General features: G+C 58.6%; 224 protein-coding genes, 2 tRNA genes, 3 pseudogenes and 2 riboswitches (2 of these 231 running past the window's edge). Of the genes and pseudogenes, 106 read left to right on the top strand and 123 right to left on the bottom strand.

The genetic code is table 11. The features are described from left to right. The 6 genes from GF108_RS00560 to GF108_RS00585 form a co-directional block, all read left to right on the top strand. Window positions 1-338, top strand: the final stretch of a protein-coding gene (locus GF108_RS00560) for an extracellular solute-binding protein (RefSeq protein ID WP_153666461.1). It extends 1534 nt beyond the left edge of the window; only the last 338 of its 1872 coding nucleotides appear in the window; the start codon falls outside the window, past its left edge; it ends in the stop codon at window positions 336-338. Between the two features lie 63 nt (window positions 339-401). Next, window positions 402-1505 (top strand): microcin C ABC transporter permease YejB, encoded by a 1104-nt coding sequence (locus GF108_RS00565; RefSeq protein ID WP_091919882.1) that lies wholly within the window; start codon window positions 402-404, stop codon window positions 1503-1505. Beyond that, window positions 1505-2644 carry an ABC transporter permease gene (locus GF108_RS00570; RefSeq protein WP_091919884.1) on the top strand — a complete coding sequence of 380 codons (1140 nt, stop codon included), beginning with the start codon at window positions 1505-1507 and terminating at the stop codon, window positions 2642-2644. The genes GF108_RS00565 and GF108_RS00570 overlap by 1 nt, the downstream gene beginning before the upstream one ends. Next, window positions 2641-4269, top strand: a complete 1629-nt coding sequence (locus tag GF108_RS00575; protein WP_153666462.1) for an ABC transporter ATP-binding protein — start codon at window positions 2641-2643, stop codon at window positions 4267-4269. Before GF108_RS00570 ends, GF108_RS00575 begins: the two co-directional genes overlap by 4 nt. Next, window positions 4266-5222 carry a glyoxylate/hydroxypyruvate reductase A gene (locus GF108_RS00580; protein WP_153666463.1) on the top strand — a complete coding sequence of 319 codons (957 nt, stop codon included), beginning with the start codon at window positions 4266-4268 and terminating at the stop codon, window positions 5220-5222. Before GF108_RS00575 ends, GF108_RS00580 begins: the two co-directional genes overlap by 4 nt. A gap of 67 nt (window positions 5223-5289) precedes the next feature. Beyond that, window positions 5290-5452: riboswitch (FMN riboswitch) on the top strand. 79 nt (window positions 5453-5531) lie between these two features. Next, window positions 5532-6023 (top strand): 6,7-dimethyl-8-ribityllumazine synthase, encoded by a 492-nt coding sequence (locus tag GF108_RS00585; RefSeq protein ID WP_153666464.1) that lies wholly within the window; start codon window positions 5532-5534, stop codon window positions 6021-6023. Between the two features lie 42 nt (window positions 6024-6065). On the opposite strand, the gene GF108_RS00590 is transcribed toward GF108_RS00585, so the two are convergent. The 3 genes from GF108_RS00590 to GF108_RS00600 all read right to left on the bottom strand — a co-directional run bounded on the left by GF108_RS00590 (window position 6066) and on the right by GF108_RS00600 (window position 8725). Beyond that, window positions 6066-6941: an NlpC/P60 family protein gene (locus tag GF108_RS00590; RefSeq protein ID WP_153666465.1), complete on the bottom strand. Its 876-nt coding sequence runs from the start codon at window positions 6939-6941 to the stop codon at window positions 6066-6068. Then, window positions 6938-7288: a MarR family transcriptional regulator gene (locus GF108_RS00595; RefSeq protein WP_027230420.1), complete on the bottom strand. Its 351-nt coding sequence runs from the start codon at window positions 7286-7288 to the stop codon at window positions 6938-6940. The genes GF108_RS00590 and GF108_RS00595 overlap by 4 nt, the downstream gene beginning before the upstream one ends. A 66-nt stretch (window positions 7289-7354) precedes the next feature. Next, entirely contained in the window at window positions 7355-8725 is a 1371-nt protein-coding gene (locus GF108_RS00600; RefSeq protein ID WP_153666466.1) for a M17 family metallopeptidase, read from the bottom strand. Between the two features lie 299 nt (window positions 8726-9024). Between GF108_RS00600 and GF108_RS00605 the strand changes: the two genes are divergently transcribed. Further along, the gene (locus GF108_RS00605) at window positions 9025-9693 is read left to right on the top strand and encodes a tetratricopeptide repeat protein (RefSeq protein ID WP_370462086.1); all 669 of its coding nucleotides are present in this window, start codon (window positions 9025-9027) and stop codon (window positions 9691-9693) included. 73 nt (window positions 9694-9766) lie between these two features. Here GF108_RS00605 and GF108_RS00610 read toward each other — a convergent pair whose 3' ends face one another. The 10 genes from GF108_RS00610 to GF108_RS00655 all read right to left on the bottom strand — a co-directional run bounded on the left by GF108_RS00610 (window position 9767) and on the right by GF108_RS00655 (window position 19313). Continuing rightward, entirely contained in the window at window positions 9767-10792 is a 1026-nt protein-coding gene (locus GF108_RS00610; protein ID WP_153666468.1) for a type II secretion system F family protein, read from the bottom strand. Window positions 10793-10814: 22 nt separating this feature from the next. Further along, complete coding sequence (locus GF108_RS00615) at window positions 10815-11828, bottom strand: type II secretion system F family protein (RefSeq protein ID WP_153666469.1); 1014 nt, start codon at window positions 11826-11828, stop codon at window positions 10815-10817. A gap of 21 nt (window positions 11829-11849) precedes the next feature. Continuing rightward, entirely contained in the window at window positions 11850-13313 is a 1464-nt protein-coding gene (locus GF108_RS00620; RefSeq protein WP_153666470.1) for a CpaF family protein, read from the bottom strand. Window positions 13314-13331: 18 nt separating this feature from the next. Next, the gene (locus GF108_RS00625) at window positions 13332-14606 is read right to left on the bottom strand and encodes a CpaE family protein (protein ID WP_153666471.1); all 1275 of its coding nucleotides are present in this window, start codon (window positions 14604-14606) and stop codon (window positions 13332-13334) included. Between the two features lie 28 nt (window positions 14607-14634). Next, a complete protein-coding gene (locus GF108_RS00630; RefSeq protein WP_153666472.1) occupies window positions 14635-15324 on the bottom strand; it encodes a CpaD family pilus assembly lipoprotein in 690 nt (229 codons plus the stop codon). A gap of 14 nt (window positions 15325-15338) precedes the next feature. After that, window positions 15339-16901 carry a type II and III secretion system protein family protein gene (locus GF108_RS00635; RefSeq protein ID WP_370462087.1) on the bottom strand — a complete coding sequence of 521 codons (1563 nt, stop codon included), beginning with the start codon at window positions 16899-16901 and terminating at the stop codon, window positions 15339-15341. Window positions 16902-16949: 48 nt separating this feature from the next. Beyond that, window positions 16950-17753, bottom strand: a complete 804-nt coding sequence (gene cpaB / locus GF108_RS00640) for a Flp pilus assembly protein CpaB (protein ID WP_153666473.1) — start codon at window positions 17751-17753, stop codon at window positions 16950-16952. A gap of 286 nt (window positions 17754-18039) precedes the next feature. Beyond that, window positions 18040-18477 carry a VOC family protein gene (locus GF108_RS00645; protein WP_153666474.1) on the bottom strand — a complete coding sequence of 146 codons (438 nt, stop codon included), beginning with the start codon at window positions 18475-18477 and terminating at the stop codon, window positions 18040-18042. A 106-nt stretch (window positions 18478-18583) separates the two neighbouring features. Further along, a complete protein-coding gene (locus GF108_RS00650; protein WP_153666475.1) occupies window positions 18584-19108 on the bottom strand; it encodes a prepilin peptidase in 525 nt (174 codons plus the stop codon). A 4-nt stretch (window positions 19109-19112) separates the two neighbouring features. Continuing rightward, window positions 19113-19313, bottom strand: coding sequence for a Flp family type IVb pilin (locus GF108_RS00655; protein ID WP_228017117.1), 201 nt, complete (start codon window positions 19311-19313; stop codon window positions 19113-19115). Window positions 19314-19592: 279 nt separating this feature from the next. On the opposite strand from GF108_RS00655, the gene GF108_RS00660 reads away from it, so the two are divergent. The 10 genes from GF108_RS00660 (at window position 19593) to recF (ending at window position 29801) form a co-directional block, all read left to right on the top strand. Next, window positions 19593-20033, top strand: coding sequence for a pilus assembly protein N-terminal domain-containing protein (locus GF108_RS00660; RefSeq protein WP_153666476.1), 441 nt, complete (start codon window positions 19593-19595; stop codon window positions 20031-20033). A gap of 126 nt (window positions 20034-20159) precedes the next feature. Further along, a complete protein-coding gene (locus tag GF108_RS00665) occupies window positions 20160-20777 on the top strand; it encodes a TadE/TadG family type IV pilus assembly protein (protein WP_153666477.1) in 618 nt (205 codons plus the stop codon). 80 nt (window positions 20778-20857) lie between these two features. Then, window positions 20858-21430 (top strand): TadE/TadG family type IV pilus assembly protein, encoded by a 573-nt coding sequence (locus GF108_RS00670; protein ID WP_172982539.1) that lies wholly within the window; start codon window positions 20858-20860, stop codon window positions 21428-21430. A gap of 77 nt (window positions 21431-21507) precedes the next feature. After that, on the top strand, window positions 21508-22752 hold the full coding sequence (locus GF108_RS00675; protein ID WP_153666479.1) for a phosphopentomutase: 1245 nt from the start codon (window positions 21508-21510) through the stop codon (window positions 22750-22752). Then, window positions 22745-23638, top strand: a complete 894-nt coding sequence (gene mutM, locus GF108_RS00680; protein ID WP_153666480.1) for a bifunctional DNA-formamidopyrimidine glycosylase/DNA-(apurinic or apyrimidinic site) lyase — start codon at window positions 22745-22747, stop codon at window positions 23636-23638. Before GF108_RS00675 ends, mutM begins: the two co-directional genes overlap by 8 nt. Before the next feature lie 19 nt (window positions 23639-23657). Beyond that, entirely contained in the window at window positions 23658-24431 is a 774-nt protein-coding gene (locus GF108_RS00685; RefSeq protein ID WP_153666481.1) for an enoyl-CoA hydratase, read from the top strand. 155 nt (window positions 24432-24586) lie between these two features. Further along, a complete protein-coding gene (gene rpsT, locus GF108_RS00690) occupies window positions 24587-24853 on the top strand; it encodes a 30S ribosomal protein S20 (protein ID WP_027230438.1) in 267 nt (88 codons plus the stop codon). A gap of 876 nt (window positions 24854-25729) precedes the next feature. Beyond that, complete coding sequence (dnaA, locus tag GF108_RS00695; protein WP_051614816.1) at window positions 25730-27241, top strand: chromosomal replication initiator protein DnaA; 1512 nt, start codon at window positions 25730-25732, stop codon at window positions 27239-27241. 179 nt (window positions 27242-27420) lie between these two features. Continuing rightward, window positions 27421-28539, top strand: coding sequence for a DNA polymerase III subunit beta (dnaN, locus tag GF108_RS00700; protein ID WP_113279731.1), 1119 nt, complete (start codon window positions 27421-27423; stop codon window positions 28537-28539). Between the two features lie 113 nt (window positions 28540-28652). Further along, window positions 28653-29801, top strand: coding sequence for a DNA replication/repair protein RecF (recF, locus tag GF108_RS00705; protein ID WP_153666482.1), 1149 nt, complete (start codon window positions 28653-28655; stop codon window positions 29799-29801). Between the two features lie 3 nt (window positions 29802-29804). Here the strand turns inward: recF and GF108_RS00710 are convergent, their stop codons facing one another. Both GF108_RS00710 and GF108_RS00715 read right to left on the bottom strand, forming a co-directional pair. Continuing rightward, a complete protein-coding gene (locus GF108_RS00710) occupies window positions 29805-30968 on the bottom strand; it encodes an FUSC family protein (protein ID WP_153666483.1) in 1164 nt (387 codons plus the stop codon). Between the two features lie 89 nt (window positions 30969-31057). Beyond that, window positions 31058-32491, bottom strand: coding sequence for a DUF1254 domain-containing protein (locus GF108_RS00715; protein WP_153666484.1), 1434 nt, complete (start codon window positions 32489-32491; stop codon window positions 31058-31060). A 383-nt stretch (window positions 32492-32874) separates the two neighbouring features. Here GF108_RS00715 and GF108_RS00720 point away from each other — a divergent pair, with 383 nt between their 5' ends. Beyond that, window positions 32875-34536, top strand: a complete 1662-nt coding sequence (locus tag GF108_RS00720) for an L-lactate permease (RefSeq protein WP_153666485.1) — start codon at window positions 32875-32877, stop codon at window positions 34534-34536. Window positions 34537-34879: 343 nt separating this feature from the next. Here the strand turns inward: GF108_RS00720 and GF108_RS00725 are convergent, their stop codons facing one another. Further along, the gene (locus tag GF108_RS00725) at window positions 34880-35644 is read right to left on the bottom strand and encodes an SDR family oxidoreductase (RefSeq protein WP_153666486.1); all 765 of its coding nucleotides are present in this window, start codon (window positions 35642-35644) and stop codon (window positions 34880-34882) included. A gap of 208 nt (window positions 35645-35852) precedes the next feature. On the opposite strand from GF108_RS00725, the gene GF108_RS00730 reads away from it, so the two are divergent. After that, a complete protein-coding gene (locus GF108_RS00730) occupies window positions 35853-36563 on the top strand; it encodes a glutathione S-transferase N-terminal domain-containing protein (RefSeq protein ID WP_153666487.1) in 711 nt (236 codons plus the stop codon). 24 nt (window positions 36564-36587) lie between these two features. Next, a complete protein-coding gene (locus tag GF108_RS00735; RefSeq protein WP_153666488.1) occupies window positions 36588-37634 on the top strand; it encodes a LacI family DNA-binding transcriptional regulator in 1047 nt (348 codons plus the stop codon). Here GF108_RS00735 and GF108_RS00740 read toward each other — a convergent pair. From GF108_RS00740 to GF108_RS00750, 3 genes are all read right to left on the bottom strand, one after another. Then, window positions 37631-37957, bottom strand: coding sequence for a MocE family 2Fe-2S type ferredoxin (locus GF108_RS00740; protein WP_153666489.1), 327 nt, complete (start codon window positions 37955-37957; stop codon window positions 37631-37633). The genes GF108_RS00735 and GF108_RS00740 overlap by 4 nt on opposite strands. A 25-nt stretch (window positions 37958-37982) precedes the next feature. Beyond that, window positions 37983-39059 carry a fatty acid desaturase gene (locus GF108_RS00745; protein WP_153666490.1) on the bottom strand — a complete coding sequence of 359 codons (1077 nt, stop codon included), beginning with the start codon at window positions 39057-39059 and terminating at the stop codon, window positions 37983-37985. A 209-nt stretch (window positions 39060-39268) separates the two neighbouring features. Beyond that, complete coding sequence (locus tag GF108_RS00750; RefSeq protein WP_027230449.1) at window positions 39269-39541, bottom strand: usg protein; 273 nt, start codon at window positions 39539-39541, stop codon at window positions 39269-39271. A 106-nt stretch (window positions 39542-39647) separates the two neighbouring features. On the opposite strand from GF108_RS00750, the gene groL reads away from it, so the two are divergent. Together groL and GF108_RS00760 are read left to right on the top strand one after the other, a co-directional pair. Further along, window positions 39648-41276 (top strand): chaperonin GroEL, encoded by a 1629-nt coding sequence (gene groL / locus GF108_RS00755; RefSeq protein ID WP_153666491.1) that lies wholly within the window; start codon window positions 39648-39650, stop codon window positions 41274-41276. A gap of 135 nt (window positions 41277-41411) precedes the next feature. Then, on the top strand, window positions 41412-41705 hold the full coding sequence (locus GF108_RS00760) for a GYD domain-containing protein (protein WP_027230451.1): 294 nt from the start codon (window positions 41412-41414) through the stop codon (window positions 41703-41705). A 73-nt stretch (window positions 41706-41778) separates the two neighbouring features. On the opposite strand, the gene GF108_RS00765 is transcribed toward GF108_RS00760, so the two are convergent. Beyond that, window positions 41779-42471 carry a helix-turn-helix domain-containing protein gene (locus GF108_RS00765; protein WP_027230452.1) on the bottom strand — a complete coding sequence of 231 codons (693 nt, stop codon included), beginning with the start codon at window positions 42469-42471 and terminating at the stop codon, window positions 41779-41781. Window positions 42472-42633: 162 nt separating this feature from the next. Between GF108_RS00765 and GF108_RS00770 the strand changes: the two genes are divergently transcribed. From GF108_RS00770 to GF108_RS00780, 3 genes are all read left to right on the top strand, one after another. Beyond that, window positions 42634-43158 carry a DUF1801 domain-containing protein gene (locus GF108_RS00770; protein WP_153666492.1) on the top strand — a complete coding sequence of 175 codons (525 nt, stop codon included), beginning with the start codon at window positions 42634-42636 and terminating at the stop codon, window positions 43156-43158. Between the two features lie 62 nt (window positions 43159-43220). After that, window positions 43221-43643, top strand: coding sequence for a DUF1801 domain-containing protein (locus tag GF108_RS00775; protein ID WP_153666493.1), 423 nt, complete (start codon window positions 43221-43223; stop codon window positions 43641-43643). 92 nt (window positions 43644-43735) lie between these two features. Next, complete coding sequence (locus tag GF108_RS00780) at window positions 43736-44890, top strand: acyl-CoA dehydrogenase family protein (RefSeq protein ID WP_091950838.1); 1155 nt, start codon at window positions 43736-43738, stop codon at window positions 44888-44890. A gap of 59 nt (window positions 44891-44949) precedes the next feature. Here the strand turns inward: GF108_RS00780 and GF108_RS00785 are convergent, their stop codons facing one another. Both GF108_RS00785 and GF108_RS00790 read right to left on the bottom strand, forming a co-directional pair. After that, on the bottom strand, window positions 44950-46020 hold the full coding sequence (locus GF108_RS00785; RefSeq protein WP_246663811.1) for a DUF2778 domain-containing protein: 1071 nt from the start codon (window positions 46018-46020) through the stop codon (window positions 44950-44952). Between the two features lie 410 nt (window positions 46021-46430). Then, window positions 46431-47018: an ankyrin repeat domain-containing protein gene (locus tag GF108_RS00790; protein ID WP_246663812.1), complete on the bottom strand. Its 588-nt coding sequence runs from the start codon at window positions 47016-47018 to the stop codon at window positions 46431-46433. Between the two features lie 316 nt (window positions 47019-47334). Here GF108_RS00790 and sugE point away from each other — a divergent pair, with 316 nt between their 5' ends. From sugE to GF108_RS00810, 4 genes are all read left to right on the top strand, one after another. Further along, window positions 47335-47649: a quaternary ammonium compound efflux SMR transporter SugE gene (gene sugE, locus GF108_RS00795; RefSeq protein ID WP_027230456.1), complete on the top strand. Its 315-nt coding sequence runs from the start codon at window positions 47335-47337 to the stop codon at window positions 47647-47649. Between the two features lie 118 nt (window positions 47650-47767). Continuing rightward, window positions 47768-48553 (top strand): molybdopterin-synthase adenylyltransferase MoeB, encoded by a 786-nt coding sequence (gene moeB, locus GF108_RS00800; protein ID WP_153666496.1) that lies wholly within the window; start codon window positions 47768-47770, stop codon window positions 48551-48553. Next, entirely contained in the window at window positions 48540-49799 is a 1260-nt protein-coding gene (locus tag GF108_RS00805) for an aconitase X catalytic domain-containing protein (RefSeq protein WP_304608898.1), read from the top strand. Before moeB ends, GF108_RS00805 begins: the two co-directional genes overlap by 14 nt. Then, window positions 49796-50203: an aconitase X swivel domain-containing protein gene (locus GF108_RS00810; protein ID WP_153666497.1), complete on the top strand. Its 408-nt coding sequence runs from the start codon at window positions 49796-49798 to the stop codon at window positions 50201-50203. Before GF108_RS00805 ends, GF108_RS00810 begins: the two co-directional genes overlap by 4 nt. Before the next feature lie 9 nt (window positions 50204-50212). Here GF108_RS00810 and GF108_RS00815 read toward each other — a convergent pair whose 3' ends face one another. Continuing rightward, complete coding sequence (locus tag GF108_RS00815; RefSeq protein ID WP_027230460.1) at window positions 50213-51214, bottom strand: D-glycerate dehydrogenase; 1002 nt, start codon at window positions 51212-51214, stop codon at window positions 50213-50215. A 185-nt stretch (window positions 51215-51399) separates the two neighbouring features. Between GF108_RS00815 and GF108_RS00820 the strand changes: the two genes are divergently transcribed. The 3 genes and pseudogenes from GF108_RS00820 to GF108_RS00830 all read left to right on the top strand — a co-directional run bounded on the left by GF108_RS00820 (window position 51400) and on the right by GF108_RS00830 (window position 52528). Next, window positions 51400-51957 carry an SH3 domain-containing protein gene (locus GF108_RS00820; RefSeq protein WP_051614822.1) on the top strand — a complete coding sequence of 186 codons (558 nt, stop codon included), beginning with the start codon at window positions 51400-51402 and terminating at the stop codon, window positions 51955-51957. A gap of 64 nt (window positions 51958-52021) precedes the next feature. Further along, a pseudogene (locus GF108_RS00825) lies at window positions 52022-52268 on the top strand (type II toxin-antitoxin system Phd/YefM family antitoxin). Then, window positions 52265-52528, top strand: a complete 264-nt coding sequence (locus GF108_RS00830) for a type II toxin-antitoxin system VapC family toxin (protein ID WP_370462038.1) — start codon at window positions 52265-52267, stop codon at window positions 52526-52528. Before GF108_RS00825 ends, GF108_RS00830 begins: the two are co-directional and overlap by 4 nt. Window positions 52529-52711: 183 nt before the next feature. On the opposite strand, the gene irrA is transcribed toward GF108_RS00830, so the two are convergent. Further along, window positions 52712-53143: an iron response transcriptional regulator IrrA gene (irrA, locus tag GF108_RS00835; protein ID WP_027230464.1), complete on the bottom strand. Its 432-nt coding sequence runs from the start codon at window positions 53141-53143 to the stop codon at window positions 52712-52714. A 315-nt stretch (window positions 53144-53458) separates the two neighbouring features. On the opposite strand from irrA, the gene fabA reads away from it, so the two are divergent. From fabA to fabI, 3 genes are all read left to right on the top strand, one after another. Next, window positions 53459-53974, top strand: coding sequence for a 3-hydroxyacyl-[acyl-carrier-protein] dehydratase FabA (fabA, locus tag GF108_RS00840; protein WP_027230465.1), 516 nt, complete (start codon window positions 53459-53461; stop codon window positions 53972-53974). Window positions 53975-54010: 36 nt separating this feature from the next. Continuing rightward, a complete protein-coding gene (gene fabB, locus GF108_RS00845) occupies window positions 54011-55237 on the top strand; it encodes a beta-ketoacyl-ACP synthase I (protein WP_153666498.1) in 1227 nt (408 codons plus the stop codon). A gap of 75 nt (window positions 55238-55312) precedes the next feature. Then, window positions 55313-56128: an enoyl-ACP reductase FabI gene (gene fabI, locus GF108_RS00850; RefSeq protein ID WP_091919941.1), complete on the top strand. Its 816-nt coding sequence runs from the start codon at window positions 55313-55315 to the stop codon at window positions 56126-56128. 65 nt (window positions 56129-56193) lie between these two features. Here the strand turns inward: fabI and GF108_RS00855 are convergent, their stop codons facing one another. The 10 genes from GF108_RS00855 to rimP all read right to left on the bottom strand — a co-directional run bounded on the left by GF108_RS00855 (window position 56194) and on the right by rimP (window position 68746). Then, window positions 56194-57210, bottom strand: coding sequence for a class I SAM-dependent methyltransferase (locus tag GF108_RS00855; RefSeq protein ID WP_153666499.1), 1017 nt, complete (start codon window positions 57208-57210; stop codon window positions 56194-56196). 76 nt (window positions 57211-57286) lie between these two features. Then, window positions 57287-59431, bottom strand: coding sequence for a polyribonucleotide nucleotidyltransferase (gene pnp, locus GF108_RS00860; protein ID WP_153666500.1), 2145 nt, complete (start codon window positions 59429-59431; stop codon window positions 57287-57289). Between the two features lie 206 nt (window positions 59432-59637). Further along, entirely contained in the window at window positions 59638-59907 is a 270-nt protein-coding gene (gene rpsO, locus GF108_RS00865; protein ID WP_027230470.1) for a 30S ribosomal protein S15, read from the bottom strand. A gap of 208 nt (window positions 59908-60115) precedes the next feature. Beyond that, the gene (locus GF108_RS00870; protein ID WP_153666501.1) at window positions 60116-61369 is read right to left on the bottom strand and encodes a hypothetical protein; all 1254 of its coding nucleotides are present in this window, start codon (window positions 61367-61369) and stop codon (window positions 60116-60118) included. A 94-nt stretch (window positions 61370-61463) separates the two neighbouring features. Beyond that, entirely contained in the window at window positions 61464-62435 is a 972-nt protein-coding gene (gene truB, locus GF108_RS00875; protein WP_153666502.1) for a tRNA pseudouridine(55) synthase TruB, read from the bottom strand. Between the two features lies 1 nt (window position 62436). Then, window positions 62437-62889 (bottom strand): 30S ribosome-binding factor RbfA, encoded by a 453-nt coding sequence (gene rbfA, locus GF108_RS00880; protein ID WP_027230472.1) that lies wholly within the window; start codon window positions 62887-62889, stop codon window positions 62437-62439. A gap of 77 nt (window positions 62890-62966) precedes the next feature. After that, window positions 62967-65699, bottom strand: coding sequence for a translation initiation factor IF-2 (infB, locus tag GF108_RS00885; protein WP_153666503.1), 2733 nt, complete (start codon window positions 65697-65699; stop codon window positions 62967-62969). Then, window positions 65696-66337 carry an RNA-binding protein gene (locus GF108_RS00890; RefSeq protein ID WP_036813405.1) on the bottom strand — a complete coding sequence of 214 codons (642 nt, stop codon included), beginning with the start codon at window positions 66335-66337 and terminating at the stop codon, window positions 65696-65698. Before GF108_RS00890 ends, infB begins: the two co-directional genes overlap by 4 nt. Before the next feature lie 81 nt (window positions 66338-66418). Next, window positions 66419-68023: a transcription termination factor NusA gene (gene nusA, locus GF108_RS00895; RefSeq protein WP_153666504.1), complete on the bottom strand. Its 1605-nt coding sequence runs from the start codon at window positions 68021-68023 to the stop codon at window positions 66419-66421. A 51-nt stretch (window positions 68024-68074) separates the two neighbouring features. After that, a complete protein-coding gene (gene rimP, locus GF108_RS00900; protein ID WP_370462039.1) occupies window positions 68075-68746 on the bottom strand; it encodes a ribosome maturation factor RimP in 672 nt (223 codons plus the stop codon). A 271-nt stretch (window positions 68747-69017) separates the two neighbouring features. Here rimP and GF108_RS22150 point away from each other — a divergent pair, with 271 nt between their 5' ends. After that, window positions 69018-69182, top strand: a complete 165-nt coding sequence (locus GF108_RS22150) for a hypothetical protein (protein ID WP_172982540.1) — start codon at window positions 69018-69020, stop codon at window positions 69180-69182. Between the two features lie 30 nt (window positions 69183-69212). Here GF108_RS22150 and GF108_RS00905 read toward each other — a convergent pair whose 3' ends face one another. From GF108_RS00905 to GF108_RS00995, 19 genes are all read right to left on the bottom strand, one after another. Beyond that, window positions 69213-70730 carry a tripartite tricarboxylate transporter permease gene (locus GF108_RS00905; RefSeq protein WP_153666505.1) on the bottom strand — a complete coding sequence of 506 codons (1518 nt, stop codon included), beginning with the start codon at window positions 70728-70730 and terminating at the stop codon, window positions 69213-69215. Window positions 70731-70744: 14 nt separating this feature from the next. After that, entirely contained in the window at window positions 70745-71227 is a 483-nt protein-coding gene (locus GF108_RS00910; RefSeq protein WP_153666506.1) for a tripartite tricarboxylate transporter TctB family protein, read from the bottom strand. Continuing rightward, the gene (locus tag GF108_RS00915; protein ID WP_091919954.1) at window positions 71224-72174 is read right to left on the bottom strand and encodes a tripartite tricarboxylate transporter substrate binding protein; all 951 of its coding nucleotides are present in this window, start codon (window positions 72172-72174) and stop codon (window positions 71224-71226) included. Before GF108_RS00915 ends, GF108_RS00910 begins: the two co-directional genes overlap by 4 nt. 257 nt (window positions 72175-72431) lie before the next feature. Beyond that, on the bottom strand, window positions 72432-73130 hold the full coding sequence (locus GF108_RS00920; protein WP_113279717.1) for a tRNA (guanosine(46)-N(7))-methyltransferase TrmB: 699 nt from the start codon (window positions 73128-73130) through the stop codon (window positions 72432-72434). 19 nt (window positions 73131-73149) lie between these two features. Continuing rightward, window positions 73150-74415 carry a methionine adenosyltransferase gene (gene metK / locus GF108_RS00925; RefSeq protein WP_370462040.1) on the bottom strand — a complete coding sequence of 422 codons (1266 nt, stop codon included), beginning with the start codon at window positions 74413-74415 and terminating at the stop codon, window positions 73150-73152. A 175-nt stretch (window positions 74416-74590) separates the two neighbouring features. Next, complete coding sequence (locus GF108_RS00930; RefSeq protein ID WP_027230482.1) at window positions 74591-75001, bottom strand: helix-turn-helix domain-containing protein; 411 nt, start codon at window positions 74999-75001, stop codon at window positions 74591-74593. A 100-nt stretch (window positions 75002-75101) separates the two neighbouring features. Then, complete coding sequence (gene lnt, locus GF108_RS00935) at window positions 75102-76691, bottom strand: apolipoprotein N-acyltransferase (protein ID WP_153666508.1); 1590 nt, start codon at window positions 76689-76691, stop codon at window positions 75102-75104. 57 nt (window positions 76692-76748) lie between these two features. Next, window positions 76749-77834, bottom strand: a complete 1086-nt coding sequence (locus GF108_RS00940; RefSeq protein ID WP_153666509.1) for a hemolysin family protein — start codon at window positions 77832-77834, stop codon at window positions 76749-76751. 5 nt (window positions 77835-77839) lie between these two features. Next, complete coding sequence (ybeY, locus tag GF108_RS00945) at window positions 77840-78337, bottom strand: rRNA maturation RNase YbeY (RefSeq protein ID WP_370462041.1); 498 nt, start codon at window positions 78335-78337, stop codon at window positions 77840-77842. Between the two features lie 16 nt (window positions 78338-78353). Beyond that, window positions 78354-79373 (bottom strand): PhoH family protein, encoded by a 1020-nt coding sequence (locus GF108_RS00950; protein ID WP_246663813.1) that lies wholly within the window; start codon window positions 79371-79373, stop codon window positions 78354-78356. Between the two features lie 27 nt (window positions 79374-79400). After that, the gene (miaB, locus tag GF108_RS00955; RefSeq protein WP_153666511.1) at window positions 79401-80840 is read right to left on the bottom strand and encodes a tRNA (N6-isopentenyl adenosine(37)-C2)-methylthiotransferase MiaB; all 1440 of its coding nucleotides are present in this window, start codon (window positions 80838-80840) and stop codon (window positions 79401-79403) included. Window positions 80841-80851: 11 nt separating this feature from the next. Then, window positions 80852-81697 (bottom strand): 1-acyl-sn-glycerol-3-phosphate acyltransferase, encoded by an 846-nt coding sequence (locus tag GF108_RS00960; RefSeq protein ID WP_153666512.1) that lies wholly within the window; start codon window positions 81695-81697, stop codon window positions 80852-80854. Between the two features lies 1 nt (window position 81698). Beyond that, window positions 81699-82202 (bottom strand): ribosomal protein S18-alanine N-acetyltransferase, encoded by a 504-nt coding sequence (gene rimI, locus GF108_RS00965; protein WP_027230489.1) that lies wholly within the window; start codon window positions 82200-82202, stop codon window positions 81699-81701. Further along, window positions 82199-82882 carry a tRNA (adenosine(37)-N6)-threonylcarbamoyltransferase complex dimerization subunit type 1 TsaB gene (tsaB, locus tag GF108_RS00970; RefSeq protein WP_153666513.1) on the bottom strand — a complete coding sequence of 228 codons (684 nt, stop codon included), beginning with the start codon at window positions 82880-82882 and terminating at the stop codon, window positions 82199-82201. Before tsaB ends, rimI begins: the two co-directional genes overlap by 4 nt. A 381-nt stretch (window positions 82883-83263) precedes the next feature. Further along, window positions 83264-83467 (bottom strand): type II toxin-antitoxin system VapB family antitoxin, encoded by a 204-nt coding sequence (locus tag GF108_RS00975; protein ID WP_153666514.1) that lies wholly within the window; start codon window positions 83465-83467, stop codon window positions 83264-83266. 56 nt (window positions 83468-83523) lie between these two features. Next, entirely contained in the window at window positions 83524-84339 is an 816-nt protein-coding gene (locus GF108_RS00980; RefSeq protein WP_172982541.1) for a DUF2066 domain-containing protein, read from the bottom strand. 35 nt (window positions 84340-84374) lie between these two features. Then, window positions 84375-84884, bottom strand: a complete 510-nt coding sequence (locus tag GF108_RS00985) for a DUF3859 domain-containing protein (protein ID WP_153666516.1) — start codon at window positions 84882-84884, stop codon at window positions 84375-84377. A gap of 10 nt (window positions 84885-84894) precedes the next feature. Then, complete coding sequence (locus GF108_RS00990) at window positions 84895-87072, bottom strand: malate synthase G (RefSeq protein ID WP_153666517.1); 2178 nt, start codon at window positions 87070-87072, stop codon at window positions 84895-84897. 107 nt (window positions 87073-87179) lie between these two features. After that, entirely contained in the window at window positions 87180-89192 is a 2013-nt protein-coding gene (locus GF108_RS00995) for a hydantoinase/oxoprolinase N-terminal domain-containing protein (protein ID WP_153666518.1), read from the bottom strand. Window positions 89193-89344: 152 nt separating this feature from the next. On the opposite strand from GF108_RS00995, the gene GF108_RS01000 reads away from it, so the two are divergent. Beyond that, window positions 89345-90304 carry a cation diffusion facilitator family transporter gene (locus GF108_RS01000; protein WP_027230495.1) on the top strand — a complete coding sequence of 320 codons (960 nt, stop codon included), beginning with the start codon at window positions 89345-89347 and terminating at the stop codon, window positions 90302-90304. Between the two features lie 20 nt (window positions 90305-90324). Here GF108_RS01000 and GF108_RS01005 read toward each other — a convergent pair whose 3' ends face one another. After that, the gene (locus tag GF108_RS01005; protein WP_153666519.1) at window positions 90325-91551 is read right to left on the bottom strand and encodes a DNA recombination protein RmuC; all 1227 of its coding nucleotides are present in this window, start codon (window positions 91549-91551) and stop codon (window positions 90325-90327) included. 114 nt (window positions 91552-91665) lie between these two features. Here GF108_RS01005 and def point away from each other — a divergent pair, with 114 nt between their 5' ends. Genes def through truA form a run of 4 tightly spaced genes read left to right on the top strand, consistent with a single transcriptional unit; the run spans window position 91666 to window position 94408 of the window. Continuing rightward, window positions 91666-92196 (top strand): peptide deformylase, encoded by a 531-nt coding sequence (def, locus tag GF108_RS01010; protein WP_027230497.1) that lies wholly within the window; start codon window positions 91666-91668, stop codon window positions 92194-92196. 9 nt (window positions 92197-92205) lie between these two features. After that, on the top strand, window positions 92206-93135 hold the full coding sequence (gene fmt / locus GF108_RS01015; protein ID WP_153667281.1) for a methionyl-tRNA formyltransferase: 930 nt from the start codon (window positions 92206-92208) through the stop codon (window positions 93133-93135). Next, window positions 93132-93623: a GNAT family N-acetyltransferase gene (locus tag GF108_RS01020; protein WP_153666520.1), complete on the top strand. Its 492-nt coding sequence runs from the start codon at window positions 93132-93134 to the stop codon at window positions 93621-93623. Before fmt ends, GF108_RS01020 begins: the two co-directional genes overlap by 4 nt. Continuing rightward, window positions 93623-94408: a tRNA pseudouridine(38-40) synthase TruA gene (gene truA / locus GF108_RS01025; protein ID WP_153666521.1), complete on the top strand. Its 786-nt coding sequence runs from the start codon at window positions 93623-93625 to the stop codon at window positions 94406-94408. Before GF108_RS01020 ends, truA begins: the two co-directional genes overlap by 1 nt. On the opposite strand, the gene GF108_RS01030 is transcribed toward truA, so the two are convergent. Then, the gene (locus tag GF108_RS01030; protein WP_153666522.1) at window positions 94360-94971 is read right to left on the bottom strand and encodes a hypothetical protein; all 612 of its coding nucleotides are present in this window, start codon (window positions 94969-94971) and stop codon (window positions 94360-94362) included. The two genes, truA and GF108_RS01030, sit on opposite strands and share 49 nt — an antisense overlap. Before the next feature lie 13 nt (window positions 94972-94984). After that, entirely contained in the window at window positions 94985-96172 is a 1188-nt protein-coding gene (dapE, locus tag GF108_RS01035; RefSeq protein ID WP_153666523.1) for a succinyl-diaminopimelate desuccinylase, read from the bottom strand. 143 nt (window positions 96173-96315) lie between these two features. Here dapE and GF108_RS01040 point away from each other — a divergent pair, with 143 nt between their 5' ends. Continuing rightward, a complete protein-coding gene (locus tag GF108_RS01040; RefSeq protein ID WP_153666524.1) occupies window positions 96316-97341 on the top strand; it encodes a 2-dehydropantoate 2-reductase in 1026 nt (341 codons plus the stop codon). A gap of 5 nt (window positions 97342-97346) precedes the next feature. On the opposite strand, the gene dapD is transcribed toward GF108_RS01040, so the two are convergent. Beyond that, the gene (dapD, locus tag GF108_RS01045) at window positions 97347-98201 is read right to left on the bottom strand and encodes a 2,3,4,5-tetrahydropyridine-2,6-dicarboxylate N-succinyltransferase (protein ID WP_153666525.1); all 855 of its coding nucleotides are present in this window, start codon (window positions 98199-98201) and stop codon (window positions 97347-97349) included. 128 nt (window positions 98202-98329) lie between these two features. On the opposite strand from dapD, the gene GF108_RS01050 reads away from it, so the two are divergent. Next, on the top strand, window positions 98330-99172 hold the full coding sequence (locus tag GF108_RS01050; protein ID WP_153666526.1) for an LOG family protein: 843 nt from the start codon (window positions 98330-98332) through the stop codon (window positions 99170-99172). A gap of 4 nt (window positions 99173-99176) precedes the next feature. Here GF108_RS01050 and GF108_RS01055 read toward each other — a convergent pair whose 3' ends face one another. Then, window positions 99177-99902: a pyrimidine 5'-nucleotidase gene (locus GF108_RS01055; protein WP_027230506.1), complete on the bottom strand. Its 726-nt coding sequence runs from the start codon at window positions 99900-99902 to the stop codon at window positions 99177-99179. 158 nt (window positions 99903-100060) lie between these two features. Here GF108_RS01055 and GF108_RS01060 point away from each other — a divergent pair, with 158 nt between their 5' ends. Next, window positions 100061-100816 (top strand): GGDEF domain-containing protein, encoded by a 756-nt coding sequence (locus GF108_RS01060; protein WP_172982542.1) that lies wholly within the window; start codon window positions 100061-100063, stop codon window positions 100814-100816. Window positions 100817-100830: 14 nt separating this feature from the next. Here the strand turns inward: GF108_RS01060 and phhA are convergent, their stop codons facing one another. Continuing rightward, window positions 100831-101664: a phenylalanine 4-monooxygenase gene (gene phhA, locus GF108_RS01065; protein WP_153666528.1), complete on the bottom strand. Its 834-nt coding sequence runs from the start codon at window positions 101662-101664 to the stop codon at window positions 100831-100833. A 124-nt stretch (window positions 101665-101788) separates the two neighbouring features. Here phhA and GF108_RS01070 point away from each other — a divergent pair, with 124 nt between their 5' ends. Next, the gene (locus GF108_RS01070) at window positions 101789-102271 is read left to right on the top strand and encodes an Lrp/AsnC family transcriptional regulator (RefSeq protein WP_370462042.1); all 483 of its coding nucleotides are present in this window, start codon (window positions 101789-101791) and stop codon (window positions 102269-102271) included. On the opposite strand, the gene argB is transcribed toward GF108_RS01070, so the two are convergent. Next, window positions 102272-103171 carry an acetylglutamate kinase gene (gene argB, locus GF108_RS01075; RefSeq protein ID WP_027230510.1) on the bottom strand — a complete coding sequence of 300 codons (900 nt, stop codon included), beginning with the start codon at window positions 103169-103171 and terminating at the stop codon, window positions 102272-102274. 163 nt (window positions 103172-103334) lie between these two features. Here argB and GF108_RS01080 point away from each other — a divergent pair, with 163 nt between their 5' ends. From GF108_RS01080 to GF108_RS01090, 3 genes are all read left to right on the top strand, one after another. Beyond that, window positions 103335-103874, top strand: coding sequence for a sigma-70 family RNA polymerase sigma factor (locus GF108_RS01080; protein ID WP_091919986.1), 540 nt, complete (start codon window positions 103335-103337; stop codon window positions 103872-103874). Further along, complete coding sequence (locus tag GF108_RS01085; protein ID WP_153666530.1) at window positions 103871-104578, top strand: anti-sigma factor domain-containing protein; 708 nt, start codon at window positions 103871-103873, stop codon at window positions 104576-104578. Before GF108_RS01080 ends, GF108_RS01085 begins: the two co-directional genes overlap by 4 nt. Window positions 104579-104667: 89 nt before the next feature. Continuing rightward, entirely contained in the window at window positions 104668-105219 is a 552-nt protein-coding gene (locus GF108_RS01090) for a fasciclin domain-containing protein (RefSeq protein ID WP_027230513.1), read from the top strand. Between the two features lie 82 nt (window positions 105220-105301). Here the strand turns inward: GF108_RS01090 and yihA are convergent, their stop codons facing one another. From yihA to rpmH, 4 genes are all read right to left on the bottom strand, one after another. Next, entirely contained in the window at window positions 105302-105985 is a 684-nt protein-coding gene (gene yihA / locus GF108_RS01095) for a ribosome biogenesis GTP-binding protein YihA/YsxC (RefSeq protein ID WP_153666531.1), read from the bottom strand. 217 nt (window positions 105986-106202) lie between these two features. Then, window positions 106203-108056, bottom strand: coding sequence for a membrane protein insertase YidC (gene yidC / locus GF108_RS01100; protein ID WP_153666532.1), 1854 nt, complete (start codon window positions 108054-108056; stop codon window positions 106203-106205). A 30-nt stretch (window positions 108057-108086) separates the two neighbouring features. Beyond that, window positions 108087-108449: a ribonuclease P protein component gene (gene rnpA / locus GF108_RS01105; RefSeq protein WP_113280273.1), complete on the bottom strand. Its 363-nt coding sequence runs from the start codon at window positions 108447-108449 to the stop codon at window positions 108087-108089. A gap of 48 nt (window positions 108450-108497) precedes the next feature. Beyond that, a complete protein-coding gene (rpmH, locus tag GF108_RS01110) occupies window positions 108498-108632 on the bottom strand; it encodes a 50S ribosomal protein L34 (protein WP_040853797.1) in 135 nt (44 codons plus the stop codon). 241 nt (window positions 108633-108873) lie between these two features. On the opposite strand from rpmH, the gene GF108_RS01115 reads away from it, so the two are divergent. After that, on the top strand, window positions 108874-110373 hold the full coding sequence (locus GF108_RS01115) for a HAMP domain-containing sensor histidine kinase (protein ID WP_153666533.1): 1500 nt from the start codon (window positions 108874-108876) through the stop codon (window positions 110371-110373). Between the two features lie 14 nt (window positions 110374-110387). Next, window positions 110388-111848 carry a phosphatidylserine/phosphatidylglycerophosphate/cardiolipin synthase family protein gene (locus tag GF108_RS01120; protein WP_153666534.1) on the top strand — a complete coding sequence of 487 codons (1461 nt, stop codon included), beginning with the start codon at window positions 110388-110390 and terminating at the stop codon, window positions 111846-111848. On the opposite strand, the gene GF108_RS01125 is transcribed toward GF108_RS01120, so the two are convergent. The 5 genes from GF108_RS01125 to GF108_RS01145 form a co-directional block, all read right to left on the bottom strand. Next, window positions 111820-112683 (bottom strand): endonuclease/exonuclease/phosphatase family protein, encoded by an 864-nt coding sequence (locus GF108_RS01125; RefSeq protein ID WP_027230519.1) that lies wholly within the window; start codon window positions 112681-112683, stop codon window positions 111820-111822. The genes GF108_RS01120 and GF108_RS01125 overlap by 29 nt on opposite strands. Window positions 112684-112843: 160 nt before the next feature. Next, on the bottom strand, window positions 112844-113071 hold the full coding sequence (locus GF108_RS01130; RefSeq protein WP_153666535.1) for a hypothetical protein: 228 nt from the start codon (window positions 113069-113071) through the stop codon (window positions 112844-112846). A 209-nt stretch (window positions 113072-113280) separates the two neighbouring features. Beyond that, complete coding sequence (locus tag GF108_RS01135) at window positions 113281-115194, bottom strand: hypothetical protein (RefSeq protein WP_153666536.1); 1914 nt, start codon at window positions 115192-115194, stop codon at window positions 113281-113283. A gap of 124 nt (window positions 115195-115318) precedes the next feature. Further along, window positions 115319-116602 (bottom strand): FAD-binding oxidoreductase, encoded by a 1284-nt coding sequence (locus tag GF108_RS01140; protein WP_153666537.1) that lies wholly within the window; start codon window positions 116600-116602, stop codon window positions 115319-115321. 98 nt (window positions 116603-116700) lie between these two features. Then, the gene (locus GF108_RS01145; RefSeq protein WP_153666538.1) at window positions 116701-117627 is read right to left on the bottom strand and encodes a LysR family transcriptional regulator; all 927 of its coding nucleotides are present in this window, start codon (window positions 117625-117627) and stop codon (window positions 116701-116703) included. A 121-nt stretch (window positions 117628-117748) separates the two neighbouring features. On the opposite strand from GF108_RS01145, the gene GF108_RS01150 reads away from it, so the two are divergent. Together GF108_RS01150 and GF108_RS01155 are read left to right on the top strand one after the other, a co-directional pair. Next, window positions 117749-119155 carry a VOC family protein gene (locus GF108_RS01150; protein WP_153666539.1) on the top strand — a complete coding sequence of 469 codons (1407 nt, stop codon included), beginning with the start codon at window positions 117749-117751 and terminating at the stop codon, window positions 119153-119155. A 122-nt stretch (window positions 119156-119277) separates the two neighbouring features. Beyond that, window positions 119278-120789: an aldehyde dehydrogenase family protein gene (locus tag GF108_RS01155; RefSeq protein ID WP_153666540.1), complete on the top strand. Its 1512-nt coding sequence runs from the start codon at window positions 119278-119280 to the stop codon at window positions 120787-120789. Window positions 120790-120862: 73 nt separating this feature from the next. Here GF108_RS01155 and GF108_RS01160 read toward each other — a convergent pair whose 3' ends face one another. Both GF108_RS01160 and GF108_RS01165 read right to left on the bottom strand, forming a co-directional pair. Beyond that, window positions 120863-121096, bottom strand: coding sequence for a hypothetical protein (locus GF108_RS01160; protein WP_027230524.1), 234 nt, complete (start codon window positions 121094-121096; stop codon window positions 120863-120865). A gap of 465 nt (window positions 121097-121561) precedes the next feature. After that, complete coding sequence (locus tag GF108_RS01165; RefSeq protein WP_091920005.1) at window positions 121562-121972, bottom strand: hypothetical protein; 411 nt, start codon at window positions 121970-121972, stop codon at window positions 121562-121564. Between the two features lie 103 nt (window positions 121973-122075). Here GF108_RS01165 and GF108_RS01170 point away from each other — a divergent pair, with 103 nt between their 5' ends. The 3 genes from GF108_RS01170 to GF108_RS01180 are packed head-to-tail and all read left to right on the top strand — an operon-like array spanning window position 122076 to window position 125443. Continuing rightward, complete coding sequence (locus GF108_RS01170; RefSeq protein ID WP_153666541.1) at window positions 122076-123626, top strand: recombinase family protein; 1551 nt, start codon at window positions 122076-122078, stop codon at window positions 123624-123626. Next, entirely contained in the window at window positions 123623-124522 is a 900-nt protein-coding gene (locus GF108_RS01175; RefSeq protein ID WP_153666542.1) for a plasmid partitioning protein RepB C-terminal domain-containing protein, read from the top strand. Before GF108_RS01170 ends, GF108_RS01175 begins: the two co-directional genes overlap by 4 nt. 6 nt (window positions 124523-124528) lie before the next feature. Then, window positions 124529-125443 (top strand): plasmid partitioning protein RepB C-terminal domain-containing protein, encoded by a 915-nt coding sequence (locus GF108_RS01180; RefSeq protein ID WP_153666543.1) that lies wholly within the window; start codon window positions 124529-124531, stop codon window positions 125441-125443. Between the two features lie 263 nt (window positions 125444-125706). Here GF108_RS01180 and GF108_RS01185 read toward each other — a convergent pair whose 3' ends face one another. Next, a complete protein-coding gene (locus tag GF108_RS01185; RefSeq protein ID WP_153666544.1) occupies window positions 125707-126207 on the bottom strand; it encodes a hypothetical protein in 501 nt (166 codons plus the stop codon). Window positions 126208-126437: 230 nt separating this feature from the next. Between GF108_RS01185 and GF108_RS22245 the strand changes: the two genes are divergently transcribed. Together GF108_RS22245 and GF108_RS01195 are read left to right on the top strand one after the other, a co-directional pair. Beyond that, window positions 126438-127019, top strand: coding sequence for a thermonuclease family protein (locus GF108_RS22245; protein WP_210386044.1), 582 nt, complete (start codon window positions 126438-126440; stop codon window positions 127017-127019). 388 nt (window positions 127020-127407) lie between these two features. Further along, window positions 127408-127908, top strand: a complete 501-nt coding sequence (locus GF108_RS01195) for a hypothetical protein (RefSeq protein WP_153666545.1) — start codon at window positions 127408-127410, stop codon at window positions 127906-127908. Window positions 127909-127937: 29 nt separating this feature from the next. Here GF108_RS01195 and GF108_RS01200 read toward each other — a convergent pair whose 3' ends face one another. Beyond that, window positions 127938-128165 (bottom strand): hypothetical protein, encoded by a 228-nt coding sequence (locus GF108_RS01200; RefSeq protein WP_153666546.1) that lies wholly within the window; start codon window positions 128163-128165, stop codon window positions 127938-127940. 342 nt (window positions 128166-128507) lie between these two features. Between GF108_RS01200 and GF108_RS01205 the strand changes: the two genes are divergently transcribed. Beyond that, on the top strand, window positions 128508-129374 hold the full coding sequence (locus tag GF108_RS01205) for an RDD family protein (protein ID WP_153666547.1): 867 nt from the start codon (window positions 128508-128510) through the stop codon (window positions 129372-129374). A gap of 145 nt (window positions 129375-129519) precedes the next feature. Here the strand turns inward: GF108_RS01205 and GF108_RS01210 are convergent, their stop codons facing one another. Beyond that, window positions 129520-129876, bottom strand: coding sequence for a hypothetical protein (locus tag GF108_RS01210; protein WP_153666548.1), 357 nt, complete (start codon window positions 129874-129876; stop codon window positions 129520-129522). 410 nt (window positions 129877-130286) lie between these two features. On the opposite strand from GF108_RS01210, the gene GF108_RS01215 reads away from it, so the two are divergent. Both GF108_RS01215 and GF108_RS01220 read left to right on the top strand, forming a co-directional pair. After that, window positions 130287-131348 carry a DUF262 domain-containing protein gene (locus GF108_RS01215; RefSeq protein ID WP_153666549.1) on the top strand — a complete coding sequence of 354 codons (1062 nt, stop codon included), beginning with the start codon at window positions 130287-130289 and terminating at the stop codon, window positions 131346-131348. Continuing rightward, window positions 131345-131974 carry a hypothetical protein gene (locus tag GF108_RS01220; RefSeq protein ID WP_153666550.1) on the top strand — a complete coding sequence of 210 codons (630 nt, stop codon included), beginning with the start codon at window positions 131345-131347 and terminating at the stop codon, window positions 131972-131974. The genes GF108_RS01215 and GF108_RS01220 overlap by 4 nt, the downstream gene beginning before the upstream one ends. A 105-nt stretch (window positions 131975-132079) precedes the next feature. On the opposite strand, the gene GF108_RS22290 is transcribed toward GF108_RS01220, so the two are convergent. Together GF108_RS22290 and GF108_RS01230 are read right to left on the bottom strand one after the other, a co-directional pair. Beyond that, window positions 132080-133117: an HNH endonuclease gene (locus GF108_RS22290; RefSeq protein ID WP_153666551.1), complete on the bottom strand. Its 1038-nt coding sequence runs from the start codon at window positions 133115-133117 to the stop codon at window positions 132080-132082. Between the two features lie 167 nt (window positions 133118-133284). Beyond that, window positions 133285-133938, bottom strand: coding sequence for a hypothetical protein (locus GF108_RS01230; protein ID WP_153666552.1), 654 nt, complete (start codon window positions 133936-133938; stop codon window positions 133285-133287). 378 nt (window positions 133939-134316) lie between these two features. Between GF108_RS01230 and GF108_RS01235 the strand changes: the two genes are divergently transcribed. Both GF108_RS01235 and GF108_RS01240 read left to right on the top strand, forming a co-directional pair. Continuing rightward, entirely contained in the window at window positions 134317-135303 is a 987-nt protein-coding gene (locus tag GF108_RS01235) for a site-specific integrase (RefSeq protein WP_153666553.1), read from the top strand. A gap of 97 nt (window positions 135304-135400) precedes the next feature. After that, window positions 135401-135793, top strand: a complete 393-nt coding sequence (locus GF108_RS01240) for a hypothetical protein (protein ID WP_153666554.1) — start codon at window positions 135401-135403, stop codon at window positions 135791-135793. Between the two features lie 449 nt (window positions 135794-136242). On the opposite strand, the gene GF108_RS01245 is transcribed toward GF108_RS01240, so the two are convergent. Both GF108_RS01245 and GF108_RS01250 read right to left on the bottom strand, forming a co-directional pair. Further along, on the bottom strand, window positions 136243-136587 hold the full coding sequence (locus tag GF108_RS01245; protein ID WP_153666555.1) for a Rap1a/Tai family immunity protein: 345 nt from the start codon (window positions 136585-136587) through the stop codon (window positions 136243-136245). Then, window positions 136584-136931 (bottom strand): Rap1a/Tai family immunity protein, encoded by a 348-nt coding sequence (locus GF108_RS01250; RefSeq protein ID WP_153666556.1) that lies wholly within the window; start codon window positions 136929-136931, stop codon window positions 136584-136586. The genes GF108_RS01245 and GF108_RS01250 overlap by 4 nt, the downstream gene beginning before the upstream one ends. Window positions 136932-137917: 986 nt before the next feature. On the opposite strand from GF108_RS01250, the gene GF108_RS01255 reads away from it, so the two are divergent. The 3 genes from GF108_RS01255 to GF108_RS01265 all read left to right on the top strand — a co-directional run bounded on the left by GF108_RS01255 (window position 137918) and on the right by GF108_RS01265 (window position 141393). Beyond that, window positions 137918-138922, top strand: coding sequence for a hypothetical protein (locus GF108_RS01255; RefSeq protein WP_153666557.1), 1005 nt, complete (start codon window positions 137918-137920; stop codon window positions 138920-138922). A 213-nt stretch (window positions 138923-139135) separates the two neighbouring features. Next, window positions 139136-139480 carry a hypothetical protein gene (locus GF108_RS01260; RefSeq protein WP_153666558.1) on the top strand — a complete coding sequence of 115 codons (345 nt, stop codon included), beginning with the start codon at window positions 139136-139138 and terminating at the stop codon, window positions 139478-139480. A gap of 1280 nt (window positions 139481-140760) precedes the next feature. Beyond that, window positions 140761-141393, top strand: a complete 633-nt coding sequence (locus GF108_RS01265) for a hypothetical protein (RefSeq protein ID WP_153666559.1) — start codon at window positions 140761-140763, stop codon at window positions 141391-141393. Between the two features lie 5 nt (window positions 141394-141398). Here GF108_RS01265 and GF108_RS01270 read toward each other — a convergent pair whose 3' ends face one another. Next, window positions 141399-142865, bottom strand: a complete 1467-nt coding sequence (locus GF108_RS01270) for an N-6 DNA methylase (RefSeq protein ID WP_153666560.1) — start codon at window positions 142863-142865, stop codon at window positions 141399-141401. A gap of 386 nt (window positions 142866-143251) precedes the next feature. On the opposite strand from GF108_RS01270, the gene GF108_RS01275 reads away from it, so the two are divergent. Then, window positions 143252-143328, top strand: a tRNA-Arg gene (locus tag GF108_RS01275). Between the two features lie 9 nt (window positions 143329-143337). On the opposite strand, the gene GF108_RS01280 is transcribed toward GF108_RS01275, so the two are convergent. Next, window positions 143338-143595: a DUF1127 domain-containing protein gene (locus GF108_RS01280; RefSeq protein ID WP_153666561.1), complete on the bottom strand. Its 258-nt coding sequence runs from the start codon at window positions 143593-143595 to the stop codon at window positions 143338-143340. Window positions 143596-143924: 329 nt separating this feature from the next. On the opposite strand from GF108_RS01280, the gene GF108_RS01285 reads away from it, so the two are divergent. After that, the gene (locus tag GF108_RS01285; RefSeq protein WP_153666562.1) at window positions 143925-145433 is read left to right on the top strand and encodes a winged helix-turn-helix domain-containing tetratricopeptide repeat protein; all 1509 of its coding nucleotides are present in this window, start codon (window positions 143925-143927) and stop codon (window positions 145431-145433) included. A 13-nt stretch (window positions 145434-145446) separates the two neighbouring features. On the opposite strand, the gene GF108_RS01290 is transcribed toward GF108_RS01285, so the two are convergent. Beyond that, the gene (locus GF108_RS01290) at window positions 145447-145839 is read right to left on the bottom strand and encodes a GFA family protein (RefSeq protein WP_153666563.1); all 393 of its coding nucleotides are present in this window, start codon (window positions 145837-145839) and stop codon (window positions 145447-145449) included. 165 nt (window positions 145840-146004) lie between these two features. Here GF108_RS01290 and GF108_RS01295 point away from each other — a divergent pair, with 165 nt between their 5' ends. Both GF108_RS01295 and GF108_RS01300 read left to right on the top strand, forming a co-directional pair. Continuing rightward, window positions 146005-146514: a GNAT family acetyltransferase gene (locus tag GF108_RS01295; protein WP_091920121.1), complete on the top strand. Its 510-nt coding sequence runs from the start codon at window positions 146005-146007 to the stop codon at window positions 146512-146514. Between the two features lie 179 nt (window positions 146515-146693). Next, complete coding sequence (locus GF108_RS01300) at window positions 146694-147953, top strand: hypothetical protein (RefSeq protein ID WP_153666564.1); 1260 nt, start codon at window positions 146694-146696, stop codon at window positions 147951-147953. Between the two features lie 7 nt (window positions 147954-147960). On the opposite strand, the gene GF108_RS01305 is transcribed toward GF108_RS01300, so the two are convergent. The 5 genes from GF108_RS01305 to rfbA form a co-directional block, all read right to left on the bottom strand. Continuing rightward, window positions 147961-149373, bottom strand: a complete 1413-nt coding sequence (locus GF108_RS01305) for a phosphomannomutase (protein ID WP_153666565.1) — start codon at window positions 149371-149373, stop codon at window positions 147961-147963. A 92-nt stretch (window positions 149374-149465) separates the two neighbouring features. After that, a complete protein-coding gene (rfbD, locus tag GF108_RS01310) occupies window positions 149466-150371 on the bottom strand; it encodes a dTDP-4-dehydrorhamnose reductase (protein WP_153666566.1) in 906 nt (301 codons plus the stop codon). Next, a complete protein-coding gene (rfbB, locus tag GF108_RS01315; protein ID WP_153666567.1) occupies window positions 150368-151438 on the bottom strand; it encodes a dTDP-glucose 4,6-dehydratase in 1071 nt (356 codons plus the stop codon). The genes rfbD and rfbB overlap by 4 nt, the downstream gene beginning before the upstream one ends. A 13-nt stretch (window positions 151439-151451) precedes the next feature. After that, complete coding sequence (rfbC, locus tag GF108_RS01320) at window positions 151452-152009, bottom strand: dTDP-4-dehydrorhamnose 3,5-epimerase (RefSeq protein WP_153666568.1); 558 nt, start codon at window positions 152007-152009, stop codon at window positions 151452-151454. Beyond that, window positions 152002-152886 (bottom strand): glucose-1-phosphate thymidylyltransferase RfbA, encoded by an 885-nt coding sequence (gene rfbA, locus GF108_RS01325; RefSeq protein ID WP_153666569.1) that lies wholly within the window; start codon window positions 152884-152886, stop codon window positions 152002-152004. The genes rfbC (GF108_RS01320) and rfbA overlap by 8 nt, the downstream gene beginning before the upstream one ends. 258 nt (window positions 152887-153144) lie before the next feature. Between rfbA and GF108_RS01330 the strand changes: the two genes are divergently transcribed. Both GF108_RS01330 and GF108_RS01335 read left to right on the top strand, forming a co-directional pair. Next, the gene (locus tag GF108_RS01330; protein ID WP_210386045.1) at window positions 153145-153954 is read left to right on the top strand and encodes an ABC transporter permease; all 810 of its coding nucleotides are present in this window, start codon (window positions 153145-153147) and stop codon (window positions 153952-153954) included. Window positions 153955-153989: 35 nt separating this feature from the next. Next, window positions 153990-154736 (top strand): ABC transporter ATP-binding protein, encoded by a 747-nt coding sequence (locus GF108_RS01335; protein WP_153667284.1) that lies wholly within the window; start codon window positions 153990-153992, stop codon window positions 154734-154736. A gap of 17 nt (window positions 154737-154753) precedes the next feature. Here GF108_RS01335 and GF108_RS01340 read toward each other — a convergent pair whose 3' ends face one another. Next, entirely contained in the window at window positions 154754-155668 is a 915-nt protein-coding gene (locus tag GF108_RS01340; protein WP_370462043.1) for a glycosyltransferase family 2 protein, read from the bottom strand. A gap of 240 nt (window positions 155669-155908) precedes the next feature. Here GF108_RS01340 and GF108_RS01345 point away from each other — a divergent pair. After that, window positions 155909-155982, top strand: a tRNA-Gln gene (locus GF108_RS01345). A 655-nt stretch (window positions 155983-156637) separates the two neighbouring features. On the opposite strand, the gene GF108_RS01350 is transcribed toward GF108_RS01345, so the two are convergent. Both GF108_RS01350 and GF108_RS01355 read right to left on the bottom strand, forming a co-directional pair. Then, entirely contained in the window at window positions 156638-157753 is a 1116-nt protein-coding gene (locus tag GF108_RS01350) for an NAD(P)/FAD-dependent oxidoreductase (RefSeq protein WP_153666571.1), read from the bottom strand. A 6-nt stretch (window positions 157754-157759) separates the two neighbouring features. Beyond that, window positions 157760-158059: a hypothetical protein gene (locus tag GF108_RS01355; RefSeq protein ID WP_027230538.1), complete on the bottom strand. Its 300-nt coding sequence runs from the start codon at window positions 158057-158059 to the stop codon at window positions 157760-157762. A gap of 426 nt (window positions 158060-158485) precedes the next feature. Here GF108_RS01355 and GF108_RS01360 point away from each other — a divergent pair, with 426 nt between their 5' ends. Both GF108_RS01360 and GF108_RS01365 read left to right on the top strand, forming a co-directional pair. Continuing rightward, window positions 158486-159931, top strand: coding sequence for an oligosaccharide flippase family protein (locus GF108_RS01360; RefSeq protein WP_255453092.1), 1446 nt, complete (start codon window positions 158486-158488; stop codon window positions 159929-159931). Window positions 159932-159968: 37 nt separating this feature from the next. Beyond that, window positions 159969-160964, top strand: coding sequence for a glycosyltransferase family A protein (locus GF108_RS01365; RefSeq protein WP_153666573.1), 996 nt, complete (start codon window positions 159969-159971; stop codon window positions 160962-160964). 23 nt (window positions 160965-160987) lie between these two features. Here GF108_RS01365 and GF108_RS01370 read toward each other — a convergent pair whose 3' ends face one another. Then, on the bottom strand, window positions 160988-162193 hold the full coding sequence (locus GF108_RS01370; protein ID WP_153666574.1) for a polysaccharide pyruvyl transferase family protein: 1206 nt from the start codon (window positions 162191-162193) through the stop codon (window positions 160988-160990). A gap of 305 nt (window positions 162194-162498) precedes the next feature. Between GF108_RS01370 and GF108_RS01375 the strand changes: the two genes are divergently transcribed. The 5 genes from GF108_RS01375 to GF108_RS01395 all read left to right on the top strand — a co-directional run bounded on the left by GF108_RS01375 (window position 162499) and on the right by GF108_RS01395 (window position 169092). Beyond that, a complete protein-coding gene (locus tag GF108_RS01375) occupies window positions 162499-163695 on the top strand; it encodes a glycosyltransferase family 4 protein (protein WP_153666575.1) in 1197 nt (398 codons plus the stop codon). A 124-nt stretch (window positions 163696-163819) separates the two neighbouring features. Next, window positions 163820-165190 (top strand): glutamate-1-semialdehyde 2,1-aminomutase, encoded by a 1371-nt coding sequence (locus tag GF108_RS01380; RefSeq protein WP_153666576.1) that lies wholly within the window; start codon window positions 163820-163822, stop codon window positions 165188-165190. Then, entirely contained in the window at window positions 165183-166511 is a 1329-nt protein-coding gene (locus GF108_RS01385; RefSeq protein ID WP_172982544.1) for a DUF4038 domain-containing protein, read from the top strand. The genes GF108_RS01380 and GF108_RS01385 overlap by 8 nt, the downstream gene beginning before the upstream one ends. 162 nt (window positions 166512-166673) lie before the next feature. Continuing rightward, window positions 166674-167744 carry an NAD(P)-dependent oxidoreductase gene (locus GF108_RS01390; RefSeq protein ID WP_153666578.1) on the top strand — a complete coding sequence of 357 codons (1071 nt, stop codon included), beginning with the start codon at window positions 166674-166676 and terminating at the stop codon, window positions 167742-167744. 46 nt (window positions 167745-167790) lie between these two features. Next, window positions 167791-169092, top strand: a complete 1302-nt coding sequence (locus GF108_RS01395) for a DUF4910 domain-containing protein (RefSeq protein WP_172982576.1) — start codon at window positions 167791-167793, stop codon at window positions 169090-169092. Between the two features lie 5 nt (window positions 169093-169097). Here the strand turns inward: GF108_RS01395 and rfbC (GF108_RS01400) are convergent, their stop codons facing one another. Next, window positions 169098-169637 carry a dTDP-4-dehydrorhamnose 3,5-epimerase gene (gene rfbC, locus GF108_RS01400; protein WP_153666579.1) on the bottom strand — a complete coding sequence of 180 codons (540 nt, stop codon included), beginning with the start codon at window positions 169635-169637 and terminating at the stop codon, window positions 169098-169100. A gap of 330 nt (window positions 169638-169967) precedes the next feature. On the opposite strand from rfbC (GF108_RS01400), the gene GF108_RS01405 reads away from it, so the two are divergent. The 6 genes from GF108_RS01405 (at window position 169968) to GF108_RS01430 (ending at window position 177415) form a co-directional block, all read left to right on the top strand. After that, window positions 169968-171263, top strand: coding sequence for a class I SAM-dependent methyltransferase (locus tag GF108_RS01405; protein WP_153666580.1), 1296 nt, complete (start codon window positions 169968-169970; stop codon window positions 171261-171263). Next, window positions 171260-172072 carry a sugar phosphate nucleotidyltransferase gene (locus GF108_RS01410; protein WP_091950741.1) on the top strand — a complete coding sequence of 271 codons (813 nt, stop codon included), beginning with the start codon at window positions 171260-171262 and terminating at the stop codon, window positions 172070-172072. The genes GF108_RS01405 and GF108_RS01410 overlap by 4 nt, the downstream gene beginning before the upstream one ends. Beyond that, a complete protein-coding gene (locus GF108_RS01415) occupies window positions 172069-172728 on the top strand; it encodes a PIG-L deacetylase family protein (RefSeq protein WP_153666581.1) in 660 nt (219 codons plus the stop codon). Before GF108_RS01410 ends, GF108_RS01415 begins: the two co-directional genes overlap by 4 nt. Before the next feature lie 682 nt (window positions 172729-173410). Then, window positions 173411-173890 carry a response regulator transcription factor gene (locus GF108_RS22295; RefSeq protein WP_246663814.1) on the top strand — a complete coding sequence of 160 codons (480 nt, stop codon included), beginning with the start codon at window positions 173411-173413 and terminating at the stop codon, window positions 173888-173890. A 49-nt stretch (window positions 173891-173939) separates the two neighbouring features. Continuing rightward, on the top strand, window positions 173940-176144 hold the full coding sequence (locus tag GF108_RS01425) for a polysaccharide biosynthesis tyrosine autokinase (protein ID WP_153666582.1): 2205 nt from the start codon (window positions 173940-173942) through the stop codon (window positions 176142-176144). An 8-nt stretch (window positions 176145-176152) separates the two neighbouring features. Then, on the top strand, window positions 176153-177415 hold the full coding sequence (locus GF108_RS01430; protein ID WP_153666583.1) for a polysaccharide biosynthesis/export family protein: 1263 nt from the start codon (window positions 176153-176155) through the stop codon (window positions 177413-177415). Between the two features lie 129 nt (window positions 177416-177544). Here GF108_RS01430 and GF108_RS01435 read toward each other — a convergent pair whose 3' ends face one another. Together GF108_RS01435 and gmd are read right to left on the bottom strand one after the other, a co-directional pair. Continuing rightward, window positions 177545-178534, bottom strand: a complete 990-nt coding sequence (locus GF108_RS01435) for a GDP-L-fucose synthase (RefSeq protein ID WP_304608900.1) — start codon at window positions 178532-178534, stop codon at window positions 177545-177547. After that, window positions 178527-179597 (bottom strand): GDP-mannose 4,6-dehydratase, encoded by a 1071-nt coding sequence (gene gmd, locus GF108_RS01440; RefSeq protein ID WP_153666584.1) that lies wholly within the window; start codon window positions 179595-179597, stop codon window positions 178527-178529. The genes GF108_RS01435 and gmd overlap by 8 nt, the downstream gene beginning before the upstream one ends. Before the next feature lie 371 nt (window positions 179598-179968). Here gmd and GF108_RS01445 point away from each other — a divergent pair, with 371 nt between their 5' ends. From GF108_RS01445 to GF108_RS01455, 3 genes are read left to right on the top strand one after another with little or no spacing between them, the layout of a single operon-like run. Then, window positions 179969-181228, top strand: coding sequence for a glycosyltransferase family 4 protein (locus GF108_RS01445; RefSeq protein WP_153666585.1), 1260 nt, complete (start codon window positions 179969-179971; stop codon window positions 181226-181228). Beyond that, window positions 181225-182481, top strand: coding sequence for a glycosyltransferase family 4 protein (locus GF108_RS01450; RefSeq protein ID WP_153666586.1), 1257 nt, complete (start codon window positions 181225-181227; stop codon window positions 182479-182481). The genes GF108_RS01445 and GF108_RS01450 overlap by 4 nt, the downstream gene beginning before the upstream one ends. After that, window positions 182478-183686 carry a glycosyltransferase gene (locus GF108_RS01455; protein WP_153666587.1) on the top strand — a complete coding sequence of 403 codons (1209 nt, stop codon included), beginning with the start codon at window positions 182478-182480 and terminating at the stop codon, window positions 183684-183686. Before GF108_RS01450 ends, GF108_RS01455 begins: the two co-directional genes overlap by 4 nt. A gap of 25 nt (window positions 183687-183711) precedes the next feature. Here GF108_RS01455 and GF108_RS01460 read toward each other — a convergent pair whose 3' ends face one another. From GF108_RS01460 to GF108_RS01475, 4 genes are read right to left on the bottom strand one after another with little or no spacing between them, the layout of a single operon-like run. After that, window positions 183712-184302, bottom strand: a complete 591-nt coding sequence (locus tag GF108_RS01460; protein ID WP_153666588.1) for a putative colanic acid biosynthesis acetyltransferase — start codon at window positions 184300-184302, stop codon at window positions 183712-183714. 60 nt (window positions 184303-184362) lie between these two features. Further along, window positions 184363-185034, bottom strand: a complete 672-nt coding sequence (locus tag GF108_RS01465; protein WP_172982545.1) for a YdcF family protein — start codon at window positions 185032-185034, stop codon at window positions 184363-184365. After that, window positions 185031-185843, bottom strand: coding sequence for a glycosyltransferase family 2 protein (locus tag GF108_RS01470; RefSeq protein ID WP_153667288.1), 813 nt, complete (start codon window positions 185841-185843; stop codon window positions 185031-185033). The genes GF108_RS01465 and GF108_RS01470 overlap by 4 nt, the downstream gene beginning before the upstream one ends. Window positions 185844-185886: 43 nt before the next feature. Continuing rightward, window positions 185887-186978, bottom strand: a complete 1092-nt coding sequence (locus GF108_RS01475) for an MraY family glycosyltransferase (RefSeq protein WP_172982546.1) — start codon at window positions 186976-186978, stop codon at window positions 185887-185889. A gap of 559 nt (window positions 186979-187537) precedes the next feature. Between GF108_RS01475 and GF108_RS01480 the strand changes: the two genes are divergently transcribed. Then, entirely contained in the window at window positions 187538-188305 is a 768-nt protein-coding gene (locus tag GF108_RS01480; protein WP_172982547.1) for a helix-turn-helix transcriptional regulator, read from the top strand. A gap of 15 nt (window positions 188306-188320) precedes the next feature. On the opposite strand, the gene GF108_RS01485 is transcribed toward GF108_RS01480, so the two are convergent. Further along, window positions 188321-189505 (bottom strand): MFS transporter, encoded by a 1185-nt coding sequence (locus tag GF108_RS01485; RefSeq protein ID WP_153666592.1) that lies wholly within the window; start codon window positions 189503-189505, stop codon window positions 188321-188323. Between the two features lie 120 nt (window positions 189506-189625). Here GF108_RS01485 and GF108_RS01490 point away from each other — a divergent pair, with 120 nt between their 5' ends. From GF108_RS01490 to GF108_RS01500, 3 genes are read left to right on the top strand one after another with little or no spacing between them, the layout of a single operon-like run. Continuing rightward, window positions 189626-189997: a helix-turn-helix transcriptional regulator gene (locus GF108_RS01490; protein ID WP_051614635.1), complete on the top strand. Its 372-nt coding sequence runs from the start codon at window positions 189626-189628 to the stop codon at window positions 189995-189997. Then, window positions 189997-190398 (top strand): cupin domain-containing protein, encoded by a 402-nt coding sequence (locus GF108_RS01495; protein ID WP_153666593.1) that lies wholly within the window; start codon window positions 189997-189999, stop codon window positions 190396-190398. Before GF108_RS01490 ends, GF108_RS01495 begins: the two co-directional genes overlap by 1 nt. A 45-nt stretch (window positions 190399-190443) precedes the next feature. Next, on the top strand, window positions 190444-190632 hold the full coding sequence (locus GF108_RS01500) for a hypothetical protein (protein ID WP_027230559.1): 189 nt from the start codon (window positions 190444-190446) through the stop codon (window positions 190630-190632). A gap of 3 nt (window positions 190633-190635) precedes the next feature. On the opposite strand, the gene GF108_RS01505 is transcribed toward GF108_RS01500, so the two are convergent. Beyond that, a complete protein-coding gene (locus tag GF108_RS01505; RefSeq protein ID WP_153666594.1) occupies window positions 190636-190878 on the bottom strand; it encodes a hypothetical protein in 243 nt (80 codons plus the stop codon). Window positions 190879-190994: 116 nt separating this feature from the next. Between GF108_RS01505 and GF108_RS01510 the strand changes: the two genes are divergently transcribed. After that, the gene (locus tag GF108_RS01510) at window positions 190995-191888 is read left to right on the top strand and encodes a LysR substrate-binding domain-containing protein (RefSeq protein WP_153666595.1); all 894 of its coding nucleotides are present in this window, start codon (window positions 190995-190997) and stop codon (window positions 191886-191888) included. Here the strand turns inward: GF108_RS01510 and GF108_RS01515 are convergent. After that, window positions 191885-192046 carry a Thivi_2564 family membrane protein gene (locus GF108_RS01515; RefSeq protein WP_091920228.1) on the bottom strand — a complete coding sequence of 54 codons (162 nt, stop codon included), beginning with the start codon at window positions 192044-192046 and terminating at the stop codon, window positions 191885-191887. The genes GF108_RS01510 and GF108_RS01515 overlap by 4 nt on opposite strands. A gap of 164 nt (window positions 192047-192210) precedes the next feature. On the opposite strand from GF108_RS01515, the gene GF108_RS01520 reads away from it, so the two are divergent. Further along, a complete protein-coding gene (locus GF108_RS01520; protein ID WP_113280239.1) occupies window positions 192211-192627 on the top strand; it encodes a VOC family protein in 417 nt (138 codons plus the stop codon). 6 nt (window positions 192628-192633) lie between these two features. Beyond that, window positions 192634-193521, top strand: coding sequence for a DMT family transporter (locus GF108_RS01525; protein WP_036813436.1), 888 nt, complete (start codon window positions 192634-192636; stop codon window positions 193519-193521). On the opposite strand, the gene GF108_RS01530 is transcribed toward GF108_RS01525, so the two are convergent. Together GF108_RS01530 and GF108_RS01535 are read right to left on the bottom strand one after the other, a co-directional pair. Beyond that, complete coding sequence (locus tag GF108_RS01530; RefSeq protein WP_172982548.1) at window positions 193512-194378, bottom strand: protein-L-isoaspartate O-methyltransferase; 867 nt, start codon at window positions 194376-194378, stop codon at window positions 193512-193514. The genes GF108_RS01525 and GF108_RS01530 overlap by 10 nt on opposite strands. A gap of 14 nt (window positions 194379-194392) precedes the next feature. Continuing rightward, on the bottom strand, window positions 194393-195331 hold the full coding sequence (locus GF108_RS01535; protein ID WP_153667289.1) for a LysR family transcriptional regulator: 939 nt from the start codon (window positions 195329-195331) through the stop codon (window positions 194393-194395). A gap of 162 nt (window positions 195332-195493) precedes the next feature. Between GF108_RS01535 and GF108_RS01540 the strand changes: the two genes are divergently transcribed. Next, window positions 195494-196678 (top strand): MFS transporter, encoded by a 1185-nt coding sequence (locus GF108_RS01540; RefSeq protein ID WP_153666597.1) that lies wholly within the window; start codon window positions 195494-195496, stop codon window positions 196676-196678. 15 nt (window positions 196679-196693) lie between these two features. Continuing rightward, complete coding sequence (locus GF108_RS01545) at window positions 196694-197518, top strand: aldo/keto reductase (RefSeq protein ID WP_153666598.1); 825 nt, start codon at window positions 196694-196696, stop codon at window positions 197516-197518. A 111-nt stretch (window positions 197519-197629) separates the two neighbouring features. Here the strand turns inward: GF108_RS01545 and GF108_RS01550 are convergent, their stop codons facing one another. The 6 genes from GF108_RS01550 to GF108_RS01575 all read right to left on the bottom strand — a co-directional run bounded on the left by GF108_RS01550 (window position 197630) and on the right by GF108_RS01575 (window position 203497). Further along, on the bottom strand, window positions 197630-198457 hold the full coding sequence (locus GF108_RS01550; protein WP_051614826.1) for a D-alanyl-D-alanine carboxypeptidase family protein: 828 nt from the start codon (window positions 198455-198457) through the stop codon (window positions 197630-197632). Window positions 198458-198649: 192 nt separating this feature from the next. After that, window positions 198650-199696 (bottom strand): L-idonate 5-dehydrogenase, encoded by a 1047-nt coding sequence (locus GF108_RS01555; protein ID WP_153666599.1) that lies wholly within the window; start codon window positions 199694-199696, stop codon window positions 198650-198652. Continuing rightward, window positions 199693-201099 carry a TRAP transporter large permease gene (locus GF108_RS01560; RefSeq protein ID WP_153666600.1) on the bottom strand — a complete coding sequence of 469 codons (1407 nt, stop codon included), beginning with the start codon at window positions 201097-201099 and terminating at the stop codon, window positions 199693-199695. The genes GF108_RS01555 and GF108_RS01560 overlap by 4 nt, the downstream gene beginning before the upstream one ends. A 3-nt stretch (window positions 201100-201102) precedes the next feature. Then, window positions 201103-201675 (bottom strand): TRAP transporter small permease, encoded by a 573-nt coding sequence (locus GF108_RS01565; protein WP_153666601.1) that lies wholly within the window; start codon window positions 201673-201675, stop codon window positions 201103-201105. A gap of 68 nt (window positions 201676-201743) precedes the next feature. After that, window positions 201744-202721, bottom strand: coding sequence for a sialic acid TRAP transporter substrate-binding protein SiaP (locus GF108_RS01570; RefSeq protein ID WP_153666602.1), 978 nt, complete (start codon window positions 202719-202721; stop codon window positions 201744-201746). Between the two features lie 23 nt (window positions 202722-202744). Continuing rightward, window positions 202745-203497 carry a FadR/GntR family transcriptional regulator gene (locus GF108_RS01575; protein WP_153666603.1) on the bottom strand — a complete coding sequence of 251 codons (753 nt, stop codon included), beginning with the start codon at window positions 203495-203497 and terminating at the stop codon, window positions 202745-202747. A 397-nt stretch (window positions 203498-203894) separates the two neighbouring features. Between GF108_RS01575 and GF108_RS22300 the strand changes: the two are divergent. After that, window positions 203895-204215: pseudogene (locus GF108_RS22300) on the top strand (transglycosylase SLT domain-containing protein); the annotation flags it as partial. Window positions 204216-204417: 202 nt separating this feature from the next. On the opposite strand, the gene thiD reads toward GF108_RS22300, so the two are convergent. The 11 genes and pseudogenes from thiD to GF108_RS01635 form a co-directional block, all read right to left on the bottom strand. Next, a complete protein-coding gene (gene thiD, locus GF108_RS01585; protein WP_153666605.1) occupies window positions 204418-205212 on the bottom strand; it encodes a bifunctional hydroxymethylpyrimidine kinase/phosphomethylpyrimidine kinase in 795 nt (264 codons plus the stop codon). Next, window positions 205209-205871 carry a thiamine phosphate synthase gene (thiE, locus tag GF108_RS01590; RefSeq protein ID WP_153666606.1) on the bottom strand — a complete coding sequence of 221 codons (663 nt, stop codon included), beginning with the start codon at window positions 205869-205871 and terminating at the stop codon, window positions 205209-205211. The genes thiD and thiE overlap by 4 nt, the downstream gene beginning before the upstream one ends. 14 nt (window positions 205872-205885) lie before the next feature. Beyond that, a pseudogene (locus tag GF108_RS01595) lies at window positions 205886-206848 on the bottom strand (ABC transporter substrate-binding protein). Window positions 206849-206882: 34 nt separating this feature from the next. Further along, on the bottom strand, window positions 206883-207626 hold the full coding sequence (locus tag GF108_RS01600; protein WP_246663815.1) for an ABC transporter permease: 744 nt from the start codon (window positions 207624-207626) through the stop codon (window positions 206883-206885). Between the two features lie 108 nt (window positions 207627-207734). Beyond that, a riboswitch (TPP riboswitch) is annotated at window positions 207735-207837 on the bottom strand. Between the two features lie 48 nt (window positions 207838-207885). Beyond that, window positions 207886-208845, bottom strand: coding sequence for a TadE/TadG family type IV pilus assembly protein (locus tag GF108_RS01605; RefSeq protein ID WP_172982549.1), 960 nt, complete (start codon window positions 208843-208845; stop codon window positions 207886-207888). Between the two features lie 147 nt (window positions 208846-208992). After that, entirely contained in the window at window positions 208993-209754 is a 762-nt protein-coding gene (locus GF108_RS01610) for an ABC transporter ATP-binding protein (RefSeq protein WP_153666608.1), read from the bottom strand. Further along, on the bottom strand, window positions 209751-210584 hold the full coding sequence (locus GF108_RS01615; RefSeq protein WP_153666609.1) for an ABC transporter ATP-binding protein: 834 nt from the start codon (window positions 210582-210584) through the stop codon (window positions 209751-209753). Before GF108_RS01615 ends, GF108_RS01610 begins: the two co-directional genes overlap by 4 nt. Next, the gene (nikC, locus tag GF108_RS01620) at window positions 210581-211513 is read right to left on the bottom strand and encodes a nickel transporter permease (RefSeq protein WP_027230579.1); all 933 of its coding nucleotides are present in this window, start codon (window positions 211511-211513) and stop codon (window positions 210581-210583) included. Before nikC ends, GF108_RS01615 begins: the two co-directional genes overlap by 4 nt. After that, window positions 211510-212577, bottom strand: a complete 1068-nt coding sequence (locus GF108_RS01625) for an ABC transporter permease (RefSeq protein ID WP_153666610.1) — start codon at window positions 212575-212577, stop codon at window positions 211510-211512. The genes nikC and GF108_RS01625 overlap by 4 nt, the downstream gene beginning before the upstream one ends. Window positions 212578-212599: 22 nt before the next feature. After that, a complete protein-coding gene (locus tag GF108_RS01630; protein ID WP_172982550.1) occupies window positions 212600-214210 on the bottom strand; it encodes an ABC transporter substrate-binding protein in 1611 nt (536 codons plus the stop codon). Window positions 214211-214245: 35 nt separating this feature from the next. Continuing rightward, entirely contained in the window at window positions 214246-215301 is a 1056-nt protein-coding gene (locus tag GF108_RS01635) for a dipeptidase (RefSeq protein WP_153666611.1), read from the bottom strand. 275 nt (window positions 215302-215576) lie between these two features. Between GF108_RS01635 and GF108_RS01640 the strand changes: the two genes are divergently transcribed. From GF108_RS01640 to GF108_RS01655, 5 genes are all read left to right on the top strand, one after another. After that, window positions 215577-215873 carry a DUF6516 family protein gene (locus GF108_RS01640; RefSeq protein WP_153666612.1) on the top strand — a complete coding sequence of 99 codons (297 nt, stop codon included), beginning with the start codon at window positions 215577-215579 and terminating at the stop codon, window positions 215871-215873. Continuing rightward, a complete protein-coding gene (locus GF108_RS01645) occupies window positions 215870-216235 on the top strand; it encodes a transcriptional regulator (protein WP_153666613.1) in 366 nt (121 codons plus the stop codon). Before GF108_RS01640 ends, GF108_RS01645 begins: the two co-directional genes overlap by 4 nt. Before the next feature lie 96 nt (window positions 216236-216331). Beyond that, window positions 216332-216466 (top strand): hypothetical protein, encoded by a 135-nt coding sequence (locus tag GF108_RS22570; protein ID WP_255453085.1) that lies wholly within the window; start codon window positions 216332-216334, stop codon window positions 216464-216466. Window positions 216467-216498: 32 nt separating this feature from the next. Continuing rightward, window positions 216499-216738: a plasmid stability protein gene (locus GF108_RS01650; protein WP_153666614.1), complete on the top strand. Its 240-nt coding sequence runs from the start codon at window positions 216499-216501 to the stop codon at window positions 216736-216738. Continuing rightward, the gene (locus GF108_RS01655) at window positions 216735-217163 is read left to right on the top strand and encodes a type II toxin-antitoxin system VapC family toxin (RefSeq protein ID WP_153666615.1); all 429 of its coding nucleotides are present in this window, start codon (window positions 216735-216737) and stop codon (window positions 217161-217163) included. The genes GF108_RS01650 and GF108_RS01655 overlap by 4 nt, the downstream gene beginning before the upstream one ends. Here GF108_RS01655 and gyrB read toward each other — a convergent pair whose 3' ends face one another. From gyrB to GF108_RS01670, 3 genes are all read right to left on the bottom strand, one after another. After that, window positions 217164-219605, bottom strand: a complete 2442-nt coding sequence (gene gyrB / locus GF108_RS01660; protein ID WP_153666616.1) for a DNA topoisomerase (ATP-hydrolyzing) subunit B — start codon at window positions 219603-219605, stop codon at window positions 217164-217166. Between the two features lie 256 nt (window positions 219606-219861). After that, window positions 219862-220284, bottom strand: coding sequence for a hypothetical protein (locus tag GF108_RS01665; RefSeq protein ID WP_153666617.1), 423 nt, complete (start codon window positions 220282-220284; stop codon window positions 219862-219864). Then, the gene (locus GF108_RS01670) at window positions 220284-222044 is read right to left on the bottom strand and encodes a hypothetical protein (protein WP_153666618.1); all 1761 of its coding nucleotides are present in this window, start codon (window positions 222042-222044) and stop codon (window positions 220284-220286) included. The genes GF108_RS01665 and GF108_RS01670 overlap by 1 nt, the downstream gene beginning before the upstream one ends. Before the next feature lie 217 nt (window positions 222045-222261). Between GF108_RS01670 and GF108_RS01675 the strand changes: the two genes are divergently transcribed. The 3 genes from GF108_RS01675 to GF108_RS01685 are packed head-to-tail and all read left to right on the top strand — an operon-like array spanning window position 222262 to window position 224799. Beyond that, window positions 222262-223641, top strand: a complete 1380-nt coding sequence (locus GF108_RS01675) for a cytochrome P450 (protein ID WP_153666619.1) — start codon at window positions 222262-222264, stop codon at window positions 223639-223641. 53 nt (window positions 223642-223694) lie between these two features. Next, window positions 223695-224078, top strand: a complete 384-nt coding sequence (locus GF108_RS01680; RefSeq protein WP_153666620.1) for an MbcA/ParS/Xre antitoxin family protein — start codon at window positions 223695-223697, stop codon at window positions 224076-224078. Next, window positions 224038-224799: an RES family NAD+ phosphorylase gene (locus GF108_RS01685; RefSeq protein WP_153666621.1), complete on the top strand. Its 762-nt coding sequence runs from the start codon at window positions 224038-224040 to the stop codon at window positions 224797-224799. The genes GF108_RS01680 and GF108_RS01685 overlap by 41 nt, the downstream gene beginning before the upstream one ends. Here GF108_RS01685 and GF108_RS01690 read toward each other — a convergent pair whose 3' ends face one another. Further along, a protein-coding gene (locus GF108_RS01690; RefSeq protein ID WP_370462088.1) for an alpha-D-glucose phosphate-specific phosphoglucomutase crosses the window boundary here: on the bottom strand, window positions 224800-225473 show its final stretch. 958 nt of this gene lie beyond the right edge of the window; the window shows 674 of its 1632 coding nt (coding positions 959-1632); its start codon lies off the right edge, out of view — the gene reads right to left on this strand; the stop codon is at window positions 224800-224802.

Genomic DNA, 225473 nt, shown 5'->3' on the forward strand with positions numbered 1-225473 from the left:
CCCCGACATCGGAATCGCTTACTTCGATGTTCGGCTCGCGGTCGGCCTCAGCGCCCGGTTCCTATAACCTCCCCGGAATCGCCGATCCCGTTATCGACGCGCTGATCGAGAAGGTTGGCGAAGCGCGTTCCCGCGACGATTTGATCACAGTCATGCGTGTTCTCGATCGACTCTTGCGTATAAGACGCGACTGGATTCCAAATTGGTACTCAGCGAATCACCTCGTCGCCTATTGGGATATGTTCGGCTTCAAGGAGCCCAAGCCCGATTATGGCTTTCCGGTTGAGTCGCTGTGGTGGTTCGATGAAGCAAAGGCAAAGGCTATTGGCAAGGCTTGAAGATCAAGGGGACGTCCCGCGCGTTTCGTCTATCGATTTAATCTTGGGCGGAGCCGTTGCCTGATGGGAGCCTATATTCTCCGCCGCCTCCTGTTGATGGTCCCCACACTTTTCGGCGTCCTGCTTGTCTGCTTTGTGATCGTGCAATTCGTGCCAGGCGGCCCGGTGGAGCGCATCATCGGCCAGCTCACCGGCCAGGGCGGCAATGCCATGGACCGCATCGGCGGTGGCGGCGCTGACCTTGGCCAGTCGCAGGAACAGCTCGGCCTCGGCGAAGGCAATTCGAAATACCGCGGCGCGCAGGGGCTCGACCCTGCATTCATCGCCAGCCTCGAGAAGCAGTTCGGACTCGACAGGCCGCCGCTCGAGCGGTTTGGGCTGCTGGTGTGGAACTATGTGCGCTTCGATTTCGGCAAGAGCTATTTCCGCGATATCAGCGTCGTGAATCTGATCAAGGAGAAGCTGCCGGTATCGATATCGCTCGGATTGTGGATGACGCTGCTCTCCTACATGATCTCGATACCGCTCGGCATACGCAAGGCCATCAAGGACGGCTCGTCATTCGACATATGGACCAGCGGCATCATAATCGTCGGCTACGCGATTCCAGGCTTCCTTTTCGGCATAGCGCTGATCGTGTTCTTTGCCGGCGGGTCCTTCTTTGACTGGTTTCCAATTCGCGGCCTCACCTCGAACGATTTTGAACAGCTGTCGCTGGGCGGAAAAATCATCGACTACGCGTGGCACCTCGCCCTGCCGCTCACCGCCATGCTGCTTTCCGCCTTTGCGACGACGACGCTTCTGACCAAGAACTCGTTCCTCGACGAAATTCGCAAGCAATATGTGACGACGGCGCGCGCCAAGGGCCTCAGTGAACGCCGTATTCTTTACGGCCATGTCTTCCGCAATGCGATGCTCATTGTCATTTCCGGATTTCCGAGCGCCTTCATCTCGATCTTCTTTACCGGCCAGCTCCTGATCGAGGCGATCTTTTCGCTCGATGGACTTGGCCTTCTCGGCTACGAATCGATTATCAACCGCGATTATCCCGTGGTGATCGCGACCGTCTATATCTTCGCCCTTGTCGGCGTCGTCGTCAGCCTGCTTTCCGATCTTCTCTATACATGGATCGATCCGCGCATCGACTTTGAGCGGAGGGATGTCTGATGACCGATATTATCGGCACGACGCCAGCCCTCCCCGTCAAACGACCGCGACTTTCGCCGCTGAATGCCCGGCGCTGGCAGAACTTCAAGGCGAACCGGCGCGGCTGGTGGGCCCTGTGGATCTTCCTGTTCCTGTTCGTTGCTTCGCTCCTTGCCGAGTTCATAGCTAACGACAAGCCGATCATTGTTTCCTACAAGGGCGAGATCCTGTTTCCCGTCCTGGTCGATTATCCGGAAGAGAAATTCGGCGGCTTTTATGCCGTGACCGACTACCGCGATCCGGTCATCCAGGAGGAGATCAACCGCAATGGCTGGTCGATCTGGCCGCCGGTCCGCTATTCCTATCGGACGGTCAATAATGAACTGCCCGATACGGCGCCATCCAAGCCGTTCTGGCTGTTTACGCCTGAGGAGCGCTGCGCCCGCTATCCGCAAGGAGTGGACGATCCAAACTGTGTTTTCGGCAACATGAATATTCTCGGCACTGACGATCAGGCGCGCGACGTCTTTGCCAGGGCACTCTACGGGTTCCGCATCTCGGTGCTCTTCGGCCTGATCCTGACCGCAGCGTCTGCCGTGATCGGGGTCACCGCCGGCGCACTGCAGGGCTATTTCGGCGGCTGGCTCGACCTCACCGCGCAGCGTTTCATCGAGATATGGTCTTCGGTGCCGACGCTTTACCTGCTGCTGATCATGGCTTCGATCCTGCCGCCGGGCTTCTGGATCCTGTTGTGCATCATGCTGCTGTTCTCGTGGGTGAGCTTCGTCGGCATCGTTCGCGCCGAGTTTCTGCGCGCCCGCAACTTCGAATATGTCAACGCTGCACGGGCGCTTGGCGTGCGCAACCGCACCATCATGTTCCGCCACCTTTTGCCGAACGCCATGGTGACGACGCTTACCTTCCTGCCGTTCATTCTCAACGGATCGATCACGACATTGACTTCGCTCGACTTCCTCGGCTTCGGCCTGCCCCCGGGATCGCCCTCGCTCGGCGAATTGCTCGCACAGGGCAAGAACAATCTGCAGGCGCCGTGGCTCGGGCTTACCGGCTTCATCGTGATTTCGCTGATGCTGTCCTTGCTCATCTTCGTCGGCGAAGCCACGCGCGATGCCTTTGACCCGCGCAAGGCATTCAAATGACCGCCCCGCTTCTTTCAGTTCGCGATCTTTCCGTAGCCTTCTCGCAGGGCGGCAAGGAGACGCTTGCCGTCGATCGCATATCCTTCGATATCGGCGAGGGCGAGACCGTGGCGCTTGTCGGCGAATCCGGTTCCGGCAAATCGGTCACGGCCCTGTCGGTCCTGAAGCTTTTGCCGTATCCGCCGGCGTCGCACCCCTCAGGGCAAATTCTGTTCGGCGGCAAGGATCTTCTTGCGAGTAGCGAGAACGAGCTGCGCCGGGTGCGCGGCAATGATATCACCATGATCTTCCAGGAGCCGATGACGTCGCTCAATCCGCTCCACACGATCGAGGACCAGATCAGCGAAATCCTCAAGCTGCACCAGGGCATGGCTGACAAGGCGGCGCGGCAGCGCACGCTTGCGCTGCTGGAGGAAGTCGGCATTCGCGACCCGGAAAAGCGCATGAACGCCTATCCGCACCAATTGTCCGGTGGACAGCGCCAGCGCGTGATGATCGCCATGGCGCTTGCCAACAAGCCGAAGCTCCTGATCGCCGACGAGCCGACCACCGCCCTCGACGTCACCGTGCAGGCGCAGATTTTGAAGCTCCTTGCCGATCTCAAGGCAGCGCAGGGCATGTCGATGCTGTTCATCACCCACGACCTCGGCATCGTGCGCAAGATTGCGGATCGCGTCTGCGTCATGACCGGCGGGAAGATCGTCGAAACCGGCCCGACGCGGGAGATATTCGAAAATCCGCAGCACCCCTATACGCGCCACCTTCTCGCTGCCGAACCGAAGGGCAACCCGCCGGCGGCAAATGCTGCGGCGGCGCCGGTCATGCGCGGCGAAAATATCAAGGTCTGGTTCCCGATCAAGCAGGGGTTCCTGCGCAAGACGGTCGATCATGTAAAAGCGGTCGACGGCATCGATGTAACGATCCGCGCCGGCCAGACGCTTGGCGTCGTTGGCGAATCCGGGTCGGGCAAGACCACGCTCGGCCTGGCCCTGTCGCGCATGATATCATCGGAAGGGGTCATCCGCTTCGGCGAGACGGACATCAACAAATATTCATTCCGCGAGATGCGGCCACTGCGCCGCGAATTGCAGATCGTTTTTCAGGATCCCTATGGGTCGTTGTCGCCGCGCATGTCGGTGGCCGATATCATTGCAGAGGGTCTTGAAGTGCACGAACCAAAACTCTCCGCCGATGAGCGCGACGCACGGGTCGTCGCCGCCCTCAAGGAGGTCAACCTCGACCCGGAGAATCGCTTCCGCTATCCGCACGAGTTTTCCGGGGGCCAGCGCCAGCGTATCGCCCTCGCACGCGCCATGGTGCTCAATCCGCGCTTCGTCATGCTAGACGAGCCAACATCGGCGCTCGACATGAGCGTCCAGGCGCAGGTGGTCGACCTTTTGCGCGCATTGCAGCAGAAGCACAATCTGGCTTATCTTTTCATCAGCCACGATCTCAAGGTGGTGAAGGCGCTTGCCAATGAGGTGCTGGTGATGCGCAATGGCAAGGCAGTGGAATATGGGCCGTCGGAGGAGATTTTTGCGCGGCCCAAGACCGAATATACGAGAGCCCTGATGGCGGCGGCCTTCAGGATAGAAACTGCCGAACAGGGAGCGGTGAGTGAATGACTGGCAATGCAACCGATACGATCCTTTTGGCCGTGACGGGATGGGACCCGGACGTTTGGGTGTCCGAATTTGCCAAGGCCGCGCCGAAACGCAAACTGGTTCTCAACTCGACGGACAAGGATAAGATCCGCTACGCTCTCGTCTGGAAACAGCGCCAGGGCTCGCTGGCCGGCTTGCCTAACCTCGATGTCATTTTCTCGCTCGGTGCCGGCGTCGATCACATCTTCCACGACCAGCAGATACCGGACGTGCCGATCGTAAGAATCGTCTCGCCGGACCTGACCATGCGCATGAGCGAATATGTGGTGTGGCAGGTGCTCGACCATCACCGGCTCGGGATGCGCTATCGCCAGCAGCAGGACCAGCGTGTCTGGCACGAAGATCGGCGCCAGCCTGCGGCGCACGAGGTGAATGTCGGCATTCTCGGGCTCGGCGTGCTTGGCCGCGATGCGGCGCAGAAGCTGCGCGCGCTCGGCTTCCGCGTCAGCGGATGGAGCCGCCGCCTGCAGACCATGGAAGGCATTACGACCTATTACGGCAAGGACGGCCTCAAGGACTTCCTCAAGGATGTCGATATCGTCGTCTGCCTCCTGCCGCTGACGCCCGACACCAAGAGCATTCTCTCCATGACCATGTTCGCACAGATGAAGCAGCACGGACCGCTAGGCGCACCGACGCTGATCAATGCCGGACGCGGCGGGCTGCAGAACGAGCCCGATATTCTCGCGGCGCTCGACCGCGGCATGCTGTCGGCGGTAACGCTCGATGTGTTCAGCCGCGAGCCCCTGCCGAAGGACAGCCCGCTGTGGACGCATCCGCAGGTAACGATCACTCCGCACGCGGCGGCAAGCTCGAGCCCGCAGGCGCTCGTTCCGGAGATCGTTGCCCAGATCGAATCCTTCGAACGCGGCGAACCGTTGAAGAATATCGTCGACCGCGCGGCCCAATACTAGAGTATCCGTGTTGCTCTAGGCAGCTTCGAGCTTGACCACCCGGACCAATTCACTAGGGTGCAACCGTTAGTGTTCTCAGGGCGGGGTGAGATTCCCCACCGGCGGTAATCACCTGGCATCACCCGATGTCTGGTGCGAGCCCGCGAGCGCCTCCCGGTCATCCGGAAGGGTCAGCAGATTTCGGTGCAATTCCGAAGCCGACGGTATAGTCCGGATGAAAGAGAACAATCGAAAGTGAAGGCTGGCCCCGTGTCAGCCTTGCGCCTTTTTGGTTGTGCCCTGATTCACGTCCACTCGAAGGAGAAAGACATGGATCAGTTCCAGAATAACGTTCCCCAAGCCCCAGCCCCGCGTATCGCCCTTGTGCAGGCGCGATGGCATGCAAACATTGTCGACCAGTGCCGCCTCGGCTTCGAGGAAGAACTGCGCAGGCAAGGTGTGACACCAGCCCGCTTCGATGTCTTCGACGTGCCCGGCTCGTTTGACATCCCGCTCCTCGCCAAAAAACTTGCTGAAAGCGGCCGTTACGACGCCATTATCGCTACCGGGCTCGTCGTCGATGGCGGCATCTACCGGCACGATTTCGTCGCCGGCTCGGTCGTTAGCGCGCTTTTGACGGCGCAGATGCAAACAGGCGTGCCGATGTTGTCGGCCGTTCTGACGCCGCACCATTTCCAGGAGACCGAGCAGCATATCGATTTCTTCACGCGGCACTTCCTCGTGAAGGGTGAGGAGGCGGCGCGGGCCTGCCTCCAGATCATCCGCACCTTGCGGCAGGTAAGCGAACTCACCGCCGCCTGAGTGCGCGAACGGGTTGTGCCCGCTGCGCAGGTGGCGGGCACATCACGTGAGGCGACGGACGGCGGTCGGCTTGCCGTAGAGATAAGCGATGCGTTCGATCGCGTCGCGCAATGGCTCAAGCGTCACGGTCATCGTATGTCCGCTGGCGTGGAGCAGCGTCGAGTGGCTTGCCATCATTGCGGCGTGGCCTTTCCAGAAGACGAAATCGCCGCGCCTGAGATTATGATAGTCCGGGTCCGGTTCGATCGCCTCTCCGATCGAGGCTGCCTGCATGTCCGAATCCCGCAGGACGCCCTGCCCGGTCATGAGCAATGCCAGCTGAACGAGGCCCGAGCAATCGATGCCGAAGCCCGAAACGCCACCCCAGAGATAGGGCGTGTGCATCAGCGTCTCGGCGACGGCCACGTGGTCTTCCGCAACCTCGTCGATCGGCACCAGATGCTTGGCGATGATCGCCTCACCGCTCGGCAGCATCGCATAGAGTGTGCCCCGCCGTTCCTCACCGCCCGTAATCGTAACAAGCGAACCCATCGACAGGGCTTTGGTGCGCGGGAATTTCAGATCGGATCCGGGATAGACGAAGGTGCGCGGGGCAATGACGATATGGGTGGGATCGCCGGTTCGCCGGTCGAGACTCGTATCCACCACATAGCCCACATAGCCGTCGCGCTCATTCTGTATCCAGCACCAGCCATTGTCGTCCTCAAAAACGAGGACATCGTCGCCATAGAGGAATTGCGTGGTGATCGGGGCATCGCCGCGCGGCTCGGATCTCACATCGACCACCGGGTCGGCAATGCGCATGGGCTTGCCGGGAACGAAGCGTTCCGCTTGCACCAGCCCACGCAGGCTTTCATCGGCGAGGTCGGGCCGGTATGCATTCAGTCGTTTGTCGAGCGAGACTGTGAGATCTGTCAAAGCGGTAATCCTCTTGCCTTGGCGATCACGAGATCGCCAAGCTTTTCAACATAAAGCGCACCCTTTACCGTTCTCTTGACGAGAACGTTGCGCTTGTCCTTTTCATCGCGATGCCGGTCGACCAGACCATAGCCGCCCATCGTATCGAGCGCGCGGGTTATAACCGGCTTTGTAACGCCGAGTTTCGCCGCCATGCCGCGTATCGTGTGCGGCGGCGGCTCGAGATAAACCGTCAACAAGACAGCCATCTGCCGCAACGTAAGGTCATGCGCATCATCGCGCACCTCCGAGATCGCGATTTCCTTCCACAGGGTCAATGCCTGGATAGGCTTCAGTTCGATGAACATGGACGGCATCCGAGATCATTTCGGTTCCGTTCCATTCTACCCCCTTGGCCGACCCAGACAAGCCGTTCATTTGCTGGGATAACGATGCTTTAGAAGATGGTAAAGGGCCCGTATCGCCTGAGCCTCGCCCCCCACCGGGGAATGCGGTTTCTCGACGGGATTCCAGCCATAAATATCGAAATGCGCCCACACCTTGGCCTTGCCAACGAATTTCTGCAGGAAAAGCGCCGCGGTAATCGATCCGGCAAAGCCATCAGTGGTGACATTGTTGGTGTCCGCCACGCGGGAGGACAGTTTGCTTTCGTAGGGCTGCCACAACGGCATGCGCCAGACGGGATCGGCAACGGTGTCCGCCGCCCGCGCGACCTCGGCGGCGAACGTTTCATCATTGGTGTAGAACGGCGGAAGGTCCGGGCCAAGCGCGACGCGGGCTGCGCCGGTCAGGGTTGCCATGTCGATCAGGATTTCCGGTTCCTCGTCATCCGCAAGCGCCAGCGCATCAGCGAGAACGAGGCGTCCTTCCGCATCGGTGTTGCCGATCTCGACAGTCAAACCCTTGCGGCTTGCAAGGATATCGCTTGGTCGGAATGCATTGGCCGAGATCGAATTCTCGACAGCCGGGATCAGGACGCGCAGCCGCACCGGCAACTTCGCATCCATGATGAGGCTCGCAAGCGCCAGGACATTGGCCGCCCCACCCATGTCCTTCTTCATCAAAAGCATGCTGCTCGAGGGCTTGATATCGAGCCCGCCTGTATCGAAGCAAACGCCCTTGCCCACTAGCGTCACGCGCGGCGCATCCTTCTTGCCCCATTCGACGTCGATCAGGCGGGGTTCCTCGCTCCCCGCACGGCCAACGGCATGGATCATCGGAAAGTTCTGCTTGAGAAGTGCGTCGCCCTTGATGACGTTCACCGACGCCTTGTAGTTATCGGCAACCTTGCGGACTGCCTGTTCCAGCGCCTCGGGGCCCATATCGTTCGTCGGCGTGTTGATCAGATCGCGAGCCAGGGTGACGGCACTGGCAAGACGCCTCACATCGACCTTGTCGGCGCCTGCAGGCGAGGCAAGCGTCACATCCAGCTCGTCCTTCTTGCCATATTTTGTGAATTTGTATCCGCCGAGTAGAAAGCCGAGCGCGGCAAGGTTGGGCTCGCCCACGACATTGGCAAAATGCCAGCTCCCCTTGGGCAGCCCCGTTGCAAGCTTGCCGGCAACGAGACGTGCATCGTCCTTCCCGGTACCTAGCAACGCTCCGGCAACCTCACCCTTGTCGTTGGGAATGATTAACAGGCGCGCGGACTGACCATCAAAACCGTTTGCCTTGGCCCAGTTCAGCGCACGGTCGTCTAGTCCCGCATCGTTCAGTCCGCCGCTTCGCACCAGCCAGACGGGTTTGCTGCCATCAGGCATTTTGCCTTTGATTTCAATCGGCATCGGCGAATTTCTCCTTGGTCATTCTTGTGCTGCACCGCGCGTCGTTAACGGTCCGTTAGGGTTAACAGAATATTTCTAGTCCTGGGATTGGGTTAACACAGCTGATTTGTGTGGGTACGGGGCAAACTATGGTAATCGCAGGCATTATTCAACGTAATCGCCGCATGCTTTTCTCTGTGGCGATAGCGGGGCTCGTGGCGGGCATATCGGGCTGCACGACGACCGACAAGACGACGACAGGTTCCATTTCACCCGCTGTAGCGGCGACGGCAACGAGCGCGAGCGGCGATTTCGACCAGATGAACGAACAGCAGTTGATGCAGGCATCGACCAGCCTCGGTTCGCGCTATCAGGCTAATCCAAAGGACAAGGTCACGGCGATGAAGTTTGCCGCGGTCCTAAGGATGACCAATCGCAGCGATCAGGCCCTTGCCGTCATGCGCAGCCTCGCCATCGCCTACCCGCAAGATCGGGACGTGCTCGCCGCATACGGCAAGGCGCTGGCAAGCGCCGGCGAGTTCGAAGCGGCGCTTGATGCGTTGCGACGGGCTCAGACGCCGGAATATCCGGACTGGAAGCTCTTGTCGGCGCAAGGCGCTATCCTCGACCAGTTGGGCAAGGAAAGCGAAGCCCGAGACCTTTACCGGCAGGCGCTGCAGATCAACCCCAACGAAGCCTCGATCCTTTCCAATCTCGGCATGTCCTACGTCCTCTCGGGCGATCTTGCCAGTGCCGAAAACTACATGCGCCAGGCGGTAAAGGCACCGGGGTCCGACAGCCGCGTCCGCCAGAACCTTGCGCTCGTGGTCGGACTTCAGGGTCGCTTCGACGAGGCCGAGACCATCGCCAACCAGGAATTGTCGCCGCAGCAGGCGCAAGCCAACGTCAAATATCTGCGCACCATGCTGGCCCAGCAGAATTCCTGGACCATGCTGAAAGACAAGGATAAGGCAAAGCCGAAAGGCTAAGTGCGACGAGGCCGACCAATAAAAGAAAGCCGCCTGAACCGGGCGGCTTTTTCGTTGATGGAAACGCTTCGATTTATTTCGGTGTTGCGTCCCCAAAGATACCGCCTTGGGCGGAAATCTGGATGAAGGCCGGCCCCAAGATCACGGCGAATAGCACCGGCAGCAGGAAGACGATCATCGGTACGGTGAGCTTCGGCGGCAGCGCCGCCGCTTTCTTCTCGGCTTCCATCAGGCGGGCGTCGCGGCTTTCATCGGAAAGGACGCGCAGCGCGCCGCCAATCGAAGTACCGTAGCGTTCCGATTGGGTCAGCGCCTGGACGACGGATTTGACCGGCTCAAGCCCGGTGCGGTTGGCGAGGTTCTCATAGGCCTGCCGGCGCTCGGGCAGGAACGACAGTTCGGCATTTGTCAGTACCAGTTCTTCGGCAAGTTCTGCGGATTGCGCGCCGATTTCCTCGGAAACCTTCTTGAACGCTGCCTCGATCGACATGCCGGATTCGACGCAGATCAACATCAGATCGAGCGCATCCGGCCAGGCAAGCTTGATCGACTGCTGCCGCTTGGATCCGACGTTCTTGACGTAGAGATTGGGCAAGTAGAAGCCGACATAGGCACCGGCGAAGCAGGCGGCCATCCGTATCATGGTCGACTGTGCGGCAAGCCCGTCCATGCCGAAGATCCACAGTGTCGTCAGGCCGAGCGTGACAAAAGGCAGGCCAAAGCGAGCCGCAAGGAAGATATTGAGGGCGTTCTGCCCGCGAAAGCCGGCAATACGCAGAGAATTGACGGTATTCTCGTCGGCTAGCGCGCGCTGGAGATCAAGCCGCTCGACCAGTTGCCTGACGCCCTGCCGCTCGGTCACGCGCAATGAATTTGCTCCATTCTTACGCCGCGTCTCCGCATCCGCGGCCATTCGGGCCCGTTCGCGCGACCTGATCTGGTCGCGTTCCAGGGCAACCGACTTCATCCGCGTCTTCAGGCTGGTGCCGGAGAACATCGGCATCAGAAAAGTCATGAGCGTTGCAAATATCGATATGCCAACGAGCACCGCAAAGATAAAGGCGGGGTTGTGCATGGCTTTGGCGATGGTGGTGATCATTGATGGGCCTCGACTTTTCCGCTCAGAACTTGAAGTTGATCATTTTTTTCATGACCAGGATCCCGAGTGACATCCAGACGGCGGCGCAGCCCATGATGACGTGACCAGTGTCGGTCGTGAACAGAACCATTATGTACCCGGGGCTCGACAGGTAGACGAGCAAGGCAACCGCGAAGGGCAGTGAACCGATGATATAGGCAGAGGCCTTGGCCTCCATGGACAGCGCCTGAACCTTGGCCGCCATCTTCTTGCGATCGCGGAGCACGCGGGAAAGATTGCCGAGCGCTTCGGATAGGTTGCCACCGGCCTGCGACTGAATCTGGATCACGATTCCGAAAAAGCTTGCTTCCGGACAAGGCATGTATTCGGCCATTCGCATCGCGGATTCCGGGATGCTCACACCGACCTGCTGCGCATCGACCATGCGCCGAAACTCGGCCTTGACCGGCTCTTGCGCCTCCTGGGCAATGAGCCGGATACCGTCATTGAGCGGCAGGCCGGATCGAAGCGCTCGCACGATGACGTCGATCGCGTTTGGAAACTCCTTGAGGAATGCCTTTATCCGGCGGCCGCGGCGATAGTAGACGAACCAGCGTGGCAGGCCGAAGATGCCGGCAAGCAGCAAGCCCGGGGCAAGATAGAGCGGCGAGCCGAGGAAAACCCCGGCGAAAGTGACGACAGCGCCAACCACTGCGGAGTAGATATAAAAGCGCTGGACAGTCACCTTCATCCCGGCCTGCATGAGCAGCATCTTCAAGGGCGGCGACTTGGCGTTCTTATCGCGCTGTTTCTGACGCTTCTCGATATCCTTCAGCGTATCCTGAACGGATCTCCGGCGCTTCTGCGCCTCTGCCAGCTTGTCGCGAACAACAAACTTGCCCATGCTTTCGCTGGCAGAGAGTTTCACGGAATTCAGCCGTTCCTCCGTGCGCTTCTGCGAGGCGATTGAATCGAAGAAGAAGACGTAGGCGAGTGCAGCGAAGGTCAGTGCCACAAGGGCAACGAAGACGATCTGCGGAAGGCTAAGCCCAAACATGGTGGAATTCTCCCGGCGTCGTCATCCCTGCATGATTTCCATGGAATCAAGCGCTTGGGCGAGGCGGCGATCTTCGTTGAAATAGCGCGCGCGCTCCCAGAAATGCGGCCTCGCAATACCCGTCGAAACATGCTTGCCGATAAGGCGGCCATTCGCATCCTCGCCGGTGATCTGGTAGACGACGAGGTCCTGCGTGATGATGACGTCGCCTTCCATGCCGATGACTTCGGTCACATGGGTGATGCGCCGCGAACCGTCACGCAGACGCGCCGCCTGGATGATGACATCGACCGAGCCGACGATGATTTCGCGCACTGTCCTTTGCGGCAGCGAAAAGCCGCCCATGGCGATCATGGATTCGATACGGCTCAGGCACTCGCGCGGACTGTTGGAGTGGATCGTTCCCATCGATCCGTCGTGACCGGTGTTCATCGCGGACAGCAGGTCGAATACCTCGGGTCCGCGCACCTCACCGACGATGATCCGCTCGGGGCGCATGCGCAGGCAGTTCTTGACGAGATCGCGCATCGTGACCTCGCCCTCGCCCTCAAGATTGGGCGGGCGTGTTTCGAGACGCACCACGTGCGGCTGCTGCAGCTGCAGTTCGGCCGAGTCCTCGCAGGTGATGACGCGCTCGTCCTTGTCGATATAATTCGTAAGGCAGTTGAGGAGCGTCGTCTTGCCCGAGCCGGTACCGCCGGAAATGACGAGATTGCAGCGGACGCGGCCAATGATCTGCAGCAGTTCGGCACCGGCCGGCGAGATCGCGCCGAAGCGCACGAGTTGATCGAGCGTCAGCTTGTCCTTCTTGAATTTACGAATGGTGAGGACCGGCCCGTCGATTGCGAGCGGCGGCGCTATCACGTTGACGCGCGAGCCGTCCGGCAGGCGCGCGTCGCATATGGGGCTTGATTCATCGACGCGGCGGCCGACCTGGCTCACGATGCGCTGGCAAATATTGAGAAGCTGCTGGTTGTCGCGGAACCTTACACCTGATTCCTGCACCTTGCCCTGCACTTCGATATAGGTCTTGCGCGCGCCATTGACCATGATGTCGGCGATGTCGTCGCGCGCGAGCAACGGTTCGAGCGGTCCATAGCCGAGTACGTCGTTGCAGATATCGTCGAGCAGTTCCTCCTGCTCGGAGATCGACATGGCAAAGTTCTTGATCGCGATGATGTCGTTGACGATATCGCGAATTTCTTCGCGCGCGACATCAGGATCGAGCTTCGACAATTGCGCAAGATCGATCGTGTCGATCAGCGCCGTGAAGACTTGCGATTTCGTATCGTAATAGGCCTCGTTCTTCTCGCGGAGCACGACAATCGGCTTCGCGGCTTCAGCCGGTTGGCGTTTCGGCTCCAATATATCGCGCGGCAAGCGGGATGCCTCGGCCGCAGTATTGCCAAGCGGCAGCGCCGCTTCCATCGCCGGTGCACGAAACTCCTGGACCTGTTGATTTCCTCCGCCGCGCTTGCCGAACATGATGCCTCTTCGATCTCGCTATTTCTTGCGCGTCAGCTTGGAGAAGACGGCTTTCAGTCCCGGCTTCTTCCTGGCTTTGTGCGTCATGCGGCCCGTCAAGATATGAGCCATTTCGTTGATGGTCTGAACAATGGGATTTGCCGCGTCCGTCTCAGCGAGCATCCGTCCATTGTTGGCGGCACTGCCGAACAGTGCCGATTCAAAAGGAAGGGTCGCCATCGCCGGAATGCCGAGCGGACCACAGAATTCGAGCGGCGCAATTTCGGGACGCTTCGGCACGCCGACCTGATTGAGAATGAGCCGCGGCGGCGCATCATTGGGGCGAAGCTGCTTCAGCGTGTCGAGGAGGTTCTTGGTGTTGCGCAGATTGGCGAGTTCCGGCGAGGCAACGATCACGACCTCGTCGGCACGGGCAAGCGTCGTGCGCGTCCAGCCGTTCCAGGAGTGCGGCACATCGAGGATGACATGCGGGACCGAACGCTGCGCGACATCGATCAGATGCGCAAAGGAGTCATCACGGAAGTCGAAGACGCGATCGAGCGTCGATGGTGCCGCGAGCAGCGAGAGATTTTCAGCGCACTGCGCAAGCAGTCTGTCGAGATAGACATCGTCGATGCGCTCGGGCGAAAACACGGCTTCGGCAATGCCTTGTGCCGGGTCCTGGTCGAAATTGATGTTCGCGGTGCCGTAGGGCAGGTCCATGTCGGCGATGACGACCTCGCTCTTGAACAGCGAGGAAATGGACCACGCGATATTGTGCGCGAGCGTGGAGGCGCCGACGCCTCCCTTTGCACCGATAAAGGCTATCGCACTGCCGAGCGGCTTTGCCTCCGGATCGACGAACAGCGTACCGATGACGCCGATGATGTCGGCCAGCTCGATCGGCGCGATCATATATTCGGAAATGCCATTCCTGATCAGTTCGCGGTAGAGGGCGACGTCGTTGAAATGACCGATAATGACGACCTTGGTGCTGGGGTCGCACACTTCCGACAGGGCGGACAGGCTTTGCAGCATGTCCCGCGGCGCCGCCGAGGTTTCGAGAAGGATCAGATTGGGCGTCGGCACCGTCTGGAACATTTCAACGGCAGTCGCGACACCTCCCATATGAATCTGGGCATGGGTCTTTGCCATGCGCCGGTCTTCATTGGCCTTGGCGATCTGGCGCGCGACCGCATCGGTTTCGCAAAATGCCTCGATCGATATGCGCGGGACCGGACGATAGGCGTGCAGGCCCGCTGACCGCTCTGTGCCTCCGCCTGCCGGGTCTTCTATGTCAAAGGCTAGACTCATCTTCAGATTCCGCGTTTCAGGGAGTTGGTCACCACGAATAATCGACTTCTGCTGCGCTTGGCGTATGCGGCCTGTCGGACGGAACCCCGCGATAGTCCTCGATCACGATGTTGCGCCGCTCCGCATCGATCGGCGAAGATCCCCGTGGTCCAAGAAGATCGGCAGGGTTTGCAATCTGGGCGGCGAGATTATTCTGGCTGGCGCAGCCGAAATTCGCGTAGTGGCGATTATCGGCCGTCTCGAGCAAGTCCTTCGGCCATTGACCGCAAGGGTGCGTGGAAGCCGTCATTGCCGAATAGGAAAGCCTGATCGGCGCTGAGTCCGAGGAGCCTGCGCTGTAGCGCTCACTGTTTATGTTGAACGGCTTGACCCCGCCCTTGCGCAGAACTGCTGCAATATCGTCGCGCAGGCCAGCCGCAGCGCGTTCGTTGGGCGAGCCCGCCGGCAACAGGATGTGAACCATGCCGGAACCGTTGGCCCGATAATTGGCGATGACCTGTTCGACGATGCTTCGCTGCGTAATCGACAGTTTGCGATCAGCATGACCGACCGGAATATCCGCGACCTGCTCCTTCTCCGAGATGATTATCGGATGGTTGGTGCGATAGTCGTCCGGAATGCTCCCGGTCATCTCCCGCGGTGCACAACCTGCAAGCAGGGTTACGGCGAGCAATGCAAGGACGGGCTTTATACGACGAATGGTGGTTGTGTCTGACATGTCCGCGTTCCTGCTTACTTGTAAATGTAACCGATGGTGCCTTCGTATCGACCTTCAGGCAGGCTGGCTTCCTTCGTGCCGTAGACACGATTGACCTTGCCGAGGAAGATGCCGGCGGCATCGCTGGCTGGATTGAGATTGTCGTCAGGCCTTGCAAGCGCCGTGCGGGCGACCGGACGCACCAGATAGGGCGTGATGATGATCACGAGTTCGCTCTCGTTGCGAATGAAGTCGCGGCTGCGGAACAAGGTCCCGAGGACAGGTATCTTGGAAATTCCAGGCAGTCCCGAGATCGCGGCGCGGTTATCGTCGCGCATCAGGCCGGCGATCATCATCGAGCCGCCCGACGGCAGTTCCACGGTGGTGTCGGCGAGACGTTTGCGCAATGAGATGATGTTGGTGGCGAGGTTCTGGGCCTGGTTCTTGTTCGTTGTTCCGTTGTAGGTCGGATTGACGCCTGCACCGAGCGGGATCGATTGTTCAAGTGTCGGTTCGGAAACCGAGGTCCGTACCTTCAAGCTGATGCGTCCGGGTGAGAGGACGACGGGCAGGAACTCGAGGCCGATACCATATTCGATCTTGGTAAGCTGATACTGGGCGCCCTGCGCATTCGAGGTCTGGCCGGTGATCATGTTGTATTCGCCGCCGACCTTGAACGTCGCCTGTTCGCCCGAGATGGCGGTCAAGGACGGTTCTGCGAGCGTCTTCATGACCCCCGCCACTTCCATGGCATTCAGGTAGGAATCGATCGTTGCGCTGCCGATCGAGATCGGCACGGTGACGCCGGACGTCGTCAGGCTTTTGCCGGCCAGCGATGCGATATTGGTTGAGCTGAAGAATATCCCGTCCGACTTGGTCTTGCCGACGAGATTGACACCAAGCTGCTTCATCACCGTGCGGCTGACTTCAGCCACCGTTACCTTCAAGGTAACCTGGTCGTCACCCGCGATTTGAATGAGATTGACGATCTTGCTTTTCTGGCGCGCCTCGTCCGGGTCGCTGATGGCAACGTCCGACCCGCCGCCACCATTGGTGCCGCCCTGGCCAGAGGCCGTGATCGCGTATTGTCCGGTCGTTGCTTCACCGCCGGAAACGAGAAGGTTGGCGAGATCGCTTGCGCGCTTGGCGTCGAGCGGCGTTTGAACCGTTCCGGTAAGGATGACGTTGTCATTCATCAACTCGACCTTGATGTCGGAGTCGGGAATATATTTCCGCAGGCTTTCCTCTAGCCCCGCCACGTCGCGTTCGATGACGAGATCGAAGCTTGCGAGCTGCTCGCCATTCGGGCCAAAGACGAAGATGTTGGTCTGCCCGACCATCTTGCCGAAAAGATATATCCGCCGCGCCGTGCGGGTGACGGCATCGGCAACGGAAGGATTGGCAACGAGAATGTCATAGGCATCCGCCGGCAGATCGATGACGAGCGACTTGCTCAGTCCAAGATTGATCCGCTTGCCAGCGGTCTGGCTCTGGTTGAGCCTCACGACAGCGTCTTCCGCAGCCGCCGTATTCTGCAACGGCAGAACGGCGATGCTGCAGCCGAGCAGCACGCGGGCCGCCTTCATCAGCGGCGACATAGGGGATGCGCATTTGAGCTGCATGATGTTGATTTCGTACCCCATTTTTTATTTCCGCCCCATGACTTCAACCATGGTTCCAGACTTGATCAGTTTCACATTGCCGCTACGGCCGGGCGAGTTGACGAGATATTCGGCGCCGGGTCCTGTTTGTTCCTGGGCGTCCTGAATCGAGCGGAGAACGAGCGACAGGCGCGCCGCCATCTGTTGCGCGACGGTGATGACTTCGGCCTGTTCCGGCGTCAGTTCGAGCGTTGCGGTGGACCCGAGCTTAGTCTTTTCACCGTTCTCGTCCTCTTGGATCGTCTGATCGATCGCCAGCACGCGAATGTTGCGAAGGACGGTTTCCGTGATGTATTGCTTCGCCTGGCCTTGTGTTTCGATCTCGTGGACCATGATGACATCGACATAGTCATCGGGAAGAATAAAGCCGCCTGCCGATGTCTCCGAGGCAATCTGCGTCGCCACAGCGCGCATGCCGGCCGGTAGCTGTGCCGACATGAAGCTCTGACCCTTGCCGATTAGCTTTGCTTCACGAACCGGCTCGCCAGTGAATATGCGCAGTCGAACCGTAGAGCCCTTGAGTTCCTCGACGGCGTTCGGACGGTCGGCACGCTTTATATATCCGTCAGCAAGGGCATCGACCGGCCAAGGCTGCCAGCGCAGCTGGCCGTTCAGTTCCGTGCCGACGCCGAGATTGTCCGTGGCAACGAGAATATCTTGCAATTTCATCTGTGGTTGGGGTGCTGACTGCACGACGGTAACGTCGGGCTTCATCTGCGTCGCGATATAGCCCGCGGCGCCCGCGGCAGCGACCGCGACGGTCAAAATGACAAGTCGTGCTCTTTGCATTCAATGCACCCCGTTAGACTTTTGTCTAAGATTACCCACGGTTGCACTTTGACTTGCCAATCGTGTAATTATGGTTAACGCATTGCTTAAATCTATGCTTAACGGCGTCTAACCGTTAGACTTTCGATCTATGAATACTCAGCGGGTCAATTGAGAACGTCAGTAGCTGATACGACGCAGCAGAACGTCGCGCGTGGCGACATGGATCATGGCTTCTGAAACGTCGATGCGGGCCTCATGGCCATCGTCATCCAGCCGCTCCTCACGGTCTTATTTGTATCGCCGTTCAGCTGAGTTCTTGGGCAAGCCCGATGAGAAGCCCTTCGGGCCCGCGAATGTAGCAGAGCCGATACGCATCTTTATACTGGACCACTTCGCCGACGAGTTGCGCGCCGTGGGCACTCAGTCTTTCAAGCGTCTCGTCGACATCGTCCACGGTAAACATGGCGCGCAGGTAGCCCAGGGCGTTGACCGGCGCTTTCCGGTGATCTGCGACGACAGGCGGCGCAATGAAGCGCGAGAGTTCGAGCCGGCTGTGGCCGTCCGGCGTGCGCATCATGGCAATCTCGACGTGCTGATCGCCCAGTCCGGTGACGCGTCCGGCCCATTCTCCTTCGATCGTCGCCCGCCCTTCGAGTTCAAGGCCAAGATCGCGAAAGAAATCGATCGTCGTTTCGAGGTCTTCGACAACGATTCCGACGTTGTCCATCCGCTTTAGCGCCATGTTCAAATCTCCAGGGTGTCGTTCCAATCTACAAGGTGACGCCTGGTCCAACAATGTACGCTTCTGATGGTTTAGATCCAGGAAAGGCCCCGGGATACGACCTCAATCAGAGGTGCGCCAGGCGATCAATTACCCATTGGCATAGGGGGGAGCTTGGAAATGCAAGGAGGCCGGCGCCGCCAAGGGCGATGCCATAGGGGACGCCCTCTTCCTTGCGCGCGAGCCGCCGCATGAACTCGATCCGGTCCGCATATATTATTGCAGCATGGGAATTGCGGTAGTTGAGAATTGCGAGGGTAAGGAGGCCGCCCAGCACAGACATCATCAACAAATATTCGGCGAGGCCCATGTTCCAGCCGAGCCACAGCGCGGTCGCCGACATCAGCTTGGCGTCGCCGCCGCCCATTGTGCCGGTCGCGAAAAGGCCGAATGTTACCGTGAGAACCGCAGCGCCCGCGGCAAAATGCATTGCATAGGCTTCCCAGCCCATGCCGGTCAGCGGCGCCAAAATCACAAACGAAACGACAAGGATGAGCGAAACGCGATTTTGAATTGTCATCGACAGGAGATCGGAGATCCCCGCAAAGGCCATTGCAAACGGAAAGACAACGAGGATGGCGGCTTCAATCATGACCTTACCTGTTTGGCGCCTGGGCAACCTTGTCCGCAAGGGAGCCGTAAAGGGTTTGTACCGATGATCCAAGCACGTTCGCGCCGGCCAGAATGGCGATACTTAGGATCGAGGCGATGAGCGTATATTCAATAGCCGTAGCGCCGCACCGGTTGTGCAGGAAGCGAGCGAACACGTCGAGGATCGCATTCATCGTGCCTGTCATCTGGAATGTCCTCGCTCGTACCACTGGTTGCGCCTCATTGAACGCTAGTGGCAGCGAATTTCATTCATCTTAAGGAACACCGTTACAAAATAGTAAAGCTTTGGCAACTCAAAATAGAGGTGACCAAAAGGTAATTCGTATAGTTAGATTTTGCATAAAATTTTATCGTTTGTACGTTGTCTCGCGCGATTTATGATTAACAAAAGCTTTGCGGGCTTAAGCTTTCCTTCACCAATCCACGCCATGTTTGAGAAGCATTCGTTTCGAGGGGCTCTATCCATGGTCGGCAATAAATTCCACACTGTTTCTACGTACGGATTGACCATCGCCTTGGCGCTTGTCGCCATTGCGCTCGCCCCCGCCCCGGCGAGCGCCGATACGGGCATCCATGTGATCATGAACCAGGCAAGAATTTTGAGGCTCGCGCGGCCGGCGGACACGGTCGTCGTTGGCGATCCCGCTATTGCCGATGCGGTCGTCAAGGATGCGCGCACCGTGATTTTGACGGGAAAAGGCTTCGGCATGACCAATATCGTCATTCTGGACGCCGATGGCAGCCCGATTGTCGATGATCAGGTCATGGTGAGCCGCAGCGTTGCCAACACGACGCGCGTATACCGGCGTGCTTTCGTGCAGACGCTTTCCTGTACGCCCTTTTGCGAAACGGCGCAGAAGACAACTGCCGAAACCGAATCCGATCAAAAGATCGGCGGCAACTGAGCTGGCGCTACTCACGGTTGAAAAATCGTGAAGGAATTTACTGCAATTTCCACCCCGGTTCGAACGGGATTCTAACTTCTGAATGCTAGGAATTTTCTTGCCTTAAGTGGTCGGGGAATTCTATTCATGTTCTACAACGATAAAAACAATCAATCGCATGAAGGTGTCGCGGCAGCCTCTGCCGCCCTACACTGCAAAGGGCGCGTCAGGCAAAGCCGGCTCGTGGCCTTGCTTACCCGCTTCAGGCGCAACCGGCGCGGCACGGTTGCCATCGAATTCGCGATGATCGCGCTGCCATTTTTCCTTCTGATCTTCGTCATATTCGAAGTTGGAATGACCTTCATGGCGCAGCAGGTCATGGCAAATGCGACCGATGAAATCGCAAGGCGCTTGCGTACCGGCGAGTTAAGGGCTGCGAATATCTCGGGGAACCAGCTGCGCGACCGCATTTGCGCAAAGCTTATCCTGCCCGAAGCCGGCTGCGCCAACCTCGTCGTTGACCTGAAGACCTATGCGAACTTCACCAACGTTCCTGTCACCATCCCGCTAAAGCCGAATGGGGACGTCGATTCGACGGGTTTCAAGAACAATGTCGGCGGTGCGGGCACGATCAACCAGCTGCGTGTTTTCTATCGCTGGCCAATCCTCACCAATCTCATGCGCAATCGTATCGAGACAATCGACGGAACGGGGAGGACCCTGCTGTTCTCTACCGCGACCTGGAGAAACGAACCGTTCGTCTGATGCTCAATTCCGGCATAGCTTCGAAAGTGTGACGCATGAACAACCAAAAACAACAAAAGACCGCGAAATGTTTGGCCCCCATGGTGAAGCGCTTTATCGGCGACAAGCGAGGCGTCGCAGCGCTTGAATTCGCACTCATTGCCCCCGTCCTCATCCTGCTCTACCTCGGCACGGTCGAAACGACCGAGGGGGTAAACGTCAACAAGGACCTCGGCCGGGCGGCGACGATGGTGGCGGACCTCGTCACGCAACAAACGACTGTCACGACTGCCCAGCTTGGCGACATCATGAAGATCGGGCAGGCGACGGTCCTGCCCTATCGCCGGGACACACCGCAGATCACAATAACCTCCATCAATGTATCCGCGACCGGCAATGCGACCGTTCTCTGGTCGCGGCGGGTGGTAAATGGCACCGAGTCAAAGCCGTTCAACGCTGGCAGCGCCGTGACGCTCGACGCCAATCTGCGCATCCCCAGCACCACCGTGGTGCAGGTGAAGGCCGAACTTGCCTATGTGCCGATCATCCCCTGGACGATCACCGGGCAGACGAACACCGCCGCTGGCGCTTCGGTTATCGGAATTCACATGTCGAAGAACACCTATGGCCGCATCCGGCAGGGCTCAAACGCGGTTACCTGCACCAACTGCTGAGGACGCTCCGCCACCATTGATTTGTCACGGCGCGCTGTTTGACCTATCTGTGATGTCTGATTTACTCGGAGTATCGCATGGCTCGCGCTTTCCTTTTCGTTCTCGACTCCTTTGGCATTGGCGGCGCACCCGATGCGAAGGCTTTCGGCGACGAAGGTTCAAATACGTTTGCGCACATCGTCGAACGATGTGCCGCCGGCGAGGCCGACAAGGAGGGCCTGCGCCAGGGCCCTCTGCTTGTTCCCAATATGAGCTCGCTCGGCCTCTTCCACGCCGCCAACATCGCCTCGGCTTTTCCGGTATCATCGCGCGCCCCTGCCCCGGTCGGTTTGTGGGGCGCGGCCGAAGAAACCTCGAAGGGAAAGGATACCCCTTCCGGCCACTGGGAAATTGCAGGCGTTCCGGTGGCGTTCGATTGGGGCTATTTTCCCCAGACGGTTCCGACATTCCCCGAAACCTTGATCGCCGACACGGTTCGGCTTGCACAGCTTCCAGGCGTCCTCGGTAACAAACATGCCTCGGGAACCGACGTGATCGAGGAACTGGGCGAAGAACATATCCGCACCGGCAAGCCGATCTTCTATACGTCTACCGATTCTGTCGTGCAGATTGCCGCGCATGAGACGCATTTCGGGCTGGAACGCTTGTACAAGCTTTGCGAAACCGTGCGCGAACTGGTCGATCCGCTGAACATTGGCCGCGTTATTGCCCGGCCATTCGTCGGTGAGGCGAAGGAAACATTCGAGCGCACCGGCAATCGCCGCGATTATTCCGTGCCGCCACCAGAGGCGACTCTGCTGGATCGCCTTACCGATGCCGGCCGCATGGTCATCGCCATCGGCAAGATCGGCGATATTTATGCGCATAAGGGCGTCGGTCAGGTGCGCAAGGCCAATGGCAACATGGCGCTCTTCGATGAAACCCTGGTCGCGATGGACGACGCACAGGATGGCGACCTCGTGTTCACCAATTTTGTCGATTTCGACATGCTCTACGGCCACCGGCGCGATGTCGCAGGCTATGCGGCAGCGCTCGAGGCCTTCGACATGCGCCTTCCCGAGGCCATCGCCAAGCTTCGTCCCGGCGATCTCATGATCCTTACCGCCGATCATGGCTGCGACCCGACCTATAAGGGCACGGACCACACGCGCGAGCGCGTTCCGGTGCTTTGCTACGGTCCGGACCTGCCCAAAGGTTCGTTCGGCGTACGCCCGACCTTCGCTGATATTGGCGAGACGGTCGCCGCCCATCTCGGCATTTCCCCCGGCCTCCACGGCAAGAGCTTCCTCAAGGGAACGGGAGAGCGCAGCCCCGATGCCTGAACTACCTGAGGTTGAAACCGTCCGGCGCGGTCTCCAGCCCGTCATGGAGGGCGCGACCATACTTGGCGTGGAGCAGCGGCGTCCCGACCTGCGCTTTCCCTTCCCCGAGCGCTTTGCCGAACGTTTGACGGGACGGCGCATCGAAGCGCTCGAACGGCGCGCCAAATATCTCATCCTTCATCTCGATAACGGTCTTGGCGTCATCAGCCACCTTGGCATGTCGGGTTCCTATCGCATCGAGCAAGGCGAAGCGGCGGAAACGCCCGGCGATTTTGCCCATGAGCGCTCGAAGAACGCACTGCACGACCACGTGGTGCTGCAGCTCGGCGCCAAGGACGGCAAGACAAGCCGTGTCGTCTATAATGACCCGCGGCGCTTCGGCTTCATGCTCTTTGCCGAGCCCGGCGAACTCAACAACCATCCGCTGATCAAGGGCCTTGGCACCGAACCGACGGGCAACCGCCTCGATGGCGCCTTGCTGGCGAAGCTGTTTCACAAGAAGGCGGCGCCGTTGAAGGCGGCACTTCTCGACCAGAGGTTGATAGCCGGGCTTGGCAACATCTATGTCTGCGAAGCGCTGTGGCGCGCCGAACTCTCGCCCTTGCGGCCGGCAGGGAGCATTTCCGGCACGGATGGCGCGCCGACCGATGATGCGAAGCGACTCGCGACAGCGATCCGGGCTGTCATCGTTGACGCGATCAAGGCCGGCGGATCGAGCCTCAAGGATTACCGGCAAGCCGATGGCGAACTTGGCTATTTCCAGCATTCATTCTCGGTCTATGACCGTGAAGGCGCCCCGTGCCCGCGCAAGGGTTGCAATGGCACGGTGTCGCGTATTGTCCAAAGCGGGCGCTCGACCTTCTATTGCCCCGTGTGCCAGCATTAGCGATTGAGGAGGATCAACCATGACCTATGAAAACATCATCGTCGAGACGCGCGAAAAGGTGGGCTTTATTCAGCTTAATCGTCCGCAAGCGCTCAATGCGCTGAATTCGGCGCTGCTCGCAGACCTTGCAGGCGCACTTGAAGCGTTCGACAAGGACAACGATATCGGCGCGATCGTCATCACCGGGTCCGAAAAGGCCTTTGCCGCCGGCGCCGACATCAAGGAAATGCAGACGCTTGCATTCGCCGACGCCTATCTCGGCGACTATTTCAGCGAGTGGGAGCGCGTGACCCGGCTGCGCAAGCCGTTGATTGCTGCGGTGGCTGGCTATGCACTTGGTGGAGGCTGCGAACTCGCCATGATGTGCGACTTCATAATCGCCGCCGACACCGCGAAATTCGGCCAGCCCGAGATCACTCTCGGCGTAATGCCGGGAATGGGCGGATCGCAGCGCCTCACCCGTTCGGTCGGCAAGTCGAAGGCAATGGACCTGTGCCTGACCGGGCGCATGATGGATGCGGCCGAGGCCGAGCGTTGCGGTCTGGTGTCCCGGGTGGTTCCTGCGGCGGACCTTGTGGCCGAAGCCGTCAAGGCGGCCGCGAAGATTGCCTCCTTCTCGCTCCCGGTCGCGATGATGACCAAGGAGACCGTCAACCGCGCTTATGAGACGACGCTCTCGGAAGGTTTGCGCTTCGAGCGCCGGGTTTTCCACTCGATGTTTGCGCTCGATGACCAGAAGGAAGGCATGGCGGCCTTTGCCGAAAAGCGGCCGCCGTCCTTTAAAAATCGCTGAACGAAAATATCCCCGAATTCATCAGCGATTCCAAGTTGACGCAAAAGCAAACGTCATCTATAAGCCCCCCAACGTTCGGTGGCCCCTCGGCCACCCTATTATTTTGTGACGGCTGCTTTCAGGCTGCCGATTAGCTGACAGAAAAGAGAGGCATCATGGCCAACACTCCTTCGGCCAAGAAAGCGGCGCGCAAGATCGAAGCCCGCACCGAAGTCAACAAATCCCGCCGTTCGCGCGTGCGCACCTTCCTGCGCAAGTTCGAAGATGCGGTTGCAAGCGGCGACCAGGCGGCTGCCGCCATCGCCTTCCAGGCTGTCGAGCCGGAAGTCATGCGCGCTGCCTCGAAGGGCGTCCTTCACAAGAATACTGCCTCGCGCAAAGTATCTCGCCTCTCGGCTCGCCTGAAGGGCATGTCTGCTTAATCAGACCTTCATATTTATATTTGAAAACCCGGCATCTATTTAGCCGGGTTTTTTTATTTGGGCCTGATTCTGGGAATAAATTCGTTACCCGGGGAAAAGATTGTGGCTTATCAAAACCATGACATCTGGTGGTCACAAATCGATTAGGACAAAAAGCGTCAATCATCAATTTGTGTGTGTTTTCAACGAGTTATAAAAGGTAGTAATTATAACTCGGGACCGTCCGGTGGAATCTCCGACCACACCCGCTGTCAAGCGTAAATTTATAAATTTTTTTTCTATGTGTCTGGTCGCAGTGCAACAAAATCTGAGCCTCAAAAAAAGCCTTGAATCCGAACGGTTTTTCCAAGTTGAGCCGGGGACACTTAAAAAAAATCAAATTCCATTAACCTTTTATTCATCAAAAAACCCTTGGGCCGGACTTGCTCTTCCTGCAAAGGTTTTTGTAAGGTCCAAGACATCGAAGGGGTGGGCAAAACCCATTTAACAGGCTTATTAAATAGTGGGTTCGGGCGCAGATTTGACCGTTTGCGTAACGAGTGGTTTTTGTCAGTACTCAGCCCATCGGGGTTGGGTTGTTTCATAAATCGAGCGGGTTGGCGACGCTGGCGTGAGCCGGGCGTAAGGCTTGACGCGCCTAACGAGAGGGATGCGAACGTGGTTGTGACAGATATTCTGAACAAGTCTTATTCAGTACAACACTGCGTGATCGCCAAATCCTCAATCTGTTAGTTACGGCATTAACCAGACGGGCCACTGGGGCGGCTCGTCGGTCATCACTGCCTGACGGTGATACGTCGGCAAATATAAAACACGGGCGTCTCTACGACCCGAATGAAATACCAGGATGAGGCGATGACAATGACCAGCGGAATAATGGAAAACGGCACAAATGCCATGGTCCCGCTCCATGTGGATGAGGGGAAAGACATGGCTTCGGCCGGCAGCGAAATGATATTCGAGCGTGTCAAAAGCAAGCTCAAGGCGAAACTCGGCAGCGAGGTCTATTCGAGCTGGTTCGGCCGCTTGAAACTCGACGAAACGTCGAAGAGCATTGTCCGGCTGTCCGTGCCGACCGCCTTCCTGCGCTCGTGGATCAACAATCATTATTCCGACATGATCACCGCGCTCTGGCGCGAGGAAGAAGAGCAGGTTCTGAAGGTCGAGATCGTCTTCCGCAGCGCCAGCCGTGCCATCCGACCGATCTGTGACGCTGAGGCACCCCAGCGTGCCGAGACCCGTGCGCTGGCCCGTGAGAAGCCGGTCTTCCCGGTCGGCACCACCTCGCAGGAAAAGAAGGCTCCAGCGCATTTCGCCGATCGTTCGCAGAACTCGGTTTTTGGCTCGCCGCTTGATCCGCGCTATACGTTCGAGACATTCGTCGACGGTACGCCAAACCGCGTGGCGCTTGCTGCGGCGCGCACCATCGCCGATGCCGGCGCCAGCGCCGTCCGCTTCAATCCGCTGTTCATCCATGCGTCAGTCGGGCTCGGCAAGACCCATCTCCTGCAGGCTATCGCCGCAGAGGCGCTGAAGCGTCCGGAACGCGCCCGCGTCGTCTATCTTACCGCCGAATATTTCATGTGGCGCTTTGCGACAGCAATCCGCGACAACAATGCGTTGTCTTTCAAGGAACAGCTGCGCGATATCGATCTTCTGATCATCGACGATATGCAGTTCCTGCAGGGTAAGTCGATCCAGCACGAATTCTGTCACCTGATCAATACGTTGCTCGACAGTGCCAAGCAGGTCGTCGTTGCCGCCGACCGTCCGCCTTCCGAGCTTGAATCGCTCGATGCCCGCGTGCGCTCACGGCTGCAGGGCGGCGTTGCCCTGGAAATGATTTCGCCGGACTATGCGATGCGTCTCGAAATCCTCAAGCGCCGTCTCGCTGCTGCCCAGCTCGAAGATCATTCGCTGGATATTTCCATGGAAATTCTCGACCACGTCGCCCAGTCCGTGACCGGCAGCGGCCGCGAACTTGAAGGCGCGTTCAACCAGTTGCTGTTCCGCCAGACGTTCGAACCGAACCTTTCCGTCGACCGCGTTGATGAACTCCTCAGCCATCTCATGCGTGGCGGCGATGCCAAGCGCATCCGCATCGAGGAAATCCAGCGCATCGTCGCTCGCCACTACAACGTATCGAAGCAGGACCTCTTGTCGAACCGGCGTACACGCACGATCGTCAAGCCGCGCCAGATCGCCATGTACCTCGCCAAAATGCTGACGCCGCGTTCCCTGCCGGAAATCGGCCGTCGTTTCGGCGGTCGCGATCACACCACTGTCCTTCATGCCGTGCGCAAGATCGAGGACATCGTCGGCAAGGACCAGAAACTCTCGCAGGAACTCGAACTGTTGAAGCGCCTGATCAACGAACAGGCCCAATAGGACACATCTTATCAACAGAAAGCCTGCGGTATGGTACGCTGATGCCTGCCGCAGGCTTGCTTTTTAAGGCGAAGTTCTGCCAATTTGCTTGACCCTGGGGAATAAGCGCCCCGCACCGGAGGAGGATTGCAGATACGCCGCCCTCCTGCCGGAATAGAAGTCAGCGAGACCGGTTTATCATGCGTGTAACTCTTGAACGTTCCAACCTTCTGAAGTCGCTCAATCATGTCCACCGCGTGGTCGAACGGCGCAATACCATTCCGATCCTGTCGAATGTCCTGCTCAATGCCGACGGCGCCAGCCTCGCCTTGAAGGCCACCGATCTCGATCTCGAAGTGACGGAAGCAACAAGCGCGCAAATTGAGCAATCCGGTGCGACGACTGTTCCGGCCCACCTCCTCTACGATATCGTCCGTAAGTTGCCGGACGGCGCAGAGGTGATGCTGGCCACCAATACGGATGGCAATTCCATGGCCGTCACGTCCGGCCGTTCGAACTTCCGCCTGCAGTGCCTGCCGCAGTCCGACTTTCCTGAGCTGACCGCCGGCTCGTTCAGCCACACCTTCCGCATGCCGTCGAGCGCGCTGAAAAGCCTCATCGAGCGCACGCAATTTGCCATCTCCACCGAAGAGACGCGATATTATCTCAACGGCATCTATTTTCATGCTATCGAGAGCGACGGCAAGCTGAAGCTGCGCGCTGTCGCCACCGACGGCCATCGCCTTGCCCGCGCCGAACTCGAGGCCCCTGCCGGGGCCGAGGGCATGCCGGGGATCATCATCCCGCGCAAGACTGTCGCCGAATTGCAGAAGCTCGTCGACGATCCGGATATTACGGTGACCGTCGAACTCTCCGAGACCAAGATCCGCTTCACCATAGGATCGGTCGTCCTTACCTCGAAGCTCATCGACGGTACGTTCCCGGATTATCAGCGCGTCATCCCCTCGGGCAATGACAAGAAGCTGTCGATCGACCGGCAAAGCTTTGCTTCGGCTGTCGATCGCGTCTCGACGATCTCGAGCGAGCGTGGCCGTGCCGTAAAGCTTACCATCGGCGATGGGCTGCTGACGCTGACCGTCAACAACCCGGACTCCGGCAGTGCCACCGATGAAATTGCAGCAGATTACGACGCCGATCCGATCGAAATCGGCTTTAATGCCAAGTATCTCCTCGATATCACCGCGCAGTTGACCGGTACGGAGGCAGTGTTCATGTTGGCCGATGCGGGTTCGCCGACACTGGTGCGCGATACGGGCGATGAAAATGCGCTCTATGTCCTCATGCCGATGCGGGTTTAGGGCAATCGCCGCAGCATCCAATGGGTGATCTTGTTATAGTCCCGTCACCCCCTTCTGCGCGGAAACGCAGTCGGGGGTCGAGTGGCCTTCTAGGGGGCATGCGGTAGGCCTCCATGGAAAATAGTCTCCCACCAGCGCGCGTTTCGATCAGCCGGCTGAAGCTCGCCAACTTCCGCAACTATGAGAGCCTCTCGCTGCGGCTCGGACCATCGCATGTGGTTTTGACGGGTGAAAACGGTGCGGGGAAAACCAATCTCCTTGAAGCGATTTCGTTTCTTTCGCCTGGCCGTGGATTGCGGCGCGCGGTTTACACGGATGTAACCCGCAGCGGAGCGCCTGACGGTTTCGCCATCCATGCCGCCATTGAAACGGAGGAAGGCTCGGTCGATGTCGGAACCGGCCTTGCCGGCAATGCGCCGGGCGAAAGCGGACGGCGCGTCCGCGTCAACGGTGTCACCGCCGCGAGCGCCGATGAACTGCTCGACTACGCGCGTATCCTCTGGCTCGTTCCGGCGATGGACGGCCTGTTTACTGGCCCCTCCGCCGACAGGCGGCGTTTTCTCGACCGCATGGTTCTCGCCATAGACCCGGCTCATGGCAAGCGCGTTCTCGATTATGAAAAGGCGATGCGCAGCCGTAATCGACTGCTTACCGAAGAGCGTACCGACGACGCCTGGCTCGATGCAATAGAGACGCCGATGGCCGAACTCGGCATAGCGATTGCCGCAGCGCGCGCCGAACTGATGCGTCTGATCAATGACATGATCGAACGTTCGCCCGACGGCAGTCCCTTCCCCAAGGCCGATTGTCTCATCGAGGGCACACTTGAGCAGCGCATCGGCATCGAGGCGGCAACGGACGTGGAGGAGATCTTCAGGCGAGCGCTTCGTGATGGCAGAAGCCGCGACCGCGCTGCCGGGCGCACGCTTGACGGGCCGCACCGCTCCGATCTCCTCGTCCGCCACCGGCCAAAAGCGATGCCCGCTGAGCTATGCTCGACAGGTGAGCAGAAGGCGCTGCTGATCGGTCTTATTCTTGCGCATGCGCGGCTGACCGGCAAGCTTGCCGGCATGGCGCCCATCCTGCTGCTCGATGAAATTGCCGCGCATCTCGACGAAGGCCGCCGGGCGGCGCTGTTCGACATTATCGAGGAACTTGGCGGCCAGGCATTCATGACCGGCACGGACACTTCGCTGTTCGACAGCCTTCGCGGACGGGCGCAATTCTTCAACGTGTCGCATGGTGCGGTCGCGCCGAATTGATTGCTATTCCCTCGGCATGTTGTCGGGTTCGGTCGCCATTCCAACTTTCGGCGGCGATTTATCCGCGAAAAGCAGATGCCAGGCGAGCAGAACTGGTTCGAGGATTACGATGCCGAGCAAAATTCCAGCCAGGCGGTTCAAACCCGGCTCTGGCGCGGCATTCATGTAGTTGTCGGGAACGAGAACGACAAGGAAAGCAAGCGCGAACTGGATGCCGATATAGCTCGTCGCCGGATTGCCGTTCTCGACGTGCCGTCCGATGATCACGGCAACGCAAAGGGCAAGCGTCATCAGCAACGGCGAGTGATGGCTGCTCAACAGGACCGCGATGGCGAGCACGCCGCCGGCAGCGCAACCGACAAAGCGCATCGCGATCTTCGAGGTGACCGGGTTCAAAACGCTGGATTCAAGCGTTGCCACGGGCAACAGCATGACGGCCATGATGGTGACGCTCGACTGGCTGAGCGAGGCAAAGCCTGTCCACCGCCAGATGAACGGAATGAACGCCAGCGCGATCCCGGCCTGGAGCGCGTGGAGCGCAGCGCCCTTGTGCCAAAGCGTTGCCGCCGGGGTCGCGAGGGGCGTCGCAGTCTTCGGCTCATCTCGCCGCAGCGCGCGGCGAATGGTCCAATTGGACAAGGCGCTGACGATGATGCAGGCAAATGTGCCAGCAAGAATTTCGACGATGCGCGACCGGGCAAAGGGAAAGACCGAGCTCGCGGGCTGCATCATGCCTTCGATGAGGATCATGCAGAAGGTAAGTCCCGTAAAAAGCCAGGCATAGCTGCGCCGGCTGACAAGCGCGAAATAGAGCGTTGTTGCCCCGACCAGCGCCAAGGCCATGGCGAGCGGCAACGGTTTGTCGGCGATAAGCGGCGCGAGGATAAGCGCAACGATCGCGCCTGCTATCGTTCCCGTGATCCGCAGCGTCCCGCGCATGACACTTTCCGACAGCCGCGAGCGCATGACGGCATAGCCGCTGAATGCGGCCCATCCGACATATTGCGCCCCAAGCGCATGGGCGAAGACAATTGCAAGCAACACCGACAGGACGCATTCAAGCTCGTCGACGAGCCGGGGCCCCGGGCGGCCGACTGAACGGAGTTCATCCGTGATCGCCTTCCAAAGGCTGCGACAGACACCGAAGAGATGCCGAATGAAGTTCATGAGGGTGTTTTAGAGTTTTGCGCACTTAAATAGAAGCGCTCCGGAGATACAAACGCGCGGCGCCGTTTCCAGCGCGGGCTGAGTTGCTGTTACTGCGTCACCAAGGGCTGTAAGGCAGGCGCGACAATGACGGGCGGCGGGTTCCATTTTCCCGTGAGTGCCTCGGATCTCGGCCCATAGAGCCGCATCGTCAGGTTGAACGGACCTTCAGGCGCGGGCAACCAGTTGGCTTCCTTGTCGGCGCCCGGGCTCTTGTTTTGGAAGTAGAGATCGAGCGAACCGTCGGCATTATAGGTGAACGGCATCCAACTGCTGACAGCAAAGCGATTGAGCGGATTGCCAACCTGGAAGCCTTCCATATCATAGAGCGTGACCGACCAGAATGCATCGACCGGCGGGAGTGATTGCTTGTCGAAATGCAGGGTGTAGTTTCTGGCGCCGTTCAGAGGATCGCCTTTTTCATCAGCGAGATTGAGCGGATAGATCGCATCCTCGGGCAGGTTTGCACCGAGGCCGAGCTGGGCCACAATCGCCCGCTTCAGATAGTAATTGCCGTAAACGCCCATCGTATCGGTATTCATCGACCAATAATTGGCGACGCGAGCAAGCGTCGGCACCTTCCACTCCATGAGCTTTCGCGCTTGGGCGGGCACGTTTTGCAGCCCTTTCGCAACGGCCGGATCGAGCTTATCCGCGTCGAAGCTCTTGCCGGGCTCGATGCCTATCCGCTTCATGCGTGCGATGATCGGCTGATCGGTGATATGCGGCGGATTGACCTTCAAGACCTCGGCCGCGTAGGCGAAGAATTCGTCTGCGGACATGCTGTCCACTGTCTTTTTCGGCGGCGTCTTCATATCGACCGAGGGATCGACGGTCACCTTGGCTGGTTCTGCAGTCTTGCCCCATTGCGATAGCGGAGTGATCTTGTAGCCCGCCTGGATCTTGTGAACCGCGTCATAGTCTTGGGGTCCATCAGTCTTGGTGCGGCCGATGATCCAGACATGGGGTGTCGGCGCGTCTATCCGCTGGAGGCCATCTGGCAGATCTTTGCCTTGCCAGCCGGGTGGCACCAGCACGTAGTCGGCCTTGGCCGTACCGGTGGTCCGCCAGCCGGGTGATGCGAAGACGTCCGACCACAGGTCGAGCATGGGAAGGAGGTAATAGCGCCCGCCGGTATCGGGTGCGGATACGACCATAGGCTCCTTGGTCATGTCGAGCCAGGCGGAGGAATAGAGCGTGTCGAAGTTGGGCCTAACCACATCGCGGTAGTCGGCGGTCGGAAATTCCGGAACGTTGACGAAGGTGTTGGACGGCCCTCGCCCCATAACTTTACCGGACTCGATATTTGTTGCTTGCCGCCGCGTCACGTCCATCGTCACCATGGGATAGAAGTAGACATAGGCATCTATGCCGATCGTCGTGGCCTCCTCCTCGGTGATGGCGTCAGCTGCTACTGCGCCATGAACCAATGCGCCCATAACAATGAGCGCAGCAGCCACTTGGCTTATTATTCTCACTTTCATGTTGGCCTCCGTTGGAAGTCCGCGCGCCATTCATTGGTTCCAAACAATGGGCTTGCGTCCGGTTTTCTTGAGATCGTCTGTTCGCGTCACAAGCTGCGACGCCGCTGCGGCATGAAACTGCGTGGAAGATTTGCGTGAGTTGGAACTGCATCCCAGCAAAAGCATTCTGCTTCCATTGGTGACCAGCAACCCGTTTACACGCAAGTATGTTACGGTAACACACGTCTGAATTGTGTTGAGTTGCTTCGAGACGTCGGCGAAAGGCGCCAGACTTATCAAACGCTTTGTGAGTAAGTCGCCTTGCAATATTGGACGTTCGACGTACCAACTAGGGACAAGACCGATTCATCTGCCACATACATTCGTCATGGAGCGTATTCAACATGTGGAATCAGGTTTACAACCCCTTCAATAACGCCGTTCTATCGACTATCGCCGCATCGATACCTGTTGTCGTGCTGCTTGCGATGATTGCATCGAACAAGGTCAAGGTGCACATCGCCGCGATCATCGCCTTGGTCGTTGCCAATCTTGTCGCCATCTTCATCTTCACCATGCCTGCCGGCATGTCGGTCAGGGCATCGCTGCTTGGCGTTGTAACCGGCTTCTTTCCGATTGGCTGGATCGTCCTCAACGTCATATTTCTCTACAGACTGACCGTGGAGAAGGGCATCTTTGAGACGCTGCAAAACACGATCGGCGGCGTTACCCGCGACAGACGCTTGCAGATCCTGCTGATCGCCTTTTCTTTCGGTGCCTTCTTCGAGGGCGCGTCGGGATTTGGCACGCCGGTTGCAGTCACCGCGGCGATCCTTATCGGCCTCGGCTTTTCGCCGCTTGCCGCATCAGGCCTGTCGCTGATTGCCAACACCGCCCCGGTCGCCTTCGGCGCGCTCGGCACACCCATCGCCGGCCTGTCGAGTGTGACAGGCATTGACCCGTTTTTGCTCGGCGCCATGGTGGGACGGCAATTGCCGTTATTCTCACTGATCATACCGTTCTGGGTTGTCTGGGCGTTTGCCGGCTGGAGAGGCATGAAGGAAGTCTGGCCTGCCATTCTCGTCACCGGCGTTTCCTTTGCCGTGCCGCAATTCCTGATTTCCAATTTCGTCAACCCCTGGATCGTCGATATTGGCGCTTCCCTGATCTCCATGGCCTGCCTCATAGGCTTTCTTCGCCTCTGGCAGCCGCAAGTCATCTGGACCTCGGCCAAGCTGCGTATCCGCGACGACTCGGCAAGCCAGGTCCCACCGGTGAAGACAAACAAGCGCGAGCCGACGCGCAAGGAGGTCTGGGCTTCGCTGACGCCGTGGATCATCGTCTGCGCGGTGCTTCTGCTTTGGGGTACTGATTGGTTCAAGGGCATGGTCAATCCATGGGCGACGTTGAGCTACGAGGTACCGGGACTCAACAACCAGATCATGAAAGTCGCACCTATTGCTGCCACCCCGACGCCGGAAAAGGCAGTCTTCGCCTTCACCTGGCTCTCCTTTACAGGGTCCGGCATGCTGATTGCCGCCATCATTTCCGGCTTCATCATGGGTTACAAACCACTTGAATTGATCACGGCCTATGGCCGCACGATCAAGCTGTGCGCCTACTCGCTGATCACGATCTCGGCGATGCTTGCCATCGGCACGCTCACCCGCCTCTCCGGCATCGATGCGACGCTCGGCCTCGCCTTCGCCGCGACCGGTGTACTCTATCCCTTCTTCGGAACCTTGCTCGGCTGGCTGGGCGTCGCCCTGACGGGATCGGATACCGCCTCCAACGTGCTCTTCGGCAATCTGCAGAAGATTACCTCCGAACAACTCGGCCTTTCACCGATCCTGATGAGCGCGGCCAATTCGTCAGGCGGCGTCATGGGCAAGATGATCGATGCACAGTCGATCGTCGTCGCCTCCACCGCTACCAACTGGTACGGGCACGAGGGGACGATCCTGCGCTTTGTCTTCAAGCATTCGATCGTGCTGGCCTGCCTCGTCGGTATCCTGGTCATGCTCCAGGCCTATGTGTTCACCTGGATGATTGTCACGCCGCCTTGATTTCTGTCCTCGGGCCCGACCAGTGCGGGCCCGTTAGGCAACCCGTGAAGCAGGCTGATCTCCCCCCTTGTGGGGGAGATGTCCGGCAGGACAGAGGGGGGTGGGGCATCATCGGTCAATGACTTTCGAATGCAGGGCGGCGCCTTTCCCTCCCCCTTGTGGGGAGGGTGGCTGCGCAGCAGCCGGGAGGGGCGTGCCTAGTAGGAAACAAATCGCTTCGCCATCGTAACGACCCCGCCCGGACCTTCGGTCCGACCCTCCCCACAAGGGGCAGGGAAGCACGGAACCCGCAGAGCCCAAGAATTTGACTTGTGAGACGGTCAGGATCAGCGTCATGAGCAAACTACGTCCGTGTGATCGAGACACCGCCATCGACCAGCGAGGCCGTGCCGGTCACGAACGAAGCATCGTCGGAGGCCAAATAAAGGACCGAGCGCGCAAGTTCCTCCGCTGTCGCGACCCGCTTCAAGGCATGAAGGTTGGTGATGAATGCCTTTGACTCAGGTGTATTGTTCATCTCGCGGTACATGTCCGTATCGACGGCACCCGGCAGGATCGCATTGACGCGTATATTCTGCGGTCCGTACTCCGCGGCCAGCGACTGGGTGAGGCCTATAATGCCGGATTTGCTGGCGGCATAGGCGGCAACGCCGGGGAACGCGAAGCTGTAGCCGATGAAGGTGGACGTGAAGATGATCGATCCGCCACCGTGCTTCAGCATCTCCGCGACCTGATGCTTGGCGGCAAGGAAAGAGCCCGTCAGGTTGATGGCAATGGCATCGTTCCAGCCTGCTTCGGAGACGCCGGTCGTTGGGCCCGCTTCTCCCATAACGCCGGCATTGTTGAAGGCGATGTCGAGCCTGCCGTAATGTTCCGCGGCGAGTTGGACGAGGCCCTTGGCATAATCTTCCGACCGCACATCGCCGGCCAGGGCAACGGCTTCGCCGCCATCGCTTTGGATTTCGCGCACCAATGCGTCAAGCTCTTCCTTGCGCCGCGCGCCGACGACAAGCTTTGCGCCCTCCTTGGCGAACAGCTTTGCCGTCGCCCGACCGATACCGGCGCTCGCACCGGTAACGATCGCCACTTTTCCAGATAATCTGCTCATGTTCTTCTCCTGATGTCTGATGCGGGCTGAGTTCAGCCGCTTTTGTTGGACTTGATAGTGGCGATTGGCCTCGGTTCGAAGTAGGTGGCAGATGGCGGAACTGGTTTTCGGAAAAGCCGAACAATCACAGGAACCCGGCAACGTGGATGCGCGTTCGGCTGCATGCTAGCCTACCCGCTCCAGAATCAAATCCCCCAAGGAGACGTGAATGTCCGATCTATCCGCTTTCCCCATTGCCAGCCGTTGGCCGGCACAATATCCGGACCGGCTGCAGCTTTATTCTTTTCCGACCCCGAACGGGGTGAAGGTGTCGATCGCGCTGGAAGAACTTGGGCTGCCCTACGAGCCGCATGCGGTCAACATCGGCAAGAATGAAAGCTGGACGCCGGAGTTCCTGTCGCTCAATCCCAACGGCAAGATCCCCGCGATCATCGATCCCGATGGTCCGGGCGGCAAGCCGCTCGGCCTCTTCGAATCCGGCGCCATCCTGCTTTACCTCGCCGAGAAGACCGGCAAGCTCATTCCCGCGGACCCGAGCCTGCGATACGAGACCATCCAGTGGGTTTTCTTCCAGATGGCAGCAATCGGGCCGATGTTCGGACAGGTCGGATTCTTTCACAAGTTCGCAGGCCGCGAGATCGAGGACAAGCGGCCGCTCCAACGCTACGTCGATGAATCGAAGCGCCTGCTCGGCGTAATCGAAACGCGGCTCAGCGGGCGTGAATGGATCATGGGCGACGAATACAGCATAGCCGATATCTCCATGCTCGGCTGGGTGCGCAACCTTGTCGGGTTCTATGGCGCGCGGGAAATCGTTGATTTCGACAGTCTTAAACATGTCCCTGCCTGGCTGGAGCGCGGACTTGCCCGGCCGGCCGTGCAACGTGGCCTCGATATTCCGCAGCGTCCGGCAGCCTAGCGGCCTCCAGCCTCGGAGCGGTTGATGTCGCGCAAGAAGGTCATACTCAGCGAGGTTGCCGAACTTGCCGGCGTTGGTATCGCTACGGTCGATCGTCTGCTCAATGAGCGCGGCAACGTCAAACCGGAAACGGCTTTGAAGATCATTCGGGCTGCGCGACAGCTCGGTCTGCAGCGCATCCTGCCCGCGATCTATCATAAGGGCCTGCGCCTGGAGGTAATCCTGGCGCGGCCCTATTTGCCCCTGATCAAGCGCATGAACGAGGCGTTCATGCAGCTTGCGCCAAGTCTCGACCGCTCGGTTACCATTCAGCGCAGCTTGCTCAAGGACGACAAGGCGGAACACATTGCCGAGCGTATCCGCGCCACGACTTGCAATGCCGTGATCATCTATGCGCAGGAGGATCCCGCGATCATCGGCGCCGTCGGCGCCATAACCGCAGCCGGTATTCCGGTGATCACCGTCATCTCCGACCTGCCAACCTCAGCGCGCTTCGCTTATGCCGGAATAGACCATTACGCTGCGGGGCGGACGGCGGGCTACTTCATGGCTAAGTTTGCGCGGCAACCGGGTCGAGTCATAGCCCTGTGCTATGACCTCGGAATCAGGGGCCATGCCGACCGCATTCGGGGTTTGACAGATGCAATCAATGTCCACGGCGCCGGGCTTACACTGGCGGAGCGTCTTGAGGGGCGCGACGATTCTGAAATTTCCGAGCGGCTCCTGGTCGATGCACTGAAACGTCACCGCGATATTGTCGGCGTCTATAATGCCGGTGCTCCGAATGACGCCGTTGAACTCGCCCTTCGCAAGAGCGCGCTGCAGCACCAACCCATCTTCATCGGGCACGAGTTGACCCCGCAATCGTGTAAAATGTTGCGAGAGGGTACGATGACGCTCGCCATCGACCAGAACCCGCAGCAGCAGGCGCGGCTCGCGGTCGACATCCTGGTGCACCACTTCGGCTATGCCGAGCATCCCGAATTCAAGACACCTTATAGCGCGACGATCGACTTCACGCTGCACGGACCGGAGAATGTCGGGAAGACATCTGATCGCACGGCAAGCTAACCAACGGAGATGAGGACTTTCCCATATTCGACCTTGACCGAATAGGTACGCAGGTTCACGCAGACAGGAGCGCCCTTGGCCGCGCCGGTTCGGTAATCGAAGCGGCCATTATGCTTTGGGCACTCAATGATGTTGTCCATGACGAGCCCGTCAGCAAGATGCACCTTCTCATGGGTGCAGAGGCCATCGGTGGCATAATACTCGTCGTCCCGCGAGCGGAAGATTGCGAAAGTGCGACCGTCGTGGTCAAAGCGGATAACATCCTCCTCGTCGATGTCATCGGCGTCGCACGCTTCGATCCAGGTCTTCGAAACAGCATTCATCGTCAGTTCTCCTCAAAATTATTGTTCACTCGGCGGGCGCGGCAAAGCGCATATCGGGTGCGGCCCGAATCGTTCCCGGCAGCGGCCGCTGGACAAAGTAGCCCGGGTCCTTCACCTGCCTGATCAGCGCCGGGATGATTTCGCGGTAAACGGCCCAGATGGACGGATAGACCGGAGGGCACTGGTCCTTGATCATGGCATGCAGTTGCGGGAGGGCATAAAACGGCACCATAGGGAACATGTGGTGCTCGATGTGGTAGTTCATGTTGATGTAGAGGAAGCGGAACACAGGATTGGTCTCGAATGTCCGCGTGTTGAGCCGGTGGTCGTAGACATCCTCGTCGAGCCCCGTATGCTGCGTGATGTTGAAGAGCTGTGCCAGCGGACCGCCATAAAAGCGCGGCAGGACGATGAACAGGGCAGGCAGGATCGAGGCAAAATACCAGCAGGCGGCTCCGGTCGCGACGAAGATCGCAACGTAGATGCGTGACGACCAGAACACCTTGGGCTTTTCGCTGTCAGGAACGAAGTGACGGCCTTCCTCATTCAGGCTGCCACAGGCGTGGCGCAGGATCGACGCCATCTGGATCAGGCCCGACTTCAGGAAGAAGAAATCGAGAATGATACCTGGAATATCGGGCGGACGCGGCACGGCAATCTCGGGGTCGCGGCCGACGATCATCGTGTCTGTATGATGCCGCGAATGGCTCCAGCGCCAGTAAAAACCCTCATGCAGGGTCATGAAGCCGTTGAGGTGGTAAAGCGCCTCGTTGATCCAGCGCGTCCTGAATGGCGTGCCGTGCGAGAGTTCATGAGCGCGATGGTCGCTGGCAGCGTAGAGAACACCATAGACGGCGAAAAACGGAACGCACCAAAGCGTGCCCCGTGTCAGAAAAGCGCCGGCACCCGATGCGGCAAGCAATGCGAGCCAGAGTCCAAAATGGCGCAGCGAGACCAGGTCTGAACGCTTCATCAGCTGCTTGAAGACCTTGCGGTCGACTTTTGCGGAAAACCATTCGGATTCGACCCGGTGCTCGAAGCCATCGTCGGTCAGTACTGCGGCGCGCGCTGCGTCGCCAACAAGCGCATAGCTTTTCGTCATTTGATTATCCTCCGCAACTGCGCCCCGCCGGCCTCTTATTGCCTGTGCGTCGAAAATACCTTTCCGTGTGCCGCAGGGTCCATTTGGATATTGATGGTTTTCCATCATCTCGCCTGTGGGCGGGCGGGATTGTCCGGAGGATATTTCAAATAGGGATAACAGGCCCGATGCGCTCGTATCGGCGCTGAAGCGTTCCAGGGGCGCCGCAATCAATGCAGCGATATGATGCCGTCCACGGCGCGCCATTCGCGCGGCGAAATCAGGTGCTGATGGACGATCCGGACTGAGTGCAGCGGCCCCTCGATGTCCTTGCACCAGAAATCAAGAAAGCCTTTCAATTCCGGGAAAGACGGAGCAAGATCGTATTCCTGCCAAATGTAAAGCTGCAGAAAGCTCGGGTGGTCGGGAAGGCGATAATGTATCTCGGCCGTTGTCAGACCGTAGCCTTTTAGCTGAAGTTCGAATGCTCTGCTTGTTGTCATGAATATTTCCCTTGTGGATCAACTCATGCGTCACTGTGAATCTTGTCAGATTCCGCTGTGTTTTCAAGGAAAATTAAAGAACTTGTAAAAGGGAGGAGTGAGGACCATGGCTGCAAAAGAAGTCAAATTCAGCGCCGAAGCGCGGGATCGCATGATGCGCGGCGTCGATATACTTGCCAATGCCGTCAAAGTGACACTCGGTCCCAAGGGCCGTAACGTCGTGATCGAGAAATCTTTCGGAGCGCCGCGCATCACCAAGGATGGCGTCACTGTCGCCAAGGAAATCGAACTCGAGGATAAATTCGAGAACATGGGGGCCCAGCTGCTGCGCGAAGTCGCTTCGAGGACGAGCGATGTTGCCGGCGACGGTACGACGACAGCCACCGTTCTTGCCCAGGCGATCGTGCGCGAGGGCGCGAGGGCTGAAGCTGCAGGCATGAATCCGATGGATTTGAAGCGCGGCATAGATATCGCCGTGGAAGCAGTCGTTGCGGAACTGAAGCGCAATGCCCGAAAAATCTCCAACAATTCCGAAATTGCCCAGGTGGGAACGATCTCCGCCAACGGCGACGTAGAAATCGGCCAATATCTGGCCGATGCCATGGGGAAGGTCGGGCACGAAGGCGTCATCACTGTCGAGGAGGCGAAAACCGCCGAAACCGAACTCGAAATCGTCGAGGGCATGCAGTTCGACCGCGGTTACCTCTCCCCCTATTTCGTCACCGACCAGGACAAGATGCGGGTCGAATTCGAAGATCCCTATATCCTCATCCACGAGAAGAAGCTCTCGAACCTTCAGGCAATGCTGCCCATTCTCGAAGCCGTCATCCAGTCGGGAAGTCCGCTGCTGATTATCGCAGAAGATGTGGAGGGCGAGGCATTGGCAACGCTCGTCGTCAACAAATTGCGCGGCGGGTTGAAGGTTGCAGCGGTCAAGGCGCCGGGCTTCGGCGATCGGCGCAAAGCAATGCTCGAGGACATAGCGATCCTCACCGGCGGCACCGCGATCAGCGAAGACCTCGGCATCAAGCTCGAGAACGTCACACTCGACATGCTCGGCCGTGCCAAGAAGACGATCGTCGAGAAGGAAACGACGATTATCGTCAACGGCGGCGGCTCGGAAGCCGATATCGATGCACGAATTGTGCAGATCAAGGCTCAGATCGAGGATACGACGTCCGACTATGATAAGGAAAAGCTGCAGGAACGGCTTGCCAAACTTGCCGGCGGCGTGGCCGTGATCCGGGTTGGCGGCTCGACCGAGGTCGAGGTTCGCGAACGCAAGGATCGCGTTGACGACGCGCTTCACGCCACGCGCGCGGCGGTGGAAGAAGGAATACTTCCCGGTGGCGGCGTTGCGCTCCTGCGTTCAGCCAAAGCGCTGGAGGGGCTGCAGGTCAAGAATGCGGACCAGCGCGTCGGCATCGAGATCGTGCGGCGGGCCATCGAAATGCCCGTGCGCCAGATTGCGGAGAATGCCGGGGCGGAGGGCTCGCTGATCGTCGGCAAATTGCGCGAGAATAGCGACTTTGCATATGGGTGGAACGCCCAGACCGGCCAGTATGGCAATCTATACGAGATGGGCGTGATCGATCCGGCAAAGGTGGTGCGCAGCGCGCTGCAAGGGGCCGCGTCGGTTGCGGGTCTCCTCGTCACGACCGAAGCGATGGTTGCCGATGTTCCCAAGAAGTCCGGGGCTCCGGCCATGCCTGCGGGCGGCGGTATGGACTACTGATAAAGTCTTTGCGGGTGGGCCTGTCGCAGGCCTTGCATTGTTCCACCCTGCCAACAGGACTATAGTTAAACCGGGGATGCGGAGGGAGCAAAATCGCGGCCACCGGCACGAGCCGTGCCGCGGGGGGGGTTAGCGATGACCACGTATGTTGTTCTCTTGAACTGGACCGAACTTGGCCTCAAGAACGCCGGGGACTCGCCCAACAGGCTCGATGGCGCGAAGAAAATGCTCAAGGAAATGGGCGGTTCGTTCGATCAGTTTTTTCTGACGATGGGCGAATACGACATGGTTGGCATTATGACGGCGCCCGACGACGCGGTCATGGCGCGCTTTACCCTCGGCCTTGGGCAAAAGGGTTTCGTACGCACGCGGACGCTGAAGGCATTCCCGGAAGCAGCCTATCGCGAAATTATCAAATCGCTGGGCTGATCGTCTTCTGAAAGGCACAAAGGAAGCCGCAAGTCATGCTTGCGGTTTCCGCGCTGCGGCGATTTTACCAATCCTATGAGACCATGCGTTGCTGTGGGGCGAATGTGCTGAGGCCGAGCCATTGCTGCATGGCGCTCGCAATGCTGGGGTCGCCGTCGAATTCGACGCGGCCTGCTTCGACCTCGCGCCTGACGGCTGAAAGCCCCATCCAGATCGCCGTCATGCTCTTCAGCGAGCTTGTCACCAGTAGATCCACATCGAAACCCGGATCGAAGCCGCAAAGATCAACGGAACTGCCGTCGACAACCAGCCAGAAATTCTGCCTGGTTTCTGGCAGTTCGGGGTACAGAAACTGAATCGTGCAGCGCCGTTTTGGCAGCGGCTTCGGATTGAGGTTGCGGCGCATGTCCCACATCAGCAGGGAGGGATCGAGATTGCGCAGCGACAGTTCCGATTCAACCCAGCGCTGCCCCCAGGAGCCGATGCCGAGCACGATTGCCCGCAGGTCTTCGCCAGCGGGCGACAAATGATATTCGGTCGTGCCGTTGGCGTTGGTTACGACCTCTACCACCCCCGCACGTTCAAGCTCTTTCAACCGTTTGGACAAAAGCGCAGGCGACATGCGCGGCACGCCGCGGCGCAGATCGTTGAAACGCGTCGTTCCCATCAGCATTTCGCGTATCACGAGGGTCGTCCAGCGCGAGCACAATATCTCCGACGCCATCGCAACCGGACAGAACTGCCCGTATCCTCCACGTTGTTCCATTGTTCCCACCGGTCTTCCTGACCCTTTTCTTAAGGCAAGAATACCCTAAAACGCGGTCGAATCCTACCGGCTGGACATTTCGGGTCGGAACGTTGCCTTGTGCCCAAGTCTGCGGATAAAACTACGCCCTGTCTTTTAAACGCTGCTCGAAAGGTTGGACGTATGACCGATACTTCGAATGAACCGCTTACGGTTGCCCAAAAGAAAGCGGGCAAGACCGTCAAGAAGAAAGCGAGGGGACTCTCCGGCAAATCACCTGCCCGCAAGCGCCACGGCACCCCCGCAGAGCCCAAGCTCTTATCCGGCGGAAACCCCCAGATTGCGAAAGCTGACGGCGACGCCCCCGTTCAGGCCTATATAGCGGCGATGCCCGGCTGGAAAAGCGAGGCCGGCCGACGGCTGGACGCGCTGATCGCTCGCACCGTTCCGGATGTGCGAAAGGCGGTGAAATGGAACTCGCCGCTCTACGGTATTGAGGGTCAGGGATTCTTTCTCGGCGTCCACTGCTTCGACAAATACATAAAGGTCGCTTTCTTCCACGGCGCGTCGCTGAACCCCATGCCGCCTGTCGCATCCAAGGACAAGAACACCCGTTACTTTCACATCCACGAGAACGACGCGATCAATGAGGAGGAGCTGGCGGCGTGGGTCCGTCAGGCCGCCGACCTGCCCGGCTGGGTCCCCTGATTTGATCAAGTAATATAGGCTTGCCGGCACGAATCGGGTCCGGAACTGGAGGAACAGTACCCATGAATCCCTCGGAACATATTGACCAGCTTATCGAAAAACTCGGCGACTGGCGCGGCGAGATGCTCGCAAGCCTCCGCAAGACTTTCCTTGAAGCCGACAAGGAGATCGTCGAGGAATGGAAGTGGATGGGTAGCCCGGTCTGGGAGCGCGACGGGATCATCGCGGTGGGCAATGCCCACAAGGAAAAGGTGAAGCTGACGTTCTCGCAAGGCGCAAGCCTTCCCGATCCCGACAAGCTGTTCAACAATGGCTTCGGGGGCAAAGTGTGGCGCGCGATCGACGTCCACGAGGGCGACAAGGTTGACAAGGACGCTCTGAAAAAGCTCATTCGCGCCGCCGTCGAATTCAACCAAGCCAAGAAACTGGCAAAGAAAGCCACGCCGCGCACACGGGCGAAAACGGCCAAGGGCGAAGCCGAATAGGCTAGTACATTTCCTGAACTGGACGAATTGCACCGTTGAGAGGATCCTTTGCGCATGGGCTGTTGAAGCCCCAAGGAGGACCTATGAACAGCATGGCACATACATCATCCATTGCGGACGAAGCTTCGTCCGGGAGTGCCGTAGATATCGCGCACTCTTTGACACCAGCTCTCGCTGCGAGAGCGGCGGAATTTGACGAGACCGACACTTTCGTTGCGGAGAACTACAAGCTCCTCAAGGAGGCCGGCCTCGTCCATGCCGGCGTTCCGCACGAACTTGGCGGCGGCGGCGCCGACGTTGGCGAGCTTGCCGAAATGCTGCGCGTGCTCGCGCATGGCTGCTCTTCGACCGCGCTCGCTTTCTCGATGCACACGCATCAGGTCGCGATCCCTGCCTGGCGCTGGCGCCACCAGAAGGCTTTGGCCGTCGAGCCCCTTCTGAAGCGTATTGCCGCTGAAAAGCTGATCCTGTTGTCGAGCGGGGGCTCGGACTGGATCGGCGGCTCGGGCGACGCAACCAAGGTCGAGGGCGGCTACCGCATCAAGGCGCGCAAGGTGTTTACATCAGGCGCCAATGCCGGGGACATCCTGATGACCGGCGCGATCCTTCGCGGGGAAGACGGTTCGGCTCAGGTGATCCACTTTGGCGTTCCCATGAAGTCAGCCGAAGTCAAGGTTGTCGATACCTGGAAAGCCCTCGGAATGCGAGGAACCGGCTCCAACGATGTTGCGATCGAAGACTTCTTTGTGCCTGACGCCGGCGTCGCGTTTTCGCGCAAGGCGGGCGAATGGCATCCGGTTTTCCAGATCATCGCTACAACGGCATTTCCGCTGATCTATGCTGTGTATCTCGGCGTTGCCGAAAGCGCGCGGGACATTGCCATCCATCTTGCCAAGAAGAAGCAACCGACCGAGACCTCTATGAACCTCGCCGGTCGCATGGACACCTCGCTGCGCGCCGCTCAGCTTGCCCATCAGTGGATGGTAAAAATTGTCGAGCGCAATTCGCCTTCCGCCGAAAGCGTCAACGAGGTCATGATCGGACGTTCGCTGGTGGCGGAACATGCGATCAAGACAGTAGAGCTTGCTCTCGAGTTGGCGGGTGGTGCCGGTTTCTATCGCTCGAACGGTCTCGAACAGCGTTTCCGGGATATCCAGGGCGCTCGGTTCCACCCGCTCCAGCAAGGCCCGCAAGCGCGGTATGCCGGAGCGATGGCGCTCGGACAATCGGTGAATACCGTATTCTAGAGAGCCGCTACGAAAGACGAGCGTTGGCAGGCGTGGGGTCGGCTTCCGCAAGAAGCGGATTACCGCGAGGCAACGCTCGTCGTCGATGCCGGCATGCGGGCGACGACAACAAGCTGCGTCACCTCACCCCGCTTGAAGGCCGCAAGGAACCGGCGGTAATCCTTGAACGACACGCAGCCATTTGAATCGCCGCGGGGGCCGAGCATGTAGGTATGGGCAAGCAGGCCGTCGCGGCCAAAAAGCTTGCTCGGATCGAGTGGATTGAGCCGGATCGCCTCGACGCCGTGGAAGAGCGCCTCGCGCATCGTCAACCGGTAGGTATGTGGCGGGGTGGCACCGCGCATCTTCTTATGCACGGAGCGTGGATCGTCGCGCAGCGGACCAAGTCCGGAATGCGCCTCAAGACGCTCGCCATTCGGCATGTAGACCGTCTTGGCCGAGATATCGTAGATCGCGGTGCGATTGCGGGTAAAGAGCCGGGTCGCCGGCGGTTCGTAGGACGGCGCAACATCGCGAATGTCGTTGTCCTGGGGCGCATAGGCAAGAAGCTGCGGCGTTGCGCGCTTGGCCAGCCGCGCCGGACGGTTCGGACGGATGCCGGGCAGCGGGACTTCAGCCGCATCGTCGACATCGTCAAGCCCGGGGTCCTTTTCAGCCAATACCAGGCTGAACGGACCGTCTGAGGGATAACCCGCAGCGGCGGGGGCACCGGCCAAGGCGACTTGCGGTGAAGGTGGCTCGTCGAAGGTACTGTAGGACCGCACGGAAGCGACATGCATTGTATCGAGGCCCGACGCCCGGACACCGAACGCATCCTCTTCAAGCGGTGACGTTGCTGCCAGGACGAACTTCGGCTTCGGCGGCGTGATGACGACGATTTCGCCGGTAGCCGCGATCACCGAGCCCTCGTCCATATCGGTAGCCTGCCAGGCCGTGCCGGTGAGTTCCGGAACGCGGGGATATTTGGGATTGACGCGAATCGGGACGAGATTGGGTGCGAGCGCGATGCTGCTCGGGCCAAACGCCCGTTCACCCGGCCTGTAGTTGTCAGCGAGGGCGTTGCCCTCGGACCGCGAAGCCACGGCGTGATGCAGTGTAACGGCAAGAATGATCGCGCCGAACGCGGTCATGATTCCGAGGCTTGCAAGAAAGGCCGCGGAGGTTAGTCCGGGACCCCGACGACGGCCATTTTTTTGCGAAGGCTTCCCGCCCGCCCCGACTGCAAACGCCATGATACTCGTACCCACACTGCTCAACCCACGCGACAGTCCGCGCAAAACCACGTTTACCGTGGCAAAACTGAGGCTGCGGGCAACAAAACCGCGCCCTCAATCCGCGACTGTCCTGCATGAACAATGAAGAATCTTGGTTACCAATTGATTGAGAGGGAGAGGGATTTTTTCCATTTCCCAAGGCGGCGCTAACGCACATTCGCGGCGGCTCCCCCGGGGCAGGCCCGAGGATGGTGGCAAGGGGCGTGCAGGCTGGCGGAGAGGTCGCTAGAAGGTAGCTATGGCGAGCACAATGAGCAGCATGCCGTCTACTGCAGCAGCGCCACGATCTGCGCATAGCCTTTCGCGCGTGCGTGCTGCAGCGCGGTGACACCGTCCCTGTCGGCAAGCGCCTTGTTCGCACCCGCATCGACGAGCAGCTTGACGATCGCAATATGGCGGGGACCGCCGTCGCCGAGAATGACCGCCTCGAGCAGGGCTGTCCAGCCAAGCTTGTTGACATGGTCGATTTCAACGCCGGCATCGATAAGCGTGGCGACGGTTTCGACGTGACCGCGCTCCGAAGCCGGGATCAGTGCCGTGCCGCCATAGCGATTGGTGCTCTTTAGATCCGCGCCATGGGCGAGCGTCATGCGAAGGATTTCGAGGTGACCGCGAGCGCCGGCATATAGATAGGGACTATCCTCGATCCTGTCCTTGGCATTCACGTCGGCGCCGGCCTCGATGAGCATACGTGCTGCTTCGATGCGGTTGGCATGCGTTGCGACGAGCAGCGCCGTTTCGCCGCGTTCGTTCCGCACGTCGGGATCAACGCCTTGCGCGAGCAACGACCGCAAGGTCGTCGTGTCGCCGCCATGCGCAGCTTCAATCAGTTCGAGTGCCTTCTTGTCAGCCATTGCAACTCCTCGCGTAGATATCAGCGTCATGCATACAAGGAGCGCCCGCCGGGTTAAACCGTTCGGGAGCTTCCGATTATTGTTCATCCCTATTTTTCTCCATGCTGATCGCCGCGCCGGAACAGGTGAATGTGGCTCGCTGTCGCCGTTCATCGGCCTTGAACATAAACAACAAAATTAGTCATCGCGCGACAGGCTTGCCATTCACATTGCCGTTTCCTAAATAGACCTCGTGAGGACGACCTCAACGCCGCTGGATTCCGGCGCTTCCAGACAAATCCGGGACGGCCCGAGCAAATATGTGAAGGAGGTCGTCATGGCCTGGATAATACTCGTCGCTGCGGGACTCTTTGAAATCGGTTGGGCCATCGGGCTCAAATACACCGATGGCTTCACCCGCCTTACTCCCTCGATCCTTACCGCCGGCAGCATGGTCATCAGCGTCGTGTTGCTTGGCCTGGCTCTGCGCGATCTTCCCGTCGGCAGTGCCTATGCGGTCTGGACGGGGATCGGCACGGTCGGCACTGCGCTTCTTGGCATGTATCTTTTTGCCGAGCCCGCGACGGTCGTCCGTCTTGTCTGCATCGGCTTGATCGTTGCCGGCATCGGCGGGCTGAAATTTCTCGCCTGAGTGCAAATCGGCCGTGCATTTCGGGACGTTCTTGCTCTAGTGTCGATCTGGACGAGCGCCTCCAATCGCACCAATCGCATTGGAGGCTGACCGGCAAACTGGATAGCCAGCGCAGAAAATGATCGACGAGCAAAACACCGCCCTCTCCCAAGCTGAAATCGAACGCTATGCGCGCCATATCATCCTTGGCGAGATCGGCGGTCCCGGCCAGCAGAAGCTGAAACGTGCCCGGGTGCTCGTTGTCGGTGCCGGCGGCCTCGGCGCTCCGGTGCTGCAATATCTCGCGGCCTCAGGCGTCGGCACGCTCGGGATCGTTGACGATGATCGCGTTTCACTCTCAAACCTGCAGCGCCAGATCATACATAGCTCCGAACTCGTCGGATCGGCCAAGGTCGAAAGCGCCGCGCGGGCCATCGCCGCGATCAACCCGCACGTCACCGTCGAGACCCATGAGACGCGCATCGCCAGGGAGAATGCCGCCGATCTCGTGCGCCGCTACGATATCATCGTCGACGGATCGGACAATTTCGATACGCGCTATCTGTTGGCGGACGTTTGCCTTGAGGAAAAGCGGCCGCTGATTTCGGCAGCGCTTGGACGGTTCGACGGTTCGGTCACGACGTTGATGCCCTATGCGGCGAACCCTGCCGGCGTGGCCAATCCATCCTATCGCGATCTCTTTCCCAATCCGCCACCACCGGGACTGCTTCCGGCCTGTGCCGAGGCCGGCGTGCTCGGCGTTCTGCCAGGCGTCATTGGCACCTTGCAGGCGACGGAAGTCATCAAGCTCATTACCGGAATTGGCGAACCGCTGGTCGGACGACTGCTTCTCTATGATGCGCTGACCTCGCGCTTCGAAACGATCAAGTACAAGGCGCGCAAGCGTTCGGATGATGCCGCTTGAACTGACTGCGGAACAGCGATCGATTGCCCAAGGTGCGGGCGGTGACGGCGCCGCCATGGCGATGCGGATCGTCGCAGCAACGGCGCGGCTGATGGGCGCGCCCTCGCTCATCCCCATCGCTTCAGCCCATATTGACGGCGCGCTTTACCACGGCGATTCCGGAACGCTTTTTGCCGAAAAGCTCGTTGATGGCAGGGCAAAAGTCGCCGTGCGCGCCACACTCAATGTGGGCTCCATCGATCTTACCGGATGTTCAAGGAACCGGCTGCCGCCACACGAGCGGGTGATGGCGCGGCGCATGATGGGCGCCTATCGCAAGCTTGGCTGCGAGCCGAGCTGGACCTGCGCGCCCTATCAGGCGGGCCATCGGCCGGCCCTCGGCACGGACGTCGCCTGGGGCGAATCCAATGCGGTCGTGTTCTGCAATTCCGTACTGGGCGCCCGCACCAACCGCTATGGCGATTTTCTCGACATCGCCTGCGCGATTGCCGGCTTTGCGCCCTACTACGGTTTTCACCTCCCGGAGAACCGCCGCGCAACCGTGGTGTTCGATGTGTCGGGTCTCGACCCTGCCTTTCTGGCTTCCGAAGTGGCCTTTCCCATTCTTGGCAGCCTCTACGGCCGTGAGCTTGGCGGCGCTGTCGGCGTCGTTTCGGGGATTGCCCGCCATCCCGGCGAAGACGCTTTGAAGGCATTTGGCGCGGCGGCCGCTTCTGCCGGAGCAGTCGGGCTTTTTCATGTATCGGGTGTTACGCCGGAAGCACCCGATCTTGACACCGCGCTCCAGCATCAGCCGCCGGAGATGACCATCCATGTCACCGAGGAGATGGTTGCAGATTCGCGCCGGCGGCTCTCCACCGTTTCAGGCACCGACAGGCTCGATGCCGTCGCCATCGGCAGCCCGCATCTGTCGGGTGAGGAGTTCAACCAACTTCAACAGCTTGTCGCCGGTCGCAAGCTCAAAATCCCGCTCTATGCCTGCACCGGCCGTCACGCATTGGCTGCGCTAGAGGCCGATGGCAGCCGCAAATCTCTCGAAGACGCGGGCGTTGTCATCGTTGCCGATACCTGCGTCGTCGTCACGCCCATCTTGCCGGAGGCAGAAGGTGCTGTGCTCATGACCAACTCCGGCAAGTTCGCCCACTATGCGCCAGGCAATACCGGCTATGGCGTGCTCTATGGCTCCATGGCCGAATGTGTGGAAAGCGCTGTTGCAGGTCGGCCGCGCTTCGGAGCCGCGCCATGAAGGCGAAAATTCTTGTTGCGGGCGCCGCAGCCGAGGGCCCGGCATTGGTCCTTTCTGCGCCGATCAGTTTCTGGGGCGGGGTCAATCCCAAGACGGGGTTGATCGAAGACGTGCGCCATCCCGAGCACGGTGCCTCAATCGCCGGAACGATTCTTTGCCTGCCCGGGACAATCGGTTCCTCTTCGGCCGCTGCCGTGCTGCTCGAACTGGTTTCCGTCGATCTTGCGCCTGCGGCAATCATTCTGCACGAACCGGATGCGATTCTCCTTCTCGGGCTCATCGTGGCACAGGAAATGGGCTACCAGACGCCGATCGCCGTTGAACTCGACCGCGAGAAATTCGAAGGGCTGAATGGGGAGAAACTCCGGATCGCCGTCGATGGCGATATCGCAATCGCCGCCTGAATTTCGCCGTCAAACGCGATCGGGCAAGACGCGATCCGGTGGACGGTGACCGTCGATAAAGGTGCGGATATTGATTATCACCTTCTCGCCCATGTCGATGCGCCCTTCGAGAGTCGCCGAGCCCATATGCGGCAGGATGACGACCTTTCCCTGTTTGGCGAGCTTGCGCAGCTTGGAATTCACGGCGGGTTCGTGCTCGAACACGTCGAGCGCAGCGCCGGCGAGCTTGCCCTGTTCCAGCTGCTCGATAAGTGCATGCTCGTCGATGATCTGGCCGCGCGCCGTATTGACGATAAACGCCGTCGGCTGCATCAGCGCCAGGCGTCTTGCCGAAAGCAGGTGGAACGTGGCTGGGGTCGAAGGGCAATTGACCGAGATGATGTCCATGCGGGCCAGCATCTGATCGAGGCTCTCCCAATAGGTCGCCTCAAGTTCCTCTTCGGTACGCGGGTTGACCGGCTTGCGGTTGTGGTAATGTATGGAAAGGCCAAAGGCCTTGGCGCGGCGCGCCACCGCAGTGCCGATGCGGCCCATGCCGACGATGCCGAGGCGCTTGCCCCAGATGCGGCGGCCGAGCATCCAAGTTGGACCCCAGCCCTCCCACTTGCCATCGTCGAGAAGTATCGATGCGCCTTCTACCAGGCGGCGCGGGGCGGCGAGCAGAAGCGCCATGGTCATGTCGGCCGTGTCTTCCGTCAGAACGTTCGGCGTGTTGGTAACGGTAATGCCGCGCTTGCCGGCGGCAACGACATCGATATTGTCGGTACCGTTGCCGAAGTTGGCGATCAACCGGAGGTTGGGTCCCGCGGCGGCAATAATCTCTTCGCTGATGTGGTCGGTGATGGTCGGGACGAGCACATTGGCCGTTTTGACCGCCTCGATCAGCTCCGCCTTGGTCAGACGCCGGTCATCGACATTCAGCCGGGCCTCAAAAAGCTCGCGCATGCGGGTTTCAATGGGATCCGGCAATTTGCGAGTTATGACGACCAGAGGCTTCTTGCTCACCAATATTCCCCTCCCATTTGACAGCGCTATTGAGACCTCTTTAACCAAGTCATTGCAAACTGCAATTGCTCTTTGCGCTCCTCCACTTGTCTATCAAGGCGGCGCATCAAAGACAAAGAAAAATAGGGATCGTCCGCCATTCTGCCGAAAAACGCGCGGATTGAGGCCCGGACGACGAAGGACCGACCTTGTTGAATATTGGAACTTTTCGCCGCTTCCTGACTGCCGCCAGCCTCGCTGCAGCCGTGACGCTGGGGCTGCCATTGACCTTGCCGGCTTTCGCACCGGCGCAGGCAGCGCAGGTCGGGCCCAGCGGTCTGCCCCTGCCCCGATTCGTCAGCCTGAAGCCCGGTCGCGTTAATCTACGCGTTGGCCCGGGCCGCGACTATGCGGTGACGTGGCTCTTCCTGAAGTCTGGCCTCCCGGTCGAGATTGTCCAGGAATTCGACAACTGGCGTCGCATCCGCGATTCCGAAGGCACGGAAGGCTGGGTCTATCAGTCATTGCTCTCCGGCAAGCGAACGGCTCTGACGGCGCCATGGCAGCGGGACAAGGACGGCGCCATGCTCAATGTCTATCGCAGCGCCGACGATCAATCCGCGCTTGTCGCCAAGGTCCAGCCAGGCGTACTTGGAACTTTGAAAGCCTGTAACGGCACCTATTGCCGCGTCGTTTTCAGCGGCGCCAGCGGCTGGATAAAACAGCCCGACATCTGGGGCGCCTACCCGGACGAGAAATTCGACGATTAAAACGTGTACTTGTTTCGCCCACCGAGTAGACTAAGTCTAATAGACTAAGTCTGACAGGTGATACATGCGAACTGTTAATATTCATGAAGCAAAGACGCACCTTTCGCGTCTTATTGGAACAGGCCTCCAACGGGGAACCGTTCATCATTGCCAAGGCCGGAAAGCCGATGGTCAAGGTGAGCGCAGTCGACGTTCAAGATACGCCGCAACCAAAGCGCCTTGGGTTTCTGGCTGGCCAGATCGATGTCCCCGACGACTTCAACGAGATGGGCAAAGAGGAAATAGAGGCTCTATTCAGCATTGCCAAATGAGGTTGCTGCTCGATCCACATCTTATCCTTTGGGCTGCGGCGTTCGACGACAGACTTTCCGTTGATGCACGATCGCTCTTCACAAATCCTGAGAATGACCTGGTCTTCAGCGCCGCCAGTCTGTGGGAAATCGCGATAACGCAGGGATTGGAGCGCCCCGACCTTCTGGTGGATGCGCGTATTCTCCGTCGCGGCTTATTGGACAATGGCTATGCTGAGTTGGCGATCACGAGCGAACACGCCGTTGCCGTCGCGGCGTAGCCGCAGATACACAAGGAACCGTTTGACGGCATCCTTGTGGCACAGGCCATGTCTGAGGGAATAAAGCTCGTAACTTCGGATCCGATCGTTGCGCGCTATCCCGGTCCGATACGGCTGGTTTAAAGCTCGGGCAGCCGACGAATTCATCGGACTGCTGCTTCGCAGGGCGTATTGATAGATCGTTTAGCCGCGCTTCTTGCGCAGGCGGATCACGATATCGACGTTGACGATTTCCATGCCCTCTGGCACGGGCGGCAAATGCCCGACCATCGCCGAACCATCGGGAATATCGATGACCTCATTGGCGCCTTCGACGAAGAAGTGATGATGGTCCGAAACATTGGTGTCGAAATAGGTCTTCGCACCTTCAACAGCAAGGATGCGCAGCATTCCCGCCTGGGTGAACTGGTGCAGGGTATTATAAACTGTTGCCAGCGAAACCGGCACATTGGCGCCCTGCGCCTCTTCGTGCAGTTCCTCGGCTGAAAGGTGCCTGTCGCCTTTCGAGAAGATCAGGCTGGCAAGCGCGATGCGCTGACGGGTCGGCCTCAGACCAGCAAAGCGCAAGCGCTCCTGCAAGGAAACATCAGCCTCTATTTCGTAAGAAACATGCATGGCCCGTCTGCCACTCCGTTAACCACATCCAAAACCACACCACGGGCAAAGTGCTCCTGATGCGCACTATTTGATATATGCTGTCTTGCGAAATCGATCAATAGGCAGCATTTAGGCCGTTCGTCTAAGTCGGATTCCGGCCGATATTCTGTCATAAGAATTTCACAGAAGGCACAACGAAGCCAAGGGTTCCATTTGACTTCGGATTGCTCTAGAGAGCGTTTTCAGGCGGAAACACTCTGTGATAGGGTCCGCATGCGCAGGAGCGTCTTGCATTCCATGCGCCAACGTCAAAAGCAGTCGATGGGAGAAAGAATGCCAGAACAGAAATCAAGCTACGGGTATGAGGAGCTTCTTGCCTGTGCCCGCGGAGAGATGTTCGGTCAGGGCAATGCGCAGTTGCCGGCTCCGCCCATGCTGATGTTCGACCGCATCACTGAGATTTCTGAGACAGGCGGCGAAAACGGCAAGGGCTATATCCGCGCCGAGTTCGATATCAAACCCGACCTCTGGTTCTTCCCCTGCCACTTCATCGGCGATCCAGTCATGCCCGGCTGCCTCGGCCTCGATGCCATGTGGCAATTGACCGGCTTTTACCTAGGCTGGCTGGGGGAGCCCGGCAAGGGCCGCGCGCTCTCGACAGGCGAAGTCAAATTTACCGGCATGGTCACACCAAAGACCAAACTTGTCGAATATGGTATCGACTTCAAGCGCGTCATGCGCGGTCGTCTCGTCCTTGGCATTGCTGATGGCTGGCTAAAGGCCGACGGCGAAACTATCTATAAGGCAACCGACCTGCGGGTTGGCCTGTTCAAGGAAAGCGCTGCCTGAGCCTTCAGCCAGCGCAACACCTTCAAGGAGATCGCGATGCGGCGAGTGGTTGTGACGGGCATGGGTATCGTGTCCTCTATCGGCAATAACACGCAGGAAGTGCTGGAATCCCTGCGGACTGCAAAGTCGGGCATCGTCTTTGCCGAAGAATATGCGAAGTATGGTTTCCGCAGCCAGGTTCATGGCGCCCCGACACTCGATCCATCGACCCTGGTCGACCGCCGCGCCATGCGCTTCCATGGAGGCGGGACAGCGTGGAACCATGTCGCCATGGACCAGGCCATCGCCGATGCCGGTCTCGAGGCGGACCTGATCTCCAACGAACGTACTGGCATCATCATGGGATCCGGCGGTTCTTCGACGCGCACCATCGTCGAAGCCGCCGAGAAGACCATCGAATCCGGATCGAGCAAGAAGGTCGGCCCATTCGCCGTACCGAAAGCCATGTCTTCGACAGCTTCGGCAACGCTCGCCACCTGGTTCAAGATCAAGGGCGTCAACTATTCGATCTCTTCCGCCTGCGCCACGTCCAACCATTGCGTCGGCAATGCGTTTGAGATGATCCAGTATGGCAAGCAGGACATGATGTTCGCCGGCGGCTGCGAAGATCTCGACTGGACCCTCTCGGTCCTCTTCGACGGCATGGGGGCGATGTCCTCGAAGTTCAATGATCGTCCGGCGGTCGCCTCGCGCGCCTATGACAAAAATCGCGACGGCTTCGTCATCTCCGGCGGTGCTGGCGTACTCGTCCTCGAAGAACTCGAACATGCCAAGGCCCGGGGCGCCAAAATCTATGGCGAACTCGTCGGCTATGGGGTCACCTCCGACGGCGCTGACATGGTCGCACCGAGCGGCGAAGGCGCAGCCCGGTGCATGCGCATGGCGATCGCCAATGTCAAAGGACCGATCGACTACATCAATCCGCACGCCACGTCGACGCCGGTTGGCGATCTCAAGGAGATCGAGGCCATTCGCGAGGTCTTCGGGTCCGGCAATCAGTGCCCGCCAATCTCGGCGACGAAGTCGTTGACCGGCCACTCGCAAGGCGCAACGGGCGTGCATGAGTCGATCTATTCGCTCCTTATGATGAACCACAACTTCATCGCCGAGAGCGCCAATATCGAGGAGATCGATCCCGCCTTCGGCGACATGCCTATTGCGCGCAAGCGGATCGACAATGTCAAATTGAACACGGTTCTCACCAATTCCTTCGGATTTGGCGGCACAAACGCTTCGCTGGTGTTCCAGCGCTACGACGGTTAAGGGGGGAGCCGGAATGGATCGTCTCGTCAGCCGAGCAACAGAATGCGGCCAGCATGGCCAGGAAAGGCTCTGAACATGGGTGATTTGATGAAAGGCAAGCGCGGTCTCATCATGGGGGTCGCGAACAGCCATTCCATTGCCTGGGGAATTGCCAAGGAACTTGCGGCCAATGGCGCCGAACTTGCTTTTACCTATCAGGGCGAAGCTTTCGGCAAGCGCGTCGCGCCGCTGGCGGAACAGCTCGGTTCGAAATTCCTGCTGCCCTGCGATGTGGAAGATATTGCCACGGTGGACGCTGTATTCGAGACGCTGGAAAAGGAATGGGGCGCACTTGATTTCGTCGTGCACGCCATCGGCTTTTCCGACAAGGCGCAGCTCAAGGGACGCTATGCCGATGTGACGACGCGCGACAATTTCAGCCGCACGATGGTCATATCTGCCTATTCCTTCACCGAAGTTGCCCAGCGCGCGTCCAAGCTCATGAAGGAGGGCGGCTCGATTCTGACGCTGACCTATGGTGGCTCGACGCGCGTCATGCCCAACTACAATGTCATGGGCGTCGCCAAGGCCGCGCTGGAAGCGATGGTGCGCTATCTCGCCGCCGACTACGGCCCGGAAGGTATCCGCGTCAACGCAATCTCGGCGGGTCCTGTGCGCACGCTTGCCGGTGCCGGCATCGGCGATGCCCGCGCCATGTTCTCCTACCAGAAGCGCAATGCGCCCCTGCGGCGCACTGTCGATATCGAGGATGTCGGCCGCTCGGCGCTCTACCTACTGTCGAATCTTTCGAACGGCGTTACCGGCGAAATCCACTACGTCGATTCCGGCTACAACATCGTCTCGATGCCGACGCTGGAAGAACTGAAGAAGTCCGACGACGACAAGGAATAATCTAGCGCTCGAAGTGTTATCGAAGGCCCGCCGGCGACACGCTGGCGGGCCGTTCTGTTTCTATGTCACTTCTTTGCTTCGATGATCTTGTAGCCGGCATTGTCTTCAAGCGGTGTCACCGTGCGAAACAGCGCCTTTAGTCCGGCTTCGTAGGGCATCTGCCGGTTGGCGACGAGGAGCAGGCGACCACCTGGCTTCAATCGCTTGGCCGCCGCCGCGATGAACCCCTGCCCCATCGTCGGATCGGCGCTGCGTGCGGCATGGAAAGGCGGGTTCATGACAATGGTGTCGTAGATATCCGCAATTGCTTCGCGGTTGACGTCATGCCAATGGAACGACACCGGGATCTCGGCCGACCCGACGACATTCTGCGTTGCCGCTTCCAGCGCCTCGAAATCGGCTTCATAAAGCGCCAGCGACTTCATTTTCTCGGTGTGACCGAGAAGTTCGCTGGCAAGATAGCCCCAGCCTGCACCGAAATCCGCAACATGGCCGCTGATGCGTCCTTCGAAATGCTGCGCAAGAAGCGCCGACCCCTTGTCGATCGCCGTGTGCGAGAACATGCCCGGCGCTGTGGTGTAACGGTCTTCGACTCGAACAGGGAGCGGCTTCAGCGTTTCGACCCTGTCGCCAGCCAGCTTTTCGGTTCGCGTCAGCCAGAAGGCGACGGCGTGGTGCTTGGAGAGGCGGTCCATGACCGGCGCAAAAGTCTCGACCGTCCTGCGGAAACTGTCGATACCCAGCTTCTTGTCGCCGGCGACGACAATCGTGCCTCCGGGCCTGACGTGGGTGAAAGCCTGGGCGAGCCAGGCTTCGTTACGGCCGCGGTGCTTCCCGATCAGGATCAGGGCACCATCAAATGTCTGCGGGCCGTCAAGGCGCGGAACCGTATTGAACCCTGCCTTTTCAAGGTCGATGAAATCCGGCCTGAAAGGCTGGAGGCAGGTCAGGATACCGCGCCATGCGAGATCAATGTCCCGGTTCGCCTCGGCGCCCAGAAACAGCCAGCGTTGGCCCTCGGGAACCGGCAGGATTTCGTTTTCAAAGGGTAGAAAAAGCGTCTTGAGTGCGCCGTCGGTCATCGCCTTATCCATTCTGGTCGTTCAAGAAAAAAGCGCGCCACAAGGGCGCGCTCTTCAATTGCGTTCGCTCGAAAAGTTACTCTGCGTCTTCTTCCGCAGGCTTCTTTTCCTGAACGATTTCCTTGCCGGTTTCCTGGTCTACGACCTTCATCGACAGGCGAACCTTGCCGCGCTCGTCAAAGCCCATGAGCTTGACCCAGACCTTCTGGCCTTCCTTGACCACATCTGAGGTCTTGGCAACGCGCTCGGAAGCGAGCTGGGAGATATGGACCAGGCCATCGCGCGGGCCGAAGAAGTTGACGAAGGCGCCGAAGTCGGCGGTCTTGACGACCGTGCCCTCGTAAATTTCGCCGACTTCCGGTTCAGCAACGATCGAATGGATCCACTTGCGCGCGGCTTCGATTTCCTTGGCCGAGGACGATGCAATCTTGACCGTGCCGTCATCTTCGATGTTGATCTTCGCGCCGGTCTTTTCGACGATTTCGCGAATGACTTTGCCGCCGGAGCCGATGACATCACGAATCTTGTCGGTCGGGATGTTCATGACTTCGATGCGCGGCGCGAACTCGCCGAGTTCCGAACGGCCTTCGGTGATGGCTTTCGCCATTTCGCCGAGGATGTGGACGCGGCCGTCCTTGGCCTGAGCCAGGGCAACCTTCATGATCTCTTCGGTGATGCCGTCGATCTTGATGTCCATCTGCAGGGCCGTGATGCCACCTTCCGTGCCGGCGACCTTGAAGTCCATGTCGCCAAGATGATCTTCGTCACCAAGGATATCGGAGAGAACTGCGAACTTCTCGCCTTCGAGGATCAGGCCCATGGCAATACCTGCAACCGGACGAAGCAGCGGAACGCCTGCATCCATCAGGGCCAGCGACGTGCCGCAAACCGTTGCCATCGACGAGGAACCGTTGGATTCCGTGATCTCGGAAACGGTGCGCAGCGTGTAGGGGAACTGTTCCTTGGCCGGGAGCACCGGATGAATGGCGCGCCAGGCAAGCTTGCCATGGCCGATTTCACGACGGCCGGGCGAACCCATGCGTCCAGTTTCACCGACCGAATAGGGCGGGAAATTGTAATGGAGCATGAAGGTTTCTTTGTACATGCCGGTCAGCGAGTCGACATACTGTTCGTCTTCGCCGGTGCCGAGCGTGGCAACGACGATGGCCTGGGTCTCACCACGGGTGAACAGGGCCGAACCATGCGTGCGCGGCAGGATACCGACTTCCGAGACGATCGGACGAACGGTCTTCAGATCGCGGCCATCGATACGGCTGCCCGTGTCGAGGATGTTCCAGCGAACGATCTTGGCCTGAACCGACTTGAAGACAGTCGCAATCTCTTCAGCCGAAAATTCCGGCTCCTCGACGCCTTCCGGGAAGAAATGTGCCTTGACCTTGGTCTTGGCGGCATCGACGGCGGCGTAACGCTGCTGCTTGTCGGTGATCTTGTAGGCGGCGCGCAGATCGTCTTCGGCGACTTTCAGAACGGCGGCTTCTACGGCCGAAAGGTCTTCGGAGACGAAATCGCGCGGCTCCTTCGCAGCAACTTCAGCCAGCTTGATAATCGCGTCGATCACCGGCTGGAAGCTGCGATGACCGAACATGACTGCGCCGAGCATGACGTCTTCGCCAAGTTCCTGTGCTTCCGATTCAACCATCAGAACCGCATCGCCTGTGCCGGCAACGACGAGGTCGAGCTTGGATTCGACCATTTCATCGACTGTCGGGTTCAGCTTGTACTCGCCGCCGATATAGCCGACGCGTGCGCCGCCGATCGGGCCCATGAAGGGAACGCCCGAAAGCGTGAGAGCAGCCGAAGCGCCGATCATCGAGACGATGTCGGGATTGTTTTCGAGGTCATGCTGGATGACGGTGAGGACGACCTGCGTGTCGTTCTTATAGCCATCGGCAAAGAGCGGGCGGATCGGGCGGTCGATGAGGCGCGAAACAAGCGTTTCGTTCTCGCTCGGACGGCCTTCGCGCTTGAAATAGCCGCCCGGGATCTTGCCGGCGGAATAGGTCTTTTCCTGGTAGTTTACCGTCAGCGGGAAGAAATCCTGGCCCGGCTTCGGTTCCTTGGCGGAAACGACGGTGGCAAGGACCACGGTCTCGCCATAGGTGGCAAGCACGGCGCCGTCAGCCTGACGGGCGATCTTGCCGGTTTCAAGAATGAGCGGACGACCGCCCCATTCGATTTCAACCTTGTGTTGATTAAACATGTCTTGTCCTTCATTGGAAGGCAACGCGCACCCTTTGGTGCCGCGATGATCTTCCGTTTCGTTTCAGACCAATCACGGGCAAGACAACGTGCAACTCCCCAAGCCGAGTTGCCAGCAATCCTGCCCCATGATCTGTCTCATGGTAGTTTCACCCGCGAGGGATGAAAAGAACCGGCGGCGCAAGGAGCGACCGCCGGTCCAGTCTGTTAGCGGCGCAGGCCGAGCTTTCCGATCAGTGTCTGGTAGCGCGTCTCATCAACCTTCTTGAGATAATCGAGAAGGCTGCGGCGCGTCGAGACCAGCTTGAGCAGACCACGGCGGGAATGGTTATCCTTCTTGTGGTCCTTGAAATGGTCGGTCAAATTGACAATGCGTTCCGTCAGCACCGCAACCTGGACTTCCGGAGAACCGGTATCGCCTGGCTTGGTTGCGTATTCGGAGATCACTGCCTGCTTGCGTTCAGCGGTAATCGACATCGTATATCCTTTCTTTGGAAGGGAAAAACAGGATGCCCACGGCCGGGATGTCGTCCAGCGGGGGCCGGTTAAAGCGAGAGCAATGCTTGTCGCTGGGGGCCGTATAGTCGAAAACGCGGCAAATTACCAGCCGCAAATGATTCGATGGACAGGTGGTCCCAAGCGTCGGCCGGCGAAGGCACATGCCATCGCTTTTTCCAGCTTTTAACTACGGCAGCTTTGCTACCCAGGGGGTCGGCCAGATAGGAACTTCGCAGGGCCGTGGGCATTTAATGATTTCCTCACTCCAGGACGGATATACCGCAGCCATGCTCGCCCTCAGGCTGGGGGTTGCTGTAAGGCCTTGCACCAGAATGAGCGCCAGAAGGAACACTATAACCGGCCTCCAGGCATGCCTCGAAGCAAGAGACAAAAGTATTATTAGGGCGAGGTAGCCGGTAGCAAAGTACCTGGCCCCGCCCAACGCGGATATTTGCGCTAGCTTCTCCTCAATTCCTCCGATCGAACCGATGGTCTGGAGGACGCTTACGAACGCCCACAGGCCCACTAGTAGCACGGACTGTTTGCTGAATCTGTTGGCGATGAGCAAGAACCCGACAAAGAGGGCCGCGATAGCGGCGACTGCAAGCAATGCAATACCACCAGACGGACCTCTAACGAGTGAGCCAATCGCGTCGGTTGTCTTGAAACCCAACATTGGAGTGAAAATGGTCTGCAGCAGCATTGGAGCGAACAAGACACTCAGGCCAAAGATTGGGTCGCGGCTGCTGAGCCCGAATTCGATCATGACGCCCAATTGCACCAATGCACATAGGCCGAGTAGGACGCTCAATAAAAAGTGGTTTTTGGATCGCGTCAGGAACGCCTGTAGGATGTAGAAAGGCGCCAATAAAACGGACGGAATACCTGTGAGGCCACATGCAATGACCCAGGCGGAGACCCAGAACACCCTTGCTGGGCTTTTACCTTTGAGGTCCGAGAGGCAAAGGATCAGAATCGAGAGTGCGGCAATCCATTGCACATTTGTGGCCGTCGCAGAAATTTCGATGAGCGACGGCGACATGGTCCAGGCCAACATCGCTAAAACGCTTAACCAACAAGGAACTCCATTGGCCTTAAGAAAAAGTCCAAACTGCAGGACGACGCCGGCGAAAATGCCAACCGAAATATAAGTCGTCACCCATGGCGCGTAGACTGGCGACACCGCAGCAGCCAATCCCGTCAGGAGATTGGTGAGAAACTGATAGTTTCCATTAAACACGAACGTAAAGACGTAGCGGAGAAAGTCAGTCTGAAGGGCAGCGGAATAGTAGGCGCTGCCTTCTTCAGCCCAAAACCGGGGATCTATGAACAACTGTGGGGCAAGAAGGACCTGTCCCGTCAAGAACAGAATCGGCAACAAGAACCAGATTGGCTCCGACGGCTTCTCAACAATTTTTTCCGAGGAAAGTTCGATAAACATTACTTTTTCAAATGTAAATTTGCATCGTTATAACGCGCATGACTAACCCGCCTTGAATGCAAGATGGGTTTAGTAATGTCAATTGGCCTTGAAGTTAAGCCGTAAACACCCGCTTCGGCTTGAACTGGCCCTGCTCGATGAAACCGATGGCAAGCAGCTTGCCGCGGCTCGTGACGCAAGCTTCGTCAGCCTCGACCGGCGCGTCGCGGCCGCGCAGTATAACCGGATTGCCCATGCGGATGCGGTGCGCCTGATCGTCGGAAACCGCCACCTGCGGCAGGCAGTCGAGCGCAGCGCCTGTCTCGATGAGGAAGGTATCCATCACGGCAAAGCGCTCGGCGACTGCCTGATAGGATTGCTCGCCCGCCTCTTCGCCCTCAGGCACAGGCGGGTGCGCCGCTTCAAGTTCGGCCAAGGTCACGAAATCCTGTTCGTCAAACGGCGCGACCTCGATGCGGCGCAGATCCGCAATATGGCCATAGCAGCCAAGATCACGCCCCATGTCGCGTGCGAGCGAGCGCACATAGGTGCCCTTGCCGCACTCGACTTCGAATATTGCTGTGGAATCGTCGGGTTGCTCAATGAGTTCGAGCCGGTCGATCTCGACTTCGCGGGCGGGTATTTCAATTTCCTCGCCGCCGCGGGCAAGGTCATAGGCACGTTCGCCAGCGATCTTGATCGCCGAGAACTTTGGCGGGACCTGCTCGATCACGCCGGTATATTTGGGCAGGATCGCCTTGATCGCGGCCTCGTCCGGACGATCGGCCGACGTCAGCGTCACTTCGCCTTCAAGGTCGTCGGTCGTGCGTTCTGCACCCCAGGTGACCGTGAAGCGATACATCTTGGTTCCGTCCATCACATAGGGAACCGTCTTCGTCGCTTCACCAAGGGCAATCGGCAGCATACCGGAGGCAAGCGGGTCAAGCGTTCCGGCGTGTCCGGCCTTTTCCGCCTTGAAAAGCCATTTGATCTTGGAGACGGCTTCGGTCGAACCCATGCCTTTCGGCTTGTCGAATATCAGCCAGCCGGAAACCGGACGGCCTTTCTTCTTGCGCTGTCTTGCCATCCTAGTCGTTACCGTCGTGTCCGGGAACATCGCCGGGATTGGGCTCGCCGCCATCATCGTCATCATCGGCGTGAAGGTCGCGGGTTACTTCCGGCTTGCGCAAAAGCGCATCGATCTTCGCGTAATTATCGAAGCTGGTATCGATGCGGAAGCGGAACTCCGGCATGTACTTCATCTGCTTGAGGTACGGCGCGGCGCGGCCGCGAATGAACTTGGCGCTTTTGTTGAGAGCCGTGATCACGCCTTCGCTGTCGGTGGCGCCGACCGGCGAGACAAAACACGTCGCGATCTTCAAGTCCGGTGACATGCGCACTTCTGAAACGGCAACCACGGCATTTTCGAGCGTCGGATCACGAACCTCGCCGCGCTGGAGCACCTGCGCAACTGCGTGGCGCACTTGCTCGCTGACGCGCAACTGGCGTTGTGAGGGACCCGATGATGCAAAACGAGACATAACGATCTTATCCAAATAACGATAACGGACCGCCGGCTTTCATTCCGGCGGTCCCATCGATCTTAACAGAGACGCTTTTACAGCGTGCGGGTGACGTGCTCGACGCGGAAAGCTTCGATCGTATCGCCTGCGCGAATGTCGTCGTAGTTTTCGAATGCCATACCGCATTCCTGGCCCGCCGGCACTTCGGAAACTTCGTCCTTGAAGCGCTTGAGCGTCTTGAGCTTGCCTTCGTGGATGACAACGTTGTCGCGGATGAGGCGTACGCCCGCACCACGTTCGACCTTGCCTTCCGTAACACGGCAACCGGCAACCTTGCCGACCTTGGTGATGTTGAAGACTTCGAGAATCTCCGCGTTGCCGAGGAAGGTCTCGCGCCGTTCTGGCGACAGAAGTCCCGACATGGCTGCTTTCACATCGTCCACGAGATCGTAGATGATGTTGTAGTAGCGGATTTCGATGCCTTCGCGCTCGGCAAGGTCACGTGCCTGCTTGTTGGCACGCACGTTGAAGCCGATGATCGCAGCATTGGAGGCCTCGGCAAGCGCAATGTCGCTTTCCGTGATGCCGCCCGCGCCAGAATGGATGATCCGGGCCCGCACTTCGTCGGTCCCGAGCTTATCCAGCGCGCCGGAAATGGCTTCGATCGAGCCCTGCACGTCGCCCTTGATCAAGAGCGGGAACTCTTTCTGGCCGGACACCTGTAACTGGCTCATCATCTGCTCGAGCGAGCCGCGCGAACCTGCCTGCTTGGCCACGGCCTTTTCACGGGCAAGGCGCGTACGGTATTCAGAGATCTCGCGTGCCTTGGCTTCATTCTCGACAACCGCGAAGCGATCGCCTGCCTGGGGCGGACCCTGCAGACCGAGCACTTCCACCGGTGTTGCCGGGCCTGCTTCCTTCATGTTCTCGCCGCGATCGTTGACCAGCGCGCGAACGCGGCCCCACTCGCTGCCGGCAACAATGATGTCGCCAGGATGCAAGGTACCCTTCTGGACGAGCACGGTGGCAACCGAGCCACGGCCGCGATCGAGCTTGGCTTCAATGACCACGCCCTCGGCGGTCCGGTGCGGATCGGCCCTCAGGTCGAGAATTTCAGCCTGGAGCAGGATGGCTTCAAGCAGCTTTTCGAGACCGGCGCCGGTCTTCGCCGACACTTCCACGTCAAGCGTTTCACCGCCCATCGATTCCACGAAAACTTCGTGCTGCAGCAGTCCGTTGCGCACCTTCTGCGGATCAGCGGAAGGCTTGTCGATCTTGTTGATCGCCACGATGATCGGAACACCTGCCGCCTTGGCGTGATTGATCGATTCGATCGTCTGCGGCATGACGCTGTCGTCGGCCGCGACGACAAGGATCGCAATGTCCGTCGCCTGAGCACCGCGGGCACGCATTGCCGTGAAGGCGGCGTGGCCGGGCGTATCGATAAAGGTGATCTTCTGGCCGTTCTGCTCGACCTGGTATGCGCCGATATGCTGGGTGATGCCGCCGGCTTCGCCGGAGACGACGTTGGCATGGCGGATGGCATCGAGCAGCGAGGTCTTGCCGTGGTCGACGTGACCCATGATGGTGACGACGGGCGGGCGTGGCTCCAGTGCTGCAGCGTCATCCTCAACGTTGAAGATGCCCTCTTCGACATCGGACTCGGCAACGCGGCGAACCGTGTGGCCGAATTCCTCGGCGATGAGCTGTGCCGTATCGGCGTCGATCAGATCGCCCGGCTTCATCATCTGGCCTTCCTTCATCAGGAACTTGATGACATCGACCGACCGCTCGGCCATGCGCTGGGCAAGTTCCTGAATGGTGATCGTTTCAGGCAGAATGACTTCACGCGCGATCTTCTCACGCGTTTCCTGTTGCATCCCGCGCTTGAACTTCTCCTGACGACGACGCATCGCCGAAAGGGAACGGTTGCGGCCGCCTTCATCGTCAAGGGCAGCACCCAGTGTCAGCTTGCCGCGACGGCGTTCGTCTTCACCGCGAACAACCTTCGGCGCGCGCACTTCCGGCTTGGCCGGCACGGCGCTGGTACCGCGGCGGGCACCTGCTGGTCCACGGCGATCGTCTTCCTCTTCGGTAGCATTGGTCTTGCGCGCCGGAGCCTTCAGCACCGAATCGTCGGCGGTCTTGAGCTCGGGCTGGCGCTTGCGCGATTCTTCCTCGGCCTTCTGCTTGGCTTCGGCCTCGCGGCGCAGACGCTCTTCTTCCTCGGCCTGGCGGCGGGCGGATTCCTCACGCTCCTTGGCGCGCAATGCATCTTCTTCCGCACGGCGTGTGGCTTCGAGCGCAGCCTTGGCGCGGTCTTCGGCGTCACGCGCCTTCGAACCTTCGAGCGCCTTGCGACGCGCTTCGAGCTCGGCGCTCGAGAGCGTGTTCAGCACCATGCCGGAGCGGTCGTTCGGACGCTGGCCGGCGGGACGATACGGCTGCTGCTGGCCGGAAGGACGCTGCTGCGGCTGGGCCGGGCGCGCGGTGGGCTGAGCGGCCGGCGCGGCAGTTGCCGTCGCTGCCGGACGCGGTGCAGCCGCGGGCGCGCTCACCGGCGCTGCCGCAGGCTGAACGGCCGGGCGAACCTGGGCCGGTGCGGGCGAAGGTGCAGGCGCCGGTGCGGCGGCAGCAGGAGGCGCGACCTCCGGCTTGTGATCCGGAAGATTAAACTTGCGCTTCTTGGTTTCAACCACAACAGACTTCGTCCTCCCATGGCTGAAGTTCTGGCGCACCGTGCTCTGTTCAACGCCGGGCCGCTTCAGGGTCAGGGTTTTCTTATTGACGCCAAGCGTCTTGTCGTCTGTCGATTTCGTATCGCTCATTCCGTTTCCGTTTCCTTCGCGGCAAATGCCGTTTTTGCGATGGCCTGATCCTCGGGGCCACCGCGAAAATGCTGAAGCAACCAGGCCCGCTTAACGAACCCGGCAGCTGCCATTCCCTTGAGTACGGCAGCATGTATCACATTTACCCCGCCCAATGCCAAATCCATTTCACTGCTTTCGAACAATGAAAGAGCGGGTATTTCCGGTCCGCCCGCATAAACTACCGAACGGCGGGCCTGGTCAAGCTTGCGAACACCATCTTCCGCCGCTTCATGGGCATGAAGAACGAGTGCGGCAGTACCGTTGCGGATGGCGGCGTCGACTTTTGCCGCCCCTGTTACCACAACCCCGGCCTTGCGCGCCAACCCAAAACTTCCCAGCGCGGATTTTGCGAGCATACGATCAACGACCGCTCCGAAATCGTCGGGGACGACAACGGCACCCTTCAATGCGCGCGGAAACAGCTTGCGCTTGACCGCTTCATCCAAATAGCGCCGCTCGGCCTTCACCCAGCATCCCCGGCCGGGAAGGCTGCGCTTCAGATCCGGCACAACCGTTCCGTCAGGGCCGGCGACAAACCGGATCATGTCGTCGACAGAACCGCTGTCACGCGTGACGATGCACGTCCTGTCGTTCATTTCCGGTTCCACGCCTCAATCGCCCTTCGATAATCCCGCATGACCCTTCCCGAATAGTCATGCAACTTTCGGGATCGAAGGTCAGCCGGCAACCTCTTCGTCGGAGGTGGCTCCCGCCGCCTCTTCCACAGCAAGGTCCTCTTCCGTAATCCAGCCTGCCTTCAGACGCGCGGCGAGGACCATTTGTTCCGCATCGGCGCGGCTGACATCAAACTGCGACAGGATGCCGGGATAGTTGACCGTTTCGCCATCCTTGCGCTCGCGCCAGCCGGTGAGTTCGTCGACCGCATAGCCGGCGAAATCCTCGACCGTCTTGACGCCGTCTTCACCGACCGCAACGAGAATGGCATTCGTCATTCCCGGCAGGTCGCGCAATTCGTCGGCAACACCGAGTTCCTTGCGGCGCACATCCCGCTCTTCTTCGATGCGGGCAAGGTATTCCTGGGCGCGCTGCTGGATTTCAGCCGCCGTTTCCTCGTCGAAGCCGTCGATGGAGGAAATGTCGTCGCTATCGACGTAGGCAATTTCCTCAACGCTGGCAAAGCCCTCGGAAGCAAGAACCTGGCCGACCATTTCATCGACGTCCAGCGCTTCCATGAAGAGGTTCGAACGTTCGACGAATTCCTTCTGGCGGCGCTCGGATTCTTCCTGCTCGGTGAGGATGTCGATATCCCAGCCCGTCAACTGCGAAGCAAGGCGGACGTTCTGGCCACGACGACCGATCGCAAGCGATAGTTGGTCATCCGGGACCACAACTTCAATACGTTCGGCATCTTCATCGAGAACAACCTTGGCGACTTCGGCCGGCTGCAGCGCGTTGACGATGAAGGATGCAGGCTCCGGCGACCACGGAATAATGTCGATCTTTTCGCCCTGCAACTCGCCGACGACCGCCTGAACGCGCGAACCGCGCATGCCGACGCAAGCGCCGACGGGATCGATGGACGAATCGCGGGAGATCACGGCGATCTTGGCGCGCGAACCCGGATCACGGGCAACCGACTTGATCTCGATGATGCCGTCATAGATTTCCGGCACTTCCATGGTGAAAAGCTTTGCCATGAATTGCGGATGCGTACGGCTCAGGAAGATCTGCGGGCCGCGCTGTTCGCGGCGCACGTCGTAGACATAGGCGCGGACGCGGTCGCCATAGCGGAAGGTCTCGCGGGGGATGAGTTCGTCGCGGCGGATGATGGCTTCACCGCGGCCGAGATCGACGATCACATTGCCGTATTCGACGCGCTTGACGCTGCCGTTGATGATTTCGCCGACACGATCCTTGTACTCATCATACTGGCGATCGCGCTCGGCTTCGCGAACCTTTTGCACGATGACCTGCTTGGCGGACTGGGCAGCAATACGGCCGAAATCCATGGGCGGCAGCTGATCGGCAAGGAAATCGCCAACCTGCGCATCGGGATTGCGGTCGCGCGCTGCATCCATGCCGATCTGGGTGACCGGGTCTTCTACCGCATCGACCACTTCAAGAAGGCGCTGCAGCTTGATCTCGCCGGTCTTGGCGTTGATGTCGGCGCGGATATTGGTTTCCTGGCCATAACGCGAGCGGGCGGCCTTCTGGATGGCATCGGCCATTGCCGCAATGACGATCTCGCGGTCAATCGACTTCTCGCGCGCTACCGCGTCAGCGATCTGCAGAAGTTCTAGCCTGTTAGCACTGACTGCCATTTTCTTCTCCTTGGGTTCACCGCCGCGCTTCTCCCGCTGGCGTATGAAAGATCAATTCTTCTTTGTTTGTTCCTGGTCGGCGGCGGGCGTCGCGTCGCTCGCTTCAGCCGCGCTCGCGTCGTCGTCCGCAATGCGGCCTTCGCGCAGATCCTTGTCACGTCGCAGCGCATCGCGGATAAGGTCGTCGGTCAATACCAGCCGCGCATCGGCGATCAGTTCGAACGGGATTTCGACCACTGGACTGTCGCCATAGCTTGCCTGATCGCTTTCGACGGTAACCGCTTCGTCGGAAACCGCAGCGATGCGGCCGCGAAACTTCTTGCGCCCCTGGTGAACCGCCGACGTATCGACCTTGACGATATGACCGGCCCAGGTGGTGAAATCCGACTTGCGGACCAGCGGGCGATCGATGCCGGGCGATGACACCTCGAGATGGTAGTGGCGATCGATCGGATCCTCGACATCGAGCACCGGCGACAAGGTGCGGCTGACCAGTTCGCAATCCTCGACGGTCATGGTGCCGTCATTGCGCTCGGTCATGATCTGCAGGGTCAAGCCGTTAAGGCCCGTCAGACGGACCCGGACCAGCCGGAAGCCTATCGAAGTAAGGACCGGCTCGATGATACCGGCGACGCGCGCATCAACCCCGGTTTCGGTAATGATCCGCTCGTCGGTCGCGCCGCTTGCGGCTGCTTCTTGTTGTGTATTGGCGCTTTCAGTCACGCAGAAATGTTCCTTGTTTCGGCCTTAAGAAACAAAAAAGAGCGGGACCGGTCTGGACCCACTCCTGTTCTATCGACCAAGAATATGACTTCTATATACCGAATTGCCGTTAAGGTTTCAAGCGCCGAGACGCATTTCATCTCCTGATAGACGGCAGCGTGCATTGCAATGCATTTGCGCATGGCTGCCTTGCAGCAGCGGGCCTAACGGCGAAGGCTCAGCGATCCTATCTTTGTTGCATCGCAGCATGGATGCGAGAAGGATGGAAAAAATGACCAGGAAAAATCAAACCAGCAGGATCGGCCGCTTCTTCAATGTATGGGGCAGCGCTGTCGCGGTGGCATCGGCCACGCGCACCGGCTACCAGCCGGCCGCATCGGATCTGCGTGCGCTCGGCATCGATCCCGTTCAGTTCAACGCGATCCACCGGAACTAGATAGTCCCGGCGGATCATCGATGATGCTGATCAGTCCTCGTTAGCCGCGAGGGCCGACAGGACCTTGCCTTTGCCGCGTGCCCGCATGATGAGCGGCACCACGACGGCGCAGACAGCGAGCAGCAGCAGGATCACCGCGATCGGCGAGTGCACGAGCACCGTCGGATCGCCCTGGCTGATGGCAAGAGCGCGGCGAAGCTGCTGCTCGGCCATCGGCCCGAGGATAAGCCCGACGACGACTGGCGCGATCGGATAGCCGAAGAGGCGCAGCACATAGCCGAGCACGCCGAAGGCCAAGAGCATGCCGAGCTCGAAGGTCGATGGGTTTGCCCCAATCGTGCCGAGCGTCGCGAAGACTAGGATGCCGGCATAGAGCCAATGCCGCGGGATCGACAGCAATCGTACCCACAGCCCAACAAGCGGCAGGTTCAACACGAGCAGCATGAAGTTGGCAACGAGCAGGCTCGCAATCAAACCCCAGACGATCTGCGGATTGTTCGCAAACAAGAGCGGTCCTGGCTGCAGGCCGAATTGCTGGAAGCCGGCGAGCATGATAGCCGCCGTCGCACTGGTCGGCAGGCCGAGCGTCAGGAGGGGTACAAGCGTACCGGCGGCGGACGCATTATTGGCAGCCTCCGGACCGGCCACGCCTTCAATAGCGCCCTTGCCAAACTCCTCTGGCCGTTTTGCCAGCTGTTTTTCCACCGAATAGGACAGGAACGTGCCGATCTCAGCACCGCCGGCCGGCATGGCGCCAATCGGGAAGCCGATGGCGGTTCCGCGCAGCCATGGTTTCCACGAACGCGACCAATCCTCGCGGCTCATCCACACTGAGCCCTTGACCGGCTCGATCTTCTCTTCGGCGGTGCTCCGCGAAGCGGCAACGGCGAGGGTTTCACCGATAGCAAAGAGCGCGACCGCAAGTGTCGTCACCTCGATGCCGTCGAGAAGATCCGGGATGCCGAAGGCGAGACGTGCCTGCCCGGTTTGCAGATCGATGCCGACCAGTCCCATCGCAAGGCCGAGGAACAGCGCCGTCAAGCCGCGCAACGTCGAATCGCCGAATGCGGCCGAGACGGTCATGAAGGCAAGGATCATCAGGGCAAAATATTCGGCCGGGCCGAACGACAGCGCGAATTTGACAATGGTCGGCGCAATCAGCGCCAGCGCCATTGTCGCTATGAAGCCGGCAACGAACGAACCGATAGCAGCTGTCGCGAGCGCCGGACCACCGCGCCCGGCCCGCGCCATCTTGTTGCCCTCGAGCGCAGTGACGATCGAGGCGCTTTCGCCGGGCGTGTTCAGGAGGATCGACGTCGTCGAACCACCATACATGCCGCCATAGTAGATGCCGGCGAACATAATCAGCGAGCCGGCCGGATCGAGCTTGTAGGTAACGGGAAGCAGAAGCGCCACGGTAAGCGCTGGTCCGATGCCGGGAAGAACGCCGACGGCAGTGCCGAGTGTTACGCCGATCAACGCATAGAGCAGATTGAGCGGCTGCAGGGCAACGGCGAAACCATTTGCCAGAAGAGTGAAACTATCCATAGCCGAACCTGCTTCTAAATGAGGCGTTCAAGGGGTCCCGCGGGCAGCGACAATTGCAGTCCCTTGGCGAAGATGACCCAGATAACGAAAGACAGAACAATGCCGATAGGAATGGTGAGCCAGAGCGGTCCGCGTCCGAATCCCCGCGCCGTCGCGGCAAAGAGCAGGCCTGTCGCAATGGCAAATCCGGCAATGTGAAGGAGCAGCATCTGCGCCGCGAGACCGCCAACGATCCAGACGATCGGGCCAACCTGTTGTTCTTCCCGTTCGGGAAAATCACCGCGAACCGCTTCAAACGCCGTCCAGATCGCCAAAACGAAGAGGCACGCGGCGATTGCATAGGGAAATGCTCCCGGACCTATCCGGGTCGCGCTGCCGCCACGGGCGGTGGCGGTGCTGTAGACGATCACAGCCGCAATGATTGCCAGGACGGCTGCGATAACCAGCGCCGCCCGGTCAGGGCGGCGCGTCTCGGTGCTCGGTGGCTGTTGCGTCATTTGACGAGACCAATGTCTTTCAGGATCGTGGAGGTTGCCTCGGTATCCTTCGCCAGCTGCGCCTTGAATGCGTCACCGGCGAGATAGGTGTCAGCCCAGCCCTTGGCCTTAAGCTGCTCCTGCCAGGTCTTCGACTTCACCAGCTTTTCGATATCGGCATTGATCGCGGCTTCCTGTTCGGCCGAGATGCCGGGAGCTGCGGCGACCATGCGCCAGTTCTGGATCGCGACGTCGACGCCGCCTTCCTTGAAGGTCGGCGCATCGATGCCTTCGACCTTCTGTTCGCTGGAAATGCCGATGATGCGCAGCTGACCGGCCTTGATCTGCGATTCAAATTCGCCGTAGCCGGAAATACCAACGGTTACCTGGCCGCCAAGAATGGCTGCCAAGGCTTCACCGCCACCGGAGAATGCGATGTAGTTGACCTTGGTCGGATCGACGCCGGCCGCCTTGGCGATAAGGCCTGCGGTGATGTGGTCGGTACCGCCGGCCGAGCCGCCGCCCCATGATACTGAGCCGGGGTCAGCCTTGAGCTTGGCAACGAGATCGGCCATCGACTTGATGGGCGACGCCGCCGGCACAACCAGCGCCTCATATTCGCCGGTCAGGCGGGCGATTGGCGTCACCTGGTCGAGCGTAACGGGCGAAGCATTGGTGAGGATCGCGCCGACCATGACGTAGCCGCCGACGATCAGCTGCGAAGGATCACCCTTGGCTGAATTTGCGAACTGTGCGAGGCCAATCGTGCCGCCCGCGCCCGGGACATTCACGACCTGAACGCTGCCGGAAATCTTTTCGTCCTGCAGGGCCGTCTGCAAGGTGCGCGCGGTCTGGTCCCAGCCACCGCCCGGCGCTGCCGGCGCCATGATCTTGTAGTCGGCCGCAAAGGCCTGACCGGAAAGCGCCAGCGCCCCGGCTGCAACAAAAGCGAGCAATATCTTACGCATTATGTAGTTCCTCCCATGACGGCCATCAGCCATCTGCGCCTATCGATTTCGAGGTCGCGGGAAGATATCGACAATCGAGCCCCTGAATTGACGGTCAGTCAAATCCAAACGCTCAACAATAATAGCTGACAGCCTCCCAGCGGTCTCCTCACCGTCAAAATGATACTAGAAAACTGTCAGGAAGCTGTCACGCGAAATGGCGGCAGGTGGGCGGATCACTGCGTTTCTTGCCTCAACAGAACCGTTCAGGACCTGCTCTAGACCCTGACGAATGTCAAATAGGCGCCGATGCGGCCCTCGCGATGCGCTTTCTGTTCGTAACGCGTGCCCGGCCAGGCCTCGTAGGGCGTATGCCAGTCGGCCGCGGTTTCCGCCTGCCAATCGAACCCGCCATGGGCCCGGCAATGCTGCAATGTCCAATTGACGTAGGTATCTATGTCGGAGGCGAAGCGAAATTTGCTGCCCGGCTTCAGGACCCGGGCAAAGCGGTCGAGGTTTTTCTGGCTGACGAAACGCCGCTTCCAGTGTTTCTTCTTCGGCCACGGATCGGGGTAAAAGAGGTCTATGCCGTCGAGCGACGCCTCCGGCAGCCAGTCGAGCACTTGCGTCGCGTCGTCATCATAAAGGCGAATATTCCGCAAGGGCTCGTCATGGAGATCGACCACCAGCTTCGCCATACTGTTGACGAAGGGCTCGACGCCGATGAATCCGGCCTTCGGATGCCGTGCTGCTTCGTGCAGCAGATGTTCGCCGCCCCCGAAGCCGATTTCCATCCGCACTGCGTCGACCTCCGCAGTAAACAGCGTGCGGAGGTCGTCAGGTGCAGGTGAACCAAGATCGAGTTTCAGGAGCGGCAACAACTCGTCGCGAATGGCTCGCTGCATCGGGCGAAGCGTCTTGCCGGCTCTTCTGCCGAAGAATGCCTCTGTGGAACGTTCTCGCCTTGGCTCGGTCATGGTAGGCAATGCTGGCCGCTCAGACGGCCAGTGCTGACTTCAATTGCTTGGCGAGATCGGTCTTCTCCCAGGAGAAGGACCCATCGCGGCCGGGCTTGCGACCGAAATGACCGTATGCCGAAGTCTTGGCATAGATCGGCTTGTTGAGGTCGAGATGCTTGCGGATACCCGACGGCGAAAGGTCCATGACCTTGCGCAGCGCTTCCTCAACCGCATCTTCCTTTACCTTGCCCGTGCCGTGCAGATCGACATAGATCGACAGCGGCTGCGCCACGCCGATGGCGTAGGAAAGCTGGATCGTGCAGCGATCGGCAAAGCCGGCAGCGACGACATTCTTGGCAAGATAGCGGGCTGCATAGGCAGCGGAACGGTCGACCTTGGTCGTGTCCTTGCCCGAGAAAGCGCCGCCGCCATGCGGCGCGGCACCGCCATAAGTGTCGACGATGATCTTGCGGCCGGTCAGACCCGCGTCGCCATCGGGACCGCCGATGACGAACTTGCCGGTCGGGTTGATGTACCAGGCGCAATCGTCGGCGATCTTGAGATCACCCAGCGCTTCACGGATATAGGGCTCGACGACCTTGCGAACCTTTTTCGAGTCCCAGCTTTCATCCAGATGCTGGGTCGAAAGCACGATCTGCGTCGTCTCGGCGGCAACGCCGTCGATATAACGCACGGTTACCTGGCTTTTCGCATCCGGGCCGAGCTTGGCGGCATCGCCTTCACCCTTATGACGGGCAGCGGCAAGAATCTCGAGGATCTTGTGGGAATAATAGATCGGAGCCGGCATCAGGTCAGGGGTCTCGCGGCAGGCGTAGCCGAACATGATACCCTGGTCGCCAGCTCCCTCTTCGCCCTGGCGGTCGGATGCATTATCGACGCCCTGGGCAATGTCGGCCGACTGCGGATGCAGGAGGACGTCAATCTTGGCCGTCCTCCAGTTGAAACCGTCCTGCTCGTAGCCGATATCCCGAATGGCGCGGCGGGCTGCCGCGCGGAAGCGGGAAGGATTGATGACAGGATGCCCCTTGGCGTCCTTTACCACTACGCCGCTCTTGTCTTTCTTCAAAAGCGTGTCCGGAACACGTACTTCACCGGCAATGACCACGCGATTGGTTGTTGCCAGGGTCTCGCAAGCAATTCGCACAGTCCACGGGTCAACGCCCGTCTTCTTTGCCTCTTTATAGATCATGTCGACGATTTCGTCGGAGATGCGGTCACAGACCTTGTCTGGATGTCCTTCCGATACGGACTCACTGGTAAAAAGATAAGAACTGCGTGTCACGGGGAACCCCTCTTGAAAGCAAACGAAAGCCCACCAGACCAAGTCCAGTCTGGGCCGCATAGTCTTTGCCAATCCAAAGTGGATCAGTCAATTGCTTTCATTTTCAAACATTCGGGGGACCGGGAATTTTTTTCCCGCCCCCTCCCGCCCCCAAAAGGCGTAATGCGTGATGAAATCAATCTTCCTCTAGGCCGAGTGTGCGCACGAGATCGAGAATTTTGCGCCTGACCTTGGCATCGGTGATCTTGGCGAAGGCCCGCGCAAGCTGAATCCCTTCGGAACTGTTCAGCAGACCGACCACATAGGTCGTCTCGCTCTCCTCGTCGAACCCCTTGGGCTTGTCATCCTGCCCGGGCATGTCGTCGAAGAAAAACGTTACGGGAACGTTGAGGACGTTGCCGATCGCCTGCAACCTGCTGGCACCGACGCGGTTCATCCCCTTCTCGTACTTCTGGATTTGCTGAAAGGTTATTCCGAGGCTGTCGCCAAGCTTTTCCTGGCTCAAACCGATCATATTGCGACGCAATCGAATCCTTGCGCCAACATGTACATCTACCGGATTTGGTCTCTTCTTATTATCAGACATGAAAATCTCATTCGTATTTAAATTGAACTAAAAAAGAATTTTATCACTAATGTATCAACGCACCAAATGGGGCATCATTGACAGGACAGGGCTTAAAATGTCAACCAACCCTTGTCCTCTGGCGCGAAAAATACGCCAGCGCTGCAAGCAAAGCAAGCCCAAACACAATCGGAAATTGCAGCTTGCGAGCGCGCTCACCAAGCGGTAGCGCCACCTTTGACGGAAGGATCGAATCCGCCACACCCACGGCATCCAATGCCAACCCGTCGATAATGCGGCCATAAGGATCGACGGTCGCCGAAAGTCCGTTATTCGCCGCCCGGATCATCGGCAATCCCTGTTCGACGGCGCGCAATTGCGCCTGGCGAAAATGCTGGTAGGGACCGGGCGTATCGCCATACCAGGCGTCGTTGGTGACATTGACGATCGCGTCGGCGCGCGGGCCATCATAGCCCATTTCGGCCGGGAAGATCGCTTCGTAGCAAACGAGCGGCAGGATTTGGAAACCATCCTTCACGGCGAGCGAGCGACGGCTCGAGGCAGCGCTAAAGCCGCCCGGAAGTTCCACGACTTCACTCACGCCCAGCCTGCGCAGTACATTCTCCATCGGCACATACTCGCCGAAAGGTACGAGATGGACCTTGTCGGCGGCGCCAATGATTTCACCATCGCTGTTGATGGCGTAGATCGCGTTATAATAGAGGGGGTCTACCCCTTCTCCCCTACTCTCCATGCGGACCGCCCCGGCAAGCAGGATCTGGCCGTCGTCGAGCTTGTCGGCAATCGCACCGAGCACTTCCGGCGACTGCGGCAGGACGTATGGAACAGCAGTTTCCGGCCAGACAATGATCTGCGGCTTCGGCTTGCCGTCCTTCGGCGCTTGCGCCGTCAGGGCGAGATGCTGGTCGAAGATACTGCGCCGCGCGTCATCGTCCCATTTCAGATCCTGTTCGATCGAAGGTTGGACGATACGCACGAGCGGCCCTTTTGCATCGACAGTCGCTCTCGACAGCCGCCAGGCGCCATAGCCCACATGCGCGGCAACGAGGAGAAGTGCGAGCCCCAGTCCGGTCTTCAGGTCGCGGCGGCCGGAAAGCAGAGCCGGCATGGCGAAGACGATCACGGCTAAGACATTCATCGCAAGAAGGCCGACGATCACCGACGACTGCATGAGCAGTGGTACGGGCATCGCGGCATAGCCTATGGCGTTCCAGGGGAATCCGGTGAGCACAAACGAGCGCAGCCACTCGGCAATGCCAAATCCGACGGCCAGCGCAAAAATTCGCCCCAGTCCGTCGCTCCACAACAGCCGGGCGATCGCGGCGGCAACGGAATAGAAGATCGCGAGAACCGCAGGCAGGCCGAGAATGGCGAGAGGCACGGCCCAGGCGAAATTCTCCGCATCGACGAGGAGCGCATTGCCGATCCACCAGAGGCCAAGCACAAAATAGCCGAAGCCGAACCACCAGCCGACCATGGCGGCAGGGAGCAGGCGGCGAATGGGGCCGGCGTCAGCATTGTCGACAGCGCCATCGATCAGCCAGACCAATACTGGAAACGAAACGAGACAGACCGCAAAGAAATCATAGGGCGGCAAGGCAAAGCTTGCGAGCCCGCCCATGAGAAACGCCAGCAGGATACGCTTCCAGCCCGACACGAGAATGATTGTTCCGGCCAGACGCTCGATCATGCCTTGCCCCACGACTTCCGATTCGACGTCAGTCTTAAAAGGTGAGGCTTGCGTCAATCATTCGTCCGTTTCTGCGCGTTGGTCTGCTGCATCCTGCCGTACGGTGCGCGGTCGGCGATCCGCATGGCGCAAAGGCACGATGCGCACCTTGCGAATGCGGCGCGGATCCGCCTCAAGCACATGGAATTCATAATCGGGGACGGCCTGCAGCATCTCGCCGCGAACCGGGATGCGGCCGAGGATCGAGAAGATCAAGCCGCCGACCGTATCGACGTCCTCACCGTGCTCGCCGACGACAAAAGCAGGCCCTATTTTCTGCGACACTTCATCTAGGTCGGCCCGTGCATCTGCAACGAAAACGCCTTCAGGCTCCTCGACGATCATAACCTCGTCATCATCGTGCTCGTCCTCGATATTGCCGACCACCATCTCGACGATGTCCTCGAGCGATACCAGACCATCGGTGCCGCCATACTCGTCAATGACGAGTGCGATCTGAATACGCTGCGCCTGCATGCGTGCCATCAGGTCGTTGGCAAGCATGGACGGCGGAACGAAGAGAATTGGCCGCATCAGGCTGAGGTCTGCAATCGTCTTGCCAAGATCGACATGGGACAGATCAAGCTTCGCCGACGCGGGCGGTTTAGCGCGAGCGGCACTACGCCGCGGCGCCTTTACGCGCGAACTCCGGGTTATGTGATTCACCACATCGCGGATATGCACCATGCCGCGCGGATCATCGAGCGTTTCGGAAAAGACCGGCATGCGCGAATGGCCGGATTTCTCGAATACTTCGAGGAGATCGCCGAGAGTCGTTGATATATCGACTGCCTCAATATCGGCGCGGGGGATCATCACATCCTCGACGCGCAACTCGCGCAGCCGCAGGATATTGTGCAGCATGGCGCGTTCTTCCGGCGAAAACGCCGTGTCGCCGCTATGATCTTCCGCCAGCGCCGCGTCGAGATCTTCTCGCAAGGTCGTGCCCGGGCGGGCGCGCAGGAATGGAAATATGGTTGAAAGGAGCGAGCGCTTTTCTGGGCCTTGCGCTCTGGTGCTACTTTGCCCTTCGGCATCACTCTCCTGCCCCGTAACCCCTCGTGCAGGCGCGGCAGGATCGTTCTGGTGCGACGTGTCAGACATGGTCCTCAATCGGATTGATCGTCAATGACGGATAGCGCATATGGGTCCGGGATTGCAAGACGCGCCAGAATTTTGCGCTCCAATCCCTCCATTTCCTCGGCTTCCGCATCGGAGAGGTGATCATACCCCAGGAGATGCAGAAATCCATGCACAACAAGATGGGTCAAATGATGGTCGAAAGGCTTTTCCTCATCGGAGGCTTCCCTCGCCACGGTTTCGCGGGCAATGACGATATCGCCAAGCATGGGCCCGGGCTTCTGTCCCGGTTTGAGAGTGAATGCCGGAAACGATAGCACGTTGGTCGGCTTGTCCTTGTCCCGCCAGTCACTGTTCAGTTCCCTGATCGCGGCGTCGTCGGTAAAGACAAGGCTGAGTTCGCTCACCGGCTGCTCGCCGCCGTCAAGCTCGTCCCAGGCGGCCGCGATGGCGCTTGCCGATAATCGGCGAAGGCTGGACTCGTCGGCCCAGCCTTCCGTTTCCACCAATATGTCGATATCGATCACGATTGTGTCGCCAAGCTCAGGGCTTCGCGCCTTCCTTGTCGTAGGCCCGTACGATTGCCGCAACCAGCGGATGGCGGACCACGTCGACATCCGTGAAGCGCACGGTCACGATGCCGCTGACGCCATCGAGGATACGCAAGGCTTCCACGAGTCCCGACTTTTGGCCGGGCGGCAGATCGATCTGGCTTGGATCGCCGGTGATGATCATGCGGGCATTTTCACCAAGGCGCGTCAGAAACATCTTCATCTGCATCGATGTCGTATTCTGCGCTTCATCGAGAATGATGGCCGAATGACCAAGCGTGCGCCCGCGCATGAAGGCGAGAGGGGCGATTTCGATGACCCCGGCGGCAATGGCCCGCTCGACCTTGTCGGCCGGCATCATGTCATAGAGCGCATCGTAGAGCGGGCGCAGATAGGGATCGACTTTCTCCTTCATGTCGCCGGGCAGGAAGCCGAGACGTTCGCCTGCTTCGACTGCCGGACGCGAAAGAATAATGCGATCGACAAGGCCGCGCTCAAGCAGCATCGCGGCATGGGCGACGGCAAGATATGTCTTGCCGGTGCCCGCCGGTCCGACGCCGAAGACCAGTTCAGACCGGTCGAGCGCGCGCATATAAGCATCCTGCGTCGGCGTGCGCGCGAAAATCGTCTTCTTGCGGGTCGATATCTGGGCAGCAGCCATCTTGCTTTTGTTTTCCATGGTCGGGAGCGTCAACTGATCGTCGGCGGCGATCGCCATGCGCAGCGCGCCATCGACGTCGGAAGCAGAAATATCATGTCCCTTCTGCAATTGCTCGTAGAGATGGTCGAGCGTCCGGCGCGCCTGCTCGGTTGCGGTGGGTCCACCGCGAATGGCAAGCTGGTTGCCTTTCGAGCGGACGTCGACGCCAAGCTTTTGTTCTATACGGGCGAGATTTTCATCGAATTGACCGAAAAGCGCGCTTGCCAACCGGTTATTGTCGAATGTCAGTACGATATGGGCCAGATCCGAGGCCCCTGAGGGAGCGGGTTTCAGCTTTTCGGTGGCGTTCAAACGGCTCTCCTAAAGAAGTGTTCAGCCCTATATAGTCCCATTCCTCTGCGAGTTCATCTCCCGCACGCCAATCAGGCTGTTCGTGCCCGTGTCGATGATTCGTACATTGATAATGTCGCCGATTCGACCGCCGTGTACATCGATAATTACAGGTTGTAACCAGGGAGATCGTCCGACCATCTGTCCGGGCAGGCGGCCGGCCTTTTCGATCAGAACATCCATGTTTTTGCCGATGAGGCTGCGCTGAAACGCATATTGCTGTTCCGTGAGGAGGTTCTGCAACCGCTGCAACCGTTCATCCTTGACGCTTTCCTCGACATGATCCTCCATGTCGGCGCCAGGCGTGCCCGGGCGGGGCGAATATTTGAACGAATAGGCGGCAGCGTATGTCACGTCGCGTACGATCTGCATCGTCGCCTCGAAATCTTCTTCGGTCTCCCCGGGGAAGCCGACGATGAAATCGCCCGATAGGGCAATATCCGGCCGTGCCTGGCGGATACGCTCGATAAGCCGCAAATAGTCCTCGCCCGTGTGCTTGCGGTTCATGGCCTTGAGGATGCGATCTGAGCCCGACTGAACCGGAAGATGCAGATAAGGCATCAGCATATCGAGATCGCGGTGCGCCTCGATCAGGGTATCATCCATGTCGCGCGGGTGGCTGGTTACATAGCGCAGGCGGGCAATGCCGGGAATTTCGGCAAGGCGGTAGAGAAGTTCGCCAAGTCCCCATTCGCGCCCATCGGCGCCTTCGCCATGCCAGGCATTCACATTTTGCCCGAGGAGCGTCAGTTCGCGCACGCCCGCATCGGCAAGTTTCTCGGCTTCCTTCACAATCTGGGCGACCGGCCGCGACACTTCCGAGCCGCGCGTGTAGGGCACGACGCAAAAGGTGCAGAACTTGTCGCAACCTTCCTGGACCGTGAGGAAAGCGGTCACGCCGCGGCTTCGGGTCTGCTCCTTGTGCGGCGCCGGCAAGTGGTCGAATTTGTCCTCGATTGCGTACTCGGTCTCGACAACGCGCTCGCCCTGGCGCACGCGCGCCAGCGCCTGCGGCAGCCGGTGATAGGTTTGCGGTCCGACCACCAGATCGACGACCGGTGCACGGCGGGTGATTTCGTTGCCCTCCGCCTGCGCGACGCATCCCGCGACCCCGACGGTCAATTCGCGGCCTTCCCTGGCGCGCGCATCCTTCATCTTGCGCAGCCGCCCGAGCGCCGAGTAAAGCTTTTCCGAAGCTTTCTCGCGAATGTGGCAGGTGTTGATGAGCACCAGATCGGCGTCTTCGGCGCTGTCGGTCTGGCTATAACCCTCGGCGGCAAGGCTGTCGGCCATTCGCTGGCTGTCGTAGACGTTCATCTGGCAGCCGTAGGTCTTCACAAAGACCTTGCGCGTGTTCGGCTGCGCCGGCGAATGCGTCGTTGCTCCGGAAGCGGTCTCCGGCTCGTGATTGATACTGATATCGTCCATGGGCGAGGCTTCTAGCCGTTTTTCGCCGCCTTGAGAATAGGCTCGGCGTTGCTTTCCGACGCGTCGAGGTAGTCGCGCCCCATTAGCGAGGTGTGTACCATGGCGCGCACGCGCTCTTCAGCTGTTCGCGCCAATGCCTTGCGGTCGCTCTTGGCATCGATCACCACCGGCTCGCCGAACCAGACATCGACATCGACCGCGCCTTCCTTCAGGAGGCCTATGAGGCTCGGACCAAGTGCGACATCGCCCGGCCACGCGACAATTGGACGATGGGTGCGGCCCATCGGCATGCCATGGATGCGCGTATAGGCGATGGCCACGGGTTGCACGGTCACGGTTTCGGCATCGGTGTCGCGAATTGCCACCTGGGCGGCGCCGAAAAGCGAAGTCTTGAAGGGCAATACGCGGTTGCCATCGGATGTCGTACCCTCGGCGAAAAGCACCATGGCATCGCCCGCGGCAAGGCGCAGCGCGATTTCGCTCGCCTGATGGTGGGTCTTGCCGCGTTTCTCCCGCTCGATGAAGACAGTGCGTTGCAGCTTGGCGAGCATGCCGAAGAGCGGCCACTTCGCCACCTCTGCCTTCGCGATGAAGGCCATCTTGCGTAGCGAGCCGAGAATGACGATGTCGGTCCACGACGTATGATTGGCGGCCAGAAGCAGCGGACGGCCTTTTGCCATATCGCCATGAACATGGATGCGAAAGCCAAGCAGGCGGCATACGATGCGGTGAAACAGCATTGGGGTCCCGGCGCTCGGCCCGACACCTGTCTTTAGAAAGATGAACTGCGCCGGCACCAGCAGAATAATGGCGAGAACGAAGACGGTGGACGTCAGGGCGAAGCGTAACCAGGCCATTTCAACGTCCCGGCTTGAGATCGCGGCGCATCGTCAGGGCCGATGAGCGGCCGCTCGACGTTTCGTAATATCCCGGCCGCTTGCCGACCTGTTTGAAGCCGAGGCGGCGGTAAAGCGCAACGGCCGGGCCATTGAGTTCGTCGACTTCCAGAAAAAGCATGCTGGCGCGCGCATTGTGGAGATGGCGGAGGATCGCATCCATCAAGGCATGGCCAAGGCCCCGCCGCTGCGCCGCAGGCGCGACGGCAATCGTCAATATTTCGGCTTCATCCAGCACCAGGCGCGCGAGAACGAAGCCGCCCGGCTGGGCACGGCGATTGCCCTCCTCGCGGGCGACGAACCCAAACACATTCTCATCGACCAGGAGAGCGTGAAAATCTTCATCGCTCCAGGGCTGACGGAAGGTCAGCCCGTGAATATTCGCGATCGCGGCAGCGTCGGCGCGCGCGAGCGGCTCGATGACGAAACTGCGCGGACGCAGATTGTCGAACGGAAAGCCGATCATTCGGTTACCTTCCTCTGCATGACGAAACCCTGCTGCGGCTTGACGTCGAGCCCGCGCAGATAAAGCGGCTTCGGCGCATCTGCCGGTGGCTCGCCCGCCGCGCCAAGGCGGGCAAAGGCTTCGATGCTTCCAGTCGCCGCCGTTGTTGCGACATCGAAGGGCTCATCCCGCCCCTCATTGACGAGCAGAGCGCCCGAGCCGGAAAGCACCATGTCACGCCCCGCCAATTCATCCAATATTGCCGGCAAATCCGTCACCAGCGGTTTAGATATTGCCACCCCGTCTTTGCCGTAGAATTGGGCATAGACCTCGTCGCGCCGGGCATCGATGATCGACAGGACCGGTCTTCCGGGAAACGCACGGGCGCCGTCGAATGCGAGCGCCTGCAAGGTGCTGATGCCGATAACCGGGCATTTAAGCACAAGCGCAAAGCCCCGTGCCGTCGAGACCCCCACCCGAACGCCAGTAAACGAACCGGGGCCGACGCTGACAGCAATCCTGCCGATGTCTGTAAGCTCGACGGCGGCACCATGCAAAGTCTGCTCAATTGCGCCCATTAGCCGCTCGGCATGGCCCTTGCCTATATCCTCGCTGTTCGAAGCCAGCACCACTCCCGTCTCGACATCGAAAACGGCAACGGAGCACAGATTGGCAGCGGTATCGAGCGCAAGCAATTTCATGCGCCTTCGCCTAAACAAGAATCAGCCAGCAAACAAGTGGGCGTGGTGCGTGCATTCCTTCATTCGCTGCGAGGTCAGGTCAGTCAGGTCAGATTTGCGTCAAGCTGCATTTCCACCGCGAGTCTTGCCAAGCGCTTATCTCTTGTCCATATCGCGGCTCCGGGCGTCAGCCGCACCGCTGCAAGCAAGTGGGCGTCGACATATCCAACGCCACGGCCGTAAATTCCTTCTTTTTCGACGAATCCCAGAACCTCCGCGTCATTGGCGACCTCTGCTCGAGGCAGTTCCAGGAGCGCGTTCAGTGTCGCTGCTCGGGCCCTCGACTGACCAAGGAGCACGTTCACCAATAATCGGCCCAAATGGACGTGTCGACGAGACACATCAGTCAGGTGAGTGGTCGGGTCGGCGGCGAGGCGTAATATCTAGATCGGGCATGCTTCCGCCGAGGCGAGCAAGGCGTCGCGTGCTTTCCCGCTCAATTAGGGCGCGAAGCGCTTCGCGAACCAAGGCTGACTTCTCATTTAACCCAGTATAGGCTTGGGCTTTTGCAATCAGTTCGTCGTCCAAAGCAATTGTCGTTCGCATCCTTGCCTCCAGAAGGCGCATTATCAGCACCAAATGATGCCGCAAACAATGCCTCACTACGGCGGCCCGTTCCCTGACAATATCTGCGCTGCGCCGCGCATGCCGTTGCGAAATGCATCGTCGAAGCCAACGCCTTTGATCTGCCAGCGGAAGGGCGTGCCACGATAGTCTATACGCCAATCGGCGATCCATCCGAGTGCGGAATCGCTCCAGCGCAGATCGCCGGCAAGCGCGACATCGCCCCCGGCATTGCGCGCCGCGGCATCGAACACAGAAAGGTCGGCGCTCGGCAGGGTCTCGGCGTTCAGTTCGTACTTTGTGAGTTGCGCAACAGTCGGCAACGCCACGGGCAAGCCGACCTTCCGGGCGGCCGCTGCCAGCGAACTGCGCATATCCGGTTCCTTCGAACCATCCTCAGCGAGCGCGAAACTTTCCTTTCGTCCGACAACATCGAGAAAGACAACGATACGCGGGCGCGGATCAAGCCAGGCTTTTCGTCCGAGCGAGTGCAACAGCGCATCGATCCTGGCCGGATCGAAACTGACGGTCAGGTCATGCGGGCGGTCATAGGTACCTTGCTCGTCATGGATCGGCACGCCGGACATGCGGTCGCGATATTGATAGGTCGCGACGAACTGCGCCGCTTGTTGTTTCAGCGCCGTGACCTTGGGGTCGCCCATCAGCCGTGGGTCGCCAGAGACCTTGACGAGCACATCCTCGAAAGTCTGCGCGAGCCCGATTGACCTGCTGGCTTCGCCCTGCCCCGAAACGACTGCGCTTGCCTGATAAAGATCACCGCTGGCGGCAAGCACCGCACCGCAAGCGAGCATGACCGTCAGGAGCAGGCCGATCGGGCTCCACTGGCGAAACATCGCGGCCACCACCCTCCATATTTTTCGGTATTCTGTCAGGAAATGGGGCAGCTCCCAGTCGAAACGGTGAAGGTCTTTGATGCGAGTTCGCTGCCCGCCAGGTCTCGCAGCGAAATCGTCCAGCGGCCAGGCACCAGCTCGAAATTTTCTTCAAACACCCAGCCGGCGTAGCGGCGGGCGAGGATGGCACTGTCCGGCCAACTGCTGTGTTCCATCGCCCGGCCGTCCGGGGTCCGGATGAGCGGATGATCCACCACGACCTTAATCGGAACCACTGACGCCTCGCCCGTATAGGCCGCCCGATAGATAATACCGAAGCTCGTTCCGATACAGGCGTGAATTTCGTTCGCTCGCGTCACATCGACCGGTCCTTCGACGAGGCGATTGATGCCCGTCGGCGTATCCGGCGAAACCTCGGAACCAACCTCTTTTGCTGCGGTCAGGCCCCAATCGACAATCTCGATAACAGGTTCTTCCACCGCCCCAACCGGTCCGGCCATCAAAACGATGGCCCCAGCAAGCAAGACGCGGCGGAAAGTTTCCATCGTTTCCCGTCTATGCCGCCTTTGCCTTGGCTTTCAGTTCGAGGCGGCGACGATGCAAGACCGGTTCCGTATAACCGTTCGGCTGTTCGCGGCCCTTGAAGACGAGGTCGCAGGCGGCCTGGAATGCCACGGATCCATCAAAATCGGCGGCCATCGGCCGATAATGCGGGTCTCCAGCATTTTGTTCATCAACGATCGCGGCCATGCGCTTCAGCGTGTCGAGCACCTGCTTTTCGCTGGCAACGCCGTGGTGCAGCCAGTTGGCGATGTGCTGCGCGGATATGCGCAGCGTCGCACGGTCTTCCATCAGGCCGACATTATTGATGTCAGGCACCTTCGAGCAGCCGACGCCCTGGTCCACCCAGCGCACGACATAGCCGAGGATGCCCTGGGCATTGTTGTCGAGTTCGTGCTGGATGTCTTCCGGCGTCCAGTTCGGCCGCGATGCGACCGGAACCGAGAGGATGTCACTGAGCTTTGCCCGCGCGCGCTGCTTCAGTTTGGCCTGAACCTCGGCCACATTGACCTTGTGATAGTGGGTCGCGTGCAGCGTCGCTGCGGTCGGCGACGGCACCCAGGCGGTATTTGCACCGGCCTTCGGATGCGCGATCTTCTGCTCGAGCATGGCGGCCATGAGGTCGGGCATGGCCCACATGCCCTTGCCGATCTGCGCATGGCCGGAGAGGCCGCATTCGAGACCGACATCGACGTTCCAATTCTCATAGGCGCTAATCCAGGACGCTTGCTTCATGTCGCCCTTGCGGATCATCGGGCCCGCCTCCATGGAGGTGTGTATTTCATCACCTGTGCGGTCGAGGAAACCGGTATTGATGAACACGACGCGTTCCCTGGCGGCGCGGATCGCCTCCTTGAGGTTCACCGTGGTGCGACGTTCCTCGTCCATAATGCCCATCTTGATCGTATTCGGTTGAAGGCCAAGCAGCGCTTCGACGCGGCCGAACAATTCCGCCGCAAACGCGACTTCTTCCGGTCCGTGCATCTTCGGCTTGACCACATAGATCGAGCCGGCACGGGAATTCATGTGGCGACCGTCCTTGCCGATGTCATGCAGGGCAGCGAGCGTCGTGATCGCCGCATCCATTATGCCCTCGGGGACCTCGTTGCCGTCGCGGTCGAGGATGGCAGGGTTGGTCATCAGGTGCCCGACATTGCGGACAAGCATCAGCGAGCGGCCCGGCAATGCCAGCTTCTGACCGTCCGGCCCGATATATTCGCGGTCCGGGTTGAGCTTGCGTGTGACGGTCTTGCCGCCCTTCTCGAACGTATCGGAAAGGTCGCCGTTCATCAGGCCCAGCCAGTTGCGATAGACGACGACCTTGTCTTCCGCATCGACCGCGGCGACGGAATCCTCGCAGTCCTGAATCGTCGTTACCGCGGACTCGAGAACAACGTCGGCGATGTGCGCAGGGTCGGTCTTGCCGATGGTATGGTCGGCGTTGATGACGATCTCGACGTGGAGACCATTCTTGACGAGCAACACTGAAGTCGGGTTTGCGGGTTCGCCGCGATAGCCCGCGAATTGGGTAGCGTCGACGAGTTGCACCTTTTTGTCGTTTGCCGTCAGCACCAGCTTGCCGCCTTCGATGGCGAGGCCCGTGACATCGGCCCATTGTGCCCCCGCCAGCGGGGCGCTTTCATCAAGAAATGCTTTCGCCCATGCGATGACCTTCGTACCGCGCGCCGGATTAAATGCCGTGCCCTTCTCGGCTCCGCCATCGCCGGATATGGCGTCGGTTCCGTAAAGGGCATCATAGAGCGAGCCCCAACGCGCATTGGCGGCATTGAGAGCATAGCGCGCATTCATGACGGGTACGACCAACTGGGGACCGGCAATGACTGCGATTTCCGGATCGACATTATCCGTCGTCACCGTAAAGGCGCCACCTTCCGGCAGGAGGTAGCCGATTTCCTTGAGGAACGCCTCGTATTCCTCCTGGCTGTATCCGCTGTCGCGCTTTTCCTTGTAGAAGGCGTCGAGCTTCGCCTGGAATGCATCGCGCTTGGCCAGAAGTTCGCGGTTTTTTGGCGCAAGATCGCTGACGATCTGCTCAAAGCCGGCCCAGAACTTCGTCGCATCGACGCCCGTTCCCGGGATGGCCTCATCGACCACGAAGTCATAGAGGTCCTTCGCTACCTTCAAGCCATTGATTTCGATGCTTTCGCTCATGATCGGTTCCTCGTCTTTACGTGATCCTACCCTTGATCATATAGAAGCATTCCCCGTCAATTCATCAATAGTGCACAGGATTTGTGCCGTAGCGGATAAAATCAAACTTAATGCGCGATTCGGGGCCTGCCGGAAGCTGTCGCGATAAGCACCGCCTCGATGAATTTGCGCTGATCTTCGACTGTCGCGGCGCTGATGTCCCGTGAAACAACGATCTGGCCTTCATCCGTACCTGCTTGCAGGGCAAGGTCGGAAGCTTGTTGGCGCAAGACGGTTTCTGCGAAGGCGATAGCATCCTCCTCGAAGGGCAGATCCTTCAACACTTCGCCGGCCATCACCCGGAATACGCCCTCGGCCGGCTGGCTGACATGAGCCTCCACCGAAACCCGCACCTGACCGACGACGGCGCCGAGCGCATTGGCAACATCCGTATCGGTCGGGACAACGCACTCTGCTCCAAGCATGGCGCCGACGGCGGGGTAATAGACTGGCGCAGACGCGCCGAGACCAATAATCGGCCGGTCGATGGCTAGTTTGACACCGGCGATGCGCCCGTCGCCCGACAGCGCCCGCTGGACAAGGGGGCTCGCAGCCGTCTCGGGCCCGTCAAGCTCGTCTTCGGCAAAGGCCGTTTCCAGGACGACCTCGGACGAGCGCCGTATCAGGGCGTCATAGGTGCGATGCGCCACTTCCTCGGGCGTATCGCAGAGGGGGCGTCCGGCGCCATCCTTGCGCCGGGCATAAAGGATCGCACCGTAGCGCGCGGCATCCGCGTTCCAATTGTCCTGCAGGCCGAGCACGTGGCAGGCATCCGAAGGCGTAAAGCCGGCCACATGAACCAGACCGCGGGCCACAAGGCGATTGACGGTCGCGGCCTGTGATATCGAAGCGAGAAGCCGGTCGAGCGGCCGCGGCTCGCTGGTTATGCGCTCGTAAAGTTCAGCTTCGCTCTTGCTCAGGCCGGAAGCGAGTTGGGCGGGCACGCCGGTGCGCAGGGCGAAACGGCCATCGAGCCGCCCGACATTGGCCGCCTTGACCTGCCGCTCAAGGTGGGCAAGCACGCTCTCACCGTGGTTGGCTGCAAGCAGCGACAGCGGCACCAGCCTGCGCGGTCCAAGCTTGATGCTCGGTGCCATGGCATTATCGTCGAGCGACACTTCGGAATCGCCGCCGAGGCCGAAGGTGCGCATCGCCACGGCTTCCACCATCGTGCGAAAGCCGCCGACCGTAGCGCCATTCGGATCGAGCCGTGGACGGCCCTTGTCAAGCACGGCGACGTCCGTTGTCGTGCCGCCAATGTCCGAAACGATGGCGTTGTCGAGACCGGTCATATGACGCGCCCCGACCAGGCTGGCAGCGGGGCCGGAGAGGATAGTCTCGATCGGACGGTGGCGCGCAAAGGCCGCAGTGACGAGTGCGCCGTCACCACGGACCACCATCAAGGGGGCGTGGATGCCGCTGCGGTCGAGAAACCCTTCCGTCGCTGCCACGAGCCGGTCGATCATGGCGATCAGGCGTGCGTTGAGGACCGTCGTGAGCGCACGGCGCGGTCCATTCAGCTTGGCGGAGAGTTCATGGCTGCAGGTGACGGGGAGTCCGGTCACGTTGCGGATAAGATCGCGCACGGCAATCTCATGCTCGGGATTGCGAACCGCAAAATAGGCGCAGATGGCGAATCCCGTCACTTCACGGGCGAGGTTCGGCAGTGCCTCGGAAAGAGCAGCCGTATCGAGCAGTTGCGGCCTGCCATAGACATCGTGACCGCCGGGGACGAAGACGACCGGGTCGGAACCGAGCGCGGTCTTGAGGTCCGCCTTTTCGAGATCCGCTTGCGAGAACCCGATCATGACAAGGGCGATGCGCCCCCCTTGCCCTTCGACGAGCGCATTGGTTGCGAGCGTCGTCGACATGGAGACGAGGCGAATATCCGCTGGGCGGATCGCGGTTTCATCAACGATACGCTCGACGGCGCCGGCAATGCCGACGCTGAGATCATGCCGCGTCGTCAGCGCCTTGGCTTTCGCGATAACGCCATCCCTTTCCGACCACAGCACCGCATCCGTATAGGTGCCGCCCGTGTCGATGCCGAGAAAGATTGCCGTTTCAGTGGTGTCTGCCATGATATCCTGCCTTGTTCGAGGCAGGGTTAGCGCATGATGTCGGCAAGAGCTAGCGTCATTCCGACCAGATGCTGACGCATCGGCGCGGTTGAACCTTTTACGCGGAACCTGTTCAATCAAAAGACGTTTCGTCGGGCACAAGGGGATAGTCGATGGCATCACAATCGGGAACACATGCCGGTTCGAAAAAAGTGATCTATGCCGCCATCCTTGGCAATCTCCTGATCGCAGCAACAAAGTTCATCGCCGCCTTCTTCACCGGAAGTTCCGCCATGCTGTCGGAGGGCGTTCACTCCCTTGTCGATACGGGCAATGGTGCCTTGCTACTCTATGGCTTGCGCCGCGCAGCGCGACCTGCGGACAAGTCGCATCCTTTCGGGCATGGGCGTGAGCTCTATTTCTGGAGCTTTATTGTGGCGCTCCTGGTTTTCGCCGTCGGCGCCGGCGTTTCCTTCTACGAAGGCGTCATCCATATCATGCGGCCGGAACCGGTCGCCAATCCAATCGTGAACTACGTCGTCATCGGCCTTGCGATGATCTTTGAAGGCGCGTCGTGGTTCGTGGCACTCAAGGAATTCCGGACGATGAAGGGCAAACTCGGCTATGTCGAGGCTGTGCAGGAAAGCAAGGATCCGAGCGTCTTCACGGTGCTGTTCGAGGATACGGCCGCGCTGCTAGGACTGATCATCGCACTTGTTGCGATTTCGGCGGCGCAGATATTCGACATGCCGGCACTCGATGGCGTGGGCTCCATCGGCATCTCCATCATTCTCGCAGCGACGGCGATATTTCTCGCCCGCGAAAGCAAGGGCCTGCTCATGGGCGAGGCAGCGCTTCCCGAGGTGGAACAGCAGATTCTCGATCTTGCCAACAAGGATCCGGACATCCAGAAGGCAAACGGCGTATTGACGGTCCATATGGGTCCGAAGCAGATCGTCGCCGGACTGAGCGTCGAGTTCGAGGACCATATCCAGGCTCCGCAGATCGAAGCCTGCGTCGAACGGCTCGAGGCGGCATTGAAAACCGCCAATCCCGATATCGTCACATTGTTCGTCAAGCCGCAAACGGCAAGAACATGGGAAGTTCGGCGCAAGAAGATCGAGGCGGCTTAAGCCGTCACCCCGCCTTTCTTCTATTCCTCGCCGTCGACGACGCGCAGGCGCAATTGCCCGGTTGACGAAGCGGCGGCACGGCTGGGCTCGGTCTCCTTCGTGGGCGCCTCCGCAAATTCGAGCGCCTCGATCTTCTGGCCGCGCCTCGTGACCTTGCTCGAAGAGACAAGAATGTCATCGATATCCTTGTTCGCCTGGCCGAAATGCGTCTGCAGGCGGCGCACGCGGTCGTCGAGGCGGCCGACATCTTCCATCAGCCGGATCACCTCGCCCTGGATGAGATGCGCCTGTTCGCGCATGCGCACATCCTTGAGGACGGCCTGGATGACCTGGATCGAAAGCATCAGCAGCGAAGGCGAAACGATGACGATGCGCGAGCGATGGGCCTTCTGCACCACACCTTCGAAGTTCTCGTGAATCTCGGCGAAAATCGATTCCGACGGCACGAAGAGAAACGCCGTATCCTGGGTTTCGCCGTTGATCAGATATTTCTCCCCAACGTCGCGAATGTGAATCTCAACGTCACGGCGGAACTGCGCAAGAGCAACCTTCTTGGCTTCCGGGTTGTCGGCCTGGCGAATGGCGTTCCAGGCTTCCAGCGGAAACTTGGCATCGATCACGAGGTTCGGCGCTCCATTGGGCATGTGGACCACGCAGTCGGGCCGGCTGCCATTGGAAAGCGTCGCCTGGAACTCATAGGCGCCCTGCGGAAGGCCGTCGGCGATGATCGCCTCCATGCGCGCCTGCCCGAAAGCGCCGCGGGTCTGCTTGTTGGCGAGAATGGCCTGCAACTGTACGACCTGGCCGGCCAGCGCCTGGATATTGTTCTGCGCCGTATCGATGACCGCGAGCCGCTCCTGCAGTTTCGCAAGATTCTCGTGGGTGGAACGGGTCTGCTCGGTCATCGTCTGCCCGATGCGGCTGGTCATACCGTCAAGGCGTTCGCGGATCGACTGGTTGAGTTCGGCCTGCCGCGAGCCGAAGAGTTCAGCCATCGTCTGCATACGGCCCTGCATTTCCGCCTGGCTCTTGAGAATCTCGCCCATGCGGAACTCGGCGTCGCGGGCGCGGTCCTCGGCCTGGAGTTCGGCAGTCAGCCGTATCTTCGACGAACGCCACAGGACGATAAGCGCGAGCAACACGGCGCCGCCCGCAACCACAGCCCCGGCAATGAGCGCCGAACCCAGCGAAATTGAGCTCGCACCGAGATGGATAAGTGTTTGATCGAATGAAATTGATGTTTCCATACGAACCAGACTAGCCGATTCGGGCGACAAATGTGAGATCAAAACGAGAACATTTTTGCAAATGGATTTTGCGTCGGATTGACGGTTTATGGATGAACTATTAGGTGATGTTGCATGTCTATCAAACCACTTGTCATTCTTCCTGATCCGCTGCTGCGTCAGGTTTCAAAACCAGTCGAACGCTTCGATGCGGATTTGCGCAAGTTCGCCACCGATATGCTCGACACCATGTATGACGCACCGGGTATCGGCCTTGCAGCGATCCAGATCGGCGAGCCCCTCCGCATGCTCGTTATCGACCTTGCCAAGGAAGACGAGCCCAAAGCGCCGCAGACGTTCATCAATCCGCAGATTCTCTCATCGAGCGAACAGCGCAATGTCTACGAAGAAGGCTGCCTCTCGATCCCGGACTATTATGCCGAGGTAGAGCGGCCGGCGGAGGTACGCATTGCCTATTTCGATCTCGACGGCAAGGCGCAGGAAGTAGCCGCAGACGGGCTTCTTGCCACCTGCCTGCAGCATGAGATCGACCATCTCAACGGCATCCTGTTCATCGACCATATTTCCCGCCTGAAGCGCGAGATGGTCGTCAAGAAATTCAAGAAGCTCGCCAAGGATCGTCCGCCGAGCCGGCTGGCGGTGTAGGCGATGAGTTTGCGCATCGTTTTCATGGGAACGCCGGACTTCGCCGTCCCCATTCTCACCGCCTTGATCGGCCAGGGTCACGAGATTGTTGCAGTCTACAGCCAGCCGCCGCGCCCCGCGGGGCGCAGGGGTCTGGAACTCACGCCCTCGCCGGTCCAGCGCAACGCCGAACAGTTCGGCATCGAGGTGCGGACGCCCACAAGCCTCAAAAGCGAAGAAGAGCAGCAAGCCTTTCGCGACCTCAACGCCGATGTTGCGATCGTCGTCGCCTATGGGCTGATCCTGCCGCGCGCAATCCTCGATGGCACGCGGCTTGGCTGCTACAACGGTCACGCCTCGCTCTTGCCCCGCTGGCGCGGCGCCGCGCCGATTCAGCGGGCAATCATGGCCGGAGATCTCGAAACCGGGATCATGATCATGAAGATGGACGAGGGTCTCGATACCGGACCTGTCGCCATGGTCGAGAAAGTCAAGATCACCGCCGATATGACGGCGGGCGAATTGCACGACCAGTTGAGCGCGGCAGGGGCGGATTTGATGGTGCGCGCCATGGCCGCGCTTGAACGGGACAGCCTCACGCTTACGCCGCAAGCGGAAGACGGCGTCACCTATGCGTCCAAGATCACCAAAGCCGAAACACGCATCGACTGGAGCGAACCGGCGATCGACGTTCACAACCGTATTCGCGGGCTTGCGCCCTTTCCCGGCACCTGGTGCGAGATGGAGATCGGCGGCTCGCTGGAGCGCATCAAGCTGCTCCGCTCGGTACTTGCGACCGGCGTCGGCGATGCGGGCACGGTGCTCGACGATAGCCTGCGCATCGCCTGCGGCGAAGGCGCGGTGCGGCTGCGTTCGCTGCAGCGGGCCGGCGGCAAGGTCATGGACAGTATCGAATTCCAGCGGGGCGCCAAGATCGCCCAGCGCACACGGCTGCCATGAGCGGCGTCGCGGTGCGACCTGCACGGCCTGAAGACCATCCGGCTATCTCCACGCTGCTGAACGCCGCCTTTGGCGGTGCGGAGGAAGCCGAACTCGTGGACAACCTTCGCGGCGCCGGCGACGTGGTCCTCGAACTGGTGGCCTTAGCGGGTGACGCGATTGTCGGTCAAATCCTGTTTTCCCGCCTCACCGTGGGCGATGATTTCGATGCTGTCGCACTCGCACCACTCGCGGTCCTCCCCGCAAATCAGCGCCATGGTGTAGGTACAGCGCTGGTAAGGGCGGCCCATGATCAACTCCAGGCCAGCGGCGAAAGCCTTTCCATCGTCCTTGGCGATACTGCCTATTACGGACGTTTCGGCTACACGCATGCACGTGCCGCCGGCTACGACAGCACCTATCAGGGCGAGCATTTGCAGGCGCTGGCGTTTCGTGAGGCGCCGATATCGGGCGCTCTGACCTACGCGCCCGCGTTCGGAGCGCTCTGATGCCCCGCTACAAGCTTCTGGTCGAATATGACGGGACGCCCTATGCGGGCTGGCAGCGGCAGGAAAACGGCCATACGGTGCAGGCGGCTATCGAACAGGCAATCTTCAATTTTTGCGGCGATACGATTTCACTGGGGGCGGCGGGTCGCACCGACTCGGGCGTGCACGCCTGCGCTCAGGTCGCGCATGCCGATCTTACCAAGAACTGGAGTAGTTCGAAAATCCGCGAGGCGCTTAACGCCCATCTCGTCATTGCCGGCGAGGCTGTCAGCATTCTCAATGTCGAACTCGTCGGCGATGGCTTCGATGCGCGCTTCTCGGCAACGGGCCGCCACTATCTTTATCGAATCATCAACCGCCGCCCCCCTGCCCCGCTGGAGGCGCATCGCGCGTGGTGGGTGAAAAAGCCGCTCGATGTCGAGGCCATGCACGACGCGGCGCTGCGCCTGATCGGCACGCATGACTTCACCACGTTTCGCGCGACGCAGTGCCAGTCGAAAAGCCCGGTAAAAACGCTGGACCGCCTCGACGTAACGCGCAATGGGGAGATCATCGAGATCAGGGCGTCGGCGCGCTCGTTCCTGCACAACCAGATCCGTTCTTTCGCGGGAACGCTCAACGAAGTGGGATGCGGGCGCTGGGACGCGGACGATGTGAGCGCGGCGCTCGAAGCCCGCGACCGCAGGGCCTGCGGTCCGGTTGCGCCGCCCTACGGGCTCTATCTCATTGGTGTCGACTACCCGATCGTAACGGGGTCCGGCAGGGAAATGCCAAGCGCACCCTGAAGCAGGATCATCACGAAAAGCGAACCGACCATCAGGACCACGAAAAACGCCGCCGTATAGGCGTGTGATCGTTTCAGGGCGATGTGCGTGAGACGGTAGGTCAGGAACATGATGCCCGCATAGAGCAAAAGGCTGATCGCAGTGGTGAAGCCCGGCCAATCCGGCACAATCACCCGCACCAAAGTGGCTGGTACCATGAGCCAGGCGCCAATTGCCGTTCCCCAGTTGCTGGCGACGACATAGGGGCTGAAGCGCTTGCTGAGACCGAGCCGGCGCGCACTGAAAGCAAGAACGACAAGAGGCGCGACCCAGGCGGCGAGATCGACAAAGGCGACGCGGCCCATGATCGAGAAGCGGTTTCCGGTTTCGGGCCGCAGCGCAATCATATCGTTGGCGAAGATGATCCAGCCAAGGATGAGCGGGGGCAGCGAGATCGTTATGGCGTGAAAGGATTGCCAGAAGCCGTCTTCGGAAAAATCGAGCATGTCGAGGCCGTCGGCATGACCGTTCATCATCCGCCATGCGCCCCACAAATATTGCTGAGTTTCATCGAAATCCGGCATTGTCACTCATGCTCTACGCAAGAAAATCCTCGATGAAGCGTTCATATATTTGGGTGAGCGTTTCAAGATCGGCAATGTCTACCCTTTCGTCAACCATGTGCATGGTTTTGCCGACAAGTCCAAACTCGACGACAGGGCAATAGTCCTTGATGAAACGCGCGTCGGACGTGCCGCCGGACGTTGAAAGTTGCGGGCGCCGGCCGATGACCGCTTCGACAGACTTCGTCAGCGTGCCGACGAGTTTGTCGTCGTGGGTCAGGAACACGTGGCTCGGCCGGTCGCGCCAGGTCAACTCGTAGTTCACCGGCGTTTTCCGCCCGGGGCGCAGCTTGCGCCGTCCGGCGGCACGGTCGAGCCGGTTGTGGATCTCGGCCATCAGCGATTCGTCGGTCCAGCTATCGTTGTAGCGGATGTTGAACGTTGCCGTCGCTTTGGCCGGTATGACATTGACCGCAGGATTACCGACATCCATCGTCGTGACTTCCAGATTGGTCGCCTGGAAATCCTTGGTGCCCTTGTCGAGCGCGGGATAAAGCAGGCTGTCGAGCAAGGTGACGAGGCCCCGCACCGGATTGTCGGCGAGGTGCGGATAGGCTGCGTGACCCTGAACGCCGTTTACGGTTATCGTGCCGGAGAGCGAGCCGCGTCTTCCGATCTTTATCATGTCGCCGAGCTTGTCGGGATTGGTGGGCTCGCCGACGATCGCGGCATCCCAGCTTTCGCCCTTGGCCTTTGCCCATTCGAGAAGCTTGCCGGTCCCGTTGATCGACGGGCCCTCCTCGTCGCCGGTGATCAGAAACGAAATCGACCCCTTGAGGCTGCCGTGCTTCGTGATGTGACGCGCGACGGCAGCGGTGAAACAGGCGACCCCGCCCTTCATGTCGACAGCGCCGCGGCCATACATCTGGCCATTGTGAATGGCGGCGGAAAAGGGCGGGAACTTCCACGCCGCCTCGTCGCCGACAGGCACCACATCCGTATGTCCCGCGAACATCAGATGGGGGCCATTGCCTGAACGTCTCGCATAAAGATTCTCGACGTCGGGCGTGCCCTCCTCGCTGAAAACCGGTCTCTCGACCGAAAAACCGAGGGGCGCAAGCATGGATTCAAGAGCAGTCAGCGCACCGGCCTCGGCGGGCGTTACCGACGGGCAAGTGATGAGCTGGGCGAGGTTTTGTACGGGATCTGTCGCGGATTTCATGCAAGAAGCGATAATGGAAAAGGATAGGCCTGTCACCTACTACTGCGGCGCGTGCCGGGGCACTGCGGTTCCCGGCATCGGGCGCTGGATTGAAGCACCCGCATCTGTTTAAATGCCGCGACCGATGAACCGGGAACAGCAACATGACCGAAAACGAAAGCCGTATCGTCATCGCTGGAGCCGGATCGATAGGGTGCTATGTCGGTGGTTGCCTCGCCGCTGCCGACAAGAACGTGGTTTTTCTTGTACGGCCAAGGGTCGATGAAGCGCTTCGCCAAGGGGGCCTCCGCATCGTCGATCTCGACGGAACCGAGCGCCTTGTCAGCCCGGAGAAGCTTCAGCTTGCAGTCGATCCTGCCGCGGCCTTTGCGTCGGCCGAGATTATTCTCGTCACAGTCAAGAGCGGCGCGACTGAAGAGATGGCAAAGCTGATTGCCGCGCACGCCCCTTCCAGCGCCGTCGTTGTAAGCCTGCAGAACGGCGTCGACAACGCAAAGGTGCTGCGACGCACCCTCCCCAAGGGTTTCACCGTCGCTGCGGGCATGGTTCCCTTCAACGTCGTGCAATCGGAACCAGGAGAGGTGCCGCTCACTGTCCGGCGGACCACGGAAGGCACGATTCTCATTGATGACAAGCCCGGAGACCTTGCCGATGAACTCTCAGTCCCCGGTCTTAAGGTCGCAAATGACGAAGACATGCAGGGCGTTCTCTGGGGCAAGCTGTTGATGAACCTCAACAACGCAGCCAATGCCCTGTCGAACCTCCCGCTTGCGGCCGAGCTGTCCGATCGAAACTGGCGCCGGCTGCTGGCTGACCAGATGAACGAAGGCATCAAGGTGCTCAAGGCCCATGGGATCGCGCCGGCAAAGATACAGGGCCTCCCGCCGGCGCTCCTGCCGTGGATATTGCGCCTGCCGGACTTCCTCTTCGGGATTCTCGCACGGAAAATGCTGAGCGTGGGACCACACGCGCGATCCTCCATGTGGGAGGACCTGTCACGCGGGCGCCCGACCGAGATCGACTACCTGCAAGGCGTGATTCTTCGACTGGCGCAGGATAAGAAAATCGACGTCCCCCTGACGCGCCGGATTATCGCCCGTATCAGGGAGGCGGAGGGCAAGCCGCTCCGCTCTCACACGGTCGAGGAAATCCGCAACGCGCCTGTGTGAGTGGATCAGTCGCGCAACAATTCGTTGATCGACGTCTTCGAGCGGGTCTGTTCGTCGACCCGCTTGACGATGACGGCGCAGTAGAGGCTCGGACCAGGCTGGCCATTGGGGAAAGGCTTGCCGGGAAGCGAGCCGGCGACGACCACCGAATAGGGCGGCACTTCGCCGTAGAAGATTTCGCCCGTTGCACGGTCGATAATCTTCGTCGACTTCCCGATGAAAACGCCCATGCCGAGGACAGAGCCTTCGCGAACGATGCAGCCCTCGACCACTTCGGAGCGGGCGCCGATGAAGCAATTATCCTCGATGATGGTCGGACCGGCCTGCATGGGCTCGAGCACGCCGCCAATGCCGACGCCACCCGATAGATGCACGTGCTTGCCGATCTGCGCGCACGAACCGACGCCGGCCCAGGTGTCAACCATTGTTCCCTCGCCGACATAGGCGCCGAGGTTGACGAAGGATGGCATCAGGATCGCGCCCGGCGCGATATAGGCCGAGCGGCGGACGATGGCGTTGGGCACCGTCCTGATGCCCGCCTTGGCGAACTCCGTCGCACCCCAGCCGTCAAACTTCGACGGCACCTTGTCCCACCAGACAGCACCGCCCGGGGCTCCTTCGATGATCCCCATTGGATTGAGACGAAACGACAGAAGGACTGCCTTTTTCAGCCACTGATTGACTTTCCAGTTTCCGTCAGCCTGTTTCTCAGCGACCCGAGCCTCGCCGCCGTCGAGCAGGAGAAGCGCTGCCTCGACAGCGTCGCGAACTTCGCCACGCGTATCGGTATTGATGGCATCGCGTTCATCGAAGGCCTTCTCGATGGTCATTTCGAGGCTGGTGAGGTCAGGCTTGGACATTTGCAGGTCACTCCATTACACGGGCGGTTTAATTTAAGTCTGTGAGAGGGTCAATCTCACCATTACCATGCTGGACCGCGAAAGAATGTCTCAGAACGTCATAAGTGTCCGCACGAGGAGAAGCCGAATTGAACACCGATGAAAAAGACAGCTGGACACCGTTCTCTCATTCTTCCGAAGCGGTACGCCGTGTCGAGACTGCGCCGGAAACGCCGCAGACCCTGTCCAGCACATATAAGCTGGCCTTCGCCGATCCGGAATTCATGACGCGGCGCGAGTTGCGTGCCGTGCGCCTGCAGCTCGAACTGTTGAAGCCGGAAATGGCGCTCGCCGAGCGCGGCATCCGCTCGACCGTGGTCCTGTTCGGCGGAGCGCGCATCCCCGAACCCGGCGGCGCCGCCTGGGCAGCGAAGAACGCGACCCAGAAAAAGAACCTCGAGGCCAATTCACGCTATTACGCCGAGGCGCGCAAGTTCGCCGAACTCTGCTCTACCTATTCGTCAACGACCTATTATCGCGAGTTCGTCGTCGTCACCGGTGGCGGTCCCGGCGTGATGGAAGCGGGCAACCGCGGTGCATCGGATGTCGGCGCGCCGACGATCGGACTCAATATCGTCCTGCCGCACGAGCAGACGCCGAACCCCTATGTATCGCCGGATCTGTGCTTCAATTTCCATTACTTCGCCATTCGCAAGATGCACTTTTTGATGCGGGCGAAGGCCATGGCGATATTTCCCGGCGGTTTCGGAACCATGGATGAAACCTTTGAAACCCTCACGCTCATTCAGACCGGACGCATGGAACGCATCCCGCTTCTGCTCTTCGGCAAGTCTTTCTGGGAGAAGGCGATCAATTTCGACTTCCTCGCCGAGCAAGGCGTGATCTCGCCATCGGATCGCGAACTCATCACCTTCGTCGATACCGCCGAGGAAGCCTGGGATGTGATCCAGGCCTTCTACAAGCTGGATTGACGCCTCAGACCGGCTCGCTCCTCTTGACCTGCCTTGGCAGGATCGCGTCGAGGAATGCGGCAAGTTCATCGGTCACGTAATCGACGTGGTCGGTGTTGCCGGGATCGCGCTCCCATATCTCGGAATAGGTCGGTTCGAAATTATGCGGAACGATGAGGACCGTGGTCATGCCGAGCGCCTTCGGCACGACGAGGTTGCGCGCCAGATCCTCGAACATGACGCAGCTGGCGGCGTCGATCTTGTGCATCGCCAGGAACCGATCATAGGTCTCGCGCGCCGGTTTGGGTGTCAGCTCCGCTGCCCTGATGTCGAAAATATCATCGAACTGCTCGAGCACACCGAGCTGGCGCGCTGCGCGTTCAGCGTGGCCCCGGTCGCCATTGGTGAAGATGAATTTCCGTCCCGGTAACTGCTTGATCGCCGTGGAGAGCGAGGGATCCGGCACGAGCCACGAATAATCGATGTCGTGGACCTTTTGCAGAAAATCATCGGGATCGATATCGTAGCGGTCCATCAAGCCTTTGAGCGTCGTTCCATATTCCTTGTAGAATCGCTTCTGAAGATCGCGTGCATCCGTATGCGAAAGCTTCAGCAGATCAGCGACATAGCCTGTCATCTTGACATCGATTTGCGAAAAGAGATTGGAATGATGCGGGTATAGCGTATTGTCCAGATCGAAGACCCAGTCCGTTATATGCGCAAAGTTTAATGGATCAGGCTGGTTTGTCATCCGGTACGGTTTCCGCTATTTATCTGCTCTGTTCATGCATCGATTTTATTAGTGCGTCTCATCAATAGACGAAAATGGTCGCAACTACGACCGATTTTAGATTTATCGCTTGCCCGCATTTTCCCCATTTCTTGTTTCATGCATTTTCCAGAGAAACGATGTCCAAAGTCATTTTCAAGTGCATATTGGTGACGATTGTCATGACTGCCTCCTGTGTGGTGATTACCAACGCGATCCACGTGGCGGTCCATTCGCCCGATAGCGTTACGAACCTTATCGCTGTTGTCTGCCCGGTTCTTGTCACGCCCCCAATGATCTATCTGTGCTTGCGCCAATCGGAAAAGTTGCGAGGAACGCTGAGCGAACTCAATCGCCTCATGCAGGAACTTGAAACAACGAATGCCCGTCTGTTCGAGGCATCCCTGCGCGACAACATGACAGGGCTTCTCAACCGTGAAACGTTCTTCGACCGGATGGAGGCTTTGCGCAGGCAGGGGCCAGGCTCCTTGCTGATCGTCGATGCCGACCACTTCAAGAAGATCAACGATAACCATGGACACTACACCGGTGACGCGGCGCTCATTGCTATTGCACAGTGCATATTGCGGTGTATCGGTGAAGATGACTGCGCCGGCCGTATCGGCGGCGAGGAGTTCGCCATATTCCTCGCGACGGCGGATGAAGCCGAGGTACGCGGCGTGGCCGAATGCATTCGCGCGGAGGTCTGCAGCCACGTATTGACATCGGCGGATGGCGCCGACGTTCCACTCAGCGTCAGCATTGGCGGCGTTGCCGGCGTTGCCGCCGGCACGGTCAAGGAACACTTCCGGACAGCCGACCGGCGGCTCTACGACGCCAAACGTCGCGGCCGCAATTGCGTCAGCGTGCGCTCGCCTGCCAAGAACAGCGCCTGAACGCGGCGCGCGCATCAGACCGTCGCGGGGTCAACCGGTTCTGCGTCCTTCCACCGCGAAATCAGCGCCGGCATGTCCGCCCTCTCGAAAGCGTCGCGAAGGGCGGCGAAGGATGGCAGCACAAAATAGGCTCGCTGAAACTTGTCGATCTCGTATCCTGTCCGCATAACCGTCTCGATGTCGAAGGGGACGTGGTGCGCATCGGGGCTCGTCACAGCGAACTGCAACTCACTGAAAGACGACATCAGCCCCGCGCCAAACGCTTTAACCGGGGCGCTTTCCTCTTGCATCAAGCCGAACTCGGCGGTGTACCAGTAGAGACGAGCGGCCAGTTGCTCGCCGCCCATCCGCGATGCTGCTCCACCCTTGACCCCGTACAGCTGCATGAAATCGGCAAATACGGGTTGGCTCAAGATAGGCACGTGGCCGAAGAAATCGTGAAACATATCGGGCTCGACGATGTAATCGAGTTCCTTCTTGCTGCGCAGCCAGTTGGTAACGGGAAAACGCTTGTTGGCGAGATGATCAAAGAACGGCTCGTTCGGGATGAGGCCCGGCACCGCTACGATCTCCCAGCCGGTCAACTTGCGCAGCCGGTCACTGACTTCGTGGAAATCCGGGATGCGATCCAGAAGGCCAAGCGCCTCCACGCCGTCGAGATAGCTGCGGTGCGCAAGCTTTTCCGTCAGCTTCGTCTGGCGATCGCACAGGGTGCGCCATACCTCCTGGTCTTCGTCCGAATAGTCATATTGCTGTTCGACCGTGAAGTCGACGTTGCACACCGTATAGTCGCCGCGCAGACCCAGCTCAGCGCATTCGCGCGCATAGGCTTCAACACTGATCGTCATGTTTTTCTCCTCCACCATGGATCCATGACGTGCAGGATACCTTGAGGATAAGAGAGGATTTGACCTAATCGTCTCAAAAATGCATGCTTTGAGGTGAGATTTGATCTTTTTTGGAGTAGATCGGGTGACATCACCTCAACTGAATGAGTTCGAGATTAAAATGCTGCAGATCCTCCAGGCCAACGGCCGGGTTGCCATCACTGATCTGGCGCAGATGATCGGGCTGTCCGCGACACCGTGCGCGCGGCGTTTCGAGCATCTCCAGGAGAGCGGCGTGATCAAGGGTTTCGCAGCGACGATAGACCGCCGCGCCATCGGGCTCATGGTCGAGGTGTTCATCCAGGTCCGCCTCAATACGCACAGCGACGACTCGCCCGAGCGCTTCGTCGGAGAGATTCAACGCATGGACGAAGTGTCGTCATGCTGGACGATGACGGGCGAACACGATTTTCTGCTGCATGTCATGGTACCGACGGTCGACGATCTCAACGATTTCGTCATGCATCGGCTGATGCGGCTGAAGGGCGTGCGCGACGTGCACACACAACTCGTCCTCCAGAACATCAAGGGGCCGGGAAAGATCCCGCTCGAACACCTGAAGCGGTGATCAGGGAACGATCAGCGTGCCGGCGCCGCGCTCGGTGAAAAGTTCGAGCAGAACCGAATGCGGCGTCTTGCCATTGAGGATGACGACGCCTTCGACGCCGCGCGTTATGGCATCGATGCAGGTTTCGACCTTGGGAATCATACCGCCCGAAATCGTGCCATCCTTGATGAGCGCGCGCGCCTGGCCGACCGAAAGCTCCTTGATAAGCTCCTTGTTGGCGTCGAGCACGCCAGGAACATCGGTGAGGAACAGGAGGCGCGAGGCTTTCAGCGCGCCGGCGATGGCTCCCGCGAAAGTATCCGCATTGATGTTATAGGTATGCCCGTCGCGCCCCGGAGCGACGGGTGCGATCACCGGGATCATCTCGGAACGCGCCAGAAGGTCGAGCAGCGTGCGGTCGATCTCCACCGGTTCGCCGACGAAGCCCAGATCGACGATTTTTTCAATGTTGGAGTCGGGATCGATAACGGTCTTCTTGGCCTTCTCCGCGAAGACCATGTTGCCGTCCTTGCCGCACAGGCCGATTGCCCATTCACCTTCGGCGTTGATGAGCGCCACGATCTCCTTGTTGATCGAGCCCGCAAGGACCATCTCGACAATCTCGAGGGTCTTTTCGTCGGTAACGCGCAAACCGCCTTCGAACTTCGATTCGATTCCCATGCGCGCCAGCATCGAAGCAATTTGCGGTCCGCCGCCATGAACGACGATGGGATTGATGCCCGATTGTTTCAGCAAGGCTATGTCCCGCGCGAACGCCTTGCCCAGTGCGGCATCGCCCATGGCATGGCCGCCATATTTCACGACGACGGTCTTGTTTTCATAGCGCTGCATATAGGGAAGAGCAGCCGAAAGCAGATTTGCCTGGATTTCGGCGGTTTGGTCGTCGGGCGTCAGGGACATGCGCGGGCTCCGGCTTTGGAAGGTCGTGGGGTTCTTAGCGCCAAAGGCGATCCCGGGCAAACATGATTTCGGCTTGCCGCCAAGGTTTTTGCCCGAAGCCATTGACAGTGTGCCGCACCGCCGGATTTAAATCATGCAACCAGCAGTTGGAAGCGCCCTTCATATGACGCCCGAAGGCATATCGGAACTGATCTCACGCGTCTCCCTGCGGGACCGGGCGGCGTTCGATGCGCTTTATGCTTCCACCAGCGCGAAACTTTTCGGCGTGTGCCTGCGTGTCTTGGGTAACCGCACGGAGGCCGAAGACGCGCTGCAGGACATCTACGTCAAGATCTGGAACAAGGCGGACCGGTTTGCTGTCGCCGGCACCAGCCCGATTTCTTGGCTCGTCGCCGTTGCCAGGAACCACTGCATCGACCGCCTGCGCGCGCGCAAAGGCCGAACGGAGGATCTCGACGAAGCATCGGATATCGCCGAGCCTTCCGCCGATCCCGAACAATCCGCCATTGCGACGGGAGAGGCGCGCCGTCTTGGGGATTGCCTCGACCAGCTCGACGCTCCACGTGCGGCGGCCGTGCGCGGCGCCTACCTTAATGGCGACAGCTACGAGTTGCTCGCGCAGCGTCATAAAGTGCCGTTGAATACAATGCGAACCTGGCTGCGACGCAGCCTTTTGAAACTGAAGGAATGCCTGGAAGGATGAGCGCGACACCACCCGATGACACTGTTCCGGACGGCGACGATCTCGTTGCCGCCGAATATGTGTTGGGCGTGCTGCCCGAAGAGGAGCGCCGCGATGCCGCGCGCCGCATCGAAACCGACCCGGTATTCGCACGCCTTGTAACCCGGTGGCAGGAATATTTCAGCGCACTCGATGAGGGGTTCACGCCGGTTACCCCGCCGCACCATATCAAGTCCCAGGTGGATCATCGCCTGTTCGGAACCGATGCGCCGGCGGCGGCGATGCCGCTATGGACCAGCCTCGTATTCTGGCGCGGGCTTGCACTCGCCGCCCTGGTGCTGGCGATCATCGGCTTCGGCCGCGACCTTATTTTGCAGCGCACCGCGCCCGCGCAGCTTGTGGCATCGATGGCGGCTGACAACAGCAAGGTACGCACCGTCGCAGTCTATGACGAGCAGACCAAGCGCCTGAAAGTGAGCCTGGTTGCCGGTGACATGCCTTCAGACCGTTCGCTCGAACTCTGGCTGATCGCCGGGAATGAAGCACCAGTCTCGCTCGGGCTGATGAAATCGCCGCAGGTCACCGAATTCAATGTCCCGCAGGGTTTGGCCGCCAAACTGCGTGACGGTACGACGCTTGCCATTTCGGTCGAACCGCTCGGCGGTTCGCCAAGCGGTGCCCCCACCGGTGCAGTCGTCGCCGCCGGTACGATCCGCGCAATCTGAAAAAATATCGCGCCGCTGAAACTTTGCCATCAGCACTCCCGTATCTCCACCGACCTCTCAACAGAGGCAATGCAACAGTGGAGATAGAGATGTTACGCAAATCACTGAGCCTGATCGCGCTTTCGACGGTCCTGATTGCCGGAACTGCGTTCGCCAAGAATCCGACTGTGGGCGGTGCGCCCATGTATCCAAACAAGAACATCATCGAGAATGCGGTGAACTCGAAGGATCACACGACCCTCGTCGCTGCGGTCAAGGCTGCGGGCCTCGTCGAAACGCTCGAGGGCAAGGGGCCCTTTACGGTGTTCGCGCCAACCAATGAGGCCTTCGCGGCCCTGCCGAAGGGAACCGTCGAGACGCTGCTGAAGCCTGAAAACAAGGACAAGCTGGCCAAGATCCTGACCTGCCATGTCGTCGCTGCCGACGCCTCGTCAAAGACGATCATGAAGATGATCGATGATGATGAAGGCGCGCATCCGGTGAAGACCGTGGGCGGCTGCGTCTGGACCGCGAAGTACAAGGGCAAGAACCTGACATTGACAGATGAAAACGGCACCGTCGCTCACGTGACGATCGCCAATGTCAAACAGTCGAACGGCGTCATCCATGTAATCGACAAGGTGCTGCTGCCAAAAATGTAAACCGCAGCACTCAAATGCGCAGACGGCATCTGCGCATCTTGCCCCGCGGCGATCTCCTAGCCCTAGGTCGTGCGGGGCCCTTTTATTTCTGGTTTTCCTCAAGCAGAAGCGCGATTGCACCGCGCAGCTCATCAAGCCCGGCGCCCTTCTCGGACGACGTCGCCAGGATTTCCGGATAGGCGGCAGCGCGCTTTTTGATCGCCTGCGCCGTCTCCTCCATCAACCGGGGTACGCCGGCTGCCTTGATCTTGTCGATCTTGGTGAGAACAAGCTGGTATGAAACCGCGGCCCGGTCGAGAAGATCGAGCACTTCGGCATCGTTTTTCTTGACGCCGTGACGCGCGTCGATCAGCACATAGACCCGCTTCAAGGTCGAACGCCCGCGCAGATAGTCGAACACCAGACGGGTCCAGGCGTCGACCTGTTCCTTCGGCGCTTCTGCAAAGCCATAGCCCGGCATATCGACGACGGCGATCGGCGGCAGGTCCTTGCCCTCGCCCGAATAGCCGTCGGGAACGAAATAGTTGAGTTCCTGCGTACGGCCGGGCGTATTCGAGGTGCGCGCCAGCTTCTGGCCGAGGATCGCATTGATAAGGGACGATTTGCCGACGTTGGACCGGCCGGCGAATGCGATTTCAAGCGGTCCCTCAGGCGGCAGGAATTTCATCGACGGCACGCCGCGAATGAATATCCAGCCCTGCGCGAAGAGCATCCTGCCCCTCTCGATCAACCCGTTGGTCCTGTCCTCGGCTTCAGTCACGTTCATTCCATTCCTTTGCGCGTGCGGGATTGAGAAGTGTGCATCAAGGTTTATCCTCGCCTTGTCAACACAGCAGGGCACGCCGGCGCAACAGCTTTTACCCCATATTGCGTCATCGCTTGCGTGTCGCGGCCGCCAATGTCCAGCAAAACCAGTCGCTGAAACGAGATCAGCCGGACCTGTGGGGCCCGGCCGATGCAGAATTTTCGCGAAACTCCGGCCGCTACTCGGCCGGTTTCGGTTTCTTCTTGAACATGCCGGCGAGATTGTCCCAGAGCTCGATCTTGACGCCCTGGCGCTTCATGATGACGCCTTGCTGGATGATCGAGAGCGTGTTGTTCCACGCCCAGTAGATCACTAGACCTGCAGGGAAGCTTGCCAGCATGAAGGTGAAGATCAGCGGCATCCAGTTGAAAATCATCTGCTGAGTCGGATCGGGCGGCGTCGGGTTCATGCGCATTTGCAGGAACATTGTCACGCCCATGATCAACGGCCAGACGCCAATCATCAGGAAGGCCGGAACCGCCCAGGGCATAAGCCCGAAGAGGTTGAAGACCGAGGTCGGGTCGGGCGCGGCAAGGTCCTGAATCCAGCCAAAGAACGGCGCGTGGCGCATTTCGATGGTCACGTAAAGGACCTTGTAGAGCGCGAAGAAGACGGGGATCTGGATCAGGATCGGCCAGCAACCGGCGATCGGATTGATCTTTTCCGTCTTGTAGAGCTCCATCAGCGCCTGCTGCTGCTTGACCTTGTCATCCGCATATTTCTCGCGGATTTCGGTCATCTTCGGCTGCACCAGTTTCATCCGCGCCATGGAGGCGTAGGACTTGTTGGCGAGCGGGAAGAACAGGCCCTTGAGGATAACGGTGACCAGGAGGATGGCGATGCCGAAATTGCCGATCGCCTTGTAGAGCGTGTCGATCAGGTAGAACATCGGCTTGGTGATGAAATAGAACCAGCCCCAATCGATCAGGAGATCGAACTGACGGATGCTGCGTTCCTTTTCATAGGCATTGATCGTTCCGACTTCCTTGGCACCGGCGAAGAGCAGGTTCTCAATCGTCGCAGACTGACCGGGCTCGATCGTCGTCGGGTCAGACAGGTAGTCGCTCTGATAGCGCGGGCGTCCGTCGTCGAAATAGGACATGCGCGCCTGGAACGGCTTTGCCGCCGAGGGAACGAGGGTTGCTGCCCAATATTTGTCGGTGATGCCGATCCAGCCGCCGGTCGTCGCCTTTGGCGGGGACACTTCGCGCGCCTTTTCGATGGCGGCGAACTTGTATTCCACCAGACCTTCGTCGCCGATAACGCCGATCGGACCTTCGTGCAGCACATAGGTGCTCGGGTGAAGCGGCTTGGAGAAGCGCGTAACGCGGCCATAGGAGGCGAGCGAAACGGAAGCGGACGTGCTGTTGGTTACCGTGTCCTTGACCGTGAACATATAACGGTCGTCCACCGTAAATGTGCGCTTGAACGTCAGGCCCTTCTCGTTGGTGAAGGAGAGCGTCACCGGATTTGCCGGCGTCAGCGTGCTGTTGCCCTCGACCGTCCATACGGTGCCTGGTCCAGGGACCGTGCCGGTCAACTCGTTGCCGGTAAAGCCGATCTCGGCGAATTGGCCGTCCGCCATCTGCGCCGGGCTCAGAAGCTGGATGGCCGGCGAGTTGTCGTCAACGGTCTCGTGGTACTTCTTGAGCTGAAGGTCGTCGAGCCGCGCGCCGGTCAGGCTGATCGAGCCGCCGAGGCTCGGCGTATCGATCTTTATGCGCGAGGTCTGGCCGAGCGCGGCGTCGCGGGTCAGGCTGCCTGCCTGGGCGCCATCCTGGGATTGGCCGGGGATATTGGCGCCAGGCGTTGCCGGCGTCGACGACGGCAGGTTTGCCGCGGTGCCGGTGGTTGGCGTTCCGGCCGGCGTGCTCGCCTGTCCGTCAACGCGCGTCTGTCCTTGCCGCGTGGCCTCGATCTGGGCCTGTTCGCGCTGCGCTTCGATCTTGGGGTTCATGTAGAACACCTGCCAAAGCGTCAGGATCACAATGGACAAGGCAATGGTGATAAAGAAATTACGATTGGTTTCCATTGTAGTCCTTGGGTCGGGTCGGGTGCGCCATCAGGGCTTTGTCGAACGCCGGGTCTGTGTTTTCCTGGAAACCCGTTTTGAGAGTTCCCGTGTCAGGTCCGCGAACGGCGCGTCTAGCGCGTCACGGCGAGCAACGATCACATAATCGGTTCCCGCCTGCATGTCATCAGCAACATTGACGCGCACGGCCTCTTTCAGGCGGCGTTTGATGCGATTGCGGATGACGGCATTGCCGTTCTTTTTGGTGACGGTGAAACCGACGCGCGGTGGGCCAGCCTGGTCCTCGCGCTCCTTGACCTCGAGCAGGAAGTAGGCGCCGCGGCGCTTTTCTCCGTTCCGAACAGTCAAAAACTCCGCTCTCTTGCGAAGGCGGAGTGGTTTTTGCTCATTCATCGTGTAGTGCCAACTTTGGCAACCGCACCAAGTCGCGCGGTTTTGCCTTTATGCCGACAACCGCTTGCGACCGCGGGCGCGGCGCGCTGCGATTACCTTGCGGCCGCCAGCCGTAGCCATGCGGGCGCGAAACCCGTGGCGACGTGCGCGGACAAGCTTGGATGGCTGATAAGTACGCTTCATTTGTTAAATACCGCGGTGTGCGGCCCTTCTTGTGGTCTGTTCTTTGACAGGAGCATATCAGGACCGCCATTAGCGCATAAAAACACGCCGCCGGGGCGGTCAACCCGGACGTGCGCGGCTTATAGAGGCCCGATGCCGAGAAGTCAATTCGTTGCCGTGATTTCAAAATAGGCAAAAACGGCCAAGTGAATTATTGTGCTAATTCGTCAGGCGGCTTACACCGCCTGACGACGGAGATCAAATGGCTGCACCGGAACAAATGTCTGCCGAAACGAGCGTCACACGGCACGCCGGACGACGCTTGCCCGTCTTCAAGCGCCTTTCGGGCAAGCTGCTGCTGCTCACCCTGCTCTTCGGCCTCGTCGCCGAAGTGATGATCTTCGTGCCGACCATGGCCGACATGCGGATTCGCTGGCTGTCGGATCGCCTCAATACCGTCGCCGCCGCGAGCGTCGTCCTTGCGGCAAACGACAGCGAGGAAATTCCGCGCACAGTGCAAGACGACGTGCTCCTTGCCACCGGCACGAAAGCAATCGCACTGCGCGAAAAAGGCGCCTCGCGCCTGCTGGCCGTGGCGGAAATGCCGTCGAAGGTCGATCGCCACGTCGATATCACGGTGACCGACCCGATCACCGTAATTCGCGACGCTTTCGATACGGTAATCAACGGCGGCAACCGGATCATTCGCGTCTACGGGCCCATCGGCGACACCGGCAAGGTCATCGAGCTCCTGACCTCCGACGGGCCGCTGCGCAATGCCATGCTGCGCTATGCCGGCAATGTGGCACTCATCTCGCTGTTCATCTCGGCGATTACCGCCGGTCTCGTCTTCCTTGCCATAAGCCGTCTGCTGATCCGGCCAATCCAGCGCATGAGCGACAATATGCTCGCCTTTGCGCGCTCACCGGACGATCCGCAAAAAATCATCAAGCCCGAGAACCGCGAGGACGAACTCGGCATTGCCCAGCGCGAGCTTGCCGACATGCAGCGCCAGCTCCAGCGCACCCTTTCTGAACAGAAGCATCTCGCCGATCTTGGCCTTGCCGTCTCCAAGATCAATCACGACATGCGCAATATCCTCGCCTCGGCGCAGCTGATGTCCGATCATCTCGCCAATACCAGCGATCCGGCGATCCAGCGTTTCGTTCCCAAGCTCGTACGCACGATCGACCGCGCGATCAATTATTCACAGACGGTTCTCGCCTATGGCGGAACGCAGGAGCCACCGCCGCAACGCCGGCGTGTGAAGCTGCGCACGCTCGTCAACGAAGTTGAGGAAATGCTCAGCATCGACCCGAAATCCGGTATTGAATTCAAGAATCTCGTGCCGGAATCCTTCGAATTCGATGCCGATCCGGATCAGTTTTTCCGGATCATTCTCAACCTCTGCCGCAATTCGGTGCAGGCCATGACCGGCGATACGCGCGATGACGACGCCATTATCAAGCGTTTGACAATAACGGCGGGCCAGATCGGGACGACATCGATCATCGGCGTCGAGGACACGGGGCCAGGCCTGCCTGCCAAGGCGCGGGAGAATCTGTTCAGGGCATTCAGGGGATCGGCACGCTCCGGGGGTACCGGACTTGGCCTTGCAATCGTACACGAGCTGGTACGGGCACATGGGGGAACAATTGAATTGCGTGACAATGAAGGGGCGGGAACGAGTTTCGAAATTCGCATTCCCGACCAGCCGATCTCGCTGGCCGAATGGCGTTCGCGTCGGGATTCGATTTCCTGATATGATGCGTTCGCATGTCTAATTTCATTACAACCTACTGGCCGCACATCTTTTTCGTGCTCTCGGTTCTTCTCGGCGTGCCGGCCGCTATCCATGCGACGATGACCAAGGAGGAGGTGCGCGCGGCGATTGGCTGGGTCGGCGTCATCATTCTCTCGCCGGTCATTGGCGCCGTCATCTATGCGGTTGCCGGGATTAATCGCATCCGGCGCTCGACCATCTCGTCGCAGCGCGAATTCCTGCGCGAGATCGGTCAGGATCAGCTCGTGCGCTTTCACGCGCGCGATCAGGATGTCCTTGCGCATTTCGAAAAGCGCCTCGCCACGATGAAGACGCTCGGCGATAGGGTCAGCCGCTGCCGGCTCACCACCGCGAACGATATCGACATGCTGCACGGCGGCGACGAAGCCTACCATGCCATGCTTGCGGAAATTCAGGGCGCGCAACGCAGCGTCCTCGTCGAAACCTATATTTTCGACCGCGACAAGATCGGTTTGCGCCTCGCCGACGCGCTCATTGCCGCCAAGAAGCGCGGTGTGGAGGTCAGGGTGCTTATCGATGCCGTCGGCGCGCGCTATTCGATACCGACAATCGTCGGCTATCTGGCGAAGCACGGGGTCAAGGTCGACGTCTTCAACGGCAACATCATTATCGGCCTGCGCCTGCCCTATGCGAACCTTCGCACGCACAGGAAGATAATAGTCGTCGACGGCAGGGTCGCCTTTACCGGCGGCATGAACATCCGCGCCGGCTTCTCGCGCGAAATTTTTGGCGAAGACAATGCGCGCGACACGCACTTCCGGCTGACAGGGCCGATCGTCACTGATCTGTTCCACGTGGCGGCAGAAGACTGGCGCTTCACCACGCGTGAGCATCTTGGCGGCGAGGCCTGGGCCATCGAGCCGCCGACAAAGCAGCCGGGCGAGCCGGTGTTTATCCGGGTGGTGCCGTCGGGTCCGGATCGCAGCGTCGAAGCCAATCATCGCATGCTGATGGGCGCTTTTTCGGTGGCGCAGCAACACATACGCATCATGTCGCCCTATTTCCTGCCGGACCGGGAGTTGATCAGCGCGCTCGTGACCGCGGCGCGGCGCGGCGTCGAGGTCGATATCGTCGTGCCGTCGGTCAATAATCTCAAGCTGGTCGACCGGGCCATGACCGCGCAGTTCGATCAGATATTGAAGAGCCATTGCCGCATCTGGCGGGCATCCGGCAACTTCAACCACTCGAAACTGCTCGCCATCGACGGCGCCTGGTCCTATGTCGGATCGTCGAACCTCGATCCGCGCTCGCTGCGGCTGAATTTCGAGGTCGATCTTGAAGTCATCGATGCGCCATTCGCTGGCGAAGTAGAGGCACTGATCGACACGGCAATCGCTTCGGCGAAACCGGTGCTCCTGCAAAAGCTGCGGGCCCGCTCGTTCTGGGCGAGACTGATCGACCGGATTATCTGGCTAGGTTCGCCCTATCTTTGATGGCATTTGTCTCGGCAATGGCGGCCTTGAGATCAATATGCGCCTTGATGGGCAGGTGATCGGAGGCGACGCGCGCAAGCGGCGTGTCGTGCACTTCGATCGCCGTGACGAGGCTGTGCGGATGGCCGAGGACCCGGTCGAGCGCGAGCACAGGAAAGCGCGACGGAAAACTTGGAACAGCGTTCCTCGCCGGATCGAAGATCGGCTTCAGGAAATGCAGGGACGATCCCTTGCCGACGCGCCATTCATTGAGGTCGCCGAGCAGGAGCGTCGGGCGCGAGGGGTCGGCATGCACCGCATCGAGGATCGCTTCCGTCTGTTGCTGGCGCGAATGCTTGAGCAGGCCAAGGTGGGCGGCAATGATGCGCAAGGGCCCCGCCTGAAGGTCGATATCGGCTACTAGCGCGCCCCTCGGCTCCAGCCCCGGCAGGACCAGTTGCTGTACGCGCTGCACGACGCCGGCGCGAAACAGCAGCAGATTGCCGTGCCAGCCATGGCCTTTCGGATAGAGTGACGCCACGGGCACGGGGATGAGCTTGTTCTCCCGTTCCAGGCGCGCCAGGTCGAGAAGGCCGCTGCGTTCGCCAAAGCGCTTGTCGGCCTCCTGGATGGCGACGACATCCGCGCCAATCTCGCTGATGACGTGCGCAATACGGTCCGGATCGAACTTCTTGTCGATGCCGACGCATTTGTGAACATTGTAGGAAGCGATGAGCAGATCGCTGCGCACGACCTTGGTCGCGCCGGTGGAGCGCTTGTTGCGGTTCCTGACCGCTGCGAGAATGCTGGCGGAGACGCTCGGTCTGAATGGCCGCGTCGGCTTCTTGCTATCCATCCGCTAGGAATATGTCGCAACGCGCAAGATGGCAAGCAAATGCCGACGAATGCACGCTGAACCGGTTTTCCACTGCAACGCGCCGGGCAGGCGGTCCCATCAAAGTCGCCGCCGCGAAAAGGCTGGCCTTCTCGCGGCGGCATTTTCCTTTCCAGTTACATCATTCGATGATCTGGATCTGCTTCTCGCTTGGCATTTTCACGGGCGAACGCTCGTCCATGAAGTCCGATATTTCGGCAAATGTGACAAAACCATCGCTATCCCGGTCGATCTCGGCAAAATGACTGACCGCGAAGCCCCAATTTGCCTCCCTAGCCACTTCGGGCGTCAGAAGGTGATTGGAGCGAGCGGTCGCAGCGTCAAATTTGGTCCGAAGCCGCTGCGTCAAGGCCGTCGCTATGTCGATCTCGCTGGTACTCGGCGCCAGTGGATAGCGAGGCCCATCGCCGGCAAGGACAAGGGCATTGCGCGCAAGGCCAGCTTCTCCAACAATTGCAAAAGCGTGGGCCGGAGCAACAATAGTCGTGCCCAGCAGAGCGGCAGATAAGATTGTACCTGCACAAGTTCCTCTTCGCGGTCCTCGAATACAACAAGTCATCATTTCGCGGCAACCTCCGCAGGCGCAGGCGCATAGAACTCGGCGAATGCCTGTTTGATTTTGGGGCGGGCAACCTCGGAATAATAGGCCATGTGCCCGCCTTCGAACGTCTTGATCGGAATCAATTTATCGAGACCGGTTTGTTTCAGGTCGAATTCAGTTGCAACAGCAGACGTCACAAGATCGTAATACCCATGCATCGCGACGATCCTTACAGACTTCTCGGCCAAGATTTGCGCAAGTTCGGGGTACCCACCCCTTTCCCAAGATGGATTGATATCCTGCCCGCTGACGACATATTCGCGCTCAGCAATGTCGGAATTCGGCACCGCGCTGTCATTAACGAAATAATTCATGTAGTCCGGCAAGTGTTTTTTGACTGCGTCGCCCAGGATTTCAACATCGATCTTATTGGGGTTGTAGTCATCCGCCACCATCCGAGAGTCATACACGCAAGTCCAATTGGCTTTGGGTCTCGAATGCACCCACTTCGACGTGTTTGCCCACGTCATTGTCGGATCGCCAGTGATTCCGCGTAATTCATCCAACACCTGCTGCAGTTCGAGTGCGGTCCTAGGAGTGGGCTCAGCGGCGTATTTCTTCGTCGCAGGCAAATACCGGTATGAAACGAACGTCCGGATATAGTCTGCATACGCATCTACAGTCGGAATATGCTTCTTCGCGCTCCAGCTTGTTAGGGGATTTTTGAGGTTCTGGAAGTATTGTTCCGTCATCGCATCATCTATCGGCCATATGGGTTCGGGAAGTTTGGGTCCAAGAATATATGGCGAGAACAGCACGATGCCGGCTAGAAGATTTGCCGGCCGACCCGTGGGGTCGGGGTCGTAGTTGAGGTCGCCGGCCTCGATCATAAGCGATCCGGCAAGCGCAACGCGCGATGCCCCAAACGATTCCCCGACCAAGTATTTGGGTGAACTGCGCCGGCCGTATTTGTTGCTGTAGCTCGTCACGAAATCGCGAACGATCGCCGCATCCGCTTTGGGATTAGCGAAGTGACCATTTTTGTAAGGTTCGATCGCTGTGGAAAATCCCGTACTGACCGGATCGACGAAAACGAGATCGGAGTAGTCCAAAAGCGTCTCCATATTATCGATGACCGGCGTTTTAATATCAGCCTTCTTGAGGGGCATGTACGGCACGTCGAGTTTGGTTCGCTTAGGGCCGAAAGCGCCGAGGTGAAGATATATGGAGGAAGAGCCCGGGCCTCCGTTGAAGAAGAAGGTAACCGGGCGGTTTTCCGCAGGCAGATCATCGCGCGTATAGGCCATGTAGAAGATCGCTGCCCTGGCGTCTTTCTTTCCGTCCTTGTCCTTCGGGCTGTACGCGATCAAATGACCTGCCCTGGCCGTGAAGCGCACAGTCTTGCCGTCCAGCACAATTGAATGGCGCGCCGACGAGGCCTGCTCGCTTACATTCGGCGAATTGAACTGCGGATAATCCTTGCCGTTGAAGACAAAATCCGCCGGCGCAAAGACGCCATAGGCTTCATCATCGAGCCCGACGCTCTTCAGCAGATTCGACGCGTCGTCGCGCTTGCCCGCTTTGACCAGCTCGGCCGCCTGAATGCGGGCGGCGTCTTGCGACAGCGGCTCAGGCTCAGCCGGGCCAGTTACCGTAACCTGTCTGAGTGGCCCCCTCTCGACGAGTTCCGCCGCCTGAGTGCGACCGGCAACTTCCGATTGCGGCTCAGGTTCAGACGGCCGAGTTACCGTAACCTGGCTGACTATCGCCGGCTCTTCCGGCTCAACGAAGGTAGAAGACGGCGCGGTTGCGACCGTCTGATCGAGCGCTCCTAAACTGCCATCAGCCTTCGATGTCTCGTAATCGTCACAGGCAGCAAGCGCCATCGCGGACAGCAGCAAGGCCGCCCGCGCCAAATGTAAAAATCTCATATGTTGAAAATCCTGTTCTTCAAAAAAACGTTTCTAAAATCATAATGAAATAAATAGATGCATTGGCTATACGCCTAAATGCTAGGCGAAAAACCATGTCGAGTAAATAGTGGGCAACCGGTTTTTAGAACCTGTTCCCGACGAAATGCGCGAGTTGCGCGCCGACTTCGTAGTAGCCTTCGCGAACGGTGCGGAGGCCCTGCTCCCGTGGCTGGGTGACTGGCAGCGGCAAATCCGCCTCGGTGACCTTGCCTGCGATATGCTCGGCAAGAATGCGGCCGAATACCGTCCCGGGAGCGATGCCTCGACCGTTGTAACCGCTGAAACTGATGATCTTTGGAGCGAGCGTGTGAAAGCGGGGAAGGCTGTCGCTGGTCATCCCGATCTGACCGTACCAGCCGGCTTCGAATTGCACATCCTTGATCTGCGGAAAAATCTTGCGGATCGAGCGTGCCGCCCAGGCCTTGTGCACGGCCATGCCGGTGCCCCGCAAGGCGCCGACGCTGCCAAACACCAGGCGCCCCGCCCTGTCCATGCGGAAGGAGCTTAGAATCTCCTTCGTATCCCAGCCACCCTGCCGTTCGGGAAGGACAGTTTTTCTGATATCTTCCGGCAAGGGTGTGGTCGCAAAGTTGAAATAGGGCAGATGCAGGAGTTCCGCCCGCAATTGTGGCCATGGCGATGTCGTATAGGCATTGGTCGCAACGATGATCCACTCCGCCGAGACGGTGCCCGATGGCGTGCGCACCAGCCAGCGATCGCCGCTGCGCTCGGTCGAAGTCACGGGAGAACCCGAATAGATCGCCGCGCCTCTGGAGAGCGCCGCACGCGCAAGCCCGCGTACATAGCCGAGGGGCTGGATCGTACCCGCCCGGCTATCGAGAAGCGACGCGGCATAGGCGGTCGAGCCAACCTTTGCGGCGGTTTCGGCGGCGTTCAGCAGCCGCACGGCCGCTCCGCGCGCCAGCCATTGCTCGGCCCGCTGTTCGAGTTGTTTCACGCCATCATCGCCGACGGCGCAGTGCAGCGTACCATTGCGTTCGAGTTCGCAATCGATCTCGAACCGGTCGACGAGGTTGAACACCGATTGCGGCGCATTGCCCAGAAGTTCAAGCAGCCTTTCGCCGTGGACCTGCCCGAGAACGCCCGGCAGGTCATTCGGCATCACCCACATGCCGGCGTTGACAAGGCCGACATTACGGCCCGAGCCGCCGAAGCCGATTTCCACGGCATCGACGACTGCAACCTTGGCGCCGACATCGGCAAGGTGGAGGGCGGCGGAAAGGCCGGTGAAACCCGCGCCGATGACCGCGACATCGACCGAAATATCGCCGCGCAAAGCTTCCGTCCGCGGCGCAGGCGGGGCGGTCTTTTCCCACAGGCCGTGGGAGCGTTCGTCATTGAGCATGGGATCACCTGAACAGTCGGCCGAGGGGGCGCGGCACAATTACCTATGGTGGTTATAAAGCGCAATCTTGCAACCAGAAGTGAAATTCTTCGAAGACATTATGCGTTGAGCGAATGACCGGGGCCCGCGCGTTCGGACACCTGCTCGGCGATCCAGGTGACGAAGCTCTGCATCAGCGGATTTTCCTTCTTGTGGTCCGGCACGACGAGGTAATAGCTGTTTTCCGTCCGCAGGGGCTGGTCGAAGAGGACGATAAGCCGGCCGGATGCAAGCTCCTGTTCGATCAGGTAGCGCGGCAGGAGAGCAAATCCGAGCCCGGCAAGCGCAGCCTCGATGACCATGGAAAAATGCTCGAACCGGTGGCCCTTATAGGGGCTCGCGACGCTCACCTGCGCCGCCTCGAACCAGGAGGCCCAGGATTTCGGCCGCGTGGAAATATGCAGAAGCGGCGCATCGGCAAGTTCGGCCGCTGCCCTGATCGGATTAGCCGTGCAGAGTTCGGGACTGCCGACCGGCACGATCAACTCGCTGCACAGATAGGTGCAGGTGGCATGCGCCCATACCGGCTGGCCATAATGGATGGCGAGATCGAACGGCTCATCCTCGAAATCGAAGGGCCGCGAGCGCGAGGCGACGCTCAGCGCCATCTCCGGGTGCCTGTGCACGAAATCCGGAAGCCGCGGCATCAGCCAGCGGCTGCCGAAGGTCGGCAGCGTGGCGATGCTCAGCGACGAGGCGGATTGCGAGGCGGCCATGGCTCGCAACATCGTCTCCTCGGTAAGACCGAGCAAGTGCCGGACCTCGGGCAGGAATTTCTGCCCTGCCTCGGAAAGCACCACGCGCTGGCGAACGCGCTCGAACAGCAGCACGCCGATCTGGCTTTCAAGTTCGCTCATCTGGCGGCTCACCGCGCTCTGGGTCAGGGAAAGCTCTTTCGCCGCCTGCGTGAAGCTGCCATGGCGCGCCGCGCATTCGAACGTCTGCAGTATGTCAATATCCGGGATCAATCGGCGGCTTAACTTCATTCCAATCTCGCATTAACCCAGTTTGATTCTTCGCAATCCGCAGGCAAGTGACCACTCTATAATCCATAACATGCATGAACGGAAAGAAATTGCCGTCGCAAACAATAACGGAAGCAGAGTTATGAATTCAGCCACGTTTACCTCAACGGACGTGATCCGCGCATCCTTTTCGACAGCGATGTCGGCCATGTACAGGACCGAGGTCCCCGCCTATGGAACGCTCCTCGAACTCGTGGCGCAGGTGAACGACGATACGCTCGCCGCTTCGCCAAAACTGCGCCACCGGCTGGAACTGACCGAAACGCTCGACCGCATCTCCGAAGAGCGGCATGGTGCAATCCGCGTCGGAACCCCTGCCGAACTTGCCATGCTGCGCCGTGCCTTTGCCGTCATGGGCATGTATCCGGTCGGCTATTACGATCTCAGCGAAGCCGGCGTGCCGGTCCATTCGACCGCTTTTCGTCCTGTCGGTGACGAAGCGCTGAAAATCAATCCATTCCGCGTATTCACCTCGCTCCTGCGCCTCGATCTTATCGACGACGGCAAATTGCGGGAGGAAGCGCGCAAGACCCTCGACGCGCGCCGGATATTCACGGACAAGGCCATTCTCCTGATCGAAAAGGCTGAAGCCGCGGGCGGCCTCGACGCCGCGGACGCCGCCCTGTTCGTCAAGGAAATCCTCGAGACGTTCCGTTGGCACGACAAGGCGAGCGTCAGCAGCGACCTCTACCGCCGCCTGCACGATGCGCACCGGCTGATCGCCGACGTCGTGTCGTTCAAAGGACCGCATATCAATCATCTGACCCCGCGCACGCTCGACATTGATGCCGTTCAGAAACTGATGCCGGCCCACGGCATCGCGCCCAAGGCCGTTATCGAGGGCCCGCCCACCCGCGAATGTCCCATCCTGTTGCGGCAGACCTCATTCAAGGCCCTCGAGGAAGCCGTGTCGTTCCGCGATGCCGAGGGCACATGGGCAAAGGGTTCGCACACGGCCCGCTTTGGCGAAATCGAACAGCGCGGCGTCGCGCTGACGCCGAAGGGCCGCGCGCTCTATGACCGGCTGCTTGCGCAGGCACGCGAGGTCGTGCGTCCTGCTCCCGACGGTTCGAACGCGGCCGCCTACATCGCCGCCCTCAGCGAAGCCTTCAAAGCGTTCCCGGACGATTGGAACACGATCCGCCAGCAGGGCCTCGGCTATTTCCGGTATACGCCCGTTGAAGGGTTCCCCCGGGCAGCGCTTTCGACGCGCGAGCCTGCGAGCCTCGAAACGCTGGTCGCCATGGGCGCCGTCGTTTTCGATCCGATCGTCTATGAAGACTTCCTCCCCGTCAGCGCCGCCGGCATTTTCCAGTCGAACCTCGGCGACAACGGTGCGCAGAAATTTGCGGCAAGCCCGAGCCAGCAGGAGTTTGAAGCACATCTCGGCATGCCGGTCCTCGACGAATTCGCCCATTACGAAGGCCTCGAGAAGGCGTCGATCGCCCGCTGCCGCCGCTATCTCCAGCCGGTCGCACTTGTAGATTGAGAAACTAAAACTTGGGGTCAGGACCTGCTAAGGTGGCTGACCCTCGAACATGGCTGGCGAAAGCCCGTCACGCATCCAATATCTCTGCCAGCCCGGCAGAAAGACAAATTAAGGGAAGCAAGATGACCATTGCTCAAGAAGTAAAGACCCTCCTTTCCAAGCTCGGCGTCGCCGAGGCCGCCTATACGGGCGGCGCGATGCCATCGTTCAGCCCGGTCACGGGCGAGAAGATCGCCGACATTGCCGTCCACTCGGCCGACGACGCCGCAAAGATCATCGACAAGGCCGATGCCGCATTCCGCGAATGGCGCCTTGTCCCCGCCCCGAAGCGCGGCGAACTTGTCCGCCTGTTCGGTGAGGAACTGCGCGCCCTGAAGAACGAACTCGGCCGCCTGGTTTCGATCGAAGCCGGAAAAATCCCTTCCGAAGGTCTCGGCGAAGTTCAGGAAATGATCGACATCTGCGATTTCGCCGTCGGTCTTTCGCGCCAGCTTTATGGTCTCACCATTGCGACCGAGCGCCCCGGCCACCGCATGATGGAAACCTGGCACCCGCTCGGCGTCGTCGGCGTGATTTCGGCCTTCAACTTCCCGGTCGCGGTCTGGTCGTGGAACACGGCGCTGGCCCTCGTCTGCGGCAATGCCGTCGTGTGGAAGCCGTCGGAAAAGACCCCGCTCACCGCTCTCGCCTGCGCGGCCATCTTCGAGCGTGCCGCAGCCCGTTTCGGCGATGTTCCGGCCGGCCTGTCGCAGACGCTGATGGGCGACCGCACGATCGGCGAAGCCCTCGTCGACAACCGGAAGGTTGCGCTCGTTTCGGCAACCGGTTCCACGCGGATGGGCCGCGAGGTCGGTCCGCGTCTTGCAAAACGTTTTGCCCGCTCGATCCTCGAACTCGGCGGCAACAATGCCGGCATCGTCTGCCCCTCGGCCGATCTCGACATGGCGCTGCGCGCCATCGCTTTCGGCGCCATGGGCACGGCCGGTCAGCGCTGCACCACCCTGCGCCGCCTTTTCGTTCACGAGAGTGTCTATGACGCCTTGGTGCCGCGCCTGAAGAAGGCCTATGAGAGCGTCAGCGTCGGCAGCCCGCTGGAGACTTTGGCTCTGGTTGGCCCGCTGATCGACAAGGGCGCCTATGACAACATGCAGAACGCCCTCAGCGAAGCACGCGACCATGGCGGCAAGGTCACCGGCGGCAACCGCATCGAAAACGGCCATGCCAATGCCTATTATGTCCGTCCTGCCCTCGTCGAAATGCCCAAGCAAGCCGGCCCGGTCCTCGAAGAAACCTTCGCGCCGATCCTCTATGTCATGAAATATGATGATTTCGACGCAGCGATCGCCGACCACAATGCTGTTGGCGCCGGCCTCTCCTCCTCGATCTTCACGCTGAACCTGCAGGAGGCAGAGCGCTTCCTCAGCGCCGACGGCTCGGACTGCGGCATCGCCAATGTCAATATCGGCACGTCAGGGGCGGAAATCGGTGGCGCGTTCGGCGGTGAAAAGGAAACCGGCGGCGGCCGCGAATCGGGTTCGGACGCGTGGAAGGCCTATATGCGCCGCGCGACCAATACGGTGAACTATTCGACTGCCTTGCCGCTTGCCCAGGGCGTCTCCTTCGACATCGAATAAGTCCAGGGCACAACAATCCGTTCCCGGTTTCATGACCGGGGACGGCTCCTACAGCGGCGGAAATTCTGTCGGCTTATTCGACGATGGTGACAGGCGCCTCGAGCTTGGCGTGCTCGCTGGCGATCTTGGCCTGCCGCGCCGCGACGATTTCCGCGTTGCTCGGCTTGAACCGGCCTTGCACGTCGAGAAATGTCGAATAGAAAAGACCTGCCAGAAGCAGTATCGCCACGCCGTAGTCACACACCTTTACCAGGAACGAACGCGCGTCTCTGCTGTCATCATCATAGTAGTCTCGAGTTTTTTTCATGGCCCCAGTGCCTTATTGTTATACCCGCATTCATATTTTACGCCTCGCCATGACATCGGACAATTAATCAGTTAGGGGGGCATCAACGGTGGCCGGGGTATCCCATCGTCTACTATTTGGATTGGGACAGGAGTTAGTGCCTAATACTGCGCGACCTCAGGCCGGCCCCCCATGCGGTCGACGAGGACAAAGCAAAATTCGCCATTGAAGCCTTGGCCCGCATCGGCTAGAAACGCTTCGCGCATGTAAGGCCAACGCCTTGTATCAGCACCCGTAGCTCAGCTGGATAGAGTGCTGCCCTCCGAATCCACGTAAGCGATTGAAATAGGCTGGCTTTTTGCCCTTATTTTCATGCGATTGTGATGACGGGCCCGCGATTGCGCTGACCTGACGGCACACTTACGCCACTTCCAAGTGAACAGAGTTCAAGGTTCAGGTCCAGGCGCTATCGATAGCTATATCGCCCTAGTTATGTGCTTTTGTGTTCGATTTTTCACCACTGGCTTCGTCATCAGCAAAGCTGCGGACGATCTTTAAAGCCAGTTCCAGTCGCGTTTCCAAGTCTTGCAGATTCATGCCCAACAACAGGGTTTTCCTACCGGCTAGCAACATCATTGCCTCCATGACTTCATCGCAGTGATTAGCCAAAGACATCAAATGTTCACCACTGGGGCCATACTTCCCTCTGAACCAGTTTTTCACTGTGCGTTCGTTGGCCCCAGTCCACTTTGCCGCTGTTTTTATCGCACTGTGTGATTCTCCAATTGAGCGCTTTAAGGCGAGAGAGATCACCATTGGATAGCTCAATTCGTCGATGACCGGTCCAACATTTTCATCACTGAATGGAAAGAACTTACCCTTCTTAGGAAACGACATTTCTTTCTCCGCTTCGTAGAGTTGGTGCTCTTAAAATCATACGAGCAGAGTGATGTCGCTTTTAACACAATCCGACGTGGACACCGTTAAACGGATTTAGCCAATGGTCGTGTCAGGGGATGACGAAACCGTTCCGGAACCCGCCGCAGCCTATGTGCGGATGTCGACGGACCATCAGAAATATTCAACAGAGAACCAGCTCGAGGCGATTCGCAAATACGCCAACGATCGCAGCTTCGAAATTGTGCGGACATACGAAGATTCTGGACGAAGTGGCCTTCGTCTTGATGGTCGAGAAGCACTAAAAAGCTTGATGAACGATGTTCGATCCGGTCAAGCCAATTTTACCGCTATTCTCGCCTATGACGTCAGCAGATGGGGGCGTTTCCAAGACGCGGACGAAAGCGCTTATTATGAATACCTGTGCTCTCGCGCCGGTATTAGGGTTCACTATTGCGCGGAACAATTTGAGAATGACGGGAGTATCGGTTCAAATCTGCTAAAAACGGTCAAAAGGGTAATGGCCGGTGAATACAGCCGAGAGCTCTCAGTCAAGGTATTCGCCGGCCAATGCCGATTAATCGAACTTGGTTACCGCCAGGGCGGCGCACCTGGCTTTGGCCTCAGACGCCAGCTCGTCGATGAGCATGGCAATCCAAAGGGCGAACTTCAAGCGGGACAGCGAAAGAGCCTTCAAACGGACCGTGTCATTCTCGTGCCTGGACCGCCTAAAGAAGTCGAAACCGTCCGAAGAATTTTCAGCCTATTTGTTAACGATCAAAAGACCGAACACTACATAGCCGATCTTTTAAATTCCGAAGGCATCCTATCCGATTTGGGCCGCGCTTGGCGAAGGAGCACGATTCATCAAATTCTGACCAATGAAAAATACGTAGGTAATAACGTCTACAACCGCATTTCATACAAGCTTAAAAAACAACGGGTCAGGAATAAGCCTGAGGCTTGGGTGCGCGCCGAAGGTGCCTTTACTCCGCTAGTCGATTCCAGCACCTTCTTGCGCGCGATATCGATTATAGAAGCTCGACACAAACACGTAAGCGATACTGAGCTCTTGGAGAGACTACGTGTTTTACTAATAAGCGAAGGTCGCCTCTCCGGTATAATAATTGATGAGATGGATTCGATGCCATCGAGTTCAATCTACAGACGTCGTTTCGGTAGCCTTTATCGAGCCTATGCATTGATCGAATACGACCCGGGTCGTGACCATCGTTACATTGAAATCAACCAAGAGCTACGCCGCCGCCATCCCGAGATCATTTCCAGTCTCATTAAAGACCTCAAGACTGTCGGCGCGTCAGTCGCTTACGATCCAGCGACTGAATTGATAGAAATCAACAGTCAGTATTCGGTTTCTATCGTTCTCTCGCGTTCATTTGCACTTCCCAGCGGTGCCCTTCGTTGGAAAGTTCGACTAGATACAGGCCTCGCGGCCGACATAACCTTGGTGGTGCGGATGGATGGGACAAATCAATCCACCCTTGACTACTATCTGCTCCCCTCCATCGACATGACACTACTGAAGCTCCGCTTGGCCGAACGCAATCCATTTTCTCTGGACGCCTACCGGTTCGATTCACTCGACTTCTTTTATCAACTCGCGATGCCGGCAAAGTTGGAGAACGTCGCATGATCAAAGACGCACTCATTGCCTCCTGGAAGGATATTGAGGTCATACCCATTGCTCAAATTCGCATTCTAAATCCCCGTTTCAGAGACAAGCGGAAATTTCAGCAAATCGTCGAAAGCATAAGCAAGGTTGGCCTAAAGCGTCCGATAACGGTGGCACGTGGACTAGCTAACGAATCCAGCGAATATGACCTGGTCTGTGGGCAGGGACGTATAGAAGCATATAAAGAGCTGGGCGAGACGCATATTCCTGCAATCATCGTTGAAGCGAGCCTCCATGAGCGTTTGATCATGAGCCTGGTCGAAAACTGCGCCCGGCGTCAGCATAGGACGATCGACCTGTTGCAGGATGTGCTTAAGCTTCGTGACATTGGCTATAGTGACCGTGAAATTGCCGACAAGATTGGAGTCACGCCTGAATATATTGGTATGATTGTCGGCCTTCTGGAAAAGGGCGAGGATCGGTTATTAACCGCCGTCGAAGTCGGCGTTTTACCGCTCAGTCTTGCAGTTGAAATCGCACGCGTTGACGAGGACGGCGCGCAAACGGCCCTTATTGAAGCCTACACCAAGAACAAGATCAGAGGCAAAAAGTTAGTTGCTCTGCGGCGGCTGCTGCAAACACGAAATCGGCGGGGCGGACAATTACGCGGTCATGCTTTTGGCCGCTATGAGCGACAACGCCCCATCACCAGCGAGGCAATCGTCCGCGCCTACCAACTGGAGGCCTCCAGGCAAAAGGTGCTCGTCAAGAAGGCTGAAGTGACGCAAGGCAAGCTGCTGTTCGTCGTAGAGGCCCTGCGGACATTGCTAGCAGACAACCGGTTCTTAGAACTGCTAAAATCGGAAGGACTTGATGCGGTGCCTTCACAATTGAATAATCGGTTGCTCAAAGGCTAAATGGTCATGACTATCGAAGAAACCAAGATCGCCTTGCCAGCCGTTAGCCAAGGTTTTGAGAAGCGGTGCTTACTCGTCCGCCTCGATCAACTGCTGCCCCGCAAAAGTCTTCCCAAGGGTGTGAAGCATAGCAAGAAATACCGCCAGATTGCCACGTCAATTGTCGAAATTGGTCTGGTAGAACCACCTGTGATTGCGCGCGATCCCGGCAACTCCTCACTGTTTTTTATCCTTGATGGGCACCTGCGGATCGAAGTTCTGCGCGACTTAAATCAGTCGGAGGTTGAATGCCTCATTTCTACAGACGACGAAGCCTTCACTTACAACAAACAAGTTAGTCGTCTGGCCGCTGTTCAAGAGCACGCCATGATTGTCAAGGCGTTAGAACAGGGCGTCCCAGAAGAACGGCTTGCCAGTATATTCGCGGTAAACATCGAGACCATCCGCCGGCGCAAGCGCATGCTGAATGGCGTTTGTATCGAAGCCAGTGAGCTTTTGAAGGACAAGAACTGTCCAATGGCTGTTTTCGAGGTGCTGCGAAAGATGCAGGCTGTTCGGCAAATAGAAGCCGCCGAGCTTATGATAAACGCCAACAATTACTCGACCGCCTATATCGGCGCAATCTTGGCGGGAACGCCACAGGCTCAGTTAGCCGACCCCACTAAACCAAAACAGCTGCGGGGAATGACGGTCGAGGCGATCGCGCGAATGGAAAAAGAACTTGCCCGGCTTCAACAGGGGATGAGCTCGATACAAGAATCTTACGGCAAGGATCACTTGGAGCTGACCGTCATCAAAGGCTATATCAAACGACTATTAGGCAACGCGCGCGTCGTTAGCTATCTTTTGGCAACGCGGCCGGAATATGTGCCTGAGCTGCAAAGCGTGGTCGATATGGCCTCCTCTTCAACCGACATCTGAGCGACCGCAGCGCAAAGCCCCGCTTCCACTCCAAATTCACACGCTCGAATCAAGGCATCATTTCAGCTCGCACAACGTCGCTTTGAAACTGATATTTCACCTAGCTTACGGTCCGCGCAGACCGGCGTGCGCTCGACCCGAAAACCATGGGGCTCGCAGTGATCCAAACGCACAAAGCCAGTGCACACTTCTGAGAGACTACCAGTTCGTTATTCAAGCGCGAATTAGCGTCAGTGGCGGCGCCAATGCTTTGGAACTCATCACTAAACTGTAAGCTTCAGTGCCTTCGATATCTCGTCAAGCGTTGATCGTTCGGCATCACTCACCGGCACGCCGCCAAAGCCCAGGAAACCACCCTCGGTGGCAGCATTCGCTACACGCTCGCTTATGCTTCGAAGCCACGCCTTGAAACCCGCTGCGTCATCTGGAGCTTTTGTGTCAACCAGCGAAACGGTTTGGCTGAGCGTCTCCAGAATAGTGCTCTTCATCTCGGCCGCCTGCTTCCCCGCGAGCTTGCCCTTAACTATGTCGCGCGCCGCTCCGCGCCCCTCAGAGGTCTCGAAATCGGATACCACCGACTTAATCAAGGCATTCGAATTGAGATCGGTCTTGGCCGCGACCAGAGCGCTGCCGCTCGCCAGCCCCTCTTTGGCCATGCCAATCAGACCACTGGGGTCGGCTAGCGTGATAGCCATCCCCGCCAGCATGACGCTGCCAAGCACCTCGCTCCATTCCTCTGTGGTAAAATCTGTCTTGGTCGCCATGGCAAATCTCCCTTTTCTTTTAATAAGGCTAATCTCCGCAAGCCAAGCACCCACGACATTATCATCGCGCCATGCGATCTGGGAATCAACGCAATTCGCTATTAGGGCCAAGCCTTTAAGAGACAAGGTGCGCACGAGTGGGCTTTAGCTCAGTCCCCCAAACTTTAACTGATTTCTCAAGCTGTCCTTTATGGCTCGCGTTCTATCCTTGGTTGCAAAGGAGGGGACGCATGAGTGATCGCCCGAGATTGGTCGTAGAAAACCAGGTCAAGAAAAAACGGCCTTCGCCGTGGCAAAGTAAGGAATCGCCGTGGATAGACAAATTGCAACGCGAGCGGCCCCGCACAAGATGGCGACAGCGCGTCAAATTCACGTTCGCTTCCCTTGTCATGGGCGCAACCGTGCTCGCCGGTGTCTTTGCTTCGCGTTTTGATATGAGTTCCAGTGGTGAGCGACCCCTCTCCCTTGTTAATCCGTTCGTTGCTAAGACGGCGCTCTATGTCGTCGACGGCGATACCATTCACTACAATGGCGAAAAGATTCGAATAGCTAATATAGATACGCCAGAAATCAGCGGTGCGAAGTGCGATACGGAGTTGAAGCGTGGCCTGAATGCAAAGGCCGCCCTCAAACTTCTTCTAGAAGGCGAGACCCTGGAAGTTCGGCGCGGCGACCCAACAACAGGTCGGACCATCGACAAGTATGGTCGAACCTTGGCGCTTGTATCGATACGCGGTCGTGACGTCGGAACGATTCTCATCCAACAGCGGCATGCGCGACCTTGGGTTGGACGGCGAATGCCATGGTGTTGACGGGCCTTATTCCTTAATAATAGGAATCGTGGCTATCGTGGCTATCGTGGCTATCGTGACTATCGTGTGTGACAGCTGACGGTTGAGAGCGGACATCATGGCACTAAATGGCTGGTATTTCGGGCCACAGCCAGTCCCAAAGGGCCCGCTGGACATGTGACGGTTGGGACATGCCAGTGCGATAATCACGGCCCCAACCCGGCAAAAGCTGTCCGAGGAGTTGAAGCCAAGCCGTTGGGGTCCGGATACCCAATGTTGACTGAACTTCGCGCCTTTACAGAGTCTGCCGTAGATAACAACATTACAAAGCTTTTGCCACGCTCTGCCGATCATCGACATGAGCGCGCCATGGTGCGATACTCGAAAGTGCATTTCATGGGAGGTGACTATGTTTCGCATCCTGACCTTGGCATCCCCGCTCCTGGCTTTCGCGATCGGCAGTGCAAGTGCCGAAGACACAAGCAATTGTCCGAACGCGGCCGAGCTCATTAATAAGCCCGGCGTCAACAACGTTGAGCTAGCAAAGGCGATAAAATGCCTGACCAAAGGTCTCGACAAACAATCCACGGATAAGACGAAAACCAGTGCCGGCGCCATCATCCAGCTCGCCAATAAAATCATCGGGAATGGCTCGCCCGCTGTGGCGCCTACCAACAAGAATGTTGGGATGCTAGCTGCAGCTGTAAGCACGATCGATCCCCAAACTGAGCCGAAGGCTACCGATCCCAATCGCGAGCATGCCGGTAATATTATCTGCCAAGCAAGCGTGTTGCGTAGTGAAAGCCCTTTCGCCGATTCCCGGCTGCCGAAGGACTTCAAATGTGCGGATATGAAGGAACCTGCGGACGCCATCATCCAGCTCGCCAATAAGATTATTGGCAACGGTTAAGGCAAGGTTTCGCTCGACTATTGCCTACCTTACCATCCGGGATTTGACGATCCCGCAAGACGTGCAAGCAAGGCAGCGCCGGCCTGCTCAGCCAACTTTCGCGTCTTGAACGGGCCACCGAGGCGTTTGCCATCCATGCCTTCGACATACCATCCATCAGACGCTTGTCTGCACCAACCGATCTGAACGTCTCCATTGACGGCGACGAAGCCCCACAAGCCTGGTTCGGCCTTTTCCAGCGAAATGGGATAGTGCATAACGGCCTCTAACGCATGGGGTGCTTGGATCACGTCGGATAGTATAACGAAGAGTGGCGCGCGGCAGCCCCAAAACTTGCATAACGTCCCATTATGGAACTGACATTCAACAACGTTGGAGGGTCACGAGAGCTCAGCGTGCGCTCACCAAAGCAGCGTCGCCAATAAGCTATGCATGCCTGTGAAAAGACCTTCCAAACTGATGATTGAGGTCGGCGCGAAACGACATCCAAACTACGCTTTAAAGGCCGCGAACAGAAGCCAGCAACGAACACATCTCCATTTACTGACCCCCCATCGTTTGATACGAAGCGGTGGGGACTTGGGAGGAGATGGGGAATCTTGTGGCACTTTGTTGAGAATGAAGTTCCTGTTGGTCCGGTGACCGAACAGGAGATGATCGATCGCATCCGCGGCGGCAGGCTTAAACCAACTACACTCGTATGGAGCGAAGGCTTGACCAGTTGGGAGAGCGCAGAGTCCATTGAGACGTTCAAACGGCTGTTTCGTGCTACTCCGCCTCCGCTGCCAACCGCTCCAAAGACGCCTCCTCTGCCTGCATTCAGTTCTAAACGTCCGATTTTTGCAGATGACGTCAAAACCTACGATCCAACCGATCTCCCGTTGCAGCGGGCCATCGTTGCGAAGGGTTCTCCCTGGTCGCGTTACGCTGCTAGATTGCTGGATCAAGTTATCTGGGCCGTTCCTGCTGTTTTCGTTCTTCTCGTGATCGCAGCAATCACCCAGAATCCATGGTTTATCAATCTTCTCAGTAACCAAGTCGCGGCGATCTTAATGATCATGCCGTTGTTCGGTTTGTTCAACGCGCTGACCATGACGTTTTTCGGAAACACCATTGGTAAAACGATAATGGGAGTCAATGTTCGGCCGGAGAATGGCAGAAAAGCTGGCCTGTCTTTCTATCTTCTTCGCGAATTGAAGGTGTTGGTATTCGGTATGGGAATTGGATTTCCGATCGTGGCTTTTTTCACGCAGTTATACCAACACAAGAAGGTAAAGATTGAAGGGCAAGCTACTTACGACCGTGATCTAGCTGAGGTAAATGTTTACTTTACCAGCAAGATACGGATGGGGGTCGTTCTAACATGCGCCTTTTTGGCTGCCGCATACTTAAACTCGCCAGCAGGAGAAGCTTTAGGATATCCACTCGGGCAAGCTGCCTACACGCTCGTTAGTAGTTTTCGCTGACAGGATGGCGCAGCGATGAACGGATGGACGACGCTGTTGTGATGCGGCAATTGCCAACGCCTATCCTTTGGGCATCGTCGGGATAACCAATGTTTGGTCTTGCCGGCCGATCGAGCTGAAAGACCCAAAATCACAGCGATAGCACTTATATGCGGCGCTTTTCAGGTGGATAGATTGAAACGTTTAACTCTCCACGCGGATGAGCCTCCGCCCATTCCAACACGTCCGGAGTCGGAACGACCAGGCTCGTCTGTCCCTTGGGATGAAAACAGTTCTTGCCGCTCTTTATGTAAAAAGCGCCGTCCTGCTCAACATAGATGCGACCCAGTTTAGGATTGAGGCCCTCAACCTTGCGAACGCTGTAGCACAACAGGTGATGCTGCGTCTTGCGAACGACAGCCACGCCGCCAACTTCGACGTTGCGATAGTAGGTCTCGATTTCTTCCGGCGTTTGATAGGCGCAGGGCGAATATTTCGACTCGTATGGTTTTATAACGGACATGCTAACTCCTCGATACGAGCGTTATTTAAGCACGCGTTGGAGTAGGAGCAATGCGGGCGCTCCGAAAACTCACCAGTTTTATAAGGCCCATGGAACTGGTTGCAACGTCGCTTGATTAACCGCGGTGAGAGCACGAAAGCTCTAAGTGTTCGTCACATCGCGTCGACGCTCTAATCCAAGCTGATGATTGACGTCGGTGCGAACGTTTGCATCTTTTTCACTCCCGTCACCATGTCTTGGCGGTAGATGGGTGTGCCGACCGCACCCTTCAGTCAACACTCGCTCTTGAGCTTGATGAAGGTGAAGGCGATGCAGCGGTTGTTGGCAATAGGCACGTCCACCTCCAACTCCTTGCAGGTGACATCGCACCCAGCTCCTGCTACTGCTGCAGCTGACTTGGAGAGCAATTCATGAAGCAATTTGATGCACGATCCTACAGTATTGCGGACTTCCTGGAATGGAACGGTTCACAACTCTTAGACTTATCACCGAAATTCCAAAGAAGAGGCGTTTGGACGCGCGCTGCCAAGTCTTTTCTTATAGATACAATCCTCCGCGGCAAACCAATGCCTAAAGTGTTGTTGACACAGGATCTAATTGGCAAAAAAAACGTCAGGACGGTCGTCGACGGCCAACAACGTATTAGAACTATACTAGAATTTATTTCTGGCGGCTTCACAGTATTGAAAACACATAATGCCGAACATTCTGGAAGGTTATTTTCTGAATTGGATGAGGATATACAAGGATCTATACTACAGTATGAAGTGGGTGTTGATCTTCTATACAACGTCAGTCTATCCGATATGCTAGATATTTTTGCACGAATAAATACTTATTCAGTTACCCTGAACACGCAAGAAAAACTTAACGCAAAATACTTAGGTGTCTTTAAAACTACTGCCTATGAGCTCGGTCATTCTTATATCAACTACGTTTTAGAGGGCGGCGTCCTTAGCGAAAAGCAAGTCAGCCGTATGGGCGAAGCTCAACTTGCCTCGGATCTCTTAGTAGCGCTGGTCGGCGGTGTGCAAACAGTAAAAAATATCGAACGCTACTACAAGTTGTATGAGGAATATGACGCTATCCCGGCAAACATCGATGAGGCCGTTAATTCATACAGGCAAGTGATGACGCACATCGGTGCCATTTACCCACCGAAAGGCCTCAAAAGTGCTAACTGGTCACGTCCACACTGGTTCTATACATTGTTTACCTGCGTCGCTCATGCTCTTAAGCCAGTAGGAGGATTGGAGGATGCTCCAAGGCCAGCGCTGAATGAGGCAACCATACCATTATGGCGAGCTGCTCTCGACGACCTAAGCGCAAAGTATGATGGGTATACTGAGGATGGCGATAAAGATGTCCCGGCTTCATTTGCCAAGTTCATAAATTACGCGCAGCGGCGCACCACTGATACAGAAGCGCGGCGCGAACGTGCAAAATTTGTGATGAACAGCATAGTGATATGACGCCCGAGCAGCTGAGTGAATATCAAGCTCTACTTTCCACGCGCTATAATTCTCTCACCACACTTATTGACGAATTGGATGTCGCCGCTTCGGACGTGGAATCTGATGATCACAAGTCGGACGCACTAGCAGAAGCCATCTTCTTAAGGGCTTTCACTGCGTATGAGATCGACTTGGAGAAGCTGTTTTTGCACTACGTCACCGGTGGCATGTCCCTCCAGGGGGCCCAAGCGAACTCATATTTGAAGATTACGGACGAGGCCAGCGCTCGCAAATTGATTAAGGCTGGCTTCAAATTTCTAAGCTGGGCTAAGCCAGATACAATTCGCGACACAGCCCTCAACTATATCGAGCATGGTTGGCCTGTCGTCGATATGCTGGCAACAAGAACTCAAGACCTTTCGGATTGCGAACGTGTGCGGAACAGGATTGCTCACAATTCCCCAGAGGCAATCTCGCAATTCTCCATGGTCCAACGTAACCTTTTGACTACTGAAAGGCTTTTCCATCTATCGCCTGGACAGCTACTTCGGATGCGGCATAGGAAGCACCGAAAACTTCACATCGCGCATTACATTGCCGTTATGAATGAGATGCTCGAGGCTATTATCGATCCGCCCGCTTAGTTGTTGCGCTAATCCCAGAGTGCTGCCTTATTAACACAGCAATCTCAGCCAATCTGCCTTGAACAGCTTCGTCCACAGGAAAGCAAATCCGTAAAACTGACTCAGCTATCCGATTGGGTCCCACAATTCACTAACCGGTTGGACATCGGGCAAACTTGCTGCGTGATCATCATAATTCTGCTTCCTCCACATTGTCTCCGCCATCTTCCGGTGTCGACGAAGGTATTCATGATGTCTAGCGGTCAATCCTTCAACAGGAAATTCGTTCAAACGATCAAGCCCAGCTCTCCTTAGCTGATCGTCTGTTAAATACGGTGCCACGATTTGCCACGCGCCCGTCTCGTCGATCGTGATTAAGCCTTCGTCGAAGGCCGCATCATAGGCCGCGGACAACAGCAACCCATTATACGGGTCCAACCTCTCCTTATCATTTGATAACGACCAGGGATGAATATGGGAGGCAACCAGCAACTCTTGAATGTCCAGTCCTGTCGCACAGCATCTGGCGTTCCACATTCGTTTGAGCTGTTCGCGAAATTTTCCTTGCCCGATACGCGCCTGTGTAAGGACTCCGCGAGTTGTCGGGGGAATTGTGTCATTGCCGGCCGCAGGTTCATACAACGGCGCGACATGGTGCGCTTTATCAAACCAACCAGGTTGTTCAATATCAAGAATAGCAGCTATACGCTTGAATAATGGTGCTCCATCACCGTCCATCAATTGAGACAAGTATATCTGGCGACCCCTTCCTTCACCATCGGCGGACCGGTTATGTAGAGGGCTATGCTTCACCTTTTCTTGGAACAGACCTGCCGTCAATTCGCTCCGCCTCCTAGATGATCGGAATAGGACGAATGCTACAGGCAACAACCAACCGAAATCATGCCATTGGTCGCCAGATGGGAACCCATCGGGTTTAGGCTGGTCAGGAATTGCCGATTGAGATGCAATTGCAATACCTTCTATCCATCCTTTGCGGGACAGAACGATAAACTCGCCTTGCCGAATTTCCGTAATCAAAGACCAGTGCCACTGAGGAGCGGTCAAACGCGATTTACGCACTGTCTTGTTTGGACACCACAGAGCGCTTGCTGTTTTCTGTTCCTTGAACCTCTGTCCGAGATTTACCCACCATATGCTCATTAAAACTTCCTCTGCATGCTCTTACCGTCGAGCCATCACAACGTTTATAGTTGGGCGTGCCAATGAATCTTCGTTTCTCAGGCGGGGCGTGCTCCAGTGGGTTGAACGCGGCAACCATCTACTGCGCACAGTTGACCGCCAGGATACGCATGGATCAAAAACGCGGTTCAAGAAGGGCTGAATGGCCCCACCTCTCTGGATTCGAGCAATTGATGACGTCCCTCCCAATAAAGCGCTAGTTCAATTCCGCGAACCTTTTGAGATTCTGTGGATATCCCTGCATGGTTGAGCGCGAGGTCTAACCTAGCCGGCATGATCTCTGTTCCTAACCAGGCATGAACAGCTCGAAAATAAGCACAATATGCTTCAGTTCTGGCGTAGTGATTGCGGGACGGAATGCCGAATGTTCGTGCCACCAACGAGTCCCAGATCGGAAAAACTTCGGGAACTGAAAAATGGAGAAACTTGCTTGTTCCAGTGACTGAGTTATTCACCGCCTTTAAACAGTGGGTCCAGTTTTCGATTTCGAAGCCGTTTAACTTCGATCTCGCCTCCTCGATTAGAGGAATTAATTTTTGTGCACCACCTACATCAGGAAGTGACTTCAGTATGGTGGGCATCCATCCGTAAACGGCGTATGCGCCGGCGTGAATATCGTGCAGATTGGAAGTATCAAGCCGCTCGCGAAACAGGTGGAGCAGCGCGGGATATCCCACAGTGTAATCCGCCATACCGCCCGGGGAGATAGACACACGATCTGCTAATGAGGCAAAGCTTTCGGTGATTCTATCGACAGTAATAATATTCCGTAGGTTCTTCAATCGCGACCTCAATCCTTGCACTATGAGCCAAATGTATCGATGAACAGTTACAACAATCTATAGAGCGCTGCCTAACTAAGGCAGCACTCTCTCGGCAATTCAGGACGCGGAAGTCGTTGATTTTATTGTGAGCCGAATTGGCCTTGATGCTCAGAAAGTCACTTTCAGGCTATTGCGGCACAAATCCGTCACACTTGACCGAATGCCGTGCCTCTCGCGCTGCCGCTCAGCACAGCAGAAATAAAAGTCGGCGTCTATCCCAGTCATGAACCAGGCTGGCGTCCTACCGTTGCGAACACCCGGAAAAGTTTGCCCGCGCCCTTGGCGGCGTGACGGGGGCGTCCTACGCGATAGAGGCACAATTTCAGGAGATGCTCTATGGCGACGATCCGCAAGCTCAGAGGCCGATGGCAGGGACAGGTCAGACGCAAAGGCATGCAGCCGCGCGCCAAGAGCTTCGACAGCAAGAGCGAGGCAGAAAAGTGGGCGCGCAATCTCGAGGCGGAGCTTGATCGTTGCGGATCTATGCCGGATACGCGGCTTGCTGAACAAATGACGGTTCATGATCTCCTGACGCGCTATCGACGCGAAATTACAGCTGGAAAACGCAGTCCAAAACCCGAGGCAACAAGAATAGGCGGCATGTTGAAACGCGCCATCTGCTACCGCACGCTTGCGATTCTCAGTCCTACTGACATCGCAGGTTATCGCGACGAGCGTTTGAAGCTTGTCGCTGGTTCTACGGTTCTTAAAGAGCTTAATATTCTTGGCCATGCCATCGATATTGCGCGCAAGGAATGGGGCGTGCATTTGCCGCAAAATCCGTGCCGCATGATACGACGCCCTGCTCCGGCGCGAGCACGCGATCGTCGTCTGCAAGACGGTGAAGAGCAGAAACTTCTCGACGCCGCAGATGCCGGTCGCAATCCCTATATGCGCGCATTGATTATTATCGCAATCGAGACGGCGATGCGTCAGGGCGAATTGCTTTCGCTTTTATGGGACAACGTCGACCTTGAACGCCGGATCATGCATCTGGAAATCACAAAAAACGGTGAGAGTCGAGACGTGCCGCTCTCCAAACGAGCATTGGATGAGCTTCATCGAATGTATGATGCACGCTTACAAAACAAAGTGTTCCCCACAACCAAAGGAGCAGTCTGTCAAGCCTGGGAACATCTGCGAGCACGCGCCGGGTCCCAAAACCTGCACTTCCATGATCTACGTCATGAAGCTGTGACGCGGCTTCTCGAGCGTGGTTTCAACGTTATTGAGACAGCGACAATTTCCGGACACAAAGAGCTTCGCATGTTGCAACGCTACTCGCATTTGCGAGCCGTCGATCTGGTCGATCGACTAGGGTGAGGTTAAGGAAATAATTCCTGGAATACGATATCCCCTCCTTGGCGCCGTTCTCCCCGCATCCTAGTCATCACTCATTGATCTCTATCGGAGCCTGAGAATGACCTGTCAGAATTCATCCCACCGTCGCACATCAACAAGACTTGCTACCATCGCGCTCGCGCTCGCCAGCCAGATCGATCACGCGACAGCACAAACCCACGTGTTTAATCGCATCGACGTTGAGATCGCCGTTAATGCGAAAGCGCCCCTCACGGTGCTCGATGCCGAGAACATGCGCTTTACCGTTGAGCGCATCAACATGCCACGTCAGGAACGCCAGATCGGCTTTGTCTGCGGTCGCATCATTCCAGTGGGTAGCCCACGCTTCGCCACCTCAATGAAATCGTATCAAGCGCCCTTATTTCTCAGAGAGGGTGAACTGTCAGCCGGACCAGTGGCCGCGTTCTTCAAGCCAATTGACGAGCTTCTGCAAGACAAGATTTGCCAATAGGGGTTGCGTAGGTCATCGCGCAGCTAACGCGATCCGGCTTTCGCTATCGCGTTGGCATGAGCTGCTGCAGGGAATCGCCACAGCTCACTATGAAATACATTTCATACGGATCGAAGTCCTAGAAAAATTCGTCCTACGCAATGGGGATGCGTTTTGCTGCCAGAGCAATTTTTCACCTCCGATCCACCCATACCCGCAAATCTTTAACACAGCACGTGCACCCGATCCCCAATTCCGCACACGACCTCCTTCTCCGATTGACGTCAGACCCGGCTTGCAGAGGGCTTTAGTTGCGGCCATGAGGTCGGTCTCTCCGCCGGTTCCAACGTTAATTCGTTATAGGCGTTCACCGGCGCAGCACGGTTAGATAGGCCCCAAGGTGAGATACTCCGCGCCCTAGGCATCAACGCTCCGGGCGAACTCCTCATCCTTGGGGCGTTAGTAGATGCTCATTTCTTGTCTGGGCAGAAAGCATCCCGAAAAGACAACATGGCTAGACCATCGGCATCCCAATGCCGATCCTCCGGATGGTCAAGCAGATATCTAATGAAGACGTCCTTAAGCTGCCCGAGCGTGGAGCCCTTTGGAAAGCACCGGCGCCCGTTGCTCAGAACCTTCAGATGAGTCTGATAGGTGTCCGCAACGCCGGCGACATAGCCGAGGCACCAGGTCTCCCTATTGGCTTCTGCCGAGGTGCAGCGCGCATAGACCTCGTTGCCATCATAAAAGCCGGCCTCAGCACTACCGCTCAAGTAGCTCAAGGCGATTACGGTCGCTAAAACAAACTTTCTCATGACAGCTTATCCTTGGAGCAGAAAGCCTCCTCGATCGCAGTAATTGCTAGATAAGCGCCGATGTAGTCCCGGTTCTGAGGATGTTGTCGCAGGGATTCAATTACCACCTCCACGATCTGTCCGAGACTAACTTCGTCACGAACGCATAACTCCTTGTTCGCAACTAATCTGTCCCTTTCATAGGTATCCACCACACCGGTGATATAGCCGTAGCAAGCTCCTTTGTTGAACGAGGCTTCCCTGCCTTCGCAGACTTCAAGCACATTATTCCCGGACTTGTATTGCCCTGCCTCAGCACCACCGCTCGAACACATCATTCCCACGGCGACCGAAGCCGCCATCATGCATTTCAACATTCCTAAATCCCTGCCCTTCTTGGCGCACCCCGAGCCTACTCTACACATACATTTGTATGGTGAAATCGCTAGAGGAGATACCCGAAGAAGTTTACATGGACGCCAGAACGTAAACTTAGATAATCCAAACCACCACGGCACCAGATCTTAAGTTTACATCGTGTAAACCAAATCCTGTTCAGTGTCGTGGCGAAATAGACACTTAATTAACATGAAGTTTACATTAAGTTGGCGCCCAATCCGAAATTCAGAAACGAGCCCATATGTAAACTTAATCCATCGCTTATCAGTCAACCATCGAAACGCTCATAGAATCTCACAAGAGCGCACCGTCACTATCTACTCTCCAGTGATGCGAAACACAAAGCGGAACGATTCTCAGACAAACCTGGCGGCAAGCGACGGCAAAAGACACCACGACGCTAAACGATAGACCGGTGCTGGAGAGAATGCATATACTGTAAGAGGACACCACCGATCAGACGGTCGCTACAGGTATCTGTGTTGCTGGTTATCGCGAACGAAGCTTCTTCGAAATCGAGAGCGAATTGTAGGTCTAAAATCTCGTTCGTGGGCAACGCCCGGGAAATGCGACAGAGGAAGCGGACGGTTCTCCACGAAAGAAATACGACTCCGAGGTTTTGGTTCTTCTTGAAATTGTTCGTTCCATTTCGGCCTTCCCCGCCCTGGTTCGGCTGAGCGACGTTCAGGCAGCGCATTGGTGTGGCCCTATAGCATCCTCCCTGCCTTTCGGCCGTGTTACAATAACTTACGCCATCCCGGTCTGTAGATTAATCTACTGACGTTCAAAAATAAGCACAGAATTCGAAGATTTTATGCAGCACCAAAAATCTGCTGCTATATGCCTAGAGCAATGGCCCTGCACGTTAAGCGTATGTCGCAAGACGGGCTAGGGATTGCATCTCAAACGCTTGAAACGTCATTTAACGGGCCGCGCGCCCGAAGGAGAACGCATGTCTGATGATAGCATCAAAGCCAAATGGCGCATAAACGCCATAATTGAAGGCGTCGATCGAATCGAACACAAATACCTGGTCAGGGAACGGGACCTACTCTTGACGAAGTGGCCGGATTACAAGTTCTTTTCGCCCGGCCAGGCAACGCTTCTGTTCGCACAAAAATACCAAGAAATATACATCGACAATATTGCTCGAAAAGTCGATGTGCCCACGTCAAAAAGAGTGAAGGGCATCGATTTCACGAAGCTGAATGGGCCCTCAAGAGAGTTCACTCAGCTTTGGATCGCACGGCAACACGCAGACGAGCTCACCATGCCCTATAGCATGTATATCAACTTCTGTTTCGATTTTGCCCTGGCGCGCGACCGCAAAGCGTTTCCTCGACCCAATCAACTGCGGGCAAACGAGGCGACCGACTTTGCATGGCACGCCGAAATCAAAAAGTTCTTTGAAGACCGCATGCGGGGCGGAGCGTTTCAGCCTTCAGATTTACCCCAGTATGCAATCGAAAATTATCGTGGACTGCCCGCGCAAAACGACGTTCGACGATATCTCGTGGACATCACCAGAATGTCGTTGAGGAACTTGCGCCCCGCGATCGAAGAAAGGTTCTACGAAAAGGCCCAGGTGCCCCTGGAAATGCTTCGTGACGTTTACGGGGAACATCCTTGGCGGCAGACGGTGGATAGGCTCGAAGAAGAATATCAGATTAGGCCGGTTCAACGCAAAGTTTATGACCGTGTCTCTTACTCAGACTTCTGGCAATGTTGTTTTGGCGTTCCCGGGGCCCGAGACCCCCAACAATCACCGTGCTCGATCTGTCCGCAGAGCGGCGATTGCGAAAGGGTCGCCCGGAGCGTGTTACAGCAACTTCAGAAGAGAACTGGGTCGGTGGACCCAGCACTCGAATTGAAGAGGAAGCGGGGTCGGGAGCGCACGCGAAAATCACGCGCCAGGAATAGAACGCCGGCGATCCAATCCAATGCACAATCTGGTTGAAAGGATGGATGGGGATTCCGGAGTAGTTGGCGGATTCCGGAGAATGGAATGTAACGCTTACCTTGAGTAACGCCTGCCCAAATGATTATATATTTAGTAGAAGTATATAGAGGATTGGGAACGCGTTACATACTACTCCGGCACCCGATACTGCGCCTCCTTAGATTATCAGATACTCCGGCACCGTTGTGCGCGCACCTTGAAAGAACTCATATGAATACGATTACATTCCGTCAGATTTTCGTCTACCTGCTCACGATCTACATGAATGAGGGCGACAGCACCGTGACTCGGGAAGTGGCCGACCGGCACTTCGATCTGTGCGATGTATGCCTGGTGTTGTGGTCGCACAGAGAGCCCCTTCCTCGCACCTACTATCCAGACATGAAGCAGTTGTGTGGCGTGCAGTTCAGCTCCTGGCTGAAGCGAGGCGCCACGTATGGTGATGCAGCCAAGTTCGTCTATGAGAAAATCGCTCGCGAGAACGGGCTACCGACCAGACAGATAGATCGATGGCAAAGCCCCATGGACAGATTGCACCCGAACTTACGAGTATGATGGAATAATAGGAGGGACTCGTTTAGCCGTCGGGCGCCCGGCCTGTTGCAATCCTGTTATGACGACGGGCAGGAACCTTTCTTAGAATTGCAATAGAGCGTCGCTGGCGTGCTTCTCGCGACTTAGAGCACGGGAAGAAGCACTCTTAGCGAAATGCCTGCCAGCGAGCTTCCTTGAGTCAAAGCGCTATTGTAGATAGCACCATGTCGACGTTAGGTCTACATATACGGGTCGACAAACAATAGATGAGGCGTAGATTGATCTACGTCTCGTCTATTTAACTCCTGCGTGGGCTTGCAACCATTTCTCAAGGGCAATTAGCATGTCGTCGTCAAGTGTCCACCCACGTCTCAGGGCCGATGCAAACGAACCGTTTAACCGCGGAAATCCAAGCTCGTCCATTACTTGACCCATCCTCATCCGTCGAACCGAGATGATACGCTCGATTCGATCCCTGGGCCACGGTTCTAGGCGCCCGTTGCTTGCAATCGCTAGCGGCGGCGAGGTGGTGGAAGACGCGTGCCTCGGCACCGCTCCCGACATCGATCTCCGCCAATCGTCGAATTCTTTCTGCTCAGCCGGCGATGCTTTTGACCAGGCGTTTTTCAATTCCTGGAGGCGGGTGCGAGGCTTTTTTATTCCCGCTGCGCGAAAGGCGTCTCCCGGAGATGAAAATTTCCCGGCTTGAAGATCCGCGTAGACGAGTGGGTGTTTCGTCCTAAGCTGTTTGAGATAGTAATCGTTGTCACGTTTCGGCATGGAGGTCGCTTCAGGGTTTATAAGAGCAGAGAAATTCTGGCGGTAATCGTCGCTTAACAATGCCGGTAACGCATTTGACGCCATAGCGAGTCACTGGCGCGCCATTCGAACTGGCTGCATGAAACTAGCAGACCAAACAACGGATCGCTTCGGCGATCATCCTTGAGTCAATGTGCTGCTTGCCGCTGCGCTTTCGTTCAAACTCTCGATTAAACCGCCGCGAGCCCAATCTGCCCATAATTCAAGAGAACCAGCCACCCTGGTTATCTCCTACTACTTCGGACTTCCCCGAACCTGCGCACGCAGCTGTCAGCTGACAAACGTAAGAAGCCCCGCTTATCGTGATCGTGCTTCGCGTTGTCCCAATCCAATGCCATCATGACTTGGCCGAACACGCGGTGCTCGTAAAACCCTTGCATGGAGTGGTTACCGCTAGCCCACGCAGCACAACATCTTAAATACAACTGGACAGACCACGGAAACATATTCCAACGTGCCCACGATTTGGATGTGGGGGAATCATGGTCAGTAATGTTGAAGAGATCGAAAAACATCGGTCGGAGCTTGAGGCCACTTTGAAGTCGCTACTAAGCGAGATAGAGTTTATTCCGATTGGCATTGCAAACCAATTTCCTTACGGTTGGCGCAAGGCAGCCAAAGGTCGGACAGTATGGCGACTGCTTGAGGAGCTCATATCCCAAAACCTTGAACTCAAGGCAAAAAAGTTTGGTTTGGATGATTTTTTGCCTGCTGATAGCGAAGTCGGCGTCTATGATTTTTCTTTCCGACTGCCCGACGGTGACCGGATTTACATAAATGTTAAGTCGGCGGTTTCGGGAAGAAAATCGAGCAAGGATGACATATCCAAAGCAGTGAAGCTTTTGGAATTCTACAATAGTGACCACGATGGTAACCTTTTTATTGTGACAATCGAGATCAAGTTCCACGAAGAGGTATTCGGTATTGAGCTCTCTGACTGTTACGTAGTTCCTGTAGCGTGGCTCCCCGATGTTTACGTAAATCCTAGCAATAACGGTAACTTACAGTCGTCAAAATATAAAGATATTGCTTCCGCCGTCCCTAGATCGAAAGGAGATTTTGTCGCGGTCTTGACCTCAGCACTCGAAGTTGCCCGTGGAAAAAGAACCGGATAGGTCCGCTACGATAGTTTCACCGGATCAGCCGAAAATTCTTCGATGGCATTGACAGTGTGTGATGACAATCCAAGACCTCGATAGATGGCAGAGTCGATACCTTCTCGCAGTGAAATTATTGGCTCGCCTTTCAATCTTTCAGCATATGCTTGTTGTGCGAATTGGCTAAGCTGTTCACGCAGTGCCGGCGCCAATTCTGGGACCGGTAATCTTGCAAGATAGCCCGGGGTTATCATGTTCCCTCTTATCATGACGGCACGGATCAAGAATAAACATAACTTACTATTTAGATAGCTGAGCATCCACCACTTGTCGTGATCACCAATCAAGATGTTTGGATTGACTCCACAGGCAGTCCCTGACGGTCGAAGTGCGGCAGAGAAGACGACGCCCATGGACGAGCAGGTGATCCCCGGTTTACCTAAAAGTTCCTTATTTCGAATCATAAAATTGGAAACCTCATCGCCTATCCGCATGAAATCGTCTTTGAGATAAGCATCGGGTTCCGTGTAGAAGCTTCTGGAAGCTGGATTTTTATAAAAGGGAACGCCGAAGCCGGGCGTTTTTTCTTTTTTCAGGTATTGTTTATCATTTCCGGTTGATATTCCCGTAAAGCACGTCGCAACGTCGTCCAGACGGCGACCAGAAAAAAGCTCTAATATCTGGTCGGGGACGGCTATTATGAATTCCGACTTGTCTCTTGGATCACTCAAGACCAGGCGATTCGATGCGACAGGCAGGAAGTTTCTGTTGCGCAACATTTCTTCAAACTGAGAGGTTGACCGAGGGCGCTGCGAGAGGTGCGCAAGGTCGCTCCCCGACCCATTCTTTTCTAATATCAAAATGCATGTTCTGACATCGGCTTTCTGGGATCGAAATAGGTCCGTCGGGCAGAGATGAAGACCATGGACGGTGCACTCGCTGGAAATTGCTCGTCTCAAATCGTAATAACCTGATGCGGTTAAGAAAGAATCTGAAATGATAAGTCCCAAAATGCACCCAGGTGGCGCTATATTGATTAGTATTTTAAGAAATAACGCGTAAGTATTCAAAGCAGCGTCTTTGCCATATACTCTTTGAATGCGGCCCTTATTCTCACGAATATAAGGAATTTCGTGGCAATTATACGGTGGATTTGCGATAATGTATTCTGGATTTAGGTCCACGCTGCTAAACAGGGGATCCTCGTCCGCTCGCAAGAAAGTTTCTATGAAATCTGCCTGCCTAAAATCATCAGCGTAGTTATCTCCAAAATCTGTGACGTCGTATCCAACGACGTGATGACCAGTGCGTTTGAAATACTTAGCCATCTCACCCTGACCGATGCAAGGGTCCAACACTATCCGACCATGCGGCTTGAGCTGCTTTAGGCGCTCGAACACGAACTCGCTTACAAAATCGGGAGTGGAATAGTAGCCCGTCGAGCGACGCTCAATATCCTTCAACCAAATTTCTTTAGCTCGCAATGCCATAGCATTCTCCTTTTTCTACTAAATAGGAAAGTCGCCAAGCGTTGGTCAACGTGCATATTGATGGATCCACCGATTCCCGCTTGCGGTCATCGTCGGCCCTAGACTGGATCCACAGTTTCGATGCGTAACTTCTCATTTCATTAAGGACCGGCGGGCTCGTGAGACAGTGCAATGCGTGCCGTTGCGCAGTGCTAAGACATAACTCCGCAGATCGGGAATATATGCTTGCATCATTATTAATCAGGCACTTTTCGGCCACAGGCCCGTCATGACCGACTACTAGTTCTGTCCAGAGCTTCTTTTCGCCCGAACAAAATTCGCCATTGAAGCCTTGGCCCGCATCAGCTAGAAACGCTTCGCGCATGTAAGGCCAACGCCTTGTATCGGCACCCGTAGCTCAGCTGGATAGAGTGCTGCCCTCCGAAGGCAGAGGTCACAGGTTCGAATCCTGTCGGGTGCGCCATCCTCCGCCTCAGCGTCTCCAGAAGCGCTTGGCGATCTCTTCCTCGACCTGCCAACTCGTCAGGCCAATATCGTCGATCAAATGTGGATTGTCCTTGGCCATTTGCGCAAGTGCCCAGCGAAAGCGGGCTCGCTCGCTCCAGGCCGCCATTGTGCTACGCAGCGCCGTAAGGCCGTAGTATCCGCGTGGCGCTTCCCGGGGTGCCAAGCGCGCTAGCTTGCGTACTAGCTGATGCGGGACCGGGCTAAAGGTGCGAATATCGTCCATGACAACCTCCTGATGGTTTTAGGACCTGTTGGTCCTCGACCTCTCGTGAAGGTTCATTGTGCCGGAGGCGGACGGCGTCGTAATTAAGCCCTGCCAAATAGTTCTCAAAACTTCCAAACGGAGCTGTAGTGGCGTGTTGGGCCATCGTCCGCTCGTTGCTCAACGTTGTCGCCTGCAACCTCGTCCGCGAAGACCCGCATATCCTCGGGCGGGCCTCGAATAGCTTGAAGGTGCAGGGGACAACACTCCGAAGCCTCGTCAACGATGCGGTCTCTTAAAGCCGTGCCCAAAGAGTTCTCAAAAAGTTCCAAACCGGCTATATCCGCCGTATGCAGGGATCGCGTTTTGCCTTTGGTCCATTCGTGCTTGATCCGGGTGCGGGAACGCTCCTTCGGAACAATGATCCTGTTGCCGTTGGCTATCGCGGGATAAAGCTGCTTGCGGCGCTCGCCGAGCGGCCGGGCGAAATCCTCGGCAAGGCCGAACTGATGGACGCGGCATGGTCAGGCACGGCCGTCGAGGAAGGCAACCTCACCGTCCAGATCGCGCAGTTGCGGAAGCTGCTTGGCCCGGCGACCGATGGCGGCGAATGGATCTCCACGGTGCCGCGCGTCGGCTACCGCTTCACCGGCGCCATCGAAAGGCGCGACGGCGCGGCGCGAAAACCCCTGGCACTACCCGATAAACCTTCGATAGCCGTGCTGCCCTTCGTCAATCTCAGCAACGATCCCGCGCAGGAATCATTCGCGGACGGGCTGGCCGAAGACCTGACCACGGACCTCTCCAGAATCTCGGGCCTTTTCGTCATCGCCCGCAACTCGGCCTTTGCCTACAAGGGAAAGGCCACGAATGTGCGCGAGATCGCGCAGGAGCTTGGCGTGCGCTATCTCCTTGAGGGGAGTGCACGCCACGCCGGGGGGCGCGTGCGCATCAACGCCCAGCTTGTCGATGCCGTCAATGGCGATCACCTTTGGGCGGAACGCTTCGATCGCGGCCTCGAGGACATCTTTGCCGTCCAGGACGAGGTCACCGCCAAGATCGTCGAGGCCTTGCTCGGGCGGCTGCGCGCACCGCCGCCACGCAATCGGCCCAAGAATCTCGAGGCTTACGATCTGTGCGTGCGCGCGCGCAAGCTGATCGACGATTCGCCGCAGACGGCGCGGGAAGCGCATCTTATGCTGACGCGCGCAGTTTCGCTCGATCCCGAATATGCGGAAGCCTATCGCTGGCTTGCCATGAACCACTGGATGGGCTGGGTGCATTGGGGCGACCCCATTGAACCGACGCGCCGCCTCGCCCTGGATCTGGCCCGCAAGGCCGTGGCGATCGACCCCAACGACGCCGGCTGCCGCTGGGTCCTCGCCAACCTGCTAGCCTACGAGCGCTGCTTTGCCGAGGCCGATGCGGAATTCGCTAAGGCGATCGAGCTTGACCCGAACGAGGCGGACACCTGGGCGACATTGTCAGACATCGCGGTTCTGGCCGGGCGGGTCGAGGAAGGCCTTGAGCATATCCGCAAGGCGTTCCGTCTCAACCCGTTTCCGTCAGGCTGGTACTATCTGACGCTCGGCCAGGCGCAATACGCGGCTGGCGACTACGAAGCGGCTGTCGAGACGCTGCGCCGGGACGAGACGTATCGCACGAGCTCACGGCGGTTCCTCGCCGCAAGCCTTGCGCAACTCGGCCGGCTCGACGAAGCGCGATCCGAGGTCGAACTCTTCCTTGTCGCCAACCCGCATTTCACGACAAGCCGCTGGGCCGCGACTGAGCCATTTCGCGATGACGCGACACGTGCGCATTTTGTCGATGGCTATCTTAAAGCCGGCCTTCCGGCGTAACGCACCGACAGACCTAGTCCTCGGATCGGCTTGTAGCGTTGCGACCGCGTTCGTACCGCCTGGCGACCGGAAACGGCGGCAACCAGGACTCGCGCCGCAGCGTCCAGTTTTCGTAGGTAGGCATCAGTTGGTCGGGGGCATCGAGCGCCCCGAGATGCACTTCGATCTCGTCTTTGGTGCGTGCGAAGACCGACGAGCCGCAGCGGGGACAGAAAAACCGTCCGGCATAATCGCGCGTTTCGCCATCTATCGTCACTGCGTCCTCAGGGAACACCGCAGCAGCGTAAAACAGGGCGCCATGATGCTTGCGGCAGTCGAGGCAATGACAAATCCCGACCCGGTATGGGAGCCCTGATGCCACAATTCGGACGCTGCCGCACAGGCAACCGCCGGTGAATCGCTGCATGCCATGCCTCCTTTGAAATCAAGCGGTCATAATGGTTACAACGAACCCTGCCGAGCGTCCATGCACGATCCACCGCTCATCATGGCTGGCGCCCATTTTTTTGCTGTTCTGCAATGGCGAGAAATGCTTAAATATTCAATGGGATAGGAGAAGGGAACGTGGCCGATGATGTTTGACCGGATTACGCGCATTGCGTTCGGTGTCGCAAGCGCATTCCTGATGCTTCTCGCGTTCGGGCTGATCGCCTATGCGGCCTATGAAGTCGTGCGCTCCCTCCTGATCGACAGAACCGATATTGGAGCAACGCTGCTCGAAGCCGTTGGCTATACAGTCATTGCCATTGCTGTGTTCGATGTCGGAAAATATCTTCTTGAGGAAGAGGCGATCCGTGGCCGCGAGATGCGGCAGGCGGCTGAAGCGCGCCGCAGCCTGACGAAGTTCATTTCCACGATCGCTATTGCCGTGTTCCTTGAGGGTCTCGTCGCCGTCTTCGAGGCCGGCAAGGAGGACCTGCGGATGATGATCTATCCGACGCTTCTGCTTTTCACCGGCGTCGCGCTTATCATCGGCCTTGGCATCTACCAGCGCTTGAGCGCCATGGTCGAGAACGAAACCAGCGATCCGGAGAGTTCAAAGAAGACACCAAAGGCAGGAGCGGCGCGCGGAACGGCCTGACCGGCTAGCCCTTCAGGCATCACACATCGGAAGTCCTCAACCATTCGGCTAAGCTTGCGGGCGGATCACCTGGCCTTCCGGCGCGGAAGGCGGTCTTTCGGTTTCCGTTACCCCTTATGGACAAATTGATTCCGGCGCCCGGCTGCGGTTGATTCAACGCTGCAACCGAGATTGGAAATATGGACTGGTCGGCGCTCTGGATTCTCACTCTTCTTTGTTTTGGAATGCTGGTTTACGGCCTGCTGGTGCCAGGGCGGTTCTATCATTTTCCATTTTTCGCAGCTGGCATCTTCCTTAGCTTCATCCTTCCGCAATTGCCCGGGCTTGCCAATAGCCGCTTCATTTCGGACGAGGCCCTGACAAAAACCCTTGTGTTCTCGACGCTCTGCCTTGCCATGTGCGGCATAGGCTGGCGCTATGGCATGCGCGCCAGGCCGATGAAGGACCACGTCTACAGCGAAGACCACCTCTTGAAGGCTGCCGCAGTCCTCTCGGTGATCGGCGCCTATTTCTTCTATAAGTTCGGTCACCTTCCCGATGATCTTCGGCTGAAGGGCCAGCTTACGGGTCTTCCCGTCGCCTACCTGTTCTTTGCGCGGCTTCTCACCTACGGCCTCGCCATAGCGCTGGTCTGCTACGCACGGCGCAGTTCGCCGCTCGCGCTCGGCATCATACTCTTCGACACGATCTTTTACCTCGACCGCATCGTTATTGCGGGACGGCGCGGCGAGACGGCTGAATTTTGCCTGATGATCGCGCTGGCCTTCTGGTTCCAGAAGCGTTGGGTGGTGCCGCGTATCGCTGTCGTCGCCGGCCTGTTCTTCGCTATCGTCGGCATGCTCGGCGCCGCCGAATACCGGCAGGCGACTTATTACGGGGCAACGCGCGACTGGAGCGCGGTGGCCGATATCAATCTTGCGGAAAACTGGAACCGTCTCCTCAAGGAGGGCGGACCGGAAATGACCAACGCCTTGATCGCCATCAACTATATCGATGAGACGCATGAATTCGACTACGGCATCGAACACTGGAACAGCATGGTCTTCACCTTCGTTCCGGCACAGATCTTCGGGCCCGAATTCAAGAAATCGCTGATGATCCCGCAGGACTCCATGTTCGGGCGCTATACGCCGGGCGTCGGCGAAACGCCCACGGGCATGGCGGACGCCTTTGCATCATTCTGGTGGTTCGGATGCCTGAAATTCTTCCTGGTCGCCTATCTCATGGCGCGGCTCTATATGTCGGCGATGAAAGGCAACACTACCGCCCAGACAATCTACATGCTCTCGGCAGTGCAATCGATTCTCGTCATCACGCACTTTACCAATGAGATCGTCATAGCATGGGTTCATATGGCTATTTTCCTCGGGCCGGCGCTCTATTATGCGCGCATTCCCAATGCACCGTTCTCCAAGTTCGCGGTGAACCCCGGTGGGTAGTCCTGCCCTATAGGGCAGTGGCCGCGCTCCTCAGTCCCCAAGCCAGAAGTTCCTCCGCGCGCGCATCCGAGGACGCCTCGGCATAACAGCGCAATTCCGGCGCATTCCCCGACGCACGAAAATGGATGACCTCACCGCTCGCGAGGACGACGCGAACGCCATCGATCGAATCGCTTTCCCGAATAGACCCGACGTTGGCAAAGAACCGCTCGCGGACCTCGTCATCGAGGAGACCCTGGAGGAACGGACCGCTGGCGGTTGTGGCCACGTGTTCAAGCCGGCCGCTGCGCGTGAAACGCGAAGGCAGGCCACCGAGAAGCTGCGATATCGTCGATCCGGTTCGTGCCGCCATGCCGAGAACGCTCATGACCGGGAGCACCGCATCGCGGGTCGGGAGCGCGTCGAGCCTGTGGCCATCCAGGTCTGCCGGAGAGCCGAGGAGCACGCCGCCATTCGCCTCGAACCCCACGACGCTCTGGTAACCGTCCTTGAGCGCCTGCTGCATGCCCTCAATGACGTAGGGCGAGCCGACCTTCGTCCGGTAGACCCGCTTGAACAATCCGCAAAGCTCGATCGCCGTGTTCGACGTAACAGGCGTAACGACCGCATCCGCGCCGAGAAAATGCGCGGTCAGCAATCCAACACTGTCGCCACGCAAAAAGTTGCCGTGCTCGTCGGCGATAAGCGGACGGTCGGCGTCGCCATCCGTCGATACCAGAGCATTGAGCGAGTTTTCTTTCGTTGCTGCGGCAGCAAGGTCCACATCCTCAGGACGCAGCGCCTCCGTATCCACGGGAATGAAAACGTCAGAGCGTCCTATCGCAACGACCGTGGCGCCTGCATGCGCGAGAAGATCGACGAGCACGTCGCGCGCAACCGAACTATGCTGGTAGACGCCGATACGCTTGCCCGCCAGGGTTCCTTTTCCGAGGATGGCACGGCCGCGCGCCATATAGTTTTGCAGCGCTTCCGGTGAAACCGCGGGGATGCCCGCCGGACCCGGAGAAGCTGTCTGGTTCAAGTCGAGGACCGCGAGGATACCCGCTTCGTCGGCCTTGTCGATTTCGCCGTCCGCACGATAGAATTTCAAACCATTGCGGTCGTCGGGGATGTGGCTGCCCGTCACCATGATGGCGGGGACTCCAACCCTCATCGCGCGAAGCGCCAGCGCGGGGGATGGCAGCGGTCCACAGTTTTCGGCCCGCATGCCAGTATCCGTTATGGCCGCCATGCAGGCGCCGGCGATACGCGGGCTACTTGAGCGCAGATCATATCCGACAAGAACGGTGGTATCGGCGGCCGTGCCGTATCTGCCCTGCATATGTTGCAGGAAGGCGCTCGTATAGGCCGTGCAAACTGAATCGGTCAGATCCGTTACCAGTCCGCGCAGACCGCTCGTTCCAAATTTGAGACTGCTCATGGTTTTTCACGTTGGGGAAGAGGGCGACTATGCATACGCTACTATATGCAGCATTTTCTCCCTTGGACACCCAGACGTGCGTCTGCGAAGGCCTAAGAAGCGTCCCGTCCCTTTGCTTCCGCCAGGAGCCGCGACACGGTGGCCTCGGTTGAAACCTGCCAATCCGGCGCGCGCCAACCGAAAACCTTGAAAAACTTGTCCGTAGAAAGCCGCGAATTGAAGGGGCGCTTGGCCTTGGTCGGATAATCGGCACTGGCAATGTCGGCGACCTCGGCAAAAGGTCCGCCATTGTTGCGGCTCGATGCAAAGATTGCCCGGGCAAAGCCGCTCCAATTGATATTGCCGGTCCCCGCGAGATGATAGATGCCATAGCCAGTAAACGACGGTTCAACGTCGATACGCCTGGCCGTCTCAATGATCGCGTCGGCAATATCGATTGCCGAGGTGGGGTTGCCCCATTGATCGCTGACGACCGAGACCTGGTCGCGCGTTTCGGCAAGGCGCAGCATTGTCTTGACGAAGTTCTTGCCGAACGGGCTGTAGACCCAGGCCGTGCGCAGGATGATATGCCGCGGATTGGCGGCGATTACCGCAGCCTCGCCTTCAAGCTTGGTCCTGCCATAGACACCCTGCGGACCCGTCGCATCCGTCTCGGTGTAGGGCGCTTCACCGTCGCCCGCAAAAACATAGTCGGTTGAAAGATGGATGACCGGAACGCCGAGGTCGCCAGCGGCCCGCGCCACAGCGCCGGCGCCAAGGGCATTGATTGCGTGGGCGAGATCAGGCTCGTCTTCTGCCTGATCGACCGCCGTGTAGGCGGCAGCCGAAACGACAATATCCGGCTTCGCTTCGGCAATGGCGGTGCCCACGGTTGACGGCACGGCAAGGTCGAGACCAGGTCGCCCAAGGGCAATGATTTCGATATCGCTGTGGCGCGCAGCACGCTCGACGAGGCTGCGAACGACCTGCCCCTCTGTGCCGGTGACAACGATCCTCATGCGCTCGCCTTGATGTCCGCGCCGAGACGCTCGCCTGCATACCGGCCGCTGCGGATCGGCTCCCACCACCATTCATTGGCGAGGTACCAGTCGATCGTCTTGGCAAGACCCGTCTCGAACGTTTCCTGCGGGGTCCAGCCAAGATCGCGCTCGATCTTCGAGGCATCGATGGCGTAGCGGCGATCATGGCCGGGCCGATCGGATACAAAGGTGATTAGGTCGCGGTAGCGCCCGCCACCCTTGCGCGGCCGCTTCTGATCCAGAATATCGCAGATCGTTTCAACGACGTTCAGGTTGGTCTTTTCGTTGTGGCCGCCGATATTATAACTCTCGCCGACGGCGCCCTTGGTGACGACGGTCTCGAGCGCGCGCGCGTGGTCCTCGACATAGAGCCAGTCGCGGACATTGGCGCCCTTGCCGTAGACGGGTAATGGCTTGCCATTGAGGGCGTTCAGGATAACGAGCGGAATCAGCTTTTCCGGAAAATGGAACGGACCGTAATTGTTCGAGCAGTTGGATAGCACCACCGGCAGGCCATAGGTCTCGTGCCAGGCGCGCACCAGATGGTCAGATGCCGCCTTCGATGCCGAATAGGGGGATGACGGCGCATAGGGCGTCTCTTCGGTGAAGATGCCGCTGTCGAAGGGCAGGTCGCCGAATACCTCATCCGTCGAGATGTGGTGAAAGCGGAAGGCGCTCTTTGCGTCAGCCGGCAGTTCGCGCCAATAGGCCAGCGCGGCGTTGAGCAGGCGGAATGTGCCGACGATATTTGTCTCGATGAAAGCGCCCGGGCCATCGATGGAGCGATCGACATGGCTCTCCGCCGCAAGGTGCATTACCGCGTTGATGTTCTCGCTACGCAGCAGGTCCAGCATCGTCGCATCGTCGCAAATATCGGCTTGCACGAAGCGGTAGTTCGGATAGTTTTCGATCTGGCGCAGCGATGTGAGATTGCCGGCATAGGTCAGCTTGTCGACGTTGACCACATGATTGCCCGGATTTGCTGCAAGCTGGCGACAAACCGCCGAGCCGATAAATCCAGCACCCCCCGTAACGAGAATCCGCATCAAATATACTCCGTCAATAAATGAAGGTTTCAGCGTCGGCGAGCCGCGGCGCCCCGCGGTCCTTGTCCGAAAGCTGGATCAAATCTTTGGCGATGGGCCAGTCGATGCCGATCTCCGGATCATCGAAGCGGATCGAACGGTCATGTGCCGGCGAATAATAATCGGTGACCTTGTAGACGACCTCGGTATTCTCCTCGAGCGTCATGAAGCCGTGGGCGAAGCCCTTGGGCACGAGAATCTGGTTCCATTTCGCAGCGGAAAGTTCAAGCGCAACCCACTTACCGAAGGTCGGTGAGCCTTTGCGGATGTCGACCGCAACGTCGATGATCGAGCCGCGAACGACGCGCACTAGCTTGTCCTGCGCCTTTGGTGGCAATTGGTAATGCAGCCCGCGCAGAACGCCCTTGGCAACCGAGAGCGAGTGATTGTCCTGAACGAAGACGAGGTCAATTCCGGCATCCTTGAACAGGGACGCGTTATAGGTTTCCGAAAAGAAGCCGCGGTCGTCGCCGAAACGCTTCGGCGCGATCTCAAGGACGCCGTCGAGGCCGAGGGGGCGTATATCAAGCATCTGTCGCAAGCTCCGCAATACGCCGGCGCAGGTAGGCGGCATAGCCGGTCTTTCCAAGCTGCGCGGCCCGAGCCAGAACCTGCTCATCGTTGATCCAGCGGTTCTGATAGGCAATCTCCTCTGGGCAGGCGATCATGACGCCCTGGCGGTGCTCGATCGTCCTGACGAAGGATGACGCCTCGTGCAGGCTGTCGTGGGTGCCGGTGTCCAGCCATGCATAGCCGCGCCCCAACCTCTGCACGTGCAGATCGCCGCGCTCGAGGTAAATATTGTTGACGGCGGTGATCTCCAGTTCGCCGCGCGCCGACGGCTTGATGTTGGCCGCAATGTCGACAACGTCGTTATCGTAGAAATAAAGGCCGGTGACCGCCCAATTGGACTTTGGCTTCTGCGGCTTTTCCTCAATCGAGATCGCCCGCTTGGTTGCGCGGTCAAACTCGACCACGCCATAGCGTTCGGGATCCTCGACGTGATAGGCGAAAACCGAAGCGCCCTTTTTGCGGTCGGCCGCTTCCTTGCACAACCGCGACAGGCCGTCGCCGTAATAGATATTGTCGCCGAGCACCATGGCGACAGGGTCGTTGCCGATGAATTCGCGCCCGATGATGAAGGCTTCCGCGAGGCCGTTGGGCTCCGGCTGCTCGGCAAATGTCAAATTGAGGCCAAAATCGCTGCCGTCGCCGAAAAGGTCGCGAAATACCGGCAGATCGCGCGGTGTCGATATGATCAGAATGTCCCGGATGCCTGCGAGCATGAGCACGCTCAGCGGGTAGAAGATCATCGGCTTGTCGTAGATCGGCAAAATCTGCTTTGACACCGCAATTGTCAGTGGATAAAGCCGCGTTCCGCTGCCACCAGCTAAAATAATACCCTTCATGTAAGCAAAATTCCTACGTTATCGATAGCTTGGAACCGTTATCCTATCCGCTTGGCTAGGACAACTCCTCAATGGGCGATCGCCCGCCAAGAGGAGGTATGCCGCTTAATGGGGAAAAGCGGCATGAAATCGACCGCGCCGCCAAGCCCTTGCTATTTCCCGCTTCCGAATTGCGACAGGCAGTCACTATTAAGTCCCAATCTAATGTGCTAACCGCGAGGCTCTGCAAAAGGACGACAGAAGAGAGACTACATTTCGATGGCCACAGCGACCTCGCAAAAGATGACGGCATGGCAAGATATTTCCGCGTCCCTTGCCAATTTTCGACTGGCGGCGCTGCTCGGATGGCAGGACGTTGCCCAGCGCTATCGCAGATCGAGCGTCGGCGCTTTCTGGCTCACGATCAACATGGGTGTGCTTATCGGCGCGCTCGGATTGGTTTTCGGCACGATCTTCAACACGCCCATGTCGGAGTTCCTGCCGTTCATCTGCGTCGGCCTGATCATGTGGGGTTATTTTTCGAGCCTCGTCACCGAGGGTTGCGGCAGCTTCATCGCCAATACCGAGACGATGCTGCAGCTTCCGATCCCGTTTTTCACCTATATCCTGCGGACCTGGTGGCGCAATACCATCATCCTTGCCCACAACATCATCATCTTCCCGCTCGTCCTCTTGATCTTCGGCAAGTTCGTCAATTTCGACGCCCTATTGGCCATTCCCGGCTTCATCCTGGTGTCGGTCAATCTGCTTTGGGTGATGGTCATTCTGGCGGTTCTGTGCACGCGCTATCGCGATTTGACGCAGATCGTCCAGAATATCATGCAGGTCGGCATGTATGTGACGCCGATCATGTGGATGCCGAAAAATCTTCCGGGCGGCGCGCGCTCGCAGCTCATGCTCGACTACAATCCATTCTATCATCTCATCAGCATCGTGCGCGAACCCCTGCTCGGCGGCGTTGCGACACCGCTCAACTGGATCGTCTCCATCGGCATGGCCCTTATCGGTTGGGTCGTCGCACTCCTGTTTCTTAATCGTTACCGCACCCGGATTACTTATTGGCTATGAACATTACATCCCCGCTCCAATTTGCGCAGGCAGACATGACGTCGATGCACCTTGAAAATGTGACCGTGGATTTTCCGATCTACAACACGCGCAGCAGATCGCTGAAGAACCAGGTCATGAGCCTGGCGACGGGTGGAACCATCGGCTCGAACCCGGAAGGTCATGTCGTCATTCGCGGGCTCGAAAACGTCACGCTCAGCCTAAAGGAGGGTGAACGGCTCGGGCTGATCGGCCATAATGGATCCGGTAAGACAACGCTCCTGCGCGTCATGAGCGGCGTTTACTACCCATCCGGCGGCAGGATCACCATCAATGGCAAGTGCACGTCGCTGATCAACATTTCGCTCGGCATCGACCCCGAGGCGACGGGCCGGGAAAATATCGGAATTCGCGGCGCGCTCCTCGGCTTCAAGAAAAAGGAACTGGCAGAACGGTTGGCGGAGATCGAGGAATTCTCGGAGCTCGGCAACTTCCTCGACATGCCGGTGCGTACCTATTCAACCGGCATGCAGCTACGCCTTGCCTTCTCGATCTCGACAGTGATTCAGCCGGAGATCCTGATCATGGACGAATGGCTGGCGACAGGCGACGAAGGGTTCCAGCAAAAGGCCAATGAGCGCCTGCACGATCTCGTCAACAAGACCAAAATCCTGATCATCGCCAGCCATTCAAGAGACCTGCTCGTGAAGAACTGCACACGCATTGTCTGGCTCGAACATGGGCGGGTCAAGATGGACGGCGATGCCGAGACCGTGGCCAACGCCTATTTCGGCCATCACTGACCGCCGCCTGCCTTCGATCAGATCTTGCCGAGAATCGCTGCCACGTAGAGGCCGAGCTGCCCGAGCGCAGTCTGCCGATAGACGCCGGATCGAACGAAATAGTAAAGCCGTCGCAAGGGCCCGCGTCCTCGCGCCTTGCTGAACTCGTCGAGGATGCCGCGCGATTGCGCCGTAAGCAGGTCGCGGCTTCGCTCAAGCCCCTGCAAGTTGAGGTCGGTCCACTCGGAAAGACGTCCCTTGAAGAGCAAGCGCAACCGCTGCATGGCGGCCATGACGCCTATATTGGTTCCGAACTGATTGCGCACATGCTGGCGGTAGCGCATGAGCATTTCGGGGGAATAGCGAACCTCGCCGCCTGCCCCCGAAACGATCAGGTAGATCCACCAATCGTGGCTGACGAAGCCGGTACGGCGAGAAGCGTCGGCAAGCAAGACATGCGCTGCATGATTGAAGAGCATGGTGTTGCCGCCAGCAAGACTCTGCGCCAGCGCATTTCTGAAGCTGGGTGAGCGCCTGAACAGCGCTGAAGGCGCGATGGTTTCGCCGTCTTCGGTTATCGCGAGAGTTCGCGAGCAGAACAACGCGGGCGTCGACAGGGGAATTTGCTCGATCGAAGCAACTGACTTGGCTATCTTCTCGGGCTCCCAGATGTCGTCCTGATCGGAAAATCCGTAATAGTCGGAGATGATATCGGGATTGACGATCAGGGAGCGGAAGTTCTCCGCATAACCCTTGCACGGTCCAGGCAGGATAGTGAATCTGCCTTTCGACCACTTGCCGCGCCATACTTCCAGCACCTCCAGGGTGGTGTCGGTCGATCCGTCGTCCGAAACCCATATATCGATCGCGGGGTAAGTCTGGCCTTCGATCGAGGCCAGTTGCTCGTCCAGAAACTTGGCGCCGTTATAGGTTGCAAGGAGGATTGAAACCACTCCGGTGGATGGGGCGCCTGGCAATGCGTTAAAATCCCTGCTGAAGAATGTTCTGGCTGTCTCATGCAGATACAGCTTTTTTCCGTCGCGCATAGCCCAAAATCGCGATCGCCCCGCCTCGCCCCGCCGCCTGTTCCCGGCATTCGGCAAAACAAATGCCAAAAACATGCGATCGGGGGTTTGCATCCTCCAAGAATTCAACTATATGACGACCCGCACCGGCCGCTGCCGGTCGGCTGTTGGGGAATAGGTTAACGGTAGACCCACGGACTCTGACTCCGTTAGTCCTGGTTCGAATCCAGGTTCCCCAGCCAACTGATTTCAACACATTTTCTGATAACTGCAGCGCTAGGCTGACGCACGGCTCGCGCACCACGTCTGTGCGATCTCCCCGGCAGGAATGCGCCATGGGCAGGCAGGCAACCCGACCGAAAACGGCGGCGGCACGGGCATCGGCGATCCACTGTTCCCACATTTATTGGAAACTAGACAACAGGTTAGCCTTTCGCCTGTCTCAACGAAGTTGACCCTATCCGCGCGTCGGAAGCCTGCCGTAAGTCAATAGTCGAACCGTACACAGGCGAGTGTGCGTTGCCGTCGTTATTGGCGCTACGCATGCTTATTACTCTTGCCAGCTCGGGCAGGAGGCCATCGCCGAGCGACGCAGCAATTGCGTGCATGCCAGTCAATAGATTCTCCATGGGCCTCCACTCCAGCTTGGAAATGCCTTACCGTTGCACTCGCCCAAACAGCGTGCCACCCGATTCCTGCACATGCGGGGAATTCAACTTGTGCAAACTGCGAGTTAACGCCGCAACGGCGACGGACGGCGCGGCTTTTGCCCCGCTCCGATAACCGTTTACGGTAAAGTGGCGAGCGTGGCCTCAATAAGGGCGGGCGCTGTTGCCTTGCTGTAAAATAAGTTTGAAGGGTCCGCCGGGCGAATCCCGGTTCCCCAGCCAGCAAATTTCAGGAAATTTCCAGCATCTTCGAAACATGCCGCGCGATGGCGAGGCAGGATGTGAGGCCGGGGCTTTCAATGCCGAAGAGGTTGACGAGGCCCTTCACGCCGTGCGTGGCTGGACCTTCGATGACGAAGTCTGCAGCGGGCTCGCCATCGATCATCAGCTTCGGCCGGATGCCGCAATAGGCCGGCTGCAAGGCATCGTCCGCAAGATATGGCCAGTATTTGCGGATTTCGGCGTAGAAGCGATCGGCGCGTTGCGGGTCGACGGAATAATCGATCCCTTCGACCCATTCGACGTCCGGGCCAAACCGCATGCGCCCGTCGAGATCGAGGGTAAGATGCACGCCAAGCCCTCCCTCTTCCGGCACCGGATAGATCAAATGCCTGAAGGGCGTCCTGCCGGTTGCCGAAAAGTAGTTTCCCTTGGCATAGCGGGCGCGCGGAACGAACCTCTGCGGCAGGTCGGCAATCGTTGACGCCACCGCCGGCGCCTCAAGACCGCAGGCGTTGACGAAGATCGACGTGTGCAATTCGTAGCGCCGGTCGTTCTCGACGCCGATGGTCTCGAGCCGCAGCCCCTTATCATCGACCTCGCCGCTCATCACTCTTGTGCCAAAGGCGACGGCTGCACCGTGGTCCTGGGCGTCGCCAAGCAGCGCGAGCATCAGTCCGTGGCTGTCGATGATGCCCGTCGAGGGCGAAAGCAACGCTCCATTGCAGGAAAGGTCCGGCTCCCGGCTTTTGGCCTCCGCCGCCGACAGTTCGACAAGATCGTCAACTCCGTTGGCGCGGGCGCGGGAGGCTATCGTCGCCAAAGTCCCGATCTGGTCCTCATTGGTTGCGACGATCAGCTTACCGCAGCGCTTGTAGGCCACGCCGTGGCTTTCGGCGAAAGCATAGAGCGCCCTTCTCCCCGCAACGCAAAACCGCGCCTTCAGGCTGTCGAGCGGGTAATAGATCCCCGCATGGATGACCTCGGAATTGCGTGAGCTGGTACCGGTACCGATGGTTTCCGCCGCCTCGACAACGAGCGTCTCAATGCCGCGCAGCGCAAGTTCGCGGGCAATCGCCAGGCCGATGACCCCGCCGCCAGCAATGACGCATTCGACGCGTTCCAACGTTTTTCAGTGCCTTCCATGCGTTGCGAGCGGAGCAAGTTTGCGTTCGAGGCTTTGCAGCGTTTCCATGATCTGCAGCCCGACCCGTTCATAGCATGGATAATGCAAAAGATGCTCGTTGTCCCAATCGGCAGGCGACAGGCCGTGGGGGCAGCAATCCTGGGGCGCGGAGTTCTTGAGTTCTGTAAGGTATTCCTGGACGGAAAAGGAGCTCGGCGGCGTGCCCGTTGCCACATGCATGAAAAGTGCACGCAGCCAGAACTGGGTGGCCATAAGTTCGATGCGTATTTGTTCGTCTTCGATCATGAAAATTCAGATCCCGCCGCAAGGGTTTAAAGCCATCTAACTAAAGACCTTTTTGTTATTGATTGATAATTCGGCTTGACGGATAGAGGACGCATCCAAAAGCGGACTGTCTGCATGCCCGCCACGGCAGTATTATAGCCGCGATGCACGTTCGACCGATGTCAAGTGACGTCGCGCTACATCCGATTGATCGCGCGGTCAGCCAGATTTCGCACGGCTTACCTCAAACGGCTTAGCGTGCGCTATCTCATTAGGCATCTTAAATGCCGTCCCTGCTGCAGTTACCTTCGTTGGATCACGGGAGGCAAACCGTCTCCTATTGCTGTGCGATCGCAAAACAATCAACAATCAATGCCCTTCGCACATGCGGCATCGAAGCGACATACAGGAGCGCATCAATTGGGCACAGTACGCCGGGCTTTTTTCATGGCGACCTTGGAGCAATATTCCCAAGTGATCGTAAGCTTGGCAATGATCGCCGTTCTTTCGCGTCTGTTGGACACGACAGCAATCGGTATTGCCGTCATAGGCCTCGGAATAGGTACGATTGCGTTCAATATCCGCGAGTTTGCCACCTCGGAGTATCTAATTCAGCGCATCGACGTTTCGCGTGAGGATATCCGCACCGCTTTTACGCTGATGTTCGGCACATCGCTTCTTATCTGCTGCTGCCTGTCTGCCTTCGCCCCCTGGATCGCGGAGTTCTACGCTCAGCCGGCATTGAAGATGTTCATCATTATTCTGGCATTCTCCGGCGTTATCGATTCGTCCGTCAGCACCATCGCGGCCTTGCTGAAGCGGGATATGCAGTTTGGAGCGATGACTCGGATCAACGCCCTCGGCGTCATCACCAATGCCGCCGTCACAGTCACGCTGGCCTGGTTCGATTTCGGCTTCATGAGCTATGCCTGGGGTGCTCTGGTCTCCGCATTGGTGCGGATGGTTCTTGCGTTTCACGCACGCCCCATTCTCTGGATGTATCGCCCATGCCTTAAAGGTTGGCGGTCCTTCTTCGTCTTCGGCGGATATAAGGGGGCCTCGACCGTCCTCGACCGAACCTACGAAGCGCTGCCTCAACTCGTTCTCGGACATTTCATGCCGCTCACCGCCGTCGGCCTGTTCAACCGCGCCAATCTCGTATGCGGGCTCCCCGACAAGTTCATGCTATCGGCGCTGTTCTCCATTGCCTTTCCTGCCTTTGCCGCTGAGGTTCGACAAAATCGCAGCGTAAAGGAAGCCTATCTCAGGTTGATCAGTTATATCACCGCCCTTTACTGGCCGGCTCAGCTTGTCCTCGCGATACTGGCCTACCCCATTGTCCATATCGCTCTCGGACCGGCGTGGGATGGAGCGGTGCCACTCGTCCAGCTCCTGTCGCTGGCCGCAATATTCTGGTTTCCGAATATTCTGACGTTCCCGGTTCTTGTTGCCTTGGGCGCCAACAGGGAGGCATTCGAGGCGAACTTCATCGGTCGAGGTCTGGCGATGGTGGTTATCTGCGTCGCGAGCTTCTATGGCCTTTACGCACTCGTCTTCAGCCAGTTCATCGTACTGCCCTTCCAAATGGCGATTTCATTGATCTATGTGCGCCGGCATGTACCGTTCGCATGGACTGAGTTCGCTGCGATACTTTGCAACAGCGCGCTTGTCACCTTCGGGGCTGTCATGGGGCCACTCGGCGTATTGGCGGCCCATGGTTTCGCATTCGACCTGTCGATCGGCCTTGCGCTCGTCGCGACCCTCCTTTCTGCGGCCGGGTGGCTTACGGCACTCGTCCTGACGAAACATCCTCTCCTTGACGAAATCATCCACATGGTCGAGCTGTTCATGCCCCGGCTGCTCGCAAACAGGCCGGGGGTCCCCGCCGAATGACTACCTGGCACCGACATCCGTTTCATAGGATCAATCGATGAAATCGGTCGATGTCGTCATACCGAACTATAACTATGCCCGTTACCTGCGAGGTTGTGTCGAAAGTGCCTTGAACCAGAATGTCGATGCAATTCGCGTGTTGATCATCGACAACGCTTCGACCGACGGCAGCCAGCAGATAGCGCGCGATATCGCAGCGCAAGATCCACGCGTCGAACTCCTGCTTCGCGAAAAGAACATGGGACCTCACGCATCATTCAATGATGGAATCGAGTGGGCCCAGTCGGACTATTTCCTCATCCTCTGCTCGGACGATCTCCTTGCCCCCCGGACGCTCGAAAACGCGGTCGCTTGCATGGAGGCGAACCCGAACGTTCACCTGACGCATGGGGCAACGTTCTTCCAGGTCGAGGGCAGAGTCGGAGATACCGCGCCAAACATTGGCGCGAGTGCGCAGTGGACGATCAAGGATGGCCCGACTTTTCTGAAAGACATTTGCCAGGCAGGCCTCAACTACGTGAGCGGGCCGACCGTCGTAGTCCGTACGTCTGTCCAGAAGCAAGTCGGATACTACAACCCCGAATTGAGCCACACTGACGATATGGAAATGTGGATGAGATTTGCATTGCGTGGCTCGATTGCATCCACCGAGGCGGTTCAGGCCATCGCGCGTGTCCATTCGAACAACCAGTCTGCGACCGTTGGAAACATTCGCCAATGGAGCATTGAGTTTGAGGATGCTTACAACGCGTTCTTCAATGGTGTGGGCGCGCACCTCGACAATTCCGAGGAACTGTTGCGCACTGCGCGTCTCGCGCTCAGCGACCGGGCCTACTGGTCGGCCATCTCTCTGATATGCCGTGGCGAACCCGGCGGACGCGAACTGTTTGCCAGGGCCTTGCACTTGCATCCGGCCGCCGCATTGTTGCCGCCCGTGGGATATCTGTGGAAGCGTGCTGGCGCCTGGTCTTTGGCCAAAGCCAGCATTGCATCGCTAACGCGGCGGATGACTGGAACTGCGATTGCAGATTGAAGCTCTGGCGGGCTACACGCCGATTACCCGGCGATGACGCGATGTAGCAGAACGGCTTCCTGTTCCGCCAGCTTTTCTTGAAGCAACCGATTAACCCCGGCGATCTCTTGCTTGACGGCATCCATGTTGCCAAGCACCTGGTTCGTCTGCTGTTTGAGCTTTTCGACATCAAAGGTTTCGATGTGTTGGCAGTAATGTGCCTGCCTGAACTGGGACAGCAGATAGTCGTTCTTTAAATTATAGCTCAACGAAATTGTCGGCCGGCCCGATTTCAGCGCACAGACCACGTTGTGATAACGTGAGACAACGACAATGTCCGTCTGTGCGATTTCGCTCATCAGCTCGTGCAATGAGCCCCCGTGACCGACCGCGATGCGCTCCATGGGAATATCGGGCCGTGTCGAGGAAATTGACTTCATCAACTGCTTTACGGCTCTGCCATCGCGCAGATCGCCGGTCAGAAGGCGTGCGTTATGTCCTTCGTCAATCAGCCAGCAAATATATTGGGTCAGTTTCGCAATATAGTTGTTGTGGATACGTTCGCCTTCCGCATTGTCTGCATTCGCCTTCTTCCATCCATGGTAATCCATCACACCGACCCCGACGATCGTGCGCGCCGTGTCTTTCGCGGGTACCGAGGCAGGCAAGGGAAGCCGAAAGGCGATGTCCGGGTAGCGCAGATCCGGCGTCACATCGAGCCCAATCCCCTTCATGTATTCCAGTGAGAAATCATCGCGATACGACCGGTATTGCGCCATTCTGGCCGCGGATTTCAAAAACCAGCGACTCAAGGGGTTTTCAATGGGACCCGCTCCAATACTAACGAAGGCGATGCGCGCATTTTGAAGACGCGCAGCCAGGCACCAGCGAAATACAACGAAAGGCCAGCCGAACGCGGTCTCCTGAAAGTCATCGAGAATCCCCGTGCCGGGGATGATCAGGACACTTACGCCGCGCAGTCCACTGACGACGGCATAGAGGCTGCCCAGCCTGCGTGGAAAATCCGCAAGCAACCGATTGAGCCTGTTGGACCAATTGCCTTCAAGCTTGACGCCACCGATGCTGATTGCATCGACCTTGTAGCGTTCCGTGACCGCAGCTGGATTGGAACAGACGCAAAGCAGCGTGGCCTCCTGTTTGGAAGCGCGCAGGAAATCGAGCATGGCTTCGAGCGAACCGTCATTGCCGGTGTTTCCGCTGCCAAACTGACCTAGCAAGCCGATTTTCATTCAAGCCCTCAATTGTACATTGCTCGGACCACCGATCGACGCATACTCAACACCTGACCCAAATTCTGTTGCGTGCCGCTGTTCGAACAAGCGCGGTCGATTGGGCACCGGATTTGATCTTGCTGCGCTGCGATGCAAAAAAACACATGGCTCTTGGAACACCGGGGGCACCCGAACGATGAAGGTGTTCCCCCAAAAGGCTACGCCATCTGCCCATCGCGGCAGGTACAGTCGCGGGCCAAATTGCCACTATTATTGCATTGTGGCCGGGCGATGTGGCGCGGACCCAGCAGGATCAAAGCGGAATGAAGTTCGCCTATTTTGTACGCCCGCATATCGGCGGAACCTACACGGTCTTCAAGCAGTTGCGCGAGGGGCTCGCGCCCTACGGCATCGAGGTCTGCTGGATGTCGATGGGCCAAACCGAAGCGCTGAAGGACCCGGAATGGTTCCCGGAATTTGCGCTTGGCACGGCAATCAGTACGGATGGACTGGCGAACGAGCGCGATCAAGCCCGGGCCCTCGCGGCCGCAATCGAGGAAGGCGGCTTCGACGGCGTGTTCATCAACGTCCTCAGCGATCGAATCCAGACCAACATCGCGCGCTACCTGCCGGAAGCCATCACGCGTATCATGATCGTGCACAACATCACCGCCGGCACCTATGCAGCGGCTGTCGCCGTGCGTGATCATGTACATGCCGCAATCGGTGTTTCGGATCGGATCCAGTCCGATCTCGTCAGGACCATGGGTTTTGATGCAGACCATACGTTCGCCATTCCGCACGCGGCCGAGACCCGATTGTCGAGACTGCTCAATCGTACGCCGCGAGCCTCGGAACCGCTTGGCCTCGTGTTCCTCGGCCGCGTCGAGGACGCTTCCAAAGGCGTGTTCTGGCTCGCCGATATTCTCGACCATCTCGACGCCTCCATTCACCTGACCGTCGCGGGGGATGGGCCAGACCTTCAGGCGCTGAAGCTCAAGCTTGCCCGCCATGGCAAGCGTGTCACCTTTCTCGGAGCCGTACACCCGAAAGAGGTTCACAGGGTCCTGCTCCATCAGGATGTGATGATCATGCCGTCGCGGTTTGAGGGCTTTGGCCTTACGCTGACAGAGGCGATGGCAGTCGGCTGCATTCCCGTCGTTTCGCGCATCCGTGGCGTCACCGACACAATCATCGACGATGGCATCAATGGTTTTCTCTTCCAGATCGGCAACAGCGCGGAGGCCGCCCGGATCATTACCGGCATTGCGGCAAATCCGGAGGCGGCGCAGCTCCTTTCCAGTGCCGCGCGAGACAAGGCGGAACATGTATTCACCCTTGATGCAATGGCGCGTCGCTATGCCGAAGTCATCCGTAACATCAGGGCCGCGCCCCCCGAAATCGCACCTCCGCTCGACTTTGCCGACTGGTCGTTCCCGAAAGGGCTTCGTCCGGGCCTGCGCACCTATATCCCGACTCCGATCAAGAACTGGCTGCGCGTCATGCGGGAAAGAACTTGAAGTTTAGGTCCCTACCCCTTTTGACGCTTGCTGCTGACTGAATTGCCGAAGTGAATTTTCCCGGCGCCGCCGTCATATTTGATCGTGGGAGAAAACGCCCGCGTCGTGGTTATGAGGTTAGCAAATGTCGACATTGATCGAGAGCTTCGAAAAATCGGACCAGTTGCGCGGGCCGGCGCATCACCTCATTCCGGGCGGCGCCCATACCTACGCGAAGGGCGATGATCAATATCCGGTGCTATCGCCTGGCTTCATAGCACGCGGCCTCGGCAGTCACATCTGGGACGTCGACGGCAATGAATATATTGAATATGGCATGGGCAACCGTGCCGTCGGGCTTGGCCATGCATACGCCCCGGTGCTCGAAGCGGTCACCCGGCAGTTACAGCGCGGCTGCAACTTCGTCCGTCCAGCAGATATCGAAGTCGAATGTGCCGAGACCTTCCTTGAAACAATCCCGACGGCCGAGATGGTCAAGTTCTGCAAGGACGGATCGCACGCAACGTCAGGCGCGGTACGTCTGGCACGAGCGGTCACGGGCCGGGACTATATTGCCCGCTGCAGTGACCATCCGTTCTTTTCGACCGACGACTGGTTCATCGGTACGACGGAAATGAATGCCGGCATACCACGAGCCGTCCAGGAACTGACACTCGGGTTCAAGTATAATGACATTGCAAGCGTCAAGGCGCTGTTTGCGAACCATCCGGGAAAGATCGCCGGATTGATTCTCGAGGCATCGCGCGGGGACGATCCGGAAAACAATTTCCTGCATGAAGTGCGCAATCTCTGCCACCGCAACGGCGCGCTCTTCATTCTCGACGAGATGATCACCGGTTTTCGTTGGCATGTCGGCGGCGCTCAACAGTTCTATCGTATCGAGCCCGACCTCTCCTGCTTCGGCAAGGCGCTTGGCAACGGCTTCTCCGTCTCCGCACTTGCCGGCAAGCGCGAATTCATGCGTCTCGGCGGGCTGGAAGAGACGGGCAAGCCCCGGGTATTCCTTCTGTCGACGACGCACGGGGCGGAAACGCACGCCTTGGCGGCGGCGATCGCCACGATGCGCATCTATCGGAACGAACCGGTCATCGAACATCTCTACGATCAGGGCCAGGCCTTGCGCGCCGGGATCGCGCAGGCAACGACGCGTCATGGTCTCAGCGCCTACGTCAAGGTAACCGGCCGCGCCTGCTGTCTGGCCTATGCGACGCTTGATCAGGATCGAGCCCCTTCCCAGGCATTCCGCACCCTGTTCCTTCAGGAAACCATCAAGCGCGGCATCCTCATGCCGTCGCTGGTGGTGAGCTACACCCATAGCGAAGAAGACGTGGCCCGCACGATCGATGCAGTTGACGGGGCATTGGGCGTCTACAAGCAGGCGCTCGAAAATGGCGTCGAGAAATACCTCGTCGGACGCCCGTCAGACGTCGTCTTCCGTCGGTTCAACAGCGGGCCCGTGGCGCACCGCCAACTGGAACGTGCATCGAATGGCTGAATATATCCAGCGATGGGCATGCCTGTTGCTGGTGCTTTTTCCATTTACTAGCCATGCCGATCCGGTGGCATTTCCGCTGCGCGTTTCAGAAAATCACCGCTATCTGGAGGATGCCTCCGGCAAGCCATTCCTCGTCACCGGGGATGCCGCCTGGTCGCTGATTGGCGAACTGTCGCGCGAAGAGGCGGACAAGTATCTCGCTGACCGGCAAAAGCGTGGCTTCAACACGATCCTCGTATCGTTGATTGAACACCGCTTCAGCCGCAAGGCACCGCGCAATTTCTATGACCGCGATCCGTTTCTCGCGAAGGGCGACTTCAGCCAGCCAAATAACGCCTATTTCGACGATGCCGACTGGATCCTGCAGAAAGCCCAGGAGCGCGGTTTTCTTGTCCTTCTCGTGCCGTCCTATCTCGGAGCAGGCGGCGGTGACGAAGGCTGGTACAAGGAAATGGAGGCTGCAGGACCGGCAGCCCTCAAATCGTACGGGCGCTATCTCGGCCAGCGTTTTCGAAAGTACAAGAACATCGTCTGGGTTCAGGGTGGAGACTACAACCCGCCGGACCACGTACTGGTCAATGCAATCGCGGAGGGGCTGGCCGAAACAAATCCCGAAGCTCTCCAAACCGTTCACGGAAGTCCGGATACCGATATTCAGCGGATGTGGGCAGAGGCGAAATGGCTCAGTTTCGATACACTCTACACCTATGACGAGGTAGAAGACAAAGCGCTCGAACGCTACACTTCCAACGCAAAAGCCCCATTCCTGTTCATCGAAGGCGCCTACGAGGGGGAACACGATTCGACCGAGCAGAGCCTTCGTGAGATCGCATACGGTGCCCTTCTCGGCGGCGCCAGCGGCCAGATATTCGGCAATAACCCCATCTGGCATTTTTCCGGGCCTGGACTTTTCGACACCAAGGACAGTTGGGAAGTGGCCCTCGGAAGCCGGGGAGCACAAAGCATCGGCTATTTGAAGCATTTCTTTGACGCATTGCCATGGTGGAAACTCGAGCCCGAACAGGGAAGGCTTCTGGTGGATCCGGACACGCTATTTCCAGGCACCGCGTTTGGAAGCATGGCGAAGGACGGTAGCCTCGCCGTGATCTATGTTTCAGGGCGCAGCGACGTCGCCATCAATTCGGCGGTACTTGCGCCCCACGCAAAGCGCGCCCGCTGGTATGACCCTGCATCCGGCAAATATACGGATGCCGCCGAGCAGAAAACCCAGCGGCGTGAAACGGTAACATTTGAAGTTCCGGCTGCGCAAAATGCCGCCGGTTATACGGATTGGCTCCTCGTGTTTGGGGATCGCGGCTAGAGTCCGGTTTCGGTGAAAGTGCAATCGGGCAAAAGGCGTAGAGAACCTCCCCAAAGTGTAGCCCTTGTTACACCCTGATCCACCGAACTCCTCTCTCGCTGTCGAACGCGCCCGGAAGTACCGTTTTTACAAATCGAACGTAATTTTCAAAAGGATTGGGACATGAAAGTACTCGTGACAGGGCATCGGGGTTACATCGGAACGGTCATGGTGCCTTTCCTGATGAAGGCTGGCCACGACGTTCATGGCTATGACGCCGAACTCTATCGCAGCTGCGGCTATGCGCCGGGCGGCTCCATCAAGGATGTTCCGGGACTTTGCAAGGACGTGCGCGACGTCGAGGTGAGCGACCTGAAGGGTTTCGATGCGGTCATCCATCTTGCTGCGTTGTCGAACGATCCCTTGAGCAACCTCAATCCGGATATCACCTACGAGATCAATCACCGTGGCAGCGTCAAATTTGCCGAGACCGCCAAGAAGGCAGGCGTTTCGCGCTTCCTCTTTGCGTCCTCCTGCAGCAATTACGGCAAGTCCGGCGAGGGCATGATCGACGAGACGGGCGAACTCAATCCGGTAACAGCCTATGGTTCGTCCAAGGTGCTTGCGGAAAAGGACATCGCCAAGCTTGCCGATGACAATTTCACCCCGACTTATCTGCGCCCGGCGACAGCCTATGGCCTTTCGCCGATGCTGCGCTTCGATATCGTCCTCAACAACCTTGTGGCATGGGCAGTGACGGAAGGCGTGATCCTCTTGAAGTCCGATGGTTCGCCATGGCGTCCGATCGTCCATATCGAGGATATTTCGCGTGCCTTTCTCGCCGCCATGGAAGCGCCGAAGGACAAGGTGCACAACGAAGCGTTCAATGTCGGCCAGTCGGCTCACAACTATCGCATCCGTGAAATCGCCGAGATCGTTTCCGAGGTGGTTCCGGGCTGCAAGCTCGAATTTGCCGCAGATGCCGGGCCGGACACGCGCTCCTATCGCGTCAGCTTCGAAAAGATTGCGCGCGTACTCCCGGCTTTCAAGCCGGTCTGGGATGCGCGCGCGGGCGCCGAGCAGTTGCACGCGGCCTATGCGACTTCCGGACTGACGTTGCAGGAGTTTGAGGGACCGCGCTACCAGCGCATCGCCAATATCCGCAAGTCACTGGAGGAAGGCACGCTCAACCAGAGCCTGCGCCGCGTTCCGTCTTCGAGCCGACATCCTGCCCTGGCAGATGCTGTCGTCTAAACGCAAAGCGCATGACATGAACACATTTATGGTCTCGTTCGAAAACATGCGGCCGGCGGCCGACGCGGAAGTGGATGTGGGTATCCGCATCTACGCGCTGGCGGCTCGCCTCTACCCAATCTGCCGCAGCATAACGGGCGAGGGCGTTCGCAAGACATTGCAGGTCCTTGGCCAGCAGATCGACCTGACCCAGCACGAGGTTCCGACAGGAACCCCGGCGCTGGACTGGACGGTGCCGCAGGAATGGAACATCCGGGGCGGTTATATCAAGGACGCCTCGGGACGAAAGGTCGTCGATTTCGCCGACCATAATCTCCATGTCCTCGGATACAGCGCGCCGATACATCGGACGATGCCGCTGAGCGAACTCAAGGCGCATATCTACACCTTGCCAGACCAACCTGATCTCATCCCCTACCGCACTTCCTATTACAGCGAACAGTGGGGGTTCTGCATGACGCATAACCGCTTCCTCGCCATGGAGGACGGGGAATATGAGGTCATGATCGATTCGCAGAAGGCGGACGGACATCTCACCTACGGCGAATATGTCCATAAGGGAGAGACTGACCGGGACGTGCTGCTATCGGCGCATATCTGCCATCCCTCGCTCGCCAACGACAATTGCTCGGGCCTCGCGCTTCTCGCCTGCCTGGCCAAGGCGATGCGTGGGCGCAAGACCCGCTACAATTACCGCTTCCTCTTTGCCCCCGGCACGATCGGGGCGGTCACCTGGCTCGCGCATAATGAGGCAAATGCGGCCCGGATCGATCATGGCCTCATCGTCTCCTGCGTGGGTGACGGCGGCGGACCGAACTACAAACGCAGCCGGCGCGGCAATGCCACGATCGACAAGGCGATGGAATATGTGCTCAACCGGGAAGATCGCAAGGGCACGATCAAGGATTTCAGCCCTTACGGCTATGACGAGCGGCAATATTGTTCGCCAGGCTATAATCTTCCTGTCGGCTTGTTCCAGCGCAGCGCATTCGGCACATTTCCGCAATACCACACATCCGCGGACAATCTCGATTTCATCGCGCCTGAGCATCTTGCCTCGTCCTACAGGATGATCATGGAGGCAATCGATATCCTCGAACTGAACTGGACGCCGCTCAATCTCTTTCCCAAGGGCGAGCCGCAGCTCGGACGCCGCGGCCTCTATTCGGCGCTCGGCGGCGACAAATCCGCAGGCGAAACAGCCATGGCCTATCTGTGGGTTCTCAACCTCGCCGATGGTCAGCACTCGCTGCTCGATATAGCCGAACGCTCAGGGATGGCCTTCAGCGACATCGTGCGCGCAGCACAGTTGCTGAAGGAGAACGAACTTCTCGCTGAAGCTGCCTGACCCGGTCAAGCAGGCAATTTATCGAGGAGCGGCCAGGCCTGATCCTTCTCCGAAAGCACAGTCGGTTCAGCTGGCCAGGCGATAGCGAAGGCGGGATCGTTCCAGCGGACGCCGGTCGAGGCCTGCGGATTATAGAATTCCGAAATCAGATAGGCGACAACAGCATCCTCGGTGAGGGTCTGAAATCCATGAGCGAATCCCTTGGGGATGTAGAGCCGGCGATTATTGCTCGCCGTGAGCTCGCACGCGGTCCAGCGGCGATATGTCGGCGAGTTCGGACGCAGATCGACAATGACGTCGAGGATCGCGCCGCCAATACATGACACAACCTTTACTTCGGCGTGCAGCGCGCTCTGGAAGTGCAAGCCCCGCAGCGTGTGCTTCTTGACCGAATGCGAGACGCTGTGCTGAACGAAATTGGTCTCAAGGCCATGCTCGGTATATTCCGCGGCACAGAACGTCCGGGCAAACGAGCCGCGCTCGTCGGATATCGGCAGAGCCTCGATCAGCCAGGCGCCGTTCAGTTCTGTCTCGGTGAATCGCATGCTCAAGCCTCGTATCGGTTACGTTCCGCAAGGCCAATTCTGTCAAACTCTTCGCCCGCGCGAAACTCACAATTAGGGGTAGAATTTGCCGTCGGCTCCGGCGCCCACAAGGCTCTTCAATCGCCAGTCTACGGCCGTTTTCCGCCAGATGCTGCCTCCGTTTGAACGACCTGATCCGCCTACGTTCCACCTTCGGATGACCCCACTGGTCGCATAGTCATATCGCCCCTGAAGCGCCGAGGCCGTACCTTCTAGCCATGAACAGCAATGATCGGTCCGCCGGGAACGTCTCCTTTGCGCGGGTCGTGGCCAGTGACCGGGAGCGACCGCATGAACATTCAAACCAGCACGCTTTTGTTGGCAAACCGCCCGAGTGACAAAGTTCACCATTGTCGCCTGTGCGGCACCGGTTTGAAGCACACTTTCATCGATCTTGGCATGCAGCCGCCCTGCGAAAGTTTCGTGCCGCGCGAACACATCGATTCGATGGAAGCCTATTATCCACTGCATGTCTTCGTTTGCGAGGAATGCTTCCTGGTGCAGCTTGCTGAATATGTCAGCCCCCAGGCGATCTTCGAAGAATACGCCTATTTTTCCTCCTATTCGACGAGTTGGGTCGCTCACGCCAAGAAGTACTGCCACCAGATGGCACGGCAGCTCGATCTCAATCGCAACAGCCTGGTCGTGGAGCTGGCCAGCAATGACGGCTACCTGCTGCAACATTTTCTGCCCCTCGACATTCCAGTGCTCGGCGTCGAACCCGCAGCCAACGTCGCCAAGGTCGCGATCGAAAAGGGCGTACCGACACGCGTCGAATTCTTTGGCGAGAACTATGCACGTGAACTCGTTGCCGAGGGGCTGCGTGCCGATCTCATCGTCGGCAACAACGTCCTCGCGCAGGTTCCGGACCTCAACGACTTCGTCGCCGGCATGAAGGTCCTGCTGAAGCCCGAAGGCGTCATTACGCTCGAGTTTCCGCATATCGAGAAGCTGATCGCCGAAAACCAGTTCGATACGATCTACCACGAACACTTCTCTTATTTCTCGCTGCTGACCATCGAGCATATGGCGAAGCGCCATGGCCTCAAGGTCGTCGATGTCGAGGAACTCGTCACCCACGGCGGCTCGTTGCGTATCCATTTCGCTCACGAAGACAGTGCACGCGAGATACAGCCGAGCGTAGCGCGCGTCCGCGACAACGAACTGAAGGCAGGCCTCGACACGCTCAAAGTCTACACGTCGTTTGTCGAGCGGGCACGCAAGGTAAAGCGTGAACTTCTCTCCTTCCTGATCAAAGCCAAGGAAGAAGGCAAGTCGATCTGCGGCTATGGCGCGCCGGGCAAGGGCAACACGCTGCTCAACTATTGCGGCATTGGCACCGATTTCCTCGACTTCACCGTCGACAGGAACCCTTACAAGCATGGGCGCTATACGCCAGGCATGCATATCCCGATCGAACCTGTCGAAGCCATCGACCTGATGCAGCCAGACTACATCCTGATCCTGCCTTGGAACCTCAAAAAAGAGATCGTCAATCAAATGCGCCATGTCGCCGAATGGGGCGCGAAGTTCATCGTCCCGATCCCCGGCGTCAGCATCATCGATCCGAAGGAGTTGCAGCCATGAAAGTCGTCCTTTTCTGCGGCGGTATGGGAACGCGCATCCGCGAATACTCCGAGAACGTGCCGAAACCGATGATTCCGCTGGGCTCGCAACCGATCCTCCGGCATGTGATGCAGTACTATGCCGATTACGGTCATGACGACTTCGTCCTGTGCCTCGGCTACAAGGCCAACGTGGTCAAGGACTTTTTCCTCAACGTCCGGCCGCAGACCTTCTCGGACTGCGTGGTTTCCGGCAACGGCAATGTCGAACTTCTCGGCGAGTCGCAGAAGGATTGGCGGATTTCGTTGATCGATACCGGCATCTGGCGCAATATCGGCGAGCGCCTGTGGGCCGTGCGCGACCAGGTGAAGAGCGAGCCCATCTTTCTCGCCAATTACAGCGACGGCCTTTCCAATGTCGATCTCGACGACATGATCGCCAAGTTCGAGGCAAGCGGCAAGATTGGCTGCTTCCTCGCTGTCCGCCCGCCCCTCACCTATCATCTTGCAGACATTGCCGAAGACGGGCGCGTGCGCGAGTTCCGCTCCTCCGACCGCTCGGATATCTGGATCAATGGCGGCTATTTCCTCTTCCGCAACGAGATCTTCGACTATATGCGCGAAGGGGAAGAACTCGTGCTTGAGCCCTTTACCCGCCTCATCGCCGAGGACAAGCTGATGGCCTACAAACATGAAGGCTTCTGGCGATCCATGGACACCCTACGCGACTGGCAGTCGCTCCAGGAGATGGTGGAACGGGGCGACATGCCTTGGACGGCCCACGGTGCTGCGCGAGACGGAACGAATATCCGAGTGGTCAAGGCACTATGAAGCAACTGCCTCTGGCAAAACGCGGTGAACGCCTGTCGATACTCTGCCTCGGCGCCCATTCCGATGACATCGAGATCGGCGCCGGAGGCACCATTCTAACGCTGATCGCGGATGGAGTGCTCGTCGATGTTCACTGGTGTGTGCTGAGCGCATCCGGGGTCCGGGCACGCGAGGCCAATGATTCGGCTGTGTCGTTCCTCCAGGGCGCTGCATCCTACATGATCGACCTCGGCCAATTCGAGGACAGTTACTTTCCCGACCAGAGCCGGGAGATCAAGCAGTGGCTGACGGCACTGCGCGACCGTGTTTCACCCGATGTGATCTTCACGCACACGCGCGACGACGCGCATCAGGATCATCGCGAAGTCAATCGCCTCACCACCAATGTCTTCCGCGATCATCTCGTGCTGGAATACGAGATCCCCAAATGGGATGGTGATGTCGGACAACCGAACACCTATGTGCCCCTGACCTCGAACATCATCGACCGCAAGGTGGAGCTGCTGTTGAAGCATTTCGGCACGCAGCGCTCCAAGGACTGGTTCGATGAACTGACCTTCAAGGGCCTCGCGAGGCTGCGCGGCATGGAATGCCGGGCCACCGATCGCTTTGCCGAGGGCTTCACCGTTCGCAAGCTCGCGATCACATTCAAGTGAGCTTTCACGCTTGCAAACAGCAAGCCCACGATTCGGAGGCCAGAGGCGACCGAATCGCCCTTCCCGCACGCCTCTGTTGTGCGTAAATTGATTATCCCTAAGTATAACCCGTGTAATTAAGTATTTAGCCCGTCCGATTCTTCGCAGTTTTATGACTAAACACCGCCTAAGTCGAACTAATCCTGACTAGGCCTAGATCTGGGCGCTGCCTAGATCGGCCCGTTTGCCCCAATCGAATGAATTATTCGAGGATTAAAGACACCCCGAAATAATCGGCGTAAATTGAAAACCGTGAAAAGAAGTGCGGCTGGGCGTGGTTAACACGTTCAATATATCAACTCGCAACAAATATAAAAACTGGGGTAGTAAAATGGAGAATACGCATCCGTCCCTTATGGGGAAACTCGAGAATGAATCCTTTACCCGCGAAATCGTTGTAAACAACAATCAGCACCATCACGCAGTATATAGCAACGATCGCCATTTCCAAAAGTATCAGCCTGAAGATTATCTCGCAATTGTCGACAAACGCGCCCTCGAACGCGAATGCCTTGCTCAGGCTCTTCACAATCATCACATCGGTCTTAAAGTATATACTTTCGGTAGTCTCGAAGAATGGCGCGCGTCAAAGCGAAGTGTTTCCCATCTTCGCGCTGTCCTGGTAAACGCCGGCAACCGCAACATGGATGATACCGATCTGACGGCGGAAATCAGCGAACTCGTTGCAACATTCGACAGCGCGGCTGTCGTCGTCGTCGCCGAAAATGACGACCTCAATTATGTCCTGAAGGCGCTCGAAATCGGTGTTCGCGGCTATATTCCGACAACATGCGGCATCGAGATCTGCATGCAGGCCATCGAGCTCGCCATTGCCGGCGGCAAGTTCGTACCGGCAAGCAGCGTCCTTGCACTGCGCAAGATGCTCGGCAACCGGAACGACGAATTCCGCCACATCGCAACCTCGTTCACGGCTCGCCAGTCGGCCGTCGCCGAGGGTCTGCGCCGCGGCAAGGCCAACAAGATCATCGCCTACGAGCTGAACCTATGCGAAAGCACAGTCAAGGTGCACATCCGCAATATCATGAAGAAGCTCGGCGCGACGAACCGGACCGAGGTTGCCTACAAGATTAGCGACATGATCCCGCATGAGACCAGATTCTGACCCGACCTGGGCCAGTTAACCGAAATCTGAACTTGCAGGGGGGTCAATCATGATCGTATCCGAAGTACCGTCCACCCATGGCAGCGGCATGGCGCTGCCTCGCATCGCCTCGCTACTGTGGCGCCGAAAGCTCGTTGTTCTGGCGGGAGTTGCCACAGCCGTCGGCGTGGCGCTCGTCGGCTATATGCTCACACCGGCACAGTATAGTTCCGAAGCGATCCTCGCCCTCAATGTACGTAAACTCCAAGCATTGCCGACGGAGTCCGTGGTTTCCCCCTTGCCGCAGGAAAGTCCGGTGTTGCGGACGGAACTCGACATCATAACCTCGCGAACGATGGCAGAGAACGTCCTGGCCCGGCTCGATCGAGAGGGCTTCAACGCCAACGGGAGGCTTGTTCCCGAGGCGGAGCGAGCCGCATCGCGAGTGGAACCGCCAGTTCCGGACAGCGCCAATGCCGCGACGCTGGAGGATCAGAACCGCGATCGCATCGACAAGCTTCTGTCCGATGTGAATGTTGCCAATGACGGCCGTTCCTACACAATCTATATCAGCTACCGCTCGGATAACCCCGTCTATTCCGCAGCAGTGGCCAATGCATTCGGCGAGGCCTATCTCGACTACCAGGTCGATGTTCAGACATCCGCTACACGGCGCGTCGGCGACTGGCTTGGCGGCAAGATCGTCAGCCTGCGTGCAACGCTTGAACAATCCGAACGGGCCGCCGCTGACTTTCGTGAGAAGTCGGGCCTTGTGAAGGCCAATGGCATGACATTGCAGTCCCAGCAGATCGCTGCACTCAATGGCGAGTTGGCCAATCTTCGCGCAAAGCTTGCAGGGACGGAAGCCCGGCTCGCCACGGCGATCGACGCAGCAAACAACAAGGCTGGCGTCGCATTGACTGAAGTCCTGAATTCACCGGCAATCCTGGCGTTGCGCACCGAACAGTCCCGCGTCGAACGCGCCATTCTGGAAATCAAGCAGAGCGGCGCCACGCAAAGTGCACAACTGCCGCAACTGAACTCTCAGCTGGATTCGCTGAACGTTCAGATCAATGAAGGGATCCAGCAGATCATCAATAGCCTTCGGAGCGAGATTGATGTCACGCACCGGCAACAGGCGGCGGTGGAAGCCAACCTGAAAGAGATTCAGGACAGCATGTCCACGGCCAACCAGGCGCTGGTACACGCGGACCAACTCGACCGCGAGGCGGCCGCCAATCGCGCCATCTATGAAAGCTACCTGACACGCTACAAGCAGACGATCGAGCAGGATGGTATTGCCTCGGCTGACGCCCGCATGATCTCGCGCGCGCAGCCGGCATCGTCCAAATCGAGCCCGCGCCTCAAGAGCTGGCTCCTGCTTGGCATCATTGCCGGCACGGGTCTGGGCTTCCTCGGAGCATTCCTTATCGAATGGTTCGACCGGTCGATCCGCTCGCCTGAATCGCTCGAAACGATCACCCGCCTGCCGATCATTGGCCGTATTCCCGAGCTCACACATCGCGAACGCCAGGAAGTCGCCCGGATGGTAAGGGATGGCCACTCGAGTTTCGGACGAGCCATCGCTGATCTTCAGGCCCACTTGCTATTGTCGTCTTCACCGAAAGCATCGCGAGCCATCGCAATTACCTCGGCCGGCGATCAGGAAGGCAAGACGCTGATCGTTGCCGGCCTGGCCCGGTCCCTGTCTGCGACTGGCATCCGGACTGTCGTTGTTGACGCCAATTTCCGTAACCCCATGGTTGCTCAGGAATTTGGCGACCAGTTCGGCCCATATCTCGAAGAGGTTATCCGCGGCAGGCAGACATTGGAAGCTGCGGTTCAACACGATCTCGCGTCGACCATCGATTTCGTCGCTTCGCAAAGCTGCGAAGTTCCAGCCGAGTATCTGCTTGGCCACGAACAATTCGCCAAGATGATCGCCCAGTTGAAGCGTCAGTATGACATCGTGCTGATCGATACGCCTGCCCTCAATAACGGCGCAGACGCGATCCGCGTCTCGGCGCTGGTCGATACGACAATCGTCGTCGTACGGCGCGACACGGCAAGAACCGATATGGTGGTTGCCGCCGTCAACAGGCTGCGTGCGGATGGCCGCAAGATCAGTGGCATCGTGCTCAACAGCGATCGCCGGGTAGGCAAGGCCGACCATATCGATACCTCCCTTCCGAAGATCAAGTTTGCATCGCCTCAGGTGATCAAGAAGATCGCCGGGCACGTCAAAAAATCCCGCTCCTTCACAGCGAAGGCATGAGGTGAACCATGTCAATCAAACAAAAGAACAAAAGTAACGGCATCGGCTTTCGCATCAATCGCACTGTGGCAGCCTGGACTTTTTCGTCACTGTTGCTGCTCTCGTCGACGGTGTCCCCGACCTGGGCTGAAGAGCCATACAAGATTGCGTCCGGCGATGTGCTGCAGATCACCGTCTATGGCGACGCCGGCCTCTCCGGGGTATTCCCGGTCGGTGTCGACGGAACGATCGGCTATCCGATCCTCGGCAACATCGCGGTCGCCGATCACAGCATCCCGGAAGTTACCGGCAGCATCAGCCAGGCGCTCCTGCAACACATACCGGGCCTTTCGGTGTCGGTAGCGGTCAAGGAATATGCTCCGGTGTTCGTTATCGGCGACGTGCAGAAGCCGGGAAAATATGAGTATCGCCCGGGCATGATCGCGCTCGAACTCTTCGCCTTGAGCGGGGGCCTGAAACAGGAGGCGGGCAAGATTGACGCGGCCGGCGTGCAGCTTGTGGCGGCCCGCCAGGATTATTCCGACACCAGTCTCCAGCTCTTCGCGCAAGAAGTCAGGGAGGCGCGTCTGAAAGCGGAACTCGACGACAAGCCTTTCGAATATGTGCTCTCGAGCGATACGCCAACCGAGGACAGGGATGCGCGCCAGGGCGTGGTCGATTCCGAACGCAGGCTATTCGACCTGAGGCTCGCAACACTCGCGAGCCAGGAACAGGCGCTGAAAGCCCAGACGCAGAACTACCGCGAGGAGATCCAGACGCTCGAAGAAAGCACACGGCTTCGCAACGACGAAATCTCGCTCCTGGAGAAGAATGTCAACGCCTCGCAAACTCTGGTCGACAAGGGCCTTACGTCGCAATCGACGCTGCGCGATACCCAACGCCAGCTCTCGGCAATGCGCCGCGACTCGCTGGAGTTTGGTTCGTTCCTCGCCCGGGCAAAGCAGAACGAGAATGCCATCCAGCAGAACCTGCTTGCTTTGCGCGAGCAGCGCTCGAACGACGCAGCCAGTCAGTTGCGGGACATCGACCTCGACATTATGAGGTTGCGCAAGAAGCTCTCCTTCATCGTGCAGACCATGTCTGAAATCGGAGCAAGCGCACAGCGTGCAAGCACCCGCGAGGAATCGATCAAACTGACGTTCAGTGTGCTTCGCAATGTGAATGGCGATTACAAGGAAACCGAACTTTCCGAGCATGATCCGATCAAGGCGGGCGATATCCTGCGCGCGCAGCTAACCATGCCGGGTCAAGTCGAGAAGAAAATCAATTAGCCAAGTAATTAAACCGAAGAAGCCCGCCGGCGGTTGTTAACCCCGGCGGGCTTCTTCGTTCGAACCAGAGTGCAGAAAGATCAACCCGCCCGCGCCGGAAGCGCAAGCGGGTCGACCGAATTTTAGTTATTAAGCGGCAGTAACGACGCGCTTTTCGCTAAGAGATACGTGCATCGATTGCTGCCAGCGCAGATAGAGATCGCTGATGCCGGCCTCGAGCGCCACGTTCGGTCGCCAGCCCATGCTCTCGAGCCGCGCCGGATCAACCAGTTTGCGCGGGGTTCCATCGGGCTTGGTCGTATCGAAGACAATCGTGCCTTCGTATCCCACTATCCCGGCTATGAGCCTTGCGAGTTCGCCGATCGAGACCTCGCGGCCAGAGCCGATATTGATGATCTCAGGACCGGCATGGTTTTTCATGATGAACACGCAGGCGTCGGCGAGATCATCGACATGGAGAAACTCACGCTTCGGCGTTCCGGTACCCCAGACGATTGCCTTGGGACTTCCCGCGATCTTCGCCTCATGCATCTTGCGAATCAATGCCGGCAGTACATGTGCGTTCTGCAGGTCGAAATTGTCGTTCGGGCCGTAGAGATTGGTCGGCATCGCCGTAATGAACCGCTGGCCATATTGGCGCGCATAGGCCTCGGCAAGCTTCAGGCCGGCAATTTTCGCGACTGCGTAAGCCTCGTTGGTCGGCTCAAGCGCGCCGGTCAGCAGCGAGTCTTCGGTGATCGGCTGCTCCGCAAATTTCGGATAGACGCAGCTCGAGCCGAGCCACAACAGCTTCTGCACGCCGAGCTGATGCGCGGTGTGCATGATGTTCATGGCAATCATGGCATTGTCGTAGAGGAAATCGGCCGGATAGGTGGAGTTGGCGATAATGCCGCCAACCTTGGCCGCGGCAATGAAAATCGCATCCGGGCGGGCTCTGGCCATCCAGGCCTCGGTATCGGCCTGGCGCGTGAGGTCGAGTTCGTCATGCGAGACCTGCAGGAGGTCGCATCCCTCGTTCTGCAGGCGCCGCACCAGCGCGGAGCCCACCATACCCGTATGCCCCGCCACCCAGATGCGCTTGCCGCGCAGGTCAAAGTGATGATCCTCGGTCTCAGCCATAGAAATCGTTCCGCCCTTCTTCGCGCATGATGTTCCTCAGATCAGATTCTACCATTTCCGTCACCAGCGAGTCGAACGAGACTGTATGCGTCCAGCCGAGTTTTTCCCGCGCCTTCGCAGGATTGCCGAGGAGCAGTTCGACTTCGGTCGGTCGGAAATAGCGCGGATCGATTTCGATGAGTTCCTTGCCCGACTTGCGGTCATAACCGATCTCGTCGACGCCGGAACCCGTCCACTCGATTTCCTTGCCGACGGCGCCAAAAGCCTTTTCGACGAATTCGCGCACAGTGTGGGTTTCGCCGGTTGCGAGAACATAGTCATCTGGCTGGTCCTGCTGCAGGATGCGCCACATGCCATCGACATAGTCCCGCGCGTGACCCCAGTCGCGCTTGGCTTCGAGGTTGCCGAGGCGGAGCTTCTCCTGGAGGCCGCGTTCGATTGCGGCAACCGCGCGCGTGATCTTGCGGGTGACGAAGGTTTCGCCGCGCAGCGGGCTTTCATGGTTGAAAAGGATGCCGTTGGACGCATGCATGCCGTAGGCTTCACGGTAATTGACGGTTATCCAGTAGGCATAAAGCTTGGCGGCGGCGTAGGGGCTGCGCGGATAGAAAGGCGTTTGTTCGTTTTGCGGCGCCTCTTTGCTCTTGCCGAACAGTTCGGAAGTCGAAGCCTGGTAGAACCGGCAGGTCTTTTCGATCTTCATGATGCGCATGGCTTCGAGCAGGCGCAAGGTGCCCAGCGCATCCGAATTGGCGGTATATTCGGGGGTTTCGAAACTGACCTGAACGTGGCTTTGCGCACCGAGATTGTAGATTTCGTCCGGCTGGATTTCCTGGACAACACGGCAGAGGTTCGTTGCATCCGTCAGGTCGCCGAAATGCAGACGAAAGCGAATGTCTTCCTCATGCGGGTCCTGGTAGAGATGATCGATACGCGCAGTATTGAACGAGGAGGAGCGCCTCTTCAGGCCGTGAACGATATAGCCCTTCTTGAGCAGGAATTCACTCAGATAGGCGCCGTCCTGGCCTGTAACGCCAATGATCAAAGCGGTCTTCGCGGTCATATCTTATCCCCGGTCTCGTGCTCTCAGAGCTTCTTTTCATTTTGGCCTCCGGACCGGCTTCCCCGAATGGAAACGGCAACCGAAAACAGTGAAGAATCCTCGTTTCACTATAGAGACCGCGGGCCGGGAGACACTTCGGCAATAGGGATAGGCACGGCATCCAGGGCGATGAAACATAAGGCGTAGCGGGCTGATTCCGGTCGATAAAAGGGGCGACTATGGATGATGGCTTCTCCGGAAGTGGTAGATCCGGGAAACGGGGCACCGACATTGGTAGTGCCTTTGTTGAACTGTCCGTCTCCGCTGCGAACTGCAACAATCACAGCCAAGTTTTCAGGGCTGGGCACAGCCATGGCTCGAGGCAGTTCCACATGAAGATCGTTTTTGCAAATCGCTACTTCTCACCCGATCAGTCGGCGACGAGCCGCATGGTTTCAGGGCTCGCGTTTGCGTTGCGCCGGCGCGGCTTCGACGTTGCCGCCATCGCCAGCCGCACCATGCACGACAATCCCAGTATCGAGCTTCCCGCCGATGAGGTGGTCGGTGGGGTCACCATCAAACGCCTCTGGGCAACGCGATTTGGGCGCAGCAACATTCTTGGCCGCGCAATCGATTACCTGACCTTCCATATTTCCGCGTTCTTCTGGTGTCTCGCCAATCTGGAAAAGGGAGATATCTGCGTCATCTGCACTGACCCGCCGCTACTTTCCGTGACGACAGCGCTGCCGATCCGCTGGCGCGGCGCTCGCATGGTCAACTGGGTCATGGACCTGTTTCCGGAAGTGGCGATGGAACTCGGCATGCTGTCCGAAAAGAGCATCGCCGGCAGGCTGAGCAAGGTTGCGCGCGACTGGTCGATGCGCAAATCCACAATGATCGTCTGTCCCACCGCTTCGATGGCGTCCTACCTCGCCGAGCACGGGCTTGACGAGGACCGCCTAAGCGTCATGCATCACTGGTCCGACGGGGAAGAAATCTATCCGGTCTTTCCCGCCGACAACACTCTGCGCACACGCTGGGGACTCCAGGAAAAGTTCGTCGTCGGCTACTCGGGCAATTTCGGCCGTGCCCACGACTTTTCGACCCTGATCGAAGCCGCCGTGCTTCTCAGCGACCATGACGACATCCGGTTCCTCCTGATCGGTGGCGGCCAGCAGCGCGCCCATGTCGAAGAAATCGTCCGCAACCGCGACCTCAAGAACGTAACGTTCAAACCGCTCCAGCCGTCCGAACACATCGCTGAAAGCCTCAGCACGGCCGACGCGCATATCGTCTCGCTGATACCAAGGCTCGAACACTGCATCGTTCCAAGCAAGTTCTACGGGGTCCTAGCTGCCGGCCGTCCAACGCTGTTCATCGGCGACGGCAATGGCGAGGTCGCGCGCGTGGTCGCTTCGGCAGATTGCGGGGCAGCGGTCAGGATCGGTGAGGGCCAAAGGCTCGCCGATCACATTCTCAGATTGAAGAACGAGCCGGCGCACCGCGCGCAGATGGGGATCAATGCCAGGCACACCCTCGACACCGTATTCTCGCGCGACCGGGCGGTCGGAGCCTGGTCCGACGTCATGCACCAGTTCCGCCAGCAATCGGCGGCTTCATCACAAACCTCAGTTTTCGGGCCAGCAGAATGAGCGGTAGCGTCGTTGTCAGTCAGCTCGGTGCGCGCATGCATTACGCAGTGCCACGCATCTTCGCCTCGGAGGGGCGGCTGGCACATTTCTATACAGATATTTGTGCTACCCAGGGATGGCCCCGGCTCGTCAACAAGCTGCCACGGCGTCTGCTTCCGTCATCCGTCAAGCGGCTGACGGGGCGGATACCCAAAGGGGTACCGGCCGAACTCATCTCGACCTTCCCGAACTTCGGTGCCCGGTCGGCGGTCCGCCGGTTGCGGCAAAAGAACAGTATCGAGCATATGGCTCATACGGTCTGGGCCGGTTCCGAGTTTTCGCGCCTGGTGGCGTCCAGCGGCTTCCACGGCGCCGACGGCCTCTATGCTTTTGCCGGCGATGCATTGGAGCAAATGCAGGCCGCGAAACGGCAGGGAATGTGGACTGCGGTCGAGCAGATGATTGCGCCTTGGGACACCGTCGAAGAACTCGTCGCCGGCGAACACGCGCGCTTTCCCGATTGGGCGGGTCCCTATAGTGAGAATCAATATGCGCGGGCATTTGCCGAACGGGAAAAAGCCGAGTGGGCGCTCGCCGACGTGATCGTCTGCCCTTCGGAATTTGTACGGCGCAACGTCATTGCGCGCGGTGGCAGCGCGGAACGCTGCGTCGTCGTGCCATACGGGATTGATCCGCAATTTCCGGCGCAGGACATTATCCGTATCGGCGGTCCCTTGCGCGTCCTCACCGTGGGGGAAGTCGGCCTGCGCAAAGGTTCGCCCTACGTCGCCGAGGCGGCACGCATGCTCGGCAAGTCCGCTACCTTCAGAATGGCTGGGCCAAGCAGACTGTCACCGGACGTCAAGGCCGAGATCGGCCGATCCGTCGAATTGCGCGGTATCGTGCCCCGCGCCGAAATGGCCAAAGAATATGAATGGGCTGACGTGTTCCTCCTGCCATCCATTTGCGAAGGTTCGGCTACCGCCATCTACGAGGCGCTCGCCGCTGGTCTGCCGGTCATTTGTACCGAACATGCCGGCAGCGTCGTGCGGGACGGCGTGGACGGCTTCATCGTGCCTATACGTGACAGTGAAGCCATCGCCAAAGCGGTGACTGATCTGAGCGAACACCCCGGCACGCGAGCCGCGATGTCCGAAAGCGCGGTGACACGGGCCGCAGAGTTTACGGTCAAGCGCTATGGCGAGCGCTTGCTCGAAGCACTTTCCCTGCTTCCATCGCAACAGCAGACAGTCAACCAGGCCGCGCTTTCATGAAAATTTATCACGTCGTCAGTTCGATCGATCCAGCGCAGGGCGGACCACAAGCCGGCTGCTTACGCCTCGCCGCAGCACAGGCAGCCCTCGGCCACGAGGTTGAGATCGTCAGCTATGGCGGGAGCGACATCCGGCAACGCGCATTGAGCGCGGCACACGACGTGCCGCATCTTGCAAAAGTCCGCTGGCACATTCTGGCCGACCCGGACCGGATCGAGCGCGTTCTCGGGCTGAGCGCAGCAAGAGCGCTTCGGAACGTATTGAAGGACGCGTCTTTCGTCCACATTCATGGCGTTTGGGAACCAATCCTGAAGCATGCCGCGCGCATTGCCCGGAATCTGAATGTTCCATACTGCGTTCAACCGCATGGGATGCTCGATGTCTGGAGCATGCAGCAGAAGCGCCTGAAGAAGCGCGTCGCTCTGCTGCTGGGCTACCGCAAGATGTTGAATGGGTCAAAGTTCATCCACACGCTGAATACGGACGAAGCAAACCTGCTTGACCCGTTGGGACTGACCCCGCCACGCCTGGTCATCCCGAACGGCATATTTCTCGAAGAATTCGCCGATTTGCCGGGCAAGGGATATTTTGCCGAGCGTTTTCCGCAGTTGCAAGGCAAGCGGGTCGTATTGTTCCTGTCGCGCCTTCATACGAAAAAGGGGCTCGATATCCTGGCCGCGGCGTTTTCGATGCTGGCCAAATCGCACCCTGACGTCGATCTCGCCGTTGCGGGACCGGATGGCGGCGCGAAGGATGGTTTCGTCAGCCTGGTCAAGGAACTGGGAATTACGGACCGGGTTCATCTTACTGGACCGATCTACGGCGCGGAGAAGCTACGGGCGCTGATGGATGCGGCGTGCTTCTGCCTGCCGAGCCGCCAGGAAGGCTTTAGCGTCGCCATTACCGAAGCCCTTGCCTGCGGCCTGCCGGTGGTGATCAGCGAGCCTTGTCACTTTCCCGAAGTCAGGACGGCCCACGCCGGCGCAGTCGTTGCGCTCGAGCCCGCAAATGTTGCCGCGGCGATCGGCGATATCCTCGGCAATCCGGATATGGCCGCGATCATGGGCGAGAACGGCAAGCGCCTTGTGCACGAGAATTATACATGGCCGCGCGTTGCGGAACTGACGGTCCAGGGCTACGCATCTCCGAACCTCAGCGCAGCGACTGGTTCTGCTAATCTCCGCGTCGCTCTCGACCATTCATAGTAGCTTGGTTGTGCAGGGATGACACTCAGCCGTTGGCTGGTTGTTTGCGCGCCCTGACCGGCTGTGCCGGATTGCCGACATAGATCATCCATGGATCGAGTTTGCGCATGGCAACGCCCCGTGCACCGAGGACAGCACCTTCGCCGACGACGACGCCGGGGCCGACAAAGGCTTCGGACGCGATCCAGGCGTTGGTCTTGATTGTGATCGGCCGGCTCTTCAGCGGAAAATCCGCATCGTCCGCATCGTGCGTTCCGGTGCAAAGATGCGTGCGCTGCGAGACGATGGCGAAATCCTCGATCGTGATCTCGGCGACGTTGTAGCAAATTACGCCGGGCCCCATGGATGCGTGCTTGCCCATGATGAGGTTGCCGGGCCACCAGATCTTCACGCTGCTTCTGACAATGGCGGAAGGGTCGATCCTGGCGCCGAACTTGCGCAGCAGCCAACCCCGCCATGGACTGAGCGGCGAAGGCGTCCAGGATGCAAGGAGCGTCCACGATATCATCCAAAGGAGGCGCATGAGGCGGAACCTGAGCGCAAATGTCGCTCCGCCGAGACGGGGCAAAGGCGCGCTCGCTGCGTCGAATGCCGGATCGTTGTACCGTGAGCGCATTGTCTTACCCCGCCTTACCAGTTTTGTTTGATGCCATGTGCCACGTTTGCCGAGTTACGTTCATGCCCGGACCTCCCGCGACGGGAACGGCGCCGGCACGAATGTCGAATTGAGCCCCAGCCAACCGCGCACGGTATACCAGATCAATTTCGGGAATTCCTTTTGCAGGTAGGTGTCGGTGCCGATTGCCAGTTTCCACATGGGCTGCCGATTTGTCACCGGGACGGACAGCCAGTGAACGTCCGGCGACGCGGCGTCGAAGCTTGTGATCGCTCGCCGCGATGCATACCAGCTTGTCACCACGATTCCGCTGCGAGCGCCCATTTGCTTCACGTAGGGAGCCGAATAGAGCGCGTTTTCCCATGTCGTGCCGGACTGGCACTCAACGTCGATGGCCTTCTCATCCACGCCGCGCTCGACCATTGCGGTCTTGATCCAGTAGCAATCGCCATCGCCGCTGATGAGGACGCGGGGCGCAAACTTGCCAAGCCACAGACTGGCCGCAAGCTTGGCGCGCGCCGGGCCGTCGCCGCCAAGGACGACGATCACGTCGACTTTGGCCGGCTGGTCCTGAATGGTCAGGAGCCTCTGCGCGAGGAGCGGAAGCGACAGCACGAACAGAACTGTCAGGACGGCAACAAGTCCGATGGCCGGAATGAGATACTCCCTTAACGGCAGGCGTCGCACGCGCTCGTTCGAAACCGTCACGGAATGCGCGTTGACTGCGGTCATATCGAAAGGCCAAGCTCTCGCCGCTGCAGTTCCCGCATCTTGATGACGATCATGTACTCGTAGGACGCAATGAGGCGGCAGTAATGATAGCCCTGCCATCCGTCGAGAAATCCGCCGCGCAGGAAGTACATGTAGGCAAATCGCGCCAGCGGCCGGAAAGGCAGGCGATAGGAGAATTCTTTGAGCGCCCTGCGCCTTGCTTCCGGCGTGGCGCTGAAGAAGCTGTGCCACGGGATGCTTTTACTCCGCAGGATCTGCAGGGATTCGCGCGCTTCAAAGCCGGAATAGCGGTTGTGCTTGTCGAACCAGGCCGCCATGCCCTTGGCGAAGCTGTAGTGGATGAAATGCGACTTGAGGCGGCCGGTCGGGCCATCGCCAACCGGTCGGGAGTGGCACTCGCGCTCATATTGGATGCGTTCGGGACGTGCTAGCCGCGTGATCCAGGTCGGGTAGAGGCTCGAGTGCTTGACCCAGCGTCCCATGAACATGTTTTTGTAGCGCGCGCTGAACATGGCCTCGGGGCGGCTCGGATCAGCGGCGATCGACAGCATTTCGTCGCGCAAATCGTCAGGCGTTATCTCGTCGGCATCGGGCATATAGACCCATTCGTGCTTGAACTCGATCTCCTTCAGCCCATACATGCGCTGTTTGGTTTCGGTTTCATATTTGTGCTGATAGACGCGGGCTCCAGCTGCCTTGGCGATCTCGACGGTGCGGTCGGTGCTGAACGAATCCAGCACGACGATATCGTCACACCAGCTGAGGGATGCCAGGCAGGCTGGCAGGCACTCTTCTTCGTTGAGGGTCATGATCAATGCAGAAATCACTGTCTCGCTCCGGTTTCTTAGGTCGTCAAACTGCGTCCGAAAGGATGCCAGGCCGGGAGGGCTTGGCCGGTTGCACGGACGTGTGGGTTAAATTGAGGTCGGGCCGAATAGCGCTTGCCGAAATGGCCGACATTTTCTGCACCGGCGCCAGCGGGCGCTGAACGGCCGTTGAGCGCCCCGACAACGTTACGTAGACGAAGGCGCTGTGCACTAGGAACGGCACCACCAGCGCCAGTGTCATGGCAAGGTTCGAGACACCGAGCATGATGCCGAGGCACCCAATCCCCCCGCACACCGCCGAAGCTGCAACGATCGTGAGTGTGGTTTTCGCAGGCGGAATCGCGCGGTCGAGCAGGAGGTGGTGGAGATGCCAGCGATCAGCGGCAAGCGGGCTGCGGCCGGCATGGACCCTGCGCACGATCAGGCTCAACGTATCGATGACCGGAACAATGACGATCCAGAGCAGCACGGTGAACGCTATGTTGGCGTGGATGGACAGGGTTATGATGAAATAGGCAATGACCGCGCCAAGCGCGGTGCTTCCGGCATCGCCGAGAAATATCTTGGCGCGCGCGAGCCATGGGCTACGCATATTGAAGGCAAGAAACCCTCCCACAGCCGCAAGAAGCACCAGCATTGGCAGGATCAGCTCCGTCACGCCCTTATAGCCAGCAATTACCGACAGCCATAACAGGGCGACTGCGGCGCAGCCGCCGGCAAGGCCATCGACGCCGTCGATCATGTTCCAGGCATTGATAAGGCCTATGACGAAGAGAATCGCGACGATGGTCAGAAGCGGAAACGATATGGCCAGCAGCGCGGGCGGCAGGGCAATGCCGGTGACGACGGTGACTCCGGAAAAAGGATTGACCAGCGTCAGGGCAACCAGAAACTGCGCAGCCAGGCGACGCACGGCTGGCAGATCGACGCGGTCATCGGTTATGCCGACCACCAACGTTACGAAAACGCCTGCCCAGAAATTGACGGGAAGCGACGGCGCATGGTCGTGCAACATCATGACAAGCGCAAAAGTTACAAAGATAGCAATGCCGCCGCAGAGCGGAACGACGCCATCGTGCAACTTGCGCCGGTCGGGATGATCGACGAGGGCGAACACAGGTGAGACCCGTTTCAAGATTACGACAAGCGCAGCACTTACAATCAATGCTGCAAAACAATTGGTGATCCATGCAAACAAGGCGCACCCCCGCGAATTGAACACTCGCCATGCAAGGTGTGTTCACCTGTCACGGCCAAACCGAGTGGATTTTGGAAAACAGTACCGGCGGGAGTGATTCCGCGCCATTTAGGAGAAGTGAGAAGAGGTTCCACCTGATGGATGAACCCGGCTCGAACTTGTGTGTCCCTTTGGTGGAGCGAAAGAACGTCGACCGTGGGAAAACAAGCGCTTCCCGTGAGCTGTTAGCCGAACGCGTCAACCCCGAAATGATCGGATTCTATGTGTCCGGCCTCGCGCGCGCGTACATCGCACCTTCGCGTCACGCCCGCGTCACGTTTGGTCCATTACCCTTGCCGATTAACATGAAATACAAGGGGTTAGCCGCAACGAATCGGCCTTGGGACGGGGGCGATTCCAATCGAATCATAACAAAATCTGGCGGCTTTTTTCTCATCAAATGGCGTAGGGTAGGATCATGAGTGTGACGGTGGCGCGTATGAGGACTGACCAAATCCAAAACGGCTCCCCGAACGAGGGTGGAGCGAATTTCAAGAGCGGCATCCTCATCTATGCCGAGGCTGGAGTCGTTTTCCAGGGCCTTGTGCAATCACTCGAACGAACGTTTCCCGATCTCAAGGTCGACCTTTCAAACAAGCTTGCCGACTCCGGCGAAAACGACGACGCAATCGGTCTGGTCATGATCCACGCCGATTTTGTCTCCGACCTCATCGACTGTATCGCGCGCTGCAAAATGCGCTTTCCCGATGCTTACGTGACATTGATGATCGATGACACGAGTGCGTCCATTCCAGAATTCAATACGCTCTTCGACAACAATCTGGTGCAGGGGCTCCTGCCTTTCAGCCTGAAGCTTGATGCGTGGCTGGCGGTCGTCTGGCTGATGCTCAACGGCGGCGAATATTATCCGTCAACGATTGTTCGCTCGATGGCAAAGGCTGCAAACGGCACACAGGTCAAGGCTCAGACGCCGTTCAGCGCCCAGCCGAGCCATACTTCAATGAATGCCTGGCCGGTAAAGACCCTGACCCTGCGCGAACACGAGATTTTGCAGCTTCTCTCCGAGGGCTTGCAGAACAAGATCATTGCCGACCGCCTTGCCCTTTCGGTGCATACGGTCAAGGTGCATGTTCACAATCTCATCCGCAAATTGCGCGCGCACAACCGCACCCAGGCGACGGCGATCTATCGCGACAGCATGGAGCATCACGGTCTGAAGCCCTTCGACACAACGGTCGTTCACTAGAGAACGAGGCATGCGCTAGCCAAATCGAGCCATCGACAATTTCTCCTTGCGGGACGTCGCGTCCGCAAACCGGAGCACTGAGAGTCCCAGCACCGGGAAGAGCGCGCCCAGCCAGCCAAGATGGATCAGCCCGACATGGGAAAGGATCTGGCCGCCTATCATCGATCCGAAAGCGACGCCGAGGTAGAGCGCGGAAAAGTTAAGCGAGAGCGCCAATGGCGCGCTTTCCGGCGCGATGGTCAGGATCCGACTCGCCTGCGCCGGCGGGAACATCCAGGCGATCACGCCCCAGACGAACATGTGCGCGATGAGAACGGGACCGGCGATTTCGTGCGGCAATTGCATGATCCAGCTTACGGTCGCCAGCACCGCGGCATTGAGGACCGAGGCAGCGACCACAGTGCGGGTAGCACCGAGCCGGTCAGACAACTGGCCTCCCAAAAAATTACCGATGGCCGCGCCGATACCGAAGGATAGGAGAACCACGGGCAGCATCGACTTGCCGAGGCCGACACCGTCAACGGCAATCGCTGCGATATAAGTATAGACCGCAAAAGCGCCGGTCATGTAAAGGAGCGTGGTCAGCAGCGCCGGCATGAGGCCGGGGTGGCGGATGACCGAAAGGCGCTGGGACAGAGTAAGTCGGTCTGCATAAAGTCCGCGGGGCAACAGCGACCAGACGACAACCGCCGCAATCAGACCGATCAGCGCGATGAAGGCATAGGTGCCGCGCCATCCGGCAAAAGCGCTGATAGCCGCGCCAAGCGGCGCGCCGAACGCGACAGCAAGCGTGGTGCCACCGACGACGGCGGCAACCGCGCGGGCACGATGATGTGGTTCCGAAATGGCGACCGCCGTTGCCTGCGCCGTCGCCGCATATAGACCAGCGGTCACTGCAATCAGGAGGCGGGCAAGCAGGAGAAGCAGATATGTAGGCGCAACGGCGGCGCACAGCGCGCCAATCACGAAAACGGTTGCGCTGCCGGCCAGGATCGTGCGGCGGTCGAGCGAGCCGGTGAGCGCGGCAACAACCGGCGCTCCGATCGCATAGGCAAACGCATAGGCCACGACAAGATAGCCGGCCTGGACCAATGTGACGCCCGTATCGCCGGCGATCTGCGGCAGAAGACTTGCCGCGACGAATGCTTCGATACCGATGGCGAATGCACCAAGCGCTAATCCGAACAGACGAATATCCATGGGAGTCACCTAAATGTTCAATGAGCGTTGAACTAACGCCTGGGACTTGCAGGAGTCAAGCTTAAAGTTCAACAAATATTGAACATTGAAAACTCTCCTGCCAATTGCTATTAAATTCGCATGACAGAATATCTCGATCACCCCACTGCCGAAGACATCGCGCTGCCGGCCGTCCTGACTGCTCTTGGCGACGAAACCCGCCTTGCCATCATCGCAATTCTTGCCCGAAACGGCGAAAAAGCGATGACTTGCGGCCAGTTTCTCCAGCTGGGCTCCAAGACGGCCATCAGCTATCATGTGGCAAAGCTGCGCGAGGCCGGCATTATACACGTGCGCCCGGACGGCACGCGCCGCCTCCTGACATTGCGCCGCGATGATCTTGAGCACCGGTTCCCGGGATTTCTGGATTCGGTGGTCACGTCGGCTGCGGCAATGCAAACGCATGAGGTTTTGGACTATCCGGCAGCACCGGAAACTGCGCGAGGTATGTGATGGAAATCAAAGCAATTGGCTCGGTCGCTTCGCGTCGCGCCCCCGAGGAATATTTCACCGGAACGGTCTGGCAGGACCCGATCATTGAAACGCCAGCTCCGGCGCGGCTTCAGGCCGTTCTTGTGCGCTTCGAGCCCGGGGCCAGGACTGCCTGGCACAGCCATCCGCTAGGACAAACGCTGCACGTGGTTTCGGGAAAAGGGCTCGTACAGGTATGGGGCGAACCGATCCGCGAAATCCGGGCCGGCGATACGGTGTGGATTCCGCCGGGCGAAAAGCATTGGCATGGCGCCGGGCCTGATGCCTATATGGCGCATCTTGCCATGCAGGAGAGGCTTGAAGGCAAGGCTGCGGAGTGGATGGAAAAGGTCTCCGACAGCCAATACTCCGGCCAGGAATAATCTGTTATCATAACCTTCTCAGTGTACGGCGTGAAAGGACACAACATGGCATTCGAAGACATCAAGGCACAAATTGCCCTCTTGCTCGAAGCGATGGTCCAGCGGCCCACCGATGCCCATGAAATTCACGAGAACCTGCGTGAAAAGCTCAACGAACTCCGGGCCATGGGCATGCCCTTGCCCGATGACCTTGTTGCACTGGAAAAGCAGCTCGAAACCGATTTCGACTCCTAGACTCTAAAGAAACCGCTTCGGTCCGTCGCGCAGCAACGCGCCAAGATCATCCTCACCCGCGCGCTCGCCGCGGGCGGGGCGTCCGTCAATCATGCCGATATCGCGCAGCATGTGATCGGAAAACTCTTCCGCGTCGATTCTGACGGGGCGGCGTTCGACCGGGTTTTGGCGTCCGGGCTTGGTCAGAAGGCCGCGAAGCGTCAAGTGGCCGACAGTACGAGCGGCGTGGGTTGTCATCGTGGTCATTGTCTCAACTCCAATGGCGATTTTAGTCTTGGGTGATGCGAACATGCGCCCGTTCCGCCTTGTTTTCCAACAAAACGCCAAGTAGCATGCATAAGCAGAGCTTATGTGAGACGTGAATGAACCTACCTCCGCTTGCTTCCATCCGGGTGTTTGAGGCCGCCGCCCGCCACGGCAGTTTCACCAAGGCCGCGGAAGAACTCGGCATGACCCAGGCTGCGGTCAGCTATCAGATCAAGCTCCTTGAAGAGCGCATCGGCGCGCAATTGTTCCTGCGCCGCCCACGCCAAGTTACCCTGACGGAGGTCGGCGCGCGCCTGTCGCCGGTCATCAGCGACGCGTTCGACATGATGCGGGCGGCAATAGCTGCGACGCGCGAGAATGCCGACGGCGTATTGACCATCAGCACGATCCCGACATTTGCTGCGAACTGGCTCGTGCCGCGGCTTGGATCATTCCAACTCGCGCAGCCAAACCTGGCGGTGCGCCTGCAGGCGAACCGGGAAATCATTGATTTTTCAAGGCAAGACGCCGATATCGGCATACGGTCGGGCAGCGGCAAATGGCCGGGCCTCGTCGCGCACCGTATTTTCGATGCCGATTTTACGCCGATGCTCAGTCCCAAGCTTGCCGCGTCGATTGGGGGCGTGAAATCACCGGAGGATCTTCTGAGGCTGACGATCGTCGATCCCGGCGATCCGTGGTGGCGCCTGTGGTTCAATGCGGCGGGAATTGCCAATCCCGATCTGCGCGGCGACCCCCGCAGCCGTTTCGGCGATCAGCACCTTGAGGGCAAAGCGGTGATTGCCGGCCAAGGGGTCGGCATTCTTACGCCGGCCTTCTATGAGACCGAGCTTGCACAAGGCCTGCTTATCCAGCCGTTCAATATTGTAGGCACTGCCGACCACTATTACTGGCTTGTTTATCCGGAGGCGCGGCGCAACGTGCCCAAAATCCGCGCCTTCCGGGACTGGCTTCTCGGCCAGTTGGAGCCTGCTGCTGAAGACGCTTAGAAGACTGCGAGATACTTCAATAGCGAAATGATGCCGATCACAATGACGATGACCTGGGCGATCTGCTTCGCGCGCCCGTCAAGCGGCAGCATCTGGATGAGGTAAAGAACGAGGAAGATCACCAGAACGGTGATCAACAGACTGATCAAAATCGACATTATAAACTTCCTGTTTTTGGGGAACCATATGAGTGTAGCCTCAGATAACTCCTTGCTTTCTATATTGGTTCCATGAAATCCATGACTTGGCAGCGGAATAGGTTTGTTTGGCTGCTTTTTTGCTGTTAGCGTCCGCCGCACCCCGCCATAGATCAGGATTTCCCATGCGCTCGTTGTTTCACCTTGCCTACCACGTCACCGATCTCGACGAGGCAAGGCGTTTTTACGGATCAATCCTCGGTTGCGAGGAAGGACGAAGCACGGACACGTGGGTCGATTTCGATTTTTTCGGCCATCAGATTTCGCTGCACCTCGGCAAGCCGTTCGAAACCACCAACACGGGCAAGGTAGGTGACCACATGGTGCCGATGCCGCATCTCGGCGTCATCCTGCCGCTTGACGCCTGGAACGATCTGGCCGCGCGCCTCGCCAAGGCGGATGTGGAGTTCGTCATGCCGCCGACCGTGCGCTTCAAGGGCGAGTCGGGTGAGCAATGGACCATGTTCTTCCGCGATCCTTCGGGCAATCCGATCGAAGTCAAAGGTTTTGCGGATTTCGCCGGAATTTACGCCAAGCAATAATTCATCATGCCGCAATCCACACTGAAGGCTGCCCTCTGGATGATGGGATCGCTCACGGCGATCCTCATGATGGCCATATCCGGCCGCGAAGCCTCTCGCGAGCTCAATGTCTTCCAGATCATGGAGATGCGCTCGCTCATCGGTCTTGCCATGCTTTATCCGCTCGTCCGTTCTTCGGGCGGCGTCAGGGCGATGAAGACGAGCCGCATCTGGCAGCATCTCGGCCGCAACGCCGCGCATTATGCCGGACAATTCGCCTGGCTCCAGGCCCTGTCGATGATTCCGCTGGCGCAGGTCATCGCTATCGAGTTCACGACGCCGGCCTGGACCGCGCTGATGGCCGTTGCCTTCCTCGGCGAGCGCCTCAATATCTGGCGCATCCTCACCATCATCCTCGGCATCGTCGGCGTGGTCATCATCGTCCGCCCGGGCATCGGTTCGGTCGAAACCGGACAATTGATCGTGCTTGGCGCGGCTTTCACATTCGGCATTTCCTTTACGATGGTCAAATCACTGACGCGAACGGACAGCGTCGTGAAGATTATTTTCTGGATGCTGATCATCCAATCGGCGATCGGCCTCCTGCCCGCCCTGCACGTGTGGCAATGGCCGTCCTTGCACGTCCTGCCGTGGGTGGTAATCATCGCCTTTACCGGCACGTTTTCGCACTTCTGCATGGCGAAGGCGCTGCAATATGCCGACGCAACGGTGGTAATCCCGATGGACTTCTTGCGGGTGCCCTTGATGGCCGTTCTCGGCTGGCTGATCTATGCGGAGCGCGTAGATATGTTCACCGCACTTGGCGCGGTTCTCATCCTCAGCGGCAACCTTCTCAATCTCAAGAACCGAACGTCGGTCCGCAACAAGGATGCCGTTTCACTGTCTCAATCGTAGGCGAGGCACCAGCCCTTTCCCTCGAGCCAGCAACGCTCGGGGGGTACATCGTTTGAACGGTAGAGGCGCGTCACGCGCTTAGGCTCGCCATTGCCGAATGCGATGGCAAGGGCTCTTTCGGACTCTGGGTCCCGCATCCCTGCGCACGGATAAATCGCTACGCCCGAGACCGCCCGCGCAGCGTACGCATCGCCCTGGCGGGTAATGAGGAATACGGCGCCGCGGGGACGCGAGCCACGGCCGATCAGGGTGAAGCCATCGTCGGTCGTGAGCGGCAGAAGAAGCCGGCCTCCGTCCTTGAGACGATCGAGCCAGCCATCATCAAGCCTGGTTGCGCCGGCATTGACGTAGATCATATCGGCGGGCTCGAACGATCGTTTCGTGCCATCCCCCTGAACGATTTCGACATTGCGGTAACCGGCGAGATATTCCTTCGCGCGCGCCGCAAGATCCGCTTCGATTTCAATGCCGAGAACGCGTCCTGAAGGTCCCGCGAGGTGCGCCATGATCGTGGTGTAATAGCCCGTGCCGGCGCCGATATGAACGACACGCTCGCCTTCGGCAATCTTTGCGTGCCAGAGGAGGTGGGCATGCAATGACGGTTCGCCATTGTTGATGTGCCGCTCCGGCGCGATGCCAACGAGATCATCCGTATAAAGGTGAACCGGATCGTTATCGGGGCTGAGACCAAACCCCAGTCCATACCTGATGATCGGCCATGGACCCGGACCGAGAAAGTCCTCCCGCGGCACCTCTGAAAAGGCCCGCTCGATGCGCGCGTCGTCCACGCCAACGCTTGCCAGCACCTTGCCGGCATAGGCCCGCCTTATGCGCTTCAAGTCTTCGGAATCAGTCATGGGCATGACCTCGATCAGCCAGCTTTCGCTGCTTCAGGAACTGAGAGTTCATCGCACGGTCCAATATTCTCTACCAGAAAATCGACGAAACTGCGGACTCTTGCCGCCAGATATTCATGGCCGACGAAGACCGCATGGATGAGTTCAAGGTCGCCGGGATTATATGCCTCGAGAAGCACTTTCAGACGGCCTGCACGAAGGTCATTGATCACATGAAACAGGCCGAGCCGCGCAATTCCAAGTCCGGCGACACACATCTGCTGGGCGGTTTCACCGTTATTGGAGATGAAATTACCAGAAACGGCCAGAAGTTCTGTTTCCTTTGAGTGCGGGTTACGGAAAGGCCACTCGTTCAAGGTGCGGCGAAAGTTGAAATTCAGGCAATTATGGTGCTGCAGGTCACTTGGACGCTCCGGTATGCCATGCCTGTCGAGATAATCCGGCGATGCGATGACCACGACGCGGCTTTCGAAGAGTTTGCGCGCCTTCAATGCCGAATTGCGCATGGGGCCGACGCGGATCGCTATGTCTGCTCGCTCCTCGATAAGGTCGACAACGCCGTCGCTCAGCGAAACATCCAGCCTGACATCGGGATATTGCTCGAGAAACTTCGGTACGAGCGGCAAAACGCAGGTGACGCCAACAGGCACAGAGGAATTAACGCGCAGCAGTCCGCGCGGCTTGGCGGATGCACCATGGGCGACCGCCCGCTCCGCCTCCTCGATCTCGGCGACGATGCGCATGGCACGCTGATGATAGACCTCGCCTTCAGGCGTCAGTTGCAAGGTGCGGGTTGAGCGGACGAGAAGCCGTGTGCCAAGCCTCTCCTCGATGCGGCTGATCATCTTGCTGACGGCAGACGGTGACAGACCAAGGCGTCGTCCCGCCGCAGAGAAGCTGTTGAGCTCCACGGCTTGAACGAAGACGTCCATTTCCCCAGCCCGGTTATCCATCTCGAAACGCACCATCTGTGAACTCACGTCATAAGTATTGCGCGTTGCACCCCGATTATCAAGGTAATCGCCGCAAGCCATATTCACCGCAACGAACTAAAGGTTCGACATACTCAATTTGCGGCAGGTTCCCAAGATCGCCGTTTTGAAAAGGACAGCACAATGCCTCTTGCTCTTCTGGCGTTGACGATCAGCGCCTATGCCATCGGGACGACGGAGTTCGTCATCGTTGGCCTGCTTCCCACGGTCGCCAATGATCTCAACATCTCCCTGCCGCTCGCGGGCCTCATTGTCAGCGTCTACGCGCTCGGCGTGACCTTTGGCGCGCCGATCCTCACCGCTCTTACCGGCCGCATCGAGCGCAAGCCGCTGTTGCTCGGGCTGATGGTGCTCTTCATCATCGGCAACACGGCCGCGGCCCTTGCGCCAAGCTATGAGCTGCTTCTCGTCGCGCGCGTGCTCAGCGCTTTTGCCCACGGGGTTTTCTTCTCCGTAGGAGCGACCATTGCCGCCGATCTCGTTGCCCCCAACCGTCGCGCTTCCGCCATCGCCATGATGTTTCTCGGCCTTACAGTCGCGATCGTCACCGGCGTCCCGCTCGGTACCTTCATCGGCCAGCAGCTTGGCTGGCGCGCCACATTCTGGGCCGTATCTGGCCTCGGAGTCATCGCTTTTGCGGCCATCGCCATCCTCTTGCCTTCGCAGATCGCCAAGGCGGCCCCTGCCCGCCTGATCGACCAGGTGCGTGTCCTTGCGAACGGCCGTCTGTTGCTCGCCTTCGGCATGACCGCGCTCGGCTATGGCGGCACCTTCGTCATGTTCACATTTCTCGCTGCGGTGCTGCAGCAGATCACGGGCTTCGGCGAATCCACTGTCAGCCTCATTCTCGTGCTCTATGGCCTCGCGATCGCGGTCGGCAACATGGTGGGCGGGCGTATTGCTGATGGCAATCCGGTCGGCGCGCTGGTGGTCATGTTCGGCCTGCAGGCTGCCGTGCTTGCCCTTTTCACCATCACGGCCGTATCGCCGGTCTGGTCGCTGGTGACGCTCGCCGCCCTTGGCGCGCTCTCCTTCTCCAATGTTCCGGGGCTGCAACTCTACGTAGTACAGCTTGCAAAGGTACGCACGCCCGATACAGTCGATGTCGCCTCGGCGCTCAATATTGCCGCCTTCAACCTCGGCATAGCCGGCGGCGCATTCCTTGGCGGCATCATCGTCGCCTCCCCGCTCGGCCTTGGCGCAACGCCATGGGTTGGTGCAATTCTCGTCGTCGGAGCGCTCGGCCTGACGCTCTGGAGTCAGATGCTCGACCGGCGTGCTTCGGCCGCAGTACTGGCCACCTGTTAAGTCAAAGGAAAAACCATGTTCAACGTTAATGCCAATGGCGCAGAAATCCCCGCAATCGGCTTCGGCACCTTCCGCATGCCGGGCAGCGATGTGCTGCGCATGGTGCCGGCCGCATTGAAGCTCGGCTACCGCCACGTCGATACCGCACAGATCTACGGCAACGAGGCGGAAGTTGGCGAAGCCATTGCCAATTCGGACGTCGCTCGCGGCGATGTGTTCCTTACCACCAAGGTGTGGGTGGACAAGTATCGTCACGACGCCTTCGTCAGGTCGGTGGACGAGAGCCTCAAGAAGCTGAAGACCGACTATGTCGATCTTCTTCTCCTGCACTGGCCGCAAAGCGATGTGCCGCTTGCCGAGCGTATCGGCGCGCTCAACGAAGTGCGCGATGCTGGCAAGGTTCGCCATATCGGCGTCAGCAATTTCAACACGGCGCTGATGGCTGAAGCGGTCAAGCTCAGTAAGGCGCCGATCGTGACCAACCAGGTCGAATACCATCCCTATCTCGACCAGAGCGCCGTGCTCGACGCGGCGCGCAAGGCCGGCATGAGCATCACCGCCTATTATGCCATGGCGGACGGCAAGGTCATCGATGACCCGGCAATTAAGGCGATCGCGGCTGCCCACGACAAGAGCGCGGCACAGGTGGTGCTGCGTTGGCTGGTGCAGCAGCAAGGCGTGGTCGCGCTGTCGAAAACGGTGAGTGCGGACCGGGCAAAGGCCAATTTCGACATCTTCGACTTCGAGCTTTCAAACGAGGAGATGCAAGTGTTGCATGCCCTGGCCCGTCCGAACGGACGGATCGTCAATCCCGGCCATCTCGCGCCGAAATGGGATTGATCGGGCGCGCATTTTGCGCCCATTCATGCTCTGAATAAAACCAATGGCGGGCCTTAGGGACCGCCAGTTTTCGCGACCATCCCGCCGCGTTTGAAGCGGCTGACCTCTCGATTATCGTGATGCCACCTGGGGAAGGTATTGGTTCACGAGGTTCACGACCTGGGCGTCGCGGCTTCGCGCCGTATCGCCGCCCATCACGACGGCAACCAGTTGACGCCCATTGTCGCTGACCGAGGTGACGATGTTGAAGCCGGAGGCCCGCACATAGCCGGTCTTGATGCCATCGGCGCCGTTGACCTGATCGAGGACGCGGTTGTGCCCGCGGATCAGTTTGCCGTTGAAGGCGAATTCATGTACGGCAAAGTAATAGTACTGGCCCGGATAGTGCCGTCGCAAGGCAAGGCCGAGCAGGGCCATGTCGCGCGCCGTGGTGATCTGCTGCGGATCAGGCAGGCCGGATGCGTTGTGGAAGTTGGTGCCCTTCATGCCGAGGCGGCGCGCCTTCTCGGTCATCAGCGCCGCAAACTGCTCTTCGCTGCCACCGAGATATTCGGCAAGCGCGACCGCGACGTCGTTGGCCGATTTTACCACGATCGCCTTGATCGCCGTATCGACATCGATGGCCTGACCCGGGCGGACGCCGAGCTTGCTGGGCGCCTGCGAAGCGGCATGAGCCGACATCGGAATAAGCGTCGACTTCGTAATGCGGCCGGACTGGAGGGCTTCGAATGTGAGGTAGAGCGTCATCATCTTGGTCAATGATGCCGGAATGCGCGGCAGATCGGCGTTGGCCGAATAAAGCACGACCCCGGTACTGCCATCGACGACGACAGAAGCATATTTCTCGGAATTCAGCGGCAGGACCGCTACTGCGGACGGCGTCGGATCAAGCGTCGCTGCCGTGGTGCAACCACTTGCGACGCCGAGGATCACACCCATCAAAGCCACGGATTTCGAAAACGAATACAAAGCCCTAAGAACTCGCCCCACGTTTGTCTTCCGGATCGTTCCACTCGCGACAGAAGCAGAATTCTATCGCGGGATCGTTAATAAATCGGCGTTACCGGCGCTTGGTAACCGATTTCATCGGCTTCGCCAAGCGCCGTAATGGGCACAAATCGCCGCTGCCGCCTACGCGGTCAAAACGACCTTCACGCTGCGCGAGCGGTCGAGCGCGGTCAGAAACGCCTCCGGAGCACCGCTGAGCGGATATTGAGCCGTCACCAGGCGCAGCACCTCGATCTTGCCCTCGACGATGAGTTCGACCGCCTCGAAGAACTCTTCGCCGAAGCGGAAGGTGCCGACGAGATCAAGTTCCTTGGCCATGACCGCGTTGGCCGGCACCGGGATGGTACCGCCTGCAAGATTGCCTACCTGGACCACGGTTCCGCCGCGCCGCACGGTGCGGATCGCCGAGGCCAGCCCTGCCGCGGTCCCGGAGATTTCCAAGGCGATATCGAACGGTGTCGCCTTGGCCAGCGCCGCCAGCTGCTCTTCGCCCTTTGACAGATCGACGATCTGGTCGGCGCCGAGTTCTTCGGCAAATTTAAGCGGCGCTGCCGCCACGTCGACCATCGTCACCGACCCCGCCTCGGCATGTTTCAAGGCGAGCATTGTCAGAAGTCCGATCGGCCCGGCTCCGAAGACGATGGTCGAGAAACCCTTGACGTGGCCCGCGCGCCGCACCGCGTGCAGGCACACGGCGAGCGGCTCCGCGAGGGCGGCGGCCTCAAACGGCAAATCGGCTGGCACCTTGACGCATTGTGCCGCCGTCGCATCGAAGACGCTGGCAAATCCACCCTGCATGTGCGGGGTCTTCGAAGCCGAGCCCATGAAATAGATATTCTCGCACAGATTTGGTCGCCCCTCATGGCAGTAGACGCATTTTTCGCACCAGCGCGACGGGTTGACTGCAACGTGATCGCCGACAGCCACCGAAGTGACGCCGCTGCCAACGGCAATCACTTCGCCGGCGATCTCATGGCCAAGGACGAGGGGCGAAGTAACGATGAAATCGCCGGTCCGCGCGTGTCGGTAATAGTGCATGTCCGAACCGCAGATACCGCCGGCGCCGAACTTGACCCGGACCATGTTCGGTGCGAGCTCGCCAAGATCGATATCGACGACGCGGAGATCCTCCGCGCCGAAGAGTGTTGCAGCTATGCCTTTCATACTCATCTGATCAGACCCAATTGTGTTGGCAGCCAAAGCGTAATCGCCGGGATGAAGGTTATGGCGATCAGGGCGATAAAGAGCGGAACGAGCCAGGGCAGAATCGCCATGGTGGTGCGTTCCACGGATAGTTTTGCGACCCGCGACAGGACAAACAATACCATGCCGAGCGGCGGATGCAGAAGTCCGATCATCAGGTTGAGCGTCATGATCAGGCCGAAATGCACGGGGTCGATGCCGAATTTGAGAACGAGCGGCAAAAGGATCGGTACAAGGATCGTGATCGCTGCGATCGTATCGAGGAAACAGCCGACGAAGAGCATCAACAGGTTGACGAGGATGAGGAACACCCATTTGTTTTCCGTGATGGAGAGGATCGCCGTTGACAGGAGCTGCGCTGCCTGGCTCACGGTCAACAGCCACGCGAATACCGACGCCGCCGTAACGATGAAGAGCACCGATGCCGTTGTCTCGATGGTGTCGAAGCTGGCCTTGGCAAGGCTCGACAGGGTCATGGTGCGATAGCGGACAAGCCCGAGGAACAGCGACCAGAGCACCGCGGCAACAGCCGCCTCAGTGGGCGTGAACCAGCCCATGGTCATGCCGCCGATCAGGATGACCGGGGTCATCAGGGCCATGACCGCCGAGAAGTCGAAATACCAGTCGGCCGCAAGAAGCAGCACGAGAGCGATGCCGACGGAGGCGTTGACCGATAGCCCGGTCAAGGTCAAAAGGTAGATGACAAGCGGTACGCTGAAGACGACGACGATCTCAAGCGAAGCTTCGAGAAGCTGCTTGATTTCGAAGGGCGCGTCAGAGCCCCAGCGCTTGACATAGGCGAAGATGGCGACCGTGAGCATCATCAGCACTGTCATGACGACGCCGGGCAGGATGCCGGCCATGAACAGCGCGCCGATCGACACATTGGCCATCATGCCGTAGATGACGAAGGGCAGCGACGGCGGAAAGATCGGGCCAAGGGTCGCAGAGGCGGCGGTCACGCCGACGGCCGCTTCAATCGGATAACCATGATCCTTCATCGCCTTGATCTCGATGGTGCCAATGCCCGCAGCATCGGCAAGAGCCGTACCGGACATGCCTGAGAAGATGACCGAGCCGATGATGTTGACCTGCGCCAGGCCTCCCTTCATCCAGCCGACAAGGGCGACCGCAAAAGAGTAGATGCGTCCGGTGACGCCTGCCGAGTTCATCAAATTGCCTGCGAGGATGAAAAACGGCACGGCGAGCAAGGGGAAGCTCTCGACACCGGCAATCATGCGCTGCGCAACGATGATGTCCGGCGCAACGCCAAAGAAGACGAGATAAAGCACCGACGCGACCGCCATGGAGATCGCCACCGGCACGCCGACGAGCATAAGGAAAAGAAATGTTCCGACGAGCAACAACATGGATCAATCCTCTACCTTGTGAAATTCTTCGGGCCGCTCGAGCACCGAATAGCCGCGGCGCATATTGGCGATGAAAACCTGAACCGAGCGGAAGAGCATCAATACGAATGCGACGAATACGGCGTAAAAGACGATATTGCGCGGCAGGTCGACCGTGACCATGCGCTCTTCGGCAACGATCTGCGTGTAACGCCACATGAGCCACACGGCATAGGCAAAGAAGCCGATGCGGACGATGTCGACGAACGTCGACAGGGCCCGGGCAACGGAAGCCGGGAGATAGTGATAGAGTACGTCGACCTGGATGTGGCGGGACAGGCGCACGCACATGACGGAGCCGAGGAAGACGACCGCGATGAGACAATTGGTGGCTATCTCCTCGGTCCAGGCGTAGCTGTTGTTAAGGACGTAGCGGGTGAAGAACTGCAGAAACACGCAGCCTGTCATGAGCCAGAATACGGCGAGCGTCAGCCAGTCTTCGATCGCATAATCCGAAACGTCGGCCACCGGCGCCGCATCCTCGAAGGAATGGGCGATCTCCTCGGCCGTAACCTGTGTGTGGACTTCCTTTGCCATTGGCATTCTCCGGTCTTCGCATCCAAGTGATGGAATGCCGGGCGGACCTGCCGCCCGGCTCCCGCGGATTATTCCTTGATGGCGCGAATGGCCTCCCAGTCGGACTTCTCGTAGCCGAAGTCCTCAAACTTCACCTTCTCCATCACCGTCTTTTCGAAGTCGGCCTTGTCGACCTCGGTCACGTTGATGCCCTTTTCCTTGAATGTCGCAACGAGCGCCTTTTCCTTCTCCTCGATATTCTTGGTCGTACGCTCCGCCGCTTCCTGCATGACGTCGCCGAAGATCTTCTTGTCCTCGTCGGACAGGCTTGACCAGAGCTGCTTTGAGACGACCGTATTGAGATGGTCCACGATATGGCCGGTCAAAACGATATTCTTCTGCACTTCGTAGAACTTCTTGGCTTCGATCGTTGTCAGCGGATTTTCCTGGGCCTCGACCGTGCCGTTCTGCAGGGCGAGATAGACTTCGGCGAAGGCGATCGGCGTCGTGTTGGCGCCGCAGGCGCGCGGCATGGCGAGATAGGCAGGAACGTCCGGCACGCGGATCTTCAGGCCCTCCATGTCCGAACACTTGCTGATAGGCTTGTTGGACGTGGTCTGGCGGGTGCCGTAATAGCTAACGGCGGCGATGTGGTTGCCGGTCTTTTCCTCATAGCCAGCGGCGAGACGCTTGAAGACGTCACTTTTCGTATATGCGATCAAATGCTCGGGACCGCGGAAAATATAGGGGAAATAGGTCACGCCGATCGGCTTGAAATCGCGCGCTGCGAAGCTCGATCCCGAAATGATGATATCGACGGTGCCGAGCTTCAGGCCCTGGTTGATATCTGCTTCCTTGCCGAGCTGTGAGGCCGGAAAGACATCGATCTTGTACCGCCCATTGGTGCGCTTGTTGATTTCTTCGGCGGCCCAGACGGATTCCGTGTGGAACGGCTCCGAAGTTTCATAGACGTGCGCCCATTTCAGAGCGGTCTGGGCCTGTGCCGCCGCAGCCGAAAGTGCGAGCGCGGCCACCGCTCCCATAATGGCCATAAGCTTGATCTTCATGTCCTTCTCCTCCCAGATTGAAATCAGATCGTGGTGTTTCGTGTCGAGCCTTTCGGCGGATGACCTTTCTCGCTTTCGAGTTCCTCCTCGAAGCTCCTGGAAAATCTCGATTGTGATTGCTGCAGATGGAACTGCATCGCCGCCTTGGCGCGAGCAGGATCGCCCGAAGCGATCGCATCTCGAATTGCCCGGTGTTCGGCAAATGCCTCACGCCAGGAAACCGCACTCTCGAAGTAGCTCGCAAGCCGCTCGAAAAACGGCGTCATGCGCTGATCGAAGAGCTGTCCGACGAACCGCTCGAGCACGGCATTCTCTATGATGCCGGCGATGGTGGTGTGAAACGTCCGGTCGAGCGCAATTGAAGCATGCGGATTATTGAAGGTTCTCGCCATCCTGGTCAGCACGGCATCCATGGCTTCGACCTGTACCGGCGTCACCACCTTGGCAGCTTCCTCGACAATTGCACATTCGATGAGTGAACGGGCACGCAGCAGTTCGAACGGACCTTCGAGGTCGTCCGAGGGGGCGAGCACAGGCTTTTCTTTCCGTTGATTGGTGACGTAAACGCCTGAACCCATGCGTATATGGATCAGTCCTTCGACTTCCAGCGCAATGAGAGCTTCGCGGATCGTGGGACGGGAAACACCAAGTTCCTCGGCAAGTTCGCGTTCGCCAGGCAATCGTTCGCCAACGGCGAACGAACCGCATTCGATCAAATCACGGATCTGTTCCGCGACCTGCTGATACAGGCGGCGCGGCTGGATCGCTGCGAACATCGGACCTCCCTGCACGGCTCCTCTCCGCGCATGACTGGTAAACTGGCCTTACCAATCATTAACTGATACATTGATATATATGTTGGAGTCAACCCGGCACAACGCGTCCCTCTATCTCAGGCAATTGTTACACATTGTATCGGAAAGTGATTGCCGTCGGCGCACGCGAACAAGCTAAGAGAAATCTCGATACTCAGACTTCTTCGACCGGTGACCAATGCTGCCTCAAAAACGATTGCCGCGCGCCTTCGCCGCCCTGAGCCTTGCCTTGGTTCTGGGTGCTTGCTCGACAACCGATCCGAAGCTTCCGACCGCGGCGTCGATCCCGGTTCCCGAGGCTGCGCCACGCGTGGCGGCAACTGACTCCCGGCCTTTAGCCAAGACATCCGACAAATCCGTCGATGGCCTGATCACAAAATACTCGGTCGCCTATGCTGTGCCGGAATCCCTGGTCCGCCGTGTCGTGAAGCGTGAAAGCCGTTTCAATCCCCAGGCACGCAACGGGCCCTATTGGGGGCTTATGCAATTGCTTCCAGCGACTGCACGCGGCCTCGGCCATGACGGCAACGCCAAGGATCTGCTCGATGCGGAGACCAACCTCAAATACGGGGTGAAGTATCTCGCGGGCGCCTATAAGGTGGCGGACAGCAATCCGGACCAGGCAGTCCGCCTCTATTCACGCGGGTATTACTATCAGGCCAAGCAGAAGGGCATGCTCGACGTGCTCGAACCTTCGGCAGAGCCCGTGCAGACCGCTCTTGTTGCGACGTCATCGGAAGCAAGCACGGCCCCCGCCGCGCAGGCGACGAGCGCCCTCATGACGCCGACGGAACTTGCCTACGCCGACAGCAAGGTGGTGTTTCCGGCGGTGATCCCGCTGCCCTTCGAGCGGCAGGATTTGCTGGCCTCAACGATCGTGCCTACCACCACCGGTGGAAATGGTGCACGGGTCCGCGCCCCCGCCCCACTTTGAGTTCACTGCCCGCGAGCATCGCTGACGTCACGTAATCCTTGGCGTGTGCCACGGCATCGGCCAGAATCTCGCCCTTGGCCAGTTCAGCCGTGATGGCCGAGGCAAGCGTGCAGCCGGTTCCATGGTCGTTATTCGTGGCGATGCGGGGGCTCGAAAACCATTCATGCGTTTTTCCGTCGCACAGAAGATCGCTGCTCTCCGGTCCGCTGCCATGGCCGCCCTTGATCAAGACTGCTGACGGACCGAAAGCCAGCAGAAGCTCGGCCTGGCGCGCCATTTCAGCCGCATCGCCTGCGACGGGCCGCCCGGTCAGCAGGGCCGCTTCCGCAAGGTTAGGTGTAGCGAGGGTTGCCCTTGGGAACAGCACCTGCCGCAACGCATCAATGGCTCCGGGCTCGAGTAGCCGATCACCGGACGTCGCGACCATGACCGGGTCGACGACGAGCGCCCGGTCCCAGCCACGCAGGCCGTTGGCGATGCTCTCGATCGCTGCTACGGCGGAGACCATGCCGATCTTGATCGCGGCCACGTCAATGTCTGACAGAACGGCATCGATCTGGGCGCTTATCATCGAAGGCGAGAGATTTTCGATTGCAGTCACGCCCTTCGTGTTTTGGGCGGTGATGGCCGTGATGACGCTCGCGCCGTAGACGCCAAGTGCCGAAAAGGTCTTCAGATCCGCCTGGATACCTGCGCCGCCGCCGCTATCGGAACCGGCGATGGTCAATGCGATCGCCGTCATCGCCGTACCTCGAGCGCCTTGTCCACGGCCTCGCGCAATATTTGCGCAGCAGCCTTCGGGTCGACCTGCCGGAAGATCGCCGAAATGACCGCTATGCCATCGGCCCCGGCTTCGATGGCCGGTGCGGTGCGCGCGAGATCGAGGCCGGCAATAGCGCCGATCGGCATGTCGGGCTTCTTCGCCCGAATGATCTGCGCCAGACGTTGATAGCCGTCAAAGCCGATGGGACCATCGGGATTGTGCTTGGCCGGCGTTTCGAACAGCCCGCCGATGCAGGCATAATCGATATCGCCAGCGATGGCGGCTTCGGCATCGGCCTCGTTCTTGACCGTCAAACCGATGATCGCATCCGGGCCGAGCAGACGACGGACGTCGGCGACCAGCATGTCCTCGCGCCCGACATGGACCCCGTCGGCGCCCGTGGCAAGCGCCACGTCGATCCGGTCGTTGACGACGAAAGGAACGCCGCTGCCAAGCAGCGCTGCCCGGATCGTATGCGCACGTTCCACCATCTTTCGGGTTGGCGAATTCTTGTCGCGATACTGGATGATCGTCGCGCCGCCACGCGCCGCAGCAAGCGCCAGAGCACCGAGGTCTTGCTCGCCGCCGATGGCGTCGACATCGACAATGGCATTCAGCCGGAAATCTACTGTTGACATGATCTTCTCTTTCATTAGAGCGACGGAGGTTGGGAGAGTTCGACGGCGAGGTCGCCGACGGCGGGGATCGATTTGATCAGCCCTGCTTCGTGCAGGAAGACACCGAGGCGTTCGTAGCGGCCGCGATCGAGAGCCGCCGGCCGTTTGGCGAAGCGTGGCAGCGTGTCCGTCCACGCCTGCCTGTTCAGCGGATTGTCGAGATCCGGATAGGCCTTGATGAAAATCTGCCAGCTCTCGTCCGGGTGATTGGTCAGATAGATCGCCCCCTTTTCGACAGCGCCGAGAAAGCGCGGCAGGCGATTGTCGGTGACGAGATCCCGGTGCGTGACGAAGATGAGTTCGTCATAGACCGGTACGCCGTGCTCCTCGGGGAAGAAGGCGCGGCCGCCATGACCCTCCTGGCCATCTGGGTCAGTTCGAAGTTGCGGTAGGCTCCGACCGTCGCATCGACCTGCCCGGCGATCAGCGAGGCCGAAAGGGCGAAATTGACGTTGATCAGTTCTACATCCTTGATGGACATGGCCTTCGGACTTGAGCATGGCGCCGAGCATCGCATCCTCGAACCCGGAGACCGAGAAGCCGACTTTCTTGCCCTTCAAATCCTTGAGGCTTTTGATGGGACCATCCGCCAGCGTCATCACCGTGTTGAGTGGCGTTTCCACCAGCGTCCCGAAGCGCACCAGCGGCAGGCCGGCGTCATGGTCGAGATAGAGATTGGGCTGGTAGTGAATGGCGACGTCGGCCTGCTTTGCCGCAACGAGTCGTGGCGGTGCGGCCGGGTCTGCTGGCGGCATCAGATTCACATCAAGGCCGGCATCGGCAAAGAATCCCTTCTCGCGCGCGATGACAAGAGGGGCGTGGTCGGGATTGACGAACCATTCGAGCAGAACCGTCAACTTGTCGGCGGCACTGGCAGGCGCGGTTGCGGCGCAGAGTGCAAGGCATATGGCGAGGATCGATAAGCGTGTGCGGAACATCAGTCGTCCTTTGTTGCATCGATGAGGGAGATGGTCATGTTTCTGGCGCCCAAGGGGTAAGGCGGCGGGTCAGGGCGTCGACGAGAAAGCGCAGGATCACGGTGAGGGCGGCGAGGATCATCAGTGCCGCGAACATGGTTTCGGTCTGCATGCGGGCATTGGCTTGCAGCATGACAAAGCCGAGCCCGCGCGACGAGCCGACCCATTCGCCAATCACGGCGCCGATCGGGGCAAAGACGGCGGCGACGCGCAGGCCCGATCCGAGCGAGGGCAAGGCACTCGGAACCCGAACGAGAAGCAAGGTCGCGAGCGGCGTCGCCTGCGTGAGCGAAGCCGCATCCAGCAGGTCGCGGTTGGTGCGCTGCAGGCCATCAGCGAAGGCAGATGCGACGGGAAAGAAGATGATGAGGCTTGCCATCACCACCTTGGAGGCAAGTCCAAAGCCGAACCATAGGACAAGCAGCGGCGCGATGGCAAACACCGGAAGTGCCTGCAAGACAAGGAGAAGCGGCCAGACGACATGGCGAAAGGCGGGAATGGCGGCGACAAGCAGCGCGATGACAATGCCGGCGAGCGCGCCGAAGGCCAGTCCAAGCAAGATCTCGATGAGCGTGATCGATGCGTTGACGCCAAGATATTGCCGCTGTTCGACCAGCGCCGACACCACCGCAGTTGGCCCGGGCAGAATGAAGCGCGGGGGCTGGAACAGCCAGACGGCCACCTGCCAGCAAGCAGCGACGGCGGCAAGCGCCGCGACCATGCGGAAAACAAGGCGCATGGTTGGCAGCTACCGCCGCAGTTCAAATGTCAGGATGTATGGCACGCTCTGGACTCCATTGCTTTTGGAGATCCGGTCATGCGCGAAGGTGAAGCTGAAAAGGCGCGAACTATGCTCAATTCCCGTTCCTACGCCGGCATGACCCGGATCAGGTTCAAGGGTCCAGCTCGACGCTATCTCAGCACTGTACAGTGCCCCCCTCGGAATGAAGCGATGATGGAGCGGCGCGAGATCAAAGTCAATCGCGCCGCGTCAGGTCCTAGTGGGTCAGGCGGACATTCTCGCCGTCGACCGATTTACAGGCGGCCGTGATCTTGTAGTAGAAGTCCTGGTTGGCCCAGCCGCCGCCGTCTTCCCACGCATGGCTGTGGGGCGTGTTGTCACAATTCATCAGGTCGTCGAGCGGCGGCTTGGATCCCACCGGCAGTTGGACGCCATCGACGAACAAATGGTTGACCGTGTTCGGATCGTCGGTTTTCAGCGTGGAATTGTATTTCGAATAGCCCGACTCATTTGTGGCAATGCAGTCGACGTATCGCGATTTTCCGGCGTTCTTGTCCTTGTAGCCGACATCGCAACCGTCATTTTTGATTTCCATCTTGAGGTACAGCTTGGTGTAGTCACCGAGATCGAATGTGATCGGAACATTGATATCCGGGTCTGTTTTACCGCCGCCGTTACCGTTGTAGAGGTTATGGTCGGTCGCGGTGTACTTGATGGTGCCGACGACAACGTCCTTGCCATTGCGCACGACGATGATCGAAACTTTCTTGAACCAGTAGCCCGTAACCTTGTCGATCGTGATCTTGGCCGTCGTCGGCTTCAACGGCGCCAGCGCCGTGGCATTGACGTTGATCGGCATGTTGTCCTTGTTGAGAACATGCATGAACAGGGTGCTGGTCTGGCCGCCAAGCGTGATGGAAACCTTTTGATTTTCCGTGCTGAAGTTCAAATTGATGTCTTCAGCGCGCAGGCCGAGATTTGCCTGGAGGAAGGCGCGTGCCCTCGCCTCGGCGGCCGCTTTGTTGGATCCGGTGAAAACCGAGGCTGCCGCAAGCGCCGCGGCGTCGGCCGCATTCTGCAGCCGCGAACGGTCATTGCTGGCGCGGCTGTAATCCACGGCAAGCCCTGCAAACCCCAGGAGCGGCACAAGCAGCAAACCGAATGTGATCGCGGTTGCGCCGCGGCGGTCTTTTATGAATTGACGTAGATAGTTCATGGCCCCACTCCAGTCGATGAGCGCAACCATCAGTTGTCCGGCGTAAATGACGGCTTATGAAATTCGTTCAGATTTTCACGATCTGCCCTGGAACGGGCGTCGGTGAAGAAATGCGTCTGCAAATGGTAAATGTTCGATGAAGCTGCATTAGGCGTTTTGAACGACAGGGCGGACAAAACCCTGGCTCGCAACAAGGAGGTTGCGCGTGTAGTCCTGCGTTACATGGCGCCGGGCAAGTTCCGACGCGGTGAGCCGTTCGACCTCAGCGCCATGTTGCATTACCATGAGCCGATCGCACATGTGCGTTACGACTGCGAGATCATGGCTGACCATGACGAATGTCAGCTTGCGGTCGCGGCGGATCTGTTCGAGAAGATTCAGCACCTCCGCCTGCACCGATGCGTCGAGCGCAGAGGTTGGCTCGTCCAGCAACAGGATCGATGGTTCGAGAATCAGGGCGCGGGCGATGGCGACACGCTGGCGCTGGCCGCCTGACAGCTGGTGCGAGTAGCGGAAGCGAAAACTGGAACCGAGCCCGACCTCGTCAAGCGCCCGCAAGATGCGCCGCTCGATATCGCCGAACCCATGCACGGCGAGCGGCTCAAGGAGCAATCGGTCCACGGTCTGGCGCGGATGCAGCGAACCGTAAGGATCCTGGAACACCATTTGCACTTCGCGGTAAAAGGCCTTTGTGCGCGATGCGCCGAGCAAATTGCCATTGACCTCGATCGTCCCCGCGGTCACGGGTGCCAGACCCGCCACGGCGCGCAGCAGCGTCGATTTGCCCGAACCGGATTCGCCGACGAGACCGAAGGACTCGCCGGGCACCACCTCGAGGCTGACGCCGCGTAGCGCGCGAAAGCGATTGAACGTCACTTCGAGATTGTCGATCTTCAGCGCCGGCGTCATGCTGCCCACTCCGGTTTGCGGTCGAGCGTCGGCAGTGGATGCCGGTCAGCACCTATTTCGGGCATGCAGTTCAGCAGTCCCTGCGTATAGGGGTGCTTGGCATTGCGCAGATCCGTCGCGGCAATTTCTTCGACGATGCGGCCGGCATACATGACGATGACCCTGTCGCAGAACGAAGAAACCAGCCGCAGATCGTGCGAGATGAAAATGAGGCCCATGCCCCTGTCGCGGACCAGATTGTCGAGAATGCCCAGCACGTCGAGCTGGACCGTAACATCGAGCGCGGAGGTCGGCTCGTCCGCAATCAGCAGTTCCGGTCCGGTGATCAGCATCATGGCGATCATCGCGCGTTGCCCCATGCCGCCCGATACTTCGTGCGGATGAAGATCGTAGACGCGCTCGGGATCACGTATCTGGACGGCGGCCAGCATATCGAGCGCGCGTCGGCGCGCCTCGCGCTTGCTGACCCTCTCGTGGGTCCGGAGCGTTTCGACGATTTGCCTGCCAATGCTCATGACCGGATTGAGCGAATATTTCGGATCCTGCAGGATCATGGAGATGCGATTGCCGCGCAGCGCCCGCCGTTCCTTGACGGACGTCTCCAGCAGCTCGATGCCGTCGAAGTTCAGGGTCTTTGCGGTGATGGTTGCATGCGGAGGAGTGAGGCCCATGATGGCGCGGCCGGTCTGCGACTTGCCGGAGCCCGATTCACCGACAATGCCGAGGCGTTCGCGCCCAAGCGTGAAGGACACGCCACGCACCGCGTCGACGGCACCCGTGCGGGTCGGAAACGTGACGCGGAGGTCGTCAACCGTCAGCATCGTGCTCATTGGTTGTTGCCTCGCGGATCAAGCGCGTCGCGCAGCCCGTCGCCAAGAAGATTGAAACCAAGGCTGACGATGAGGATGGCAAAGCCCGGCATGGCGGCGACCCACCATTGGTCCATGATGAAACGCCTTCCCGATGCGATCATGGCACCCCATTCGGGCAAGGGCGGCTGTGCGCCAAGCCCAAGAAAGCCGAGGCCAGCAGCGGTCAGGATGATACCTGCCATGTCGAGCGTCACACGGACGATAAGCGACGACAGGCAGAGCGGCATGATGTGCCGGAGCACGATGCGCGTCGGCGATGCGCCCATCAGCCGGACGGCGGCGATGTAATCGGAGTTGCGCACCGTCAGCGTCTCGGCGCGGGCAATGCGCGCATAGGGCGGCCACGAGGTTATCGCTATGGCGATAACGGCATTCTCAATGCCCGGCCCGAGGGCAGCGACGAACGCCAGGGCGAGGATGAGCTTGGGGAAGGCAAGGAAAATATCGGTGATGCGCATCAACACGGCATCGACCCAACCGCCGGCGTAACCGGCGATCGTACCGACGAGCAGCCCGATTGGCGCCGCTATGATCGCGACGAGGATTACTACATAAAGCGTCAGGCGCGAGCCATAGATGAGCCTTGAGAGGATATCGCGGCCCTGATCGTCGGTACCAAGCAGATAGTCACCGCCGGGTGGCAGCAGGCGGGCGTTGCGCAGATCGCCGGCAACGGGAGAATGCGGCGCCAGCAGCGGCGCGAAGGCAGCAACCAGCAGCAGGGCGATGATGATGGCGAGCCCGACAACCGCAAGGCGGTTGCTGGCGAAACGGCTCCAGACGAGATAGGCGCGGCCAAGTCGCGCCTGCGTCCGCGATTGCGGGCGGTCGCTCATCAGCCATTCGCGGCGCGTAAGGGGCCGCGACGTGTTGATTGCCTCTGTCATCGTGCGCGCGTCCGTGGGTCGAGGGCCCGATAAAGCAGATCGGACAGAAGATTGATGGCAACGAAGACCGTGCCGATGACGATGGTTCCGCCGAGCACCGCATTCATGTCGGCGTTCTGCAGCGAGTTGGTGATATACATGCCGAGCCCCGGCCATGAGAAAACGGTCTCGGTGAGGACAGAGCCTTCGAGCAGGCCGGCATAAGAAAGCGCAATGACGGTGACGAGCGGAACGGCGGCATTGCGCAGGGCGTGGCCCCAGATGATGCGCGTTTCGGAAAGGCCTTTTGCGCGTGCGGCAACAATGTATTCCTGCTCGAGTTCATTCAGCATGAAGCTGCGGGTCATGCGGCTGATATAGGCTAGCGAAAAATAGCCGAGCAAGGATGCCGGCAGGATGATGAAACTGAAGATGTTGCGGAACGCTTCCCAATTGCCCTGGATGACCGCATCGAGCAGATAGAAGCCGGTAATGGGCGTGAAGGTATATTCATAAACCACGTCGATGCGGCCGGGACCCGAGGTCCAGCCAAGCTTGGCATAGAAAACCAGCAATGCGAGAAGGCCGAGCCAGAAGATCGGTACGGAATAGCCGATCAGGCCAATGATGCGGACGAACTGGTCAATCAGGCTACCACGCTTGACGGCGGCGAGTACGCCGAGCGGAACACCGATACAAGCACCGATGAGCGTGCCCATTGTTGCAAGTTCCATCGTTGCCGGAAAAACCCGCCTGATATCGGTCATGACGGGGTTGGTCGTCAGGACAGAATTGCCGAAATTGCCCTGCAATATGCCCTTTATGTAGAGAAAGAACTGCTCATAGAGCGGCAGGTTCAACCCGAGCTCCTCCCGCACCCGTTCCACCACATGGGCGGGCGCACGGTCGCCGACGATTGCCAGCGCCGGGTCGATCGGTATTACCCGCCCGATGAAGAACGTGACCGCAAGGAGGCCCAAAAACGTGATGACTCCGATCAGCAGGAAACGTCCGACTGCCCAGAGAAAATTACCAGCCCAGGCGCCGGAACGCCTGGACTCCATTTGTGTGTCGGTACTGCTCATTGCATCAGCCCTTGGGGCCCGATCACTTTGATACGTTGAAGACGTAGTTGGTATCGAACGACGGTCCGAGCTTGAAGCCTTTGAGGTTCGAGCGCAGGGCCGAGACTTCCGTCTGCTGGAAGATCAGGACGAACGGGCTGGTCGCCAGCACCTTCTTCTGCAGATCCTGGTACATGGCGGCGCGCTTGGCATTGTCGCGTTCGAGCAGGGCAGCTTTGGTCTCCTTGGTCAGATCCGGCACATCCCAGGCATTGCGCCATGCGAGGGTCTTGTTGGTGCCTTCATCCGAATTGTTCGGGTTGTTGGTGAAGGTGTCGGCGTTCGAATTCGGATCCCAGTAATCGACGCCCCACTGACCGATATAAGAGTCGTGGGTACGAGCGCGATACTTTGTAAGCGTCTGCTTACCGTCACCAGGTATGATCTCCATCTTTACGCCGGCCTGCGCCATGGTCTGCTGAATGGACTCGGCGATGCCCGTCACCGGCTGGTTGTTGCGTACATCCATCGTGAAGGAGAAACCATCCTTCAACCCGGCCTTTTCCAGAAGCCCCTTGGCCTTGGCGACGTCGAGCTTGTAGGGGTTTTCGTCGAGTTCGCCGAGAATGCCCTTGGGCAGGAAGGTCTGGTGAATCTCACCGATCCCCTTGATCAGCTTTTCGCCGATTGCATCGTAATCGACGAGATATTTCAGGGCTTCGAGCACTTCCGGCTTGGCGAGGTTCGGGTTCTTCTGGTTAAGGCTGAAGTAATAGATCGTGCCCTTCGGGGCGCTCGTCGTGGTGATCTCGCCGTTCTTGACGACCTGTTCGAGATCGTTCGGCTCGAGGTTGCGAGCAACGTCGATATCACCCTTTTCGAGCAGCAGGCGCTGCGCGGCGCTCTCCTTGACGTGACGATAAATGACGCGGTTCAGGGGCGCCTTGGTACCGTAATAATTGTCATTGCGCTCGAGGACGATGATTTCATTGGCGCGCCAGTCGCGAATCTTCATCGGGCCGGAACCAGCGTATGCGGTCTTCAACCAGGCATAGCCGAAATCGTCGTTGACGACATGTTCGGAGACGAGCTTCTTGTCCACCACCGAAGCGACCGTGGCCGTCAGACAGTTGAGGACGAAGCTCGGTGCATAGGCCTGATCGACCGTGAACACGAAGGTCGACGGGTCGGTTGCCTTGGCTTTTTCCGTGATATTGTCTGGCTTCAGGCCAAACTGCGTAAGGATAAACGCCGGGCTCTTGTCGAGCTTGACTGCACGCTCGAACGACCAGGCGACATCTTCGGCGGTGATCGGATTGCCCGAGGCAAATTTCAGATCCGGCTTGATCTTGAACGTATAGGTCAGGCCATCATCGGATACTGTCCAGCTTGCGGCAATATCAGCGACGATCTTCGAAGGGTCGTTGATGTCGAGCCGAACGAGCTTGTCATAGGTATTGCCATTGATTTCGCCGGTGGTGAGCTCGAACGCTTCAGCCGGATCGAGTGTGATCACGTCGTCGATGGCAAAGGCTTCGACAAGCGTATCGGCGGGCGTTGCGGCAAATGCCGGCACGCCGGACACCAGGATCGCGGAAAGTGCAGCGCCCCCGAGCAGAAGGCGAAATTTGGAGTCGATCTTGTTCATCAGCATTGGTCAGTTCCCTGTTCTAGAGCGATGTCGTCTTGTTATTGTTCTTCATGCCAGGCGGAACGCAGCACGCGCAGCCAGTTGTCTCGGCATATCTTGGCCAGATCCTCGCCTGCGTAGCCGGCATCGCGCAGGGCAGCAACGAGGTTCTGGTTGCCGCTCGCGTCCCCGATCTCGCCGGGGATCTTGGCGCCGTCAAAATCGGAGCCAAGCGCCACGCAATCGATGCCCATGCGGTTCACCATGTAATCGATGTGGCGGATCATATCGGAAAGTGGGGTATCGGCATTTTCGCGCGCGTCAGGCCGCAACATGGCGACCGCGTAATTCAGGCCCACCAGCCCCTTGCTCTCGCGAATAGCGTCGAGTTGCCTGTCGGTCAGATTGCGCGCGACCGGGGTCAGCGCATGCACGTTGGAATGGCTCGCAACGAGCGGCTGATCGCTGATGCGCGCGACATCCCAGAAGCCTTTTTCGGTGATGTGGGCAAGGTCGATGAGAATGCCCAGCCCGTTGCAGGCACGGACCAACGCCTCGCCCTCGGCGGTAAGGCCGGGGCCGGTGTCCGGCGACATCGGATAAGCGAAGGGCACGCCATGGGCAAAGATATTGTTGCGGCTCCAGACCGGACCAAGCGTGCGCAGCCCCGCCGCATAGAAAACGTCAAGCGCCGCCAGATCAGCGCCTATCGCCTCGCAGCCTTCCATGTGCAGGACCGCAGCAAAGGTGCCGTCGCGCATGCACGCTTCGATTTCGGCCGTCGTGCGGCAGAGCTTCCAGCCGCCGCCACGCTCCAGGCGCAAAGCGATGGACGCCATTTCCAGCGCGACATCCAATGAGGGAGCCCGCTCGAGCGGCGCGGCCAAGGGCGTCGAATAATGCCCGTTGGCATCGGGCGCCTTGAAGGCGAGATCGCCCGAGGGAACATAGATGGCGCAGAGTCCGCCGGCGAGCCCGCCCTTCTGTGCCCTTATCTTGTCGATGTGTCCGGAGGTCGTCCCCTTGACGAATTCTTCCACGGGATCGGCGCCGTCTCTCGAATGTTTCCACAACCGGTAAAGCACATCGTTGTGACCATCGAAGACAGGCTGCATTTCAATTCCCGATCAGGTTGGCAAACAGCGACATTTTCGTCGGGCAAGCATCCCGCCATCCCGAACCGACGTCGCCGAGTGACAAAAAATCATGACGCCAGCGAACAGGCAATAGCGTTGTTGTACAAAAGTATAAAGACTGTGAGTTGCACCCCAGAAAGTATTCAACGTCCGGCCGGTGGAGCCCCGCCGTCCTTAACGCTACCGTCCAACATTTAGAGAGCTCCAAAACCGCTTGAGTGTTGGCATGATTGACAACGACCGGTCCCTCTTAGATGATTAGACGAGGCGCTTCGGAACTTCTGTTTAAAACCAAAAGCGTGTTTTCCGATGGTTCAATCATGGAAATAGTCCTTTGGAAGGTTCCGGCGCCGATCGCGGGCAGTCGTCACACCTATAAGTACCGACTCTATTGGGGTCGCGACGGCATGCGGATCGTCGGCTTTGCCAACGAACGTGCCAAAGGCGACCATTGTCATTTGGACGGCAAAGAGTATGCGTATGCATTCACATCACCAGAGGCCTTGATCGAAGACTTCTACGCGGAAATTCGCAGGAGAATGTCAAAATGAAAATGGCGACCATCCGGATAAGAAGCAGCACGGATGAGACCCTCCGCGACGCGGCGCAGGGTTTTATAAGAGCATGGGAGAGCGGAGAATCCGATCCTGTTGCCACGTTTACATTCAGTTCGCCGGCTCAGCTGTTCACCATCCTCACGCCCAAGCGTTGGGGACTCATCGAACATCTGCAAAAAATCGGACCATCCAGCATTCGCGGACTTGCTCGATCACTTGGTCGCGATGTGAAGCGTGTGCATGAGGATGTAACGATGCTCATCGATTGGGGAATTGTCGAGCGAGTAAAGGACGCCAAGGTTTGCGTCCCTTTTGATGTGATCCATGCGGACTTCGATTTGCGCGCCGTCGCCTAGGGTCCGTTTCCAGGGATTAGCGCTTAAACGTCGAGGTTCGCCACACTCAGCGCATTGTCCTGAATAAACTCACGCCGCGGCTCGACATCATCGCCCATGAGCCGCGGTCGAGAGGCCCTTGCGCCGGACCGCGAAAACGGCTTCGAGGAGAGCCATCGGCCCGGCGTCCGCTTCGGCCTTTTCCTTGCGGCGGAGCACGGCGGCCGTTTGCTATCATCCCGCTCGATATGATATCATCCACCTGCACTTATAGTGGAGGAACCATGGCTGCCGTAACCATCAGGAATTTGCCGGAAGAAACGCATCGTGCGCTCAAATTGCGTGCCGCCAAACACGGGCGGAGCACGGAGGCCGAAATTCGCGAAATTCTGGAGGAGGCGACACGCCCGAAGGATCGCTTGAAGATAGGATCAGAACTTGCCGCTTTCGGCCGCCGCCATGGCGGGCTTGACCTTGAACCCCGCCGGGATCAGACACCCGCAGAACCTGCGGATTTTGAATGATCGTTCTTGATACGAATGTTATTGCCGAGTCGCTGAAACGAAGTCCGGACCCGGGGGTATTGTCATGGCTCGACCAACAAGGGGCCGAAACGCTGTTTCTCACCACAACAAGCCTGTCGGAGCTTCTTCTCGGGATCGAGTTCTTGCCCAAAGGCAAGCGAAAACAAGACCTTGATCGCGCGCTGAGCGAACTCATTTCATACCTCTTCGGCGATCGGATCCTCGATTTTGACAGGCAAGCGGCCTTGGTCTACGCCCCTTTGGTGAGCCAGGCACGTTCGACCGGACGGACGATCTCAATCGCAGACGGGCAAATAGCGGCGGTCGCAAAGAGCCGGGGATATTCCGTCGCCTCGAGAGACACAATGCCATTCACCGCGGCCGGGCTCACGGTGATCAATCCCTGGCAAGACGAAACGACCTAGCTAAACGTCGAGGTTCGCCACACTCAGTGCATTGTCCTGAATGAACTCACGCCGCGGCTCGACATCATCGCCCATGAGCCGCGAGAACAGGCTGTCGGCGTCGGTGGCGTCATTGACCTTCACCTGCAGCAGGGAGCGCGCGTTCGGATCGAGCGTCGTCTCCCAGAGCTGTTCCGCGTTCATTTCGCCAAGACCCTTGTAGCGCTGCAGCGAGAGGCCCTTGCGCCCGGCTGCAAAGACGGCGTCGAGGAGAGCCATCGGCCCGGCGACCGCGTCGGCCTTTTCCTTGCGGCGAAGCACCGGCGGCTGCGAATAGATATCATGGAGCCGGGTGGCGTAGCGATCGAGCTGGCGCGCGTCGGCCGAGCCGAGCAGGGCCATATCGAGGGTCACCGTCTCCTTGACGCCGCGCAAAGACCGCTCGAAGACGAAGCCGTCGACGCCATCGTCAGGCGTGGCAAGGCGGCCGGTCCAGCCCTTTTCGGTTTCCTCGGCGATGAGGTCGAGCCGGGCGGCAACTTCGGCAACCAGTTCCTGCGCCTTGGCGGTATCGGAGATCGCTTCCGGATTGAGCGCGCCGGCGATAGTTGCCTGTTCGACGACCGCGCGATCGTAACGCGTGTTCAGGCCCTGCAAGAGATGGCGAACTGCCAGCGCGTCATTGATGACGCCCCGCAGGTCGTTGGTGGTGCGCACTTCCCCTGAAACCAGTTCCAACGAGGTTTCATCGAGCCCCGAGTCGATCAGATACTCCTCAAAGGCGGTTTCGTTCTTGATGTATTGCGAGGACTTGCCGCGCGTCACCTTGTAAAGCGGCGGCTGGGCGATATAGACGTGGCCGCGCTCGATCAGTTCCGGCATCTGGCGGAAGAAGAACGTCAAGAGCAACGTGCGAATGTGGGCTCCATCGACGTCGGCGTCGGTCATGATGATGATCTTGTGATAGCGCAGCTTGTCCGGATTGAACTCGTCCTTGCCGATGCTGGTGCCGAGCGCAAGGATCAGCGTACCGATCTGGTCGGAAGAGAGCATCCGGTCGAGTTTCACGCGCTCGACATTCAGGATCTTGCCGCGCAGCGGCAGGATCGCCTGGTTTTGGCGCGAGCGTCCGCCCTTGGCCGATCCGCCAGCGGAATCGCCCTCGACGATGAAGATTTCGGATTTGGCCGGGTCGCGCTCCTGGCAATCGGCAAGCTTGCCGGGCAGCGAGCTGATGCTTAGCGAGTTTTTGCGGGTGATATCGCGCGCCTTGCGGGCCGCCTCGCGTGCGGAGGCCGCCTGGATCACCTTCTCGACAAGCACCTTGCCCTCGGCCGGGTGCTCTTCAAGCCAGTTCGACAGCGCCTCGTTGACAAGACTTTCAACGACCGGGCGTACTTCGGACGAGACGAGCTTGTCCTTGGTCTGCGACGAAAACTTGGGATCGGGGACCTTGACTGATAGGACCGCGGTCAGGCCTTCGCGGCAGTCATCGCCGGTCAGCGTGACCTTCGACTTCTTGGTCTGGCCCGAGGCGTCGGCATAGCCGGTCATCTGGCGGGTCAGGGCACCACGGAAACCCGCAAGATGCGTGCCGCCATCGCGCTGGGGAATATTGTTGGTGAAGCACAGCACATTCTCGTGGTAGCTGTCGTTCCACCACATGGCGACCTCGACCGTCGTACCGTCCTTTTCACCGCGAATGTAGATCGGGTCCGCGACAAGTTCCTTCTTGGTGCGGTCGAGATAGCGCACATAGGCGGTAAGTCCGCCTTCGTAGAAGAGCTCGAGCTCGACCGGATCGGCATGGCGGCGGTCGGCGAGGAGAATGCGTACGCCCGAATTCAGGAAAGCGAGCTCGCGCAAACGATGCTCGAGCGTCTTGAAATCGAACTCGACCATCGAGAACGTGTCAGTGGACGGCAGAAAGGTCACTTCCGTACCAGTCGCATCGCCGGCATCGCCTGTCACCACGAGCGGCGCATCGGCCACGCCATGGGTAAAGCTCATTTCATGGATCTTGCCCTGGCGGCGAATCTTGAGTTTCAGCCAGACAGAAAGCGCATTGACCACCGAAACGCCGACGCCGTGCAGACCGCCGGAAACCTTATAGGAATTCTGGTCGAATTTACCGCCAGCATGCAGCTGGGTCATGATGACTTCGGCGGCGGAGACGCCCTCGGAGTGCATGTCCGTCGGAATGCCGCGGCCATTATCCGTGACCGTGCACGAACCGTCGGGATTGAGCGTGACGGTGACGCGGGTCGCGTGGCCGGCAAGCGCCTCGTCGATGGCATTGTCGACGACTTCGTAGACCATATGGTGAAGGCCGGAACCGTCGTCCGTATCGCCGATATACATGCCCGGGCGCTTGCGAACCGCATCCAATCCCTTGAGAACCTTGATGGACTCCGCACCGTATTCTGGCGAGGTTTCAACTGTCAGTTCCGGTGTATCGCTCATGTAGATTCAATCTTTTCTCGGGTCGCCAGGATCGGCGCGCCGTATTTATAGCAGAACCGGGCGAATCATGCCCGGTCCTTGGCCTAGATATAGTGCTTATCGCACGTTTTTCCAATTCTAAGGGGTGTGAATATCCACGGATCATGGCCAAATTGGCTCATCCGGGCGAGAAATACGACCAGAGGTCCGCACCCAGCAGCGCGCCTGATCCGGCGGGCTGATAGTCACCCGCCAGACAGAGTTAAAGCCGCAATGGCTATTCAATAATCTGGACCGATCCCGACGCAGGTTTTGCGACAGGCGAGCGCGCATCGAGGAAGCCCTTGACTTCGCTGAACTTCAAGCTGCCGTCCCGGTCGCGGTCAATCTCGGCGAAGTGATCGATAAAAAAGCCGAGCCCGGACTTTGAAGCGGATTCCTGCGTGACAAGATGGGTCGCGGGATCCGCGGCCCGGTCGAAGAGCGAGGCTGTGCGCTGGTCGACTTCGGTCGCGATGCTTGCCCGGGTCAATGGAGCCGCCGCCATCCGCGATGGCGCCTGACGCGGCGCGAAGCCCCGCTGCATTCTCATCAGGCCACGCTGCTGCCGCGACTCGCTGCCGAAATCACCCGCACTGGCGAGTGAGGCGCTGCATATGACGCCAATCAGGATCGACGCGAAGATATGATGTCGTTTCATTATTTCACCTGTTCAAATGCGGGCGGGTTGGATGCGGCGAACATTGTCGCCAGTGGCCCATCGTAGAAGGCGCCCAGATCTTGCATCAACTTGTCATAAGAGCCGGTGTACAAAGGCGCTACTCCGTGGCCACCCTCATACAGCTTGACCGGCACCTTGTCGGTGAGGCCGCCTATCTGAAGGTCAACTTCCGACCGATTGAATGGCGTATTCAGATCGTAGTAGCCGTGCTGAACCAGGACTTTCAAATTTGGATTGAGCGTCATGCTGAATGTCAAGTCCGGGATACTGTTGCGCTCCCGCTGCTGGTTATCGGCTATAGTTTGAGGATCGGGTTGATAATCCCAGATATCGATGATCTTACCGTTGAAGCCAACATAAGGCGATTGAGGTTCGTAGCCAATGAACTTGGAATGGTAATCTTTTCGCCAGGCGAAGTAATCGCTCGTGCGATCAAAGACCGGATCTACCGCTTCCGGCTCATCAAAGTAGCGTCCATCATTGAGATAAAGCCGGCTCGCTCCAAGTGCAAATATATGAGTAAAGTCAACCGGGTTCAAATTAGGCGTCGCAATCCACGGATTGTTATTGGCATTGTCGCCCGGCTGATATTGTTTGCCTATCCCTGTAAACGCATAAAGCTTGTCAAGAAACGCGCCACCTTCCGGCTGCCTAATATAAGCCTCCCAAGACTTTCTGTCGGGTACATTCGCATCCGTCTCTTTGAAAATCTTGTTGTAGAGTCCATCGAACTCTCTGCCGAACGCGCGAGCACTGACTAAAAACTGTTCGGTTGACTGACCTTCACGAGCCGTCGACTTCTCATGAAAGCCGGCCACCATCGCATAGGTCGGGATCGCCCCGCCGCAGCTTACGTAGAACAAGTAGCAGCTACTCGTTACATCCAATATCGGGGAATTCAGGACGAGCCCGGAAAGGACGTTTTTGCTCGTGGTGAATGTCGTGTATTGGCTGGTGCCGCTCTCCAGCAGGAGACGTGCCATGATTGGCGCCCGAAATCCGCCATAAGAGAGGCCGTAAATATATTTGGGCGAGTTCTGGCGGTTATACACGTTCACATAGCGCGTGATGAAATCCCGCAAGACTTTGGCATCGCTATCGGCGCCCCAAAAGTCACTGTTCCTGTTCGGCCAGATGGCGAGGGAATTGCCGGTCCCGACCGGATCGACGAAGACGAGATCCGTCTTGTCCAAAATCGTGTTGGGATTGTCTTTCAACGTCCCGATGACGTCCTTCGATGGGGCCGGGCCGTCTTCCTGCATGGGCCCAAGGAAGCCAATATCCAGATCGGCAGATGAGTAGCCCGGCCCTCCATTGAACACGAAGGTTATTGGGCGCGCATCCCGCGGCTGGTCATCGCGCGTATAGGCCGTGTAGGAGATCACCGCTTCAGCATTGAACAGACCTGAGCCAGGTTTGGATGCAATCAACTGACCGGCGGTCGCCGTGAAGGGAATGGAGGTTCCCTTGAGCGCTATCGTGTGCGGTTTGCTGGCTGAGACCTCGCGAGCGTCCGAATGATCCAGTCTTCCATCGGGGTCATAATCTGCCGCCGTTATCGGTTTAACGGAAACAGATGTGGGCGGAGGCGCTGGAACAGTCGACGTCGGCGCCTGCTGAGGCTGGACTGGCGCGCGTTGATTAAAGGTCGGCGTCACATCGGCGCTGTCGGAATCCGATCCTCCGTCGCACGATGCCAGGAAAACAGCCAGCAAAAGCCAGCAAAGGCGAAAATTCATAATCAAAAACCTCACAATATGGACCGGAACGATATCAGTGCAGGCGGGTAAAAAAGAGGCAGTAGAAATTGGAATTTAAAATCACGTCGCAAGCTCGAGGCGGAGCACACCTTATCCAGTTTGCGCCGTCAAGCACAAAATGGCTGGCGCCGCCCCAAAAGAAACCATTGGCATTTCTCCACCCACATGCCCACATGGTCGGCAGGAGCCTGCTAATATGGATACTTTTCAAAGCGCCTTTGTTCCGCCAGCGCCCGTCCCGCGTACCGGGCCGGTCGGAACCTTGCGTCTTATTCGAACCATTTATCGCAACCCGCTCGAACTATGGGGCGAGCCTTCCTATAACGAGCCGTGGGTGTCGATCGACTGGTCCTTCGCCCACACTATCATCGCCAATGATCCCGGCCTCATCCGCCATGTCCTCGTCGACAATGCCAAGAACTACAAGATGGCGGCGGTTCGCCAGCGGATCCTCCGCCCCATCTTGCGCGATGGTCTCCTGACGGCCGAAGGCGAAACGTGGCGCCGTTCTCGCAAGGCCATGGCACCGGTATTTACGCCCCGCCACATCAATGGTTTTGCCGAGGCGATGAAGCGGACGAGCGAGACTTTCGCCAAACGCTACGACAACCTTTCCGGGCCTACGGACGTGTCGCGCGACATGACCATGCTGACCTATGATATTTTGGCCGAGACCCTGTTCTCCGGCGAGATTGCGGGCGACCCGGACCAGTTTTCGCACGAGGTCGACCGCCTGTTTGAAACCATGGGCCGCGTCGATCCGCTCGACCTTCTTGGGGCACCGACCTGGATGCCACGCTTCACTCAGATCCGGGGCAGGCGGGCCCTCGCCTTCTTCCGGCAGATCGTTGCCAATACCATGGAGATGCGCCGCAAGCGCATGGACCGGGAAGGCGACAAGGTTCCAAACGATTTTCTGACCCTGCTGCTCAGGGCGGAAGGCCCGAAGGGACTTTCGCGCGCCGAGATCGAGGACAATATCATCACGTTCATAGGCGCCGGGCATGAAACCACGGCGCGCGCGCTGGGCTGGACGCTCTATCTCCTCGCCAAGGCGCCATGGGAACGCGATCTGATCGAAGCCGAGATCGACGCCTTTATGGCGCAGGCGGACGTGCCGCCCCCGCATGCCTGGCTCGATGCATTGCCGCTCACCCGCGCTGCTTTCGAGGAAGCAATGCGGCTGTATCCCCCGGCTCCCTCGATCAACCGCGAACCGATCGAAGATGATCAATATATGGACCTGAAACTGCCTAAGGGGGCAGCCGTGTTGGTCATGCCGTGGACGGTCCATCGCCATCGGCTCTATTGGGAAAATCCCGATGCGTTCATGCCGTCGCGTTTTCACCCGGAAAATCGCGATAGGATCGACCGTTTCCAATATTTGCCGTTCGGCGCCGGGCCGCGCGTGTGCATCGGCGCAAGTTTTGCGCTGCAAGAGGCGATCATCGCGCTGGCGACGCTGCTCTACCGCTTCAGATTCGATGTCGCCGGCGCCTACAAGCCATGGCCCGTGCAGAAATTGACCACGCAACCCGATGGCGGGTTGCCAATGAGCGTGCAGGCGCGGCGCTAACTTGATTTCCTAGGAAATATTCTATATATTTCTTTCTATTGAAAGGAATATCCATGGGAATCGCTGCTCAGCCGCTTTCAGAAATCCCGGATCGAACCGCCGTTGTTTCCAAGGCGCTGTTGCGGTCATCGGAACTGCTGGGCCTCACCGCAAAGGAACTCGCCCATATTGTCGGACTTTCGGAGCCAAGCATATCGCGTTTGAAGCGTAGCCTCGATGGCGCGCCGCTCACCGGCAAGAGTTATGAACTCGCGCTGCTTTTCATCCGCCTCTACCGTTCGCTCGACGCTATCGTCGGCGGCGACGATGCGGTTGCGCGCTCATGGATGCGAACTGACAACACCATACTCGGCGGCAAGCCGCTCAACCGGATCAAAACCATTGACGGCCTCACCCATGTCCTCGCCTATCTGGACGCCCGACGCGCTCCGATCTGAAGCCAGGGACAGCCATGGCGGCTGCTGGCGTCTCGTTGAAGCGCAACATCGCGTTTCAACGATAAAACTCGTCGACACGCTCGCCGAACAGGCCCTGCTTGAAGATGAACTCGAAGCCACTAAGCCGCCGCTGCCGCCCGCCTGCATTCATCTCGACTATCTGCTGGCGACCCCGTTTCGCTACGGGCGCTATCCAGGCAATTCGCGTTTTCGCCGCGAAGGCTATTCGCCGGGCGTCTTCTACTCGAGCGAGATGGTCGAAACGGCGGTTGCCGAAACCGCTTTTTACCGTCTGCTGTTTTTCATCGAAAGTCCGGGCACACCCTGGCCGCGCAATGCGCTCGAATTCACCGCGTTCGAAGCGCGCTACGCCACGACCCATGCCATCGATCTGACGGTCGCGCCCTTTGCCGAACATCGAAGCCGCTGGACGCATCCAACCGACTATTCCGCCTGCCTCGCCCTTGCCGATGCGGCGCTTGCGGCGGGCATCGATCTCATTCGCTACCAGTCCGTTCGCGATCCGCAAGGCGGCGCCAATCTCGCCCTGCTCTCCTGTGCCTGCTTCGCCATGCCCAACCCCGTGCGCAAGACGACATGGCGGCTGCATTTCTCCGACTACGGCGTCAATGCCATATGCGACATGCCGGACCTGCGGCTGGGCTTCACCCTCGCGACCTTTGGCGACGATCCGCGCGTTAAAGGCGCGGCGCGGCAATAATCAAGTGATCACGCTCGGCTTGTCGCGGCCCGTGTGAGCCTTGATCCCGGCAAGATCCTCCGCAGCGCGGATAAGGTCGGCAAGTGCGCTCTGTGTCTCAAGATCGTGGCGGTTCGGATCGGGCTCATAGCGTTCCACGTAGACACGGACCGTCGCGCCCGATGTGCCGGTGCCCGACAGGCGGAAGACGACGCGCGAGCCGCCTTCGAAGAGAACGCGTATGCCCTGGTTTTCGCTTACCGACTTGTCGACAGGGTCGCGATAGGCAAAGTCGTCGGCGGTTGCGATCGTCAGACCCTCAACCTTCGTGCCGGGAAGCGAAGCGAGTTTGCCGCGCAGATCGTCCATCATCTTGTTGGCCCCAGCCGTATCGACGCCTTCATAGTCGTGACGCGAATAATAATTGCGCCCGTAGGTCGCCCAATGTTCCCTGGCAATGTCAATGACGCTCATGCGGCGCACGGCAAGTATGTTGAGCCAGAGGAGCACAGCCCAAAGCCCATCCTTCTCGCGCACATGGTTCGAGCCGGTGCCGGCGCTTTCCTCGCCGCAGATAGTCGCCATATCGGCGTCGAGCAGATTGCCGAAGAACTTCCAGCCCGTCGGCGTTTCATACATGCCGATGCCGAGCTTTTCGGCGACACGGTCCGCGGCACCGCTGGTCGGCATCGAAC

The organism is Phyllobacterium sp. SYP-B3895 (assembly GCF_009647635.1).
GTDB lineage: Bacteria > Pseudomonadota > Alphaproteobacteria > Rhizobiales > Rhizobiaceae > Phyllobacterium > Phyllobacterium pellucidum.

Excerpts from the sequence above, each read along its gene's own strand:
- GF108_RS00565 (WP_091919882.1), top strand. The coding sequence starts at position 402 with ATGGGAGCCTATATTCTCCGCCGCCTCCTGTTGATGGTCCCCACACTT.
- GF108_RS00570 (WP_091919884.1), top strand. The coding sequence starts at position 1,505 with ATGACCGATATTATCGGCACGACGCCAGCCCTCCCCGTCAAACGACCG.
- GF108_RS00575 (WP_153666462.1), top strand. The coding sequence starts at position 2,641 with ATGACCGCCCCGCTTCTTTCAGTTCGCGATCTTTCCGTAGCCTTCTCG.
- GF108_RS00580 (WP_153666463.1), top strand. The coding sequence starts at position 4,266 with ATGACTGGCAATGCAACCGATACGATCCTTTTGGCCGTGACGGGATGG.
- GF108_RS00585 (WP_153666464.1), top strand. The coding sequence starts at position 5,532 with ATGGATCAGTTCCAGAATAACGTTCCCCAAGCCCCAGCCCCGCGTATC.
- GF108_RS00595 (WP_027230420.1), bottom strand. The coding sequence starts at position 7,288 with ATGTTCATCGAACTGAAGCCTATCCAGGCATTGACCCTGTGGAAGGAA.
- GF108_RS00600 (WP_153666466.1), bottom strand. The coding sequence starts at position 8,725 with ATGCCGATTGAAATCAAAGGCAAAATGCCTGATGGCAGCAAACCCGTC.
- GF108_RS00605 (WP_370462086.1), top strand. The coding sequence starts at position 9,025 with ATGAACGAACAGCAGTTGATGCAGGCATCGACCAGCCTCGGTTCGCGC.
- GF108_RS00610 (WP_153666468.1), bottom strand. The coding sequence starts at position 10,792 with ATGATCACCACCATCGCCAAAGCCATGCACAACCCCGCCTTTATCTTT.
- GF108_RS00615 (WP_153666469.1), bottom strand. The coding sequence starts at position 11,828 with ATGTTTGGGCTTAGCCTTCCGCAGATCGTCTTCGTTGCCCTTGTGGCA.
- GF108_RS00620 (WP_153666470.1), bottom strand. The coding sequence starts at position 13,313 with ATGTTCGGCAAGCGCGGCGGAGGAAATCAACAGGTCCAGGAGTTTCGT.
- GF108_RS00625 (WP_153666471.1), bottom strand. The coding sequence starts at position 14,606 with ATGAGTCTAGCCTTTGACATAGAAGACCCGGCAGGCGGAGGCACAGAG.
- GF108_RS00630 (WP_153666472.1), bottom strand. The coding sequence starts at position 15,324 with ATGTCAGACACAACCACCATTCGTCGTATAAAGCCCGTCCTTGCATTG.
- GF108_RS00635 (WP_370462087.1), bottom strand. The coding sequence starts at position 16,901 with ATGTCGCCGCTGATGAAGGCGGCCCGCGTGCTGCTCGGCTGCAGCATC.
- cpaB (WP_153666473.1), bottom strand. The coding sequence starts at position 17,753 with ATGCAAAGAGCACGACTTGTCATTTTGACCGTCGCGGTCGCTGCCGCG.
- GF108_RS00645 (WP_153666474.1), bottom strand. The coding sequence starts at position 18,477 with ATGGCGCTAAAGCGGATGGACAACGTCGGAATCGTTGTCGAAGACCTC.
- GF108_RS00650 (WP_153666475.1), bottom strand. The coding sequence starts at position 19,108 with ATGATTGAAGCCGCCATCCTCGTTGTCTTTCCGTTTGCAATGGCCTTT.
- GF108_RS00655 (WP_228017117.1), bottom strand. The coding sequence starts at position 19,313 with ATGACAGGCACGATGAATGCGATCCTCGACGTGTTCGCTCGCTTCCTG.
- GF108_RS00660 (WP_153666476.1), top strand. The coding sequence starts at position 19,593 with ATGGTCGGCAATAAATTCCACACTGTTTCTACGTACGGATTGACCATC.
- GF108_RS00665 (WP_153666477.1), top strand. The coding sequence starts at position 20,160 with ATGTTCTACAACGATAAAAACAATCAATCGCATGAAGGTGTCGCGGCA.
- GF108_RS00670 (WP_172982539.1), top strand. The coding sequence starts at position 20,858 with ATGGTGAAGCGCTTTATCGGCGACAAGCGAGGCGTCGCAGCGCTTGAA.
- GF108_RS00675 (WP_153666479.1), top strand. The coding sequence starts at position 21,508 with ATGGCTCGCGCTTTCCTTTTCGTTCTCGACTCCTTTGGCATTGGCGGC.
- mutM (WP_153666480.1), top strand. The coding sequence starts at position 22,745 with ATGCCTGAACTACCTGAGGTTGAAACCGTCCGGCGCGGTCTCCAGCCC.
- GF108_RS00685 (WP_153666481.1), top strand. The coding sequence starts at position 23,658 with ATGACCTATGAAAACATCATCGTCGAGACGCGCGAAAAGGTGGGCTTT.
- rpsT (WP_027230438.1), top strand. The coding sequence starts at position 24,587 with ATGGCCAACACTCCTTCGGCCAAGAAAGCGGCGCGCAAGATCGAAGCC.
- dnaA (WP_051614816.1), top strand. The coding sequence starts at position 25,730 with ATGGAAAACGGCACAAATGCCATGGTCCCGCTCCATGTGGATGAGGGG.
- dnaN (WP_113279731.1), top strand. The coding sequence starts at position 27,421 with ATGCGTGTAACTCTTGAACGTTCCAACCTTCTGAAGTCGCTCAATCAT.
- recF (WP_153666482.1), top strand. The coding sequence starts at position 28,653 with ATGGAAAATAGTCTCCCACCAGCGCGCGTTTCGATCAGCCGGCTGAAG.
- GF108_RS00710 (WP_153666483.1), bottom strand. The coding sequence starts at position 30,968 with ATGAACTTCATTCGGCATCTCTTCGGTGTCTGTCGCAGCCTTTGGAAG.
- GF108_RS00715 (WP_153666484.1), bottom strand. The coding sequence starts at position 32,491 with ATGAAAGTGAGAATAATAAGCCAAGTGGCTGCTGCGCTCATTGTTATG.
- GF108_RS00720 (WP_153666485.1), top strand. The coding sequence starts at position 32,875 with ATGTGGAATCAGGTTTACAACCCCTTCAATAACGCCGTTCTATCGACT.
- GF108_RS00725 (WP_153666486.1), bottom strand. The coding sequence starts at position 35,644 with ATGAGCAGATTATCTGGAAAAGTGGCGATCGTTACCGGTGCGAGCGCC.
- GF108_RS00730 (WP_153666487.1), top strand. The coding sequence starts at position 35,853 with ATGTCCGATCTATCCGCTTTCCCCATTGCCAGCCGTTGGCCGGCACAA.
- GF108_RS00735 (WP_153666488.1), top strand. The coding sequence starts at position 36,588 with ATGTCGCGCAAGAAGGTCATACTCAGCGAGGTTGCCGAACTTGCCGGC.
- GF108_RS00740 (WP_153666489.1), bottom strand. The coding sequence starts at position 37,957 with ATGAATGCTGTTTCGAAGACCTGGATCGAAGCGTGCGACGCCGATGAC.
- GF108_RS00745 (WP_153666490.1), bottom strand. The coding sequence starts at position 39,059 with ATGACGAAAAGCTATGCGCTTGTTGGCGACGCAGCGCGCGCCGCAGTA.
- GF108_RS00750 (WP_027230449.1), bottom strand. The coding sequence starts at position 39,541 with ATGACAACAAGCAGAGCATTCGAACTTCAGCTAAAAGGCTACGGTCTG.
- groL (WP_153666491.1), top strand. The coding sequence starts at position 39,648 with ATGGCTGCAAAAGAAGTCAAATTCAGCGCCGAAGCGCGGGATCGCATG.
- GF108_RS00760 (WP_027230451.1), top strand. The coding sequence starts at position 41,412 with ATGACCACGTATGTTGTTCTCTTGAACTGGACCGAACTTGGCCTCAAG.
- GF108_RS00765 (WP_027230452.1), bottom strand. The coding sequence starts at position 42,471 with ATGGAACAACGTGGAGGATACGGGCAGTTCTGTCCGGTTGCGATGGCG.
- GF108_RS00770 (WP_153666492.1), top strand. The coding sequence starts at position 42,634 with ATGACCGATACTTCGAATGAACCGCTTACGGTTGCCCAAAAGAAAGCG.
- GF108_RS00775 (WP_153666493.1), top strand. The coding sequence starts at position 43,221 with ATGAATCCCTCGGAACATATTGACCAGCTTATCGAAAAACTCGGCGAC.
- GF108_RS00780 (WP_091950838.1), top strand. The coding sequence starts at position 43,736 with ATGGCACATACATCATCCATTGCGGACGAAGCTTCGTCCGGGAGTGCC.
- GF108_RS00785 (WP_246663811.1), bottom strand. The coding sequence starts at position 46,020 with ATGACCGCGTTCGGCGCGATCATTCTTGCCGTTACACTGCATCACGCC.
- GF108_RS00790 (WP_246663812.1), bottom strand. The coding sequence starts at position 47,018 with ATGGCTGACAAGAAGGCACTCGAACTGATTGAAGCTGCGCATGGCGGC.
- sugE (WP_027230456.1), top strand. The coding sequence starts at position 47,335 with ATGGCCTGGATAATACTCGTCGCTGCGGGACTCTTTGAAATCGGTTGG.
- moeB (WP_153666496.1), top strand. The coding sequence starts at position 47,768 with ATGATCGACGAGCAAAACACCGCCCTCTCCCAAGCTGAAATCGAACGC.
- GF108_RS00805 (WP_304608898.1), top strand. The coding sequence starts at position 48,540 with ATGATGCCGCTTGAACTGACTGCGGAACAGCGATCGATTGCCCAAGGT.
- GF108_RS00810 (WP_153666497.1), top strand. The coding sequence starts at position 49,796 with ATGAAGGCGAAAATTCTTGTTGCGGGCGCCGCAGCCGAGGGCCCGGCA.
- GF108_RS00830 (WP_370462038.1), top strand. The coding sequence starts at position 52,265 with ATGAGGTTGCTGCTCGATCCACATCTTATCCTTTGGGCTGCGGCGTTC.
- irrA (WP_027230464.1), bottom strand. The coding sequence starts at position 53,143 with ATGCATGTTTCTTACGAAATAGAGGCTGATGTTTCCTTGCAGGAGCGC.
- fabA (WP_027230465.1), top strand. The coding sequence starts at position 53,459 with ATGCCAGAACAGAAATCAAGCTACGGGTATGAGGAGCTTCTTGCCTGT.
- fabB (WP_153666498.1), top strand. The coding sequence starts at position 54,011 with ATGCGGCGAGTGGTTGTGACGGGCATGGGTATCGTGTCCTCTATCGGC.
- fabI (WP_091919941.1), top strand. The coding sequence starts at position 55,313 with ATGGGTGATTTGATGAAAGGCAAGCGCGGTCTCATCATGGGGGTCGCG.
- GF108_RS00855 (WP_153666499.1), bottom strand. The coding sequence starts at position 57,210 with ATGACCGACGGCGCACTCAAGACGCTTTTTCTACCCTTTGAAAACGAA.
- pnp (WP_153666500.1), bottom strand. The coding sequence starts at position 59,431 with ATGTTTAATCAACACAAGGTTGAAATCGAATGGGGCGGTCGTCCGCTC.
- rpsO (WP_027230470.1), bottom strand. The coding sequence starts at position 59,907 with ATGTCGATTACCGCTGAACGCAAGCAGGCAGTGATCTCCGAATACGCA.
- GF108_RS00870 (WP_153666501.1), bottom strand. The coding sequence starts at position 61,369 with ATGTTTATCGAACTTTCCTCGGAAAAAATTGTTGAGAAGCCGTCGGAG.
- truB (WP_153666502.1), bottom strand. The coding sequence starts at position 62,435 with ATGGCAAGACAGCGCAAGAAGAAAGGCCGTCCGGTTTCCGGCTGGCTG.
- rbfA (WP_027230472.1), bottom strand. The coding sequence starts at position 62,889 with ATGTCTCGTTTTGCATCATCGGGTCCCTCACAACGCCAGTTGCGCGTC.
- infB (WP_153666503.1), bottom strand. The coding sequence starts at position 65,699 with ATGAGCGATACGAAATCGACAGACGACAAGACGCTTGGCGTCAATAAG.
- GF108_RS00890 (WP_036813405.1), bottom strand. The coding sequence starts at position 66,337 with ATGAACGACAGGACGTGCATCGTCACGCGTGACAGCGGTTCTGTCGAC.
- nusA (WP_153666504.1), bottom strand. The coding sequence starts at position 68,023 with ATGGCAGTCAGTGCTAACAGGCTAGAACTTCTGCAGATCGCTGACGCG.
- GF108_RS22150 (WP_172982540.1), top strand. The coding sequence starts at position 69,018 with ATGACCAGGAAAAATCAAACCAGCAGGATCGGCCGCTTCTTCAATGTA.
- GF108_RS00905 (WP_153666505.1), bottom strand. The coding sequence starts at position 70,730 with ATGGATAGTTTCACTCTTCTGGCAAATGGTTTCGCCGTTGCCCTGCAG.
- GF108_RS00910 (WP_153666506.1), bottom strand. The coding sequence starts at position 71,227 with ATGACGCAACAGCCACCGAGCACCGAGACGCGCCGCCCTGACCGGGCG.
- GF108_RS00915 (WP_091919954.1), bottom strand. The coding sequence starts at position 72,174 with ATGCGTAAGATATTGCTCGCTTTTGTTGCAGCCGGGGCGCTGGCGCTT.
- GF108_RS00920 (WP_113279717.1), bottom strand. The coding sequence starts at position 73,130 with ATGACCGAGCCAAGGCGAGAACGTTCCACAGAGGCATTCTTCGGCAGA.
- GF108_RS00930 (WP_027230482.1), bottom strand. The coding sequence starts at position 75,001 with ATGTCTGATAATAAGAAGAGACCAAATCCGGTAGATGTACATGTTGGC.
- lnt (WP_153666508.1), bottom strand. The coding sequence starts at position 76,691 with ATGATCGAGCGTCTGGCCGGAACAATCATTCTCGTGTCGGGCTGGAAG.
- GF108_RS00940 (WP_153666509.1), bottom strand. The coding sequence starts at position 77,834 with ATGTCTGACACGTCGCACCAGAACGATCCTGCCGCGCCTGCACGAGGG.
- miaB (WP_153666511.1), bottom strand. The coding sequence starts at position 80,840 with ATGGACGATATCAGTATCAATCACGAGCCGGAGACCGCTTCCGGAGCA.
- GF108_RS00960 (WP_153666512.1), bottom strand. The coding sequence starts at position 81,697 with ATGGCCTGGTTACGCTTCGCCCTGACGTCCACCGTCTTCGTTCTCGCC.
- rimI (WP_027230489.1), bottom strand. The coding sequence starts at position 82,202 with ATGATCGGCTTTCCGTTCGACAATCTGCGTCCGCGCAGTTTCGTCATC.
- tsaB (WP_153666513.1), bottom strand. The coding sequence starts at position 82,882 with ATGAAATTGCTTGCGCTCGATACCGCTGCCAATCTGTGCTCCGTTGCC.
- GF108_RS00975 (WP_153666514.1), bottom strand. The coding sequence starts at position 83,467 with ATGCGAACGACAATTGCTTTGGACGACGAACTGATTGCAAAAGCCCAA.
- GF108_RS00980 (WP_172982541.1), bottom strand. The coding sequence starts at position 84,339 with ATGTTTCGCCAGTGGAGCCCGATCGGCCTGCTCCTGACGGTCATGCTC.
- GF108_RS00985 (WP_153666516.1), bottom strand. The coding sequence starts at position 84,884 with ATGGAAACTTTCCGCCGCGTCTTGCTTGCTGGGGCCATCGTTTTGATG.
- GF108_RS00990 (WP_153666517.1), bottom strand. The coding sequence starts at position 87,072 with ATGAGCGAAAGCATCGAAATCAATGGCTTGAAGGTAGCGAAGGACCTC.
- GF108_RS00995 (WP_153666518.1), bottom strand. The coding sequence starts at position 89,192 with ATGGCAGACACCACTGAAACGGCAATCTTTCTCGGCATCGACACGGGC.
- GF108_RS01000 (WP_027230495.1), top strand. The coding sequence starts at position 89,345 with ATGGCATCACAATCGGGAACACATGCCGGTTCGAAAAAAGTGATCTAT.
- GF108_RS01005 (WP_153666519.1), bottom strand. The coding sequence starts at position 91,551 with ATGGAAACATCAATTTCATTCGATCAAACACTTATCCATCTCGGTGCG.
- def (WP_027230497.1), top strand. The coding sequence starts at position 91,666 with ATGTCTATCAAACCACTTGTCATTCTTCCTGATCCGCTGCTGCGTCAG.
- GF108_RS01020 (WP_153666520.1), top strand. The coding sequence starts at position 93,132 with ATGAGCGGCGTCGCGGTGCGACCTGCACGGCCTGAAGACCATCCGGCT.
- truA (WP_153666521.1), top strand. The coding sequence starts at position 93,623 with ATGCCCCGCTACAAGCTTCTGGTCGAATATGACGGGACGCCCTATGCG.
- GF108_RS01030 (WP_153666522.1), bottom strand. The coding sequence starts at position 94,971 with ATGCCGGATTTCGATGAAACTCAGCAATATTTGTGGGGCGCATGGCGG.
- dapE (WP_153666523.1), bottom strand. The coding sequence starts at position 96,172 with ATGAAATCCGCGACAGATCCCGTACAAAACCTCGCCCAGCTCATCACT.
- GF108_RS01040 (WP_153666524.1), top strand. The coding sequence starts at position 96,316 with ATGACCGAAAACGAAAGCCGTATCGTCATCGCTGGAGCCGGATCGATA.
- dapD (WP_153666525.1), bottom strand. The coding sequence starts at position 98,201 with ATGTCCAAGCCTGACCTCACCAGCCTCGAAATGACCATCGAGAAGGCC.
- GF108_RS01055 (WP_027230506.1), bottom strand. The coding sequence starts at position 99,902 with ATGACAAACCAGCCTGATCCATTAAACTTTGCGCATATAACGGACTGG.
- GF108_RS01060 (WP_172982542.1), top strand. The coding sequence starts at position 100,061 with ATGTCCAAAGTCATTTTCAAGTGCATATTGGTGACGATTGTCATGACT.
- phhA (WP_153666528.1), bottom strand. The coding sequence starts at position 101,664 with ATGACGATCAGTGTTGAAGCCTATGCGCGCGAATGCGCTGAGCTGGGT.
- argB (WP_027230510.1), bottom strand. The coding sequence starts at position 103,171 with ATGTCCCTGACGCCCGACGACCAAACCGCCGAAATCCAGGCAAATCTG.
- GF108_RS01080 (WP_091919986.1), top strand. The coding sequence starts at position 103,335 with ATGACGCCCGAAGGCATATCGGAACTGATCTCACGCGTCTCCCTGCGG.
- GF108_RS01085 (WP_153666530.1), top strand. The coding sequence starts at position 103,871 with ATGAGCGCGACACCACCCGATGACACTGTTCCGGACGGCGACGATCTC.
- GF108_RS01090 (WP_027230513.1), top strand. The coding sequence starts at position 104,668 with ATGTTACGCAAATCACTGAGCCTGATCGCGCTTTCGACGGTCCTGATT.
- yihA (WP_153666531.1), bottom strand. The coding sequence starts at position 105,985 with ATGAACGTGACTGAAGCCGAGGACAGGACCAACGGGTTGATCGAGAGG.
- yidC (WP_153666532.1), bottom strand. The coding sequence starts at position 108,056 with ATGGAAACCAATCGTAATTTCTTTATCACCATTGCCTTGTCCATTGTG.
- rnpA (WP_113280273.1), bottom strand. The coding sequence starts at position 108,449 with ATGAATGAGCAAAAACCACTCCGCCTTCGCAAGAGAGCGGAGTTTTTG.
- rpmH (WP_040853797.1), bottom strand. The coding sequence starts at position 108,632 with ATGAAGCGTACTTATCAGCCATCCAAGCTTGTCCGCGCACGTCGCCAC.
- GF108_RS01115 (WP_153666533.1), top strand. The coding sequence starts at position 108,874 with ATGGCTGCACCGGAACAAATGTCTGCCGAAACGAGCGTCACACGGCAC.
- GF108_RS01120 (WP_153666534.1), top strand. The coding sequence starts at position 110,388 with ATGTCTAATTTCATTACAACCTACTGGCCGCACATCTTTTTCGTGCTC.
- GF108_RS01125 (WP_027230519.1), bottom strand. The coding sequence starts at position 112,683 with ATGGATAGCAAGAAGCCGACGCGGCCATTCAGACCGAGCGTCTCCGCC.
- GF108_RS01135 (WP_153666536.1), bottom strand. The coding sequence starts at position 115,194 with ATGAGATTTTTACATTTGGCGCGGGCGGCCTTGCTGCTGTCCGCGATG.
- GF108_RS01140 (WP_153666537.1), bottom strand. The coding sequence starts at position 116,602 with ATGCTCAATGACGAACGCTCCCACGGCCTGTGGGAAAAGACCGCCCCG.
- GF108_RS01145 (WP_153666538.1), bottom strand. The coding sequence starts at position 117,627 with ATGAAGTTAAGCCGCCGATTGATCCCGGATATTGACATACTGCAGACG.
- GF108_RS01150 (WP_153666539.1), top strand. The coding sequence starts at position 117,749 with ATGAATTCAGCCACGTTTACCTCAACGGACGTGATCCGCGCATCCTTT.
- GF108_RS01155 (WP_153666540.1), top strand. The coding sequence starts at position 119,278 with ATGACCATTGCTCAAGAAGTAAAGACCCTCCTTTCCAAGCTCGGCGTC.
- GF108_RS01160 (WP_027230524.1), bottom strand. The coding sequence starts at position 121,096 with ATGAAAAAAACTCGAGACTACTATGATGATGACAGCAGAGACGCGCGT.
- GF108_RS01165 (WP_091920005.1), bottom strand. The coding sequence starts at position 121,972 with ATGTCGTTTCCTAAGAAGGGTAAGTTCTTTCCATTCAGTGATGAAAAT.
- GF108_RS01170 (WP_153666541.1), top strand. The coding sequence starts at position 122,076 with ATGGTCGTGTCAGGGGATGACGAAACCGTTCCGGAACCCGCCGCAGCC.
- GF108_RS01175 (WP_153666542.1), top strand. The coding sequence starts at position 123,623 with ATGATCAAAGACGCACTCATTGCCTCCTGGAAGGATATTGAGGTCATA.
- GF108_RS01180 (WP_153666543.1), top strand. The coding sequence starts at position 124,529 with ATGACTATCGAAGAAACCAAGATCGCCTTGCCAGCCGTTAGCCAAGGT.
- GF108_RS01185 (WP_153666544.1), bottom strand. The coding sequence starts at position 126,207 with ATGGCGACCAAGACAGATTTTACCACAGAGGAATGGAGCGAGGTGCTT.
- GF108_RS22245 (WP_210386044.1), top strand. The coding sequence starts at position 126,438 with ATGAGTGATCGCCCGAGATTGGTCGTAGAAAACCAGGTCAAGAAAAAA.
- GF108_RS01195 (WP_153666545.1), top strand. The coding sequence starts at position 127,408 with ATGTTTCGCATCCTGACCTTGGCATCCCCGCTCCTGGCTTTCGCGATC.
- GF108_RS01200 (WP_153666546.1), bottom strand. The coding sequence starts at position 128,165 with ATGCACTATCCCATTTCGCTGGAAAAGGCCGAACCAGGCTTGTGGGGC.
- GF108_RS01210 (WP_153666548.1), bottom strand. The coding sequence starts at position 129,876 with ATGTCCGTTATAAAACCATACGAGTCGAAATATTCGCCCTGCGCCTAT.
- GF108_RS01215 (WP_153666549.1), top strand. The coding sequence starts at position 130,287 with ATGAAGCAATTTGATGCACGATCCTACAGTATTGCGGACTTCCTGGAA.
- GF108_RS01220 (WP_153666550.1), top strand. The coding sequence starts at position 131,345 with ATGACGCCCGAGCAGCTGAGTGAATATCAAGCTCTACTTTCCACGCGC.
- GF108_RS22290 (WP_153666551.1), bottom strand. The coding sequence starts at position 133,117 with ATGAGCATATGGTGGGTAAATCTCGGACAGAGGTTCAAGGAACAGAAA.
- GF108_RS01235 (WP_153666553.1), top strand. The coding sequence starts at position 134,317 with ATGGCGACGATCCGCAAGCTCAGAGGCCGATGGCAGGGACAGGTCAGA.
- GF108_RS01240 (WP_153666554.1), top strand. The coding sequence starts at position 135,401 with ATGACCTGTCAGAATTCATCCCACCGTCGCACATCAACAAGACTTGCT.
- GF108_RS01245 (WP_153666555.1), bottom strand. The coding sequence starts at position 136,587 with ATGAGAAAGTTTGTTTTAGCGACCGTAATCGCCTTGAGCTACTTGAGC.
- GF108_RS01250 (WP_153666556.1), bottom strand. The coding sequence starts at position 136,931 with ATGATGGCGGCTTCGGTCGCCGTGGGAATGATGTGTTCGAGCGGTGGT.
- GF108_RS01255 (WP_153666557.1), top strand. The coding sequence starts at position 137,918 with ATGTCTGATGATAGCATCAAAGCCAAATGGCGCATAAACGCCATAATT.
- GF108_RS01260 (WP_153666558.1), top strand. The coding sequence starts at position 139,136 with ATGAATACGATTACATTCCGTCAGATTTTCGTCTACCTGCTCACGATC.
- GF108_RS01265 (WP_153666559.1), top strand. The coding sequence starts at position 140,761 with ATGGTCAGTAATGTTGAAGAGATCGAAAAACATCGGTCGGAGCTTGAG.
- GF108_RS01270 (WP_153666560.1), bottom strand. The coding sequence starts at position 142,865 with ATGGCATTGCGAGCTAAAGAAATTTGGTTGAAGGATATTGAGCGTCGC.
- GF108_RS01280 (WP_153666561.1), bottom strand. The coding sequence starts at position 143,595 with ATGGACGATATTCGCACCTTTAGCCCGGTCCCGCATCAGCTAGTACGC.
- GF108_RS01285 (WP_153666562.1), top strand. The coding sequence starts at position 143,925 with ATGCAGGGATCGCGTTTTGCCTTTGGTCCATTCGTGCTTGATCCGGGT.
- GF108_RS01290 (WP_153666563.1), bottom strand. The coding sequence starts at position 145,839 with ATGCAGCGATTCACCGGCGGTTGCCTGTGCGGCAGCGTCCGAATTGTG.
- GF108_RS01295 (WP_091920121.1), top strand. The coding sequence starts at position 146,005 with ATGATGTTTGACCGGATTACGCGCATTGCGTTCGGTGTCGCAAGCGCA.
- GF108_RS01300 (WP_153666564.1), top strand. The coding sequence starts at position 146,694 with ATGGACTGGTCGGCGCTCTGGATTCTCACTCTTCTTTGTTTTGGAATG.
- GF108_RS01305 (WP_153666565.1), bottom strand. The coding sequence starts at position 149,373 with ATGAGCAGTCTCAAATTTGGAACGAGCGGTCTGCGCGGACTGGTAACG.
- rfbD (WP_153666566.1), bottom strand. The coding sequence starts at position 150,371 with ATGAGGATCGTTGTCACCGGCACAGAGGGGCAGGTCGTTCGCAGCCTC.
- rfbB (WP_153666567.1), bottom strand. The coding sequence starts at position 151,438 with ATGCGGATTCTCGTTACGGGGGGTGCTGGATTTATCGGCTCGGCGGTT.
- rfbC (WP_153666568.1), bottom strand. The coding sequence starts at position 152,009 with ATGCTTGATATACGCCCCCTCGGCCTCGACGGCGTCCTTGAGATCGCG.
- rfbA (WP_153666569.1), bottom strand. The coding sequence starts at position 152,886 with ATGAAGGGTATTATTTTAGCTGGTGGCAGCGGAACGCGGCTTTATCCA.
- GF108_RS01330 (WP_210386045.1), top strand. The coding sequence starts at position 153,145 with ATGGCCACAGCGACCTCGCAAAAGATGACGGCATGGCAAGATATTTCC.
- GF108_RS01335 (WP_153667284.1), top strand. The coding sequence starts at position 153,990 with ATGACGTCGATGCACCTTGAAAATGTGACCGTGGATTTTCCGATCTAC.
- GF108_RS01355 (WP_027230538.1), bottom strand. The coding sequence starts at position 158,059 with ATGATCGAAGACGAACAAATACGCATCGAACTTATGGCCACCCAGTTC.
- GF108_RS01360 (WP_255453092.1), top strand. The coding sequence starts at position 158,486 with ATGGCGACCTTGGAGCAATATTCCCAAGTGATCGTAAGCTTGGCAATG.
- GF108_RS01365 (WP_153666573.1), top strand. The coding sequence starts at position 159,969 with ATGAAATCGGTCGATGTCGTCATACCGAACTATAACTATGCCCGTTAC.
- GF108_RS01370 (WP_153666574.1), bottom strand. The coding sequence starts at position 162,193 with ATGAAAATCGGCTTGCTAGGTCAGTTTGGCAGCGGAAACACCGGCAAT.
- GF108_RS01375 (WP_153666575.1), top strand. The coding sequence starts at position 162,499 with ATGAAGTTCGCCTATTTTGTACGCCCGCATATCGGCGGAACCTACACG.
- GF108_RS01380 (WP_153666576.1), top strand. The coding sequence starts at position 163,820 with ATGTCGACATTGATCGAGAGCTTCGAAAAATCGGACCAGTTGCGCGGG.
- GF108_RS01385 (WP_172982544.1), top strand. The coding sequence starts at position 165,183 with ATGGCTGAATATATCCAGCGATGGGCATGCCTGTTGCTGGTGCTTTTT.
- GF108_RS01390 (WP_153666578.1), top strand. The coding sequence starts at position 166,674 with ATGAAAGTACTCGTGACAGGGCATCGGGGTTACATCGGAACGGTCATG.
- GF108_RS01395 (WP_172982576.1), top strand. The coding sequence starts at position 167,791 with ATGCGGCCGGCGGCCGACGCGGAAGTGGATGTGGGTATCCGCATCTAC.
- rfbC (WP_153666579.1), bottom strand. The coding sequence starts at position 169,637 with ATGCGATTCACCGAGACAGAACTGAACGGCGCCTGGCTGATCGAGGCT.
- GF108_RS01405 (WP_153666580.1), top strand. The coding sequence starts at position 169,968 with ATGAACATTCAAACCAGCACGCTTTTGTTGGCAAACCGCCCGAGTGAC.
- GF108_RS01410 (WP_091950741.1), top strand. The coding sequence starts at position 171,260 with ATGAAAGTCGTCCTTTTCTGCGGCGGTATGGGAACGCGCATCCGCGAA.
- GF108_RS01415 (WP_153666581.1), top strand. The coding sequence starts at position 172,069 with ATGAAGCAACTGCCTCTGGCAAAACGCGGTGAACGCCTGTCGATACTC.
- GF108_RS22295 (WP_246663814.1), top strand. The coding sequence starts at position 173,411 with ATGGATGATACCGATCTGACGGCGGAAATCAGCGAACTCGTTGCAACA.
- GF108_RS01425 (WP_153666582.1), top strand. The coding sequence starts at position 173,940 with ATGATCGTATCCGAAGTACCGTCCACCCATGGCAGCGGCATGGCGCTG.
- GF108_RS01430 (WP_153666583.1), top strand. The coding sequence starts at position 176,153 with ATGTCAATCAAACAAAAGAACAAAAGTAACGGCATCGGCTTTCGCATC.
- GF108_RS01435 (WP_304608900.1), bottom strand. The coding sequence starts at position 178,534 with ATGGCTGAGACCGAGGATCATCACTTTGACCTGCGCGGCAAGCGCATC.
- gmd (WP_153666584.1), bottom strand. The coding sequence starts at position 179,597 with ATGACCGCGAAGACCGCTTTGATCATTGGCGTTACAGGCCAGGACGGC.
- GF108_RS01445 (WP_153666585.1), top strand. The coding sequence starts at position 179,969 with ATGAAGATCGTTTTTGCAAATCGCTACTTCTCACCCGATCAGTCGGCG.
- GF108_RS01450 (WP_153666586.1), top strand. The coding sequence starts at position 181,225 with ATGAGCGGTAGCGTCGTTGTCAGTCAGCTCGGTGCGCGCATGCATTAC.
- GF108_RS01455 (WP_153666587.1), top strand. The coding sequence starts at position 182,478 with ATGAAAATTTATCACGTCGTCAGTTCGATCGATCCAGCGCAGGGCGGA.
- GF108_RS01460 (WP_153666588.1), bottom strand. The coding sequence starts at position 184,302 with ATGCGCTCACGGTACAACGATCCGGCATTCGACGCAGCGAGCGCGCCT.
- GF108_RS01465 (WP_172982545.1), bottom strand. The coding sequence starts at position 185,034 with ATGACCGCAGTCAACGCGCATTCCGTGACGGTTTCGAACGAGCGCGTG.
- GF108_RS01470 (WP_153667288.1), bottom strand. The coding sequence starts at position 185,843 with ATGACCCTCAACGAAGAAGAGTGCCTGCCAGCCTGCCTGGCATCCCTC.
- GF108_RS01480 (WP_172982547.1), top strand. The coding sequence starts at position 187,538 with ATGAGGACTGACCAAATCCAAAACGGCTCCCCGAACGAGGGTGGAGCG.
- GF108_RS01485 (WP_153666592.1), bottom strand. The coding sequence starts at position 189,505 with ATGGATATTCGTCTGTTCGGATTAGCGCTTGGTGCATTCGCCATCGGT.
- GF108_RS01490 (WP_051614635.1), top strand. The coding sequence starts at position 189,626 with ATGACAGAATATCTCGATCACCCCACTGCCGAAGACATCGCGCTGCCG.
- GF108_RS01495 (WP_153666593.1), top strand. The coding sequence starts at position 189,997 with ATGGAAATCAAAGCAATTGGCTCGGTCGCTTCGCGTCGCGCCCCCGAG.
- GF108_RS01500 (WP_027230559.1), top strand. The coding sequence starts at position 190,444 with ATGGCATTCGAAGACATCAAGGCACAAATTGCCCTCTTGCTCGAAGCG.
- GF108_RS01505 (WP_153666594.1), bottom strand. The coding sequence starts at position 190,878 with ATGACCACGATGACAACCCACGCCGCTCGTACTGTCGGCCACTTGACG.
- GF108_RS01510 (WP_153666595.1), top strand. The coding sequence starts at position 190,995 with ATGAACCTACCTCCGCTTGCTTCCATCCGGGTGTTTGAGGCCGCCGCC.
- GF108_RS01515 (WP_091920228.1), bottom strand. The coding sequence starts at position 192,046 with ATGTCGATTTTGATCAGTCTGTTGATCACCGTTCTGGTGATCTTCCTC.
- GF108_RS01520 (WP_113280239.1), top strand. The coding sequence starts at position 192,211 with ATGCGCTCGTTGTTTCACCTTGCCTACCACGTCACCGATCTCGACGAG.
- GF108_RS01525 (WP_036813436.1), top strand. The coding sequence starts at position 192,634 with ATGCCGCAATCCACACTGAAGGCTGCCCTCTGGATGATGGGATCGCTC.
- GF108_RS01530 (WP_172982548.1), bottom strand. The coding sequence starts at position 194,378 with ATGACTGATTCCGAAGACTTGAAGCGCATAAGGCGGGCCTATGCCGGC.
- GF108_RS01535 (WP_153667289.1), bottom strand. The coding sequence starts at position 195,331 with ATGGATAACCGGGCTGGGGAAATGGACGTCTTCGTTCAAGCCGTGGAG.
- GF108_RS01540 (WP_153666597.1), top strand. The coding sequence starts at position 195,494 with ATGCCTCTTGCTCTTCTGGCGTTGACGATCAGCGCCTATGCCATCGGG.
- GF108_RS01545 (WP_153666598.1), top strand. The coding sequence starts at position 196,694 with ATGTTCAACGTTAATGCCAATGGCGCAGAAATCCCCGCAATCGGCTTC.
- GF108_RS01550 (WP_051614826.1), bottom strand. The coding sequence starts at position 198,457 with ATGGGTGTGATCCTCGGCGTCGCAAGTGGTTGCACCACGGCAGCGACG.
- GF108_RS01555 (WP_153666599.1), bottom strand. The coding sequence starts at position 199,696 with ATGAGTATGAAAGGCATAGCTGCAACACTCTTCGGCGCGGAGGATCTC.
- GF108_RS01560 (WP_153666600.1), bottom strand. The coding sequence starts at position 201,099 with ATGTTGTTGCTCGTCGGAACATTTCTTTTCCTTATGCTCGTCGGCGTG.
- GF108_RS01565 (WP_153666601.1), bottom strand. The coding sequence starts at position 201,675 with ATGGCAAAGGAAGTCCACACACAGGTTACGGCCGAGGAGATCGCCCAT.
- GF108_RS01570 (WP_153666602.1), bottom strand. The coding sequence starts at position 202,721 with ATGAAGATCAAGCTTATGGCCATTATGGGAGCGGTGGCCGCGCTCGCA.
- GF108_RS01575 (WP_153666603.1), bottom strand. The coding sequence starts at position 203,497 with ATGTTCGCAGCGATCCAGCCGCGCCGCCTGTATCAGCAGGTCGCGGAA.
- thiD (WP_153666605.1), bottom strand. The coding sequence starts at position 205,212 with ATGACGGCGATCGCATTGACCATCGCCGGTTCCGATAGCGGCGGCGGC.
- thiE (WP_153666606.1), bottom strand. The coding sequence starts at position 205,871 with ATGTCAACAGTAGATTTCCGGCTGAATGCCATTGTCGATGTCGACGCC.
- GF108_RS01600 (WP_246663815.1), bottom strand. The coding sequence starts at position 207,626 with ATGCGCCTTGTTTTCCGCATGGTCGCGGCGCTTGCCGCCGTCGCTGCT.
- GF108_RS01605 (WP_172982549.1), bottom strand. The coding sequence starts at position 208,845 with ATGAACTATCTACGTCAATTCATAAAAGACCGCCGCGGCGCAACCGCG.
- GF108_RS01610 (WP_153666608.1), bottom strand. The coding sequence starts at position 209,754 with ATGACGCCGGCGCTGAAGATCGACAATCTCGAAGTGACGTTCAATCGC.
- GF108_RS01615 (WP_153666609.1), bottom strand. The coding sequence starts at position 210,584 with ATGAGCACGATGCTGACGGTTGACGACCTCCGCGTCACGTTTCCGACC.
- nikC (WP_027230579.1), bottom strand. The coding sequence starts at position 211,513 with ATGACAGAGGCAATCAACACGTCGCGGCCCCTTACGCGCCGCGAATGG.
- GF108_RS01625 (WP_153666610.1), bottom strand. The coding sequence starts at position 212,577 with ATGAGCAGTACCGACACACAAATGGAGTCCAGGCGTTCCGGCGCCTGG.
- GF108_RS01630 (WP_172982550.1), bottom strand. The coding sequence starts at position 214,210 with ATGCTGATGAACAAGATCGACTCCAAATTTCGCCTTCTGCTCGGGGGC.
- GF108_RS01635 (WP_153666611.1), bottom strand. The coding sequence starts at position 215,301 with ATGCAGCCTGTCTTCGATGGTCACAACGATGTGCTTTACCGGTTGTGG.
- GF108_RS01640 (WP_153666612.1), top strand. The coding sequence starts at position 215,577 with ATGATTAGACGAGGCGCTTCGGAACTTCTGTTTAAAACCAAAAGCGTG.
- GF108_RS01645 (WP_153666613.1), top strand. The coding sequence starts at position 215,870 with ATGAAAATGGCGACCATCCGGATAAGAAGCAGCACGGATGAGACCCTC.
- GF108_RS22570 (WP_255453085.1), top strand. The coding sequence starts at position 216,332 with ATGAGCCGCGGTCGAGAGGCCCTTGCGCCGGACCGCGAAAACGGCTTC.
- GF108_RS01650 (WP_153666614.1), top strand. The coding sequence starts at position 216,499 with ATGGCTGCCGTAACCATCAGGAATTTGCCGGAAGAAACGCATCGTGCG.
- GF108_RS01655 (WP_153666615.1), top strand. The coding sequence starts at position 216,735 with ATGATCGTTCTTGATACGAATGTTATTGCCGAGTCGCTGAAACGAAGT.
- gyrB (WP_153666616.1), bottom strand. The coding sequence starts at position 219,605 with ATGAGCGATACACCGGAACTGACAGTTGAAACCTCGCCAGAATACGGT.
- GF108_RS01665 (WP_153666617.1), bottom strand. The coding sequence starts at position 220,284 with ATGAAACGACATCATATCTTCGCGTCGATCCTGATTGGCGTCATATGC.
- GF108_RS01670 (WP_153666618.1), bottom strand. The coding sequence starts at position 222,044 with ATGAATTTTCGCCTTTGCTGGCTTTTGCTGGCTGTTTTCCTGGCATCG.
- GF108_RS01675 (WP_153666619.1), top strand. The coding sequence starts at position 222,262 with ATGGATACTTTTCAAAGCGCCTTTGTTCCGCCAGCGCCCGTCCCGCGT.
- GF108_RS01680 (WP_153666620.1), top strand. The coding sequence starts at position 223,695 with ATGGGAATCGCTGCTCAGCCGCTTTCAGAAATCCCGGATCGAACCGCC.
- GF108_RS01685 (WP_153666621.1), top strand. The coding sequence starts at position 224,038 with ATGTCCTCGCCTATCTGGACGCCCGACGCGCTCCGATCTGAAGCCAGG.